Source organism: Salinivibrio sp. VGrn1 (assembly GCF_009377995.1).
Lineage (GTDB): Bacteria > Pseudomonadota > Gammaproteobacteria > Enterobacterales > Vibrionaceae > Salinivibrio > Salinivibrio siamensis.
The window spans coordinates 115,343-313,718 of sequence record NZ_SATA01000004.1 but is presented as its reverse complement, the minus strand read 5'-3'; the positions used below and the strand labels follow the sequence as shown (position 1 = coordinate 313,718).

Genomic DNA, 198,376 nt, shown 5'->3' with positions numbered 1-198,376 from the left:
GCCGACCAAGATCAGCTTGGTGGCCAAACAGAAGCGCTGTCTCATGAATCCCAGTTTCTTAGAAAAGGTTTTAGCCGCAGGCATACCGGCGATGGTTGAAAAATAAACACTCATGCGCTCGCCCTGAACTAAATCGCCTTTGGCTTTCGATAGACTCAATAAGATGCCCTTTGATACGAACAGCCCATTTCTTTGCTATATAAGAAGGCTGAAAGGCTAAAAAAAACTGAGTTTCATTCAAAGGTTCGTCAAAAATATGAAATTTTTGGTGGTTGGTTTCTTTTATAAAGTACTCTGGCAAGATACCAATTCCAGCGTCTGCGACGATAGCCTGGTAGATACCAAAACTGTTGTTGATAACCTGCATGTTTTTATGATTAAAGAAGTTTCTATCATACTGATGGAATAGTTGCTCCCAAGTGTTACTTTTTATTGCGCTTCTCACTATCAAGCGATGATCTTCTTTAATATGACTAAAAGTGAAAACACTATTTGATTTAGCGTAGGATTGACTACAAAACAATAGATTTTTTAATGCTATTAATGGGATATACTCCAATCCGGTCTCATCGGTTTTGTTGCGGATAGAAAAGTCAAAACGGCTTTGTTTAAGGTCGATAACATTGTCGGTTAAATCCAAATTAACGATTAACTCATCCGTTTCTAACTGCGATAACGCAGGTGTGAGCAATTTAATGCCAAAGTCAATCGGAGCCGTGATTTCCAGCTTAGTCCTGCTTTTGCTTAGCTGAGTATCAGAAACAACTTGGTTAAAGTTTCGTTCAAGAACTATGTACTCTTGATACAAGCTCTTCCCTTTAGTAGTTAACTCAACCTTGCTACCTTGTCCTCTCACAAAGAGCTTAAACCCCAGTTTCTCTTCCAAGCTTTTGATTTGATAACTGATAGAGGACTGTGATATTGACAGTTCATCCGCTCCCTTTGAAAAGCTAAGGTTCTTCGCAACAGCGGAAAAGTACGGTAAATGGCTAGCGAGGTGTCTTAGCATCGAAAATTTAGATATTTTAATAGAAAAAATCTATTTTATCTGTATCTGACTCTTGAGGCAATATGCATTAAAACAAAAAGCTAACGCCTCTCCTACGATTTCTTGAGGTGATTAGTCTCACCATAACACCAGTGTATGTAATGAGGATAAGCGATGAGAAACAAGCATATTGGAGAGGTTGTTTTAAATCAAAGTCAGATCAAGGCAGGCGTAAGTCAGGTAGCAGGGGATCTGAATCAACGCTTTAAGAACCAGAGCGCAGTTATTATCACAGTAGTACCAGGAGGCATACTTTTTACCGCCGATTTAGTACGAGAAATCACATTTGATATAAGCATGGACTACATTTCCTGCCCCCACACACCGGGAGATAAAAACAATAATTCTGCTATCGTATTTCATCAGAACATAGAGTTAAAAGCGAGTAATGTCATTTTAGTTGATGACGCTATTGAGTCTGGTGGGACGATGAAACGTATCGCACACTATCTGAATGAACAGTTCGAGTTACAGTCATTATCTATAGCAACACTGTTTGTAAAGCCCGGTCGAGTTGATATACCTGAAGTCCAGTATCATGCCTATGAGATGGAAAACGATGATCTCCTTGTCGGATATGGTTTGCCATGGAAAGATAAGTTAAGGAATGTTCCCTATGTATCAAAACTGCTCCGATGAAAATACGTAAGAAATATGAGCACACAAAAGTAAAGCTATGAGCGTTGTGGCTGCCCCAAACTGGCCACGGTGTTAGATCGTGTGAGAATAGAGATCCGTTCAGCAGAATCAGAGCAACCAAATTCAACAAGTACGGATCGATAGTTTTGTCACGACTTCTGTTCAGGGTTCGAGTTTCGTATGCATTCCCACGCGGGAGCGTGGGAACGAGTAACACCACCGACGTTAAAGTACGCGTAGGTCGGCATAAGCGCCTTCTCGATCGCGCAAGCTTGGTGTGATTTCCGCCGCGCGCCCGTTGCACGGCGCCATCGGACATTAAAGCCAAAGATTAACCTCGATGTTAAATTTGGCGCCAAAGGTGACAGGCGCCCAGGCGGCATAGTGCATCATAGTTGACATCTTGCAGGGGCTTGTGTCACCTACGCCAATGGCACCATCGATGTCTAAATTTTGTCATTGTAGTAGCCAACTAATATTGGCCACGGTGTTAGAGCGTGTAAGAACAGAGATCCGTTCAGCAGAATCAAAGCTACCAAATTCGACAAGTACGGTTCGATGGTTTTGTCACGACTTCTGTTCAGGTTTCGAGTTTCGTATGCGTTCCCACGCGGAAGCGTGGGAACGAGTAAACCAAAATTGGCCTCGGTGTAAGAGTGTGTGAGAACAGAGATCCGTTCAGCAGAATCAGAGTAACCAAATTCGACAAGTGCGGCTCGGTAGTTTTGTAACGCTTCTGGCTTGGTTCAAATCCCGTATGCATTCCCACGCGGGAGCGTGGGAACGAGTTTAGCGGCGAGCTCGGCTGAGCTGTTATCTCTTGCTAGTAGGTTGCACAGTATGCAAAAAGAGTATAATTTTTACTCATGGGTGGATTTGAATTCGATGAGAACAAAAGCAGGTTAAATGCGACGAAGCATGGAATTGACTTCCAAACCGCGCAAGGTTTGTGGGACGATCCTTATCTTATTGAAATTCCTGCCAAGACAAGCGATGAGCCAAGGTATGTGGTGATCGGCATGTTAAACGGTAAGTATTGGTCTGGCGTAGTCACATATCGTGGTAACAATATTCGGATCATTTCTGTCAGGCGTTCACGGAAAGCGGAGGTGAGCTTATATGAAAGCGCATGAATTTGATGCCAAGTTTGAGAGTGACGATGACATTGTAGATGATCTTGCTCTATCGAAAGCTAAGCGTCCAAGACAAACCCAGAAACGGGTGAACGTGGACTTCCCCGAGTGGATGTTAGCCTCCTTAGATCGTGAGGCTAGCCGGGTGGGCGTAACACGTCAGTCAATCATTAAAATGTGGTTGGCAGAACGGCTGGAAAATGTGTCTCATCATCACACATCCGAATAACCGGCGTATAAACGCGCTAATGCCAATCACCGCTACAAGTTGTTGACCTGCTTGCTCCCGCCTTCATTCTCCTCTCAATGAATACACTATGACGCGCGTAAAAGTGTTGGTTAATACACTTTTATGCGCGTAAAAATGTTGAAAGCTGCATTTTTTTGCACATTTCTGTGTAATAAAAAGTCAGTTAGATAGGCACTTAAACTAGGGGAGCTAGATGAAACGATCACTTCTTTTATAAGGCTTGCCAAGTATGACGGGGTCCGAGCGTGTAAGAACAGAGATCCGTTCAGCAGAATCAGGGCAACCAAACTCGACAAGTTCGGCTTGAAGATTTTGTAACGATTTCAGTTCATGGTTCAAGTCTCGTATGCATTCTCACGCAGGAGCGTGGGAACGAGTAATAGAGATCCAGGGCAGTAAAGTCACAGTGAAAAAACGCAGCCCCACGGCTGCGTTTTGGCTTTCTATCTCCAGTCCATCATTACTCTGTCGGTTCGATGGTCAGTGGTTCCCAGGTGGCGGTGGTGTTGCCGCCGGCGCTGGGGTGGTCGCGGTATTCGCGGCCTTTGAGTAGGGTGTAGTAGACATCGACAAAGTCATCATCGTTGGTGAGCCAGCCGTCGGGGATGGCTTCAATGATTTTGCCGGTGATTTTGGTGACCACGCGATAGGCTTGCACTTCTAAATCTGGGATTGCTGCCAGGATGTCGTTCGCCACTTCGTTAAGTTTCAGCGCCAGCTCTTTGTAGTTGGTGCCGTCGTCTTGCTCCATTAAGATCACGTCTGCCGCGCCCCAACGATAGCGGTCCCAGTGGATCATTACCTGATTAGGATGATAGGTGGTTTGGTCGTAGTCTAAATAAGGCATATCGACGATATCGAGCGTGGGTTCGTCTCGGCTAGGGTTGACGCCGGTGACAATCGCATACACTTCTGCCGCACCGGAGATCCACGGTTCTTGATCGTCTTCTAGGCGAATAGTTTTTAGCACCGTGGTATCAATCGGCTCCGCGGGCCCTTGTGCCATCATGCGCGCACTTCGGCGCATCCGCGGAGCAGGGTTCTGCTCGGCCAAGGTGCGACGCATCACTTCCAGACCGGCTTTAAGAGACGTTTTACCATTGGTATCCACCACCAATACCGGGCGGTCTGGCATTTGATAGACGTCTAGCCAATGGGTGTTGCCTTCGATATCAAATGCTTCGATTTGGGTCCAGGTCTTTTCATCGCCTGCCGGTTCAAAAGCAAACAAAGGCGCTTGGCCGGCCTGCCAGCGCGCCAGCATACTGGGGTCGGCTAAGCGTACTTCGAGCAGTTGGTCGGCGACGTCTTCGACGCCTTGCGCTTCACGCAACGCACGGTCAGCGCTGTGTAGCTGAGTATCCAGGCTGCGTTTGCTGCGTGAGCTGCGCGCTTCAGGTTTTGTCAGTGCCGACAAGGGGGCATTTAAGCCATAACTATTAATGTTGCGCTTTAGCGTTGGGGCGATTTCCGCATAGTCTCGGCTAAGCTGTTTGGCGGTGTCGCGCTTGACTGTGACCACTCGGTTATCTGCATTGCCGGCAAAAGCGGGGGTAAAAGTGTGGGTAAAGCCGACTAATAGCAGCGAAATCAGTATTTTCTTATTCATCGCATGTCCTCTTGTGTACTTCAACTGACGTTAGCGGACTAACGTTTGTATAGTGCGATGTCTCTGTCCTAACACGCTATGTGTAAAGCGCCGAGGTGAGAGTACCGTTCACAAAAAACGTGTCACCTTGTGGCGACGTTAATTATTTCTGGTACTAGAGTAAATGCTCACTCATCAAAAAGTATGACAGTAGAATGAGGCCTCTTAACCGATTCTTCGGCCGAGCTTTAATAACATCCTGATAATGATGAAGAAGTGATGATGCGGCTTAAATTTCGGTTGGCGGGCGTGAATGTAGGAGTTTGCCAGTAAACATAACAGTAGACGGTAAAATAAAGCCGCTGGCGAGGCAGCGGCTAACGTTGAACCGGAGAGCCTTAGATACCGTCGCGCTCGAGCGGACAGCTCATACAGCGCGCGCCACCACGGCCACGACCTAGTTGGTCACCCGGGATCGAGAGCACCTTGATTCCGGCTTTGTCGTATTTCTCGTTGGTGTAGGTGTTGCCTTCATAACCAATCACCACCCCAGGTTTGACCGTGAGCACGTTGTTGGCATCGTTCCATTGTTCGCGCTCAGCAGCATAGCTGTCACCGCCGGTGGTAATGATGTTCAGCGGGCCAACGTCGAGTGCTTTTTCAATCGCGGTAAGGTAGCAAGACTGCGCTTCCACGTTAAGGCTGTCTTCGCCTTTGCGAGTTAGGCGCCAGCATGGCAAGTCGGGGCGCATCACAGTGGGGTAGACTGAGAAGGTGTGCACGTCCATGTGGGTCATCACCGTATCTAGGTGCATGCACGAGCGGTTTTTCGGCAGTTGCACGGCAATCACTTCTTTGGCTTGGCCACTAAACAGCAGGCTGCGTGCCAGTTGCTCAACCCCTTGTGGGGTGGTGCGCTCGGACATACCAATTAACACCGCGCCGCGGCCAATAACTAGCACATCGCCGCCTTCAATCATGGCGTTGTCGTAGTCACGTACTTCATCGCCGAGGTAATTAATAAACGGGCTATCGGCAAATTCAGGGTGCCAGCGGTAAATGGCACGTAGGTGGTTGGTTTCGCGTTGGCGCGCCGACTTGGCCATGGGGTTGAGTGATACGCCGCCATACACCCAGCACGAGGTGTCGCGGGTAAATAGGTGGTTAGGCAGTGGCTCAATCACAAAGTCGGTCTTATCATGCATGGCCTGCATCATCGAGGATGATTGCACGGGCAAGTCGATATAGCTTAAACCGCCAAGTAGAATGTCAGCCAGGGTGTTGTGGTCAATGTCCGCCATATAAGCGCGTACATCACTGGCGAACTGATAACCGAGACGATATTGATTGAGTTGGGTGTCGAGCAGCCATTGCTTGGCTTCTGGCACCGCGAGGGTTTCGACCAGTAAATCGTGAAGTAGGTAAACGTGTACGCCTTGGTCGGTCAGTGTGCGGGCGAACATATCATGCTCTTCGCCTGCGCGCTCAACGGCCAATACATCATCAAACAGCAGTTCATGGCAGTTAGATGGCGTCAGGTGGTTCAACGCTCGTTCAGGGCGGTGAAGCAGTACACGCTTCAGTTGCCCAACTTCGGATCCAACGTAAAACTCACTCATGGTAGGTCCTCTTTTTCCTTAATACGGGCCAGGTAATGAGACAAACAGCGCTTTGCACACACGGGAGGTGTACTCACCGGTTAGGTGGGAATGCAGGCCGTTTGCACAGGGTGGGCGTGTCTCATCTCTTCCTTGGATGCTCGAATAATGACAACCTTCTCGGGGGAGGTCAATGTTACAAATCACTAACAATCTCGCCGGACTAGCAAGGTCACAGAAATTTCATTAACTTGGCGGTTTTCTCATCAGTGACACTATGATGGAACGTGGCATTTTTTGCTAAACCGTGCCATATTGCGCCCGTATTCATTTTCTGGAGTCGCGTCTATGTCACAGGCTGAACTTATCGAACAACAACACCAAGAAACGCGGATGATCATCGAGGAGCTTCTCGCCGATGGCAGTGATCCTGATGCGCTGTATACCATTGAGCACCACCTGTGTGCCGATACCTTTGAAGCGCTGGAAGATGCGGCGGTAGAAGCCTTTAAAATGGGCTTTGAAGTGGCCGAGGCTGAAGAGCTTGAGCTGGAAGAGGGCGGCACTATTGTTTGCTTTGATGCAGTGATGGAAACGGCCTTGAATGCTGAGCGCATTGATGAGCAAGTTGAAAAGTTGGTGGCGTTAGCGGATAAGCACAACATTGATTACGACGGCTGGGGCACTTACTTCGAATCGGATGAAGACGACGCTCCCGAGAGCGAGTAACGCGCGATCGCCGAATAAAACATACTGATTAAAGCCACGTTAACGTGGCTTTTTTTGTGCCTAGTGGGGTTAGAGCGTCTTTATCATGGTGACTTCACAGCTATCGTGACCGGTGTTGCCCATGCGCGCACACGGGGTAAAGCCGAGTGATTGATACAAGGCAATGGCGGCGGTGAGGTTGGCGGTGGTCTCGAGATAACAGCGTTGATAGCCCCATGCACGCGCTGTTTCCATCGCCTGAATCGCTAATTGTTTCGCCATCCCTTTGCCTCGCAGTGCTGGCAAAAAATACATTTTTTGTAGCTCGCACACGCTATCGTGTCCAGGCAAAGGGGCAATACCGCCACCGCCGAGGATCTCCCCATCGGCTTCAATCACCCAATAGGCCGCTTGCGGGTGCGTATATTGCTCGCTAAGGCAGTCAAGGGTGGGATCAGCGACGCTAAACCCGGCATCGGCACTGAGACCATGCTCGGCAGAGACGCGACGAATCACATCGGCAATCGCAGGGTTATCGTTTGGTGTCATTAAACGCACGGTTAAAGGTGCGTGTGAGCTTGGCTCGTGTAAATCTTGGGGCCTATCCTGGGCCATGAATACACTCCGAATTATATATGTATCAATAAATTACCTCACCAGATGGCTTTTCACAACGCGGCGTGTTTCTGCAGGAAAAGCTGGCAGGGGTTGATAGCAATATTGACGGAGCCGAGGTAAACGTCTGTGAAGCGAGAATCAAGGAGATACTGCCTTTTAATCGCTACCAGTGGTCCCCGCGATGTGAGTTATACCGTGCTTAAACTGATGGTTTTTTTAATGATGATGCCCCAAGTGAAGCGGTGCCGGTTTTACCGCATGGCGGCGCTGCCACACCTTTTCATGGAAGAAGTACGCCAAGGTGTTGATGCTCGGCTCAACCAGCGCCAGTGCGCCACCGACTAGCCAATCGCCACTGATTAAATAGCCCACCAAAAAGGCAACGTTAAAGTGTATCACCGCAAAGCTGGCCGTTTTGACCGCTGGGCGCGCTTGGCGGCTAAGCTGCCAGAGTTTTTCATGAAGATAAAACGCGCCAGTATTGACGGTGGGCTCGGTCATCGCAATCAGGCTGCCAATGATGATATCGCCGGTTAGCACATAGGCCACGGTAAAGGCGATAGAAAAGTGGATAGCCGCAAAACTGAGTGTCTTCTTCATGGTGTAGCTCCTTATTGGCAACACGCGTTTAATCAACACTGACAGTATGTCGTGTCTTTGTCGATAAATAAAAACGGTTCTCACTATCTTTTACATAGAGCAGAGCTATCAACGGCGATCAGTGCTAGGGATAACAAGCGTTTAAAAGCTGACCAAGCCAAGGTTGCGCTGAGGTGGGATATAAAAAAGCCACACCGAGCGGTGTGGCTTGATAGGCTGAGTGAGCCGAGGATTATAGCGCGGCGATCGTCGCTTTTTGCTCGCCAAGCTTGGTGAGGCTCTCACGGTAGCCGTCGAGCTTTTCACGCTCTTTCGCCACCACGGCTTCAGGTGCTTTGGCGACAAAGCTTTCGTTGCCCAGCTTGCCTTCAACACGCTTGATTTCACCTTCGACTCTGGCGATTTCTTTATCCAGACGTGCTAACTCGGCGTCTTTATCAATTAAGCCCGCCATCGGGATCAAGATCTCCGAGCTGCCGACCAACGCAGAGGCACACGCAGGCAAGGTTTCGCTACCGTCAAGCACGGTGAAGTTGCCGAGTTTTGCCAAGGCATTCAAGGTGGTGCGGTTGCGGGTGGCACGCTCAGCATCACGGCTATCCGCGGCTTTTAGCATCACTTCAAGCGGCTGGCTTGGCGCAATGTCGTATTCTGCGCGCAGGTTACGGATGCTGACAATAAACTGCTTCACCCACTCAATGTCTTCTGAGGCTTGCGCGTTAATACGGCTGGCATCAAATTGCGGCAACGGCTGGTTCATAATGGTGTCGCCGTCGACACCGTCAACCAGTGGTTTGACGCTCTGCCAAATCGCTTCCGTGATGTATGGGATCACAGGGTGCGCTAGACGCAAGGTTTTTTCCAAGACGGTGATCAGGGTGTAACGGGTCGCACGTTGCTGTGCGTCGTCACCTTTCCACAGTACGGGCTTGGTGAGCTCTAAGTACCAGTCACAGAACTGGTGCCAGATAAACTCATACAAGACACCAGCCGCCATATCGAGACGATAGTTGTCGAGGTGAGTGTTGAAGTCTTTCGCAGCTTGCTGGAACTGAGACTCGATCCACTGATCGGCCAATGAGAATTGCATCTCGCCGCCGCTCATGCCGCAATCTTGCTCTTCGGTGTTCATCAGCACGTAACGGCTGGCGTTCCACAGCTTGTTACAGAAGTTGCGATACCCTTCAAGGCGCTTCATGTCCCAGTTGATGTCACGGCCGGTTGAGGCCAATGCCGCGAGGGTAAAGCGCAGTGCGTCGGTGCCGTGGGCTTCGATACCATTCTCGAAGGTTTTACGGGTCGCCTTTTCAATCTTTTCTGCCAGCTTCGGCTGCATCATATTGCCGGTGCGCTTGGCAACCAAGTCATCAACACTGATGCCGTCAATCATATCGAGCGGGTCGAGTACGTTGCCCTTGGATTTTGACATCTTGGCGCCACTTTCATCGCGGATAAGACCGGTCATGTAAATGGTCTTAAACGGCACTTGTGGCTTGCCGTTTTCATCTTTGATGAAGTGCATGGTCATCATGATCATGCGCGCCACCCAGAAGAAAATGATATCAAAGCCTGATACCAACACATCGGTGGGGTGGAAGGTTTTCAGTGCATCGGTGTTTTCTGGCCAGCCTAGGGTACCGAAAGTCCAAAGCGCGGAGGAGAACCAAGTATCCAACACGTCTTCGTCTTGGCGCAGCGCGACGTCGTCGCCAATCTGGTTATCGCGACGCACTTCGTCTTCGTCACGGCCCACATAGACATTGCCTTGATCGTCGTACCACGCAGGAATGCGGTGACCCCACCAAAGCTGACGTGAAATACACCAATCTTGCACATCACGCATCCACGCGAAGTACATGTTCTCGTACTGCTTAGGCACAAATTGGATATCGCCGTCTTCAACAGCTTTTACCGCCGGCTCTGCTAATGGCGCGGTGCGCACATACCACTGGTCGGTCAGCATTGGCTCAATCACTACGCCGCCGCGATCGCCATACGGCACGGTCAGATCGTGATCTTTAATTTCATCCAATAAGCCCAGCGCATCAAATTCGGCCACGATCGCTTTACGTGCGGCAAAACGCTCCAGGCCTTGGTAGTTTTCTGGCAGGGCACTATCGAACGCATCACTTGGCTGGCCTTTATGGTCAAATACTTCTGCTTGATCGCGAATGTCGGCGTTCAAGGTCAGGATGTTGATCATCGGTAGCTGGTGGCGCTGGCCGACTTCGTAGTCGTTAAAGTCGTGCGCGGGGGTGATTTTCACACAGCCGGTGCCTTTTTCCATGTCGGCGTGCTCATCGCCCACAATTGGGATGCGACGATTGACCACAGGCAGCAATACGTGCTTGCCAATCAGGTCTTTATAGCGCGGGTCTTCTGGGTTGACCGCAACACCGGTATCGCCCAGCATGGTTTCTGGACGAGTGGTGGCCACCACGATGTAGTCTTTGCCTTCGGCGGTTTGGGCGCCATCAGCAAGTGGATAACGGAAATGCCACATGTGGCCTTTCTTGTCTTTGTTTTCCACTTCTAAGTCAGAAATGGCCGTGTGCAGCTTAGGATCCCAATTCACCAGGCGTTTACCGCGGTAAATCAAGTCTTCTTGGTGCAGGCGAACAAACACTTCTTTGACGGCATTGGAAAAGCCTTCATCCATGGTGAAGCGTTCGCGATCCCAGTCGACAGAGGCCCCTAAGCGGCGCAATTGTTGAGTAATGGTGCCACCAGATTCGCCTTTCCATTGCCAAATTTTGTCAACAAAGGCCTCACGACCGTAATCGTGTTTGGTTTTGCCTTCTTCGGCGGCGATCTTGCGCTCCACGACCATCTGCGTCGCGATACCGGCGTGGTCCGTTCCCACTTGCCATAGGGTATTTTTGCCCTTCATCCGTGCGGCACGGGTCAGGGTATCCATAATGGTATCCTGGAACGCGTGGCCCATATGCAGGCTACCGGTCACGTTTGGAGGCGGGATCATGATGCTGAATGCATCTTTGCTGGTATCACCATGAGGTCGGAAATAGCCCGCCTCTTCCCAGCGCTGATACAGCGCTTTTTCGATTGATTGTGGATTATATGTCTTTTCCATAGCGCTCTTGAAAGATCGTCAAGGTTTGGGCGATTGGTCGATGGCCAGGGTATGAAGTTGCAGGCCTGCCAGTCGGTATGCTTTATATCGGTGACGCGCGTGCTGTTTGAGCGTCTCATCGCAAGGGACGAAGTCTACCACTTGTGCAAACGAAGGCGCAAAATTTGATGGCTCTGTCGCCAAATTGATAAGCACGCTGCGATGACCCGTATGACGTACGCCAGGCCAGCCGATTTCCACCGGTGCGCCGCCTCGCGGCCCTTCACCGACCAAGTTATGGGGCAAAAATACATCCGGGTCACGTTGCCACAGTAGATCATCGAGTTGATGCGCTTGGGCTTGGTCGTGCGCGGCCAGGTAAATGCGTTGCCCTTGTTGATAGTAGTAAAAAGCCAGTTCGATAGCGGTTGCTACTATGATTTGTGTGTCACGTTGTTGCGTGTCACTGTCTTTGCTTTCACGCGCTTGCTGTTCGGGTGTTAGCCCCGGGCGTTCGGTATCGTCGGCTGAATCAGTCGGCGATAGCAAATAAAAGGTGGCGGTGGGCATATACGCTCCTAAATATGAGAAACGGCCTCCGTCCCAAAAGCAGGGTGTCCGGGTAGCGCGAGCCCAACAACATAGCCGATTGTGCGCACTGACACCAGTATTGAATAAAGCGTGAACAAAAAAAGGAGGCCGGTTGGCCTCCTTGTGTTCGTTACTCTTCCACTTCTAGGCCAGAGCGGTTAAGTAGGAATTGCACCAACAATGGCACGGGGCGGCCGGTTGAGCCTTTTTCTTTACCGCCGCTTTTCCATGCGGTACCCGCGATATCCAGGTGCGCCCAGTTGTATTTCTTGGCAAAGCGTGACAAGAAGCACCCGGCGGTGATGGTGCCGCCACCTTTACCGCCAATATTGGCCATATCGGCAAACGGGCTGTCGAGCTGCTCTTGGAACTCGTCAGCCATTGGCAGACGCCACGCTCGGTCACCGGCTTGCTCTGAGGCGTTAATAATATCGTGCGCCAATGGGTTTTGGTTGGCAATCAAGGCGCTGATGTGGTGGCTCAAGGCCATGATGCACGCGCCCGTTAAGGTCGCCACATCGATCACACACTCTGGCTCATAACGCTCGACATAGGTGAGGGCGTCACACAGTACCAAGCGGCCTTCGGCGTCGGTGTTGAGCACTTCTACTGTCTGGCCTGACATGGTGGTGAGAATATCACCCGGACGATAGGCTTGGCCGTCTGGCATGTTTTCGCAGCCTGCCAGCACCCCAACAACGTTAATCGGTAGGTTGAGCTCGGCCAGCGCGCGCATTACCCCAAACACGGAGGCAGCGCCACCCATGTCGTACTTCATTTCGTCCATGTTGGCGCCAGGCTTGATGGAAATGCCGCCCGAGTCAAAGGTTAGGCCTTTACCCACCAATACAATCGGTTTGGCGTCTGGGTCAGGGTTATTTTTGTACTCCATGATCGACATCATCGACTCATTTTTTGAGCCTCGGCCAACCGCCAAGTACGAATGCATGCCCAGTTTTTCCATTTCTTGCTCGCCGATGATACGGGTTGTGACCGTTTCATAATCGTCGGCAAGGCGACGCGCTTGCGAGGCAAGGTATGCCGGGTTGGCCACGTTCGGTGGCATGTTGCCCAAGTCTTTACAGGCGTTAACGCCAGAGGCAACCGCCAATCCGTGCGCGATGGCGCGCTCACCCAGGTTCAGCTCACGACGCGTTGGAACGTTGAACACCATTTTGCGCAGTGGGCGGCGAATTTCTGGCTTAACGCTTTTGAATTGGTTAAAGGTGTACAGGCTGTCTCTGGTGCTTTCAACCGCTTGGCGCACCTTCCAATAAGTGTCACGGCCTTTGACATGCAGCTCGGTTAAGAAGCAGACCGCTTCCATTGAACCGGTTTCATTGAGGGTGCTGATGGTTTTCTTGATGATTTCTTTATACTGACGTTCACCGAGCTCACGCTCTTTGCCGCAGCCGACCAACAATACGCGCTCTGATAGGACATTCGGGACATGGTGCAGCAGGAGCACCTGGCCGGGTTTACCTTCCAGATCACCGCGGCGCAGCAGTGCGCTGATGTAGCCGTCGCTGATTTTATCAAGCTGCTCGGCCACAGGGGAGAGGCGACGAGGCTCAAACACACCGACGACAATACAGGCACTGCGTTGCTTTTCGGGGCTACCGCTCTTTACACTGAACTCCATTTGTACTCCTAGATCCTAAAGACAATTGAGACCAAATGTTGGATAATGCCGCCTCTATGTTGTTGAACGCTCTAAATGCGCCCGGATTAGCCGGCGGTCAACAAATGGCCGAAAGATTAGAAAACAACTAATTAAACCAGAAACTATAGTTATTCGAGTAAAAAAACAAGTTTTCCATAGGTGCCTTCGCTTTGATAATTGTTCGATATTTGATCCGGGAGACGGTTAAGACGCAAGTTGCAGTCTTATTTGTGTTATTTCTGGTCTTTTTCAGCCAAAAGTTCATCCGTGTGCTGGCCAATGCCACAGAAGGATCGATCCCCAGTGATCAAATTATTACCTTAGTGGGTTTGTACATGCCGTCCATGGCAATGTTGATGTTGCCGCTTAGTTTGTATATCGGGATCTTGATCACTTTTGGCCGTTTGTATGCTGAGAGTGAGATCACCGTGATGAATGCCACCGGGATCGGCAATGAGTTTCTGATCCGCGCGGCGCTTTACTTGGCCATCATTACCGGCTCGGTGGCCGCTTTTAACGCACTCTGGCTAACACCGTGGGCCAATAACCAAGAGTTGGAAGTCATGGAGCAGCTGGAAGCTAAATCAGGGCTTGAGTTGCTGGTGCAAGGACAGTTTCAAAGCGCCCCCTCGGGCGAGGCGGTGATTTTTGTTGATAATATTGAAGATGATGGCCAAACCCTGAATCAGGTATTTGTTGCCCAGCCCGTGCCGCGTGACTCCTTGTTGCCCAACGTGGTGGTGGCGGATAAAGGCTATGTTTCTGAGCTCGACGATGGCCGCCAAGTACTGGACTTGGTCGACGGCACCCGCACTGAGGGGCTGCCGACCCAGCTTAACTATGGCGTGACCACCTACGAGAACTATCAGGTCTTAATTGGTCAACGCGAGGTGCGCGAGAAAAGCCGCGATTGGGACGCGGTGCCTACCTTGCAGCTGTTTGGTGAGTCGAGCTTGAAAGCACGCGCTGAGCTACAGTGGCGTATTTCCTTGGTACTGTGTATTCCATTGATGACCATGATTGTGGTGCCATTGTCGGCGGTGAATCCGCGTCAGGGACGATTTGCCAAGCTCTTCCCCGCTATTTTGATTTATTTGGCGTACTTTTTGTCGATCAGTGCGGCTAAATCAGCGGTCGAAGACGGCGATCTCCCGGCACAAATTGGGCTTTGGAGTGTTAATGTCGCCGCCTTGTTATTGGCCGTCGTGCTTGCCGGTTGGGACTCGCTACCGGTGCGAAAACTCAAAGCTAGCGTAAAAGGATCTGCCTGATGTTTCGCATTCTTGATTGGTATATTGGTCGCACCCTGATTGGCACCTCCTCCTTGTGTTTGGCGACTCTGGTGGGATTATCAGCCATCATTAAATTTGTTGAGCAGCTGCGCTCGGTGGGTGATGGCACCTACACCATGGGTAAAGCCATTTTATACGTGGTATTGAGTGTCCCCCGTGACATTGAAATGTTTTTCCCAATGGCGGTATTGCTGGGTGCCTTGATTGGTTTAGGGATGCTGGCATCCAGCTCCGAGCTGGTGGTGATGCAGGCAGCGGGGATCTCTAAACTGCAGATTGGCATGTCGGTGCTCAAAACCGCGATTCCCTTGATGCTGATCGTGATGGTGCTGGGCCAATGGGGCGCGCCCGATGCGCAAAAAGCCGCGCGTGAGTTACGTGCTATCGCTAAATCAGGCGGCAATGTGATGTCGGTACGGCGCGGCGTATGGGCGAAAGACGGCAATGACTTTATTTATATCGCTCGTGCCGATGAGCAAGATAATCTCACGGGTGTGAGCATCTGGAAGTTTGACGATCAGCAAAACATGACCAATGTGGTGTTTGCTGAAAGTGCCGATTATCTCAACCAAGATAGCTGGATGCTCAAAGACGTCACCATTACTCGGATGCAAAAGCGCGAAGCGATTTCTAAGGTGCAGCAAGATCAACTGGTGTGGAAAACCACTCTCACGCCAGACAAACTGGCGGTCGTGACGGTAAAACCCGAGGAGTTATCCTTATCAGGCTTGTACAGTTATGTGACTTACTTACGAGCTTCTCAGCAAGATGCCTCGCGCTATGAGCTCGCCTTATGGCGAAAAGCCGTCCAACCCTTGTCGATTGCGGTCATGATGTTGCTGGCGCTCAGCTTTGTGTTTGGCCCACTGCGGAGCGTTACCATGGGGGCACGCGTGCTCTCTGGGGTGATTTTTGGCTTTGGCTTTTATATTGCCAATGAGGTCTTTGGGCCAATGAGCTTGGTATACAAATTACCGCCAGCGATTGGTGCCATTACCCCAAGTGTGATTTTCTTAGTGATCACCTTACTGCTGCTCCGGCGTAAGTTGTAGTGCTGTATCTTTTAGACGAAATAAACAAGGCCAAGTGACATCCTTGGCCTTTTACTGTCTGTGACTAAACGGAAGTGTTACCTCTCACTAGTCCTTATATTGGAAAGCTTTGATCACGCGCTCAACGCCACGCACATTGCGGGCGATATCCACCGCTTTGTCCGCTTGCGCTTGGGTCACTGCCCCCATTAAAAACACTTCTCTGGCTTCAGTGATCACCTTGATGTTGACCGAACGCAACTGATCATCAGCCACGAATGCTGCTTTGACGCGGGTTGTGAGCCAGCCATCGGTGCTGATATCGGCAAGGCCAATCATCGGTGCGTCGCGCACTTCGTTATAGACTACGTCGACATTATCTAACGCGCGAATCCGCTCAACCAGTTGCTCGGTCAGAGCCGGATCGGTGCTTTGCCCCACTAACAGCGCTTGCCCTTGAAAAGCGGCCGCTTTTGCTCGAATTTTGTTCCTAAACGGTGGCTTGTTGACAATCCCAGCGGTGTTTAGGCCAATTTGCGTGTCCTGCCACTCCTCGCCAGTGGTGCGTGGATCGGAAGAATACACGGTGGAACACGCTTGCAAGGCAAGCGCAAATATCAAGGTGACTATCAGGCGCATGATTTATTCTCCGTGAGAGGGGAAGAGCACCTGATCGATAAGATCGCACAAGCAATGCACAGTGAGTAAGTGCCCTTCCTGGATCCGTGCCGTACGTTGTGATGGGATACGGATTTCTACATCGCGCTGTCCGAGCAAACCGGCCATCTCTCCCCCGTCTTTGCCGGTCATTGCAATAATCGTCATATCACGGGTAACGGCCGCTTCCATGGCTTTTATGATGTCTTTACTGTTACCACTGGTAGAAATCGCCAGCAAGATATCGCCAGCTTGTCCCAACGCACGAACTTGCTTAGAAAACACTTCATCATGACTGTAATCGTTGGCCACCGCCGTTAAGGTGGTGGTGTCTGTGGTCAGTGCTAACGCTGGCAAACTCGGACGCTCGGTTTCAAAGCGATTAAGCAGGCAAGAGGCAAAATGTTGCGCGTTGGCCGCGGATCCGCCATTGCCACAGCAAAGAATTTTGTTGCCGTTAAGCAGGCTTTGTACCATCACCTGTGCCGATTGTGACAGATACTCAGGGATCGCTTCGGCAGCAGCAATCTGGGTTTGAATACTTTCGGTAAAGCTCTCTTTGATGCTCTCTAGCATGACTTACCCTTGAACAATGTTTTTAATCCAGTTAACCGCCTCAACACTGCCATCAAAGGTGACGGCGTCAAAGCGAAATTCTGTTTGTGTACTTTTCACCCCGTGGCACTGCATCCAGCGCTCTGCCGCGAGAATTAAACGCTTTTGCTTAGCAGCGGTAATACTGGCCGCTGCGCCACCAAAACCACGTCCGCGGCGAAAACGAACCTCAACAAACACCAAGCAGGTGCCGTCTTGCATCACCAGATCGATTTCCCCGCGGCGACTGTGCGCGTTTTTATCTAAAACACGGAGCCCATGACGAGCGAGGTATTGGCAAGCTTGTGCTTCGTAAGCTTGCCCTGTTGCCCTAGTCGGCGAACCTGTCACTGCCCGTCCTGTCTCGTTTGGTGGTTAACCGGCTCGATGTCTGTTTTACCAAAGCGCGCCCAGTCTAGTTGTCGATGAATAACACAGTGCTCAGCGAGTGAGAGCTGACCGGTCTGGCCGCTAAACTGATAACCGGGCTGTGCCTGCATCTGTGGCAACCCTTTTAGTAGGCCGTATGCGTCCATCCCAAGCGCGTGTAAACGTGTGGTGTTATTGCTCGGCGATGGGTGGCGCTGTTGGTAACGCTGGTACGCTGCGCTTTGCGGGCTAATAAGCAGCGGAATATCACTAAACTCTATGCCTTGCAGTTCGGCTAATTGTCCCATGCCGTCTGCGCGGTTGTTGCTGCGCGAGCTCGCGTACAGCTTGGGTGGCTGGACATCTGGGTTGATAGCAACTTCGATAAATGGCTTGAGCAAGGTGAGCTCAGCGGCGCCGGCGACCATATAAACCGCATCAATGTCACGCCGACTGCGCGCTTGCGATTGCAAAGGCAAGTCGGTGAGCTGTTTCATTTGAGCGATTCGGCGCTGGCTCGCGTCCAAGCCGAAAATATCACGGATGCGTGCTTGCATCTTATCACGATCACCCAGCGGTGCGCGCTCTACGTCTGTATCCGTCAATGATTGCCAGCGCGCGGAGAAAGCATCACGCATCCGCTGACCAAAGGCAGAGTCAGGATAGAGCACCAGTGGGAATTGATACCCTTGCTGGTACAAGCGATCAGCTGCTTGCGCCGCTTCTTGTTCGGGCGACAAGGTAAAATAGCATACCCCTTGCTGATAGTTGTCATCCGTGGGTTCATTCAGTGCCAACAAAGGCACTTGCCCGGCAATGGCGTTGCTGACGGCGGCGACTTTATGTTTTTGCAGCGGCCCAACCACAAAATCAACGCCGTCATGGGTAATGCGTTGGGTGAGCGTTTTAACGTCTAGGGCGTTGGTGTCGTAAAAACGGACTTCAGGGCGTTGCTCGCTATCAGCATCTAGCATGGCTTCGACAAAACCATCGCGAATCGCATCCCCTTGCTCAGAGAATTTGTCGGTCAATGGCAGCATCACACCAACGCGTGTTGGTTGGGTGATGGTCAATGCTTGGATATCGGCCAAGTTATCAGGGAGATATTGGTTTGCTGGATGCGCAGGATGCGACGCTAAATACGCATCCAGTTGGTTTTGCATCTCAGCCACATCGCCGGTGTAACGGCGAGCGATATCAAGTAAATCAACCCAGCCTATGAGAATGTCATCGTCGCTGCTTTGCAACTGTTTGATTTCACTTTGACTCAGTAGCTGTAAATCTTGCCACAAGGTATTCCATGCCTGCTGCGCGTCATCGGCGTTGGCATAATTCGCTAATTGGTACTGGTTTTTTACCGCGTCGAGCGTCTGATCTTGCTGGCGGGCAATCTTAGCCTTTTGCTGGTAAAAGCGGACATACTGATTGTCGTTAAGTTGCCAGTCAGGTGAAAGCGCCAGCACCTGATTGGCGTCGGCAAGTTGGCCGGTTTGTGCGTAAAAGCGCGCCCGAGCCAGTGTCCACTCAATACGCTGCTCGGTATTGAGTTGGCGTTCTGACAAGCGCTGCAATAGCACGTCCGCTTGGTTAAACTGCTGCTCGTTAATCAGCGCTTTGATCGCCAGTAGATACCAGTCGTTTTGCTTCTCGCCTTGGCTGGTTTCCGCTTGCAACAGGTAAAATGTCGAGTTCTCTGTTGCTGGCTGACTGATGACATCACGCGCGGTTGGCGTGGTGGACGGCGCACTACATGCAGCCAGCGCTAACGCTAGGGCTACAGGGGTGATAAGTCGTGTTACACTTTGACGCTTCTGGGTAAGTTTAACCATGAACATGTTTCAACCGTGACAACGTTGCCCCTATCTTAATCGCCGAAGGGTTGTTAAACAAATGACTGATGCAAATCTATCCGACCATGCTCACCCCACGCTGTACATTGTGCCGACACCGATAGGCAACTTGGCGGATATTACCCAGCGTGCTCTCGATGTATTAGCCAGCGTGGATCTGGTTGCCGCCGAAGATACACGGCATACCGCACGATTGCTTTCGCATTTTTCTATTAATGCCAAAACGTTTGCCTTACATGAGCATAATGAACAGCAAAAAGCGGCAGCGTTATTAGCGCGTTTACAACAAGGTCAGTCGGTCGCATTAGTCTCGGACGCGGGGACACCACTGATTAGCGACCCAGGCTACCACCTTGTCACGCAATGCCGTGAAGCTGGCGTGAGAGTGGTGCCTTTACCTGGCGCTTGCGCGGTGGTCACCGCATTAAGTGCCTCTGGTTTGCCTTCAGACCGCTTTAGTTTTGAAGGGTTCCTGCCCCCGAAGACAAAAGCACGTCAAGATACGTTCCGCGCGTTGGCCGATGACCCTCGCACCTTGATTTTCTATGAATCGCCGCACCGGATTCGCGATAGTTTGGCGGATATGCGTGAAGTGCTGGGTGAGGCGCGCCGCGTGGTATTGGCGCGTGAGTTGACCAAAACCTTTGAGACCATTCATGGGGCGCCATTGGGCGAACTGATTGAGTGGTTAAACGAAGATGCCAATCGGCTTCGCGGTGAAATGGTGTTACTGGTCGCGGGCCACCGCGCCGATAAAAACGCCTTGCCGTCAGCAGCCTGTCACGCGCTGAGTTTGTTAGCAGCTGAGTTACCACTCAAAAAAGCAGCGGCATTGGTGGCGGAATTGTATTCGGTTAAAAAGAACGCACTCTACAAATGGGGCCTAGAGAATTTGTAGCTGAGCGTGATTTACCCTGGCTTGCGTGGGTATTCTTCTATATACTCCCCCGCTCGAGTTGGCCGGGTAACCGCTGCTTTATTGATGTCCCACGGGAGACTGATGAAGGGGAGGAAAGTCCGGGCTCCGCAGGGCAGGGTGCCAGGTAACGCCTGGGAGGCGCGAGCCTACGACCAGTGCAGCAGAGAGTAGACCGCCGATGGCTTTTCGGAGCACAGGTAAGGGTGAAAGGGTGCGGTAAGAGCGCACCGCGCGACTGGCAACAGTTCGTGGCACGGTAAACTCCACCCGGAGCAAGACCAAATAGGTCCCTATTGGCGCGGCCCGCGTTTGGGGACGGGTAGGTTGCTGGAGCCTGTGAGCAATTGCAGGCCTAGACGAATGGTTACCGCCGTTTTTACGGTACAGAACCCGGCTTACAGGCCAACTCACCTCATTATCGGGCGAGCCTTTTGGGCTCGCCCTCTCTTTTTCAGCGTTTGAGTCAGACGATTTGGTTATAACCTCATGTAGCAGATTGGCTAACTCAAGGATTAACCCGCTGAAATATCTCTTTAATCTCCCTAAGTGTGATCCTTGTCACTGTCATGGCTTGCTTGACTTTCTTTTTACCTGCTACGTACACTTCTGGGTGGGAAAATGTGGTGTAAAGTGGATAATCTTGGTGAAAAAGGGAAAATAGCGCCATGCTACGCGGCGTCAGTGCCATATCGGTCGACAAGAAAGGGCGGCTTGCCCTACCCACTCGCTATCGCGATGGCTTAATTAACCATTGTGACGGCCAGTTTGTGTGCACGATCGATCACCAGCTCCCTTGTTTGGCCTTGTATCCCGTCCCGGAGTGGGAAGTGATAGAAGATAAGCTTGCACAGCTATCGAGCTTTCAGCCAGCAGAACGGCGTTTACAGCGGTTGCTACTCGGTCATGCGTTTGATTGTGAGATGGATAGCCAAGGGCGACTCTTGCTGTCTGCGGCGTTGCGTCAATATGCGGGGCTTGAGGGCAAAGCGATGCTGGTGGGCCAACTCAACAAGTTTGAGATTTGGGATGAGCAAACATGGCAGGCACAAATTCGCCAGGATATGGACACACAGGCGGAATCAACCCCGATGATCAGTGAGCGGTTAGCAGACCTCTCTCTGTAAATAATGAAGTGAACTTATGTCAGAACAATATACCCATGTTTCCGTCCTATTGAACGAATCGGTAGACGGCCTTGCGATAAAGCCAGACGGTATTTATGTCGATGGTACCTTTGGTCGCGGCGGTCATTCCCGTCATATTTTGTCTCAACTGGGTGAGAACGGGCGCTTATACGCCATTGATCGCGACCCTCGTGCGATTGAAGAAGCCAACACCATCGACGATCCCCGCTTTCATATTATCCATGGGCCGTTTTCTGACATTGAAACTTACTTGAGTGAACGTGGCTTGAGTGAAAAAGTCGATGGGATCTTGCTCGATCTTGGCGTGTCGTCTCCGCAGTTGGATGATCCTAGCCGCGGATTCAGCTTTATGCATGACGGCCCTTTGGATATGCGCATGGATCCGAGTTCTGGTCAGTCAGCGGCGCAGTGGTTAGAAACTGCCAGCCCAGATGACATTGCTTGGGTGTTAAAAGTGTTTGGCGAAGAGCGCTTTGCTCGCCGGATTGCCAATGCGATTGTCCGCCATCGCGAGGACGAGGAGGCGCCGGCGCTGTCTACGACCAACCAACTGGCCAAGTTGATTGATAATGCGGTGCCGTTTCGAGAAAAGAAAAAACACCCGGCAACGCGCAGTTTCCAAGCGATCCGCATTTATATCAACAGCGAGCTCGATGAGATTGAGCAAGCGCTGCAAGGCGCGTTGGCAAGCCTCGCCCCCGGTGGCCGTTTGTCTGTGATCAGCTTTCACTCGTTAGAAGATCGGATGGTGAAGCGCTTTATTCGCAAACAAAGCAAAGGTCCAGACGTGCCTAAAGGGGTGCCTTTAACCGAAGCACAAATTGCCGAGATGGGCTCAGCCGCGATGAAACCGATTGGTAAGGCGGTTAAGCCCTCTGCGAAAGAGGTGGAACACAATGCGCGTGCGCGTAGCTCGGTGTTACGCGTGGCGGAGAAATTAGGGTAAATCATGGAGCCGCGTCCCAGCCTCGCCAAACAAATTCGTCAGGACGTGCTGGCCATCGGTAAGTTGCCGTTGGGTTTGTTGGTCGCGGTGCTGATATCAGCGATCGCTGTGGTGTCAATGACGCAATCGACGCGCAGTTTGATTGCCAAACAAGATGCACTGCTTGAGCAGCGCGAAACGCTTGAAGTGGAGTGGCGAAATCAGTTGCTGGAAGAAAATGCGTTGTCTGAGCACAGCCATGTTGAGTCGGTCGCGCGTGAGGATTTTGGCATGATTCGACCAACCAGTGATAACGAAGTGATCGTAAAACGGTCTTTGAGTAATAGCCGGTGAAAAAACGTTCTAGTAAGCCAGCCAATCGCCGTACGCCAAAAGCACCACCTGTGCTCATCCAGTGGCGCTTTGGCCTTATTTGCGTGTTTATTGCATTTGCCTTAGTGGCGCTGGTGGCGCGTGCGGCGTATATCCAAGTGATTGAGCCAGACAGGCTGCGTCATGAAGGGGATTTACGCTCAGTGCGCGTGGAGCAGGTGCATTCCGCGCGTGGGATGATTGAAGACCGACAAGGTGAGCCGTTGGCGGTCAGTGTCCCCGTGCAAGCAGTGTGGGCCGATCCGGTGACTGTGTTTAAACACCAAGGGCTGAACAACGTTGAGCGCTGGTATGCGCTGGCCGACGTGCTGGGTCTAGACCGCCAGGCGTTGATTGACAAGATTCAAGCGAACCGCAAACGGCGTTTTATTTATTTACAGCGTCAAGTGCGTCCAGCAATGGCCTCGTATGTGAACAAGCTCGACTTGCCCGGTGTGGGACTGAAAGCCGAGTCTCGCCGTTTTTATCCTAGTGCGGAGGTGAGTGCCCACTTAGTGGGAATGACGGGGATTGACGGCCATGGCCTGGAAGGCATTGAACGCCGGTTTGACGACTGGTTGGCCGGTGAGCATGGCAAACGTACCGTGCGTAAAGACAGATTTGGTCGTGTGGTTGAACATATTGCCACTGAAGACAAAAAAGAAGGCCAATCACTCACGCTCAGTATCGACCAGCGTTTGCAAGCCATTGCCTACCGGGCGATTAAGCAAGCGGTGGCCGACTATCGCGCCACGTCTGGCTCGTTGGTGATGGTGGATGTGAAAACTGGCGAAGTGATGGCGATGGTTAACGCCCCCTCTTATAACCCTAATAATCGCAGCTCGCTGAAAAGTTTTAATATGCGCAACCGCGCGATCACCGATGTGTTTGAGCCTGGATCAACCATGAAGCCCTTTGTGGTGCTTACCGCGTTGGAAAACGGTGTCGCGGATATGGACACCGTAATTGATACCGGCAATGGCATCATGCAAATCGGCGGAAGCCGCGTGCGGGATGTGTCCAAAGTGGGTAAAGCCAATCTCGCGCGGATCCTCAAAAAGTCGAGCAACATTGGTGTGAGTAAGCTGTCCTTAGCGATGCCAGTGGAGACCCTGTTGGGCGAGTACGGTAGCTTTGGCTTGGGAGCCAGTACCGGTGTCGAGCTTGTGGGTGAGTCGGTGGGCCATTTTCCTTCTCGCCGTCGTTGGTCCGATTTTGAACGAGCCACCTTGGCCTTTGGTTATGGCCTGTCGGTGACCCCGGCGCAGCTTGCACGCGCTTACGCTACCCTCGGCGCCTTGGGGATCAATCGACCGCTGAGTATTTTAAAGCGTGAAGGGGTGACCGAAGGCAAGCAGGTTGCGTCGCGTGAGAACGTTTATAAAGTGCTGCAAATGTTAGAAGGCGTGACGCAAGAGGGCGGAAGTGCGCGCCGTGCTGCGGTGGACGGTTACCGAGTCGGGGCGAAAACCGGTACGGCCAAAGTGGCGGTAGCGGGCGGTTATGGCGATGAGTATATCGGCTATACCGCGGGCCTTGCGCCGATCAGCAACCCAAGGCTAGCGATGGTGGTAGTGATCAACGAGCCACAAGGTGACAAGTATTACGGTGGCCAAGTGGCGGCGCCGGTGTTTTCGGATGTGATGAAAAGTGCGCTCCAGATCTTAAACATTGCGCCGGACGCGGGCACAGGCCCCGGGCTGCAAGTGGCAAAATATGCAAGTGAAGTGAACCGGAATGAATGATTTAAACCAATGGCTGAGCCCGTGGCTGGCGGATGTGCCCAGCCTCTCGGTCCAGCAAATGACATTAGACAGTCGCCAAGTCGGTGCCGGTGATGTATTTGTGGCGGTTCAAGGTCACCAGGTTGACGGTCGCCAGTTTATTCAAGCAGCGATTGAGGCAGGCGCGGCGGCCGTGGTGCAACAAGGTGAAAACGACCAGATAGCCTGGCGTGATCAGGTGCCAGTGATCAGCTTGCGCGCGTTACCTCATGCCCTTTCGGCGATGGCGGCGCGCTTTTATCAGGATCCTCAGCAACACCTCGGGTTGATTGGTGTCACCGGAACCAACGGTAAAACCACGGTGTCGCAACTGATTGCCCAATGGCTAGACGCTTTAGATCAACGCACAGCCGTGATGGGCACCACGGGGAACGGCTTTATTGGCGCGCTTAAAGCCGCTGACAACACCACTGGGGACGCGATTAGCATTCAAGCCCAATTAGCCGATTTCGTTCAGCAAGGTGCCCGGCATGTGGCGATGGAAGTGTCATCGCACGGCTTGGTGCAAGGTCGCGTGGCCAGCCTTGCCTTTGATGCCGCGGTGTTTACAAATTTAAGTCATGATCACCTTGATTATCACGGCACCCTCGACGCCTACGCCGAGGCGAAAAAGCAACTGTTTGAGTTAGGCTCGCCACTTAAAGTCATCAATGCGGATGATACGGTGGGTCGCACTTGGCTCAAGCAATGGCCAGACGCTATCGCTGTCGCCATGACCACCTCCTCATTAGATGGACATGCAGGCCCGTTTGTGCGCGCAACCTCGGTCGCCTATGCCAGCGACGGTGTGCGGGTACAGGTCGACTCATCGTGGGGGCAAGGCGAGATCCAAGCAGCATTAGTGGGAGATTTTAATGTCAGCAATTTGCTGGTGAGCTTGGCCACCTTATTGGGGCTGGGCTATCCGTTAGCGCCGTTATTGGCCGTGAGCCCGCAGCTGCAAGCTGTCACAGGGCGGATGGAGGTTTTTCTCGCCGCTGACAAACCGACAGTCGTGGTTGACTATGCTCACACGCCCGATGCGCTGGAGAAAGCACTGCTTGCGTTGCGACGTCATTGTAAAGGCGCGCTGTGGTGCATATTTGGCTGTGGCGGAGACCGTGATACACGCAAGCGGCCGTTAATGGCCCGCCTCGCCGAACAGCATGCCGATCATACGGTGTTAACCAATGATAACCCTCGCAGCGAAGCGCCTGAAGCCATTACTCAAGACATGCTTGCGGGCATGGAGGCGCCAGAGCGCGCATGGGTAAAACATGATCGCGCCGACGCGGTGAGCCAGGTTATTCGCCAAGCGAAAGCCGAGGACATTGTTTTGGTCGCAGGCAAGGGCCATGAAGATTATCAAGTGTTGGCGCACGGCAAGGTGCACTATTCCGACCGAGAGACGGTGGCGGCGCAACTCAAGGAGTTATCATGATTCGGACCTTACTCGATACCCTCGCGCACGCGGTGAACGCGACGATTTTACAACGTGAGTTGATACCGGCGAGCCCGCAAGTTGATGCCATTACCACAGATACCCGCGAGCTTGGCGAAGGGGCGATGTTTGTTGCCCTGAAAGGGGAGCGCTTTGATGGCCATGACTTTGCGGCTCAAGCCAAAGAGGCCGGTGCGGCGGCGATAGTGGTCGATCGTCCGCTGGATGTGGCGATCCCTCAATTGCTGGTGGAGGACACGCGTATTGCCCTTGGCCAACTCGGGGCGTGGGTGAAAAGCCAGTGTCAGGTGTCCACCATTGCCATTACCGGCAGCTGCGGTAAAACCACCGTGAAGCAGATGTTGGCGGCGATCCTCGCGCAAAAAGGACCCACGTTAGCCACTGCGGGTAATTTCAATAATGATATCGGTGTGCCGCTGACCCTGTTTCGACTGACGCCAGAGCACCAGTATGCGGTGATTGAGCTGGGCGCGAATCATATTGGCGAAATCGCTTATACCACCGCGTTGGTTAAACCCGATATTGCCATGGTGACCAACTTGGCCGCGGCTCATCTTGAGGGATTTGGCTCATTGGAAGGGGTGGCGATTGCCAAAGGAGAGATCTACCAAGGCTTACCAGAAGGTGGCATTGCTCTGGTCAATCAGCACAGCCACGGCGACGAAAAGTGGCAAGCGGTCTTGGCTGACAAGCAGGTGATCCCCGTCACTGACACTGAGGCGGCACCACTGAGGTTGCTAGATAGCACGCTCACTGATTCGGGCTGTTATCACATGACCTTGAGTGACGGCCAGATACAAAGAACCGTGACCTTGCCTCTACCCGGATTGCACAATATTACCAATGCGCTGATGGCAGGCTGTGCGGCCATGCAATTACCAGGCGTGGCGTTGGACGATGTGGTGAGTGGCTTAGCGGCGATGGAAAATGCTGCGGGACGTACCCAGGTCACTGAGCCTCGACCAGGCTTGAGGTTGATTGATGACACCTACAACGCCAGTGTGCCGGCAATGAAATCCGCGATTGATGTGCTGGCCAGCTACCCAGGCGAAAAGTGGCTCATTGTGGGCGATATGGCTGAGCTTGGGCAATACAGTGAACAAATGCATCGTGAAGTGGGAGAGCATGCCGCGCAAGCGCAGTTACACCAAGTTTTCACGACTGGAAACGATAGCCGTGTGATCAGCGAATGCTGTGGCGGTAACCATTTTGATAGTAAAGAGGCGCTCATTGCGCATGTCGTAGCCATGATAAATACACAGACACCTAACACCATTCTTATTAAAGGCGCTCGCGGGATGGCGATGGAAGCCGTTGTTGCCGCCATCAAGGAGGCTTGCTAATGCTTTTATGGTTAGCGGAAGCGCTACAAAACCTTTTACCCTCGATGCGGTTGTTTGAATACCTGACGTTCCGAGCGATTGTGAGTGCATTAACCGCACTGTTGTTCTCGCTATGGGCCGGGCCGCGTTTGATTAAACGCCTGCAATCGATGCAAATTGGCCAAGTGGTCCGTGAAGAAGGCCCTGAATCTCATTTTAGCAAGCGCGGTACACCGACCATGGGCGGGGTACTGATCGTCGCGGCCATCAGTCTGACGGTCTTTTTATGGGCGGACTTGGCCAACCCATATGTATGGGCGGTGATGGTTGTCCTGCTTGGCTATGGCGCGGTGGGATTTGTTGATGATTACCGCAAAGTGGTACGCAAGAATACGGATGGGCTGGTCGCGCGCTGGAAGTATTTCTGGCAATCCGCCATTGCGTTAGGCGTGGCGTTTGCCCTCTATGCGCACGGCAAGGACACCGCAGCCACTCAGTTGGTGGTACCGTTTTTCAAAGATGTGATGCCGCAACTTGGCCTGTTCTATGTGGTCTTTACCTACTTTGTGATTGTGGGGACCAGCAATGCGGTGAACCTGACGGATGGCCTCGATGGGTTAGCGATCTTGCCCACCGTGATGGTCGCCGGTGGGTTTGCCTTTATTGCTTGGGCGACAGGGAATGTGAACTTTGCCAGCTACCTGCATATTCCGTATATCCAATACAGCAGTGAGCTGGTGGTTGTTTGCGCCGCGATTGTTGGGGCTGGCCTTGGCTTTTTGTGGTTCAACACTTACCCAGCTCAAGTGTTTATGGGGGATGTGGGCTCGCTGGCATTAGGCGGTGCGCTAGGCACGATTGCGGTACTGGTGCGTCAAGAGCTGTTGCTGATCATCATGGGCGGGGTGTTCGTGATGGAGACGGTGTCGGTGATCTTGCAGGTTGGCTCCTATAAATTGCGCGGCCAACGTATTTTCCGTATGGCACCGATTCATCACCACTATGAGCTAAAAGGCTGGCCGGAGCCGCGGGTAATCGTGCGCTTTTGGATCATTTCGTTGATGCTAGTGCTCATTGCACTGGCCACGCTTAAGGTACGCTAATCATGCCAGCCGCGAACCAGCGTTCATTGACCGAGTTTCATCATATCGTGGTGATGGGCTTGGGTGTGACCGGATTGTCAGTGGTGCGCTTTATTGCCCGCCATCATCCCAAGGCATGCATTCGCGTGATGGACTCTCGCACGCAGCCTCCGGGGCAAGACCAACTGCCGGATAACGTCGAGTTGCACACAGGCAGCTGGCAACCCACGTGGTTAGCGGACGCCGACTTGGTGGTCACTAACCCTGGAATATCGCTGCAGACACCCGCCTTGCTGCCAGTCCATGCAGCGGGCACCCCTGTTGTGGGGGATATTGAGTTGTTTGCTTGGTATTGCGACCAGCCTGTGGTGGCGATCACCGGCTCCAACGGCAAAAGTACCGTCACGGCGCTAGTGGGCGAAATGGCTCGAGCGGCAGGTATGAATGTTGGCGTCGGCGGCAATATTGGTGTGGCGGCGTTAGACTTGCTCGACCGTGGTCACGAGCTGTATGTGTTGGAGCTGTCGAGCTTTCAACTCGAAACCACCGACTCTTTGTTTCTAGATGGCGCGGCCTTTTTGAATTTCTCAGAAGATCACATGGATAGATACGACAGCTTGGCCGATTATCGTGCCGCCAAGTGCCGTATTTTCACCCATGCGACTACCCTGATTGCCAATGCCGATGATCCGCAAACGCACGATGATCTGCAAACGAACAGCGCCTCCTCCATGCGTCTGTTTGGTTTCCACCAAGGCGATTATTGCCTTATCAGCCACCAAGGTGAAGCTTGGTTAGCGGCACACGGCCAGCCACTGCTTCCCGTCTCTTCGCTGGGGCTGGTGGGCCGTCATAACGTGGCGAATGGGCTGGCGGCCATGGCGCTGGCTGACAGTGTCGGCATCAGCCAACAAGGACAAAAAGCAGCACTCAGTACGTACGCTGGCCTCCCGCACCGTTGTCAAAAAGTCGCCGAGCATCAGGGCGTGCTATGGGTCAATGATTCAAAAGCCACCAATGTGGCCAGTACCCTGGCGGCGCTTGATGGTTTGGATCTCGACGGGCGGTTACACCTTTTGGTGGGTGGCGATGGTAAAGGCGCCGACTTTCGCGCTTTACAACCGGCGTTGGCGAAACTCTCGGTATCGCTTTATTGCTTTGGCAAGGATAAAGCCCAGTTAGCACAGCTCGATAAGCAGGCGCACTGTGTCGATACTCTGCAACAAGCGATGACGGCCGCTGCTAATCAAGTGACAGCCGGTGATATGGTGTTGTTATCGCCCGCCTGCTCGAGTCTGGATCAATTTGCTAATTTTGCTGCCCGTGGTGACGCTTTTATCGCGGGCGTAGAATCGATGATTGCGAGGCAGACATGACCGTGCGCAGACTTCCTCAATACTGCTGGCAGTGGCTTCGGACGCCGTCTCCTGGCGTGTTATACGATCGCCAGTTAGTGTGGACGTCGTTGCTGTTGATGGTCATCGGGTTAGTCATGGTGACGTCGGCATCTTTGCCTGTGGGGCTTAGGCTGGCGGATGCGCCTTTTTTGTTTGCCAAGCGTCATGCTTTTTATCTGACCGTCGCCATCGTCGCCGCAGTGGTAGTGATGTACATTCCCGTGCATTGGTGGCAGCGCTATAGCGGCTACATGTTATTGCTCTCGTCGCTATTGTTACTGGCGGTGCTTGCTGTGGGTCGGTCTGTCAATGGTGCCGCGCGCTGGATCTCTGTGGCTGGGATCAATATTCAGCCTGCGGAGATCGCCAAGTTATCCTTGTTTGTCTTTTTAGCCGGTTATCTGGTGCGTCGTCATGGTGAGGTGCGTGAGCATTTCCGCGGCTTTGCCAAACCGCTGGCTGTCTTGTTGCTGTTTGCGAGCTTGCTGTTGGCACAACCAGATTTAGGCTCGGTGGTGGTGATGTTTGTCACCACTGTGGGCATGTTGTTTATTGCAGGGGCCAAGCTGTGGCAGTTTATTGCGCTGCTGATCACCGGGTTGACCTTGGTAGGCGGCTTGATTGTCGCTGAGCCTTACCGAGTGCGCCGTGTCACTGCCTTTTTAGACCCATGGCAAGACCCGTTTGGCAGTGGTTATCAGCTAACCCAGTCTTTGATGGCATTTGGTCGCGGAGATTGGTTTGGACAAGGGCTCGGTAACTCCATCCAAAAACTGGAATATCTGCCAGAAGCCCATACTGATTTCGTGTTTGCGGTGATTGCCGAAGAGCTTGGTTTGGTGGGCGTCAGCGTCATTTTGTGTTTGATTTTTTACTTGGTGTTTAAAGCCTTGTTTATTGGTAAGCGTTGCCTCGAGCAAAACCAACTATTTGGTGGCTTTCTTGCCTTCGGGATTGGGATCTGGTTTGCGTTCCAAACCATGGTCAATGTGGGGGCTGCTGCTGGTATGCTCCCCACTAAAGGCTTGACCTTGCCGTTGATCAGTTACGGGGGCTCCAGCTTGGTGATCATGGCGGTGGCCGTGGCGCTGTTATTGCGCATTGATCATGAGTATCGCTTAGCCACATCGCAAGCACATCAAAGAAACCCTTATCAAGATAAAGACCCTAACAATGCGTAAAAAACGATTATTAGTGATGGCAGGTGGCACCGGTGGGCATGTTTTTCCGGGGCTCGCCGTCGCCAAGTATTTAGAGAAACAAGGCTGGGACGTTTGTTGGTTGGGCACCGCGGATCGCATGGAGGCCGATTTGGTGCCTAAATATGGCATCGAGATCGCATTTATTCGCGTTAAAGGCTTGATTGGTTCAGGGCTGATGCGCAAGCTACGAGCCCCTTGGATGATTGTCAGTGCGATTTGGCAAGCGCGACAAGTCATTAAACGGGTTAAACCGGATGCTGTGTTAGGCATGGGCGGTTATGTGAGTGGCCCAGGTGGCATTGCGGCGTGGTTAAGCGGTGTGCCCGTTATCTTACATGAACAAAATGCGGTCGCGGGGTTAACCAACCGCTGGTTGGCGAAGGTCGCCAAACAGGTGTTACAAGCGTTTCCTGGCGCATTCGATGGCAAGACAGTGGTGGGTAATCCGGTGCGCCGAGATGTGTGTGATATTCCGGCGCCTGAACACCGTTTGAATGAACGAGCAGGGCCGTTGCGGATTTTGGTGATGGGAGGCAGCCAAGGGGCGCGTATTCTTAACCAAACAGTCCCCGAGGCGGTCGCGCTCACCGAGCAAGCGGTGACGGTTCGCCACCAAGCAGGCAAGCATAACGCCGACCTGACACGGGATGCTTATCAGCAAACCGGTGTTAGCGATGTGGTTGTCAGCGAATTTATTGACGATGTTGCCGAGGCCTATGCGTGGGCCGATGTAGTGATTTGCCGCAGCGGGGCATTGACGGTTTCTGAGCTGGCGGCGGCTGGCGTTGGGGCGATTTTCGTCCCCTTTATGCATGCCGATAGGCAACAAGCACTTAACGGTGATTATTTAGTCGCCCGCGGTGCGGCTTTAATGATTGAACAGCCATCACTGACAGCAAGCACATTGGCTGAGACAATCAACCAGCTTGACCGTCCGCGCTTGTTAGCGATGGCGACGGCAGCGCGAGAGGCGGCCATTATTGATGCAGATGCCCGTGTCGCGGACGTCATCGTCACGCACGCCAACAAATAGAGAATAGAGAATGGGTAAATTGGATAATCAGCAGCTGGAAAAAATTCGCACCATGATCCCGGAAATGCGCCGGGTTAAGCGGATCCACTTTGTGGGGATCGGCGGTGCAGGCATGTGTGGTATTGCTGAAGTGCTGATTAATGAAGGTTACCAAATAACCGGCTCGGATCTTGCACAGAATATCGTCACAGAGCGATTGGCATCCATGGGGGCGCAGATTTTTATCGGTCATCAAGCCAGCCATATTGAACAAGCCAGTGTCGTGGTGGTATCGACGGCCATCAAGCCGGACAACCCGGAGGTGGAAGCGGCAAAGGCGGCGCGTATACCTGTGGTGCGCCGGGCGGAAATGCTTGCCGAGTTAATGCGCTACCGGCACGGAATTGCCGTTGCCGGTACACACGGCAAAACCACCACCACCGCGATGGTCACACAAATTTTCTCTGAGGCAGGGTTAGATCCCACTTTCGTCAATGGAGGGCTGGTAAAAAGTGCAGGCACCAATGCGCGGTTAGGTAGCAGTCGCTATTTGATTGCCGAAGCAGATGAAAGTGATGCTTCCTTTTTACACTTGCAGCCAATGGTCGCCATTGTCACCAACATAGAAGCGGACCACATGGACACTTATGGTGGTAGCTTCGCGAAGTTGCAGCAGACGTTTATCGACTTTCTCCATAATCTGCCCTTTTACGGATTGGCGGTGGTGTGCATTGATGATCCGGTCGTTCGTGAGCTGATCCCGTCGATTGGACGGCAAGTGATCACTTACGGGTTCTCGCAAGATGCCGATGTATGTTTACATGATTACCAACAGCATGGGCAGTGTGGCGTGTTTAAAGTCACACGCCCTCACCGCGAGACACTGACGATTCGTTTAAATACGCCAGGCCAGCACAATGCGCTCAACGCGGCAGCGGCGATTGCTGTCGCCACAGAAGATGGTGTCGACGATGAGGCTATTTTACGTGCTTTAGCCAATTTTGCGGGTACAGGGCGGCGTTTTGACCAACTCGGTGAGTTTGCCGTGGAGGATGGCACCGCCTTGCTGGTGGATGATTATGGTCATCACCCCAGTGAAGTGGACGTGACCATCAAAGCGGCACGCGCTGGCTGGCAAGACCATCGTTTAGTGATGATTTTTCAGCCACACCGTTACAGCCGTACGCGCGATCTTTATGATGACTTTGCCAATGTGTTGGAAAAAGTGGATGTTTTGCTGATGCTGGATGTGTACTCAGCGGGTGAAACGCCGATTGCGGGGGCTGACGGTAGAAGCTTGTGTCGTAGCATTCGCGCGCGCGGGAAGCTGGATCCTATTTTTGTGCCTAATGCTGAGGCATTACCCCCGGCGTTAGCCAACGTGCTGCAACCTAATGACTTGGTTTTAACACAAGGCGCGGGTGATATTGGTAAAGTAGCAAAAAATTTAGCGGCAAAGCAGCTAGACAAGGCTAAAATGGCGCAATAAAAAGTAGCTGGCGAGATAAAAATAGCGGTCAACATCGGTTGTTGCGAGAATAAACATCGGTTTTTATCGTCTTTGTGGGAAAATGACGCGCAATCGATCCCAGCTTATTGATGAAAGTGCATCTCTAGGTTGGAGAGCGTCACGCGGGATCGCTATAATCAGTCGGTTTTTTCGCTGTGAGTGTCAAGTCGCATCGACACAAGGCGATAAGATAGGTATGAGCATGGTCAATGCCCTGACACGCGTACAAGCAGTGATAAAACTGGATCGGCAAACAGGCGCTTCACTCGCGTTCCTGGTTGGGGTGATCACCCTGATGTTGCTAGGGATCGTCCGTGTGATTGATTGGATGAGTGATGAGCAGCAGCTCCCCTTGTCACAACTGGTGATGGAAGGTGACCAAACACATGTCAGTGTTGATCAAGTTCGCCAAGCCGTGTTGTCAGGCGGCGAGCTAAAAAGCTTTATGCTGCAGGATGTAAATCGCATCCAAGCGAACATTGAGGCGCTCCCATGGGTGAAACAGGTCGCGGTAAGAAAGCAGTGGCCCGACACCTTAAAGGTACATATTACTGAATACCGGGCGAGCGCGATTTGGAATGGGCAAAAGTTGCTGACGCCAGACGGGACGGTATTCAATGGCGCCCCGCAAGATGTCGCCGATAAAAAGCTGGTGTCGCTACACGGCAATACCGGCACGTCGGAAGAAGTATTGCATACGAGTCGAGAACTCGAACGTAAATTACAGCGAATTGGCTTATCGATTCAGGCGTTATCACTCAATAAACGGCGCTCATGGCGTATCGTGACACGAGATGGCGTACGGATTGAGTTAGGGCGAAAGGCGCGACAAGAAAGGCTAGCGCGATTGGTCCGTTTATATCCGCGGATAAAGGCACAAGACAAAGCCATTGCGTATGTCGATTTACGTTATGACACCGGGGCTGCGGTAGGCTGGAAAACAGAGGCAGACGACGCGAATCGCCAAAATTAAGAGATGGTTGAATGAATAAAACGACAGACAAGTCACTGATAGTTGGGCTCGATATAGGGACGTCCAAAGTGTCTACCCTGGTCAGTGAAGTGCTGCCAGATGGCACGATCAACGTGCTGGGTGTGGGCAGTAGTCCCTCTCGCGGCATGGATAAAGGTGGCGTTAACGACTTAGAGTCTGTGGTTAAATCTGTTCAGCGTGCGGTGAATGAAGCCGAGATGATGGCAGATTGCCAAATCAGCTCTGTCTATCTTTCTTTGTCAGGGAAGCATATTCACTGCCAAACTGAGAGAGGGATGGGGACAATATCGGATGAAGATGTTACCCAAGACGACATAGACAATGTGATTCATACCGCGAAGTCGGTCAAAATCAGTGATGAGCAGCGCGTGCTGCATGTGATCCCACAAGAATACAAAATTGATTATCAAGAAGGGATCAAAAATCCGCTCGGGTTATCCGGGGTGAGGATGGAAGCGAGTGTGCACCTCATCACATGTCACAATGACACCGCAAAAAATATTGAGAAAGCAGTCGAACGTTGTGGTCTTAGCGTTGATCAACTGATTTTCTCCGGGCTTTCAGCAAGTCATGCCGTGATCACACCGGATGAGCGAGAGCTAGGTGTCTGTGTCGTCGATATCGGCGGCGGCACCATGGATCTTGCCGTGTGGACAGGAGGTGCCCTCCGCCATGCCGAAGTGATCCCCTATGCGGGCAATGTGATTACCAGTGATATTGCCTATGCCTTTGGCACACCACTGGCCGATGCAGAAGACATTAAAGTGAAATATGGCTGTGCATTGAGTGAGTTGGTGAACAAGGATGCCAAAGTGAATGTCCCAAGTGTGGGAGGACGCCCATCAAGGACATTGCAGCGACAAACCTTGTCAGAGGTGATTGAGCCGCGTTGCTCAGAGCTTTTGGGTCTGGTGAACCAAAAGCTGGTCGCTATCCAAGAAAAGCTGCGTAGCGATGGTGTTAAACATCAAATGGCAGCGGGAATTGTGCTCACTGGGGGCGCATCACAAATGCATGGCTTGGTGGAATGTGCAGAACGCGTATTCCAAAACCAAGTAAGAGTGGGGCAACCTGTGAATGTCACCGGATTGACCGACTATGTGCAAGCGCCTTGTTATGCAACCGCGGTTGGGCTTTTACACTACGGCAAAGAGAGCTTGCTGACAGAAACGAGTGAACCAGAACAAAAGCGGGCTGTGGCTAGCTGGATAAACAAGCTGAGTAGCTGGTTTAAGAAAGAATTTTAACCCTGATGCGAACAGGAAGGACGGAGAGAACTCATGTTTGAACCGATGATGGAAATGTCTGACGATGCGGTGATTAAGGTCGTCGGCATTGGCGGTGGCGGTGGTAACGCCGTTGAGCATATGGTGCGTGAGTCAATCGAAGGGGTTGACTTTATTAGCATTAACACGGATGCCCAAGCACTACGTAAAAGCAGCGTAGGCACGGTCATTCAAATTGGTGGTGATATCACTAAAGGCCTAGGTGCGGGGGCTAACCCACAAGTAGGTCGAGATTCTGCCCTTGAAGATCGCGATGCGATTAAAGCTGAGCTCGAAGGTGCCGATATGGTATTTATCGCAGCCGGAATGGGCGGTGGTACAGGAACCGGCGGAGCCCCCATTATTGCGGAAATCGCGAAAGAAATGGGAATCCTGACCGTTGCTGTGGTCACTAAACCATTCAGCTTTGAGGGTAAAAAGCGACTCGCTTTTGCAGAGCAAGGTATCGAAGAGCTGTCAAAACATGTTGACTCGCTGATTACGATCCCGAACGAAAAACTGCTTAAAGTGCTAGGTCGTGGGATTACATTGCTCGATGCCTTTGCCAAAGCAAACGACGTGCTACGCAACGCCGTGCAAGGGATCGCCGAGTTAATCACGCGCCCAGGTCACATCAACGTCGACTTTGCGGATGTCCGCACTGTGATGTCAGAGATGGGACACGCGATGATGGGTAGCGGCGTGGCAACCGGCGAAGATCGCGCGGAAGAGGCAGCAGAAATGGCCATTTCTAGCCCGCTTCTTGAAGACATCGACTTAGCCGGTGCGCGCGGTGTGCTGGTGAATATTACCGCAGGCTTTGATATGCGTCTTGATGAATTTGAGACCGTGGGTAACACCGTCAAAGCGTTTGCATCAGACAATGCGACTGTGGTGATTGGGACATCGATGGACCCAGAGATGAGCGACGAGCTGCGTGTGACTGTCGTGGCCACCGGAATTGGTAATGAGCGTAAGCCAGATATCACCTTGGTGACCAACTCACAGTCTGGGCAAGCACAGGCAGAGCCGAAAAAGGCACAGCCTTTGCAAGAGAAACCTCAGGCGGCAAGTGCAAACCCTGCGGCGAAAGAGCAGCCTGCTGCATCGTCTTCGAATGCAGCACCAAAATCGCAGACCGAGCATGATTATCTCGATATTCCTGCGTTTTTGCGTAAACAAGCTGACTAATCGCAATTGCTTGGTTTGTAGCCAGTGATGTGCTACCATCACGCTCCCCTTGTCTAAGGTGACAGGGTAATGAGTGACACAGAGCACACTTTTTTGAGAAAAAGTTGAGATAAGCCGATGATTAGACAGCGAACATTGAAAAGTATGGTCCAAACGACTGGTGTGGGTCTCCACTCTGGGCGTAAGGTTACGCTTACTCTGCGTCCGGCTCCTGCCAATACCGGTGTGATTTACCGTCGCACAGACATGGAGCCACCGGTCGATTTTCCGGCTAACCCTGAGGATGTGCGCGACACCATGTTGTGCACCGCCTTAGTCAATGACGCGGGTGTTCGCATCTCAACCGTTGAGCATCTCAGTGCAGCAATTGCAGGCATGGGGATCGATAACATTATTATCGAAGTGGACGCGCCAGAAATTCCAATTATGGATGGCAGTTCAAGCCCGTTCATCTTTTTGCTGCAGTCTGCGGGTATCGACGTCCAAAACGCGCCAAAACGGTTCATTCGCATTAAAAAGCCTGTTCGCATTGAAGACGATGACAAATGGGCGGAGTTGCTGCCGTATAACGGCTTCCGTCTTGATTTTGCTATCGAATTCGACCACCCCGCGATTGAATCTGAGCAACAAAACCTGGTACTAGACTTTTCAAGCCAGTCTTTTATTAAAGACTTGAGCCGGGCTCGTACCTTCGGTTTTATGCGTGACATCGAGTACCTGCAGTCACAAAATTTGTGTCTGGGCGGCAGCTTTGACTGTGCCATCGTGCTGGACGATTATCGTATCTTGAATGAAGAAGGCCTGCGCTTTGACAACGAACTCGTCAAGCATAAGGTGTTGGACGCTATCGGTGACCTTTACATGTGTGGCCACAGTATCCTCGGTGAGATGCGCGCGTACAAATCGGGCCATGCACTGAACAACAAACTGTTGCGCGCGGTCTTGGCCGATCAAGAAGCTTGGGAGTGGGTCACGTTTGAAGAAACCGACACCTCACCGGTCGCATTTGCTGAGCCGGGGATGGTCTTGGCCTAAGCCCTGTCTGATGCGGTAGGCGGTTGCACGGTAACAGCGCAATGCACCATACTGAGGCAGAATAAACCGCTAATACCCAGAGATTGATAGATAAAAAGCCAGAGCTCACTCTGGCTTTTTTTGATCCTCGGCGAGTTTGGCCAACGCCTCGAACCGTGCTTTTAGTTTGGGAGAGGCATTGTCACCTAGTGCACGCAGTAACTCACCCGAGGCTTGACTAAGGTGGCGGGACGGCGCGGTTTCTTTGTCTTCTCGATCGGCGGCGGCGAGTGCCGGGTTAATTTTCACTTCAATGGTTGTTAGGCTTGCCAGCCCTTTTTGACGTAATACCGACAATAAATGTTGTCGTTCGTAGTTCAGTCGCATCGCCCAGGCGGCGCTACCGGCTTCTACCACCAATACGCCATCACGATAATTGGCGACGCGGCAAGCTTTTGATGTCTCACCGGGTAACAAGGCTAAGATCAGCTTGTTTAGCTTGGCGAGCTCAACCGCTCGCTGAGCAATATTATTGGGGTCGCTCTCCAACAGATGGAGGGTAGAGCGGGGACGGTGGTCTCTCATCGCGCAATAACTGCCTTTTTTGTCATCAATTCGGCGCCTGAACGGGCGCACAGCGTCTAATTTTCGCTAATTGATCCCTTGAGTATTGGATTTGTCATAGGATGTGAAAGTAATTTACCTTATCATACATGCTCCACCTCGGCATGTAGCCTACCGGGTTGATATATCGGTATGTCCTGAGGTGATCACCGTAGAGTGAAAAAACCATTCACAGGTAAGTGTCGCATGGGTAAGGCGATGGCGGCGTATTTTTTCCGTGCCATCTACCACATTTACATTCAGTCACGTGGAAATCGTTGTGAAGTGGCGTCATCGCCCTTGAATTCTGTCCGATTTGGCTCCACTTAAGGTAGATGCGTTTTGGCATCTTGTGTTGAATCGATGAGCTTAAGCCAACCCGCGTTTGAACTGAAACACGCCAGCATAGAGGCAGTGTAGCGGCCGCCCATGTGGGAAAACCATTAAAAAGAGTACCGGCAACGCCATGTTATCGAAAGTCCTGACTAAAGTTATCGGAAGCCGTAATGACCGCACCTTGCGTCGGCTGAGAAAAGTTGTTGATGAAATCAACAAACTCGAACCCCAATTTGAAGCATTGAATGATGATGCGCTGAAAGCGAAAACCGTTGAATTCCGCGAGCGCCTTGATCAAGGTGCCGAGCTTGATGACCTCCTTCCTGAAGCCTTTGCCACTGTACGAGAAGCCTCTAAGCGTGTATTTGGCCTGCGCCACTTTGACGTGCAAATGGTCGGCGGTATCGTACTCCACAATGGTCAGATTGCGGAAATGCGCACCGGTGAAGGTAAAACCCTGACCGCGACGCTACCTTCTTATTTGAACGCCCTGACCGGAAAAGCGGTTCACATTGTGACGGTGAATGATTATTTGGCGGAACGTGATGCCGAAACCAACCGTCCGTTGTTTGAGTTTTTAGGAATGACGGTGGGCGTCAATGTCCCCAACATGCCGCCGGAGGCGAAAAAAGCCGCTTATGCGTGTGATGTACTTTACGGTACCAATAACGAGTTCGGCTTTGACTATTTGCGTGACAACATGGCGTTTCGAGCAGAAGACCGTGTGCAACGCGATCGCTATTTCTCGATTGTCGATGAGGTTGACTCGATCCTCATTGATGAGGCGCGTACGCCTCTGATTATTTCTGGGCCAGCAGAAGACAGCTCGGAGATGTATCAGCGTATCAATGCCTTGATCCCAAGCCTGAAACAGCAAGAGCAAGAAGATACCGAAGACTATCAAGGTGATGGCCACTTCACGGTCGATGAAAAAGCCAAGCAAGTGTACATGACCGAAAATGGTCAAGAGTTTGTCGAAGACTTGCTCAAGAAAAACGGCTTGATGGAAGACGGCGATACGCTGTACTCACCGGCAAATATCAGCCTGATTCATCATATTAATGCCGCATTACGCGCGCACGTCTTGTTTGAGCGCGACGTTGATTACATCGTTAAAGACGATGAAGTCATCATCGTGGATGAGCACACTGGGCGTACCATGCCGGGACGTCGTTGGTCAGAAGGCTTACACCAGGCGGTGGAAGCCAAAGAAGGGGTGAAAATTCAAAACGAGAACCAAACGCTGGCCTCGATCACCTTCCAAAACTTCTTCCGTTTGTATGACAAACTCTCAGGCATGACAGGGACCGCGGACACCGAGGCGTTCGAATTCCAGTCTATCTATGGCCTAGACACCGTGGTTATCCCGACTAACCGCCCAATGGTGCGTAAAGATCACGCCGATCAGGTCTACATGACCGAAAAAGAAAAGTTTGCCGCTATTGCGGAAGACATCAAAACACGTGCCAAAGCCGGTCAACCGGTATTGGTCGGAACGGTATCGATTGAAAAATCTGAATTGTTATCGAATGCCTTGAAAAAAGATGGTATCAAGCACCAAGTGCTCAACGCCAAATTCCACGCCCATGAAGCCGATATTGTTGAGCAAGCCGGTTACCCAGGCACGGTAACGATCGCCACTAACATGGCCGGTCGCGGTACCGATATCGTGTTGGGTGGTAGCTGGAAACAAGTGCTGGGTGATGTTGAAAACCCGACCGATGCGCAAGTAGAAGCGGCGAAAGAAAAATGGCAGCAGCTTCATGACCAGGTCGTTGAAGCGGGTGGCCTGCATATCATTGGTACTGAGCGTCATGAATCTCGTCGTATCGATAACCAGCTGCGTGGTCGTGCTGGTCGTCAAGGTGACCCAGGCTCAACCCGTTTCTATTTGTCGATGGAAGATTCTTTGATGCGGATCTTCGCCTCAGAAAAAGTCTCTAACATGATGAAACGATTAGGGATGGCCGAAGGCGAAGCCATTGAGCACCCATGGGTCAATAAAGCCATTGAAAACGCACAACGAAAAGTAGAAGGGCGTAACTTTGACATCCGTAAGCAACTGCTCGAGTTTGATGATGTCGCCAACGATCAGCGCAAAGTGGTGTACGAGCTGCGTGACGCGTTACTGGTGTCAGAAGATATCAGCGAAATGATCGAGCACAACCGCGAGGATGTGGTTAATAACATTGTGAACCAGTACATTCCGCCACAATCGCTAGAAGAAATGTGGGATATTGCTGGCCTTGAAAAGCGCCTTAAAGCGGATTTTGATCTCGAATTGCCGATTCAGCAATGGCTAGATGAAGACGACAAGCTGTATGAAGAGTTGTTGCGCGAGCGCATTCTGACGGCCTTGATCGAGGTTTATAAAGGCAAAGAAGAGGCGGTAGGGGCAGAAACCCTGCGTAACTTTGAAAAAGCAGTGATGCTGCAAACCTTGGATACGCTTTGGAAAGAGCACCTCGCGGCGATGGATCACCTCCGTCAAGGTATTCACTTACGTGGCTATGCGCAGAAGAACCCGAAACAAGAGTACAAGCGCGAATCGTTTGAGCTGTTTGAGGGCATGCTAGAAGCGCTGAAAACCGATGTGGTGACAACGCTTAGCCGAGTGCGTGTTCAGCAGCCGGATGACGTTGAGCGTATGGAAGCCGAGCGCAAAGCGCGCGCAGAGCAGGCCGCGCAAAAGCAGCAAGTTAACCATGCGCAAGCTGATAACCAGTTTGATGATAGCGACAGCGCCGAACAAGGTGGCAGCGGCAACGAAACCGTGGTGCGTGATGGACGTAAAGTTGGTCGTAATGAGCCTTGTCCTTGTGGATCAGGGAAGAAATTTAAGCAATGTCACGGTAGAATCTAAGCCCTGACCATGCATTATCAAAAAGGCCGTTTATCGGCCTTTTTTTATTATCAGGAGAGACCATGAAACGGGTAAGTATTGCCGCTGGCATTATTGTTAATCCGACACAAGACAAAGTCTTTATCACTCGCCGCCATGCTCACGCGCATCAAGGGGGAAAGTGGGAATTTCCTGGCGGAAAAATTGAGGGGAGTGAAACCCCGCAACGGGCACTGCTGCGTGAATTAAACGAAGAAGTCGGGATTACAGCAAAAGCGGTCAGCCCCTTTATATCGTTGGACTTTGACTTTCCCGACAAAGCATTAAGTTTGGATTTTTTCTTGGTCTGTGACTTTGAGGGCGAGCCGCAAGGCTGTGAGGGGCAGGAGGGTATTTGGGCACCGATTGCCGAATTGGATAACTATCCGTTTCCCGAGGCCAACGATGCGGTATTAGAAAAAATTCGCGCTCGGTTCTGAGCGCGAGAGAGGCGTTGGAGAAAAGTGAACAGGGGCAGAGCGTTTACTCGTGCTGCCCTTCTGACCAGAGATCATCATCAGAAAGGTCAGGGGCCCCGGGGATGGCTTTTTCTTCACTGGCCCATTCTCCCAAATCAATCAACTGACAGCGTTTACTGCAAAATGGACGATGTGGGCTGACCTCTCCCCAAACCACAGGCTGTTGGCATGTTGGGCATTTGACAACGGTAGGGGCATCACTCACGTGGATCTCCTTAACAAACACTGATATGAACAGACATATTGTCGGCGACCTCGTGATCGTCGTCAAATGGCATAAAGCGGATCGCGAAGCGGTTTTTGTGCCCAGACACTAACGGGTAAACCCCAAGATCAGGGGATATCTTAAGCCGAATTAAGCAGGCTCCATCCGCCTCTTGCTGGTAAAAGCCTTGTTGGACGTTGGCGGTTCCCCCGTGTGCGCTTTCACGCGTGAGCTGCAGCCAGAACGCCAAAGCGTGGCGTAATGGTGCTAGGGTTTCCATCCAGGCCTGAATCGCACTTTGTCGTGCGGCAAGCGGTTGATGGAGCCAGTAATGGAAATTGGGTAGATCAAAGCTACAGCTCCCCCCTGGAATCGAAAAGCGCTGCTTGATGCTGGTTAAAAAGCGATCTTCTTTTAACGCTTGGCCGAAGCGTTTGGCTTGCAATACCGCGCGTTGGTGTGCGGCGAGTTGATCGAGTAGCTGGTTGAGCTGTGTCTGATCGACTTGGGGGACGTCAGCCCAGGCTTTGAGTTTTTTCTTGAGTTTGTCCAAATCCTTGGCGAGATCCGCTTTCACTTGCACCTGCTCTAAAATCTCCTGTAGGTCAAACAGGCTGCGGAAAAATTGAATATGGTGGCAGGGCGCAGAAAGCCCGCTCACTTCGTCCAGTTGAGAGAGCAGGTACTCCAGGCGCAAGTAAATTCGCACCTGTTCATTGAGTGGGTGTTCATACAAAGTGAGGCTGGTCATAAGCGTTTAGCTGTCCTGTCCGACTATGGGTCGACGTTTGCCTGGGTTGCCAAGGTTAAATACGTGTGATGTAAGGCATCAACTTGCCGATCAAGTTCCGCTTCGGTTTGCGTATTATCGATCACATCATCGGCGACGGCGAGGCGTTGTGAGCGACTGGCTTGTGCGGCCAAAATCGCGTGAACTTGTTGTTCGCTCACGTGATCACGCGCGAGCGTGCGCGCGATTTGTGTTTGCTCGTCAACATCGACGACCAACACCCGTTGCGCCAATGACGTCAGGTTATTCTCTACTAACAAGGGCACCACAAGCAAACAATACGCTGAACTGGCCTGCGCACAGGCTTGGATCATGCGTTGGCGGATCATGGGATGAAGCAGGTTATCGAGCCATTGCTTGTCGTCTGGATGACTAAACACTCGCTCACGAAGCCAGGCACGATCTAGGCTGCCATCTGGGGTTAATGCCGGCGTGCCAAAACGCGCGACAATCGCGGCCAGACCATCACTACCGGGAGCAACCACCTCACGGGCGATCACATCGGCATCAATAATATCAATGCCCTTGGCGGCAAAACGGTTGGCAACCGTGCTTTTACCACTGCCAATCCCTCCGGTTAACCCGATCACAACGGCCATTAGCGTACTCCTAGAATTTGTGAAAGGTACCAGTGTAACAGGCTGTCGCCCCAAAGCAGACTTAGCCAGCCTGCGACAGCAATAAAGGGGCCAAAGGCAAACGCGTGTTGCAGACTTTTTTGTTGTTGGCGCAGTAATAGTGCCCCGACGATGGCGCCACTCAGTGAGGCGAGTAAAATCAGTAGCGGTAAGGCTTGCCAACCGACCCAAGCGCCCAGTGCCGCAAACAGTTTAAAATCACCATAGCCCATGCCTTCTTTGCCAGTGGTCAGCTTGAATGCCCAAAAGAGGCTCCATAGGCTGAGGTAGCCTGTCATGGCGCCGATGACACTGTCTGTGAGTGAGACAGGGCTGATCCCCAAGAGTGCGAGAGCGATCCCAGCCCAAAGGAGTGGCAGGGTAAGCTGATCGGGCAGCAACAGGGTTTCCCAATCAATGAGGGTCAGCGCCAGCAAAGTGAGGCTGGCCGCCATCACCGCGACGGCCCACGCCGGTGAGGAAATAAGCCATGCCGGTAACACACAGACAATAGCACTGGTGACCTCGACCAGTGGGTAGCGCGGACTAATCATCGTGCCACACTGACGGCAGCGGCCTTTTAACATCAGCCAACTGAGCAAAGGAATATTATCGTACCACGCAATCGGCTGCTGACAATCTGGGCAGTGTGAGGCGGGAAGACACAAATCAAAGCGCTGCGCGTTAGGGGCGTCAATATTAGCATCGGGAAACGTGGCCAAGCATTCTTGCCGCCAACGCCGCGCCATCATGATTGGCACGCGCGCGATGACCACATTTAAAAAGCTACCGACAATCAGACCAAATAAGCCAGCAAAAAAAATGAATAACGGTGATGAGAATATCAACATGGTACCTTCTGGGCATGAACCTTGTGCGCATCATAGCGCCTTGTCGCGAGAGACTCTATCTTGGCTAGCCAAGAACAGACATCAGATTAAAAATGGGTAGATACATGGCCACCACTAAGCCGCCAATTAATAGCCCTAGCACTAAAATTAACAGGGGCTCAATGATTTTACCGAGATTGTCCACGGTGTTGTCGACCTCGGCTTCATAGATTTGTGCGATGCGATTGAGCATATCATCGAGCGATCCCGACTCTTCGCCAATCATTACCATTTGCGTCACCATCACAGGGAAGCTATTACTGTCGCGCAAGGCTTGGTAAAGCGGAATACCAGTGGCCGTGTGCTGATGCACGGCGTTAAGCGCGTGAACATAATACGCGTTGGTCATGGATTTCGTCGCGGCTTGCAAGCCAGAGAGTAACGGAATACCGGCACTAAAGGTGGTGGCTAAGGTGCGAGAAAATTTGGCAATGCAGGCTTTGCCAATCACTTCACCAATGACGGGGAATTTGAGCAGCCAGCGGTCATAGTGATATCGGTAGGTCGCGTTTTTACGCTGCAGTAATTGATGCGCAGCGGCAAGGCCCGCTACGACAACAGTCATGGTTAAGGCGTGCTGACTGACGATATCAGACAAGGCGAGCACTTGTTGGGTGAGCCAAGGCAGTTCTGCCCCGAAGGAGTCAAAAATATGTTTAAACTTCGGGATCACGAATACCAGCAGGTAGGCACTGACGCCTAATGCCACGCTGACCACGATGCTGGGATAGATCATGGCTTTGATGACTTTACTGCGAAGCAACGCCTGCTTTTCACGGTATAGAGTCAGGCGAGCAAAGATCTCCGGCAGTTGCCCGGTTTGCTCGCCCGTTGCGACTAAATCGCAATAAAAGCGATCAAACAAGGGACTTGCGTGCGCCAACGCATCACTCAAATTGGTACCCGCCTCCAGTTGCTGGCGGATATGACGCACCAGTAAGCGCATTTCGGCTTTGACCTGATTGAGCGCGATGAGGTTGAGGGCTTGCACGATAGGGATCCCAGACTCAAGCAAGGTGGTGAGATCGCGGGAAAATTGGGTGATATCTGCTGCTTTGGCTTTATGACGACGCTGCTGAAAGCTCGATAGTCGGCGGCGAATAAGGCGGCTGGGGACAATAGATTGGTTGGCTAGCTCTTGGCGTGCATCTCGCTCGGTATAGGCGAATACTTGCCCTTGTTTTTCGCCGCTTGCGGCGGCTTGGCGCCAATGAAAGATAAACAGGGTGGGTTTGGCCATGACGACTCCTTAGGCAAGTTGAATAACGCGGGTAAGTTCTTGAATACTGGTGCTCCCTTGGTTGAGTTTGGCAACGCCAGAGTCGGCCAACCGCCACATGCCTTCTTCGGTAGCCAGTTGGGTCAGTTCAATGGCACTGGCATTGCGGTAAATGGCGTCAGCAATGGCTTCGGTCACGGGAAGCACCTCGTATACCCCTGTGCGGCCTTGATAGCCCTGATAGCACTGATAACAGCCGTGGGGGTTAGCCTGGTACAGAGTACTTGGGGTTAGAGACGGATAGAGGTTAGCCAAGAACTGAAGGCGAGGATCACCAGACGGATGCGGTTGTTTGCAAATAGGGCATAAACGGCGTACTAAACGCTGGGCCACTACCAAGCTCAGAGAGCTAGCAAGATTGTAGGGCGCAATGCCCATATGGGCTAAACGGGTGATGCTCTCGGCCGCTGAATTGGTATGCAGGGTTGATAACACCAGGTGACCGGTTTGCGCGGCCTTGATCCCGATTTCAGCGGTGTCGAGATCGCGAATTTCCCCCACCATCACCACATCGGGATCTTGACGCAAAAAGGCACGGAGTGCGGTGGCAAAATCTAAACCAATGGCCGTGTTGACGTTGACTTGGTTGACGCCTTCTAGCTGGATCTCAACCGGATCTTCGATGGTGGCAATATTACGCTCGGGCTGATTGAGATACTTTAACCCACTGTACAAAGAGACGGTTTTGCCGCTTCCGGTTGGGCCGGTAAACAAAATCATGCCTTGCGGTCTATCCAGTGCCTCTTGATAGTGCCGGCGCTGCCACTCGGTTAAGCCTAAATCATGCAGCGTCAGTTGCTGCTGGCCGTTATTCAACAAGCGCACCACCACCTTCTCTCCCCACACGGTCGGTAAGGTGGAGACGCGCATATCGACGGTGTGATCGGCAGTAAGGGTCAGCTTGATGCGTCCGTCTTGTGGTAAGCGTCGCTCGGCAATATTAAGTTGGGCTAAGATTTTGAGTCGAGTCGACAGCCGCCGCGAGACCCCCGCAGGAGGATGAGCATAGGTGTGCAATAAACCGTCCTGGCGAAAGCGAATTTGGTAGTGCTGCTCAAAGGGCTCAAAGTGCACGTCGGAGGCGTTTTTACGCACTGCATCCACCAAGATCTGCTGAATGTAGCGACTGATCGGCGCCTGATCGCTTTGTAGCTCGGTGCTGTCTTCTTGCGGGCTATCGGTGACGGTCAGGGCGACTAAGTCCTGATCGCTGATAGTCATGCCATCGTGGGTGCCATCGATATCTTCGCCGTACAAGTGACGCAGCGCGGCATCCAAATCCGGCTGACTGAGCACTACCAAACGAACATTGAGCCCAGTAGAAAAGCGAAAGTCGGCGACCGCCTCTGTGTTATCTGGGTCACTGACGCCGAGCAGTAGCTCTTGGCCTTGCTGAGCAAGCGGCAGCACTTGATGACGCTGAATCAAATCGCGCCTATCTAGGGCATAGCAGGTGTCTTTAAACGGATACTGATGGCTCTCCACGAACGGAAGGTGATGCTGACTCGCGAGGGTGTGGGCGAGCGCGGTGGGGTCAACGCCTGCATCGAGTAAATGCGCGAGGCTGAGCGACACATTGTCGCCAATGCCCAACGTATGGCGCTGGGCATCACTCAACAAACCAGATTGATATAACGGAGCGGTTGGGATCATTGGCTGCTTATGCTTTTTTACATCCTTTAATATCACCATCATCGAAAGTTTCTTTCGTTGTGTATTTACATACCCAAGCAAGCTTGTTTTTCTCAAAGGTAATTTCTGTTCCGTTAATCGAGCTATTATTATTAAACGAGACTTTCAGCTCAGTCCCTTTATCATCTTCGCCTTCTTTAGGGCCCGAGACCTTGACTGTTGCCAGCTCGCCTAGGTTCTTAGCGTCACCCAAGGCTTTTTTAAATTTATTCAATGAATCGCCACTATTTTCATCCAAATAAAGATCTAACCGTGTAAGGAGAGCACGGCCTGATGCTAACCCTGAGTTAAATTCAGCAATTTTCTGTTTATTAACATAAGCGGGAACGGCGATAGCCGATAGCGCTGCGATAATGCCGACGACGATCAGTAACTCAATCAAGCTAAACCCTTGTTGCTTTTTCATCCTATATTTCTCCTCTCAATGATGGTCGGCCGCCAACGCGGTGGCCGCGAGTGCAGCGACTTTACGCTGGTGTGTGACGCAAAAAAGAGGGCGAATATGAGTTTGAGAGTGAAGGGTAAAAGCCGGATGTAATGGTGTTTTTTTCTACTGTAGTATTCGACGGACAACAAATTTTTTGTCACGAAAGCGCGATAAAAAAGGCCGCCAATCGTGGGCGGCCTGGTCGAATCTGAGCGAGCGTACGTATTATTGAAAACGCATGGATAAATCGAGTGCGGTCACGTGCTTGGTGAGTGCGCCGACAGAAATATAATCCACCCCGGTGGCGGCGTATGTTGCCAACGTCTCTAGGGTGACATTGCCCGAGACTTCCAGCGCAACGCGATTTTGGTTTAACGCCACCGCTTCACGCATCATCGGCACACTAAAGTTATCCAGCATGACAATATCGGCGCCTGCGTTAATCGCTTGTTGCAGCTCATCCAGGGTTTCGGTTTCTACTTCTACCGGTTTATCAGGATTAAGTCGGCGCGCCGCTTTGACGGCGTTCTCTATCCCGCCACAGGCGAGAATATGATTCTCTTTGATCAAATAAGCATCAAACACACCAATACGATGGTTATGGCCACCACCGCAGGCAACAGCGTATTTGAGGGCACTGCGCAGTCCCGGAATGGTCTTACGCGTGTCGAGCAATTTGGTGTGGGTGCCGTTGAGCGCTGCCACATAGGTTGCGACCTTACTTGCACACCCAGAGAGGGTTTGAATAAAGTTCATCGCATTGCGTTCACCGGTCAACAAGACACGCGAGGGTCCCTGTAAGGTACACAGCGATTGGTTGGCGGTGATGGCGTCGCCGTCCTCGACATGCCACGTCAAGGTGACTTCGCCACCGAGCTGATGAAACACTTCATCCGCAAAGGCACGGCCACAGAAAACGCCATCTTCTCGGGTGATCAATGTGGCTGTGGATACTGAGTCTGCCGGAATGAGGCTGGCGGTTATGTCTTTACTGGCGTCGATCTCGCCACCCAAATCTTCTCGCAGTGCGTCGGTCACCGCGCGGATCACGTCGGCGCTGAGGTGAGAGGTGAGATAGGCCAGGCGGCGCTCGCTGTCATGGACAGCATGAAAAGGGGTCGATGTCATCATGGCTTACCGCGGTCATCAAAAAGTGGTCGAATGATAACGCTGGTGATAACGAAATGCAGCTTTTCTCTCTCGTTTCCCCGTATTCGTCTATCTTTTTATTCATATTCTGTCTTTTAACTTGTCTACACTTTAAGCAGGAACAGTCAAAGAGGTGATGCCATGAAGCGAGGGTTAGCGCTGGTGGCCATGATAGCGATCGCGTTCATTGGGTTTCGTGCTTGGCAGCAACTCAGACCTCCGGTGTCCGAGCCATTATCGTCACTGACCATCGCCGTCTCGCTTACCCCCTTATCGGCACCGATTATTGTGGCTAAGGAGCAAGGTTTGTTTAAAAAGCAGGGCATCGACATGACGCTAAAGCCGGTTCATGGGGGCGTAAAAAGCTTTCAATCCTTGATGTCAGGGGAAGTGGACTTAGCCACTACCTCAGAGACGGTGGTGATGTTTAACAGTTTTGAGCGCGATGACTTTAATGTGCTAACCAGCTTTGTCGAGTCAGATAACGACGTAAAACTCTGGTCTATTCGCCGTGAGATTAGTGGCTCGCTGGTGGACGCGCTCGACAAGGCACGCGTGGGCATTGTTGCGTCGAGTGCCAGTGAATATTTCTTTGATTCCTTGCTGCAATTGCACGACATTCCTAGAGATCAGGTGGAAAAAGTTGATTATCCCCCCGAAGCACTGCCCAACGCGCTCCTCGACGAGAAAGTGGATGCGATAGCCATATGGGAGCCCTATGGCTATCAGCTACTCAAGCAGTCTAACCAGCCGGTACAGTCGCTTGACAGTAAAGGCTTGCACAGCCTCTCTTTTCTGTTAGTCAGTGATCGCTTGCTCGTCAATAAGCAACACCAGGACATGCAACGGGTTGTCAGTGCCTTAGACGACGCGGTGAGCTTTATTCATCAGCACCCAGAGCGAGCGAAGGCACAGGTCTCCGCGTATCTTGACATGTCAGACGATAAACTCAGCTGGCTATGGCAAGATTACTTATTTCGCCTTTCATTGAATGACTCATTGTTACTGCGGTTAAAAAACCAAGCGCGATGGGCGCAAGAGGCGGGTTTAGTTGAAGGGAACACGCCGTCATTCCGCCACATACTCAACCCCGGCCCCTTGGTTGAGGCCACGCAAAAAGTGAGTTTATTAGAATGAGGATTGGTCAGCAGCTCAGTATCGTTGTGTATGCTTGTACGGCGCTCACCTTCGTTACGCTGTTAATTACGGTGGAGCTTTTTTATAAGCAAAATCAAATCCAAGCACGGTTAGACAGCATCGTGGCGGTGCATTCGCAGATTGATAGTCTGCGAGGCCGTCTGTGGTTATATCGCCAATACCCCAGCACGCAAACACGCCAAGATGTCCATCAGTCAACCAACGCATTGCGGGCGCAGTTAAGCAGTGATGAAGAGGCGTTACCGCCGCAGTCCGCGCAGTCGATCCGACTCGCGGCAAACAGCATTGATCGCCTATTGGGCATTACCGCCGAGCAATTAGATGATGATCCCTCTGTGGATGACAGGCGTTTGATGTTGTTTTCACGTTTTAATGTGTTACTGCAGGCGATGAGTGAAACCGCTTTTTCGGTGCGTCAGCAAGTCATGCACCAGTCGGGGCAGCAACAGAAAACCCTGTTAGTCGTACATGGTGGTGTACTGGTGGTGTTAGCCTTGTTGGTGACCATGTTTGTGACCAGCTTGCGGCGACGGTTAACACACCGCCTAAAAGCATTGCATTCGACGATTACACAAATAAAGCAAGGTGACTTAACCACTGAATTAACCTTGACTGACAAAGATGAGCTGACTGAGTTGGCTGATCATGTCAATGAGATGAAGCGTGCGCTGAGCCATACCATGGTGGACAAAAAACAGTTGAGCGAAGAAGTCGCACGCCAAACCCAACAGCTTCGTGAACAGCAACACCAACTTAAATTCCTTGCCGAACACGACGAGTTGACGGGCTTATTCAATCGGCGTGCGTTTGAATCGCATGTTGAAGTGGCGTTGATGCGCGCTAATCGCGCCCAAACGAACGCTGCCTTACTGTTTATTGATTTGAATAACTTTAAGCAAGTGAACGACACCTATGGACATGGTGTAGGAGATGAGCTTCTCAAGGTGGTCAGTCAGCGCTTGAAACAATCCGTGCGCCGCTCTGATTTGGTTGGCCGCTTGGGCGGTGATGAGTTCATTGTCTGGCTGGATTTGTTAGCGGACAAATCGGCGTTGAATGAAGTGATCACACGTATCCAAGACGAAATGCACGCGCCAATACAGGTTGCCGAGACCTCATTGTCTTTGGCCATTAGTATCGGCGTGAGTTGCTTCCCAACGGATGGACTCGAGCTACAGCAGATGATGAATCAAGCCGATGCCGCCATGTATTACGCCAAAACCCATCCGACAGCGCGTTGTTGCTTGTATTCCAATCTACCGACTGACCAGATAAAGTAGCGATTTTGCTCAAGCGGATCGGGTATGTCTTTTTCACAGATTGACAATCATTGGTTGGTAGGCGCGCGCGCTTGCCTGTCTCCTCATCATAACCAACGCCCGGAGAGTAACGATATCTCCTTGCTGGTGATCCACAATATCAGCCTGCCGCCCGGTCAGTTTGACGGTCCCTATATTGAACAGTTTTTTCAGGGGCACCTCGATCCGGCTGAACACCCTTACTTTGCCGAGATCGCATCGCTTCGCGTCTCTGCCCACCTACTGATCCGACGAGATGGAAGTGTGATCCAGTTTGTACCATTCAGTGCGCGCGCATGGCATGCTGGCGCTTCGTGTTTTGACGGTCGGCAGCAATGTAACGATTTTTCTATCGGTATTGAGCTAGAGGGCACAGACACACATCCATACACCGATCAGCAGTACCAATCGTTAGCGGCGATCACGCAGACGCTGATGCAGTACTACCCAGCCATTACCCGTGATCGAATCACAGGACACCAACATATTGCCCCAGGACGAAAAACGGATCCTGGCGCGGCGTTTGACTGGAAAAAGTTACACGCGCTGATTTAAATGCCTATTGCGTTGATTGATCTAAATGGTCTGACCAATTTTGAGGGGCGGAGTATTCGTGGCTGTCAGGCTAAAAATACACAGGTTTCCATGATGTCAATCAAAGTTCAGGTGGACAGAATACCCGCTGTCTGGTAACTTTAGGGATCAATAAAGTAATTGGTCTTACCAATTTACAATCAGTCAGTTTCTGCAACTAAGCGCCAAGCTTAGGATGCGGATGGTCAATAAATACAATGGCATATCAGCGAATTCGTCAACCTAAACTCTCAGATGTAATTGAAAAAGAGCTCGAAGGCTTAATTCTGGAAGGGACCTTGTCTCCAGGCCAGAAGTTACCGCCTGAACGAGAGTTAGCGACGCAATTTGATGTGTCTCGCCCGTCAGTGCGCGAAGCGATTCAACGGCTGGAAGTCAAAAAGCTACTGACGCGCAAGCAAGGTGGCGGCACCTTTGTCAGTGAACGCCTTTGGCAACGCTTCTCTGAGCCACTGCTAGAGTTATTGGCGGACCATCCAGAAACCCAGCTTGACTTACTGGAGTCACGACATGCCTTGGAGGGCATTTCTTCTTATTTTGCCGCACTTCGGGGTACAGAAGAGGATTTCTCTCGCATTGAAGACTGTCATGACGCCATTCGCCAAGCGCAGCAAAATGGGGACTTAGAGGCAGAAGCATCGGCTGTGATGCAGTATCTCGTTGCCGTAACGGAAGCGGCGCATAATGTGGTGTTACTTCACATCATGCGCAGTCTCGCGCCGTTACTGGAACAGAATATTTTGCAAAATTTTGAGCTACTTTATCGCCGTCAAGAGACGGTGGAAAACGTCAGCCGACACCGAGCTGAGATAGTGGATGCGATTACCGCTGGCGAGCCAGAAAAAGCCCGACAAGCGTCGCATGCACACTTGGCTTACATTGAGGAAACTCTGTTGGATCTTGGTCGAGAAGAAAGCCGTCGCGAACGGTCTCTACGTCGAATTCAACAACGCAAGGACGAGTTGGAGTAGCCTTATTCGCACCGATAAAAACGCGAAGGGCACTGCAGCTGCGACAACGTTTGTTTTGTACGAGTCAATCAACGAAAGGATAGATCGCCATGTCTGAAGTCATGAAACATGACGTGGACGCACTTGAAACACAAGAGTGGTTGCAAGCTCTTGAGTCAGTCGTTCGTGAAGAAGGTGTAGAACGTGCCCAGTTCCTTCTGGAGCAAGTATTAGGGCAAGCACGTTTAGACGGTGTTGACATGCCAACGGGCGTGACCACCAACTATGTAAATACCATTCCTGCTGATCAAGAACCTGCTTACCCAGGTGATGTGAATCTGGAACGCCGTATCCGTTCTATCATTCGTTGGAACGCAATCATGATCGTGTTGCGTGCGTCCAAGAAAGATTTAGAGCTGGGTGGCCACATGGCATCATTCCAGTCTTCGGCGGCATTTTATGAAACCTGCTTTAACCACTTCTTCCGTGCGCCTAACGAGAAAGACGGTGGCGACCTGGTGTACTATCAAGGCCATATTTCTCCAGGTATCTATGCGCGTGCGTTTGTTGAAGGCCGCTTGAGCGAAGAGCAGCTCGACAACTTCCGTCAGGAAGTCGATGGCAAAGGGGTGTCTTCATATCCGCACCCGAAACTGATGCCTGAGTTCTGGCAGTTCCCAACCGTATCTATGGGTCTGGGTCCCATTGCGTCTATCTATCAAGCGCGTTTCCTCAAATACCTCAACGGTCGTGGCCTGAAAGACACCTCTGAGCAGCGTGTTTATGCGTTCCTTGGTGACGGTGAGATGGATGAGCCAGAATCACGCGGTGCGCTGTCATTTGCGGCGCGTGAAAAACTGGATAACCTCTGCTTCTTGATTAACTGTAACCTGCAGCGCCTTGATGGCCCTGTGATGGGTAACGGTAAAATCGTTCAAGAGCTGGAAGGCCTCTTTAAAGGCGCTGGCTGGAACGTGATCAAAGTGGTTTGGGGCTCTGGCTGGGACAAACTGCTGGCCAAAGACACCTCAGGTAAATTGCTGCAGTTGATGAATGAAACCATCGACGGTGATTACCAGACGTTCAAATCGAAAGATGGCGCTTACGTCCGCGAACACTTCTTCGGCAAGTACCCAGAAACGGCAGCCTTGGTTGCAGACATGACTGACGAAGAGATCTTTGCACTTAAGCGTGGTGGCCACGAGCCATCTAAATTGTTTGCTGCCTTCAAAGCAGCACAAGAGTGCAATGACCGTCCAACCGTGATCTTGGCGAAAACCGTAAAAGGTTATGGCATGGGTGAAGCGGCTGAAGGGAAAAACATCGCGCACCAAGTCAAGAAAATGGACATGACCCATGTTCACGCGATGCGTGATCGTCTTGGCCTACAAGACTTGTTGTCTGACGACGATGTACAAAACCTGAAGTACCTAAAGTTGGAAGAAGGCTCTGCCGAGTACGAATACCTGCACGCACGTCGTAAGGCACTTCACGGTTATACTCCACAGCGTCTGCCGAAATTTACGCAAGAACTGACACTGCCAGAACTGGACGATTTCTCAGCCCTGCTGTCTGAGCAGAAGCGTGATATCTCCACCACCATGGCCTTTGTACGCTCTTTGAATGTATTGCTGAAAGACAAAAGCATTGGCAAAAACATTGTGCCAATCATTGCCGACGAAGCGCGTACCTTTGGTATGGAAGGCCTGTTCCGTCAAGTAGGTATCTACAACCCACACGGTCAGACTTACACTCCAGAAGACCGCGGTGTGGTGTCTTACTACAAAGAAGACCAAGGCGGTCAGGTACTGCAAGAAGGGATCAACGAGCTCGGTGCGATGTCATCGTGGGTAGCCGCGGCGACCTCTTACAGCACTAATGATCTGCCCATGATCCCATTCTACATCTACTACTCAATGTTCGGCTTCCAACGTGTTGGCGACATGGCGTGGATGGCGGGTGACCAACAAGCACGTGGTTTCCTATTGGGTGCCACTGCCGGTCGTACAACGCTTAACGGTGAAGGTCTACAGCACGAAGACGGTCACAGCCATATCCTGGCGAGCACGGTACCTAACTGTGTTTCTTACGACCCAACCTTCGCGTACGAAGTGGCGGTGATCATGCAAGACGGTATCCGTCGCATGTACGGCCCTGACCAAGAAAACATCTACTACTACCTGACGCTGATGAACGAAAACTATCATCAGCCAGCCATGCCTGAGGGCGCGGAAGAAGGTATCCGCAAAGGTATCTACAAGCTAGAAACCTACACAGGCGACAAAGCGAAAGTCCAGCTAATGGGCTCTGGCACCATCATGACCGAAGTGCGTAAAGCCGCGAAGCTGCTTAGCGATGAGTACGGCGTGGCGTCTGACGTTTACAGCGTGACCTCGTTCAACGAGCTTGCACGTGACGGCCAAGATGCAGATCGCTTCAACATGTTGAACCCAGCTGCAGAGGCACAAGTTCCTTACATTCAAACTGTCATGGGATCTGAGCCTGCAATTGCTGCGACTGACTACATGAAAAACTACGCTGACCAAGTTCGTGCGTTTATCCCAGCTGAATCTTACAAAGTACTGGGCACTGACGGCTTTGGTCGTTCTGACAGCCGCGAAAACCTCCGTCGTCACTTCGAAGTGAACGCAGGCTATGTGGTTGTGGCGGCACTTAATGAGCTGGCTAAGCGTGGCGATGTTGACAAAAAAGTGGTCGCAGAAGCGATCAAAAAATTCGACATCGATACCAACAAAGTAAACCCGCTGTTCGCGTAAGAGGCTGAAATAATGTCAATCGAGATTAATGTACCTGACATCGGTGCGGATGAAGTAGAAGTGACTGAGATCCTTGTCAGCGTGGGTGACAAGGTTGAAGAAGAGCAGTCGTTAATCACCGTTGAAGGTGATAAAGCATCCATGGAAGTCCCTGCGTCACAAGCGGGTGTGGTCAAGGAAATTAAAATTGCCGAAGGTGATAAAGTTACCACCGGCTCTTTGATGATGATCTTTGAAGCAGAAGGCGCCGCGCCAAGTGCGCCCGCGCAAGAGGCGGCCCCCGCCGCCCCTGCTGCAGCACCAGCGGCTGCGTCAGAAATCAAAGAAGTGCACGTGCCTGATATCGGCGGCGATGAAGTCGAAGTCACCGAGATCATGGTGGCGGTAGGCGATAGCGTCGAAGAAGAGCAATCACTGATCACCGTTGAAGGCGATAAAGCCTCAATGGAAGTGCCGGCACCGTTTGCAGGGACTGTCAAAGAGATCAAGATTGCTTCGGGTGACAAAGTGTCAACCGGCTCTCTTATCATGATGTTTGAAGTCGGCAGCAGTGCCCCTGCTGAGGTGCCAGCACAGGCTGCACCTGCCGCCGCTGCGTCAGAAGCAAAAGATGTAAACGTTCCTGACATTGGCGGTGATGAAGTTGAAGTGACTGACATCATGGTCGCTGTAGGCGATACGGTTGAAGAAGAACAGTCTCTGATCACCGTTGAAGGCGACAAAGCGTCGATGGAAGTGCCGGCACCGTTTGCGGGTACGGTTAAAGAAATCAAAATCGCCGCGGGCGATAAAGTGTCTACCGGCTCGCACATCATGGTGTTCGAAGTCGCCGGTAGCGCACCAGCAGCACCTGCCGCGGCACCTGCTGCAGAGGAAAAATCTGCGCCAGCGCCAAAAGCGGAAGCACCTGCAGCGGCTAAAGCTGATGCCGGTAAAGACGAGTTTGTCGAAAACAAAGAGTACGCCCATGCGTCACCTGTTGTGCGTCGTCTTGCGCGTGAATTCGGTGTTAACTTGGCAAAAGTCAAAGGCACTGGCCGTAAAGGACGTGTACTGAAAGAAGACGTGCAAGGCTACGTGAAAGAGGCGCTTAAGCGTCTTGAATCTGGCGCAGCATCTGGCTCAGGCGACGGTAGTGCACTGGGTCTGCTACCTTGGCCGAAAGTCGACTTCAGCAAATTCGGTGAAACGGAAGAAAAACCACTGTCTCGCATCAAGAAGATCTCGGGTGCGAACCTGGCACGTAACTGGGTAATGATCCCGCACGTGACCCAGTGGGATAACGCCGATATCACTGAAGTTGAAGCGTTCCGTAAAGAGCAAAACGCGATCGAGAAGAAGAAAGAGTCAGGCATGAAGATCACCCCATTGGTGTTCATCATGAAAGCGGCTGCTAAAGCGCTGGAAGCTTTCCCTTCATTCAACGCGTCACTGTCTGAAGATGGTGAAAGCCTGATCATGAAGAAGTATGTCAACATCGGTATCGCGGTTGACACACCAAACGGTCTGGTCGTGCCTGTCTTTAAAGACGTGAATAAGAAAGGCATCCACGAGCTATCTGAAGAGCTGATGGTGGTATCGAAGAAAGCCCGTGGCGGTAAGCTAACGGCCTCTGACATGCAAGGTGGTTGCTTTACCATCTCTAGCCTAGGGGGGCTCGGCGGTACGGCGTTTACGCCAATCGTTAATGCACCAGAAGTGTCTATCTTGGGCGTGTCTAAGTCAGAAATGAAGCCAGTATGGAACGGTAAGGACTTTGAACCTCGCCTAATGCTGCCGCTATCGCTGTCTTACGACCACCGTGTGATTGACGGTGCCGAGGGCGCGCGCTTTATTAGCTACCTCAACGGCTTACTGTCTGATATTCGCCGTTTGGTACTCTAATCGCAATACCAACAACCCGACTGGCCGGTTAAAGGTCGGTCGGGAATTGTTGTGCAGCTCACAGGCTATGGGTTTTTATTTTTCAGCCCATTAACATGGCTGTAAACTGTGGCTCCCAGATACCCACAACAATAAAAAATTACCGCTCTTAGCCTGTCAGGGAATAAGACTATAACGAGGTCAGAATGAGTAAAGAAATCAAAGCGCAAGTCGTCGTCCTTGGCGCTGGTCCTGCTGGATACTCCGCCGCTTTCCGCTGTGCCGACCTAGGTTTGGAAACCGTATTGGTTGAACGTTACAACAACCTTGGCGGTGTGTGTCTAAACGTCGGCTGTATTCCATCTAAAGCCCTACTTCACGTTGCCAAAGTGATTGAAGAAGCCAAAGCCATGGCCGAGCACGGCGTGGTATTCGGCGAACCACAAACCGATATCGACAAGATCCGTTCTTGGAAAGATAAGGTTATTGGTCAACTGACGGGCGGCTTAGGCGGTATGGCCAAGCAGCGTAAAGTGACAGTCGTTAATGGCACAGGCCGTTTCACTGGTGCCAACACCCTGTTAGTCGAAGGGGAAGAAAGCACTACCATCAACTTTGATAATGCCATCATCGCGGCTGGCTCTCGTCCAATCGAGCTGCCATTTATCCCGCATGATGACCCACGCATTTGGGACTCCACCGACGCGCTTGAGCTCAAAGAAGTGCCTGAAAAAATGCTGTTAATGGGTGGCGGTATCATTGGTCTAGAGATGGGAACCGTTTACCACGCACTCGGCTCACAGGTTGATGTGGTCGAAATGTGCGATCAGGTGATCCCTGCGGCAGATAAAGATGTGATCAAAGTCTTTACCAAGCGCATCAGCAAGAAGATGAACCTCATGCTGGAAACCAAGGTGACCGCGGTAGAAGCCAAAGAAGACGGCATCTACGTCACCATGGAAGGCAAGAAAGCCCCAGCAGAGCCTGTACGCTATGACGCTGTCTTGGTTGCTATCGGCCGTAGCCCGAATGGCAAACTGCTTGATGCGGGCCAAGCGGGTGTTGAAGTCGACGATCGTGGCTTTATCAATGTTGATAAGCAAATGCGCACCAACGTGCCGCACATCTATGCGATTGGTGACATCGTGGGTCAGCCTATGCTGGCGCACAAAGGTGTACACGAAGGCCATGTGGCGGCAGAGGTTATCTCAGGTAAGAAGCATTACTTCGATCCAAAAGTGATCCCATCGATTGCGTACACTGAGCCAGAAGTGGCTTGGGTCGGAAAAACTGAGAAAGAGTGTAAAGAAGAAGGCATTAACTACGAAGTGGCGACCTTCCCATGGGCGGCTTCAGGTCGTGCGATTGCGTCTGACTGTTCAGACGGTATGACCAAAATGATCTTCGACAAAGACACCCACCGTGTGATTGGTGGTGCCGTCGTGGGTACCAACGGCGGTGAGCTGCTGGGTGAAATCGGTCTTGCCATCGAAATGGGTTGTGATGCCGAAGATGTCGCCTTGACAGTACACGCTCACCCCACCTTGCACGAATCGGTTGGTTTGGCTGCAGAAGTGTTTGAAGGCTCAATCACTGATATGCCTAACCCGAAAGCGAAGAAAAAGAAATAAACCACACGTTTATGTTTTTCTGACTCAGCCCCGCCATGCGGGGCTTTTTTGTACCTGTGATGTACTTCTGGGTCGTGAACAATAAAAAAGCGGGCCAAGGCCCGCTTAGTGCGTCAGTCGGTAGCATCGCAATGGTTTAAAGCTTAAAGCTCCCAACCAAGGTATCAAGACGTTTGGAAAGATCGCGCAGTGACTCACTGGCTTCTGCCATGGTGTTGGCGGTATCAGCGGTTTGCTGCGAGCTGTGGTTAATCTCTTCGATATTTTGGTTAATATCGTTGACCACGGTGGACTGCTCTTCAGTCGCGGTGGCCACCTGGGTGTTCATGTCCGAGATTTGTACAATCTGCTCGTTGATTGCATTGAGCGATTGTGAGGCCTCATCGGAGGCATTGACCCCTTCAGCGGTCATGGTGCGACTTTGCTCCATAGCATCCACGGCGTTGCGCGCTTCTTGCTGCAGGCGGTCAATCATGGTCTGGATTTCATCGGTGGAATCAGAGGTGCGACTGGCCAAGCTGCGTACCTCATCGGCGACAACCGCAAAGCCACGTCCTTGCTCGCCGGCTCGCGCCGCTTCAATTGCCGCATTCAACGCCAGTAAGTTGGTTTGCTCGGAGATCCCGCGAATCACATCCAAAATGCCGCCGATCGAATCGGTGTTTTCAGCCAAGGCGCTGATCACTTTCGACATATTCTCCATGTCATCAGCAAGGCGAGCGATTGTATCCCGTGCCTGGGTCACCACGCCTTGGCCACTTGCCGCATCATCAGAGGCTTGGTTGGCGGCACTGGCAGCACTGGCGGCATTGCCTGCAATCTCATTAACGGTCGCCCCCATTTCATTGATGGCGGTAACCACTTGCACGGTGCGATCCCGCTGATACTCGCTTTGCGATTGGGTAGCACTGGCTTGTGAAGAGACTTGCTCGGCCGCACTACGTAATTCGCCACCGGTACGGGCAACGTCTGAGACTAGACGATGGATTTTCTCCACAAAACTGTTGAAACCAGAGGCGAGTTGGCCAATTTCATCTTGGCTATTGATATCCACGCGTTGGCGCAAGTCCCCTTCACCTTCACCGATTTCACGGAACACATTGGCGACATATTGGATGGGTTTGGTAATGGTCGCAGCTAACCAGACGGCAACGACGATAAAAATGAGACCGACGACGACCGATACCATCAGGATCTGATTGCGCGTTTCATTGAGAGGCGCGTAAACCTCTTCGGCAGGGACATCGGCGATAACAAACCAATCCATGGAGGGCACATAACTGGATGCCAGCAGGACCTCTTCACCATTAATACGGGTGTCGAGCAGGTTAAAATCGCCTTTTTGCAGCAAGCTGCGCGCTTGGCCACCATAAATATCACTCAGGGTTTGCTCACCCATCAGATTGGTGTCGCGGTGTAATTGGACCAAGCCCTCAGCGTTGACTAAGAACACAAACCCTGACTGCTCAATTTTAAATTGATTCAAAAAGCGGGTCATGTCCTCCAACGAGCGTGAGAAACCGGCTAACCCTTTGCCGTTGAGCTGTTGGAAGTTAACAAATAGCTTGAGTTCGCCGTTTTCTTCTTGGAAAACCTGGGCCATGGTGGCATTGCCACTGTCGAGGAAGTTGTAAAACCAACTGTCTTTTTCACGCGTTAACACACGTAAAAATCCGTTCTGATTCCAATACTGCCCGGTGTTGCGGTTGGCAATGGAGGCATCATTCAAATCGTATTGCTCACGTAATACGTTGAGCTGTTTGATCACGCGGGTTTCTTCTGCGGGTGTAATATCTTGGTTGATGATATCTAGCATCACCGGGTTAGAGGCAAGCTGGCGTGCGGCCGATTGTAGCTGGTTGACCTCACTGTCAATGGTATCTCTAAACTGGGTGAGGGTGGTGGGAAGCTCGTTTTCTAACAGGCGCTTTTCCATGATGTCGCGTGCTTGGCTTAAGCTCATATAACTGATGATGGCGGTGGAGGCGATCACCGCTGAGACAAATGCCAACACGAGTTTTTGTTTGATCGTGAGTTGCTTTAGCTTCATGCCCTTCTCTCTATTTGGTCTATTAACAGACGATAGGTTAGCGTGACAAAAATGTGATGATGTTTATGGCACTAACATCTAAGTTAGCAGATATGTGTGAATGATTGGTTATGTATCGACCATGAAACAATAAAATTGAAGCCTTTGCTCAGGGTTATTGATAAAAATGACACTTTACTCGCGCTTTCAACATAAAGCGGTAAAAGTGCGTCGTCGTTTGAAGGAGATAGGGCGCAAAGCAATGGTAGTCGGATCACTGCGCGATGGCGAAAAGCGGTGTAGAATCAGTTACAACCGCGACAGGCTCTGGGTAACTTATACCTAGAGGTGTGGATTAGCGTACCGCGTTACTACGACCTAAGTATTATGTTTCACAAAACGAGTAGATTTTAATTTTAGGTTAAAAATGCTATCCTCACGCAGCGGTTACGTGCTCGAACCCTCGTCTTGCTGGAAAATTTTAATAAACTTCGCCGGATAAGCGTGATACGAGTACTAACACTTTCCAAGGATGTTGGATCATACGGTCTGACCGAGAAAAGAGGAAATAGTCGTGCTTGAAGCCTACCGTAAACACGTCGAAGAACGTGCCGCTCAGGGTATTGTGCCTAAACCGCTTAACGCTGAGCAAACCGCCAGTTTGATAGAACTGCTGAAAAACCCGCCCGCTGGCGAAGAAGAAACTCTCGTTTATTTACTGGAAAACCGAATCCCACCCGGTGTGGATGAAGCCGCTTACGTGAAAGCAGGCTTTCTGGCCGCACTGGCAAAAGGTGAAGCGCAGTCTCCGTTGATTAGCCCCGAGCGTGCCACTGAATTACTTGGCACCATGCAAGGTGGCTACAACATCGAGCCGCTGATCACCTTACTTGATGATGACAAGCTCGCGCCGATTGCGGCGAAAGTGCTGTCTCATACCTTATTGATGTTCGATGCGTTTTACGACGTTGAAGACAAAATGAAAGCAGGCAATGCCTACGCCAAGCAGGTGATGGAGTCGTGGGCGAACGCTGAGTGGTACCTGGAAAAACCACAAATTCCTGAAAAAGTGACACTGACGGTGTTCAAAGTCTCGGGTGAAACCAACACCGATGACTTGTCACCCGCGCCAGATGCTTGGTCTCGTCCTGATATTCCCCTGCACGCGCTGGCCATGCTGAAAAACGAGCGTGAAGGTATTCACCCGGACAAACCGGGAGAGATTGGCCCGATCGAGCAAATGAAAAAGCTGGAAGAAAAAGGTCATCCACTGGTTTATGTCGGTGATGTGGTCGGTACTGGCTCGTCTCGTAAGTCGGCAACCAACTCGGTGTTGTGGTTTATGGGGCACGATATTCCTAACGTCCCTAACAAGCGCTCAGGTGGTTTTTGTTTAGGTGGCAAAATCGCGCCTATTTTCTTTAATACCATGGAAGATGCGGGCGCGCTGCCGATTGAACTTGATGTGAGCAAGCTCAACATGGGCGATGTGATTGACCTGTATCCGGCCGACGGCAAAGTGTGCAAGCACGGCACCGATGATGTCCTATCTACCTTCCAACTAAAAACAGACATCTTGTACGATGAAGTGCGTGCTGGCGGACGTATTCCATTGATCATTGGCCGAGGCCTGACTGACAAAGCCCGCGAATGCTTAGGGCTTGAGCCGTCTGAGGTGTTCCGTCGCCCACGTCCGGTGGCTGATTCCACCAAAGGCTTTACCTTGGCACAAAAAATGGTGGGTAAAGCGTGTGGCGTTGAGGGCGTGCGCCCGAACACCTATTGTGAGCCAAAAATGACCACCGTGGGCTCACAAGATACCACCGGGCCCATGACGCGCGACGAGCTGAAAGATTTGGCCTGCCTTGGCTTTACCGCTGATTTGACCATGCAGTCGTTCTGCCATACCTCTGCTTATCCAAAACCGGTTGATGTGGAAACACACCATACGTTGCCCGACTTTATTATGAACCGTGGTGGCGTGGCGCTGCGTCCCGGTGACGGTGTGATCCACTCATGGCTCAACCGAATGCTGTTGCCCGATACCGTGGGGACGGGTGGGGATTCACACACCCGTTTCCCGCTGGGCATTTCGTTCCCTGCTGGCTCAGGTCTCGTGGCCTTTGCGGCCGCGACCGGCGTGATGCCACTGGATATGCCAGAATCTGTCCTAGTGCGCTTTAAAGGTGAGATGCAACCTGGGGTAACGCTACGCGACCTGGTTCATGCTATCCCTTACTTTGGCATTCAAAAAGGGCTGCTGACGGTGGAGAAATCGGGCAAGATTAACGAGTTCTCTGGCCGTATTTTGGAAATCGAAGGGGTTGAGCACCTGACGGTAGAGCAAGCGTTTGAGCTGTCAGATGCGTCAGCGGAGCGCTCTGCGGCTGGCTGTACGGTCAAGCTGTCGCAAGATTCAGTGGCTGAATACCTCGAGTCGAACATTGTGATGCTTAAGTGGATGATCTCTGAGGGCTATGGCGATCGCCGTACCATCGAGCGCCGCATTCAAGCTATGCAGCAATGGTTGGAAAACCCAAGTTTGATGGAAGCAGATAAAGATGCCGAATATGCGCATGTGCTCGAGATCGACTTGGCTGACATCAAAGAGCCGATTTTGTGCGCGCCGAATGACCCAGATGATGCACGTAGCTTGTCAGATGTGGCAGGTGACAGTGTTGATGAAGTCTTTATCGGCAGCTGTATGACGAACATTGGTCACTTCCGCGCGGCGGGTAAACTGCTGGACAAGTTCGGAGGGAGTTTATCTACCCGTATGTGGGTGGCACCACCGACGAAGATGGACCGAGATCAGCTCACCGCCGAAGGTTACTACGGTATTTATGGCCGAGCAGGGGTGCGCATCGAAACGCCAGGGTGCTCGTTGTGTATGGGTAACCAAGCGCGTGTGGCAGAAAAATCGACTGTGCTGTCGACCTCGACGCGAAACTTCCCTAATCGACTGGGTACAGGCGCGAATGTCTATCTCGCGTCAGCGGAGTTGTCTGCTGTCGGCGCGATCCTTGGCCGTATTCCGACTAAAGAGGAGTACCTTGAGTACGCGGAGCAAATCAATGCGACCGCCAGCGATACCTATCGCTACCTCAACTTCCATCAAATGGATGCCTACACCAAAAAAGCGGATGATGTGATTATTAAAGCAGCGGTATAACGGCTGCTGACTCATTTCGTTCTGAAAGCGCCCCAGACGTGGGGCGCTTTTTTTATGTGTGTTAAGCCGTTGTGGATCGATGGGAGGAGAGTCGGATCATGCGTGCGATGTTTTCACTGGTGCGAATGAGGTTTTTTTTACTGTTCATTAGCGCGTCGCTCAATTCACAGGGGCCGGCTTGAATGGGAAATATCGCCGTGACACCTTGTTGGTAAAGCGCTTCGCAATCGTCACCCACACTGCCTGCGAGCACCACGACTGGGATCTGATAAGCTTGTGCAATGCTGGCGATAGCAGCCGGCACTTTGCCGTGCTGCGTTTGTCCATCGACACGCCCCTCGCCAGTGATCACCCAATCGGCATTGGCCAATAATGAATGAGCCTGGGTGCGTGAGAGTAATAAGTCGACCCCGGGTTCGAGTCTTGCCCCGAGTAGCCCGCCCAAGGCAGCACCTATACCTCCTGCTGCGCCGGCGCCAGAAAAGTGGCAAACCGACTGTCCCAGTTGCAAGTGACAGATACTCGCAAAGCGGTGCAGGTATTGCTCTAAGACACGGATATCCTCTTCTTGTCCGCCTTTTTGTGGCCCAAAGATAGTGGTGGCGCCGTGCGGTCCACATAATGGATTATCCACATCGCAGGCGGCGGTCAGTGTCACGGGCTTAAGCCGTGAATCAAGCGTATCAAGATCAATTGTCATCAAGGCGCCGAGTCCTTCCCCGGTGGGCGTGATGGGGTGGCCTGCGCCATCAAGGAGCTTGGCACCGAGGGCGGTCAAGATCCCCGCACCGGCATCATTGGTCGCACTGCCGCCCAACCCGATAATGATTTCGTCAATATCATGGTCAAGTGCGGCGCGAATAAGCTCGCCAGTGCCTAAGCTGGAGGTATGACGAGGGTTGCGTGCGTCTTGTGGGACTAAGGGAAGGCCTGAAGCACTGGCAACATCGATAACGGCCAGACGATGTTCGCGATTGATAACAAATTCGGCGGTCACCGGGCGAAAGTCGGGTCCAGTCACCTCACAGTGATAACGCTCACCGCCGATTTGGTCGAGAAAACTTTGCGCATAACCTTCGCCCCCATCCGCCATTGGCAGTTGTGAAAAGCGAGCGTGAGGCAAAATAGGCGCCATGCCTGCCTCGATCGCCTGTGCAACATGGCGAGCATTCAGGCTCTCTTTAAATGAATCAGGCGCGATCACGATATGCATAAGCCTATCCTTTACTGCTTACTGTTATTCCATTTAAGTATGGTTGAAGTGACATTTTGATGACAGCACTGGCTTGGCAATTCTGACAAAAAGCAGGACAATAGCCGGCCAATTTTGGAGGTCAGTGTGGATTACGAATTTTCTCGCAACAGTTTTGATGACAGCTACCGGATTGTTTTTTCGATGGGACATGAAGCCATAGGACGTTGGCTATTGGATGAACTCGGCACTGAGCTGACTCAAGTAACATCCTGTCTACATACCCTGCAGCAACTTGAGTCAGAGCAGCAGTGGCGCGGGCATACGTTCACGCTTACCGCCAATCGTGATGAGGTCGTGGTGGTGGCGAATGCCATGCTGCAACCTGCCTCGGACGAGGCGCAAACCACGCTCAATGAGCAAGCGCTGACCTTTTACGATGAAGAAAGTTACGCGGCGTGTGGTTACCAAGACTTTGTGGTGATGCTGGACGCCTACCAAGACTTCATTGTCCGTTACGGTCGACGTTAAGCGGGTTCTCTGAGTCAACTCTTCATGGCTGAGCACGTATCACCGTGTGCGTGCTTCGAATGGCTGAACCTCCCCCTCGCTTTTTCTCCTGATTCTCGTTCCGATGTTCCTCCTTGGTGCAATCGCATGCTGCTCCCCCTGGCATGCGCTGTGTTGGTGAATAATTCGCACTTATATGGTGCAAATGAAAGCCTTTCTATCCCGAGCTTATTTAAATTATTGATTTTAAATAAGTTAAATGTTGGCACGGCTCTTGATAGTTAGACGATGATGCAAACACAAGGACTCAGGAGAAGGATATGAAACTGATTAGCGCCATTATCAAGCCGTTCAAGCTTGATGACGTACGTGAAGCGTTGGCGGATGCTGGCATTGACGGCATGACTGTCTCAGAGGTGAAAGGTTTCGGCCGCCAAAAAGGGCACACAGAGTTATACCGTGGTGCTGAGTATCAGGTCGATTTTTTACCCAAAGTAAAATTAGAAATCGCTGTGCAGAGCGAACATGTCGACAGTGTTGTGGAGGCGATCTCTAAGGCCGCACAAACGGGCAAGATCGGCGACGGTAAAATCTTCGTCTTTGATCTTCAGCAGGCGGTGCGGATCCGTACTGGTGAGATGGATCTGGAAGCAATTTAAAAACAGGGAGTAAAGACAATGGAACTGGTAAACACGGTGACTGAATTGCGCTACGCGCTCGACACCTTTTTCTTTCTTTTATCTGGTGCGTTAGTGATGTGGATGGCGGCTGGCTTTGCCATGTTAGAGGCAGGCTTGGTGCGCTCGAAAAACACCACTGAGATACTGACCAAAAATATCTGCCTCTATGCTATCGCTTGTACCATGTACCTGTTGGTGGGCTACAACATTATGTACGTGGACAACAGTGGCGGCGGTTTTGTCCCTTCTTTTGGGGCCTTGATTGGCACCCAAGGCGCCGATGCGGATCATTCGCTCGAATCTGACTTCTTCTTCCAAGTGGTGTTTGTTGCCACCGCCATGTCTGTGGTGTCAGGGGCGGTTGCCGAGCGCATGAAACTGTGGGCGTTCCTCGTGTTCTCTGTCATCTTAACTGCGGTGATTTATCCGGTTGAAGGTTACTGGACATGGGGCGGAGGCTTCCTCTCAGAGGCTGGTTTTAGTGACTTCGCCGGCTCTGGGATTGTTCACATGGCGGGCGCGGCGGCAGCCCTCGCAGGTGTGCTACTTTTGGGGGCGCGTAAAGGTAAATACGGAAAAAATGGTAAAATTAACCCCATTCCTGGCTCAAACCTGCCTCTGGCAACACTGGGTACCTTCATCTTGTGGTTCGGCTGGTTCGGTTTTAACGGCGGCTCACAACTGATGGTGTCAGATTTTGAAAATGCCACGGCTGTCGGACAAATCTTCTTGAATACCAATGCGGCGGCAGCGGCTGGTGCGATAGCAGCATTACTGGTGTGTAAAACCCTATGGGGGAAAGCCGATTTGACCATGGTACTCAACGGTGCCTTAGCCGGCTTAGTGGCCATCACGGCGGATCCGTTATCGCCTTCACCCGTGGCAGCGCTGATTATCGGTGCGGTATCGGGTGTGATTGTCGTATTCAGTATTGTTGGTCTGGATAAGGTCAAAGTGGATGATCCTGTCGGTGCTATCTCCGTGCACGGTGTATGTGGCTTCTTTGGCCTGATGGTTGTGCCATTAAGTAACACAGGGGCGACCTTTGGTGCGCAGCTTCTGGGGGCGGCAGTGATTTTTGCTTGGGTATTTGCGGCAAGTTTCCTCGTGTGGCTGGTGCTGAAAAATACCATGGGCATTCGTGTCACCGAAGAAGAGGAGATGTCAGGGATGGATCTTCACGACTGTGGTATTGATGCGTATCCCGAATTTGTTAGCGTAAAATAGTCAGTTACACGTAACTCGAGTAAACTCTGAAACGAAACCTTACATTTTTGGATGTAAGGTTTCTTTCTTTTTGCGTCTGATCATATTGAGCCCTGAGTCATTAGTTGTATACTAACGAAACTGAGATTCGTTATCATTTATCATCATATTTAAGGACTACCACGATGAAAAAACTACTGATTGCCTCGGCTATCACCGCAAGCCTATTAGGAACCAGCGCCGCGGTTGCGTCCGAAGAAGTCAATGTTTACTCGTATCGCCAACCTTTCTTGATTGAACCCATGTTCGATGCGTTTACCGAAGAGACCGGCATTGCTGTGAATGTTAAATTCGCTAAAAAAGGCATGGCGGAAAAGGTCAAGCAAGAAGGTGAGTACAGCCCGGCTGACGTACTGCTAACCGTTGATATTTCACGCCTTAAAGAGCTGGTAAACCAAGACGTGGTACAGCCCGTGCAAAGTGATGTTATCGATCAAAACGTGCCTGAGCAGTTCCGAGATAGTGAAGATAAGTGGGTCGCGCTGACAACACGAGCTCGTGCGGTATACTCTTCACGCGAGCGTGTCGGCAAATTGGGTGACGATTTTGATTATCTCGACTTGGCAAAACCAGAATGGAAAGGCAAGATTTGCACCCGTTCAGGTAAACACCCATACAATGTCTCTTTAGTGTCAGCTATCATCGAAAACCACGGTGAAGCGAAAGCCAAAGAGTGGCTTGAGGGCGTAAAAGACAACCTCGCACGTAAACCACAAGGCAATGATCGTGCACAAGTGAAAGCGATCAAAGAAGGCCTGTGTGACGTCTCACTGGGTAATAGCTATTACCTAGGCAAAATGCTGAACGACGAAGAACAAACAGCGTGGGCGGAAGCGGTTTACTTGAACTATCCTGGCCAAAACGCGCACGGTACGCACGTGAACGTGAGTGGCATGGCGATGGCGAAGTACGCACCGAACGAAGAAAACGCGCTAAAACTAATGGAATTTTTAACGTCAGACAAAGCACAGCATATGTATGCTGAGGTGAACTTCGAAGAGCCTGTGAAGCCGGGTGTTGAGCAGTCTGAGCTCGTGGCGTCTTGGGGCGACTACAAGCATGACCCAATGCCGCTTGAGGCGATTGCGGATAACTACAGCCAGTCAGTGAAACTGCTGGATGAAGTTCAGTTCGACCTGTAAGCCATTGCATAGGGGCGGATGCCGCCCCTGTTGTCTTTCTCTGACGCCTTAATGTAGTAGGCCATGCGAGATAGATTACCCATGATAAAAACCAGCAGTTGGGGCTTAGCCCTATTGCTGGTTTTGCCGATCTTAGCGATCTTTTATACCGCGGTGGGCGATACTGGGGATATTTTCCCCCATTTGTTCGAGACCGTACTGCCGACTTATACCTTGAACACCAGCTTGTTAGTGGCTGGCGTGGTGGCGATTGCGATTATCCTCGGGGTGCCCACCGCGTGGATGCTGGCCATGTATCAGGTACCGGGCAGCCGGCAACTGCAGTGGGCGATGGTGCTTCCGCTTGCGATGCCGGGCTATATTATTGGCTATATCTATACCGATTGGTTTGATTATGCCGGTCCGCTACAACGTGGCTTGCGGGCATTGTTTGAATGGCAAACGGTCAATGATTACTGGTTTCCCGATATGCGTACCTTGCCGGGTGCGTGTTTTGTGCTGGCGTTAGTCTTATACCCTTATATCTACCTGCTCACCCGTGCCGCGTTTATGGAGCAAAGTGTCACCTTGACCCACTCTGCGCGTTTGCTCGGTTGCTCGCCGATGCAAAGCTTTCGTCGCATTTCTTTACCCTTGGCACGGCCGGCGATTGCGGTGGGGGCCTCTTTGGTGGCGATGGAGGCGCTGGGCGATTTTGGTACGGTCAATTACTTTGCGGTCAGCACCCTGACAACCGCAGTCTATGATACTTGGTTGAGCTACTCGAGCTTAACCGCTGCCGCCAAAATCTCTGCGATCATGCTGGTTGCTATCTTCCTTTTGATCAGTGCTGAACGTTATGGGCGACGTAAACAAGCACAATTTAGTCCAAGCTCGAGCAGTGATGCGATTGAGAAAATGCCCTTAACAGGCTGGCGTAAAGTGGGGGTGTTAGCCTGGTGTTGGAGTCTGCTGTCACTGGCGTTTATTTTACCTCTGCTCCAGCTTTTAGTTTATGCATGGCACTACTACGAAAAAAATGCGGTCAGCGAGTTTGCCACTTTTAGCTATAACAGCTTTTATACCTCAAGTTTAGCGGCGCTCATTGCCGTCGGCATTGCGTGGACAGTGAATGTGTATCGCCGCCTGCGTGGGCATGGGGTCAGTGTGGCGCCCATGCGATTGGCGTCTATGGGGTATGCGGTGCCGGGCACGGTGCTTGCGATTGGCGTGATGTTAGTGCTGACGCGCAGCGATCACTTCATTAACGATATCGCCACGCATTACGGCTGGGGACGGCCTGGCCTCCTATTATCTGGCACCATGGTGGCCTTATTGGTGGCCTTTGTCGTGCGGTTCAGTGCCGTCGCCATTGGCAGCATTGAATCAAGCATGGCCAAAATTCCTCCTTCATTGGATATGGCGGCGCGAACCATGGGGTGCACCATCACAGGGGTGATTCGTCGTGTGCATTTACCCTTAATTCGGCGGGGGACACTCATTGCGATGCTGTTGGTGTTTATTGAGTCGATGAAAGAGCTTAATGCTGCGATTCTATTACGCCCTTTTAATTTCGAAACACTGGCCACTTATGTGTACAACTTTACCTCGGATGAGCACCTAGAGTATGCCGCCTTACCTGCCATTTTGTTGGTCGTGGTTGGCTTGGTCCCCCTTATCCTGATTAATCGGTCATTGGAGCAAAAATATCAATGAAGTGTGCGCTCGCGATAGAGAATTTGACCTGCAGTTATAACGGCACCCCTGTTTTAAAAGATTTGTCGCTGCAAGTCGCGCCGGGAGAAATTGTGTGCTTGCTCGGCGCCAGTGGCTGCGGGAAGACGACGTTGCTAAAAGCGATGGCAGGATTAATGCCATTATCGTCAGGAAAACTATCGATTGGGTGCAAACTCATGGACGATAATCAGCATTCAATCCCGCCAGAGCAACGTAATATTGGGATGATTTTTCAAGACTATGCGCTGTTCCCACACCTTACGGTGGCAGACAATGTGGGGTTTGGTCTGTCTGGATTCAGCGCGGCAGCGCGAAGTGAAAAAGTGGCTGAGATGCTCAAGCTGGTGCGTCTGGCGGAGCTGGGTGACCGCTATCCTCATCAGCTCTCGGGCGGCCAACAACAGCGCGTAGCGATAGCGAGAGCGCTGGCTTATGAACCGGATCTGTTATTGCTTGATGAGCCCTTTTCGAATATTGATACCCAGGTTCGTCATGATTTAATTGAAGAAATCCGACGCATTTTTAAATCCCAAGGCGTCACGGCGATCCTTGTGACGCACAGTCGGGAGGAAGCATTCGCGTTTGCCGATAAGCTAGCGGTAATGAATCAGGGGCTCATTGAACAGTATGGCGATACCACAGACGTGTATTACCAACCTGCGAGCCGTTTCGTCGCTGATTTTCTTGGCCAGGGCTCTTATGTGCCCGTAACGGTCTCGTCGCAAGAACAAATGCAGACACCGCTCGGTCCGTGGCCACGTCCGGTGCATTGTCACCCAGGCCCGCATTGGTGGTTACTGCGCCCTCAATTTCTAAGCATTCGTGCTGATGCTGAGGGGGAAGGACAGGTGTTATCCCAACAGTTTATGGGTGACAGTAGCCGTTATACCATCGATATCCATGGTCAAAAACTGTCGGTACACGCGCGTGAGCCGCTATTGGTAGGGGATAAAGTCAGCTTACATATTCGCCCCCACGAGCCAGTCCTGTTCAATGATGGGCCGAGTTTTATTGACGATTAAGACACCAGAACCAAAAAAGCCAACCGAGGGGTTGGCTTTTTACGGCGTTGACAACGCGGCTAGCTTTGTTGGCACAATACGTCAATATAGTGTTGAGCCATGGCGTTTAAAGCCGTTTTGTCGGGTTGCTGATGCGCCTGTAAAAATAGCACATAGCATACCCCTGCCAACATACTGGCAAGCTCACGCGGTTGGTGACGGTCGACCATCTCACCTTTTGCCATCCCGTGCTCGAACACTTGCTCGAACTGATCCATCGCGTCTCGACTGCCTTTGACAAAGCGTGGCCAAATATCCTCGCGAATAGAGGTACTCCACTCAAACCAGACTTTCATCCACGCTTTGTCTGCCAGTGCCGTGTCAATAATTTGCGAGGTAATGCAGTTTAGCGATGCCCGCATTGATTGATCTTGCCCAGTGCACTCATTAATCAGTTTAATGAAGTGTTTCTCGGTCTGGGCCAAGATCTCTTCCACCAAGTCTTCACGGGTTGGGAAGTAGTTAAATACCGTTGCGACGGAGACGTCTGCCATTTCGGCAATATCGGCGTGCCCCGCACGACCAATCCCGCGTTTGGCAAACACATCTAAGCCACACCCTAATAACTGCTCTTTGCGGCGCTCGGGCGATAGCCGCGTCCTTGTTCTCTCATTTGATTGAGCCATCCTAAAACCTGCCAACTTATTTTTGGTTTGTACAAATTAATTATTGTTTGTGCTAATGATTTTATTATTAGCGGGATTGAGTTTATACCAGCCATTTATGACCTGACAACGGCTAGAAGCCTGATCTAGGCCGTAAAAACGTAATTTTGTCTGCAAAAAAAGTCATTCATTACAAAAAACAAAGGCACGGATTATTTTTTCTTATCAATCAGTGTGATACCCAACTAGTGTGCGGGTGCATAAGCGATGAAAACGCGCTCGCTGGGATCCGCAATCGATTTAGTGCTAGACTATGCCACCTTTGTTAGTGACCTCCCTTTTGTGGAGAGACAACCATCGGGGCAGATATGAAACACACCGTTGAAGTGATGATTTCAGAGCAGGACGTACAGGCGCGAGTGAAAGCCTTGGGCACTGAGATCAGCGAGCACTATAAAGACTCATCTGAGTTGGTATTAGTGGGGCTGCTGCGTGGCTCGTTCGTTTTCATGGCGGATTTATGCCGTGCGATTGATATGCCGCATGCGGTCGACTTTATGACCGCATCAAGTTACGGCAACAGCATGGAAAGTACGCGTGATGTGCGTATTTTGAAAGACTTGGATGATGATATTAAAGGCAAAGACGTACTCTTAGTCGAAGACATCATCGATACTGGCAATACGCTGAGCAAGGTGTGTGAAATCCTGTCTTTGCGCGAGCCAAATTCAGTACGCATTTGTACATTGTTAGACAAGCCAGAGCGCCGAGAAGTTGACGTTAAGGTTGATTGGTTGGGCTTTACGATTCCAGATGAATTTGTGGTTGGTGTGGGCATTGATTATGCGCAAAAATACCGCCATCTGCCGTACGTCGGTAAAGTGATTCCATTGGATTAATTTTCACGGCGATTGGCAACGCTAATCATCGCGCAGAGCGTCTCACGAGCAATGAAAAACCGAGCGGTCGCTCGGTTTTTTTGTGCCTATGGTGAGTCAATAAGGGTGAGTCAGTGAGCGCCTTCTCGCTCGGGAGCCGGCGCGCGCTGATAATGCGCAGGGGATAACCCCAGCATTTCTTGTAGACAAGACGCCACCGCGACCGATGACCAAGTGCCTGTGAGCACGCCAACAAAGAGCGTCAGCGCAAAGCCATACAAGGCATCGCCACCTAATACCAACAAACATCCGATGGTAAATAGCGTGGTGCCAGCGGTGATCAAGGTGCGCGAGAACGTCTCACAGACCGCAATATTGGTGCTGACATACACACATTGGTTCGGTTTGGCTCTGAGCACGTCGCGCAGCCGATCGCCGATCACAATCGAGTCATTGAGCGAGTAACCGATCACGGCGAGGAGCCCGGCAATGACATTGAGATCCATCGGCACCGCAAGCATTGCGAGTAGGCCCAAGGTAAGCGTCACATCGTGCACCAGCGCTCCTACCGCCGCCAGGGCGAGACGCCATTCAAAGCGAATGGCCAAATAAAGCATGATGGCTAACGAGGCAACCAGCAGTGCTAACCCGCCTTGTTCAAACAGCACCTGCCCCACTTGAGGGCCGACGACGTTCGCTTGAACTAAAGTGACGGGCATGGCGAGCGCACGGCTGATTTGGGCGATGATCTGTTGCGGATCTTGCCATTGGGACGCGTGGGGTAAAATGAGTTGCCACTCGCCCTGAGTTGTACTTGGCGTGAGTGCTGCCAACTCGCCAAACTGACTGTGCAGGGCGGCGATCAGCGGTTCACTGCCAGTTAGGCTAGGGAGGGCGAAATCAATCACGATACCGCCGGTAAAATCGATCCCCAAGTTTAGGCCATAATAAGCGATCGCCCAGAGGCTGATCAGGATAAGCAGTCCCGAGAGCGCTAAGCTGGCATAGCGGACGTGTGTCAGTTTCATAAACAGGCTCCTTAAATGGTCACGGTGCGGCGGCGGTCGCGTCCCCAAATTGGGTTGATAATGGCTCGCGTGCCGACAATGCCGGTGATCATGCTCGCGCATAGTCCCAGAATCAGTGTGGTGGCAAACCCTTGTAATGGTCCTGAGCCGACCGCATACAAGCAGAGCGCAGAAATTAAGGTGGTGATATTGGCATCGAAAATCGTGCTAAAGGCCGCTCGATAACCGGTATCAATAGCATTGGCAAGGCTGTTCCCCGCGCGCAAGCGATCGCGAATACGCTCAAAGATAAGCACATTGGTATCGACCGCCATCCCCACGGTTAATACCAAGCCGGCGATCCCCGGTAGGGTCAGGACTGCGCCGGGCAGCAGCGCGAGTAGACCGACTTGCATCATCAAGTTGGCACCCAGCGAGACAATCGCGACCCAGCCAAAGCGGCGATACCAAAGCACCATAAAGATAGCCATACCTATCATGCCGACGGCCAGTGCAGAAAACCCTGCCTTGATATTATCGGCCCCCAAGGTCGGGCCAATCGCGCGTTCTTCAACGATTTTAATCGGTGCGGTGAGTGCGCCAGCGCGTAACAACATCGAGAGGTTACGGGCTTCTTCTGGGCTCGACAGGCCCGTGATCCGGAATCGATCGCTGAGCGCACTTTGAATCGTCGCGACGTTGATCACACGCTCGTTGGCAATCAGATCGCCCTGCTCATTAGCTTGATACTCACGGTACACAGTGGCCATGGGATCGCCTAAGTGACGTCGGGTAAAGGCCAGCATGGTTTCGCCACCGGGGCCATCCAAGCGAATATCCACTTGTGGACGACGCATTTCATCAACGCTGGTGCGCGCATCAATAATGTGTTCTCCACCCAAAATGGCATGACGTGCTAACGGCACTACATTGTGCTGTGAGTCATACAGGCGTTTCGGGCTGGTGGTATCGAGGGCATAGAACGCGAGTGAGGCTGTCGCGCCAATGACATTTTTAGCTTGCTTAGGATCGTGCACGCCGGGCAGTTCGATACGAATATAGTCTGTACCCTGACGTTGCACACTCGCCTCAGCCACGCCTAAGGCGTCGATACGTTTGCGAAGAATATCGATATTCTGACGCACGGCTTGATGGCTCATCGCGTCTTGCTCGGTATCGGTCATCTGCCAGCCATTCGTGGTGCGATTGAATCGCCATTGCGGATAATGCTTGGTAAACCAAGCGCCAGCTTTGCTGCGATCGCTGGCACTGAGCATCGGCAAGCGCACCGTCGTCTTATCTTTGGTGTTGACCGTTGCGTTAGCGGGTAAGTGCTGACTGTCTAACCAAAGGTTGAGGCTTTGTACTAACGTCTCGGCTTGATGGGCGAGTGCTTGGTCGGTATCAACCCAAAGCAACAATTGCACACCGCCGCGCAGATCGAGCCCTAGTTTTACCGGCTCGGCACCGAGTCGCGATAGCCACGCGGGTGCTGCGGATAAATAATCGAGGGTGATTTCCGCGTCGGGTCCTAGAGTGCCTTTTAATTGCTGTTGTACGTTCTGTTGCTGGCTAATATCGGGCGTGATTAAGGTAACCGTCCCTTGCGAGTCATAACGCACTTCACTCACGGTCTCAGGATGGGCTTTTAGCCAGTTTTGCAGTGCTTGATGCGAGTGATGAGACACGCTCACCACCGGGTGGTCGCCAAAAAAGCTTGGCAACGCCTGCAGGGTCAGGACGATTAACATCAGCACCAATGCGACGTAGTGCCATAAAGAATACCGATTGGCGGGGGATAATTTATTCATTCGTTCTCCTTGGCTGTGCATCACGCACAGCAAAACCGAATACCGAGCGCCAGCTCGATATTGTGATTAGGGGGAAAAGGCGCGACGGCCTTTAGGAAAGCGAACGATTAACGCGAATGAATAAAGCGATATTGTAGGTTGTGTTCTCGCCAGCCACCGAGGCGAGGGAGCGAAAAGGCAAGATACTGGCGTGGCAGGCACACCCCAAGTACGCACAAAAAGGCAATCAGGTGCCAAGCCAGGCGAATGTGCGGGGGAGGAAGAATCGCGGCTAAATGTGGCGGTTGGGTGTCGTCATCAGGCAATGCAGCAGGCAAGGCGACGCTGGCTCTCGCGGTAGAAACGAGCGCCGGAGTTTGCTCAAGGGCATGGACTTGGCTGCTTTGTTGAAACGGTGAAACCTGCGCTTGCGCCGCCACATTGACCAGCACCGCAAACAGCATCAGACCCGCCATCAGCCACAGGGTGAGCGGAGAGCGGTGCGTTGTCGATGATGAAGCGTGCGCGATCGGAGTCATGGCGGTGTTGTACGACGATTACGCCGCGATCACAAGCGTTACTGTGTCAGCGCTGTGTCAATTCTCGTAAGAAACCGGTGCAGCAGGGTTGGGCACCAGATGACTCATCGCCGATTGATAGTTGATTTCCAGTGATGCCTGACTATTGGCGGTCATCCCTAGATCCCGCAAGATCCCGTCGGTGGTGTCGTAAAACCAGCCATGGACCTTCACATCTTGGCCGCGCTCCCAGGCCGCCCGCAAAATAGTGGAATTACCAAGGTGGTACACCTGCTCGGCGACATTGATCTCACATAGCCGATTACCGCGTGCTTGTGCAGGTAGGTGGCTAAGATAGCTTTTGTGCTTGAGGTAGAGATCACGAATATGCAGTAACCAATTGTTAATTAAACCCAGCTCAGGGTTTTCAATCGCTGCATGTACCCCGCCACAACCATAGTGGCCACAGACAATAATGTGTTTGATTTGAAGGACATCGACGGCGTACTGCACCACGGATAAACAATTGAGATCGGTATGAATCACTTGATTGGCGACATTACGATGAACAAAAAGCTCGCCCGAGTCTAAGCCAGTCAGGCGCTCTGCGGGGACGCGACTATCGGCGCAGCCAATCCATAAATATTCTGGATGTTGTTCTTTCGCCAACTCGGCAAAAAATTGTGGGTTGGTATCACGAATGTCTTTTGACCAGGCTTTATTGTTGGCGAACAACGCTTTGATTTGGGCCATATCCACTCAGTCTTTTGGCAAAGTTATCAATTGCCACTATACCGCAATGAGGGGGCTTGAAATATAATGAGATCAATTTTCACATTTTTTTTACACCTTTCGCGTCCAATGGATCACGCTGTTTACCTTCAAAGCCACTGCTCGGATAGGTTAATCCAAGAAAATTCGTATACTGTCTCTTCCACCATCAATGCAGTAGAGGGTAGTGAGTGTTTGATAAGGGACGATTTGCGCAGCTGACATTAAAAGGGGATTTGTTTGGTGGGGTGACCACCGCGATCATCTCTTTACCATTGGCACTTGCATTTGGTGTGGCCTCTGGGGCTGGCGCGGAAGCGGGGCTATGGGGCGCGATTTTAGTCGGGTTGTTTGCCTCGCTATTTGGTGGTTCGTCTACGCTGATTTCTGAACCGACCGGCCCGATGACAGTGATCATGACCACGGTGCTAACCGCGATGATGTCTCGCTACCCGGAAGGAGGCGTAGCGATGGCGTTCACTGTGGTGATGATGGCAGGCGCGTTCCAAATACTGATTGGTAGCTTAAGGCTGGGTAAATACGTCACCTTAATGCCATACAGCGTGGTGTCGGGGTTTATGTCGGGGATTGGGGTGATCTTGATTTTGCTCCAGCTGGCACCCTTGCTGGGGCAAGCGGCCCCGACAGGCGGGGCGCTTGGCACACTCAAAGCATTGCCTGATTTACTCAGTCAAGCCGACATTAAAGAGGTATTTCTCGGTGTTTTGACGCTTGGCATCTTGTTTTATTTTCCGGCGAAATATCGTCGTTTTATTCCCGCACAGCTTGTCGCACTCGTCAGTATCACTTTGGTGTCGATTTTATTGTTTGATACCGACAGCATTCGTCGTATTGGGGAAATACCCACTGGCTTACCCTCGCTAGTGCTTCCGCATATCACGGCTGAGCATTTTACTGCGATGGTGATTGATGCCCTCGTGCTGGGCACCTTAGGCTGTATTGATACCTTATTAACCGCGGTGATTGCTGACTCACTGACGCGGCAAGAACACAACTCTGATCGCGAGCTGCGCGGACAGGGCGTCGCCAATATGATTGCCGGGTTATTTGGTGCGCTCCCTGGCGCGGGGGCGACTATGGGCACCGTGGTGAATGTACAAGTAGGCGCGCGTTCTCCCTTATCGGGAATTTTGCGGGCGGCGATGTTAGCCGCGGTGGTATTGGTCGCCGGTGCGCTGACCGCGCCCATCCCGATGGCAGTATTGGCGGGCATCGCCTTGTACGTCGGTTTTAATATCCTCGATTGGAGCTTTCTTCATCGCGCCCACAAGATCAGCTTACAGCAGACGGGGATCATGTATGGCGTGATGGCGCTGACGGTATTTGTCGACTTGATTGTTGCCGTTGGCTTGGGGGTATTCATTGCCAACTTATTGGTGATTGAGCGCCTAAGCCGAGAGCAAGCCAAGCAAGTGCGTGCCATCAGTGATGCCGAAGATGATGAAGTGCCGCTTGATGACGAAGAGCGTGCGCTGCTTGATGCCAGCAATGGCCAAGTGTTGTTTTTCTATCTTTCCGGGCCGATGATTTTCAGTGTCTCGAAAGCGATTGCACGCCAGCATGCCCACATCAACGAGTTCCGTGTGATGATCTTGGATTTAAGCGATGTGCCCATGTTAGACATGACGGTGGGCTTGGCGTTAGAGAACGCGATTAAAGATGCGCGTGAGGCCGAGTGCACGGTGTTTTTACTGTGCCCGCACGATGAGACACGTGAGCAGCTGCAGCGCCTTCACATCGGTGATTGGGTCAGAGACGCGCATATTTTTACCACACGCAAACCAGCATTAGAGGCGGCCAACCGCTTGGTAGAAGTGATGCCATAGCGCACTGTTCAACGTCTATTACACCTCGATACACACAAACTCGCAAACTGGCGTCATGAGCGGGTTTGTGTGCTGTCATGACTTTTTAGAGGGATCCGCGCGTTTCCCGCCTAGCAAAAAACACCCCATCACGATCACTTAAATACAAGATATTTAGTGAATATTTGCCACATTTCTCATCATTTTATTCTTTTTGGTTGAAAACTGACCATGCGTTTCCCTTCCTGATTTGATCTTGTGCACATTCCTATATACTGGCGCGCGCACAGGGGGACCCCCGTGCCAGTGAGTAAAGCCGTCATGGCCGTGATACTGCATACGACTTGAAAGGATCAGCTGTTTTGAAATTCGAACGATTCAAGAACTGGACCCTGAAAGGGGACCTGTTTGGGGGCGTCACCACGGCGGTTATTTCTTTGCCCCTCTCACTGGCGTTCGGGGTAGCGTCAGGTGCAGGCGCCGAAGCCGGGATGTGGGGGGCCATTTTGGTGGGGCTTTTTGCCGCGTTATTTGGTGGCTCTTCAACCCTTATCTCAGAGCCGACTGGCCCGATGACAGTGATCATGACCGCGGTACTCACCACCATGGTGTCACGTTACCCCGAAGGGGGCATGGCAATGGGCTTTACGGTGGTGATGATGGCGGGCTTATTCCAAGTGATTTTAGGGACCTTGAAGCTTGGAAAGTACGTTACTTTAATGCCATATAGCGTGATATCTGGGTTTATGTCCGGTATTGGCGTTATCTTGATCATTTTGCAGCTGCCGCCTTTGTTGGGACACGTGACCCCCGAAGGAGGCGTGCTGGGCACACTGAAGGCGTTGCCTGAGCTGATTGCACACACTCAGCGCAGTGAGCTTTTATTGGGGCTGCTTACGCTTGGGATCCTCTTTTCTTTCCCACAAAAATATCGCCGTTATATGCCGGTACAACTCGTTGCCTTGGTGGTGGTGACTTTGCTGTCAATGTGGTGGTTTGATCTCGAGGCGATTCGTCGAATTGGTGTTATTCCAACTGGCTTGCCAACCTTGATGCTGCCACACATCGACAGTGAGATGCTGACCACCATGGTGGTGGACGCGTTAGTGTTGGGGACCTTGGGCTGTATTGATACTTTGCTCTCTGCTGTGATTGCCGACTCGCTCACGCGTGAGGAACACGACTCGGATAAAGAGTTGCGCGGTCAGGGGCTGGCCAATATGGTCGCGGGGTTATTTGGCGCTTTGCCGGGAGCGGGTGGCACCATGGGCACGGTCGTCAATGTACAAGTGGGCGGGCGCTCACCCTTTGCGGCCATTGTACGCGCCCTTATTCTAGCAGCGGTGATCTTGGTCGCAGGCTTTTTGACTGAACCCATCCCGATGGCGGTGCTGGCGGGTATCGCCATCTATGTGGGCTTCAATATCCTTGACCGCACCTTTATCCAACGTGCTCACAAAGTCAGCTTACATCAAACCGTGATCATGTATGGGGTGATGATATTAACCGTGCTGGTGGACTTAATCGTGGCAGTGGGTGTGGGCGTGTTTATTGCCAATATTATTGCCATCGAACACTTAAGCCGTGAGCAAGAAAAGCAGGTCAAAGCGATCAGTGATGCGGATGAAGATGACGTCCCCCTAAGCGAGATGGAAAGGGCTTTATTAGACAGCGCCAACGGAAAAGTGTTGTTTTTCTATCTCTCAGGCCCAATGATATTCAGTGTCTCGAAAGCGATTGCACGTCAGCACAGTAAAATCGAGGAATTCGATGTCATGATCTTAGACCTCAGTGACGTGCCCATGATTGATATGACCGTCGGCCTCGCGCTGGAAAATGCGATCAAAGATGCGGTTGACGCCAATTGCCAAGTTTTTCTGCTCTGCCCCCATCAAAAAACACGGGATCAGCTTGAGCGCTTGCATGTTAAAAATTGGCTCACTGACGATCATACTTTTGATAGCCGTTATGACGCACTCCGTGCTGCGCACCGAGTGACCGAGGTCATGCCTTAAAAGAACGGGAGCTTATGAAAGCCATCGACATCAAAGACCTGGTCAAAACCTATGGGACCAGTGTTAAGGCGCTAAAAGGGGTATCGCTCTCTGTGGAGGAGGGCGATTTTTATGCGCTATTGGGGCCAAATGGGGCGGGCAAATCCACCACAATTGGCATTTTGAGCTCACTGGTGAATAAAACCCAGGGGCAGGTGAGCATTTTTGGCTACGATCTCGACACCCAAAAGGTGGAGGCCAAAAAGCAGATCGGACTGGTGCCACAAGAGTTTAACTTTAACCAGTTTGAGAAAGTGGAGCAGATCGTGGTGAACCAAGCGGGTTACTATGGTGTGCCCCGCGACCAAGCCAAATTACGCGCGAAAAAATACCTCTCGCAGCTCGATTTGTGGGATAAGCGCCACGAGCCTGCCCGTAATTTGTCGGGAGGCATGAAGCGTCGCTTAATGATCGCCCGTGCGCTGATGCATGAGCCTCGTCTGTTGATTTTGGACGAGCCAACCGCTGGCGTCGATATTGAGCTGCGTCGTTCCATGTGGGACTTTCTCACCGAGATAAACCGGCAAGGGATCACCATTATTCTCACCACTCATTACCTTGAAGAAGCCGAAACCTTGTGTCGCAACATCGGTATCATCAATCGAGGCGAGCTGGTGGAAGATACCTCCATGAAGGCCTTGCTGGCGAAGCTGGACGCAGAGACGTTTATCCTTGATTTACAGCCGGGGCATAAACTGAGCACCTTAGACGGTGTTAATTGGCAGAAAACCGATACCAATACCTTGGAAGTGGAAGTAAATAAGTCAGTCGGGTTGACCCCTGTCTTTGACCAGTTGTCGCAACAAGGGGTGCAGGTACTGTCGATGCGCAACAAGGCAAACCGCCTTGAGGAGCTATTTGTCACCTTAATTCAGCAAAATGGGGAGGAGCGTGCATGAATGCTTTGTATTGGGTCGCCTTTCGAACTCTGATTCATAAAGAAGTGGCGCGCTTTACCCGTATCTGGGTGCAAACCTTGGTTCCGCCCGCGATTACCATGAGCCTCTATTTTATCATTTTCGGTAATCTGATTGGCTCGCGGATTGGCCAGATGGAAGGTTTCTCCTACATGGAGTATATCGTGCCGGGGCTTATCATGATGTCGGTGATCACCAACTCCTACTCGAATGTGGCCTCTTCATTTTTTAGTGCCAAGTTTCAGCATAATATTGAAGAGCTTTTGGTGGCGCCGATCCCCAATTACGTGATCATTGCCGGGTATATCGGTGGCGGGATGTGTCGGGGGTTAGCGGTCGGCGCCTTGGTGACCATGACCTCTTTGTTCTTCGTCGACTTGCAGATAGCGCATCCGTTGATCGTGATTACCACCGTGGTCTTTACTTCGGCGGTGTTCGCATTGGGTGGGCTTATCAACGCTATCTTCGCCAAAACGTTTGACGACATTAGCCTTATCCCCACCTTTGTGCTGACGCCCTTAACCTACTTAGGTGGGGTGTTTTATTCACTCTCACTGTTGCCCGATTTTTGGCAAGGGGTATCCAAGCTCAACCCGATTGTGTACATGGTGAACGCGTTCCGGTACGGCTTTCTTGGCGTGTCAGATGTCGGCATCATGACATCGTTTGGGGTACTGACGCTGTTTATTATCGGCTTGTATGCGCTGGCTTGGGGTTTGATTTCCAAAGGGACAGGCTTGCGTAGTTAACGACCTCACCGTATCTGTGATTCGGATTAATATTGGATAAAAAAGCCCCGGCGATGATGGCCGGGGCTTTTTATTACGAGCTTGAACGGTGATGCCTGATGGTGTGCTGACGGTTAATTAAATAAACCTTTCAGCCAGCCGACCGGGTCTGACTGACCACAGCGCTTGGCAAACTGCCCGTTAATATCCCAAACTGGCAGCGAGGCATCTCCGCGACAGCTCAGCTGGTATTGACTGCCTTTTTGCGTCACCGCGACCGTCGTGATGTGAGCCGGCCAAGATAACGTCAGCGCACTGGCGCCTCGACGACTGAGATAATCATCATAGACACGCAATGCGCCTGAGGCCCCGGTGAGCCCGGTCGATTGGTTATCGTCGCGGCCAAGCCACACCGTGGTGACTTCTTTATCATCAATACCCACAAACCAACTGTCTCGGTTATCGTCTGTGGTGCCGGTTTTGCCGGCCAGTGCCACGTTGCCATGATGACGTTTTAAATAACCGCCGGTGCCTTGTTGCACCACTTGTTTCATCGCATACAGCGTTAGCCAGCCGGCTTGCTGAGAGACAACACGCTCGGCTTTTGGCCAGTTTTGATAAAGGCTCTGTCCTTCTTTGGTGGTGACCGCGCGTAAGGCGGTTAATGGCGCACGTTGCCCACCACTGCCGAGCGTTTGGTAGATTTGGGTGACGTCGAAGGGACTCATGCTAAACGCGCCGAGGAGCAATGACGGTACCTGGGGGATATTATCGGTATTAGCACCCAGTTTGCCAAAGGTATTGATCACCTCATCTAACCCCAACTGCATGCCGAGATTCACCGTCGGGACGTTATAAGACTTGGCGAGAGCGGTGAGTAAGGACACACGGCCTCGATACTGGCGATCATAGTTGCGTGGTTGCCAGCTACTGCCTTGGCTACCCTCCAAGCGAATCGGTTTATCGTCAATCTTACTGGTGAGCTGGAAACGTTCGGGGTGGCTCAACGCGGTCAGATACACCGCCGGTTTTGAGAGCGAGCCGATAGGACGTTTGGCATTTAATGCGCGATTAAAGCCTGCAAAGCCTGGGCGCGCCCCACCAACCATGGCGCGTATTTCACCGCTGCGTCGGTCTGCGATGACGGCCGCCGCTTCAAGTTTGTTGCCAGCTCTATTTTTCAGCGCCTTAACTTTATCCACCACCGCGCCTTCAATGGCTTGCTGTGAGACAGGATCCAGTGTGGTAAATATACGTAGCCCTTCTCCTGCCGCGTAGTTATCGCCTACATGTTGGCGGATCTCCTCTTTAAGTTGATCAAAATAGGCGGGTTGGGGACGCGAAAGTGTTGGAGTGGCCTGAATATCGAGCGGACGACTGGCGGCAGCATCGTAATTGGCACTGGTGAGTAGATTTTGCTCGAGCATCAAGCGTAATACCAGATCACGTCGTGTTTTCGCGCGTTCAGGGTGGCGGAAGGGATTGTAATAAGATGGCCCTTTTACCATGCCAACCAGCAGCGCGAGTTGATCAATACGTAGCTCACTGATAGGGCGACCAAAATACAAGCGCGCGCCCAAAGGAAAGCCATGCACCGGCTCGCCGCGGTTTTGGCCAAGGTAGACCTCGTTAAGATAGGCCTCTAGGATTTTGTCTTTGCTGTAGCGAAAATCGAGGATCAAAGCCATGTAGGCTTCTTGCACCTTACGCCACAAGGTACGATCACGGGTGAGGAATAGGTTTTTAGCCAGCTGTTGGGTAAGCGTCGAGCCACCTTGCACGGTGCGTCCTGCGCGAATATTGGCGACCAAGGCACGCAAAATACCCGTAGGAGAGACGCCTTCGTGATGATAGAAGTCTCTGTCTTCCGTGGTAATCAAAGCTTCAACTAAAAATTCGGGAAAGCGCTCTCGTGGTAAGAATAAACGCTGCTCGCGAATTCCAGATTCCATCATGCCCAACAGCTTGGGCTCGATACGCAGTAATCCTAGCGGTTGTTGGCTGTTTACCTCGGTGATTTTACCCACTTGGCCGTCAGCAAAGCTCAACATCGCATGACGCGCCGGCGCGGGCCCATCCTCAAAATCAAATGGGCGACGAATGATCTCAAGCCGAGTGCTTGACGCCGAATACTCGCCAGGCCTTTTGGGCGTACGCACTTTCTGATAGTTGAGGGCGTCTAGCTGTTGGCGCAGCTGCAAAAGGGAAAAGTCGCTGCCAGGAGACAGGTTGATGACTCGGCCATAAACGACCCCAGGAAGCTGCCAAATCTGGCCGCTGAACCTGTCTTGGATTTTGCCATCCAGATAGATACCTAACATAACGACGGCCGCAATCCCGACGAGGCTGCACTTTAGCCCCAAGCCTAACAGGCGTTTCCCCCAACTTGGCTTAGTAGACGTCTTTTTGGGCTGGCGCTTGGGTGATGAACGTTTTTTGTTGCTCGGGCGTGAGCGTGTTTTTTTCTCTGCCATACAATAGCTTAACTCTGGTTAAAATGGCGCTTGGTTTTACGGGTTGGCGCATGGTTGGCCGGATCATCAGGCCAAAGGTGCTTAGGGTAGCGCCCTTTCATTTCTTTTTGCACCTCTTTGTAGCTGCCTTGCCAAAACCCCGCCAGATCTTGCGTGATTTGCAGTGGCCGTCCGGCGGGAGAGAGCAACTCCACTTGCACGGCCACCTGGCCGTTAGCCAGGGTGGGTGTATCCGCCTGTCCGTACATTTCCTGCATTTTTACCGCTAAGACGGGCGCGTTTTCCGGGTTATAGCGCAGCGGATAACGTGATCCGGTTGGGACAGTAATGTGTGTGGGCAACGCGGTGTTTAATTGCTGTGTTGCCGCAAAACCGAACCAGGCCTCCAGCACGGGCTTGAGATCCAGCTGCTGCAGGGCTTGCCAACGTGACATGCCATGGACAAAAGGCGCCAGCCAGGTATCGAGCGATGCCAATAAGTCGTCGTCGCTAAGTGGCGGTAGCATGATATCCAGTCCCCAGGCTTGTGCGCAGCGGGCGCGGGTGAGCAAGGATTGGCTGCCGCTTTGCCAGTTCAATGTATTAATGCCTTTTTGGCGCACGGCGTTTAATAACCCTTGCGCCTGTTGCTCAGCGCTGAGTGTATTAAGTGGCTCACGATAAAGCACTAATTCGCCGAGGCGTTGCTGTTTTTCTGCTTGTAATGTGCCGCGTTGGTCATCCCATTGTACGACCTCATGTTCACGTAATAAGTCGGGGCGCATTTGTTGTAGCGAGCGCAGTGAAAGCGCGATAGCACTGTAGGCGCGGCTGTCGTGTTGCTCGCCGGCCATCACATCACAAACCACGATTGCCTCGTTGTGACTGAGTGCGTCTTGGCTATCGAGTGTCACGCCGTGACCATTGGCCATCATAAAGCGCCCCGTTTTTCCCCGTCTCAATGCGATTCTATCTGGCCAGATGTTCGCGGCCAGCAGTGGCAATATGGCTTCATCGAGTGAGCGTTGTAACTTTATCCCAAGTGCCCGTGCCAGCGATTGAGCGCGGTCTTGATAGTCTTTGTGAGACATGACCGCCTGTAATTGGTCAATCAGTGCCAGTGATACACCTGAGGTCATCGGTTTGTCGGCCCATGCGGCGAGCCAGCAGGCGGTGGATAACACGGCGGTATCCGCCTTTTCAGCCCGAGCCAACATGGCGGCAGCGCGCGGGCTAGCAGCCAATTGGATGGCACGTTGCCCCAGCGCTGTGAGTCCTTGGCGCGTATCAATCAGCCCCAATTGTGTCAGTCTGGTACAGGCCGCTTGCCAATGCTTGGTGGGCGGCACGTCAAGCCAATGTAAATCTTTGACATCACAGCCCCACTGGATGACATTGAGGGCAAGATCGGTCAAGTCCTCTCGCAAGATCGGCGCGGTGGGAGTGGCAGGTAAGCGCTGAAATTGCTCTTCACCGTATAAACGCAGGCATTGCCCTTCCTCGAGACGACCTGCTCGCCCCGCACGCTGGATGGCAGCGCTACGCGTTATTTGCCGCGTCACCAATTTATTGATACCGGTTTGGGCTTGGTGCAACACCAAGCGCTCAAGCCCAGCATCGATGACTAAACGAATCCCTTCGATGGTTAAACTGGTTTCAGCAATGTTGGTTGTGAGCACTAACTTACGTCTTCCAGGGGAGGGAGACGCAATCGCGGCGTGTTGCGCCGAGACGTCAAGGCTGCCGTGGAGGCGGTGCAAATCCATGTCATCAGGTAGGTGCCCTTCTAGGGCGGCATAAACCTGTTTAATCGTGCCCACGCCGGGGAGAAAGAGTAGGGCCGACCCTGCGTGTTGAGCGATAAAATCAAGGCTGGCGCTCGCTACTGCGCTGGCCCATGGTGAATGCCGTGACAGTGGGTGATAGTGATAATGAATCGGGTAGCTGCGCCCTTCAGTTGTCAGGGTCAGAGCGTCGGGTAAATGTTGCGCCAAGGCGTGATTATCTAAGGTGGCAGACATGACCACTAGGCGCAGATCATCTCGCAAGCCGGCTTGGCAATCTAGGCTCAAGGCGAGCGCAAGATCGGCATGCAGGCTGCGTTCGTGAAACTCGTCGAACATGATCACACTCACGCCATCGAGCATGGGGTCGGTTTGCAGCAAACGTGTCAGCACTCCCTCAGTGACCACCTCAACACGCGTTTTAGCACTGACTTTTGTCTCACCACGCATGCGTAAACCTATGGTTTGGCCAATAGGCTCATCCAGGTGATGGGCGAGGAAGCGAGCAATGTTGCGAGCGGCGAGCCGACGGGGTTCCAGTAGCACGATTTTTCCCGGCAGTGGTGCTTGCTCAAGTAGCGCGAGGGGTAAGCGCGTCGACTTACCCGCTCCTGGTGGTGCGGATAAGACGATTTGTGGATAGGCCGCGAGCCCGTCTATCAGGTCAGGTATCACGGCATCAATCGGAAGCTGCGACAAGAATTTGCCCTTTGTGTCAGAATCAAAGTGACTATTTTAACGGACTGAGCGTAAAAGGAGAGCCCATGCGACTATTTTTCGCGCTAGGTTTGGAGGAGGGCATTAACCAAACCGCCCGGGCGCAGCTGGTGGCGTATAAAAATCGTCTCAGTGGAGTCGGGCATGCGGTGCCCGATCAAAACTTACACCTCACCTTGGCGTTTTTGGGTGATGTGCCGAATACATATATTCCTCGTCTACAAGCCACGGTGCAAGACCTTCAACTGCCCGCCTTTTCCATCACGGCCTCGACCGTTGAAGTATGGGCTCAGCCGAGGATTGTCTGTGCAACGTTAGCGTCTCCTCCGCAAGCCTTATTGGCGCTGGCTCATCATTTACAGACCTTACCCGTTTGGCCAGCGAAAGCGGACAGTCATGCGTTTACCCCGCATATTACCTTGCGTCGTGGTGTCAAAGATGACGGTGCGCTGGACTTACCGACGCCTCCTGCCCAGACATTTGCGTGTCAACGATTTGGATTATATGCTTCGCCTTCCTCCGCGTCGGATGAATCGATACCTCGAGATAATGAGGGGCGGGCGTTATACCAATGCCTGCATCAATTCAGCCTTTGTTAATTATCAGCAGGAACGGCAGATGCAGTTTTCCCCACCATTGGCGTCGGCAACCTTAGTACGCCGCTATAAACGTTTTTTAACCGATGTGACCTTGGCTAATGGCGAGTCGCTGACCATGCATTGTGCCAATACGGGGGCGATGACCGGTTGTGCGACGCCAGGCGATACCGTTTGGTATTCCACCTCCGATAATACCAAGCGTAAATACCCTCACAGTTGGGAGCTTAATCATACCCAGCAGGGACACTGGATTTGTGTCAACACGGCGCGCGCCAACACCTTAGCGGTTGAGGCGGTGCAGGCGAATCGTATTCCTGAACTAGTGGGGTATCGACAATTACAGACGGAAGTACGCTATGGCAGTGAAAACAGCCGCATAGACCTACTATTACGTGACGATGACAAAGCGGACTGCTATATAGAAGTAAAGAGTGTCACATTATTGGAGGAAGACGGCTGGGGCGCGTTTCCGGACGCCGTCTCGACGCGTGGGCAAAAGCACTTGCGTGAGCTGATGGCGATGGCAGAGCAAGGACATCGTGCGGTTTTATTGTTCGTTGTTTTGCACTCGGGGATTGAAAAAGTCACTGGTGCCCCCCATATCGACCCGGATTATAACCAGTTATTAAATCAGGCGTTGGCGTCAGGGGTAGAAGTGATCTGCTATCAGGCTCAGATGTCGCCGAGTGAGCTAAATCTGGTTAATTCCGTACCTTTTGTTAGTCATACCGCAAAAGTGTAAGCATGTTCACATTGGGCGTTGCGCGGCGTAAATCAAAGATTGCCACCCTAAAGGCTTTCTGCTATAGATAGCGCCCTCATTTGACAGACACGGGTCATGTCAAGGTTTTTTAGGAGAAGCTGAATGCCAGAAAGCAAAGAAAAGAAATCGCTGGGCATCCTGGCCATTGCCGGATTAGAGCCATACCAGGAGAAACCTGGAGAGGAGTATATGGGAGAGGCTCAGCTTGAGCATTTCCGTAAAATCCTCAATGCGTGGCGTAATCAGCTCAGGGAAGAAGTCGACCGCACCATGAATCATATGAAAGATGAGGCGGCCAATTTCCCCGATCCTGTCGATCGTGCAGCACAGGAAGAGGAATTCAACCTAGAGCTGCGTAATCGCGATCGCGAGCGCAAGCTGATTAAGAAGATCGATAAGACATTGCAGCGTATCGAAGATGATGACTTCGGCTTTTGCGACTCGTGTGGTATCGAAATTGGGGTGCGCCGCTTAGAAGCTCGCCCAACAGCAGAGCTGTGTATTGATTGTAAAACACTGGCTGAGCTAAAAGAAAAGCAAATGGCTGGCTAACGCTGGCGCGTTATATTTGCACACATCGATGCCTAGCCGTGGTTAGCGGAGAGAAAATCAGACAGATAAAAGGGAGCCTCGGCTCCCTTTTTGTGTTTTAGGGTGCTTGTGTTAGCGCAAGATCCCCGTACAATTTGCGCTATTCACACTCGCTGCAGGCGTTGCACCTACTGTCTATGCGCTTATCATGACTTTGCAGACCGCTTATATTGGCCGTTTTGCCCCTTCCCCGTCGGGCCCGCTACACTTTGGCTCATTGGTGGCGGCACTTGGCTCGTATTTAGATGCGCGTGCACACCATGGGCAATGGCTGGTTCGGATTGAAGATATCGATCCGCCTCGGGAGCAGCCGGGCGCCGCGAGTGACATTTTGCGCACGCTAGAGGCGTTTGGTTTTGAGTGGGACGGAGAGGTGCGTTACCAAAGCCAGCACCTTTCTGATTACCAAGCACAAATAGAGGCTTGGCTTGCATCGGGACAGGCGTATTATTGCACCTGTACGCGTCGGCAGATTAAAGAGGCGGGCGGCGTCTACCCAGGTTGGTGTCGTGATAAAGGTAAAGGGGCGCAAGCGGCGGCGGTGAGACTAAAAAGTCCCGTCGAGGTGCTCGCTTTTCAGGACAGGTTGCATGGTACGCTTGGTCTTGATGCGCATCTTGCCAATGAAGACTTTATCATCAAACGACGCGATGGCTTGTATGCGTATAACCTTGCGGTGGTATTGGATGATATCGACCAAGGCGTGACCGATATCGTGCGTGGGGCGGATTTAATTATGCCGACAGGGCGCCATATCGCGTTGTACCAACAACTCGGCCAACCCGTGCCGCGTTATTTACACCTTCCTCTGGCTGTCAATGCAGAGGGACACAAGCTTTCTAAGCAAAACCGGGCTCCTGCCATTGATAATCAAGTGCCGCTGCCAGCTTTACGCGCAGCGATGACGTTTCTTGGTTTGCATGCAGTGGCTGAGCAAGAGGTGGCTAGTCCCACCCAATTATTGGACCTGGCGGTTAAGCGTTGGTCGTTGACACAGATACCGAGAAAAACGGAAGTGACGACAGCATTCTAAAATGGCCCACCCTGATATATTATATGCCGCTGTTTCATGGCCCGAACAATTAAATACGAGGTGAGCTATCTTTAATCGAGTGACCAGCTTTTGCCGTAAGGTTCTGAATCGTGATAGTAAAACACGCGAAATTGAGGATCTTAAGTTGGAAGTTATCCCCCGCAAAGCACATGGCATTTCGCGCAAAGGTATCAGCGAAAATGCGCTGAAAGTGCTTTATCGCCTGCACAAAGCGGGCTTTGAAGCGTACCTCGTTGGTGGCGGTGTGCGAGATTTATTGTTGGGGCGTGAACCCAAAGACTTCGATATTGCGACCGACGCAACGCCAGATGAAGTCAAAAAGCTGTTTCGTAACTGCCGGCTCATTGGGCGGCGTTTTCGTCTTGCCCATATCTTATTTGGCCGCGATGTGATCGAGGTCGCCACGTTCCGAGGCCATCACGGTAAAGGCGAAAAAGATAAGCAAACCGCTCGCTCGGAAGACGGGATGCTATTGCGTGACAATGTATATGGCACCATCGATGAAGACGCGCAGCGCCGTGACTTTACGGTGAACGGGCTGTATTACAATATCGCCGACTTTTCTATTCGGGATTATGCGGGGGGGCTCGATGATCTCAATAACCGCGTTATCCGCCTGATCGGTGATCCTGAAACGCGTTACCGTGAAGATCCGGTACGGATGCTACGCGCCGTGCGCTTTGCGGTTAAGCTTGATATGACGATTAATAGCGCGACAGCGGCGCCGATTGTCGAGCTTGCGCCGTTATTGCAAGACATCCCGGCCGCGCGAATGTTTGAAGAAAGCTTGAAGCTGTTGCAGTCCGGTCAAGGGTTCGCGACGTACCAAATGTTGCGCGAGTATAATTTATTTCAGCAGCTTTTCCCTGCCGTGGCCGCGCACTTTACCGAAGCGCAATCTAGCCAAACGGAACAGATGTTAGAGCAGGTATTACGCTCAACTGATAAGCGGGTGGTTAACGAACAGCGCATTAATCCGGCTTTCTTATTTGCTGCCATGCTTTGGTATCCCTTGGTGACACGGGCGGAAGAAATGGCATTTGAGAGTGGTTTGAGCTACTACGATGCCTTCATGGTGGCCGCCAGTGACATTGTGGATGAGCAAGTTAAGACCATCGCCATTCCGCGGCGCTTCACCGCCATGATACGTGAAGTGTGGCAATTGCAAATGCGTATGACTCGTCGCACTGGTGCGCGTGCGTTTAAAACACTGGACGAGAAAAAATTCCGAGCGGCATTTGATTTGCTCGAGATGCGCGGTGCGGTCGAAGGTGAAGAGACCGAAGCGCTGTGTGCGTGGTGGCGAGACTTTCAGCGTGCAGATCAAAGTGGCCGCCAAAAAATGGTGCGTGCGATCAATAAAGCTCATAATACGCGTAAACCCAAGTCTCGTCGGCGTAAGGGACCGCCACGTCGGCGTAAACCGCAGTCAAATTCAGACGCATGAATCGGGTATATATCGCCATTGGCAGCAATCTCGGTGAGCCTGTAGAAAAAGCCAAACAGGCGATTGCTGCGTTAAAGACACTGCCGCAGAGTCGTTTTGTGGCAGTATCAGCCCTTTATACCAGCAAACCCATGGGGCCGACCGATCAGCCCGATTATGTTAATGCCGTCGCGGCGCTGGACACCCAGCTTGACCCTCTGACACTATTGGATGCAACACAAGCCATTGAGCTTGATTATGGCAGGGAACGCAAAGCAGAGCGTTGGGGACCGAGAACCTTGGACCTCGATATTCTACTCTATGGCAATCGCGTCATTGATGAGCCGCGACTGACGGTGCCACATTACGGCATGAAAGTGCGTGAGTTCGTGCTTTATCCACTTGCCGACATCGCCCCCGACTTGTGCCTGCCTGATGGCAGCACCCTCGCCGCGTGCCTGACGCGCGTTGATCGCAATGGTTTAACCCGTATTAGCGATCACGCTTAATCGGTGGGCCCCAGTTTCAGGCTTTGGGAGACACAATGAAAAAAATCACAATTACCGATCTGATCACTTGGAAGCAGCAAGGGCAGAAGTTTGCGTCCTTGACTGCCTATGATGCGAGCTTTGCTCAATTATTTGAGCAGCAGGACGTGCCTGTTTTATTAGTTGGCGATTCGTTAGGCATGGTGTTGCAAGGAAAAAGCGATACCTTGTCAGTCTCGGTTGACGAGCTGGCGTATCACACCCGTTGCGTGCGAGCGGGCAGTCCCAACAGCTTGCTGATGGCCGATATGCCATTTATGAGCTTCGCAACGCCTGAGCAAGCCTGTACCAATGCCGCAGCGTTGATCAAAGCGGGCGCCAATATGGTCAAAATTGAGGGCGGATCATGGCTGGTTGATACGGTGAAAATGCTGACTGAGCGCGCCGTGCCGGTTTGTGCGCACTTGGGCCTCACCCCGCAATCGGTGAATATCTTTGGTGGCTTTAAAGTACAAGGCCGTGAGGAAGAGAAAGCGGAGCAAATGGTGGCCGATGCGGTCGCGCTAGAGAAGGCCGGTGCACAGATTATCCTACTTGAATGCGTGCCCGCCTCACTGGCTAAACGTATTACCGATACGGTGTCGGTGCCAGTGATTGGCATTGGTGCCGGCGGTGACACCGATGGTCAAATTTTGGTCATGCATGATATGCTCGGCGTATCGGCAAACTACATGCCCAAGTTCTCGAAAAACTACTTGGCAGAGGCCGGTGATGTGCGCGCTGCGGTGGCTAAGTATGTGCAAGAAGTGGCGAGTGGCGAATTTCCCGGTTCCGCCCACACGTTTAAATAGAGAGACCGAGTATGCAGGTAATTTCTGAGGTGGCGCCACTGCGCGATCAAATCAGCCAGTGGCAAAAAGCGGATAAGCGCATCGCCTTTGTGCCGACCATGGGGAATCTCCATCAAGGGCATTTAACCTTGGTTCGCAAAGCCCGGGAGCAAGGCGATGTGGTGGTGGTTAGCATTTTTGTTAATCCGATGCAATTTGATCGCGCGGACGACTTAACCTACTACCCGCGTACATTGGATGATGATTTGACCAAGTTGCGTGAGGAGGGCGTGGAGTTGGTGTTTACACCAACGGCCGATACCCTCTATCCACACGGACTGGATGCACATACTAGAGTTGAGGTGCCAGGACTTTCAACCATGTTAGAAGGGGCATCGCGCCCCGGTCATTTCCGTGGTGTCGCCACCGTGGTGAGCAAACTCTTTAATTTGGTACAGCCGGCGGTGGCCTGCTTTGGCGAAAAAGACTTTCAGCAATTGGCGGTGATCCGCAAATTGGTGGCAGACATGGCTATGCCGATTGAAATTATTGGTGTGCCTACCGTGCGTGAAAGCGATGGGTTGGCGATGAGCTCCCGTAATAACAACCTAACCGTCGATGAGCGTCAACGTGCACCAGTGCTGGCGAAAACCATGCGCTGGATGAGTGTACAAATGCGTAATGGGCGTCGTGATCTCGATGATCTGATTGAAGATGCTCACGATCAACTGCGTGCGGCGGGGTTACAGCCTGATGAATTTTATATTCGTGACGCCACGTCTCTTGCGCAATTGCATGAAAACAGCCGACAAGCGGTGATTCTCGTCGCCGCCTATCTTGGTACGACACGCCTTATTGATAACCTGACGGTGGAGCTGCATCGAGCCGTCGAGAAAGCGGACAAAGCTGATCCTAGTGGCGATTAATGTGTCGTCGCTTAGCCGTCAGCGTCCATAAAATACGAAATCCGGGTGCGCGGCTTCAGGTATTCTTTTACCGCGTCTGGCAATTTAGAGATAGGCACAGCCGTGTCTATCTCTAGCTCACTGTCACGCATGTCAATGATGGTGGCTTGATCAGAAGGAATATCCGGGTCATAAATCATCACATTGGGTTTAAGTAGGGCAGAGCTGTTCACCGAGATAATCATGCCGAGATCGTCATTCGACAACTTTACCACCGTTCCTGGCGGATAAACGCCCATCATCTTGACAAATAGTGCCAACAGACGCGGGTTGAATTTGGCTTTATTGTCTTTAAAAAGATGAGACAAGGCGGCAAAAGGCATCCGTGCGGATGCGCCAAACTGAGGACGACATAAGCGGTCAAAAAAGTTCACCATACTGACAATCTGCGCCGCTTCGTCGATGTCATCACCCAATAGGCCTTTGGGGAAGCCACTGCCGTTAGCAAACTCGTGGTGCTGGGCAATGATGGTTTCGACTTCAGGGGTACACTCTTCCATTTCTGCTACCAGCTCCGCCCCATAATTAACATGTTGACGGTAGTAATTCATTTCCGGCTCTGTCAGTCGCTCCTTTTTTCGCACGATGGCCGACGGCACCTTCTTGGTACCGATATCATGCAGCACCGCGCCGGTGATCAATGCGCGAAGCTGATCATTGTCGTACCCGTTACTGCGTGCCAACATCAGCGCGAGGACGGCCACATTCAGTGAGTGCGCATACATGTCTTCTGCCAGGCTCGGATCGTCCATTAGATGCAGGGTGACATTCGATTCGCTACCAAAGACCATCATGCTATCGACGAGCATGCGGACATCCTCGTTAGCCGCTTGTGGACGGTTGGCTGCCTTCATATTGATGGCCCGTAGCTGTGCCATCGAACGTTGATAATGCTTCTGCACTTTTTGAATGCGAGCACGAAAGCGGCGTTGTTCCTCTATGCGCTGTTGTTTTTCCTGCTCCATCGCCGCTTTTTCTCGGCTGACTGCATGTGGATCGACTTCATCCGGGTTTTCTTTTTTTTCTGTCAGCGCGGGTAAGGGGACTGTCGTACTTTTATCTGGGTAGTAGTAGACAAAGCTTGTTGGGAGCGAGCGTATCACCTTCGCTTGTGCCTCGCTTTCTATTTGAAAACGATTAAGCATAAACGGATGATCGCGCCATTTTAGCGGCAGTTTGATATAAAGACCGGCTTGAAGTCGCTCTGTTGAGAGTTTAATGCTATTGGCTGACATGCGTTAATGACACTCGATCCATGAGGTAAAAGACAAGAATAAACCCCAACAGATTACCATAAATAGGCGATGTTGAGTAAAAAGCCTAATCGCTATCGCACTGAACGGAAGTCGACTTAAAGGGTAGCAAAAAGTGCCAGAGGGGGATGCATTTGGTGTCGTGGCAAAGCGTTGCGTACCGTGTTTATAGCGGTGCGGCCTGCAAGGTGCGGCCTGCAAGGTGCGGCCTGCAAGGTCACCGACACGGTGTCGGCATAAAAAAATCCCCACTCGTGTAAGCAGGGATTTTCGTAAACATGGTGCCCGGAGGCGGAATCGAACCACCGACACGGGGATTTTCAATCCCCTGCTCTACCGACTGAGCTATCCGGGCTAAGGTGCTCTATTTAATAGCATTAACCTAAGAATGTCAAAGTCTATTTAACTGACGCATTCCATGGGTATAAACCTGAATTCCTGCCTGGCATATCGACTTTTTGTGATCTTATTCATTAATTTGCATTGACAAAAAGCCACATAAAGGTGTCTTTGCTTTGTCATTTATCCCGCCTGATTTTCTTATCTTATTGTTTTTTAATTTCTATTCTTGATGGTGCTGATTCATAAACAAGGCATTGACCAAAACCTCCTCAGCAAAAATAAGGCCTTATATAAGTTGTTCGATTGATTATTGCTACACTTATTCAACAAGCAAATGAGATATCTTTTTTTGACAACCGTTTAGGGCGGTTCAGCCATGCAAATAGAACTCGGAAAATCTCTCGATGTTTCTCACGTACAGCAAGCCAAAGCGGACTGGGAGGCGAAAGTCGCGGACGCCTCTTCATGTGTGATTGACGCGAGCCAACTGAGCCGAATCGATGGTGCTGGCCTGCAATTACTGCTGGGGTTGGTACTTTCGTGTGATGACCTTCAGTGGCAAAACGTACCGGATTGCTTACATACTTCGGCACAACATGCCGGCATGACGACTTTATTAAAGCTAAATACTTGATACACGGAGTAGGAGTAAAAGGATGGCCAATATACTAGCAGCGGATGATTCGGTGTCGATTCGGCAAATGGTGAGCCACACGCTAAAAGAGGCGGGTTATCAGGTTGAAACAGCGAATGATGGTGCAGATGCACTGCGAAAAGCAAAGTCTAAAAAGTTTGATCTCATCATTTCCGACGTCAACATGCCGGTGATGGATGGTTTTGAGTTTGTTAAACAAGTGCGAGGCGTGCAGCAGTACAAATTCACGCCGATATTGATGCTCACTACCGAAGCGTCTGCTGAGAAAAAATCGGCGGGTAAAGCGGCGGGCGCGACAGGATGGATTGTTAAACCATTCAACCCAGATACCTTACTGAAAACACTAAAGCGCGTGCTGTAAGGCGCATCAACGGAGGGTGATATGGCCATGGATATGGACCAGTTACGACGCATCTTTTATGAAGAATGTCGTGAGAACCTCGAAGTGCTGGAAAGAGAGCTCTTGGCGCTTGACCCGGGGGCGACAGATCTTGAATCCATTAATACCATTTTCCGTGCTGCGCACTCGATTAAAGGGGGGGCTGCCACCTTTAATCTTGACGATATTAGTCACTTCACTCATGTGATGGAAACCTTGCTTGACGAGGCTCGGGAGGGAAAGCGACAGCTCGACAGCCACACGATCGATGTATTACTGCGTGGTGGCGATTGTATCCTCGCGATGCTTGAAGCATACGAAAATGAGGCTGAGTACGACGAAAGCGAGCGAGATGCGGTGACTGCCGCCCTCAATGCGATTATGGACAGTGACGGTGCGGCTGATTTCTCTTCAAGTGCTTTATCCACGCAGCCGATATCGAGTGACCATGGCTCACAGGAGGCGATGGCCGCAGACATCGAAGAGTGGTTAATCACCTTTGTGCCTCACCCGGATATGTTGTTTTCAGGCAATGACCCTGTCCGGATTTTGCGTGAGTTACATGCATTACCGGGTGGGGCGGAAATTAGCTGTGATCCGACCCAACTGCCACGTTTTGCGCAGTTAGACCCTGAAAAGCTGTATTTACGTTGGGATATTCGGGTTGATGGACATGTCCCACGTGATGAAATCGAAGCGATTTTTGAATGGGTTGAAGACGAGTGCGATCTCACGATTACGCCTATCCATTGTGGCGAGGCCAGTGATGTGGATACCGAACCGGTTGAGGTGGAACCGTCTGCCACTGTGCCACAATCCCCGGAAAAGCCCGCCTCATCTTCTCAGCCCAAATCCGCTGCCAATAAAGCCAACAAACCTGCGGCGAAAAGCGAAGCCAGTGTGTCTTCTATCCGGGTGGAGATAGACAAAGTCGATAACCTAATCAACCTCGTGGGCGAGCTAGTGATTACACAGTCGATGCTGGCAGAGTTAAGTAGTGACTTCTCCCCAGAGCGGCTTGAGCAATTGCAATCTGGCCTTGAGCAACTGATGCTCAATACCAAAGAGTTGCAAGAAAGCGTGCTCGATATCCGCATGTTGCCGATCAGTTTTGCCTTTAACCGTTTCCCTCGTTTGATTCGTGATCTCTCCTCCCAGTTGGGAAAGCGGGTGGAGTTAGTTATTGAAGGCGAGAGCACCGAGCTAGATAAAACCGTGCTCGAACGAATTGCCGATCCGCTGGTGCATTTGGTTCGCAACGCGGTGGATCATGGCTTAGAAACCCCAGAAGTCCGCGCGGAAAAAGGCAAGCCTGAAACAGGGAAAGTGCATCTGAATGCTTACCATCAGGGCGGCTCGATTGTGATTGAAGTCAGTGACGATGGCGCTGGATTACATAAAGAAAGGATCTGGCGCAAAGCGCTGGATAAAGGGCTGATTTCAGACGACCTCCCGCTCAGTGAACTGACCGACGCGCATGTTTTTAATCTTTTATTTGCGCCGGGTTTTTCAACGGCGGAGCAAGTGTCTGATGTGTCAGGGCGTGGCGTGGGCATGGATGTGGTGCGCCGCAACATTGAGCAACTGGGCGGCAACATTGATGTGCACTCAGCCCCCGAGCAAGGCAGTACCTTTAAAATCAGCCTGCCGCTGACATTGGCTATCTTAGACGGTCAGCTGGTGAAAGTAGAAGGCCAAGTGTATGTGGTGCCGCTGATCTCTATCATTGAGTCGCTTCAGATTGATAGCCGCCAAATTAAAACCGCATCTGGTGTTCAGCTTTATCGGTTGCGAGAAGAAAACATTCCCATTCTTCGTTTAAAAGAAGAGTTTGAGCTCGGCAGCAGTGGCGACGATCTTGATAAACAGCTGCTTTGTTTGGTCGAAGCCGGGGATAAAAAGGTCGGCCTGCTACTTGATGAGCTGCTCGGGCAGCAGCAAGTGGTGATCAAAAGCTTGGAGTCAAATTATGCCCGCGTGCCTGGTATTTCAGGCGCGACCATTCTAGGGGATGGCTCTGTCTCACTTATTTTAGATATCCAAGGCTTAATCACTCAGTTTTTAGCACGTGTCAGCGATGCCAGCGGTCATATCGCGGCGGCATAAGGAGAGGCGATGCAGACGGTAACGGAATCAGACAATGTGCTCGATATCGATGATCGTGTTGAGCAACTGCAAGGCAGTGACTATCTGAGCTTCGAACTAGATGGCGAACTGTATGGCGTCGATATCCAAACGGTAGAGGAGATTCGGGTGTGGGAGTCACCGACACTGATCCCGCGCTCGCCCACTTTTATTTTGGGCGTGATCAACCTACGCGGAATGATAGTGCCCGTGATGGATTTACGTATTCGCTTTCAGGCCAAACAGGTCGATTATCACCGAGAAACCGTGGTGCTGATTTTGCGCGCCAGTGAAGTCGCCAATAACAAGGTGATGGGCGTAGTGGTCGATGCCGTTTCCGATGTGGTTGATCAAGGGGAGGGACAGATTATGCCTCCGTTTGGTGATTCTCAGGTGATTGCTTATGTCAGTGGCTTACTCAATGTCGGCGAACGGGTGATGTCGTTGGTGAATGTGGATGAGTTGTTGCGTATCGAGCGATGGATATAGGTGGGGATATGGCGCAATCGCGAGAATACTTAAGTTTCTTACTCGAGGATGAAGAGTACGGCGTCCATATTCTCGATGTGAAAGAGGTGAGAGGGTGGTCGGAAGTCCGTCGTATTCCTAACACTCTGCCTCACATGTTGGGGGTGCTGGAGTTACGGGGGGAGTACATTCCCATTATGGACATTCGCCAGTGCTTTGGTATGACGCCAGCGACGCTCACCGCCATGAGCGTCATCATTATTGTTCGCAACCAACAAGGGGTGTCGCTCGGTATCGTCGTGGATGCGGTGGCTGAAGTGCACAACTTGGAAAAAGAGCAAATTAAAGCCCCTCCGGGACTGCACCAACACGATGAGTGGTACATGGAGGGCATTGCGTCAGTGAATGACAGGCACCTGGTGTTGATTAACTTGGAACAGTTGTTCGACTTTGATCAGTTACAACAAAGCGCACAACCGGAAAGCGCAAACGAGGACTAGAATATGGCGTGGTTTAAAAGGGAAGTACAGCAAGACAACCAACAGACCAAACAGAATGTGCAGCTGTTAGCGGCACTTAATGTCGCGCCTGCTGCACTTGTGATGCTCGATAGTCAGCAGCAAGTCACCTTGATTAATCGACGTGCGTTGCAACTGTTGCAGTGTTATCAGGCCGCGATTCGCGAGCACGGCAATGTCGATTTCACCGCGCAAAGTGAAGTGCTGTTTGGTAAACCGATGAGCAGCATACTTGCGGCGGATTTGGTGGACTACCAACAGTGGCAGCAGCTTATTGACGACAAACCATCGGTCCAAACTGTCGAGTTAGGCGCGGGCAAGTTGCGTGTGTCTGCCAGTAAAGTCGCCGATGGGCAAGGCTACAGTGTTGAGCTGTGTGATGTGACGGCACGCGCCCACCAAACGGAGGAGCACCAACGTCTTAAAGGCGCATTGGATAACACCCACAGTGCGTTCGTTTTATTGGGACAACAGGGCGAAATCACCCATGTGAATGAGCAAGCGGTAAAACTGTGTAAACAGCATGAGAAAACTTTTCGTTTGAAAAACAGTGCCTTTGTTGCCAGCCGTGACGATATTCTTGGCAAACATATTGATTATCTTTTTCCTCAGCTGCAGCGCGAAACCTTTCATACCCCCGATAAGATGCCTATCAATCGGGATATTCGCTTTAAAGATGCGCGCTTTGAGTTTCATGCCACTGCCAGTTACGACCGTCACGGTAAGCATGTAGGCACCACGATTGAGTGGCGTGATGTCACTGAAAGGCGTAAGAAAGAGTCAGAACGTTCATTATTGGCGGCCGTGGTCGAGGGAATGACCACCAATGTAATGCTAGCAGATAAAGACGGTACCATTCGCTATCTTAACCCGGCAGTGACGGAGCTATTCAAGAGCCGTGAAGATGAAATGCGCGAGATTTTCCCCGGCTTCTCAACGGATAAACTCGTAGGCACTAGTATTGACCAATTCCACAAAAACCCAGCGCACCAACAGTCTGTGATTGCCAACCCCGACCGTATGCCATTTAAAGCTGAGATTACGGTCGGGGAACTCGAATTTGCGCTTAATTGTATTGCCCTCTACGACGATGACGATGAGTACATTGGCCCTGCGCTGCAATGGGAGGACATTACCGAGCAAATGGATAGTCAGCGCCAAGTTGAGCGTCTTATCGCAAAAGCGGCGGATGGTAATCTGAGCGATCGGATGAATACCAGTAAATATCGTGGCGCGATGGCAAAACTCGGTGAGGGGATCAACCAGTTACTGGATAGTGTTGTCGATCCGCTTAACGAGTGTATTCGCGTGATGCGAGGGGTCTCGAAAGGGGATCTCAAAACGACTATGCCGGAAGACTACAAAGGCGAGTTTGAAGATCTCAGCCAAGCGGTCAATGCATCGATTAATAACGTTCGTAACATGGTCGAAAAGATCACGCATTCGTCGGCACGGGTGGCGTCTGCGTCAGCCGAAATTGCTGAGGGAAATAACGACCTGAGCGAGCGCACTGAAGAGCAGGCGGCTAACCTGCAGGAAACGGCTGCCAGTATGGAGCAGATGACAGCGACCGTGAAGCAGAATGCGGAAAGTGCGTCATCGGCCAATACTCTCTCCACTAAAGCCAGTGAAAAAGCGCGCAAAGGCGGTGAAGTGGTCAAAGAGACCGTGGATGCGATGGCGGAAATTAACGATGCCAGCAAGAAAATTGCTGACATCATTGGGGTGATTGATGAAATCGCATTCCAGACCAATTTGCTGGCTTTGAATGCGGCGGTAGAGGCTGCGCGTGCGGGTGAGCAAGGACGTGGTTTTGCCGTTGTTGCTGGCGAGGTTCGTAACTTGGCGCAACGCAGTGCCGGCGCGGCGAAAGAGATCAAGGACTTGATCAAAGACAGTGTGGAAAAAGTCACGCAAGGGTCGAAGCTCGTGGACGAGTCTGGCGAAATGCTAGAAGAAATTGTCGCGTCGGTGTCGGAAGTCTCCCAGTTGATTGACAAAATTAATGCGGCGAGCCAAGAGCAAGCCACGGGCATTGATGAGATCACACGCTCAGTGGCACGAATGGACCAAATGACACAGCAAAATGCTGCGCTCGTTGAAGAAGCGGCCGCGTCTAGTCAGTCGATGAGAGAAGAGGGCGCGGAGTTAATTAACTTGATTGGCTTCTTCCAAGTGGATATTGATGCCGACAAGCTCGCAGATATTCAAACCCCGAGCTCGAAACCCAAGGTTACCCCGACTCACACGACTAAGATAGCGCCTAGAGCGAGCAGTGACAGTTACCGCAATGGTGAGGCCGCCAAAGCGCGTCTCAAGGCAGTGAACAGTCAAAAGTCGTCGAGCAATGAAGTCAGTGATGAGTGGGAGGAGTTTTAATCATGTCAGCGCCAGTGAATGCTTCGTCGGCTGGCGCCTATGATTTTAGCCAACGGCATTTCCACTATGTACAGACGTTTATGCAAAGCGAAACGGGTATTTTTCTTGCGGATAAAAAGAAAAGCATGGTGTATGGCCGGTTGGCGCGCTGCTTACGCAGAACAGGGATGGCGACTTTTGATGATTATTTTGCGTTGGTGGAGCAGAGCAAAGATGAACGTGTGGCCTTCATTAACGCGCTAACCACCAATAAAACCCAGTTCTTTCGTGAACGTCATCATTTTGAGTTTTTAGCGTATCAGCTTATTCCGCAGTGGCAAGCGGCGAAGCAAAAGCGTATCCGGATTTGGTCAGCGGGCTGTTCGACCGGTGAAGAGCCTTACACTATCGCCTCCGTGCTCGCGGGTCATGGGATGTTAGAGGGGCAATTAGATGTACAAATTCTTGCCACTGACTTAGATACCCAGGTGCTCAACACCGCCAGTAATGGCACTTACAGTTTGGAAGTGGCGCACACCATCCCCAAAGCGTATTTGCAAAACGGCTTTTTAAAAGGAAAAGGCATCAAACAAGACTTGTTTAAGGCCAAGCGTCAGCTTCGTGATGTGATCAGTTTTAAACAACTGAATTTAAAAGGGGAGTGGCCTCACAAGCACGCAATGGACGCGATCTTTTGTCGCAACGTGATGATCTATTTTGAACGCGATACACAGCAGCGACTCATTGAGCGGTTTTGGCAGCAGCTTGTTCCCGGCGGTGTGCTTTTTATCGGCCACTCGGAAGGGATCGGAAAGATGGCAGAGAGGTTCGATAACTTAGGCCACACTATGTATCGCAAACGGGAGTGATATGCACCAAGCGTTGGAATTACATCATCATGCGCATGAGAAAACACTAAAACGTTTTTTTAGTCCTGAGCATGATAAGCACATGGTGAAGCTCCAGCCTGGCGATGTTTATGTTAGCTCTGATGATGAGCTGATTGCCACAGGCTTGGGCTCATGTATTGCTGCGTGTATTTGGGACCCTTTGGCTCAAGTTGGAGGCATGAACCATTTTATGTTGCCACTCAAGCTAGAAGAGGCGGAGTCCACCTGGACACCCGAACAGAATTTGTCGCGTGCCGCGCGCTACGGCAACTACGCGATGGAAATTCTGATCAACTCTTTGCTGCAACAAGGCGCGGTGAAAAACCGGCTGCGGGTAAAGCTGTTTGGGGGTGGCAATATCATGGGGCAAAACATCGCGATTGGCCGTAAGAATATCGATTTTGTTCGCCAATATGTCATCAATGAGCAACTCCCCTTGATATCTGAAGACCTTGGGTTGGCATTTCCACGCCGGGTACTTTTCGAGCCGCGCACGGGTAAAGCGTGGGTAAAGAAGATTCAATCGTTGAGCCAAAAAGAGTTGGTGGCGGAAGAAACGCAATACAACCAGCGCTTGCTGCAGGAGTCTTACAATGATGGCGCCGACGAGCAAGATGTGGAGTTATTCTGATGAGCCAATATCGCTACAAAGTGTTAGTTGTCGATGACTCGCCGCTTTATCGCACCTTGATAAGAGAATGCCTAGAAAGTGACGCTGAGTTAGAAGTGGTTGGCGCAGCGGCTGATCCCTACGAAGCGCGCGAGAAGATTAAAAAGCTTAATCCCGACGTGATCACGCTCGATGTTGAAATGCCCAAAATGGATGGCATCCAGTTTCTTAAAAACCTGATGCGTTTGCGGCCGATGCCCGTGATCATGGTCTCGACCCTGACTCAGCATGGTGCAGATGTCACCTTGGCGGCACTGGAAATCGGCGCGGTGGATTATGTGCCTAAGCCCTCAGCGAACAGCGCGACCGCGATCACTCGCGAGCGTGATGAGCTGGTCAGCAAAGTGAAAATGGCTGCCCAGGCCAATGTCGGACAAACAAAGAGTTGGCATAAACAGCCGAATGTCACCATCGATCGTCAGCATTATAACCGCCGGGGCTATCAAGTCATTGGTTTGGGGGCATCGACGGGAGGAACAGAGGCACTGCGCGGCGTCCTCGAACGTCTGCCTGCCCACATGCCACCGATTGTGGTGACGCAACATATCAAAGCGGCGTTTTGTGGCCCTTTCGCCAAGCGGTTAGACCGTGCGTGTCGTTTGCAGGTTGAAGAAGTGACTTCGGAAAGGGTGCCTTTGGTACAAGGGCATGTCTATGTGGCGCCGGGAAACCAACACCTTACCGTCGTTAATCGACAAGGGCATTTGTATTGTCAGCTCTCTAATAGTGACCCGGTTGAACGACACCGTCCATCGGTTGATGTGATGTTCTCATCCATCGCAGAGTCGGTGGGAGGGAAATCTATTGGTGTGATATTAACCGGGATGGGCAGAGACGGTGCAAATGGTTTGCTGCAAATGTATCAAACCGGTGCACTTACTGCTGCGCAAGACCAAGCGAGTTCTGTGGTATGGGGAATGCCAAGAGTCGCGATCGAACTTGGTGGCGTGGCAAAGACGCTGTGTTTAACCGAAGTGGCAAATTTTTTAGTGGAGGCCGTGTATGGACGCTAATCGCTACACATTTGTTTGGCCACCTGCGCTGACGATGGTCAGTGTGGTTGCGTTAGCGCTTTGGTCAATGTCTTGGCAGACCATGGCGCTTGCTGGGCTTGTGCTCGTCAGCATGAGCTGGCACCTGTGGCAATTACGCCACACAGCGCAATCTATCACTCAGCATGGCGCCTCTGACAGCACTGAGACGGGCGATGAGCCTCAGCAAATTTTGCGTCGTATCCACCATATTCTGTCTATTGAACTCGTCCCTATCCGTGAGCAACTCTCACGCCAACGTGAGGTGATTGATCACTCGGTAGAAAGCCTTAACAACAGCTTTTTCGCGATGCAAAGTGCCTGTCGTGATCAGGTCAACACTGCCACCAAAATGGCCAATGAGCTGCTCTATAATGATGAAAGTGAATACAGTCTCACCAAGGTGTTGCCAGCCACTGAGAAAGCCATTGATGGCTATATCGACATCATGGTGAAGGTCAGTGATAAAAGCGTGGCGTCGATTTATATCATTGAAGAGATGTCCGGCAAGCTCAATGAAGTGTTCCAGCTGTTGGATGATGTGCAGGCCATGTCGGAGCAGACCAACTTATTGGCGCTTAACGCGGCGATTGAAGCGGCGCGAGCGGGGGAGAATGGGCGCAGTTTTGCGGTGGTGGCGCAAGAAGTTCGTTCCCTCGCGATTAAAGCGACCGACCTGAATACCGAAATCCACAAACACATCGATTTGGCCCAAGACAGCGTCGATAAAACAAAGTCGACAGTGGGGGAGATCGCCTCGCTCGATATGACCGAATCAATTCGCTCGAAAGACTATATTGATTCGCTCCTTGAAGGGGTTAAAGAGGTCAATGATGAAGTGGGTAAAGAGATAGAACGCGTTTCCTCTCTGGGCGAGCAAGTGCAAAGTGAAGTGAACACGTGTATCAAAAACCTCCAGTTTGCCGACATTGTATCGCAACAAGGTGGGCACATACTCGATAACTTGCACATCTTAGAAGAATTGAACGAGCTCATTATTAACACCATGGCGGACGATACCATCGACTGGCCGCAACTCAACCAACAGGTCAATGAGATAGAGGAAAAAGCGGGGTCTGCGGCGCGAGCGCCAGCGAAACAAGCCTCGTTAGACGAGGGTGACATTGAATTATTTTAAGGATGATTCATGAATATCAAACGCGACATATCGAGTGATGAAAAACAAGCCGTTTTGCATGTAAAGGGCGAGTTTAACTTCGCTTTGGTTCAGGAAGTGCGTAACGCCTATGTGGATCTTAAAGGGAAGGACGTGATCGTCGATTTACGGGAAGCGACTTATATGGACAGTGCGGGACTGGGGATATTGCTCAATATGCAAGATTATCTCGATAAGCCTAATGGTGCGATCAAGCTGGTCAATTGCTCTGATGCGATAAAACGGGTGCTATTGATTGCCAAGTTTGAAAAGAAATTCCACATTGAGTGAGTAAGCGCCTATGAACGTCTTGGTAGTGGATGATGAACCGGCATTAGTACATTATATTGCCGCGGCATTAAAGACCGAAACAGACAATATCAGTATGGCGATGAATGGCCAAGAAGCGTTATCGCTCCTCGAGAATATTGATCCTGTAATGTTTCCTGATCTCATCATTTCAGATGTGAATATGCCCAAGCTCAATGGCTTTGACATGGCGCAAGAGATAAGGAATCGCTATCCGCAAACATTGCTGCCGATTGTGTTCCTTACCGGGGTCAGTGATCCTGATATCTTTGCTAACTGCTTGAAAACAGGGGATGACTTTGTCAGCAAACCCGTTGACACCGCCGTGCTGATCGCCAAGGTGCGCACGCATTTGCGCCATGTTCGCTTATTCCGAGAAGTTAGCCATCAACGCGACCAGCTCAAGCAATTCCAAGAAACCACCGTTTACGAACATGCCATGGCTAGCCAGATATTTGAGCGCTTGATGTCGTTCAATGTTGATGGCGTGCCGGGTGTCGAGACGTTCTCAGGCGCATTTAGCCTTTTTAATGGTGATGTGACCATGGTTCTCCGCCGACCATTTGGTGGACTCTATATTATGATTGCGGATGCCACTGGGCATGGCTTACCCGCCGCTATCAGTACTATTCCTGCGGTTAAAACCTTTATCGCCACGGCAAGACGAGGGTTGCCTGTGGGTGATATGGCCATTGAAATAAATGAGCATATCTGTACTTTTATGCCAGTTGGCACCTTACTTGCCGGCGCGTTGGTGGAGGTGATGCCAGATGGCCTGACGGTTAACGTTTGGAGTGGCGGGCTACCCGATGCGTATTGTCTGGATAAACACGGGCAAGTACTCGCCTCATACCAAGGTCGGCATATGGCATTAGGCGCACAAGCAAAAGGGCAGTTTGATGCCACTATCACTCGATTAGCACTTCAGCCGGGCCAACGCTTGTTTTTTGCTACCGATGGCGTAACAGAAGCACGCAATAGCGCAGGTAAGCAGTTGGGCGAAGTAGGGCTGATTCGGACCTTAAGTGGCTGTCAAGGCAGTTTGATAGCACAAACCAAGCGTACCTTAACTGCCTTTGCCGGTGACAATGGTGTCACGGATGATGTGTCTATGCTCGAGCTGACCTTTCCGCTGATAGCCCCTCCTCGTGAGCCACTTTCCGAAAAGAGCGCGACTTATTCGGTCGTCCCTTCAACAACTCACATCGTGTTTGATACGGCTTTGCTAAAAGAAGCGGATATTGTTAGGGACTTGCGCGGCCGTGTAAAAGGGATGGTCGGCGAGAGTACTGACTTAGATTTGATTTGTACCGTGGCGTCAGAGCTTATCACCAATGCGTTGGACTATGGCATTTTAGGCATGCAGTCGGTGAGTAAAGACGATGTGGATGGCCTACTGCATTACTTTAGCGAGCGGCAAGCCAAGCTCAACGCGTTGAGCGGGGATTACGCCATTAAACTTGATTTGGTTTATCAGCCTGTAGAAGGCTTCTTTAACATGCGTTTGTCACACACGGGAGACGGGTTCGACTATCAGTGGCACTTACATGATAAAAATCATGATGCAGATAGCCTTTCCGGTCGAGGGATTACTCTGGTGCAATCAATCTGTGAGGAGGTCATTTACAGTGATGAAGGGCGTCAAGTCGATGTGGTATTCAAATTACAGATGAATGAGTGACATAGTTGGCGATAGCCAAACAAGCCAAACAAAAAAAACGCTAACCTTTCGGCTAGCGCTTCTTTAAAGGTGGCTCCCCCAACTGGACTCAACGGGGGCGCCTAGCCCAGTGACATATTTGGCGATAGCCAAACAAAAAAACGCTAACCTTTCGGCTAGCGCTTCTTTAAAGGTGGCTCCCCCAACTGGACTCGAACCAGTGACATACGGATTAACAGTCCGCCGTTCTACCAACTGAACTATGGGGGAATAATGGTGCCTCGAGGCGGAATCGAACCACCGACACGGGGATTTTCAATCCCCTGCTCTACCAACTGAGCTATCGAGGCAATGGTGCCGGCTGCCGGAGTCGAACTGGCGACCTACTGATTACAAGTCAGTTGCTCTACCAACTGAGCTAAGCCGGCACACAAATCGCGAAATACTGTGTGTCACACCATTATTTCATTATATGGTGCCCGGAGGCGGAATCGAACCACCGACACGGGGATTTTCAATCCCCTGCTCTACCGACTGAGCTATCCGGGCTAACGGGGCGCTATTAAACGGATTTTCCGTGTCACCGTCAACTGTTTTTTTGAAAAAAGTGCTGATATCGCATTGTTTGGATAAAAACCCAGCGAAGTGCGATAAAAACAAGCAAAAATCGGCGCTCACCACCCTTTATTGGGGGAGTTTAGAAAACGCTTTTTGATAGCGGGTGACCTTTTGCAAGTAGCGCCGAGACTCCGAAGAGGGGTGGCGGTGAGTCAATGCCCAATAGACTTGATTCGGGCGCAGCTTGTTTAAATCCTGCATGGCTCGGCGTCTATTGCTATCAAACGTGCGCAGGACATTCCCTGTTCCGCCGTTATAAGCGGAGATCATGCTGTAGTGCAAAGAGAGTGGATCGCGTACGGCTTTAAGATAGCGGTTTTTAAGAATGTAAAAATAGGCGGTGCCTGTATCAATATTTCGCTCAGGATCAAAAAGATACTTAGGCGTAGGTTGACCACTACGCTTCTTTACCAGCTTGAATACATCGCGGCCAGCCGTTTTGGGAACCACCTGCATTAATCCATATGCATTGGCCCAACTCACTGCATAAGGATTAAAACTGCTTTCGGTTTTGATGATCGCATAAATCAGTTTTTCAGAGATGCCGTAACGCTTGGATGCACGGCGGACGATATCGGCATATTGATAACGGCGCTTGGCAACATGATCGTTCACCATGGGAATGGTGACGTAATACATGTTTTGAAAACGCACTTTTTTCTTTTTTAACCGCTTGTCAATTAGGTAGTTAGCAAAGCGATTGGCGCGCCACTCCCAAGTAATCGTTTTTCCTTCATGATCCACCACTTGTCCTTCGAGAAATGGGCGTCCATTGAGTGGCACTTTCGCCGCAGAATACAGATCGACGGAAGCCGGATCTCGGGGCGTGAGTAAGGTGGTGACGATGGCTTGTTTGAGGTGAGACTTCGGTGCATCAGTGGCGACGGTTTCCACGCGGATAACACCGCGTTCAAAATCAATGCGCGCCCGACTTTTGTAATTGTCTGTGTATTTGACGTAATCCCGTTTGCCTGACACGAACACTTGGTTTTCTCCCCAGCGCACCTCAATGTTGCCGGTGAACTGGCTAATCAGTTGATTCAGGGCGTCGATGTCTTTTTCGAACTGGCCGGGGATAGGCGCTAGATTTTTAGCAAACCGATTGGTGGTTTGATAATCCACGCCTACGTATTTTTCTACGCTTTCGCGGCTACAACCGGACAGCAAGGTGCTAAAACAGCACACCAACAAGCAAAGTATTCGCGTCATCGTTATTGCATTAGTATAAAAAACACCCGCACTGAGATTAACACAATGCGGGTGCTTTGTAGCCTTGGCGATGCCCGAGTGTGGACGGGGCCGCGTTAATTAGGCCTCGGGTGGCACATAACCGTCGATATGCACATCTTGGCCTTCGAATAGAAACTTCACCATTTCTTCTTCGATCACCTTACGGTGCTCAGGATCCATCATGTTGAGTTTTTTCTCGTTAATGAGCATGGTCTGCTTTTTCTGCCACTCAGCCCAGGCTTCTTTGGAAATGTTGTCATAAATGCGTTTGCCGAGCTCGCCGGGATAAAGCTGGAAATCTAGCCCGTCGGCTTCTTTTTGTAGACGTTGGCAAAATACGGTACGGCTCATAGTCTAGGCTCCTTGTCATCGCCTGTGAGATGTTGTTGGCGCTCGTGTTCTACTAAGGTTAACAGCTTTTTCACTGGTGCCGCTAACCCAACTTTTGCTGGTTGCGACAAGTTATACCAAAGCCCTTGGTTCGCTTCCATGATGATTTGCGGCCGTTCATTAACACGCACCTTGACGGGGACAATATCGAGGTGAAAGTGGCTAAACGTGTGTCTAAACGCGGTGAGCACTTCAGTATGAGTCGGTTTGATCCCCTGCAGCTTGTCGGCAATATCGATATCAAGTGTATGCTCTGATGCTTCCGGTAAGCACCATAGCCCGCCCCATAGACCACTGGGCGGACGCTGCTCTAACCAGATATCGTCTTGGTATTGAATGAGTAAAAAGCTGACTTGCTTTACGGGCAGAGTCTTTTTGGGCTTTTTACCGGGAAAATCAAGCTGACGGCCTTGCGCGCGCGCTTCACAGCGGTCTGCGACCGGGCAAAGCTCGCACTTAGGCTTGCTGCGAGTACACACCATGGCACCCATATCCATCATCGCTTGATTGTATTTATCGGTATCCGTGGCGGGCGTGAGTGCCTCAGCGATGTCCCAAAGCTTGTTTTCTACCGGCTTCTTCCCAGGCCAGCCCTCGACGGCATAGCAGCGTGCCAAGGTGCGTTTGACGTTGCCATCCAAAATAGGATGGGGCTGATTAAGCGATAGCGATAGCACTGCGCCGGCAGTTGAGCGCCCGACACCAGGTAGCGCCATGACTTGCTCGAGTGTGGTAGGAAACACGCCGTTGTGCTCGCGGGCGATAACTTGTGCGGCTTTGTGTAGGTTGCGGGCGCGGGCGTAATAGCCAAGTCCTGTCCATAGGTGCAACACTTCGTCTTGTTCGGCATTGGCGAGATCGGTGACTGTTGGAAAGCGCGTCATAAAGCGCTCAAAGTATGGGATCACCGTGCTCACTTGGGTTTGCTGCAGCATGATCTCGCTGAGCCAGACCTTATACGGGGTTTTGTTTTGTTGCCAAGGCAGGGTTTTACGGCCATATTGCTCGTACCAGTTTAAAATGGCGTCGGAAAAAGATTGACTCACTGTGCTCTCTCTTATTGTTTTGCTCACACGTGCACAAAGGCAGGTCACAGGGTACACTAACGAGTAGGCACACTAATAGGATCAGTGCGGCCAACTTGCGCAATGGCGAAAACTTTGCATAATGCGCAGTCCGTTTAGATTTCCAACAATCGATGGTCTTTTTCACCACCATCACTAACACTGCATCACAGGCACTCAATCATGACTGAAGTCACTAAAACCGAACTGACCGAGGATGGCAAAGTTATTCGTAAAGTACGCAGCTTTGTGCGTCGCGAAGGCCGTTTAACCAAAGGCCAAGAGCAAGCGCTCAACGAATCTTGGCCGACCATGGGCATTGACTTCGAGGCGACCGAACTGGATTGGCAGCAGGTGTTTGGCAACGATAACCCAGTGGTGCTGGAAATCGGTTTTGGTATGGGCGCTTCTTTGGTGGAGATGGCTAAAAATGCCCCCGAGAAAAACTTTGTGGGTATTGAAGTCCACACCCCAGGCGTGGGTGCTTGTTTGATGGCCGCGCGCGAAGCCGATGTCACCAACCTACGTGTGATGTGTCATGATGCGGTCGAGGTGTTTGAGCAAATGCTGCCAAAAGACAGCCTCGACACGGTTCAGCTGTTTTTCCCTGATCCTTGGCATAAAAAACGTCACCATAAGCGCCGCATTGTCCAATTGCCATTTGCAGAAATGGTACGCGACAAATTGAAAGTGGGTGGCGTATTCCATATGGCGACCGACTGGGAAAACTATGCCGAACATATGATTGACGTGATGGAGGCTGCGCCTCACTATCAGAACGTGGCGCAAGAGGGGCTTTATGTCCCACGCCCTGACGATCGTCCTCTGACTAAATTTGAGCAGCGTGGGCAGCGCCTTGGCCACGGTGTTTGGGATATCAAATACACGCGCACCGCCTAAAAACGCGCGTGTGATTCGGTGTCACAGACACGCTTAAAGCCAACCTAGCGTTGGCTTTTTTGTCCTATGTTGTAGAAGGATCCTGCCGGTGAAACCCAGTGCGCAATTACTCGAGCAAATTCTTGCTGATGTTCGGCCATTAATTGGACAAGGCAAGGTAGCTGACTATATTCCGGCATTAGCGGATGTGGCTAATCACAAGCTCGGTATCGCTGTGTGTTATAACGATGGCGATGTGATCCGTGCCGGTGATGCGGATGAGGCATTCTCTATTCAATCGATCTCCAAGGTGTTGAGCCTGACACTGGCGATGCAAAACTATCAAGCCGAGGAGATCTGGACGCGTGTGGGCAAAGAGCCCTCGGGACAAGCGTTTAACTCGTTAATTCAGCTTGAGATGGAGCAAGGGATCCCACGTAATCCCTTTATTAACGCCGGTGCCTTGGTGGTCAGCGATATGCTACATACGCGCCAATCTGCGCCGCGCCAACGTATGCTAGAGTTTGTTCGCCATCTCGCTGACAACCCGCACCTTTGTTATGACAAAGGGGTGGCGGATTCAGAAATGCTGCACAGTGACAGAAACGCGGCGATTGCGTACCTGATGCGCGCGTTTGGTAACTTTGATAACGATGTGTTGCCGGTATTAACCAACTACTTTCATTACTGCGCGTTAGAGATGAGCTGTGTCGATCTAGCGAAGGCGTTCTTTTATCTGGCCAATAAAGGGACACCGCTGTCTGACAGCACCGCGATTTTAAGTCCTACACAAAGTAAACAGATGAATGCGCTGTTGGCCACTTGTGGCTTGTATGATGGTGCGGGTGAATTTGCTTATCGCGTAGGCATGCCAGGTAAGTCTGGCGTGGGGGGAGGCATTATTGCCATTGTACCTGGCGAGATGTCGATTGCCGTCTGGTCGCCGGAGCTAGACCCTTCTGGTAATTCACTGGCAGGGACGGCCGCATTGGAGCTATTGTCGGCGAGAATTGGTCGCTCGATATTCTAATGTGTCTCCGATTGTTGTGCCGATCATAAGGGCAATATTCACCCCGCTTTAACCTATAAAGGCCTCGCAGCACGCTGCGGGGCCTTTTTACTGGGCAAATACGCGCTGATGCCGTAATGAGTTTACGCGTCAGCTGCCAGTGTCGCAAAAGCGTGATCGGCCGCGGCGAGCGTAGCGTCCACTTCTTTTTGACCGTGAGCTAAGCAGGTAAAGCAGGCCTCAAACGCGGAAGGTGCCAAGTAGACCCCTTGCTCGAGCATTAAGTGGAAGAAACGCTTGAAGCGCTCGGTGTCACACTGTTGCACATCTTTAAAGCAGGTGACGGTCTCTTGCTCGGTGAAGAAGAAGCCAAACATCGCGCCTGCTTGGTTGGTGGTCAGCGCAATACCGTGTTTGTCAGCCAAGGACTTAAACCCTTCTGCGAGCTGATTGGTAACATGGGTCAAGTAATCGTGGTTACCTGGCTGACGTAGCTCAGACAAACAGGCGTGCCCGGCCGCCATGGCGACGGGGTTCCCCGCCAGTGTTCCCGCTTGGTATACCGGACCTGTCGGTGCCAAGTATTCCATCACTTCACGACGTCCGCCAAAGGCACCCACCGGCATACCACCACCGACAATTTTGCCCAGTGTGGTTAAGTCAGGTTTTACGTCGTAGTAAGCTTGTGCGCCACCTAATGCCACGCGGAAGCCAGTCATGACTTCATCAAAAATCAGTAAGGCACCGAACTCATCGCACAGCTCGCGCAGGCCTTGTAAGAAACCCGGTTGCGGCGGCACACAGTTCATGTTGCCCGATACCGGCTCAACAATGATACAGGCAACATCTTCAGGGTAGGTTTCGAATGTGTGGCGTACCGACTCAAGATCGTTATAGGTGCAGGTCAGTGTGTGCTTGGCAAAGTCGGCCGGCACTCCTGGCGAGTTGGGCTCACCGAGGGTGAGGGCACCAGAGCCCGCTTTGACCAGCAAGCAATCGCCATGGCCGTGATAGTTACCCTCAAATTTAATGAACTTATCGCGTTTGGTAAATCCGCGCGCAAGACGAATAGCGCTCATGGTCGCCTCAGTGCCTGAGTTCACCATGCGTACCATTTCCATCGAAGGCACTAGCTCTGCAACCAGCTCCGACAAGGTTGTTTCACTCTCGGTTGGCGCACCAAAGCTGAGGCCACGCTGTGCGGCATCCACCACGGCTTCGCGGATAGCACTGTGATTATGGCCTAAGATCATCGGGCCCCATGAGCCGACAAAATCGATATAGGCTTTGCCGTCGGCATCAAAAATGTAAGCGCCGTCAGCACGCTCCATGAAGACAGGGTCGCCGCCGACACCGGCAAAAGCACGCACGGGAGAATTCACGCCACCGGGAATGGTGCGTCTAGCTTGTTGAAAAAGTTGTGCTGATTTGGTCATGACATATCCTGTTTGGTAAGGCTTGGCCTAAATTGCGTTGGCGTATTTTAACCAAAGATACGGAACACTGGCGAGGTAGAGTATGATTTCGTTAAGACAAGATTGGCAATTAATACGTACTGATCACAGTTGCGATCAAACGCGCAATACTTGAACACTTTACTCAGGTATTAGATAATCCCATACTTAGCACAAAGAGCATGTGAGGTAACAATGAGCGAAGCACCTTTGCCGTTAGAGTTTTCTGAGGCCGCGGCAACCAAGGTAAAGACGCTGATTCAGGAAGAAGAAAACCCCAACCTGAAGTTGCGCGTCTATATCACCGGTGGTGGCTGTAGCGGCTTCCAATATGGTTTTACCTTCGATGAAAACGTCAATGAAGGGGATATGGAGATCGAAAAAAGCGGCGTGATGCTGGTGGTTGATCCTATGAGCTTACAGTACCTGATGGGCGGTAAGGTCGACTACACCGAGGGCCTTGAAGGATCGCGCTTTTTCATTGATAACCCCAATGCCACGACCACCTGTGGCTGTGGTGCATCGTTTAGCGTCTAACCTTTTTATGGCGACGTTCAGCTTTTTGAGATAAAAAAACGGCGCCTTTGAGCGCCGTTTTTTATGCGCCAAGGCGATTAGCCACCTCGGTTGTAATGATTCAAGCTGCCCACGGTGGCCAGTAACTGATTAAACTTACTTAGCTGAGCCATCCGCGATTCGGCCAGTCGCACAAACGCCTTTTTCTGTTCGCCTTGCAACGACTTCGCCTCAGGCAGCTTTACCGTCCGCGGGTTTTTGTGTACCCCATGGACGAGAAACTCATAGTGCAAGTGTGCGCCCGTCACGCGCCCTGTTGAGCCTAGCGTACCAATGATATCCCCTTGTTTGACTCGCTGGCCGGTTTTCACTTTACGCTTGGTCAGGTGCAAATATTTGGTGATATAGGTCGAGCTGTGGCGGATAAACACATAGTTGCCGTTGAAGCGGTTATACGAGGCTTTCATCACCACGCCGTCCCCAGCTGCTTTAATGGGGGTACCCACTGGCGCAACATAGTCGGTACCACGGTGAGGCTTTACACGACCAGTGACCGGGTGCAAACGACGTGGGTTGAAGTTTGAGCTAACATAGCGGAAGTTAACCGGTGAGCGTAAAAACGCTTTTTTCATCGCTTTACCACTCGGCGTGTAGTACTTACCATTTTTTGCGCGTACTGCCGTAAAGGTATCTCCTCGGTTAGTGAAGGTCGCGGCGAGGATATTACCACTGCCAATATGCTCCCCTTCCACAAACTCTTCTTCATACAACACGGAGAAGCTATCACCATTGCGAATATCAAGGGCAAAATCCACATCCCAACCAAAGATCCCCGCCAATTGCATGATCTGATTTGGGTTTAATCCAGCATCCGAGGCTGCTTGCCAGAAGTTTGACTTGATGGTCGCGCGCGCAAAGTTTAGCTGCGTATCCACGTGCTTGGTTTCAATACGTGATTGATAGCTATCATCAATTTTGTTGACGATCAGCGTTTCATTACTGCCTCGAGGCTGAATGAGCTGCACCAGTTCGCCGTCATCGTCTACCCCTAGGCGTACTTCATCGCCTGGATTTAAGTAAGCGAGGGTTTGCGTTCTTTCGTCGGCATTCACAAGGCGGTAAAGGGTCGTTGGGCTTAACCCCGCACGGCTGAACAGTAGCGCCATGCTCTCGCCAGGCTGCACTTCATAGGTTTGCCAGTTGATATTGCGCTTAAACTGCGCGGGCATCTCATCTTTGGGAGGCAGTAATGAGACAGCTTTAACTGGTAACGGGTAATGTTTACCCGGTTCGAAATTAGGTTTAGGGCGCGGCGTATCGGCGCCGTCTGGTACCAAGATTAATAAGACAATGAATGCGCTCAATGCACCGATAACGAGTTTATGTAACTTAGGTAAGGCTGCGAGTTTATTTAACGGCATGAAGACTATGTTGAATCACTACGAATAAAGTTATGACAGTCAGACACCCAATCGGTTTTATTGGGGATGATGCCCTGAAGTAGATTTGACACGGCTGACACAAAGACCACAAACATCTTTTGACGGCAGCCGCTGCGCGCACCCTGTACACACTCTATCAGTTTAACTGGTTTCAAAAACTGTCGCTATTCGAGTAGTATGTCGGTTTATCACATTTTTGCCTATTGGGTAGGAGCAAGAGACTATGGCGAGCCTGGAAGCTGCGCTAGCAGAACTAAAACGTGGCGTAGATGAAGTAATCCCGGAAGACGAGCTGGTGGCAAAGCTGAAAGAGGATCGTCCTCTTCGCATCAAACTTGGCGCGGACCCCACCGCACCCGATATCCACCTGGGTCATACAGTGATCCTTAATAAGCTCCGAGCTTTTCAAGCGCTTGGCCACGAAGTGATCTTCTTGATTGGTGATTATACCGGTATGGTGGGTGACCCAAGTGGTAAAAATACTACCCGTCCACCATTGACACGTGAACAGGTGCTGCAAAATGCAGAGACCTATAAAGAGCAGGTGTTCAAAATTCTGGATCCGGCGAAAACGCGTATCGAATTCAACTCGAAATGGCTAGGGGAGTTGGGCACAGATGGCATGATCCGTTTGGCGGCAAGCTCGACCGTGGCTCGCATGCTTGAGCGTGATGACTTTAAAAAGCGTTATACCAGCAACCAAGCCATTGCTATCCATGAGTTTATCTACCCACTGCTTCAAGGGCACGATTCGGTGGCATTGGAAGCTGACGTTGAGCTGGGCGGCACTGACCAAAAGTTCAATTTGCTGATGGGGCGTGAGCTACAAAAGCAAGCAGGACAGAAGCCGCAAGTGGTGATGACCATGCCACTGCTGGTTGGGTTAGATGGCGTTAAAAAGATGTCGAAGTCAGCACACAACTACATTGGTGTGAGCGAACGCCCGGATGATATGTTCGGTAAAATCATGTCGATTTCTGACGATCTGATGTGGGATTACTATGAGCTGCTGTCTTTCCGTCCCCTCGAGGAAATCGTCCAATTTAAGCAGGACGTACAAGCGGGTAAAAACCCACGTGATATTAAGATCCTGCTAGCCAAAGAAATCATCGCGCGTTTCCACTCCGAAGCCGACGCCGATGCCGCTGAGCAAACGTTCGTCAATCGCTTCCAAAAAGGCGCGATGCCGGATGAAATGCCAAGCTTCACCTTCGAGCAAGGTATGGCGATTGCTAACCTATTAAAAGAGGCGGGGTTGGTTAACTCCACCTCGGATGCGCTGCGTATGGTTCGCCAAGGCGCGGTGAAAATTGATGGCGAAAAAGTCGAAGATACCAAGTTAGTGCCTGCCGCGGGTGAATCCGTTTACCAAGTGGGTAAACGCAAGTTTGCTCGGGTGACGCTCAGCTAAACCGCACCCTAGGTGGCGTATTCAGCGGCCACTGAGAGTGCAAAACCCTCGCATGACGCGAGGGTTTTTTATATCAAATACTTAACACCGATAGTGGGACTGGCGCTTAGCCACTAGGTGTGCCAAACGCCTTTTAGTGCACGTACCATGTGTTGACCAAGATAAAACGCCGTTTGTAGGCAGGCTTCGTTAGGTTGACCATCGTCTGGCGTGTGTGCGGTCACTCCAAGGCTTGTGCCACTTGGATTAATCTTTTCCACCCCTATGTTGGCGCGACCTAGACTTAACCACAGCATGTCATGCTGGCTGGCTAAGGTTTGGAAATACTGCAGTGTCTGTGGCTGGTCACCTCCTGGGTAGGTGCCTACGGTAAAGCCTGCCGCGTACTTTCCTCGCCAGTCTTGGCGCTCCCAGGTGGGGCTAGAGGCATCGGCAAACGCCTTAAATTGGGCGCTCGGTCCACCCATGTAGGTGGGCGCACCGAAGATAATCGCATCAACGTCTTTAAGCTTTTCAAACACCTTGTCATCGACAAAGCGTCCGTTTTCAATCATGTCTGGCTCAATGCGGTAAACCACAGGTTCGGCATCGCCGGCATGAATGCCTTCCGCAATCGTGGTGGCTAGCGCATGAGTATGATCGTCGACAGAATGATAAATAATGGCAATGCTGATCATAGTGGCTCCTTTACTGAGACTGTACGTCAGACCTTAGGGTGTGTTGTCTAAATTTCAACCACTGTCTATTCAGGCTCGGCATACTGTCCCAATAATGGCTTTTAAGACCTGTCTAGCGCGAATGGTGGCAAGGACAAATGCCAGCGGATCGCCGCTAAGCGAATCAATAGTGTGGTGACCATACCCACAATAGAGGCAGTCACAGAGCCCGGGCTGACTTGAACGGCGAGGGTATGAACGATGCCGCCAGCAATACAGGCAGTGGCATACACTTCTGTTCTCAGCACCATAGGTACTTCGCGCGCGAGCACATCACGAATAATGCCGCCGCCACACGCGGTGATCACGCCCATGATCACCGCTACCAAGGGAGATGCGCCATAACTCAGGGCTTTATCGACACCGATACCCACAAAGACCGCCAACCCAATGGCATCGGCACAAGGCAGCACGTACCAGGGGAGACGGCGAGGGTGACGGATAAGTAGCATAGTGGCCACACAGGTGGCTAAAATCACCCAGATATAGGTGGTGTCGGTGATCCAAAACGCAGGTGTGGCCCCCATCGCCATATCTCGCACTGTCCCGCCGCCAATGGCGGTTGCACAGGCGAGAACGACCACGCCAAAGGGATCCATACGCAGACGGCCCGCCACCAGCACCCCGGAAATTGCGAACACGGCCGTACCGAATAAGTCGAATAAATACAAAATCATGGTCTGAGTCATGCTAAATCCTATTGTGCCTGACGGACTTCATCGAGGGCGGTACAAATTTGCTCGGCGGCGTTTAATGCACGAGGGGTCGCGCGAGTGAGCCAATCCGGGTTAAGTGACCAAGTAAACTGGCGCGTCGCCTTAGGCAGCAACTCAGCCATCGAATGCCAACTGTCTGGTAGCTGCTCGCCTGTGTGGAAAAGCACTTTGGGGGCACGTGTGATGACTTGTTCCATATTGACTTGTGGATAGGCGGCGGGGCTGTCGGCGAAGATATTTTTCCCCCCACATAAACGAAATAGCTGACTCGGCCAAGCTCGGTTACTGGCGGTCATCAGTGGCGTGTCACTGAGTAAGTAAAAGTAGGGAACAGCCTCTGCATTGCGGTACTGGGCGTTTAATTGCGCCAGCTTTTGATCAAAGGCGTTAGCATTGCGTGTGGCGATGTCTGGGTTCTCGCTATAATGACCCAGCTCGCGAATAAACTGACCAATATCACTGAGCGTGTCTGGGTTGAGGTAACGGATGGTAAAGCCTAATTCCGCCAAAGCTTCCAGAGGTTTGGGCGGATTCCCGCCGCGCCAAGCTAAAATAAGATCCGGTTGCAGGGCGATAATGCGTTCGAGTTTGACTCCCCGATAGTTGGCCACGCGTTCGAGCGACTGAGCCGGCTGCGGATAATCACTGTAGGCACTTGCAGCGACCATATTGGGGCCAAGCCCAGCGGCATAAGCCAGCTCTGTGGCGTGAGGGGCGAGACTAATCACTCGCAACGGAGTGGCGTGAGCAAAAGGCATCCATGTTAAGGCCAAGACAAGCCAACAGGCTTGCAAGCGAAAAAGGGTACAAAGGGCACGAAAACGTGGCATCAATCAGTGTCCTTAAACGATTAAAACCAAGGAGCATAACCCGAGCCAGATTAAAACACTGTGGGTTAACTTCAAGCGCAGCAATAAAAGGTGATAACACGCAGGGGTGACCCCATAGCCAATTTTGGTTCTCAAGGTCTTAGTACCTTGATAGACAGCCGGACCGCCCAGTGACAATTGAAAGCGACTTCCTGCACACGCGAGTAGCCAACCTGAACCAGGCGTTCGCCAGTGTCTGCCCTGCTGCCAGCCGGTTTTTAGGTGTGACCAAGGTTGACGGCTCATTGCCACGATCACAGCAAACAGCCCCATTGGCACTATATCCAACAGGTTCAATAAGCGTGCGCTGGCGAGCCCGAACGGGTAATAGCTTAAGCGGCTAGGGGACCAAACCCGATGAAGGTGTACCAAGCTGGTGTATAGCAAGGCACCGACACCGCCTGCGAGGAGATAATAAAATATCACGCAAACACAGTGACGAGCCGTACCGAGCAGCAGTGTTTCCGCGCCCGCTTTTCCTATTCCGATCAATGACAGAGACTCGGTTTCACGGTTTACTCGCGTGGCGAGCAACGCGCGCGCTGCGCCTTTATCATGTTGGTCTATCGCGTGAGCGATGGCATGACCAAACTTATCGATGGGGCGCCAGTCTAGCGCGAGCCAGAGTAATATCGCATCGAACAGGGGGCGCGACCACACAAGTTCACGGGCGGCGATTAAAAAAATGGCGAGGGTGCCGCCCATTAACATTAAGGCGAGCGCACCGGCAAGCTTACGCTGGCGCTTAGGGTCTGTGTCTTTGTTGACTTGGCTCGCGAGCAACGCTGCATACTGTCGCCAGTATTGAAATGGAGAGTACTGACTGGGCAATGGGAGTAGCCAGTGCACTAATACCGCCAACCACAGCGCCCATAAGCGGCCCTGGTCGGCGGCGTAAATCATCCATTGTTGCGGGTTGAGCAAATCATCCATGGGGGCGTGCGATCAGGCGTCAATCATCGCGACCATATTTTCCACCATGGCCGAGGAACTTTTCGCCGCTAACGGCAAAAATTCTTCAAAGGTCATGGGTGACTCTTTTTCGGCGACCACATCCGAGATGGCACGCACCACCACAAAAGGGGTGGCAAACTGAGCACACACTTGCGCAATTGCCGCCGCTTCCATCTCTGCGGCTACCGCATCAGGGAAGTGGGTTTGGATATGTTGGCGGTGGGCATCGGTGTGCACAAAAGTATCGGCGGTACAGATCAAGCCACGCACCACATGTGTTTGGCTATCCACTGCTTTCTCCGCGAGTTGCATTAATGCTTCATCGGACTCGAACACCGCCGGTTGCTGCGGAACTTGTCCCATTTGATAGCCAAATGCAGTGGCATCGGCATCGTGGTAGCACACCTCAGAGGATACAACCACGTCACCTAGGTTAAGTGAAGGCTCGAACGCGCCCGCTGAGCCTGTATTGATCACCCAATCGGGCTTGAATTGCGATAGCAGCAAGCTTGTGCCGACCGCTGCAGCGACTTTACCAATGCCAGACTGAAGTAACACGATATCATGGCCTTGCAGCGTCCCCGTATAAAAGGTGCAACCGCCTTCTTGGTGGGTTGTGCTGTTTTCAAGCTTGTCACGCAGCAGAGTCACTTCTTGCTCCATTGCGCCAATGATGCCGATTTTCATGGTGATAATCCTGTTCGCATAAATGCCGATAGTGTACATGAGGCAATAAAAAAGTGCCTCCTTTGAGGCACTTCTCAATCGATTATCTCGATGTGGTTTCACACGGATTGATTGTCGCGGGGCTACACTTCCAGGTAATCCATGATCCCTTCGGCGGCTTTGCGACCTTCATCAATGGCAGTGACCACCAAGTCGGAACCTCTTACCGCATCGCCCCCGGCAAAAATTTTGGGGTTAGTGGTTTGATACAAGATATCACCTTTTGCCGGCGCTTGGATGCGACCACGCTCATCCAGGGCGACATCATAAGGTTCTAGCCACTCCATAGCATGAGGTTGGAAACCAAAGGCCATGATCACTGCATCTGCTTCCAGCACATGCTCACTGCCTTCAATCGGCTCTGGGCGGCGGCGACCCGCAGCATCAGGCTCACCCAGTTGGGTTTTCACCACGGTGACCCCGCTTACGTTGCCGTTACCGTCAACTTCAATCCCCAGCGGTTGCAGGTTGAACATAAAGTTGACCCCTTCTTCGCGGGCATTTTTCACCTCACGGCGTGAGCCTGGCATGTTTTCTTCATCTCGGCGGTAGGCACAGGTGACACTGGCGGCTTGTTGGCGAATCGAGGTGCGAACACAGTCCATCGCAGTATCGCCACCACCGAGTACCACCACACGTTTACCGGCCATATCAATGAACGGTGGTGCGTCATTCAGTTCCATCACTTTGTAGGTGTTGGAGACTAAGAAGGGCAGCGCATCAAAGACGCCGGGCGCATCTTCATTGGCCAGCCCAGCACGCATGTACTTGTAGGTACCCACCCCTAAGAAAACCGCATCGTAGTCATCGACCAAGGTTTGCATGTCAATATCTTTGCCCACTTCGGTATTGAGGCGAAATTCGACGCCCATCTCGGTAAAGACACGTTGGCGATGCCGCATCACATCTTTCTCGAGCTTAAACGATGGAATACCAAAGGTGAGCAGGCCACCAATTTCTGGGTAGCGGTCAAAGACCACAGGTTTCACCCCGTTACGAACCAGCACGTCGGCACATGCGAGCCCTGCCGGGCCAGCACCAATCACCGCGACCTTTTTGTCGGTCCACTCAACGTGTGACATGTCAGGCTTCCAGCCCATTTCAAACGCTTTATCGGTGATGTACTTCTCGACATTGCCGATGGTTACCGCGCCAAAGTCCTCGTTGAGCGTGCAATCCCCCTCACATAGGCGATCTTGTGGGCACACACGACCGCAGACTTCCGGCAAGCTATTGGTTTGGTGCGATAGCTCAACCGCTTCTATAATGCGCCCTTCGTTAGCAAGCTTGAGCCACTGTGGAATATAGTTGTGCACTGGGCACTTCCATTCACAGTAGGGGTTGCCACAATCAAGGCAGCGATCAGCTTGTGCTGACACTTCTTTCTCGGTGAACGGTTCGTATATTTCCACGAACTCGATTCTGCGCGTCTCGATCGCTTTTTTGCGCGGGTCAATGCGCTGCACATCAATAAACTGATAGATGTTCTGGCTCATGGGTCCCTCCTTTTACTGCGCCTGAACGCGCAGCTCAGCAGCGCTGCGACTTTGGTGGCCTAATAAGGTATTTACATCCGCGGCTTTTGGCTTGACGAGGTAGAACCTATGTACCCAAGCGTCAAAGTCATCGAGCAGCTGCTGCGCACGATCCGAACCGGTCAGCTCGAAATGCTGGGCTATCAGGCCACGTAGGTGCTCTTGATGGATAGCCAACGTCTCCAGCGACAGCGCTTCAACCAACTCAGGGTTAATCCGACCATTAAAGTCGCCTTCTTCATCAAGCACGTACGCGAAGCCACCGGTCATCCCGGCGCCAAAGTTGACCCCAGTGCGACCGAGAATGGCCACAATGCCTCCCGTCATGTATTCACACGCGTTGTCGCCCGCGCCTTCCACGATGGCATGGACGCCAGAGTTACGCACGGCAAAACGCTCACCAGCTTTACCCGCAGCAAACAATTTACCGCCCGTCGCACCATATAAGCAGGTGTTACCCATGATGGTAGACTCGTGACTGGCAAAGGCTGAGCCGATGGGTGGGCGGATCACAATTTGTCCACCGCTCATGCCTTTACCCACGTAGTCGTTGGCATCCCCGATAAGGGTAATGTTCACCCCTGCGGCATTCCATACCCCGAGAGATTGACCCGCGGTGCCTTGCAGTTGCACATCCAGTGGGTTGGCAGCCATGCCCGCATTGCCATAACGCTTAGCAATCGCCCCTGACAAGCTGGCACCGACTGAACGGTCGGTATTGCGGACCGATTTGTAGATGCTAGCACTGTGGTTGGCGGCAATGGCTTCACCCAGTTCACCGAGTAGCGCTTGGTTCAGCTCGGCTTTATCAAACGGCGTATTCGGCTCACTGCAATATAAGGTCTTACCTGGCCAAGGTGTCGGCGCATCGAGAATGTGGCTCAAATCGAGCTTCAGTTGCTTGGCGGTAAAACCATCAACTGCCTCAAGGAGGTCCGTTCGACCAATCAGATCGGTGAGCTTTTCGACCCCTAGTTCGGCGAGCAGTTCGCGTACTTCTTCACCAAGACCTTTAAAGAAGTTCATCACTTGCTCGGGGAGGCCTTTAAAGTATTCACTACGCAAGGTTTCGTCTTGAGTAGCGACGCCGGTGGCACAGTTATTGAGGTGGCAAATACGAAGGTATTTACAGCCAAGTGCGACCATTGGTGCGGTACCAAAGCCAAAGCTTTCTGCGCCCAAGATAGCGGCTTTGACGATGTCTAAACCGGTTTTTAGACCACCGTCGACTTGTAAGCGGATCTTGTGGCGTAAGCCGTTTTCAACCAGTGCTTGTTGGGTTTCAGCAAGACCCAATTCCCATGGGCTGCCGGCATATTTAACCGAGGTGAGCGGGCTTGCGCCTGTACCACCGTCATACCCTGAGATAGTAATTAGGTCGGCATATGCTTTGGCGACCCCAGTGGCAATGGTGCCAACACCGGGCTCTGAAACCAGCTTGACCGAAACCATTGCTTGCGGGTTGACTTGTTTTAAATCGAAGATCAGCTGTGCCAAGTCTTCAATCGAGTAAATATCATGGTGCGGTGGAGGCGAAATCAAGGTCACGCCTGGGACGGAGAAACGCAGTTTAGCAATTTCTGCTGTCACCTTATGGCCAGGCAGTTGCCCGCCTTCACCCGGTTTCGCACCTTGGGCAACTTTGATTTGCAGGACATCCGCGTTGGTCAGGTAGTGCGGGGTAACGCCAAAGCGCCCGGATGCAATCTGCTTGATGCGTGAATTGCGCTCGCTATTGAAACGACGTGGGTCTTCGCCCCCTTCGCCCGAGTTAGAGTGTCCGCCGAGACGGTTCATGGCGATGGCCAGCGCTTCGTGTGCTTCCGGGCTCAAGGCACCGATAGACATCGCCGCCGAGTCAAAGCGTTTGAACAGCTCCGTTGCCGGCTCTACGCGCTCGAGAGCAACCGGTGAGGCCGCTTTTTTCAGTTGCATTAAATCACGCAAGGTCGCCACAGGACGCTCGTTGACGGTTTTGGCGTAGGTCTTGTAATCCATTGCCTCGCCAGATCGCACCGCGCTTTGTAAGCTGGTCACCACATCTGGGTTATACGCGTGGTATTCGCCATCGTGGACATATTTAAGCAGACCGCCATGTTCAAGCGGTTTACGCTTGATCCATGCTCGGCGAGATAGGTTGACCAAATCTTGTTGGAAATCATCAAAGTTGGCGCCTTGAATGCGGCTGGCCACGCCTTTGAAACAAAGCTCAATCACATCTTGGTGTAAGCCGACCGCCTCGAACAGTTGTGAGCAGCGGTAAGAGGCGATGGTTGAAATCCCCATTTTCGACATGATCTTGTAAAGGCCTTTATTAATCCCGTTTCGGAAATTGACCATCACATCGCGATACGGCTTATCGACGGCACCGATATCAACAAGGTTTGCCAGTGTTTCATAGGCTAAATATGGGTAAACCGCCGTGGCACCAAACCCGAGTAATACCGCAAACTGATGCGGGTCGCGAGCGCTGCCGGTTTCGATAATGATGTTGGCGTCACAGCGCAGGTTTTGGTTCACTAAGCGTTTTTGTACCGCACCAACTGCCATGGCGGCGGGAATAGGGAGCGTGTCTTTATTGATGCTGCGGTCAGAGAGCACCACCAAGACGGTTCCATCACGCACACAGCGCTCGGCTTCATCGCATAGATCTAAGATGGCTTGGTGTAGATCTTTCTCATTCGGATCGTAATTAATATCCAAAATGCTGTGGCGATAATAGGTATCGTCTAACTCGAGCAGCTGGACCAAATCTGAGAACAAGAGGACAGGCGATTTAAACGCCACTCGCTCAGCGTGACCGTCGGTTTCGCAAAACACGTTCATTTCACGGCCAATACAGGTGGCCAGTGACATCACGTGGTTTTCACGCAGCGGATCAATCGGTGGGTTCGTTACCTGGGCAAATTTTTGCCGGAAATAATCGCTCACACAGCGCGGGCGTGATGATAAAACGGCCATCGGCGTATCATCGCCCATAGAGCCGGTAGCCTCTTGGCCAATATCCCCGAGTACTTTGATGACCTGGTCGACTTCTTCATTCGACATCCCAAACAGCTTTTGATAGGTCTTAAGCTGGGCGTCTTTGAGGTTGCGACTGCCTTCACTGGTGTCAGGATCTAAGTCTTCAAAGGGAGTGAGACGACGTACGTGCTGATCCAGCCATTCACGATACGGGTGGCGACTTTTCAGTTCGTTATCGATTTCACCCGAATGCCAAATTTTACCCTCGCGGGTGTCGATCACTAACAGCTCACCCGGGCCGACCCGGCCTTTTTCTGACACTTCGTCAGGGGCGTAATCCCAGATGCCTATCTCGGAGGCGAGCGTAATAAACTTGTCTTTGGTAACTACATAGCGCGCGGGGCGCAGGCCGTTGCGGTCAAGGTTACAGGCGGCATAGCGACCATCTGACATAACGATGCCTGCAGGCCCGTCCCAGGGCTCCATATGCATGGAGTTGAAGTCATAAAATGCGCGCAGTTCGTCGTCCATGTCTGGATGGTTTTGCCACGCGGGCGGCACCAGCAGACGCATGGCTCGGAATAAGTCCATCCCGCCGGCGAGAAAGACTTCCATCATGTTGTCGAGGCTTGAGGAATCAGAGCCTGATTCATTCACAAACGGCGCGGCTTGATGCAAGTCGGGTAATAAAGGGGAGTTAAACTTGTATGCACGTGTGCGTGCCCACTGACGGTTGCCCTCAATGGTGTTGATCTCACCGTTGTGGGCGAGATACCTAAAGGGTTGGGCGAGCGGCCAGCGTGGCTGAGTATTGGTACTGAAACGCTGGTGGAACAAACAAATTGATGACTCTAAACGCAGATCCGCGAGATCGGTGTAAAAGCGTGGTAGATCCGCAGGCATACACAAACCTTTGTAAACAATGGTTTGTGTGGATAGGCTGGTGACATAAAAGTCTGCATCGTCTGCTAAGGCTTTTTCTGCACGGCGGCGTGCGATATACAGGCGTCGCTCTAAATCGCGCGCGCGCCAGCCTGCTGGGCCATTGATAAACACTTGTTCAATGACGGGCTGAGACTGTTTGGCGATGTCTCCGAGTACGTCTGGGTTGGTCGGCACCGTCCGCCACCCCACCACTGAGAGTGTTTCAGCGTTTATTTCTTGCTCGAAGCGTTGTTTGGCTTGTTGGGCTTTTGCCGGATCGGCACTGAGAAAAATCATGCCCACCGCGTACAGGCGGCTTAGCTTCCATTGATTTTGTTCGGCAATAAGGCGGAAAAAGCGGTCGGGCTTTTGCAGCAGCAGTCCACAACCATCGCCTGTCTTGCCGTCAGAGTTGATACCACCTCGGTGGGTCATGCGGTCAAGTGCAGCGATAGCAGTACGAACCAGTTTGTGGCTGGGCTCCCCCTCTTGATGGGCGATAAGGCCAAAACCACAGTTATCTTTTTCCAGCATTGGGTTGTACAGCGACATTGCAATTCTCCCTTGCTACTGCGTTACGCGCAGTGATTGCATTTATTGTCGTGATCCTCCTGACCACTCTGAACAGATTCGCTTTGTGACTGTGCGCTCGTTATGTTGTGATTTTTTAACGAGAAAAGTCGGTGATCTACACTCTAACTCACTGTTTTATCGATGGATTGACAGAGAATACACAGGCAAAGCGCTATTCAGCGACCTTCCAAATTAACGGTAAACCTTGCAAAGGTCAAATTTTTATATGCATCCTTTATGCATAGCAATATAAGTATGTCTTTATTGTAAACAACTGATATAAAAGTATTTATTGTGGTTTTCTTGATGAATAATATCTATTCGCAATTATGCCATTTTGTTAAATAATTATTAAATAAAAGGCGAATTCGAGTAGATATTCTAGCTTTGATGATGAATAAAGAAGGGTGCGTTATATGCTTTCTCTTTCATAGCAAAAAGCACTGTCAATTGATGTAATAAAATAACAAATGATATTCGCAAAGCTGTGAACAGGACAATCACGCGTTCTATCAAAACTGTGGCAGAATACGTCGCCGGTGAGGTAGGGCGTGAATACGATCAAGGACAGTAATAAGGCAGACAGGAGTGGCATGGCGTTTTTTAGTTTTAGCTTGGTTTTCGTGTTAGGCGCTTTGCTTGGCTACGGTTGGCGCGCGCGTCGAGCGACACTGGCGTTATCCGATTGGCGGGTTTACATGGCCGGGTTAGACACGCCACATGCGATTGTCACGGCCGATGATGGTGATATCTTGTATGCCAATGCACCTTGTGTGGAGTCTTTTTCGCTGGTAGGTAGCCACAACCGGTTTAAAACCGCCAATGAAAAACAGCAGCAAGCGGTGCGCGCTTTTATTGTGGCGCAGCGTTGGCCTCAGCCATTTTCTAATGTTGAAGCCAAAGTCAGAGCCCCGGGCGCGAATCGGGTGCGGGTTGAGGTGACCTTATCTGGCTTGCCGATCCGCTGTCGCGGCAAGCGTGCCTGGCTCATTTCATTTTCTGCCTCTGAGTCCAACACGCAATGGCACCTGCAGCAACAAGAACAAGGTGTGCTTTTAAGCGTGATTAATTCCTTGGCGGAGCTCGTATGCTTTCAAGATGTTGAGGGAAACGTGGTGGGTACGAACGCCGCCTTTGACCGCTTCTGGCAGGGCCGAGAGCAGGAAGCAGTGCTTTGGCAAGCCGGTGAGCCGCTTTCCGAGCCGCGAACAGTACGTACCTGGGCGACACAACATCATGATCAGAGCTGCTTATTGGAAACGAATATCACAACGCTTAAAAATGATAAGCAGGAAGTGATAGGCACATTGAGTATTAGCCATGATGTGACCAATTGGCACCAGATGCAGGAGCGGTTACAAAAAGAAGCACAACAGCGTCACTCGGTTGAGCAAGTGCTGGAGCAGCGAAGTAACTTGCTCAGTGCGATTTTCCAAGCGAGTGTCGACCCTATCGGTATTTTTGATCAAGACTATTATCACTTGGCGTGTAATCAAGCGTATGCCGATGCGCTTGGCACCACCATTGAAGCGCTCGAGAATGCACCGGCGCAATATGTGGTAGATCCGGAGATATTTGATCAACACAAAGCGCGTGATAAACAGGTGCTAGAAACGGGTGGAACCATTACCTATGAAGATGTCATTTTAACGGATACGGGTGAGCAAACTTGGTATGAGGTGACCAAGTCACGCATTCAAGATCCGGTCACGTTGGCACCGGCTGTGCTGCTGATGGCACGAGATATCACCGAACGGAAAGAGACACAACAACAGTTAGCCGATGCCATCATGGCACTGCAGGAGCTCAGCTTTGTTGATAGCCTTACTCAAGTGGCTAACCGACGCAGTCTTGACGAGCAATTGAGCACGCTGTGGCGTTCACACGCCAGAGAGCAGACCCCCCTGGCGTTTATTCTTTGCGATATAGATCATTTTAAGCTTTACAACGATCACTATGGTCACCAGCAGGGTGACTGGGCCTTACAGCAAGTGGCCAAGGCGCTAAAATCGTCCGTTCATCGCCCGATGGATATGGTTGCCCGTTATGGGGGGGAAGAATTTGCGATTGTCTTACCACAGACAGGGCTAAACGGCGCGATGGATGTGGCTGAACGGGCGAGGCAAGCGATATTAGCGGCGAACATCGAACACTTGGACGCGGCATCCACCCAGCAACTGACGATGAGCCTGGGGGCGGCGTGTATGATCCCAGCGCCGGATCAAGATTATGGCGATTTGGTACAATACGCGGATCGTGCGTTATATCAAGCCAAGCGACATGGCCGCAATCGTGTGAGTGTGCTGCAAGGTGCCTCTCATTCTCGCCCATCAAACAAGCAACGAGCCTCGGTGGCTGAATCAATTCACTTCGAATCTGGCGGTTAATAAGCCTATATGAAACAACTTAAAGTCCTTGCCCAATATTACGTCGACTTGCTGGTCAAGTTAGGCATAGTGCGCTTTAGCATGCTACTGGCTTTGGCGCTCGTGGCGCTCGCGGTAGTGGTGCAAGTGGGGATTACCTTAGTCCTTGAAGGCACGGTTCAAAATATTGATATCATTCGCTCGGTTTTCTTTGGCCTGGTGATCACGCCGTGGGCGGTTTATTTTTTGTCGGTGGTGGTTGATCAACTCGAGGAGTCTCGTCAGCGGTTATCAAAACTGGTTTCTAAGCTGGAAGAAATGCGTGCGCGTGATATGCGCCTTAACCGCCAACTCACCGAAAATATTGAGCAACTCAACTCGGAAATAGAAGAGCGTGAGAAAGCGGAGAGTGCGCGGCAGCAGGCGATTAAAGATCTTGAAAACGAAGTTTATCAGCGTGAAAAAGCGCAGTTGGAGCTGGCGGAGCAAACCGCCTTACTCCGCTCTTTCATTGATGCTTCCCCAGATTTGATTTACTACCGCAACGCTGATGGTCAGTTCTCGGGCTGTAACCGAGCGATGGAAGAGCTAACCGGTTATGACGAGAAAACGCTCAAAGGGCTGACACCTTGGGACGTTTATCGCGAAGATATCGCTGAAAAAGTGGTCGAAACCGACCAGCAAGTGTTTGACGCCAATGTGTCGATAACCTACGAGCAATGGCTTGAATATCAAGACGGGCGTAAAGCCTATTTTGAATTACGCAAAGTGCCTTTCTTTGCCCGAGATGGGCGGCACCTTGGGCTGCTTGGTTTTGGGCGAGAAATTACCGAGCGTAAGCGCTACCAAGATGCGCTGGAAAAAGCGAGCCGAGAAAAAACAGCGTTTATTTCCACCATTAGTCATGAATTGCGCACCCCGCTCAATGGGATTGTTGGCCTAAGCCGCATGTTGCTGGAGTCAAACTTGGATGATAAGCAACGTAATTATCTGCGGACGATTTATGTCAGTGCGATCACGTTGGGCAATATTTTTAACGACATCATTGATTTAGACAAATCTGATCGCAAACGCCTTTCTCTGCATCCCACCAGTGTGGATTTAAATGAATTTGTTACCGAAATCGACAATATTTCAGGGTTGATGGCCGAGCAAAAGGGCTTACGTTTTGAACTTGAGCGAGTGACCGAACTCCCTGACTATGTGGCGGTTGATACGACGAGGCTGCGGCAAATCCTATGGAATCTCGTCGGTAATGCGGTCAAATTTACCAAGCAAGGCTGTGTGATCATTACAGTCAGCGCGGAAGTGGACGGTGACCAAGCCCATTTATGCTTTGACGTTGAAGACAGTGGTATCGGGATCCCCGCGGATGAACAAGACAAGATTTTTGCCATGTATTACCAAGTTAAACAGGCAGGGGAAAACCTACATGCCGTAGGGACAGGTATTGGCTTAGCGGTATCGCGCAAATTGGCCCGTTTGATGGGGGGGGATATTACCCTCGACAGTGAAGAGGGCGAGGGGAGTACCTTTACGGTTACCGTCAAGGTGCCATTGAGTGAGCCTGGAGAAGACGAAACACCGGCACTCACCCCAGTGGAAAGCAGGCTGCGTATTTTATTGGTGGAGGATATTGAGCTCAATATTACTGTTGCTACCAGCTTGCTTGAGAGTTTGGGGCACCAGGTGACCGTCGCTCGCGATGGGCAGTCGGCGTTAGATGTGTTCTCGCCAGACGCGTTTGATCTGGCGCTGCTCGACATTCAACTGCCCGATATGACCGGTTTTGATATCGCGGCTACTTGGCGAGAGCAGTATGCGCAACTGCCACCTTTAGTTGCGCTGACCGCCAATGTTATTAATGACAAAAATAGCTATCTTGCCAACGGAATGGACGATGCGATCAGCAAACCCATTAGTGTGAGTGCGCTTAACCAGGTGATTGAGCAGTATGCTTTGTCATCAAACATGGTGACAGACGTCGAGAGTGTGAATGAGCCCGCGCCGAGCCGTCCTATCGCGAATGAACAAGCAGAGCGGCTGCTCGATATGGATATGCTCACTGGGTATGTGGAGTTAGTGGGTATAGACCCTGTGAAACAAAGCATTGAGATGTTTGAGTCAACCATGCCAGAGTACATCGCCATCCTCGACTCGAATATGACGGCACGAGATCAAGAAGGCATTGTTTCTGAAGCGCACAAAATTAAAGGCGCTGCAGGATCGGTGGGACTCAAGCATATTCAAAAAGTGGCGCAAAAAGCACAGTCACCCGACCTCCCCGCGTGGTGGGAGAACATTGCGGATTGGATTGATGAAATCAAAGATGGCTATCAGCACGACCTGGATGTGCTCAAAGCGTGGTTAGACGAGCAAGCGTAGCGCTTCTGGCTGGCGAGCCCACTGAGAAACCAGCAAGCGACAAAGAGAAAAAAGGCGCCTTAATCGGCGCCTTCTCTTGAGTTCGACACGCAGTCTTTAAACCATGCACCGTCTCTCAACGACTCTTTATTGCTCTTCGATTTCACCGCAGAAGCGATAACCTTCACCATGGATGGTCGCAATGATCTCTGGTGTGTCATTGTGCGATTCGAAATGTTTACGGATCCGGCGGATCGTGACATCCACGGTACGATCGTGCGGCTTAAGTTCACGACCCGTCATTTTCTTAAGCAGCTCAGCACGCGTCTGAATTTTGCCTGGGTTTTCACAGAAGTGAAGCAGGGCGCGGAACTCAGAGCGAGGCAGCTTAAAGGTTTCCCCTTCTGGGTTAATGAGCGAGCGACTGTTGATGTCGAGTGTCCAACCGTTAAAGACATACACGTCGACGTTACGCTTTTCTTCGCTGTCGTTAACACTGCTCATGGCACGTGTGAGCAGGTTACGCGCACGGATAGTCAGTTCGCGTGGGTTGAATGGTTTGGTAATGTAGTCGTCGGCACCGATTTCGAGCCCGAGGATCTTATCAACTTCATTGTCACGCCCAGTGAGGAACATCAGCGCCATGTCACCTTGTTCACGCAATTCGCGTGCGAGCAACAAGCCGTTTTTACCTGGCAAGTTAATATCCATGATCACTAAGTGAACATGATGGTTAGACAGGACTTGATGCATTTCGTCGCCATCGCTGGCTTCAAACACATTGTAACCTTCCGCTTCAAAGATACTTTTCAGCGTGTTACGTGTGACCTGTTCATCTTCTACAATCAGAATTTGCGGGGTTTGCATTGGCGATACCTAATATCTAAATAGAATCCGGTTGCACTTCACAGTCTAGACCGTCTAGCCTGTGAAAAAAATTTACAAAAATGCGAGGAGTGTCTACCGCGAACCTCGCAACTAACATATGGCACGCCATCCATAGAGAAGTGTTCGTCGATGCTAGACAACGCACCGTGAGTTCCAGCTTAAGACGGGGCGTGGCAGTATGAGTGCACCACCAAGCCAATCACTCTGATATCCATTAATTATCGCCAATTGTATTCATTTAACAGCACGCTAACAATATATTAGGATAAGGGTTGATGATTTTTTTCATCCTTTATTGACCCCAATCAAAAGCATGTTAAATGTCAGTTAGCGACGCGTTTTAACTTAACTTTCTGAATAATGACGCATAATTAGTCACTAAGCATAGTATGCATTACGAGTAGGTGTAAACAATGTGTGATCCTGATAACCAGCAAGAATTGTGGAAAACTTACCAATCGATCGCGTTTCACGCTCCTCAAGCGCCAGATGCCGAAGCATTTGCTATTCTTACCGCATTTAATCCGCGTAGCCAACCTTTATCTGAGAAAGAGAATCAATCGCGCAATGCTCAGCTTGAAAGTGCAATGACACAACAAGGGATACGCTATTGGCCAATGAATGGTGGGGCGCCGGATGGGAGTTGGTATGAGCCGGGTTTTGCGGTTGCTGTGGATAAGCACGAAGCCATGTTATTGGCGCAACAATGGCAACAAAATGCCATCTATTGGGTAGAGAATGATAGTTTATGGTTGTTGCCTGTTTTGATGGATGCGTTCACACCTCAATCACTGAACGTGCGTTTTTCATCCTTGTTCACGGCAGCCACTCGCTAACTCTTTCCCACAACGAAAAAGGAGAAAGGCATCATGGACGATAAATTGCCGGACTTATGTGACAACCACCCGGAGGCGGTGCAATGGATCCCACTGCAGTGGCAGAACTATGGCGCTCATTGCTGCTTTGAAGGCCGAGTTCGTACAGTACGTTGCTATCACGATAATTCCAAAGTGAAGGCGATGCTGGCTACCCCAGGTGAGGGCCAGGTGCTGGTGGTGGATGGTTCTGGTGCGATGGATAGAGCCTTGCTGGGCGATCTTATCGCACAAAGCGCTGTTGATAATGGGTGGGCAGGCGTCGTCATCGTTGGGCCGGTTCGCGATGCGGCGACGCTAGCGACCTTGCCTATCGGTATTAAGGCTCTGGGTGTCTGTCCGATTAAAACGCAAAAACGCGATCAGGGCGATGTGGATGTCGCGTTAGCGTTAAACGGCGTGTCTGTGACGGCAGGTGATTATCTGTATGCCGATCTAAATGGCGTGATTGTGTGTGAAGAGCCACTGATCAGTTAATCTGGGCGGCGGGTTAAAAGTGCAACCCAACCCCGAGTTGATAAATCGATTCGGGGGAGGTTTCGGGACGAAACTCGACATCTAGCCCGGCATTCACATCAATTGACTCACTCAACTGGTAGCGACTGCTGACGCCCCACTGATTGATCAGGGTATCGTCATTATCGCGGCTAATTTGGCTCGAAAGACGCAGCTTGTCGGTAAAACGGTATTCAATCCCGCTTAACAACCCTTGTTGCGTGGTGTGTTGGTCGTTTTCGCTTTTCAGTTGCGTGCCCATATAAACAGATACATTACTGAGTGGGTAACGATAGCCTGACTGAATGGTCCAACTGTCAAAACCTTGTGTGGCTGATGGGATAGACTGAATAAAAAAATGATCAGCTGTCCCAGCTGGCAGCGTTTGCCAAGTTAACGGTTGGCCCCACGCAGGCGCTGCCACAGCTTGTAAGACGAGGGTCAACAGTCCTAGTTGTTTTATACTCAAATCCTGTGCCTCATTGTTCTTTTTAGGCTTAGCTCAGTCTTAGAAGACGCTGATGCGTTGCGATCAGTGTAGACAAAAAATAGATACTACTGCCGAATTTTGTCTCTCTCCTCACGCGTGCCGATAACGGTCGATAGACTAAACTGCCAATATATTGACGATTTGCCACTTTATTGGCGCAAAAAGGCGGTAAATCGCCAGTGTGCGGTTAACACATGATGACTGAGCAAATATTAGGCCGTTTTTGGTGAGAGCGTCGCGTGTCCTAACCGGTTTTCTTCACTGTAGGGACGCACATCATGAAAATGCCCGGCCTTTACCTGGCTTTGCAGTTGCTGCCAATAACCAGCTTCAAACAGCTCTGGGTGGAGGCGATCAAACTCGTCGGCAACGGTACGATTAACCAGTAAAAATGTGCGAAATTCTTCTGGGAATACGTCATTTTCGCCCACGCTGTACCAAGGCTCTGCAGCCAGTTCATCTTCTGGGTAGCGAGGTGGCGGAATATGGCGAAAGTTTACCTCAGTGAGATACGCTATCTCATCGTAATCATAGAAAATGACCCGATTGTGACGACTGACCCCAAAGTTTTTAAACAGCATATCGCCGGCAAAGATGTTGGCGGCGGCTAATTCTTTGAGTGCATCGCCATATTCTTGTACGGCTTGGGTGATCGCGTCCGGCTCGGCTTGTTCGAGATAAATATTTAACGGGATCATGCGCCTTTCCATGTAGAGATGGCGAATGCGCACTTCGTTGTCGGTGACGTTAACGCAGGAGGGGGCAACCTCGAGGAGTTCATCAATTAAGGCGTCACTAAAGCGGTCACGGGGAAAAATAAAGTTACGGTATTCTTGAGTATCGGCCATGCGTCCAACCCGATCGTGTTCTTTAACCAGGCGGTACTTTTCCCTTACTTGGGCGTGGGTCATTTGTTTTTGCGGAGCAAACTTGTCTTTGATGATCTTAAACACAAACCCATAGGAAGGCAGAGTAAATACTGACATCACCATTCCTTTGACCCCAGGCGCGATATCAAACAAGTCATCCGAGTTATCCAGGTGGTAAAGAAACTCGCGGTATAACTCGGTTTTTCCGTGCTTCTGGCAGCCAATCGCGGTGTAGAGCTCGGCGGGCGTTTTGTTGGGCATCAGCTGGTTAAGGAAGTCCACCAACGCCGCCGGCACAGGGGCGTAGACCATGAAGTACGAGCGGGCAAAACCAAACACGATGCTGACATCATCACTGTCGGTAATACAGGCGTCGATGTACAGCTCCCCTTGCTCGGAGATCGCGAGCGGCAGCACCAAAGGCCGGCGCTGGTTAGCCATATCGAGTCGGCCGATAAGGTAAGCGCCTTTATTACGGAAAAAAGGCTGACGAACCATTTCGAGGGTAAAGCTCATGGTAAGTTGCGGGCCAAACCGCGCTTGGAGTGTTTGTGTCACACGTTTGAGATCGCCGCTTTTATCCCGCCAAGGTGGGGTAAACGGGGTGCTATCGAGCATCCGCTCTAAGGTGGCGTAAATGCCGGCTTGCGATTGGAAGCGTCTTAATAAAGGGGTTGGATATTTGGGGATCCGTCCCCCTTGGGAGCTTTGCACGAACAGCTTATCGCGACGGATATTGCGGTGTTCAAAGATCCGGCAATACACAGAGTTAAAGAAACTCTCGGCGATATCGTAACGCGGGTAGTCATCAAGCAAGGTGACATAAGCCGCTTTGACTGCCATCAAAAAGGAGCGTGTGGCGTGCGCTTTGCCGAGCATGGCTCCTAGTTGTTGACTGACCAAACCAACATGATGGTCGTAGAACTGAATACGCGTTTTAAGCGCTTGTTGAACACTTTTCCAGTCTTGTTGCTCAAAGCGCTCCTGCGCACCGGAGGTGACATCGAGAAACCGGCCATACATAGCATCCGAGCCTTGTAGTATGGTATTGGCGACTAATTGGGCCATCGCTTCTTGGGTCATTCGCGCTCCTTGCGATCTGGTTGCTCCCTTGTTCAAGCTCGCAGAGTTTTGTTGAAAAAGCAATCAGGATCACTTTTTTGTTGACCTAAGCAACATGATTCGATACACCTAGAGAGAATCAAACAAAACAAATGATATACGCAACACACATGCAACTAACGATCAGCACCCAGACCACCACAACCACCATTATTATTACTGGCACATCATGTGTTGGTGCGGGCTGATACGCACAGAATTTCCAAAAAAGCCCGTACCTTCCCAGGTACGGGCTTTTTTTTATCTTAAAAGAGAGGTCCCAAACGGATGCGAGTTTTAAAATTTGGTGGCACGTCGCTGGCCGATGCTGAGCGCTTCAGTCGCGCTGCCGATATCATTGTCAGTAACCAGGGGCAGAGCGAGGTGTCTGCCGTGTTATCCGCCCCAGCGAAGGTGACAAACATCCTCGTTTCAGTGGTTGAGAACACGGTCAAACATGGTGAAGCGGAATTGCCGCTTAAAGAGCTAGAGCAGCTTTTCGTCGGCTTGTTTCATGGCCTAGCGGAGCGTCAACCCAACCTCGATACTCAGCCACTTTTCGATAAATTAACGCGCAGTCTCGGCCAGCTTCGCCAATATGTGCATGGCATGAGCTTATTGGGCTTATGCCCAGATAGCACCTACGCACGTGTCGTCAGTAAAGGTGAGCGTTTGTCGGTCGCAGCGATGCATGCACTACTCGAGGCGCGTGGGTACGCGGTGTTCGATGTTGACCCGGTGGAATACTTTGCCGCGTCGGGCAGTCACTTAAGTGCTGAAGTCGACATCGAAGTCTCATCGCAACGCTTCAAACAATCGCCCATCCCGGCGAAACACATTGGTCTAATGCCAGGGTTTATGGCGGGGAATGAAAATGGCGAGCTGGTGACCCTAGGACGGAATGGCTCAGACTACTCTGCCGCGGTACTCGCGGCGTGTGTACGTGCCGAGTGTTGCGAGATTTGGACAGATGTCGATGGGGTGTACAACTGTGACCCTCGCCTCGTACCGGATGCGCGCTTGCTAAAATCGCTGAGCTATCAAGAAGCGATGGAGCTGTCTTACTTTGGCGCGAAAGTGTTACACCCCAAAACCATCGCACCGATTGCGCGCTTTCATATCCCTTGTTTAATTAAAAACGCGGCGAACCCGCAAGCAGAAGGCACCTTAATTGGTGAGGATAGCGGGGAGGACAAGCTTGCGATTAAAGGCATTACCACCTTAAGCGACTTGAGCATGGTCAACCTATCAGGCCCGGGTATGAAAGGCATGGTAGGGATGGCATCACGCGTATTTGGTGCGATGTCATCGGCGGGGGTGTCGATTGTGTTGATTACCCAATCCTCTTCTGAGTACAGCATCAGTTTTTGTATTCAAAGCCAGGACAAAGAAAAAGCCGACAAGGTGCTGAGTAACCATTTTGAGCTTGAATTGAAAGATGGTCTGCTCGAGCCTGTCGAGTTTATGGATAATTTGTCGATTGTCTCTTTGGTGGGCGATGGCATGCGCACGTCGAAAGGTGTTGCCTCGCGCTTTTTCACCTCGTTGGCAGAAGTCAATGTTAATATCGTTGCGATTGCTCAAGGTTCATCGGAACGCGCTATTTCTGCGGTGGTGCCTTCAGAGCGAGTCTCTGAGGCGGTTAAAGCCTGTCATGAGAACTTATTTAATAGCCAGCATCATTTGGATGTGTTTATCGTCGGTGTCGGTGGTGTGGGGGGTGAGCTGATTGAGCAAATCCGCCGCCAACAAGCCAAGCTCCAGCAACAAGGCATTGTGATGCGGGTCTGTGGCTTAGCGAACAGCAAAGGGATGTGGCTTAACAGCCAAGGCATTGATCTAAATAGCTGGCGTGATGAACTCCCCAACCACCTGTCTACGTTCAGCTTAGCGGGGATGATCCAGCTCGTTCAGCGTAATCATATCATTAACCCTGTGTTGATCGATTGCACCGCCGATCAGCAGGTCGCCGATCAATATGCTGATTTCTTGCGTGCAGGCTTTCACGTGATTACCCCTAATAAGAAAGCCAATACCAGCAGCATGGCTTACTATCACCAGTTGCGTCAGGCGGCCCGCGCGACGCACCGCAAATTTATGTATGAGACCACAGTGGGCGCAGGCCTGCCGGTGATTGAAAACCTGCAAAACTTGATTGCGGCAGGGGATGAGCTGTCACGCTTTTCTGGGATCTTATCGGGATCGCTTTCCCACATTTTCGGCAAGTTAGATGACGGCGCCAGCTTTAGTGAGGCGACCAAGGTCGCGCGTGAAAACGGTTTTACTGAGCCGGATCCGCGTGACGATCTGTCGGGCATGGACGTGGCACGTAAGCTGTTGATTCTGGCACGTGAAGCTGGCATGGAGCTTGAGCTTGATGATGTTGAGGTCGAACCTGCGCTTCCGCCTGGCTTTGATCAGTCCGGTGATGTGGAAACCTTTATGACGCGTTTGCCGCAAGCCGATGAATATTTTAAACAATGGTCCGAGGCTGCCGCCAAAGAAGGCAAAGTATTGCGTTATATTGGTGGTATCGAAGACGGACGCTGTTTCGTCAAAATCCAAGCGGTATCTGACGATGACCCCATGAACAAAATCAAAGAGGGTGAGAACGCATTGGCTTTTTATAGCCGGTACTATCAGCCGATTCCTTTGGTGCTGCGAGGCTATGGCGCGGGAACCGCAGTGACCGCCGCCGGGGTGTTTGCGGACTTAATGCGTACACTGGGTTGGAAGTTAGGAGTCTAGTTATGGCAGTCCGTGTTTATGCACCTGCATCGATTGGTAATGTCAGTGTGGGATTCGATGTCTTAGGGGCAGCGGTGAGTCCTGTCGACGGTAGTTTACTGGGCGATGTGGTGGAAGTGGCAGACGGTGGAAACCACGCTTTTTCATTGCGCTGCCAAGGCCGCTTTATCGATAAGCTACCCGCTAATCAGCAGGATAATATCGTTTATCAGGCGTACTTGGCCTATGCCGAGGCGCTTAAAAGCCATGACTTGACGGTGAAGCCGGTGGCGATGGTGCTTGAAAAGAATATGCCTATTGGGTCAGGACTTGGCTCTAGTGCATGCTCGATTGTCGCCGCGCTCGATGCGTTGAATCGCTTTCATGACCATGCGCTCGATGAGACTCGCATGTTAGCGCTGATGGGAGAGATGGAAGCGTCCATCTCCGGTAGCTTACATTATGACAATGTCGCGCCTTGTTATCTTGGTGGCGTGCAGCTCATGCTGGAAAGCCAAGGGGTAATCAGTCAAGCGGTGCCACACTTTGAAAACTGGTATTGGGTGATGGCGTATCCGGGCATCAAGGTGTCGACGGCAGAAGCACGCACCATCTTGCCCGCCCAGTATCGCCGGCAAGATGTGATCGCCCATGGGCGCTATCTCGGCGGCTTTATTCATGCGTGTCACACGCAACAGCCTAAGCTCGCGGCGAGTTTAATTTGCGATGTGATTGCTGAACCGTACCGACAAAAACTGCTGCCGGGGTTTGTTGAAGCGCGCGAGTATGCCGCCAGTTGTGGCGCATTGGCGACGGGGATTTCCGGTTCAGGGCCAACCCTATTTAGCATTTGTGACGATAGACAGGTGGCAGAGCGTGTCGCGCAATGGTTACGCGAGCACTATATACAAAATGATGATGGCTTTGTTCATGTATGTCGCATTGATGGACAGGGCGCGAAAGAAATAGGAAGTCAGGCATGAAGCTTTATAACATCAAAGATCACAGTGAAACCGTGTCATTCTCTCAGGCGGTCCAGCAAGGTTTAGGTCGTGGCCAAGGGCTCTTTTTTCCCGAGAGCTTGCCCCACTTCGACGACATCGAGGCATTACTGGCCATGCCTTTGGTGGCGCGCAGTAGCGAAATTTTATCTGCATTAATTGGCGATGAGCTGCCTAAACAGCAAGTGAGTGAACTGGTTAAAAACGCATTTAGCTTTGCCGCACCGCTTACCCAGGTGAAAGATAATATTCACGCGCTAGAGCTTTTCCATGGCCCGACGCTCGCCTTTAAAGACTTTGGTGGCCGTTTTATGGCGCAGTCGCTGGCAGCGGTCTCTGATGGCAAAAAGATCACCATCCTCACGGCAACATCTGGGGATACCGGGGCGGCTGTTGCCCATGCGTTCTACGGTATTGATAATATCGATGTCGTCATCTTGTACCCGAAAGGCAAAATCAGCCCGCTGCAGGAAAAACTCTTTTGCACACTCGGCGGCAATATCCATACGGTCGCGATTAATGGCACCTTTGACGATTGTCAAAGCATGGTCAAGCAAGCCTTTGATGATAGCGAGCTTCGTCAGGCCATTGGTCTTAACTCGGCTAACTCCATCAACATTAGCCGCTTAATGGCCCAGATTTGTTACTACTTCGAGGCGGTGGCGCAGCTTCCTGCGCATAAACGCGATCAGGTGGTGATATCGGTGCCAAGTGGTAACTTTGGTAACCTCACGGCCGGTTTGCTTGCTAAAGCGATGGGACTGCCGATTAAGCGCTTTATTGCGGGAACCAATGCCAATGACACGGTACCGCGCTATTTGGACTCGGGGGAATGGTCTCCGCAGCAGACGGTCGCTACCTTATCCAATGCCATGGACGTGAGTCAGCCTAACAACTGGCCACGTATCGAAGAGCTTTTCCGCCGAGAGCAGTGGACGTTGAGTGAACTTGCCTCAGGGCGTGCTGACGATGAGGAAACGGCTGAGAGCTTAAAATCGCTCTCTCACGCGGGCTATTTGTGTGAACCGCATGGTGCGATTGCTTACCGTCTGCTGGCTGAGCAGCTTGAACCAGGAGAAGAGGGGATCTTCTTGTGCACCGCCCACCCGGCGAAATTTAAAGAGTCGGTGGATGCCATTTTGGATAAAGATATCCCCCTGCCTGGGCCGCTCGCGAAACACGCGAAAATGACGCTGCTTTCTCGTGAGCAAGAGGCGGATTTCCAAGTGCTACGAGACTACCTATTAGACATTAATGGCTAACGGGTAGAAGCAACGCACTCCAGCCTATGCCTGAAAAAACAGCCCGCGATAGCGGGCTGTTTCAGTGTAAGCGCTCTTGCGAAAAGCAATGCGCTTATAGTGAGCTGGTAAAGGTACGTGTAATGACGTCGCGCTGCTGTTCAGGCGTCAGTGAGTTAAAACGTACCGCATAACCGGAGACGCGAATGGTCAGCTGTGGGTATTTCTCTGGGTGCTTTGCTGCATCTTCCAGCGTTTCACGCTTCAATACGTTGACGTTAAGATGCTGGCCGCCTTCGTTGACCGCTTGTGTCTCGATATTCACCTCGCGGTAATCGAATTCACCCAAAGAAGATAGGGCAACTTCCTGATCCGCTTCAAAGCCTTGTTTAGCACAAACACAACGCGCTTGATCGGTGTCTTTATCAATCAACCAAATAGAATTAACGAGTTCATCATTGGCCGCTGAGGTTACTTGAATACCAGTGATCATGGCCTATCCCCTTTTATGATAGTGACTTTTATGATGTAAGATTTCATCATTTAGAGTGCCTATATATACCCTTTAAAGAGTGGGGTTTTATTGACATAAATCAAGTTTACCTCATAATTAACATTATGATATTTATTTTATATCAATCTTTTTTGAACTACAGTGAGGGCTGTAGCACGGCCGCTTCCGCACCGCGAGTCTTACGGGGATTTTTTGATTTAAAGTGTAGTAATTAAATTACAAATGAAAGTGGTGTGTGCGCAAACAAGTGTGCGCAAAAAAGAGGCAAATTTGCACCACTTGTGCTCATTGTGTGACTTAGGCTGATCAGCTTATAGGCTAACACCATGAATTTGTTGCTTTTATAAAGTTGGCATTAAAATTTCATTGCTAATGATGAATCCACAATGATGAGGAATGCCCCATGATTAAGCCAACCATGACGCGTGCGAGCTTACCGACCCCTAACCGCGCGGTACAAGGCCGCTGTCAGCGTCATTACCACTCACACACCGAACGAACAAAAGATCGTTGCACACACTGATTTTGCCATGCTGCCTCGTTAGAATAGCGCCAATATAATCAAAAGGAGCAACCATGACTCAGGCGCAAACGTGGCAGCAAGTATTGGCTGATGAGAAACAACAAGCGTATTTCCGAGAAACCCTTGCCTATGTTGAACAAGCACGTGCCAAGGGGGTGACGGTTTTTCCTCCGAAGGAAGATGTGTTTAATGCCTTTCGTTACACCGAGTTGGGCGAGGTGAAAGTCGTGATTCTGGGTCAAGATCCTTATCACGGGCCGAACCAAGCGCACGGGCTGTGCTTTTCTGTGCGGCCGGGTGTGAAAACACCACCGTCATTGGTCAATATCTACAAGGAGCTTGCCACCGATATTGAAGGCTTTACGCCACCTTCTCACGGTTACTTGAAAAGCTGGGCGGAACAAGGTGTGTTGTTGCTTAATACTGTGCTCACCGTTGAGCAAGGAAAAGCGCACTCACACGCCAAACTGGGTTGGGAAACCTTTACTGATCGTGTCATCGATGCGGTAAACCAGCAGTGCCAAGGCGTGGTGTTCTTATTATGGGGCGCGCACGCCCAGAAAAAAGGTAAAGCGATCGACCGTCAGCGCCACCATGTGCTCACCGCGCCTCACCCGTCACCGCTGTCAGCGCATCGTGGCTTTTTTGGTTGTCAGCACTTTTCACAAACCAATGCGTTGCTTCAGGCGCAAGGGAAGACGCCCATTGATTGGCAGCCTTATCTCGAGGCGGAGTAGGCTCAGTCGCTGAGGAGCGATGAAAAAAAGGTGCTCGGTGAGCACCTTTTAGCAATCCTATGTTGAGGGTGAGTTAATCGAGGTCCAGTTGAGAGAAATCGCCAAAAATATCGATTTCTTCCAATTCTTTTTTTAGCCGCTGTTTGTCTTTCAGCGCTTCAATTTCTCTCCATTTACGTTTGACTGGTTTCGCGCGTCCGTTGCGTTGTGGCTTGTCTTGCTCGAACAGATCGTTAAAGGCAATGTTTTCCATAGTCACCTCTTTTTCACCTTGCGGTCAGATTTTAAATACCACAGCTACCCCTAACGTAAAATTGAAGTATTTCTCATTTGTGGCAGTCCGATGAAGTTTTTATGAGACCGCAATCACTGATTTTTAAAATGAGTGACTGTTGCCCCAGCCGTGATGGGTTTGAATTGACCTAGAAGGTGGTTCACGCGAAGATTGCGCCGCATTGATCATTATCCTTACTTAATCACGACGAGGGACAGTCCATTGAGCCTACTCACTTTTATTAATGATCTGATTTGGGGGTCGGTGCTCATTTATGTGCTCATCGGTGGCGGGATCTTTTTTACCTTAAAATTAGGCGGCATTCAGTTTCGTCACTTTTCTCATATGTTTTCTGTCATGCGTCATAGCCGACGCCGTGAGGGGAGCAGCATTTCCTCTTTCCAAGCCTTGTGTACCGGGCTCGCCGCGCGAGTAGGGACGGGCAACATGGCCGGGGTGGCGGTCGCTCTGTCATTAGGTGGCCCGGGGGCAATCTTTTGGATGTGGCTAATGGCATTTCTCGGCATGGCCACGGCCTTTGCAGAGAGTACGCTGGCGCAAGTGTATAAGGTACGGGATCCGGACGGCTATTTTCGCGGTGGTCCTGCCTATTACATGGAACATGGCCTAGGAATGCGTTGGATGGGGGTACTCTTCTCCCTATTACTGATTTTGGCATTTGGGCTAGTGTTTAATTCGGTTCAAGCCAACTCTATCTCACAAGCGGCACAAGTGGCATTTTCATGGCCACCGGCCTATGTCGGCGCGGGGTTGGTGCTGGTTAGCGGGTTAATCATTTATGGTGGCTTACGTCAGATAGCGCGTACGGCAGAAGTGATTGTGCCCGTGATGGCGCTGTTATATTTGTCCTTGTCTTTGTATGTGGTGTTAACCCATCTTGATAAAGTGCCAGCGGTATTTTCTTTGATCATAGAAAGTGCATTCGGTCTCCACGAAGCGGCATCAGGCGCTTTGGGCTACACCTTGGCACAAGGCATGATTCAGGGGATTAAACGCGGATTATTCTCTAACGAAGCAGGCATGGGCTCAGCGCCTAATGCGGCGGCTTCAGCGACGCCTTATCCTCCTCATCCTGTTTCTCAGGGGTACGTGCAAATGCTTGGCGTGTTTGTGGATACCTTGGTGATCTGCACTGCTACCGTGGCGATTATTCTGCTATCAGGTGAGTACATTCCCGGCGGCGAAATCACGGGGGTTGAGTTGACTCAGCGGGCGTTAAGCGCACAAGTTGGGGAATGGGGCGAGCAGTTTGTGGCGGTCGCCATTTTCTTTTTCGCTTTTACCTCGATCATTGCCAATTATTCGTATGCAGAAACCAATCTGTTGTTTATCAATCATCGGTGTCGTCCGGCATTGCCGTACTTCCGTGCTTTAGTCTTGGGTATGGTCATGTTTGGGGCGCTGGCGGAACTGCCGCTGGTTTGGACTCTCGCGGATGCGTCTATGGGAATGATGGCGTTGGTAAACATGATTGCGATTTTTTTACTTTCGGGCATCGTCAAGCGGCTGGCAGAGGACTATCACACTCAGCGCTCATTGGGGCGGGTACCTGTGTTCGACAGTCGCCGCTTTCCCGAGCTGCACAGTCAGCTTGACGATAAGGCGTGGCCGCTCCCCAGACGTTAGTCACTGATACGCATGATGTGTGGTGGCGGGCGGTGGTTTTTTTATGCGGGAATGATAGGCTTAGCAAAAGATAAATAACAAAAGGGCGAGCAACATGCTGATAGTGGTTTCTCCTGCAAAAACCTTGGATTATGAAACGCCATTGCCGACAGACCGTTATACCCAACCTCAGCTTACTGAACACTCAGAGGCGTTGATTAAGGTTTGCCGTCAGCTTACACCGGCAGACATTGCCTCGCTTATGAAAGTCAGTGATAAAATCGCCAGTCTTAATGCTGTGCGTTTTTCTGAATGGTCTCCTTCTTTTACCCCAGATAATGCACGACCTGCGGCGCTTGCATTTAAAGGGGATGTGTACACAGGGTTAGATGCCAATTCGATGTCCGAGCAAGATTTTGATTGGGCACAAGATCATTTTCGTATGTTATCAGGCTTGTATGGGCTATTGCGGCCGCTCGATCTGATGCAACCGTACCGGTTGGAAATGGGGACCAAGTTGTCGACACCACGAGGCGACAACTTATATCAGTACTGGGGCGATATCATCACAGAGGCACTGAATGATGACTTGGCGGCACAGGGCAGTGAGCTATTAGTCAACCTTGCCTCCAATGAATACTTTAAAGCGGTCAACAAGAAGGTGCTTAAAGGCGACATCATCACCCCGGTGTTTAAAGATTATAAAAACGGTCAATACAAGGTGATTAGCTTCTATGCCAAAAAAGCCCGTGGCATGATGGCGCGGTATTTGATTGATAAGCGCGCGAGCTCAGTGGCGGACATTAAAGCGTTTAATGTGGCAGGCTATTACTTTAGTGAAGCCGACTCGAAAGGCAATGAGCTGGTATTTCTGCGCGACGAGCAATAAGCGGCGCCAGTGATAAAACGCGAACAATTCGAAAAAGCCCCAACAGGGGCTTTTTTCATTTCTGGCTCGAATCAGTGCAATATCCGCGCGCGGATGGTGCCTTCGATCGCTTTAAGCTTTTTCAGTGCCTTGTAGGCATGATCACTGTCTTCAACATCAATCACCACATAACCAATTTGCGACGATGTTTGTAAGTACTGTGCGGCGATATTGACACCTTCGTCGGCAAAGGTGGTGTTGATTTTGGTCAGCACCCCAGGTCGGTTGGCGTGTATATGCAGTAAGCGCGAGCGGCCTTGATGTTCTGGCAGTGACACTTCAGGGAAGTTGACGCACGACAGCGTCGAGCCATTGTCAGAATACTTCACCAGCTTACCGGCTACTTCCAGGCCGATGTTTTCCTGTGCTTCTTGGGTTGAGCCACCAATGTGTGGTGTGAGTAACGCATTATCAAACGCTTGTAGCGGAGAGCTAAATGCGTCTTTATTGGTTTTTGGCTCAACGGGGAAAACATCGATTGCCGCCCCAGCCAAATGCTTGCTTTCTAGCGCGCCGCATAAAGCATCGATATCGACCACCGTACCGCGTGAGGCATTAATAAAGATCGCCCCTGGTTTCATGCGGGCAAAGGCCTCAGCATCAATCATATTCTGCGTGCTTGGCGTCTCGGGGACATGAAGCGAGACAATATCACTGCGATTAAGCAGTTCTGTGAGCGAGTTGACTTGAATGGCGTTCCCTAACGAGAGCTTGTTATCAACATCGTAGTAATACACTCGCATCCCCAAGTTTTCTGCCAAGATACTTAGCTGGGTGCCGATGTGGCCATAGCCAATAATGCCGAGCACCTTACCGCGAGCCTCAAAGGAGCGATCAGCGGATTTTTGCCATTCACCGCGATGCGCTTTGGCATTTTTTTCGGGGATCCCGCGTAGGAGCAGTAGGATCTCACCTAAAACCAGCTCTGCGACACTGCGGGTGTTGGAGAAAGGTGCGTTAAAAACGGGGATCCCGCGCTTGGCCGCCGCATCAAGGTCCACTTGATTGGTGCCGATACAAAAACAGCCAACCGCGACCAACTTTTTCGCTTTTGCAAAGACGGCTTCCGTTAACTGGGTGCGAGAGCGTAGTCCCACAAAGTGTGCATCTTGGATAGCTTCTTCGAGATCCTCACCGGTGAGTGAGCCTTTATGGTACTCGATGTTGGTGTATCCGGCCTGCTTGAAGGCTTCAACAGCAGTGGGATGGACGCCTTCGAGTAATAGGATTTTGATTTTATTCTTGTCCAGTGAATAGTGTGACATGCGGGCTGTTCTCTTCCTTAGAAACAATAATGGTAGCAATGTTGCGCCTGAGTGCCGGGGCGCATCGTACCTTATTCCCGCGCACGATGGCGACGAGGAGATGCGGTTGATTGACCTGGTCATTAGGTTGATCTTTTACGTCAAAAGACCGCTGGGCATGCGATGTGCCGGTATCAGAACAGTGACCAAGATAACAAAAATTCACATAAGGGGTAAGAATTATCCGTTCTAGGCCATAAAAAAAGCACCTTAAAAAAGGTGCTTTTAACTTATTGATTACACTTAACGCAAACGTTTGGCTTTTCTGGTTACTCACCACCGCGTATAAGCCTCTGATTTGCGGTATTATGCACTCAGTTTGCTACTTTTTTCACACCGGTGTCGGTACCGGTTAACACAATATCTGCGCCGCGATTGGCAAACAGTCCAACGGTGACGACGCCAGGAATGGCATTGATGGCATCTTCTAATCCTTTGGGATCTTGGATTTTCATATTGTGTACGTCGAGGATCACGTTGCCATTGTCCGTGATCACCCCTTGACGGTAACACGGGTCGCCCCCTAGTTTGAGTAATTCACGCGCGACATAAGAGCGTGCCATGGGGATCACTTCAACGGGAAGTGGAAACTCACCCAGTACATCCACATGTTTGGTGTCGTCGATAATACACACAAACTTATCTGCGATCGCCGCGACGATTTTCTCACGCGTCAAGGCAGCACCACCGCCTTTAATCATATGATGACGCGCGTTAATTTCATCCGCACCATCCACATAGATGTCTAAGCTTGCCACTTCATTGGCATCGAGTACCTCAATGCCCAACGCTTTTAGTCGCTCGGTGGAGGCTTCTGAACTAGAGACCGCGCCTTTGATGTGCTCTTTAATGGGCGCAAGGGCATCAATAAAGTAATTAACGGTAGAACCGGTTCCCACGCCGATAATACTGCCCGGCTTGACATATTCCACCGCGGCTTCGCCCGTGGCTTTTTTCTTTTCGTCTTGGGTCATGATAACTCCTGAATCTAGGGGAATGGGCGTGATTATAGCGAAGCCAATAGATGGCGTCAGGGTTTAGGTCGCGAAATACGCGTCGGCCACTGCCAATGTTGGCTGGGGGTCAAAATATGTGGCAAAGGCACATCCCACTGTTCGGTAGGTAACGCTGGCCATTGTTGGCAGTCATGCGCGAGCCCAACCGCAACCGCATCAGGCGCACATAAGCCGAGCGTGCGATCGTAATAGCCGCCTCCCATACCCAGGCGTTGTCCTTTTGCGTCAAACGCCACCAGCGGCGTCGCTATCACGTCCAGCTTTGCAGTTGGGATTAACGCATTGATATTGAGTGTCGGCTCGGCAATACCATAACCATTAACCCGCATTGGGGTGGTCGGGGTGTAGTGAAGAAACAGTAAGTGACCACGGCTAAAGGGATGAATGACGGGCAAGTAGACATTTTTGTTCGCTTTCCAGCACGCCTCAATGACAGGCGTTGTATCTAGCTCGCCATCAAATGAGAGGTACAGGGCGATGTCCGTGGCTTGCTCAACATCAGCAAGCGCCGTAAATCGTTTGGCAACCGCGTCTGCGGCGAACGTTTGTTGCTCTGGAGAAAGCTGACGACGTGCTTCGCGAATAGCATGTCGTATTTGTTGTCTAGGCTGCATAACTGTCCTTGATGCTAGCCGAAGGGTAGAGAAGAGGACCCCGGGGTGCCGTTGGGATCGATGGCCCTTGAACCCGCTGGTTCAAGGCGGGTGGGTAGTATAAGCCGTAGGCTTCTCGGTGCATGCCGAGCTTGCTCAGTAGCCTATAACAACGCACCCTTAGTTTTGCTTATCGGCTCAGGGACGTAGATCCGCTGACAAACACCCCAGGGAATTGGGTTATTCTTGCGATCCTTGCGCTGCCATTGCTTTGTCTAGTTGTGACGTCATCAGGGCGGTCCGTTGCGTGACCTGATCTTGCAATGTCTCTAACGACTGTTTGGCATCATTTAATTCGTGGCAAACATTGAGAGCGGCAATGGCAATTAGCTGCTCTGTATTGCTTACTTTAGTGCGCTCAGCCAGCCGATGCAACCGTTGATCGAACTCGCTTGCTGCATCTTTAAGCGCTTGCTCTTGCCCGGGTGGGCAATTGACGCGAACAAGACGATCTAGAATTTTGATTTCAACCGGTTGTGTGCTCATAGTCCCACGCTGGCTCCTCATCCGGCCCGATTTGTCGAGGGCCCAGTACACAATAATGTGGCGCTATTCTAGCAATTATTCTGGTGAATACACTACATCGAAAATCATCTCTGCTACTGGTGCAGGGAATTTGACCAAAACACGACAGCGACATCGCGTCTCGGTAAAGCGGTACTTAGGGCGCAGCGCTAGAGGCGTCGTGAGGTTTGCTCCTTTTCGCGACCAAGGGCGCACATTTTTAGACACAAATGTGAGGCGGCTCGCTTGCGCCAGCGGCTTCTCGCGGCCAGGGTTGATCCTTGTCATCGTGAGGGCGTCATCTGCACTTATACACTGTCTTGCGTCATCAGTCATGCGTGGTGGGGCATCATACCGTTTTTTATCGCGGTGATTCAGCCTGATGGTGTGAAATGCTAGACTGTGCTTCTTATTTTGATGGCACAGCAAGGGGCAAGATTGTGACTGATACCCGTTTACCCGCTTATGCGACAACAGCAGACACACTGAGGGCTGACAGTTTGGCGGTGACGCCTGCAGAGATGCACGGTTTAATCGCAGGCATGCTCAGTGGTGGACTAGAGCTGGAAGATGGTAGCTGGTTAACCATGCTTTATGATTACACCCACCAAGGGATGGGGTGGCCAACAGAGTCTAAGACGCTTGCCTTGCAAAGCTATCATCAGCTAAAAGCGCAGCTTACCGGCAGTGATCTTGATTTAGATATTTATGTCCCTGACGACGAGCAGTCGGGTGTCGTTGCCCGTGCCGAAGCGCTGGTGGAGTGGATTAACGCGTTTTTAGCGGGGGTGGGACTGATCGGAACCAAAGGGCGTACCTTATCTAAGGATGTGACAGAAGCATTGGGCGATCTCAAAGATGTTGCGCAGCTGGGTGTCGATGAAGATGGCGACATGCAAGAGCAAGCCGAATTACTTGAGCAGGTTGTCGAGCATGTACGCGTATGCAGCATGGTGGTGCACGCAGAACTTGGGGCGCGTCCGGACCGTGACGATACGCCTAAAACATTGCATTAATCTCAATGACGCGTTCAGATTGAGGCGTTAAGTGACTCAGGGTGAGGTAAAAGTGGGATGAAAGCCTATGACATAGTGATCGCAGGCGGCGCAATGGCCGGTGCGACTGCCGCATTGGCCTTAGACACATTGAGTGGCGGCACACTGCGTATTGCCGTGGTCGAGGCAATGGTGCCCGATCACCGCGAACACCCGGGTTACGATGCACGCAGTATCGCATTAGCACAAGGCAGCTGTGCAGCCTTTGCGAGCTTGGGGCTGTGGGACTCACTCGCCCCTTTTGGCACGCCGATTCAGCACATTCATGTGTCTGATCGTGGCCACGCCGGACAAACCCATATTGACGCACAGTCGCAGGGAGTGCCTTATCTTGGCCAAGTTATCGAGTTAGCGGATGCCGGTGCGGTGCTTCACCAAAAGTTACAACACCGCGAGGCGATCGATGTGTTTTGCCCAGATGCCGTGATGGCGATTGAGCGAACGCCGGCGGCGGTAACGGTGAGATTAAAACAGGGGGAGTCACTGACCGCTTCGTTACTTATTGCGGCTGACGGTGGGCGCTCGTCTTGTTGCGCGCAGTTGAAGATGCCACGCAAGCAACACAATTTTGGCCAAGTGGCGGTGATTGCCAATGTCTCGACCGCACTTCCTCATCAAGGACACGCCTTTGAGCGCTTCACGCAAACAGGCCCTGTGGCGCTGTTACCCATGTCGCAAGGACGGTGTTCGTTAGTGTGGTGTGTCACCGCGGAGCAAGCTGATGCGCTGATGCAAATCAGCGATGACGCCTTTCTTCAGCGCCTGCAGCAGGTGTTTGGCTGGCGTTTGGGCAAATTGCTGCATGTTGGAGAGCGCCATGCGTATCCATTGACGCTTAACCAAGTGGTTCGTCCGGTCAGTCATCGTGTGGCCGTGGTGGGTAATGCGGCACAAAGCTTACACCCTATTGCCGGGCAAGGATTTAACCTTGGCTTGCGAGATGTAATGACGTTAGCGCACACGCTGACGGAGGCGGCAAGGCGTGGCGATGATATCGGTGCAATGCCAACATTGATGGCGTACGCCAAACAACGAACACCAGACCGAGATGCCACAGTGGCATTGACATCAGGGTTGGTTCACCTCTTTTCCAATGATAGTCCGCTTCTGGCGGGGGCACGTAATGCCGGGTTAGGGCTGATGTCAGCATTAGAGAGTATGAAGCAACCGCTTGTGCAACGCACCATAGGATGGGTAGAACCGAGATGAAAATGATCAATGCCGACGTGGCCATTGTCGGTGGCGGCATGGTGGGGCTGACACTCGCCGCCTCCCTTGCCGACACGGATTTACGGGTGGTGGTGATAGAAGGTAAATCGCCTGAAACGACCTTAAACGACATACCAGAGAATCGCGTCTCGGCGTTGAGCCGAGCGAGTGAGAACATACTGCGCACCCTGGATGTATGGCCGGGCATCGCCTCACGTCGCGCGGCCAGTTACCAGCAGATGCGGGTGTGGGAGAAAGACAGTTTTGCCGATATTCACTTTGACGCGCAGGCGTTTGGCCAGCAAAACCTCGGCCATATTGTTGAAAACCGTGTGATTCAGTTGGCTTTGCTCGATAAAGTACAAAAGCAGGACAATGTGACTGTGTTGATGCCGGAGCAATGCCAATCCATGCTACAAGGAGAGAGCGAAACTTGGTTACAGCTCGCATCTGGGGGCGGTGTGACGGCGAAACTGGTCGTGGGGGCCGATGGGGCGCGCTCTTGGGTGCGTGAGCAAGCACATTTTCCCTTGGTACAGCGCGACTATGGCCATCATGCGGTGGTGGCGACGGTGCGCACGGTGGAGCCGCACCGGGGCGTTGCGCGTCAAGTGTTTACGCCGGACGGGCCGCTTGCATTCTTACCGCTTTCCGACTCGCATCTGTGCTCGATTGTTTGGTCTATCCCCCCAGAACAAGCGACGGATTATGTCGCGATGGAATCAGCGTCTTTTAACCGCGCCCTAACCGCTGCGTTTGATGCGCAACTTGGCCTTTGTGAGGTGGTAGGTCCACGCGCCAGCTACCCGCTTACCATGCGTTATGCTCAACACTTTGCGGCGGAGCGCCTGGCTTTAGTCGGTGATGCGGCGCACACCATCCACCCTTTGGCTGGACAAGGGGTGAATTTAGGTATGCTCGACGCGGCCGCCTTGGCGCAAACATTGGCCTCACTCGCCGACAAAGGGAAAGACATCGGGCATTATGCCGGTTTGCGCCAGTATGAACGTTGGCGCAAAGCGGAAGCGGCGCAGATGATTGCAGCGATGCAAGGCTTTCGAAGTTTATTTGCGGGCGATAATCCGGTCAAAAAGCTCGTCCGTGGCGTGGGCATGCGCGCCGTCAATCATTTGCCTGGCGCCAAGCAGCCATTTATGGCGCGTGCGCTAGGCCTTGTGGGGACGTTACCCGAGCTGGCTAAGCCGTGTGAGCGAGGCGCGACTTTTTGATGATTGCGTGATGGCTGAATTGGCGAAAAATAGAGAATATGCTAAATACCACAAAGACCCTCGCCGAGCAGGCAACGGTTGAATGGTGAGTATGATGTTGAATTTACCGACTGACGGTGCGAGTTGTCATTGGGTGTAACAAGGAACAAGACTATGAGTGATATCCCATCTGAATTAAAATTTACCGCGACACATGAGTGGGTTCGCCCTGAAGGGGAAGGCCTATTTACCATTGGCATTTCTGACCACGCCCAGGCGCTGTTAGGGGACATGGTGTTTATCGATTTGCCTGATGAAGATGACACCTTTGATGCGGGTGACGATTGTGCGGTCGCAGAGTCGGTAAAGGCGGCGTCGGATATCTATGCGCCCATCTCTGGTCAGGTCGTGGCCGTCAATGAAGAGTTAGACAGTGCCCCTGAACTGGTTAACAGCGATCCCTACGGTGATGGTTGGTTGTTCCAGATTCAAGCGACAGATGAGTCTGAAATCGATAGCCTGCTTGATGCGCAAAGCTATGAAGAAACGTTAGGCGATCAAGACGCAGACTAAAACGGTCAGGGGTAGCACCTGTGCTATCCGTGTCTTTTTGCTCCCGATAACAAACAGGGGCCCGTCCAACGGGCCCCTGTTTGTATTGTGCGGCCAAGTCAGTAAGTGGTCTGCAACGAGCCAGCTTGTTCTGGTTCTCGCAGCCCTTCTTGATACACATCTCGAATCAAACCGTTAACTTCCTTCACGGTTTGGTAGTGACAGATAGTGGCGTGATCGGGGGCGCTTAACCAACCATTATTAAAATCAAACCGACCGCGTCCGGCGATATATAGGCGCCCTGAGAATAAGCGTGTGACATGTTTGGCGACAAGCTTGGGGGAATAGCGATTAAAAACGCGCATAACCTCTTCTTACTAATGTTGGTGGTTGTCACCCGGTAGGGGTGTGAAAACGGCACCGATTGTGAAGTGGGTTTATGTCGCGGTGATGACAATGCCTAAAAAAACATTCACTTTATCCTTACCATAAATCCGCCTGGTTGAAGGCATCGACGCAGCACGGTTTGGAGCCTAATGCCGGCAAGTCGCTATCAATCAGCGATTGCGCCAGCCAACCGTGTGGGTAGCTTAATGTATGGGGTGGCACCACCTCGATATGATCGGCTGGGTGAAACCCAAGCTGAGTGTAGAAAGCGGGGTCGCCATAGGTCACCACCGCTTGATAACCCAATGTACGTAGCTGTTCGAGTCCAGCGTTGATTAATGCTTTTCCATGTCCTTGGCGCTGATAATCAGGGTAAATAGCCATCGGAGAGAGCAGTGCAATCTTGTCCGTATGTGGGTAGGTCAATCGTGAGAAAAAGACAGCCCCCACTAACTGCTCACCGTCAAGCATCCCCCAGCCATGGCAGTCTTCACGAGGCGTTTCACCGAGCAGCTTATCGATCAAGTGATGAATGACTTCGCCGGTGTCGGCCCCCTCACTGTGCGTGAACGTTTCACTGACCCGTTGAGCAACGTAAGCAGGGTTAAGGATCGACAGAGAGACGATGTTCATTAGGTTTCCTCTTGCGCGTGAGGCTGGGTAGATAACGCTTTCAGGGAAGCGACGCGCTTGTCGACAATGGTGGTTATCTGGTCAATGAGCCACTGCATTTTGGGGTGACCGCTCGCTTGATGTCGCCATGCCAAGCCAATATCAAACCCTGGAACATCAATAGGGGGAGGGCTGAATGCCAGATGGTTAGCATCGTTAAAGGTATCTAATCGCGCCATAAGCTCTGGGACGGTACAAAGCAGCTGTCGCCCTTTGAGCAGTTGCCTCACCGTGAGAAACCGCTGCGATCCCATCACCACTTGTCGATGATAGCCGAGTGCTGCCAAACGCGCATCTATCGGGCTGGAGAGCTGGCCATATGTGCTAACCAGTGCATGCGGTGTAGCGACAAAATCGGCGAGGGTGATGGGTGTGCCGAGCCCGGTGCTGTGTGGATCAAATAAGCACACATGCTGCTCATGGTATAATACCTGACTATCAAGAATCTCGGTGTTGTCGGGGATCACGCCGATCACCGCGTCGACATCATCGTTTTTAATCGCGTCCAGACAGTGGCGACGGTCAACCGGGCGCAAGCTAAGTTGAGCTAAAGGAAGTTGCTGGTTGAGGGTGTCGAACAGTGCAGGGGCGAAGATAAGCTCAGCGTAGTCGGTGAGCCCAAGGCGGATCTGACCATCAAACAGGACAGGCTCAAAAGCGGGCGGGGTCAGCACGTCCGTGGCGAGGGTGTCGAGTAGCGCCTCAATTTTAGGGGCGATATCCAGTGCGCGAGCAGTGGGTACCATTTGGTGTCCACGCCGCTCAAAAAGGGGATCGTCAAGCATGGTACGCAGACGAGCCAAACTATGGCTCATGGCTGACTGACCCAGAGATAGGCGCTGCGCAGCCCCAGTCACGCTGCGTGTTTCCATTAAAGTGACAAAGGTCACCAACAAGTTGAGATCGTATTTCCGCCAGTGTTTTTGTGCCATCCGTTGGGTCATTCCTTCATTTGATTTGCCCGATTACGACATATCTCGGCACGCAGCGGCTGGCAAAGCGCGAGAAGATCCTTCACGCGCACCCATAATCCGGCATGGGGGTCACCGCTGCTAATAGTGACAGTTTCATAGTCCCAGATCTGCTCATCAAAGACCAAGGCCAGATCTGGTGAGAGCCCTAGTGGCGCGACAGTACCGCGTGCGTAGCCGGTAGTGCTTTGCACTTGTTGGGCACTGGCAAGTGTCATCCGTCGCCAGCCGAGTCGTTGGCGCACTTTGGGTGGGCTGACTTGCTGATCGCCTGGGACACAAGCCACTGCATAGCGCCCTCCCATATCACGCAACACCATGGTTTTGAGCATTTGAGAAGGATCAATACCACGTTGTTTCGCGGTTTCCTCAATCGATTGTGTCGCGCGTGACTGCCACAGTATTTGGTAGCGAATATGGGCGCTATCGAGCGCGGCAGTCACCGGGGTTTGCCAATTAGGATCCGCGTACACGGCTCAATCATCGTCCTCAAGTGAATAAGGAAGTGGCTCACGCTGCCATGCGTACGAAGGAGACTCAGCAAGGCGGAAAGCGGTGTCGTCGTCCAAGTTGTTTGGCAGCACGGCTAATACGCTCGCATTGCCGTTAGCATCGCGATAACCAGCGATCACTGTCCCGCCTGCGCGCCAATTATCACCCACCGCACGTTCGATTTTGTCGCCCGCAACAGGTGTGTGCTCGGCGTGGCCGCTGAGCGTGTACATGGCGCGCTTATTCATGCCTCGATACTTGGCGCGTGCCACGGTTTCTTGGCCGGTATAACAGCCTTTGGTGAAACTGATCGCGTCCAGCGCCTGAAGATTTAGCGATTGCGGGATAAATTCACCGCTGGTCGTTTGCTCGATGCGGGGTAATGCCGCGTCAATATCCCACTTATCCCAATACTCATGGGTGAGCAATGTGGCTGAGTATTGATGGGTAAGCTCTGTGGCTTTGGCCGCGTCAACCACCAGTAACCAGCGATGTGGTTCAATGTATACAGCGGTGCCTTGTTGCCCTTGGCGAACGTCACCGTGCGGGCCGAAGTGATCAGCCACTACCTTGTCTGCCTGTGTACCAATGACACCGAGCAACACGGCATCGACCTTTTCAAACGCAATCTTGGAAAAAATGGCGTACTTTTTTACTTCTTGAAGCTGGGTGGCTTCAATCGACGCCGGTTGCACCATGGCGAGCCCGTCTTGGTAATGGAAAAAACGCAGTACTGACCAAACTTTACCTTTTGGATCGCAATGGGCGGCGAGGGTCGATTTATCTTCTGCGAGGTTCGCAATATCGCAAGTGAGCTGGCCTTGTAAGTAGCTTTTCGTATCATTGCCGCTCACTTTAGTGATTGCCCAGTTATCAAGGGCAACCATCGCCAGTTCAGGTTGTGGATCACTGGGGTGTGTATCCGCAGGCTCAAAGGCTACGGTTTGATACCATTCACTCATAACACTCACGCTCTCTGTTGAGAAAACATAGACTCTGCCCCGTATACTAATAGGGAGCATAAAGCTTGTCAGCCTTTGTCTTGTCGGGGGATTGCTGTATAAACCGAATTAACGCTAGAGAGCTCTCAGATTCGTGGTTTGTTGCTCAGCAAAAGTAGTCGCCCGATAACGGCATTGATAGTATGCGAGTACTGACATCATCGATAGAGGTAAACAATGGTTAATACCGAGGATAAAGCGCGGGTTCGTTGGGCATGTCGTCGCGGCATGTTGGAACTGGATGTGTTGGTTATGCCGTATTTTGAAGCCTGCTACGACACGCTTAATGAAAAAGAAAAACAGGATTTTGTCGCATTTTTGGAAAGCGCGGATCCTGACTTGTTTGCCTGGCTGATGGGGCATGGTAAACCTGACGACCCGAAGATGAAATCTGTTGTCGATAAGGTTGTCGCTTATAACCGCAGTAAGTTACGTACATAGTCACCTACATTGCCCGCGTTATGTCACTGTCTGTCTGCTTTTGCTAGGAACGATGGTGGCTTGGCTGGCCGTGTCGCATGTTTCCCTTCCTTTGAGTGCTCGTGCTGTGCTAACCGTTTGGGCGGTACGAGACTTGCTCCGCTTCCATGCGCACCTCATCGCTAACGAAGGCCCCTTTCGCTTTTCATCTGACGCTTGGGCGGTCATGCCTAATGGGCAGTATCGAAAACTGACCTGTGTTTATGCGACCCCATGGCTGCTGGTGCTCTCCGCGCGTGCGGATGCCCAATACCTTTATATTTGGCGTTATGGCCTTCCAGACTATCATTTTCGTCTGATTTATCGGCATTGCTGTCAGTAAGGCTGGGATAGCATGTGACATATTTGTGACAAACCGATTGCGTGGCTTTACTTTTTCACGTTATCTCCGATATTCAAGGAACACGGGTTCAATCCATTCTGCTCAGATAACGCTGTAGGGTCGCTATGAATATTAAACAAAAACTCTTGTCACTCACCTTGATGTCGGTGTTGGCGCTACTTGCGGTTGCCGCCGTTGCATGGAAAGCGGAAACGCGGCTACAAAAAATGCACAGTCAGCTAACCACGGTCTCTGATCTTGAGGTGATCTTGCTCAATCTACGCCGCAATGAGAAAGACTTTCTCGCGCGCATGGACCCCAAATATCTCTCCCGTTTTGATAACAATGTCGACGCGTTCGATCAGCTGCTGAGTGATTTTCGCGCCCGCAGTGCTTCGTTGGGGCTAGAGACTGCGACCATTGATAAAGTGCAGCGAGCAATGACAGCGTATGCCAACGGCTTTCGCGATCTGGGTAAGGGTTACCAAACATTGGGGTTAACCCCTGAGCAGGGGATCCGAGGACAGATGCAAAACGCGAGTAAGAAAATGGTGGCAGCGACCAAAAATGACATTGTGCTTGAGAGTAGCGCCCGCTTATTAGCCGCAGATGCCAAACTGTTTGTGCAAAGCAGTAACCTTGACTACATCGATGAATATCAAAGCCAAATGCAAGAGCTTGAAGATTACCTTCGCGGTGACCTGCTCGCTTTATTTCAAGCGCATCAGGCGCAAGTGGACAAGATTGTCGCGCAGAAAAAGACATTAGGGCTAGCGGCAGACAAAGGCCTACTGGGGCAAATCCGGGGGAAAACCCACCAAGTTGAGGAAATGTTCGATGTGCTCAGTAAAGAGTATGAGCAGGCCATTTCGCAAGCCTTAAGACAGACCGTGATGATGACCGGATCGGTGGTGGTGATACTGGCACTGGTGATGACAGCGATTTCGTTGTGGATGAACCGTGGCATTCAACAGCGTATTTACCGATTTAGTGAGCAAATGGCCGCCATTACACAGCAGCGGGATCTGACCTTGAGAGCTGACGAAAACGGTCGTGATGAGATTGCCCTCATGGCGAAAGACGTTAACCAGATGCTCGGCAGTATCCAAACCATGGTTTTGGATGTGAGTCGCGCCATACAAGCGCTTAATCAAAGTGCAGAGCAAGTTGAATCCCGTACTGAAGCCACTGGGGCCGCCATGGCTACCCAGTTAGATGAAACCACTCATGCCGCGACTGCGATGAATGAGATGGAAAGCACCATTCGCGATATTGCGGGTAATACCGATCAGGCTGCGGAGAATGCGCGCACCAGTTTAAGCCGTGCGGAGAACGGACAAAAAGTGGTGGATGACACTAAAGCGATGATCATGACACTGGCAGAAACCCTCAGTAATACCAGCAACGAGGTGCTTGAACTGAGTAAGCTGTCTGAGACCATTGGCTCGGTGCTGGACGTGATTAAAGATATCTCCGAGCAAACCAACTTGCTGGCGCTTAACGCGGCGATTGAAGCGGCGCGCGCCGGCGAGCAAGGGCGTGGTTTTGCGGTGGTCGCTGATGAGGTGCGACAGCTGGCGACACGTACTCGCGAATCGACTGATGAAATTTCTGGTATTATCACCTCGTTGCAAGAGCAAACCCAGTCGGTGTCCGAACGCATGGAGCAAAGCCGAGAAGACGGGGAAACATCCGTGGGTAAGGTGGAAGCGGCTTCGCAAGAGCTCTCGCAGATCATGGAAGATATGCAAAACATCATGGATATGAGCACCCACATTGCCACGGCGATCGAGCAGCAAAGCTCGGTGGCAAAAGAAGTCAATCAAAACGTGCACAATATTCAAGATATTGCGCAAAACAGTACTGAACGCGCCAACCAGAACCGCGAAGCGGCACACAAGGTGGCCGAAGAAGCCGCACACCTTGAGCGTGCGGTGAGCGAGTTTAAAAGCGAATAACCGCGATGATATCCAGTAAAAAGGCCAGCCTCGTGAGGCTGGCCTTCTTCATTTCAGGGCTGAGGGAGCAATCAAAACCCGCTAACAGGGCTGATCCGGCGTTAATATGGTAGGGCCGGATTGCTCGTTAGGCTCAGGGTAATCAATGGTGTAGTGAAGGCCTCGGCTTTCTTTACGTTGCATGGCACAACGAACCATGAGCTCTGCCACCTGTAAAAGGTTACGCAACTCCAGTAGATTGTTTGAGACCCGGAAATTAGCATAATACTCATGTGTTTCTTGCTTGAGCAGTTCGATACGGCGTAGCGCACGCTCCAACCGTTTGGTTGAGCGGACAATGCCCATGTAATCCCACATAAACAGGCGTAACTCATGCCAGTTATGCTGGATCACCACTTCTTCGTCGGAACAAATTACTTGGCTCTCATCCCAAGGGGGGAGCGCAGTATGCGGCTCGATATGGCCTGAGTGTGCTTTAATATGCTCAGCGGCTGACCATGCATAAACCACACATTCGAGTAGCGAGTTAGATGCCATACGGTTCGCGCCATGCAAGCCGGTGTAGCTCACTTCCCCAATGGCGTATAAGCCGGGTAAGTCTGTGGTGCCGTTTTTATCCACCATCACGCCACCGCAAGTATAGTGGGCGGCTGGGACAATAGGGATCGCCTCTTTAGTCAGATCGATGCCGTATTGCTTGAGCTTTTCGTAGATGGTGGGAAAGTGTTTGATCACAAATTCAGGGTCTTTGTGGCTGATGTCGAGATACATACAGTCGGCGCCAAGGCGCTTCATTTCGTAGTCAATCGCACGGGCAACCACATCACGCGGGGCAAGCTCGCCGCGTGAATCGAATTCCGCCATAAAGCGCGAGCCATCTGGGCGTTTAAGGTGAGCGCCTTCACCGCGCAGTGCTTCAGTGAGCAAAAAGTTGCGCGCGTCTGGATGGTACAGACACGTTGGATGAAACTGATTAAATTCTAGGTTGGCGACACGACAACCTGCGCGCCATGCCATGGCGATGCCATCACCGGATGACACATCGGGATTGGAGGTGTATTGATAAACTTTCGAGGCCCCTCCGGTGGCGAGTACCACATAGTTGGTGCGCACGGTCTCAACCACTTCTTGGTTTCGGTTCCAGATGTAGGCGCCGAGGACGTGGTTTGGACCACCTAATCCGACTTTTTTACGGGTGATAATATCCAGCGCATTGTGTCGTTCAAGCAGGGTGATATTAGGGTGTTGGCGCACATTGTCTTGAAGCGAGTTTTGCACGGCCATTCCGGTCGCATCGGCGGTATGCAAGATACGGCGGTGGCTATGGCCGCCTTCACGGGTTAAATGATACCGAGGGGTGTCGTCGTCGCTATCTTCTTGATCGAACGGGACACCGCCATCAATTAACCACTGCACACAATCTTTAGCATTGCGGGCAATAAAGTCCACGACCTGGGTATCGCAGATACCTGCGCCCGCGATTTGGGTATCCTCGACATGAGATTCTACCGAATCTTGTTCGTCAAACACCGCGGCAATACCGCCCTGTGCGTAAAGCGTTGCCCCTTCGCTGAGCGGGCCTTTACTTAATACAATCACCTTGTGGGTCGGCGCTAAGCGGAGCGCCAGTGACAAGCCTGCGGCACCACTGCCGATGACTAGCACGTCACATTGATGTTCCTGAGTTGTGGTCGTCATGATCCCTAATCCTCTTTCTGCGCCCCCAATGTTACACCAATTTGACGTGGCTGCGCGCGGTAAGATCAAATCCCGTCTCGCTTGGGTGAAAGTTTGCAACCATGGTATGGTTCGGGCGACAATGCCCTCAGTCAAAGAGACATTCTTTGACCATTCCGTCACAGTAATGTGATTCAACGCATAATAAAACCAACATGGTGAGGAACTTTTCGCCGGCTGGGTTATCGAATCGTGTGCGAAAGCTCGCAAGCGGGTTTAACCGCGCTCTGACAACGTCGGGCCTAGAATTTCGATAATCGGGCGGAAAGATCAACCAAGGAGTAAACGCTCGAATGGGCGAGCAGCTAACCGACCAGGTTCTAATAGAACGTGTACAGAATGGTGACAAGCAAGCTTTCAATCTGTTAGTCGTCAAATATCAGAATAAGGTATGTAACCTTATCGCCCGCTATGTCGGTACACACAGTGGTGATATTCCAGATATTGCGCAAGAGGCGTTTATCAAAGCGTATCGCGCATTGCCGGGATTTCGTGGCGAGAGTGCGTTTTATACTTGGCTGTATCGCATTGCTGTGAACACCGCGAAAAACCATTTGGTGGCACAAGGACGACGTCCGCCAGGCAGTGATATTGATGCCGACGAAGCAGAAAATTACGAAAGTGGGGGTTCTTTAAAAGAAATATCGAACCCTGAAAACTTGATGTTGTCAGATGAATTGAGACAGGTGGTATTTTCGACCATAGAAACACTGCCTGACGACTTAAGAACCGCAATTACCTTACGGGAGCTCGATGGGCTCAGCTATGAGGAAATTGCACAGGTAATGGATTGTCCAGTCGGTACGGTGCGGTCGCGTATTTTCCGAGCGCGTGAAGCGGTTGAAAAACGCATCCGGCCACTGATGAAACGGTAACGAGTTTTACTGGCTGCATGACGGTGACTTGAATGACGGATAGAGAAAAAATTTCAGCGTTGTTAGATGGCGAACTGGTGGATACGGCAGTCATCCACGAGATTGAGCGAGATGATAACGCGCAACAGGCTTGGGGGAGTTTTAGCACCATTCGCGATGTGATGCGTGGTGAGGCACCCAGCTCGTTGCAATGGAACATTGCCGATTCTGTAGCGTCCGCGCTGGAAGCAGAACCTGCTTATCAAGGCGATCACCTTGATAATAACGTGCTCCCCATGCACGAAGCACAGCCGCGTCCTGAAAAGGCGCGTCGTCACTTACCAGGGTGGCTGCAGCAGCTGACACAGGTAAGCGTTGCCGCGTGTGTCTCGTTGGCCGTGATCGTGGGTGTGCAGCAATATAATCAGTCTGATGCGAGTTCGCCGGTGGCCAGCACGCAAACCCAACCGCCAGTACTAGAAACGATTCCTTTTGCAGGGGCTGCGGAGCCGGTCAGCTTAAGCCGTGACGATCTACGTGCCACACCTTCTGAGGCCGAGTTGATGGAGCAGCGTCGCCGCGTCAATGCCATGCTCAAAGACTATGAATTGCAGCTGCGCTTGAATAAGGATAGGCTGTCTAACCATCAGACAATGGCACCGTCGACAAGCAGTAATAATCAATGAAAAAAATTCTGATCGGTGCGCTTGCGCTGGTCAGTTTGATGTCTGCGCAAGCCTCGGCCGAACCTTCTGCCGAGGCTTTGTTACATCAAATGGATACCGCAAGCGACACCCTAGATTATGAAGTGTCCTACATCTTGGTAGGTAAAAATAGTCTCGAACCCCTTCGCTTTCGTCATGCCCAAGTTGGGGATGATGCCTACGGCCACCTCATGTATTTAAGTGGCCCGCCGCGAGAAGTCATCCGTCGAGGCGGTGAAATCAGCTATTTTGAACCAGGCTACGACCCTTTCACCATTGCCAGTGATCATATGGTTGCGCCTTTGCCAACGCTTATCCAAGCCGATATCGATGTGCTGGCTAACCATTATGATTTTGTCTCTATGGGGCACGCGCGTGAAGCGGGGATGGATTGCCAAGTGGTTCGGATTACCCCGAAAGACGGAGAGCGTTATTCGTATGTATTATGGTTAGATGAGAACAGCAAACTGCCTGTCAGGGCGGATTTGCTCGACCGTGATGGCGATCCGCTTGAGCAATATCGTGCGTTGTCGTTGGTCGTCTCTTCACAAATCAGTACCTCAATGCAAAAGCTGGCTGAGCTGGCATTGCCACCGGTACTGACCTTGCCACAAACCACGCAGCGCTCCGACTTAGATTGGCAGGTCACCGCGTTACCTGAGGGGTTTGAACCTGTATACAGCAATCGTCACCGTTTGATGATGACTAAACGTGCGGTCGAGAGTCAGATGTTTAGTGATGGTCTGTTCAGCTTTTCTGTGTATCTTGCCAAAGCCGATGATGTCTCGGTGCGTAAGCAGATTGTTCGCCAAGGTCGGCGCACACTGCATAGCGTGACCAGTGGCAATGCAGAAATCACGGTGGTCGGCGATATTCCTCCTGAGACAGCTAAACGAGTGGCGGAGTCTGTCCGTATTACTGATATGCCTGCGAGCAAGTCAGAACAGAAGGTTGAACCATGATCAAAGCATTGGCAGAAGTTACCGGTTACCAAGATGGTTGGTTGTCATTGGCCTGCCAGCAGCAAACCAGTTGCGGTAGCTGCCAGTCACAAAGTCAATGTGGCACTGGTATTGTGTCCAAAGCCCTTCCTGGTAAGGTGAAACACCTTAAAGTACGTGCCCCAAAACCCCTGCCGGCCGGCACCTTAGTTGAAATCGGCTTAGGTGAGGCGACCTTATTACGCTCCGCGTTATTGGTCTACATGGTTCCTTTAGTCATGATGCTAACGGGGGCACTGCTCGGGCAATTTTTGTTCGCCACGCTCGCCGGCAGCGGGGAGGGTGGCGTTATCGCGCTAAGCCTAGGGCTGGGAGCGGTTGGCGTCGGCCTTGCGCGTCATCTTGCACCGCGTATCGGTACCCAAGAGCAGCAACAGCCTCAACTGTTACGCGTGATGGGGGAGCCCGTCTCTGACTTGGCGGTAATAAATACCACACAGCAGGATAGCGACTAGCCACTATTTTCGGTAGAATCCCGCTCACTTGATCTTAGGATCCCATTCTTATTGATAACGAGTAAGTCACACCAACACATGAAGCATATTCGTAACTTTTCGATCATCGCCCATATTGACCACGGTAAGTCGACACTTTCTGACCGACTGATTCAAGTATGTGGCGGCCTAACTGACCGGGAAATGGCAGATCAAGTTCTTGATTCAATGGATCTGGAACGTGAACGCGGTATCACCATCAAAGCACAAAGTGTGACACTGAACTACAAAGCCAAAGACGGCGAAGTGTATCAGCTCAACTTCATCGATACGCCAGGACACGTTGACTTCTCTTATGAGGTGTCACGCTCGCTCAAGGCGTGTGAAGGTGCTTTGCTGGTGGTCGATGCAGGACAAGGGGTTGAAGCACAGACGCTCGCCAACTGCTACACCGCCATTGATATGGATCTGGAAGTGGTTCCTGTTCTGAATAAGATTGACTTGCCGGCTGCTGATCCAGATCGCGTCGCGCAAGAAATTGAGGACATCGTCGGTATTGAGGCCATTGACGCCACTCGCTGTTCGGCGAAAACCGGCATGGGTGTTGATGATGTCCTTGAAGACATTGTACGCCAGATCCCGCCACCTGAAGGCGATCCTGACGCGCCAACGCAAGCGCTGATTATTGACTCCTGGTTTGATAAATACCTCGGCGTGGTCTCTTTGGTGCGCATCCGTGAAGGGTCGCTGAAAAAAGGCGACAAAGTGAAAATCATGAGCACGGGCCAAGAATGGAACGTGGACAGTATTGGTATTTTCACGCCTAAGCGTAAAGAGCTCAATGGTCTGCAAACCGGTGAGGTTGGTTGGGTGATCTGTGGGATCAAAGATATCCTCGGCGCGCCAGTGGGCGATACCATCACCCATGCTAAAAACGGCTGTGAAAAGCGGATTGAAGGTTTCCAACAAGTGAAGCCGCAAGTTTATGCGGGTCTGTTCCCCATCTCATCGGATGATTACGAAAGTTTTCGTGATGCCTTGGATAAGCTGAGCCTTAACGATGCTTCCTTGTTCTTTGAGCCGGAAAGCTCTGCGGCACTGGGCTTTGGTTTCCGTTGTGGTTTCCTTGGCATGCTGCACATGGAAATCATCCAAGAGCGGTTGGAGCGCGAGTATAATCTCGATCTGATCACTACTGCTCCGACCGTGGTGTACGAGGTGACCCAAAATGATGGCGAGGTCATTTACGTCGACAGCCCATCCAAACTGCCACCTATCAATGACATAGAAACCATTGGTGAACCGATCTCGCGGTGTAATATTTTGGTGCCGAGTGAGTTTGTCGGTAACGTCATTTCACTGTGTGTGGAAAAGCGTGGTGTGCAAGTCGATATGGTCTATCACGGCAACCAAGTTGCGCTGACCTATGACATTCCGATGGCCGAAGTGGTTCTCGATTTCTTTGACCGGATTAAATCGACCTCACGTGGTTACGCGTCGTTAGATTATAACTTCGAGCGCTATGAAGTATCTGACATGGTGCGGGTGGATATCCTCCTAAACGGTGAACGCGTCGATGCGCTGGCGATTATCACTCACCGTGCTCATGCACAGCCGCGTGGTCGCGAGCTGGTGGAAAAAATGAAAGAGTTTATTCCTCGTCAGCAGTTTGATATTGCCATCCAAGCTTCGATTGGTAATCACATTATTGCGCGCTCGACGGTGAAACAGCTACGTAAAAACGTGACCGCGAAATGTTACGGCGGTGACGTGAGCCGTAAGAAAAAGCTTCTGCAAAAGCAAAAAGAAGGTAAAAAGCGAATGAAGCAGGTCGGTAATGTCGAGCTGCCGCAAGAAGCCTTTTTGGCCATTTTGCACGTGGGCAAAGATAAATAACGACGGATTCCATTATGGCCAATACGTTTTCTTTGATTTTAGTGCTGGTGACCTTGGTCACCGGCATTGTTTGGGCGTTAGATAAATACCGTTGGGCACCGCGCCGCCGCCAAGCGGCAGGGGAAACCCTCAAGGTGTCAGCGCGTGAACTGGATGCCGAACAAGTTGCTAAAGTGGCGCCTCAACCGAGTTGGGTTGAAAACATGGCGTCTATTTTTCCAGTGATCGCGGTGGTACTGGTGCTGCGCTCATTTATTTATGAGCCGTTTCAAATTCCATCCGGATCGATGATGCCGACCTTATTGGTCGGGGATTTTATCTTGGTGGAAAAGTTTGCCTATGGCTTACGTGATCCTGCCTTCCACACTGAAATTGTCGAGACAGGTAAACCAGAGCGCGGTGATATCGTGGTATTTAAATACCCGCCTCAACCCAATATCGATTACATTAAGCGCACGGTCGGGCTGCCGGGCGATACGGTTGTGTATGAAGATAAGCGCCTATGTATTCAGCCCAAGGGCGAATCTCAGTGTCAGCCGGTGCCGATTGACGATATTCAGCCGAGCCAGTTTATTCAAGCGGGCATCAACCTTGTGCAAGCGCAGGAGCAGTTAGGGGAGCAGTCGCATCAGATTTTGGTGCACCCTAAAAAGCAAGATCGGGTGAGCGCGTATCAGCCACGTCCGGGCGTCAACCGCTGGGTCGTGCCAGACGGGCACTATTTTATGATGGGTGACAACCGTGATAACAGCGCGGATAGCCGCTTCTGGGGCTTCGTCCCTGAACGCAATCTCGTGGGCAAAGCGGTTGCTATTTGGGTTAGCTTTGAATTTGAGCGCCCCAATGATAGCTGGCTACCATCGTGGGTACCGACAGGCATTCGCTTTAACCGTATTGGTGGAATTGATTAATTCTGGACTATGATGACAAAACTAACAGATAAGTTGCAGCGTGATATCGGCTACCAATTTAGCAACGCTGCATTACTCGAATTGGCGTTAACGCACCGCAGTGCCAATGGCACCCATAACGAGCGTCTCGAATTTTTAGGCGACTCGATTTTGAGCTTTGTGATTGCCGAGGATCTTTACCACCGTTTTCCGAAAGTGGACGAAGGCGACATGAGCCGAATGCGTGCTACCTTGGTGCGTGGTAACACCTTGGCGGAGATCGGACGTGAGTTTTCTCTGGGCGAAGTGATGCGCCTTGGCCCAGGAGAACTTAAAAGTGGCGGGTTTCGTCGTGACTCGATTCTCGCTGACGCCGTCGAAGCCTTGATTGGCGCGATTTTTTTGGACAGTGATATCAACCGAGTGCAGGAGATTATCCTGCAGTGGTATCAACACCGCCTCGAGACCATTGAGCCTGGCGCGAGTCAAAAAGATCCGAAAACCCGACTGCAAGAACACCTACAGGGTAAACGCAAACCCTTGCCGTCTTACACGGTGATGAAAGTGCGTGGTGAGGCACACAACCAAGAATTTACGGTAGAGTGCCAAGTATCAGGACTGGAGAGTTCTGTGATTGGAAAAGGCAGCAGCCGTCGCAAGGCAGAGCAAGCGGCTGCAGAACTCGCATTACAGAAGTTAACATAATGACTGATACACAGCGCTGTGGCTTTATTGCCATTGTAGGCCGTCCGAACGTCGGCAAATCAACATTACTGAACCGCTTAGTGGGGCAAAAGCTGTCGATCACTTCGCGGAAACCGCAGACCACACGTCACCGCATCATGGGGGTGGATACCCGTGATAACTATCAAGCGGTATACGTGGACACCCCAGGGCTGCACATCGAAGAAAAGCGCGCGATCAACCGCTTGATGAACCGTGCGGCGAACAGCTCATTAACCGATGTCGAACTGGTGTTATTTTTGGTCGATGGCACCCATTGGACCAAAGACGACGAGATGGTGCTCAACAAGTTAGCGCGCTCTGGTCTGCCAACGGTCTTGTTGGTCAATAAAGTCGATAATGTGAAAGAGAAAACCGAGCTCTTTCCACACCTTCAAACCTTGTCGGAAAAGATGGAGTTTGTTGACGTGATCCCGGTGTCCGCGAAACACGGCACCAATATCGATGTGGTTGAACAGAAGGTACGCGACGCGTTACCGGAAAGTGAGTTTTACTTCCCTGAAGAATACGTCACAGACCGCTCTCAGCGCTTTATGGCCTCTGAAATTATCCGCGAAAAGCTGATGCGCTTTACCGGTGAGGAGCTGCCTTACTCGGTCACCGTCGAAATCGAGCGCTTTGACTACAACCCAGAAACGGACGGGTTTCATATCAATGGTTTGATCTTGGTTGAGCGCAATGGCCAAAAGAAAATGGTCATTGGTAAAGGCGGCGAAAAGATCAAGCGCATTGGCCGTGAAGCGCGTCTAGACATGGAAGAGCTGTATGAGCGCAAGGTTTACCTTGAGCTTTGGGTAAAAGTGAAGTCAGGTTGGGCCGACGATGAGCGCGCGCTACGCAGCCTCGGTTATATCGACGATCTCTAAGTGACCCACTGATTCAGGTACCCATGCCAGGAGGAGAGAGTGAGTGGACGGGTTTCAACGCGGCTTTGTATTGCATACGCGCCCTTACAGTGAATCCAGTCTGCTTTTGGATATCTTTTCTGAGCACGAGGGGCGCGTGACTCTGCTTGCCAAAGGGGCGCGTCGGCCACGCTCGGCGATAAGAGGTGCCTTGCAGCCTTTTACCCCTTTGCTGCTCAAATGGGGGGGACGTGGTGAACTGCGCACTTTACGCAGTGCCGAAGCCACAGGCCTCGCCCTGCCGCTATCAGGCAATGCCCTGTATTCCGGTTTTTACCTCAATGAGCTGGTGATGCGTGTGCTGGAGCCTCACACGCCTTACCCGGCGTTATTTCATGACTATGTGACCGCATTGACCCAGCTGGCTCGCTACAATAATCCTGAGCCAGCCCTGCGTTGTTTTGAACTCGCGTTATTAGAAGCCTTGGGCTATGGGGTTGATTTTCTTCATTGTGCTGGCAGCGGTGACCCGATTAACGATAACATGACGTACTTGTATCGCGAGCAGCAAGGCTTTGTGGCATCGATCATGAAAAGCCAACACCGACAATTTACGGGGGCCGATCTGCGTGCGTTGGCGACGCGTCACTTTGAGACGGTCGCTCAGTTACGTGCCGCAAAGCGTTTTACTCGTATGGCGCTCAAGCCATATCTTGGCCCCAAGCCGCTCAAAAGCAGAGAATTGTTTAGAAGGAAATAATCATGGATAAAATCTACTTAGGTGTGAACATCGATCACATCGCGACAGTGCGCAATGCGCGTGGCACCGCGTATCCGGATCCTGTTCATGCCGCTGAGTTGGCAGAGCGTGCAGGCGCGGCTGGGATCACGGTTCATTTGCGTGAAGATCGCCGCCACATCACTGATCGTGATGTTCGCTTGCTTAAAGAAACCTTGCAAACCCGGATGAATTTGGAAATGGCGGTCACCGATGAAATGGTCGAAATAGCCTTGGAGACGCAGCCTGAGTTTGTATGTTTGGTGCCAGAAAAGCGTGAAGAGCTGACGACCGAAGGGGGCCTCGATGTCGCGGGCCAGCTGGATAAAGTCAAAGCCGCCACGCAAACGTTGAGCGAAGCGGGGATTAAGGTTTCCTTATTTATCGATGCCGACCGCACACAAATAGAAGCCGCTCACCAATGTGGCGCACCGTTTATTGAACTGCACACCGGGCATTACGCCGATGCCGCCAATGACAATGATCGCCAAGCCGAGTTGAAGAAAATCTCAGCGGCGGCCAGTTATGCGGTCGATTTGGGTATCAAAGTGAATGCGGGCCACGGCTTAACCTATCATAACGTCACGCCGATAGCGGCGATGCCAGAAATGCATGAGCTGAATATTGGTCACGCGATCATTGGCCGTGCCATGTTTGATGGTTTGCAAAAAGCCGTCGCGGATATGAAAGCGATCATGGAAGCGGCGCGTCGCTAAATGGCCATTGCTGGAATTGGTACTGACATTGTTGAGATTGCGCGTGTTGAAAAAGCCCTCGCGCGCCAACCACGCTTTGCTGCCAGGATCTTAACCGAGCCTGAGCAAGCCAATCTGGCGCGCCATCACGCGCCTGGACGTTTCCTCGCCAAGCGCTTTGCCGCCAAAGAAGCCGCCGCCAAGGCGCTTGGAACCGGCATTGCCAACGGGGTAACGTTCCACGACTTTATTATCACCAACCAGGCCTCGGGCCAACCTACCTTGCGCTTGTCGGGCCGAGCCGCGGAACTGGCGCAGGTGCGTGGCATTACACAGTGTTGGCTCACCCTCTCTGATGAAAAAGCGTATGCCATCGCGTATGTGGTGCTAGAAACCGCATAAGCTTACTGCTGTATGGCTGCACCTCACGCGGTGTGGCGTTCGATGTTTTATGAGGTACCCAAGTATTGTGGTGCCAATTGCTCAATGTGCGCAATTTCATCTTGCAGCTCTAACAGCTCTGGCTCGATAGCAGCCATATCCGCGCCTGCTTTTAGTTGGGTTTCGAGCTCATGACACAAGCTTTTTAGCTGCGGGACACCGCTATACGCGCAACTCCCATGGAGCTTGTGAATAGCGTGCCATAACTGATCACTCTCTAACTCTCCGGCCAATGCTTGCTCAACGGCCTCTTTCACCGAGTCAAACGAGGCCAATAACATGGTTAGCATCTCTTTCGCCAGATCCGTTTTGCCTGCCGCTTGATTGAGCGCGCGCTGCCAATCTAGGTGTCGCACACTTTGATCTTGGTTGGCTGACGGGCTTGGCGATGGGATACTTTGCGCTTGAGAGGCCGCCTCATCAAGATGCAGCCAGCGTGCGAGGGTACTCTCTAACATGGCTTCTTCAATTGGCTTGGTCAGGTAATCGTCCATCCCCGCTTCAAGGAGACGCTCACGTTCACCGGGCATCGCGTGGGCGGTCACCGCAATAATCGGTGTTTGCTGATTGAATCCCGCTTTGCGAATTTCTTGGCTAGCGGTGACACCGTCCATCTCTGGCATTTGGATGTCCATCAAAATAATATCAAACGCTTGTTGGTGGGCAAGCGCGACCGCTTTCACCCCATCTTCTGCGGTGATCACCTTCTCGACCCGTTCGGCCAGCAAGGCAGTGATCAGCTTTAAGTTGGCTGGATTATCATCGACGGTCATTACCGTATAAGGCGCTTTTTGTGATGCACTTGGCTTAGGCAAGGGTAAAGGCGTCGCCTCAGGGGACCCGATTAATGCCTCCAGCAGTTTACGTTGAGGGATAGGCTTGGCAATACAGGCGCTGACCCCGGCTTTTAATAGATGCTCAGACGCTTCTAGCTCAGTGGTTGGCAAACACACTACCACTGATTGCGCTTGCTGCTCGCAGACCTGCACCGCTTGTTGCATGGCATCAAGACTCGGCATGCTTCCCGCGTCGAAACAGAGCAAGGCAAAGTGATAGTGACGGTCCGTCAGCACATTGGTGCCAGATGCAGTGTCGACATTCAGCCCCACTTGCGTCAGCCGCTTACGCAAAATCTCGCGAGTGCGCGCATTCGGCTCAACGATCACGATGTCGCGACCCACCAAAGGTTCAATGTCGAGCGGTTGTGAAACTGGCAAATCGGTCTGCGTGAGCTGCAGGGTAAACCAGAAACTTGAGCCTTGGTGAAGGCGACTGGTAAAACCAATGTCACCGCCCATTTGTTGGACCAGTTTCTGTGTGATCACTAGGCCAAGGCCAGTACCACCATAGCGACGCGAAATGCTGGCGTCCGCCTGCCTAAAGGCTTGGAAAAGCTGTGCTTGCTGGCGTTCGGAAATGCCAATGCCAGTATCTTTAACCATTAACTGTAGCTCAACGGTTTCATCGTGAAGCTGCTTGAGATCGACACTGACATCAATATTCCCGCGCTCAGTAAACTTGGCGGCATTCCCAATCAGGTTTATCAGCACTTGTTGGATACGGAGTGGATCGCCCACGGCCCCTGCAGGAATACGCGCATCGGTCCGCAAGGTGAGCTCTAGTCCTTTCTCGTGCGCCATCGGCGCAAGCAGTCGCATCACTTCATCGAGCATGTCTTGAACATCAAACGGGATGTTTTCCAACAGCAGTTTGCCTGCTTCTAACTTAGAGAAGTCGAGGATGTCATTAATGATGGTGAGCAGGTTATTAGCCGACTTTTCAATGGTGAGCAAATAGTCACGCTGGCTGCTGCTGAGCTCGGTTTTGAGCATTTGACGCGTAAAGCCAATCACCCCGTTAAGTGGGGTACGTAGCTCGTGCGACATGTTGGCCAAGAACTCAGATTTAACCCGCGCCGCTTCTTGCGCATTTTTCTTGGCGATATCGAGTTCAACATTCTGAATTTCCAATTGCTCGAGGGTTTCGCGCAGATCACAGGTCGCCTGATCAATACTTTGCTGCATTTCTAAATGGTATTCCGACAACGAAATAGCCATCGCATTGATACCGTTTTTCAAGGTGTCGAGCTCACCGAGTAACTCACCCTCAATCCTGACATCAAGATGGCCGCGCCGAATTCTATCGACTAAGGTCACCATGTTACCAATCGGATGGGTGACATCCGCAATTAAGCGATAGGCAAAGAAGCATGACAATATTCCGCCCAAAGCAACCATCACCAGTGCGGTGATCATCTCCTGGTATTGCTTTAACCGCACCGAGCTCAAATCTAGCTCCATGGCAATATAGCCCAGCGGTCGCTCAACATTGAGGCCAGGGGTAAACCGACCAATCTCCAAAATAGGGGCGCGCAGAATCAAGGTATCCTGCTGTTGGCTTATCTGCAGTTGTGTGGGGATAGGTTGGCCACTGTTAACCGAGAGCATGGCAAGATCGCGGTGATAGTTCGAGGTGACAAATAGCTCGTTACGTCGGTCGAACACGGCAATACTGCGCACAAACTGTGAGTGCTGGCGGTGCGCAAAGCCAATTAGCCGGCGTACGTTTTCACGGCTATCATTTTTCAATCCGACTTCGCTGGCAATCGCCAGTGGCTCGATGATCGCAGAGCCGGTGACCGTCAGTTGCTGTTCAAGATCTTGGTAGCGGGTGCTGGTAAAAAACGCGCTCAGTAATAGGCCGACAATCAACGTTGGGGCAATGGTCAGAACAGAGACACGGGTGCGGAGGCCATATTTGGTCATGCTAGATAAACTATGGGAAAATAATCACGACATTTAGCCGTCAGTGTACATGATTCAATCACAAAATAGTCAGCGAACTATCACAACTCCCACTGGCAGGATCTCTTGACTGGCTTGGCGACAAGCTTTTAACACTGGAATCGATAATGGCGCGCTTTTTTAAGCCTGAGAAAAAGAAAAAGGTTGAGCAAAAGCATCAACTGCTGACCATAGAACGCTTGGACCATCATGGTGACGGAGTGGGTTTTTTGCAGAAAAAACCTGTTTTTGTCCCGGGAACCTTGCCCGGCGAACAAGCCTTGGTGCAATTGACCGAACAAAAGCGTCAATATGCGCGCGGTCAATTAATTAAGTTGGATAACCAGGCCGCGCAGCGTATTGAGCCTGGTTGTCCTCTTTACCAACAGTGTGGGGGCTGTAGTCTTCAACACTTGGATCACCAAGCACAGGTCGCACACAAGCAGCAAACGCTCAATGAGTTGATGCAAAAATTTGCAGGTGATGAGATAACGCTGTCAACGCCGATAGAAGATGCGGCTTGGCATTATCGTCGTCGTGCGCGGATCAGCTTGCAGGTGGATAAAAAAGGGGCATTGGCGATGGGATTTCGCGCCCGTCAACGAAGCGCGATCATCACAGTGAATCAGTGCCCGGTGTTAAGCGCACCACTCAACCGCCTCCTGTCTAGCTTACGCCCTTGTTTAGAAAGCCTGCGTGGCCGTCGTGTATTGGGACACTTAGACGTCATTGACGCTGACAACACATCAGTGGTCTCACTGCGTACCACTAAGGGCTTGCACAACGACGATCGCCACGCGTTAATGGCGTGGGCACAGACGCAAGACTGCACACTGTATTTGTATCAAGGCGACATGGCACCGGAGCGCCTTGTCGGGCCTGCGCCCTATTATAATGTGGCAGGTTGTCAATTGGCGTTTGCGCCCAGTGACTTTATTCAAGTCAATGCGAAGGTCAACCAAGAAATGGTAGGGCAAGCACTTGACTGGCTCGCCCTTGAGCAAGACGATCGCGTGTTGGATCTTTTCTGTGGCTTGGGTAACTTTAGCGTGCCAATGGCTAAGCGTGTGAAACATGTGGTAGGCATTGAAGGTGTGCAAGCTATGGTGGACCAAGCAGCGAATAACGCGGCAAAAAACGGCTGTGAGAACGCCGAGTTTTACCAAGCTGACTTGAACAGTGACGCGCTGATGGGTGAATGGGCGCAACAGGATTTTACCAAAATCTTACTCGATCCGGCACGTGCGGGGGCTGCTGGTGTCATAGACTTTGTGGCACAATCTAAGGCTTCACATATTGTGTATGTGTCTTGTAACCCTGCCACGCTAGCACGTGATGCGCGCGTATTGCTCGATAATGGCTATCAGCTGGTCACGCTTGGTATGTTGGATATGTTTCCACAAACAGGACACATGGAGTCGATGGCTTTGTTCATGCCTGTCACCAAACGGTTGGCATAATACAAGTTTGGCCCTCGTGGCCTGTCGATACGGATACGCCTCTCTTGTCACTCGAGAGATAAGGATAGGAACGGTTATGGTTGCGGTACGAGAAGCCCACCTACACGAAGACGAAGCGTTTGATCTCAATACCTGGGTTCAACGGTTAGGGCAAGATCCCTCAACCACTCAGGCGTTGGTAGATGGTTATCAATACTGCCGAACATTGAGCGACGATGAAGCCGTGCTCAGCCAGCCACTATGGCGTGGCCGGGAGATGATTGAAATCCTCGTCACCTTGAGCATGGATGCTGATACCTTATTGGCAGCCCTGTTTTTCCCCGTGGTTGAGGCGGAGCTTATCAGCCTCGATACCCTTGCGGACGCTTACTCAACCTCTATCGTCAAACTGATAGAAGGGGTACAACAGACGGCGGCCATTCGCCACTTAAATACCCAAACCGAGACAGAAGCGACCTCGTCTCAGGTTGATAACGTACGTCGTATGCTGTTATCGATGGTCGAAGACTTTCGCTGCGTGGTGATCAAGCTGGCGGAGCGCATCTGCCATTTACGCGAAGTGAAAGAGGCGGAGGAATCTGTCCGCCAACAAGCGGCAAAAGAGAGCGCCAACATTTATGCCCCCCTGGCTAACCGGTTAGGCATTGGTCAGTTAAAGTGGGAGTTGGAAGACTACGCGTTCCGTTACCAGCATGCGCAAACCTACAAACAAATCGCCAAGCAACTCGCGGAAAGACGGATTGATCGCGAAAATTACATCACTGATTTTGTCGACGATCTGCAGCAGGCGATGGAAGCGTCCAACATCAATGCGCAAGTTTATGGTCGCCCCAAACACATTTACAGCATCTGGCGTAAAATGCAGAAAAAGAACCTGCAGTTTGACGAGTTGTTTGACGTGCGTGCGGTACGCATCATCGCAGAAGAGCTACAAGATTGTTACGCCGCGTTAGGGGCCGTGCACACCAAATTCCGCCATCTGCCCAAAGAGTTTGATGATTACGTCGCCAACCCGAAACCCAATGGTTATCAATCCATTCATACTGTGGTGCTGGGGCCGGAAGGTAAACCGGTAGAAATTCAAATCCGCACCAAACAAATGCACGATGATGCAGAGCTTGGGGTCGCTGCACACTGGAAGTATAAAGAAGGGGCGGCCAGTGGGCGCAGTGGGTACGACGAGAAAATTACCTGGCTGCGTAAACTGTTGGCATGGCAAGAAGAAATGTCAGACTCGGGTGAAATGCTCGATGAGCTGCGCAGCCAAGTGTTTGACGACCGGGTTTATGCCTTTACCCCGCGCGGCGATGTCGTGGACTTACCCAGCGGCGCCACGCCGTTGGATTTTGCTTACCATATTCACTCCGAGGTAGGGCATCGGTGTATCGGAGCGAAAGTGGAAGGGCGTATTGTCCCGTTCACTTATCACCTTCAAATGGGCGACCAGGTAGAAATCATTACCCAAAAAGAGCCCAACCCCTCGCGAGATTGGCTAAACCCCAGCCATGGCTTTGTGAATTCGAGCCGGGCACGCGCCAAAATCAATGCTTGGTTCCGCAAACAGGATAAAGATAAGAACATTGCCGCGGGTAAAGAGATTTTGGATACCGAGCTGCAAAAAATCGGTGGTACCAGCAAAGACGCTCAACTCGCGCTCAAACGCTTTAATGTGAATACACTGGATGAGCTCTACGCGGGAGTTGGTAGCGGTGATTTGCGTATTAATCAGGTGGTTAACCATATCAATGGCCTGATTAACAAGCCAAGTCTTGAAGAAGAAGAGCAACAGCTTTTAGAGAAGCTGCAACAAAGTGAGCAAAAGCCGAATACGGGCAAGGCGCACCGTGATGCAGTGGTTGTGGAGGGGGTTGATAACTTAATGACTCACCTTGCGCGTTGTTGTCAGCCATTACCCGGTGATGAGATCAAAGGTTTTGTCACCCAAGGGCGGGGTATCTCTGTGCACCGCGCTGATTGTGAGCAACTCAACGAACTGAGTCATCACGCGCCCGAGCGCATTATTGCCACGGTTTGGGGTAAAGGGCACATTGGTCAGTACCATGTGCGGATCCGCTTATCTGCCAATGAGCGTACCGGGTTGGTCAAAGACATCAATACCGTGCTCAGCAATGAAAAAGCACGCGTAGCGGGCATGCAAAGTCGCGTGGATTACAAAAAACAAATGTCTATTATGGATTTTGATTTAGAAATCTCCGATCTCGACACCCTGAGCCGCGTGGTTAACCGGCTTGAACAAGTAAAAGATGTGGTCGAGGCCAAACGTCTTCGCTAATCATCCTTCGCCCTGTCTCGACAGGGCGTTTTTTTAGAAGGAATGCTTTTATGGCTCCTATCGAGCAATTACTGACCATTATGGCTACCTTACGTGATCCCGACAAAGGTTGTGATTGGGACAACGCGCAACACTTCGCCTCCATCGTGCCTCATACGCTAGAAGAAGCCTATGAAGTGGCGGATGCCATTGAACGTGAAAACTGGTCAGACCTAAAAGATGAGCTCGGTGACCTACTTTTTCAAATTGTGTTCTACAGTCAATTGGGGCGGGAAGAAAACCATTTTGATTTTGAGGATGTGGTGCGCGGCATTTGCGACAAACTCATCCGTCGTCATCCTCATGTTTTTGGTCCCAAAGATGCGCAGGGAAAGCCTTTAATGGCACCAGATTGGGAAGGTATCAAAGCGAAAGAGCGCGCCGAGAAATCGTCCTCTGTGCAACCGGAAAGTGTGCTCGATGGGGTGACACAAGGCTTACCCGCCTTAATACGAGCGTATAAATTGCAAAAGCGTTGTGCACGTGTGGGCTTTGATTGGCCGACTGTCGCCCCTGTGATAGATAAAGTGCGGGAAGAGATTGAAGAAGTCGAGCAAGAGCTGGCGCAAACTTCTGTCAATCAGGCGCGTGTGGATGAAGAAGTCGGGGACTTGTTATTCGCGGTGGTAAATTTGGCTCGCCACCTAGGGACAGATGCCGAGCAAGCCCTACGCCGTGCCAACCAAAAATTTGAATCTCGCTTTCGTAAGGTTGAAAACCACTTACGTGATAATGAAAAAAACATTCAACAATGTCAGCTAGATGAACTAGAATCGGCATGGCAGGCCGTCAAAAAGGCGAATAAGTAAATATCCTGTAATTGGCATAATTGATTTGTGACAATTAAAAACACCAGGGTGTGTGGTAGCTTTCACATTGTGGGAGTCAATGGGGTCTGGTATCATAATGTCCCGTCCAGAACTTCATTAATTTCCTCTAAATCCAACTCTCAGGTTTAGCATGACGACGAACTACATTTTTGTTACGGGCGGTGTTGTATCCTCCCTCGGTAAGGGTATTGCTGCAGCCTCATTGGCAGCCATTCTTGAAGCGCGTGGCCTTAACGTCACCATCATGAAACTCGACCCTTATATCAACGTGGATCCAGGGACAATGAGCCCTACCCAACACGGGGAAGTATTCGTCACGGAAGACGGCGCAGAGACCGACCTTGATCTCGGCCACTACGAGCGCTTTATCCGCACCAAAATGACCAAGCGTAATAACTTTACCTCCGGTCGTGTGTATGCGGATGTACTGCGCAAAGAGCGCCGTGGAGATTACCTGGGAGCCACCATTCAGGTGATTCCACACATCACCAATTCGATCAAAGACCGCATCATCGCCGGTGGTGAAGGTCACGATATTGCCATTGTCGAAATCGGCGGGACAGTGGGCGACATTGAGTCGCTGCCGTTTTTAGAAGCGATTCGTCAGCTGACCGTTGAAGTCGGCCGCGAACATGCCATGTTTATGCACTTGACTCTGGTCCCTTATTTGGCGGCCGCGGGTGAAGTGAAAACCAAGCCAACGCAACATTCGGTGAAAGAGCTGCTATCGATTGGTATCCAGCCTGATGTACTGGTGTGTCGTAGTGAGCGCCCGATCCCGGCCAATGAGCGCGCGAAAATTGCGCTGTTCTGTAATGTGGCAGAAAAAGCCGTGATCACCATGAAAGACGTAGACTCTATCTACAAAATCCCATCACTCATCCGCTCTCAAGGCTTGGATGATCTGGTTTGCAGCCGCTTTGGCATTGAAGCGGCGGAAGCTGACCTGTCAGAGTGGGAACAGGTCAGCTACGAAGAAGCCAACCCAATGGGCGAAGTGACCATTGGTATGGTGGGTAAATATATCGAGTTGCCGGATGCGTATAAATCTGTCAACGAAGCGTTGAAGCACGGTGGGTTGAAAAACCGTCTCACCGTCAACATCAAGTATGTAGACTCGCAAGATCTTGAAACACGTGGCACGGAAATGCTGCAAGACTTGGATGCTATCTTGGTACCAGGTGGATTTGGTGACCGAGGTGTAGAGGGCAAGATCCTGGCGGCACAATATGCGCGTGAAAATAAACTGCCGTATCTCGGCATTTGCCTAGGAATGCAGGTTGCCCTGATTGAATACGCGCGTAACGTCGCGGGTATGGAAGGCGCAAACTCGACCGAGTTTAACAAAGAGAGTAAATACCCAGTGGTGGGTCTGATCACCGAGTGGGTGGATGAAGAAGGCAAAGTGGAAGAGCGCAGTGAAACCTCTGATCTGGGCGGTACCATGCGTCTTGGCGCACAGCTTTGTCATCTTACGGAAGGGTCTAAAGCACACCAGCTTTATGGCAACACGCAGATCCACGAGCGTCATCGCCACCGTTATGAAGTGAACAACTTATTGCGTCCGCAGCTAGAAAAAGCGGGGCTTTCAATCTCAGGCTTGTCTGCAGATAAAAAGCTGGTGGAGATCATCGAGAACCCTGAGCACCCATGGTTTGTTGCGTGCCAGTTCCACCCAGAATTCACGTCGACACCACGTGATGGTCACCCACTGTTTGCCGGGTTTGTTGCGGCGGCAGGCAAAAAACAGCGCGGTGAGCTATAAACGAGATTCGAGCGGTCGCCTGAACGTAGGCAGCCGCTTTTATTTTTAAAAACAATGACAGACGAGAGGAATCACAATGTCTAAGATCGTTAAAGTTCTAGGCCGTGAAATCATCGATTCACGCGGTAACCCAACCGTTGAAGCTGAAGTACACCTAGAAGGTGGCTTCGTTGGTATGGCGGCAGCACCTTCAGGTGCATCAACGGGTTCTCGCGAAGCGCTAGAACTGCGTGATGGTGACAAGTCACGTTTCATGGGTAAAGGCGTTCTAAAAGCGATTGAAGCGGTTAACGGCCCAATCGCCGAAGCCCTACAAGGTAAAGACGCGAAAGCCCAAGCCGATATCGACCAAGTGATGATCGATCTCGACGGCACTGACAACAAATCTAAATTTGGTGCGAATGCTATCCTGGCGGTGTCTCTTGCTAACGCAAAAGCAGCCGCGGCTGCGAAAGGCATGCCTTTGTTTGAACACATTGCTGAACTAAACGGCACAGCTGGTCAGTTCTCAATGCCTCTGCCAATGATGAACATCCTTAACGGTGGTGAGCACGCGGATAACAACGTTGATATCCAAGAGTTCATGATCCAGCCTGTTGGCGCGAAAACCCTGAAAGAAGCACTGCGCATCGGTGCGGAAGTATTCCACAACCTCGCAAAAGTACTGAAAGCCAAAGGCCTAAGCACTGCCGTGGGTGACGAAGGTGGTTTTGCACCGAACCTAGAATCAAACGCTGCTGCACTGGCTGCGATTAAAGAAGCGGTTGAGCAAGCGGGCTACGAGCTGGGTAAAGACATCACTCTTGCGATGGACTGTGCGGCGTCTGAGTTCTATGACAAAGAGCAAGGCATCTACAACATGAAAGGTGAAGGTAAAACCTTCTCTTCAGAAGAGTTTAACCATTACTTGGCAAAACTGGCTGAAGAATACCCAATCGTGTCTATCGAAGATGGCCTAGACGAGTCAGATTGGGATGGCTTTAAGCACCAAACTGAACTGCTGGGTGATAAACTTCAGCTAGTGGGTGATGACCTGTTCGTAACCAACACCAAGATCCTCAAAGAAGGTATCGACAAAGGTGTGGCGAACTCTATCCTGATCAAGTTCAACCAGATCGGTTCTCTGACCGAAACGCTGGCGGCGATCAAGATGGCGAAAGACGCAGGCTACACAGCCGTGATCTCTCACCGTTCAGGTGAAACAGAAGACGCCACCATCGCTGACTTGGCGGTTGGTACGGCTGCAGGCCAAATCAAAACCGGTTCGATGAGCCGTTCTGATCGTGTGGCTAAGTACAACCAGCTAATCCGTATTGAAGACGCGCTGGGTGAAAAAGCACCATTTAATGGTCTAAAAGAAGTGAAAGGCCAATAATCGGCACTTAAGCACTTTTTGCCAAAAGCCGTCCCGTTTAACGGGGCGGCTTTTTTCATTTAGGAAAACCATGACACCAGCCAGCGGATCCGCTAGCCTATGCGGTTAGTCAATCAGGGTGTGAATACCCTGAGCCGATATTGGAAGGAGTACAGGTATGAGGCTGCTATCGGTTGCACTGTTTCTCACGCTCGTGTGGCTGCAGTACGAACTGTGGCTGGGTAAAAATGGCGTGACAGACTATTGGCAAATTGAAGCCAATGTCGCCGTACAGCAACAAGCCAACCAAAAACTCGTTAAGCGTAACCAGCAAATGTACGCAGAAATTGCGGATTTGAAGCGTGGGCAAGAAGCGATTGAAGAGCGCGCACGCAACGAGCTGGGCATGATAAAGCCGGACGAGACATTTTTCCGATTAGTCGATAAATCCCAGTAACTGACAGCCGTTGACTGGCGGTACAACCAAAGAAGATAACTTGTGGTCGAACAACCCCCTTTGCAGCACAACACCGCTTTACAGCCCGGAATAAGCGCCGTGGTACCTGCCGCAGGTGTCGGCAGCAGGATGCAAGCTAGCTGCCCGAAACAATACCTCCCTCTAGCCGGCAAAATGTTGATTGAGCATACCGTTGAGCGTTTACTCTCTCACCCTGCCGTGGCTGACGTGATCATCGCCATTGGTGCTGACGATAGCTACTTTGCGCACACTCGCTTGAGTGAGCGTCCGAATGTGCGTGTGGTCTTGGGTGGAGCGACGCGTGCCGCGTCGGTGCAAGCTGGACTCGATGTGGTCAATACGCAATGGGTGATGGTGCATGATGCCGCACGCCCTTGTGTGTCGCATGCCGATATCGACGCCTTGATTAGACAGGCGCAATCTCACCCTGATGGCGCCTTACTCGCGGCGCCGGTTAGAGACACCATGAAGCGTGCGGACGCGCAAGGGCAGGTGGCTCACACTGTCGAGCGTGAGGCGCTTTGGCATGCATTGACCCCACAAATGTTTTTAACCCAAACGCTAATCCAGGCACTTAATGTGGCAGGCGATCAGGTGACTGACGAAGCGTCTGCCGTTGAAGCGCTTGGGGGGAAGCCTGTGCTGGTCCCTGCCAGTGCCAGCAACATAAAAGTCACCCACCCTGAGGATAAGTGGTTGGCCGAGTTTTACCTTTCACAACAAGAAGGCAAATCATGATTCGAATTGGACATGGGTTTGATGTACACAAATTTGGTGGTGATGGCCCGGTGATCATTGGTGGTGTGGCTGTGCCTTATGAGCAAGGGTTGCTTGCGCACTCGGACGGTGATGTGGCACTCCATGCACTGTGTGATGCCCTGTTGGGCGCGATTGCTGCCGGTGACATTGGCCAGCATTTCCCAGACACCAGTGATGAGTGGAAAGGCGCCGACAGCCGTATGCTGCTGCGCGACGTTTACCGCAAAGTACAAGACAAAGGCTATTGCTTGGGCAATGCAGATATCACTATCATCGCGCAAGCGCCTAAAATGGGCCCACATATCGACGCAATGCGTGAAACCATCGCCAGTGATTTGTGTGTGACGGTGGATGCGGTTAACGTCAAAGCCACCACCTCAGAGCGTTTGGGGTTTACCGGACGCAAAGAAGGCATTGCCTGTGAGGCGGTGGTGCTATTAAACAAAGAGGCCGTATGACAGACTTACTCGCGCCCTTGGCTTACTTACATGGCCAACCGACACAGTCAGGAACGTTAAAAGCGTCACCGGACGATTTTATTGTCTCAGAATCCCTGGGTTTCACCCCATCAGGTCAAGGTGAACACTTTTTAGTGCGAATTAAAAAGCGTGGTGAAAATACCAAATACGTCGCCAATGAGCTGGCAAAAGCCTGTGGGGTTAGCTCGCGGCAAGTGAGCTGGGCGGGCCTTAAAGATCGTCACGCCGTGACAGAGCAATGGTTCAGTGTTCATTTGCCAGGCAAAGCGGATCCGGATTTAGCGGCGTTTGTCCAAAATCATCCAGGCGTTGTGAGCATTGAAGGGACAGCCCGGCATCAGCATAAATTGCGTCCTGGCGATCTGACCGGCAATCAGTTCACGCTCTGCATTCGTGATCTGGCGTCGCCACAGGCTTTAGTGCCGCGCTTAGCCGCGATAGCCGAGCAGGGCGTGCCCAATTACTTTGGTGCACAGCGCTTTGGCCGTGATGGCAATAATGTTGAGATGGCACGCGCTTGGGGACGTGGAGAGAAAAAAGTCCGTGACAAAAGCAAACGTAGTTTTTATCTCTCAGCAGCCCGGTCGCTGCTGTTTAATCAAGTCGTCTCTGCACGAATAGAGGCGGATGCCTTTACCTCTACCTTGGCGGGTGACCTGTGTCTCGACACGCAGCAGCAAACGTACTTGGTTGAGCAGGCAGGGCAGTGTCATTCTGCGATCACCGGCCCTCTGACCGGCGATAATGCGTTGCCCACTGAGGGGCAAGCACAGCACTTTGAGCAAGCGGTGGTCGACAAAGAGCCTGAGCTATTAGCCGTGATCCGTGATAATCGCATGCGTCATGACCGTCGTGTGTTGTGTTTACTGCCGCAAGAGATGACTTGGACACACGATGCTGACACCTTAACCGTGAGTTTCTTTTTACCCGCGGGCGCATTTGCCACCGCGGTGATGCGAGAGTTAGTCGTCGCGAGCCCACAAGGAGAGCACAATGCGAATATTGATTAGTAACGACGACGGTTACCATGCTCAAGGGATCCAAACCTTGACCGAAGCGTTATCGACCATCGCAGATGTGGTGGTGGCCGCGCCGGATCGTAATTGTTCAGGCGCGTCAAATTCACTCACATTGGAAAACCCCTTACGCGTGCGCGAACTTGGACCTCAGCGTTATGCGGTTCAGGGGACCCCCACAGACTCGGTGCATTTGGCGCTACGGCAATTGGTACCCTGGGAGCCTGATTTTGTGATCACTGGGATTAACCATGGTGCTAACCTCGGTGATGATGTGCTTTACTCGGGGACAGTGGCCGCGGCGACAGAGGGCTTTTTCCTGGGCGCGCCAGCTATTGCAGTCTCACTATGTGGTCACCAACACTTTGAGACAGCTGCACATGTAGTGAAACAATTCTTAGCCAAGAACCAGCGCCATGCCGCGCCCAGTCACCGCCTCATTAATATTAATGTGCCCGATGTGCCAATCGATAGCCTAGAGGGGTGGAAAGTGACACGTCTTGGCGCCCGTCATCATGCCGAAGACGTTATAAAACAAAGCGATCCGCGGGGCAAACCGATATACTGGGTCGGTGCGCCAGGTCAAACCCAAGATGCAGGGCCGGGAACCGATTTTCACGCCATTGCGGCGCAGTACGTTTCTATTACGCCACTGCAGGTAGACTTAACCGCCCATGATACCCTAGGCGTGTTTTCACAATGGTTAAGTGAGTAGGCGGCAAACACGTCATCGTTGGTGAGCCGCATTGAGGCGGCAACCTTTTCAATAGACTTATACTCAGTGATAAAGGAAGCAGACGTTGAGTCAAGCGCAATCACTTATTCAATTTTTGCAGCAACAAGGTGTGACTGACACCGATGTGCTAAACGCCATGCAGGCGGTGCCTCGGCATTTATTTGTCTCTGAAGCCATGACCCACCAAGCTTATGGTAACAATGCGTTACCTATTGGATGGGGACAAACTATTTCACAACCTTATATCGTGGCTAAGATGACATCATTGCTCAATTTGCGACGCGATAGTCGCATTTTGGAAATTGGCACCGGATCGGGTTATCAAACAGCGGTCCTCGCTAACTTGGTTGATCATGTTTATTCTGTCGAGCGGATCAAACCATTACAAATGCTGGCCAAACGGCGCTTAAAGCAGCTAGATATTTATAATGTGTCGACAAAACATGGAGATGGTTGGCAAGGGTGGCCGTCGAAGGGCCCTTATGATGCGATCATGGTAACAGCGGCCGCGGCCCACGTGCCCGACGCGCTGTGCGATCAGCTCAATGATGGCGGCGTGATGCTTATTCCGATTGGTGATGATGAGCAAATATTGATGCGCGTCACTCGCCAAGGCACCACTTTTCACACCGAGACGGTTGAATCGGTTAAATTTGTTCCCCTGGTGGCAGGTGAGCTGGCATAAACTGTCTCAGAGATGGAGCTGTGTTTAAAAACAGATGAAAATCGCGCTTTTTCTGTCACTGTTAGTGGTTATATCTGGTTGTTCCTGGCGAGGGCCGGCACCGGTATCCAGCGTGACACCAGACTATACCAGCGTTGATAGAGGCAGCTATCGCGGCAGTTATTACGAAGTGAAGAAAGGCGATACCCTCTACTATATCGCTTATATCACGGATCGTGATATCGACGACATCATCGAACACAACAATCTACAGCCTCCCTATACCATTTATCCCGGGCAGACACTGGCTTTGTGGAAGCCCGCCTACCAACGCCCTGACGTGGCCCAATCCACATCAGGCGCGACAAATGTGGCCTCTGCCACAACGTCAGCTGCAAGCGCGAGCGTGGCAGCAGCATCTTCTAGAAAAAGCGCCAACCCTAGCAAATTCGAGGAAAAAAAGAAGTCTAAAACCGCGACTGAACGCACAAAAGGCGTTGAATCGGGGTCATCGTCGAGGTACAGTCAAACGAAAGAAAAAAGTAAACAAGCTGTTAACAAGCGGACCGCCAGCCCATCTAACCAACAGATAAGCTGGCAATGGCCAACCAGAGGCCGGATGGTGTCCCGATTTTCTAGCACAGAGCGAGGCAATAAGGGCATAGATATTGCTGGACAACGAGGACAGGGCATTCAGGCAGCGGCAGATGGAAAAGTCGTGTACGCCGGCAGTGCGCTTCGGGGTTACGGTAAATTAATAATAGTGAAACACAATGATGATTATCTAAGCGCCTATGCGCACAACGATAGTTTTTACGTTTCAGAAGGCCAAGCTGTCAAAAAGGGGCATAAAATAGCTTCCATGGGCAGTTCTGGTGCAAACAGTGTTCGGTTGCATTTTGAAATTCGCTACAAAGGAAAATCGGTCAATCCGTTACATTATCTGCCAAAGCGGTAGCACAGGGTAACCAAGGTGATATCGCCGCAGCCACCAATGTGACGGGGCCGGTATAAGCAGAAATGCGTTCTGCTTAGCTGCTACGTCATAAGGGAGGCGCTATGAGCCAAACAAATACCGCAAAGAAACTGGACGGCTTGAACCAAGACGTTGAATTCGACACCGTGGAAGCTCAAGCTGACGAGGTGCTCGAAGAAGTCGAAGAGGCAGTACAGCAACAAGCGGCCACTTCAAAGGCCTCTGATGCCACCCAACTCTACCTCAGCGAAATTGGCTTTTCACCGCTGCTTACCGCTGAAGAAGAGGTGCTCTACGCACGTCGAGCGCTGCGCGGTGACGAGGTTGCTCGCAAGCGTATGATTGAGAGTAATCTTCGCTTGGTGGTGAAAATCTCACGTCGCTATTCTAACCGTGGTTTAGCGCTGCTCGATTTGGTCGAAGAAGGAAACCTCGGCCTGATCCGTGCGGTGGAGAAGTTTGACCCTGAACGCGGCTTCCGCTTTTCAACCTATGCAACCTGGTGGATTCGTCAAACCATTGAACGTGCCATCATGAACCAAACGCGTACCATTCGCCTGCCTATCCACGTGGTGAAAGAGCTGAATGTGTATCTGCGCACGGCGCGCGAGCTGGCGCAAAAGCTTGACCATGAACCGACCGCTGAAGACATCGCGGCGCAGCTTGATAAGCCAGTGGAAGACGTGAACCGGATGCTTCGTCTTAACGAGCGTATTGGCTCTGTGGATAACCCAATTGGCGGCGATTCAGAAAAAGCCTTGCTAGACATCATTCCAGATGAGAAGCAAGACGGCCCAGAGTACACCACACAAGACGATGACATGAAAAAGTCGATTGTGCAGTGGCTACAAGAGCTTAACCCTAAGCAGCGAGAAGTGTTATCACGTCGTTTCGGGCTTTTGGGTCACGAAGCGTCAACGCTGGAAGATGTGGGGCGTGAGATTGGTTTGACTCGCGAGCGAGTACGTCAAATCCAGGTGGAAGGGCTACGCCGCTTGCGCGACATGCTGACGCATCAAGGACTGAGCATTGAATCGCTCTTTAACGTTGAGCAATAAACGCGCTGTCAATCTCGCATCAGTCATAGCGCTAGACTGACAATCATAGACGCAAATGAAGGGACAGCGATGGCTGTCCCTTTTTATTGGCGGTCATGATGGTTCGCAAGATGACGGCGCGGCTGATTAGCGAGATTGCTGTAACGCCTTGAGGGCATAGAGGGCGTCTAAGGCTTGCCGCGGGGTCATCTCATCAGGGGTTAACGCATCGACTGCGTTATCCAGCTCGCTGGGTTCAGGCAGTAAGGCGAGCTGAGCGGGGGCTGGATCACCGACCGTTTGTTCAGCATTAATGGTATGTTGGCCGCTTTGCTCTAGTTGTGCCAGTTTACGCTTGGCGCGCCGAATCACCGGCTTGGGAACGCCAGCGAGGCTCGCCACGGCCAGACCATAAGACTTACTGGCTGCCCCTTCTTGAACCGCGTGCATAAACGCAATGTCATCGCCATGCTCCATGGCATCAAGGTGCACATTCACCAAGCCTTCCATTTGCCCTGGCAGTTCAGTGAGTTCGAAATAATGGGTGGCAAATAAGGTCATTGCCTGGATTTTCTCTGCCAACCATTCCGCGCTGGCCCACGCCAAAGATAAGCCATCGTAGGTGCTGGTACCGCGGCCAATCTCGTCCATCAACACCAAGCTGTTAGCAGTTGCATTGTGGAGAATATTGGCGGTTTCTGTCATTTCCACCATAAATGTGGAGCGGCCGGAAGCGAGATCATCAGAGGCACCAATACGAGTGAAAATGCGATCGACGGGCCCAATGGTTGCACGATCGGCGGGCACATAAGCACCAATATGACTCAGCAAGGTGATCAACGCGGTTTGGCGCATATAAGTGGATTTACCTCCCATATTAGGACCGGTAATGATCAACATTCGGCGCTCAGGACTTAAGGTGATGGGGTTGGGAATAAAAGGGTCAGTCATCACTTGTTCAACCACAGGATGGCGACCGGCTTCAATATTGATCCCCGGTTTGTCGCCAAGGGTGGGGCGATGATAATTGAGTGTATCTGCTCGCTCGGCGAGGTTACATAGTACATCGAGCCCAGAGAGCGCTTCAGAGGCATGTTGCAGCTGGGCCAAGTGTGGCAGTAACAAATCAAACAACTCTTCCCACAAACGCTTCTCTAACGCTAACGCATTAGAGCGAGAGCTTAAGACTTTATCTTCGTGCTCTTTTAATTCGGGGATAATGTAACGCTCTGCATTTTTAAGCGTTTGCCGGCGGACATAGTGTGTCGGCACCCGATCGCTTTGCGCGCGGCTGATTTGGATGTAAAAGCCATGGACTTGGTTATAACCCACCTTCAGAGTATCGATGCCATATTGCTCGCGCTCGCGGGTTTCTAGTTCTTCTAAGTAGCGTGATGCGCCTTCCGATAAGTCGCGCCATTCATCTAGTTCCGCGTTGTAACCTGGCGCAATCACACCGCCATCACGGATCACCACCGGCGGGTTATCGACCACTGCACGGGTGAGCAAATCTTGCAGCTCTGGCATCGGTGTGGTGGCAGTGAGGTAATCGGAAAACGCACCGTGATCCAGCTCGGTAAGCAATGTCTGTACCTCGGGCAGCTGTGCTAATGCGGTGCGCAGCCTTGCCATATCACGCGGACGGGCGGATCGCATTGCCAAGCGAGCCAGTACACGTTCAATGTCGCCGACAGGTTTGAGTGCTGCACTTAATTCCGAGTGTAGGCCACTATCAAGCAATGCCCCGATTGCATCCAAACGTTGGTTGAGTACATGGCTATCGCGTAGAGGTTGATGGAGCCAGCGCTTCAGTAAGCGACTGCCCATCGGCGTCGTCGTCCGATCCAAAACGTCAGCCAGCGTATTGTCGGTGCCGCCAGCGAGGTTTTGGGTGATCTCTAAATTGCGCCGTGTGGCAGCGTCTAACACCACAGCGGTGTCTTGCTGATCTTTGATGATGGCACGAATATGGGGGAGCGCGGTGCGTTGGGTTTCTTTGGCGTACTGCAACACACAGCCAGCGGCACATAGCCCCAGCGTACAGTCTTCCACGCCAAAACCGACTAAATCGCGCGTGCCAAATTGACCGGTCAGTTGACTGCGAGCAGTGTCGAGATCGAACTCCCAAATGGGGCGACGCCTTGCGCCGCGGCTCACCGCAAGTAAATCAGGGTAGGGAAAGTCTTCGGGGTAAAGCAGCTCTGCCGGTTGCGTGCGTTGCAGCTCCGCTTGCATTTGCTCGTAGGTGGCAGGTTCGGTCAGCACGAAGCGCCCTGATGTGATATCTAGCGTGGCAAAACCAAATTGGTCGTTATGACAGGTCAGTGCGGCGACCAAGTTATCAACCCGCTCGCTAAGCAGCGCTTCATCCGATACCGTACCGGGGGTGACGATTCGCACCACCTGGCGCTCAACCGGGCCTTTACTCGTGGCGGGATCACCGATCTGTTCACAAATCGCCACCGGCTCTCCCAGCTGCACCAGCTTGGCTAAATACCCCTCTACGGCATGAAAGGGCACACCCGCCATGGGGATCGGTTCACCGCCTGAGCTGCCGCGCTTAGTCAGCGAGATATCCAAAAGCTGAGAGGCACGTTTGGCATCGTCGTAAAAGAGTTCGTAAAAATCCCCCATGCGATAGAACAGCAGTTCTTCAGGGTGCTGCGCCTTGAGTTTGAGGTACTGTTGCATCATAGGGGTGTGCTTTTCGAGCGCTTGTACTGTCACGACTAGACCTGCAAAATGGAACATTGAAAAGGGTAGGTAGAATACGTGATCGTACGGCAAAGGGTAAAGTTGCGGTACCGGTTTCTTCACCCTAAACAAAAGGAGTGAATGGTGGAACAGTTATTCTCGCTAGCAAAGCAACTCGGCGACGCCTTATTGGATGCGGGCTTAACGGTGACCACCGCAGAGTCTTGCACCGGTGGCGGTATTGCTTACTGCTTGACGGACGTGCCGGGTAGCTCGCAGTGGTTTCAGCAAGCTTGGGTCACCTATAGCAACCAGGCTAAGCATCAACAGGTGCATGTGCCAGACGATTTATTGACCCAATACGGCGCGGTCAGTGAGCCTGTGGTAACGGCCATGGCAGAGGGCGCACTTAATGAGGCTGCCGCTGACTTGGCGATTGCCGTTAGCGGTGTCGCCGGCCCGAGTGGTGGCAGTGCGGATAAACCTGTTGGCACCGTGTGGTTCGCATGGGCTTGGCATGGCGGCGAAACCGACACTGAAGTGTGTCATTTTGAGGGTGATAGGCGCGCGGTCCGTGAACAAACGGTCGTGCACGCGTTGTCACATGCTCTCACGCGCTTGTCTCCGTAACTGGAGGCGTGTCGCATCACAAAGATTTTTTCTATACAGGGCTAGACACTGTATAAATGGACAGTATACTTAGCCCCAATTACTGATAGCTTTCATCGCATAGCGATAGCGTTTTATTTCCTGGAGACTGAAATGGACGATAACAAAGAAAAGGCGCTCGCAGCCGCACTCGGACAAATCGAAAAGCAATTTGGCAAAGGCTCAATCATGCGTCTGGGTGATGACCGCACTATGGACATCGAAACCGTATCGACCGGCTCTTTGTCTCTCGATATCGCCCTAGGTGCAGGTGGCCTGCCTTTTGGTCGTATTATCGAAATCTATGGCCCAGAGTCATCAGGTAAAACGACGCTGACGCTAGAAGCGATTGCCGAAGCACAAAAAATGGGTAAGACCTGTGCCTTTATCGACGCTGAGCATGCCCTTGACCCTATTTATGCGCGCAAGCTGGGTGTGGATATCGATAACCTTTTGGTCTCTCAGCCAGATACCGGTGAGCAAGCGTTGGAAATCGCTGATGCACTGACACGCTCGGGCGCTGTCGATATGATCGTCATTGACTCGGTAGCGGCATTGACACCTAAAGCTGAGATTGAAGGCGAGATGGGCGACTCACACATGGGTCTGCAAGCGCGTATGTTGTCACAAGCGATGCGTAAGCTCACAGCCAACATCAAAAACAGCAATACCATGATGGTATTCATCAACCAAATTCGCATGAAAATTGGTGTGATGTTTGGTAACCCAGAAACCACGACTGGGGGTAACGCGTTAAAATTCTACGCCTCGGTTCGCTTGGATATTCGCCGCATTGGTGCGATTAAAGAAGGTGACGAAGTGGTGGGGAACGAAACCCGCGTCAAAGTAGTAAAAAACAAAGTCGCTGCACCCTTCAAACAAGCTGAGTTCCAAATCCTTTACGGCCAAGGCATTAACTTGCAAGGTGAATTAGTGGACTTGGGCGTAAAACACAAGCTGGTAGAAAAAGCCGGTGCTTGGTATAGCTACAAAGGCGATAAAATTGGCCAGGGCAAAGCAAACGCATGTAAATACCTAAAAGAAAACCCGCACGTCGCTGAAGAAATCGACACCACCTTGCGTGAGATGCTACTGCAAACCGCGCTAAATAACGAAGCGGTCGACGCGAACGCAGAAGCAGAAACCGAGGACGACCAACTGTAATGGCCGCGTCGTGCCAAGAGGTCGCGGTGGGTTTATTGGCCCGCCGTGACCACTCTGTTCACGAACTGCAGCAAAAACTGTCGCAACGCGGCTTTGACCAAGACACCATCGACATCACGCTGGAGCAGTGTCTGGCGCGTGGGTGGTTGGATGATGCCCGCTTTGCGGCCAGCTTGTTGCGCCAAGGTGTGAGTAAACACCATGGCTGGTTACGTATTTGCCAAGACGCCAAGCGAAAAGGTATCGACACTGAGTTGTTATCACGCGCCGAACAGGAGCAGGAGGTTGACTGGTATGCGCTAGCCAGAGAGACCGCAGAGCGTAAATATGCCGATCTCGATGGTCGCCTTCCGCCTGCCGAGCAAAAGGAAAAAGCCAAACGCATGCGCTTTTTACAGTCACGTGGCTTTAACTTTGATCAAATCCAATACGCACTCAGTCACGACGATCCGGACACGCATTTCTAAACCAATCCCACTCTGTCTCTTTTCCGCACGCGATCGGTTGTTTACAATGGCGTAAATAAAACCATGCTTCCATCGCGTCACGACCATATCTGGTTGCTAACGCAATATTCGATTATCAGGATTAGCCAATGTATATGAGCACTGATGAGATCCGTACAGCGTTTCTCAAGTTCTTTGAAAGCAAAGGGCACCAGATTGTGCCTAGCTCGTCGCTCGTGCCTGCCGATGACCCAACGCTTTTGTTTACCAACGCAGGAATGAACCAGTTTAAAGACACCTTTTTAGGGGTTGAAAAGCGTGACTACACGCGTGCAACGTCAGCACAGCGTTGTGTGCGGGCGGGCGGCAAACACAACGACCTTGAAAACGTCGGTTTTACCGCGCGCCACCATACCTTCTTTGAAATGCTCGGCAATTTCAGCTTCGGTGATTACTTCAAGCAAGATGCGATTCAGTACGCGTGGACGTTTTTGACTGAAACGATTGGCTTGCCAAAAGAAAAGCTACTGGTGACTGTTTACAAAACCGATGACGAAGCGTTCGATATTTGGCACCAGCAAATTGGCGTGCCTGCGGATCGCATTGTGCGTATTGGTGATAAGGAAGGTGGTAAGCCTTACGAGTCAGACAACTTTTGGCAAATGGGCGATACTGGGCCATGCGGACCATGCAGTGAGATCTTTTATGATCACGGTGAGCATATCTGGGGCGGTCCTCCAGGCACGCCAGAAGAAGACGGAGATCGCTTCATTGAGATCTGGAATATCGTCTTTATGCAATTCAATCGTCAAGCTGACGGTACGATGGAGAACCTACCTAAGCCGTCAGTGGATACCGGCATGGGGATTGAGCGGATTGCGGCCATCAAGCAGGGCGTCCATTCCAACTATGAAATTGATGTTTTCCAGCAATTAATTAAGCAAGTCGCGGAGATCATCGGGGTTGAAGATCTGACTAACCAGTCTTTGCGCGTGGTGGCAGACCATATCCGCTCTTGTGCGTATTTGATTGTTGATGGCGTGATGCCATCGAACGAAGGGCGGGGCTATGTGTTGCGCCGTATTATTCGCCGCGCGGTTCGTCATGGTAACAAGCTCGGCAGCAAAGACGCGTTTTTCTACAAGTTGGTTGGTCCTCTCGCCACCATCATGGGGACGGCAGGTGAAGACTTGCGTGCGCAGCAAACCATGGTGGAAAAAGTCCTTAAGATTGAAGAGGACAACTTTGGCCGCACGCTTGAGCGTGGCATGTTGATGTTGGAAGAGGCTTTGGACAAGGTTAAGGGTGACGAGTTGGATGGCGAAACTGTCTTCAAACTCTATGACACATACGGCTTCCCAGCAGACTTAACTAACGATGTTGCGCGTGAGCGCGGTTATCGTATTGATGAAGCCGGCTTTGAAGCGGCGATGGCAGCCCAGCGTCAGCGCGCGCGGGAAGCTGGGCAGTTTGGCACCGACTACAACCAAGCGATAAAAGTGGAGCATGGCTCGGATTTTTGTGGTTACACAGGGACAGAAGGCACCGGTCAGATCACTGAGATTTTTGTCGACGGAGATACCGTTGATAGCCTGGTATCAGGCGATAAAGCGGTCGTGATCCTTGACCACACCCCTTTCTACGCCGAGGCTGGTGGCCAGTGTGGTGATACAGGGGTGATAGAAACAGACCAAGGGCAATTTACCGTGACGGATACCCAAAAAGCGGGGCAAGCCATTGCGCATTACGGTAGCTTGTCGGAAGGGCAACTGAGTGTCGGGACACAAGCAACCGCTCGCGTCGATGCAGAGCGTCGTCACGTGGTAGCGATGAATCACTCCGCCACTCACTTACTGCACGCCGCGCTGCGTGAGGTACTGGGGGAGCACATTGCGCAGAAAGGCTCGCTCGTCCGGCCTGATGGTTTGCGTTTTGACTTCTCACACCTTGAACCTGTCACCGCTGACGAACTCAAAGCGGTTGAGCGGATCGTGAATCAGCAAATCCGTGAAAATAGCCCCGTGCAGACTGAGGTGATGGATATTGAAGCCGCCAAGCAAAAAGGGGCGATGGCACTGTTTGGTGAGAAGTACGATGACCAAGTGCGCGTACTGAGCATGGGCGACTTCTCTATCGAGCTGTGTGGCGGGACACACGCGACGCGTACGGGTGACATTGGGATGTTTAAAATCGTCTCGGAAGCGGGTATCGCGGCCGGTGTGCGTCGTATTGAAGCCATTACCGGGCAAGCGGCCATTGATAGCGTTTATCAGCAACAGGCGGACTATGAAGCCAAGCTTGACGATGCCCAGAGCAAAGCGAAAGCGTTAGAAAAACAAATTCAGCAGCTTAAGCAGAAATTGGCCGCACAAGAAAGTGCTGGGCTGATCAATCAAGTCCGTGAGCTAAACGGGGTAAAAGTGTTGATTAGCCAACTTGATGGCGCGGATAACAAAGCGCTACGTAGTATGGTTGATGATCTGAAAAACCAAATGGGTAGCGGTATCGTGCTGCTCGGCAATGTGGCCAATGACAAAGTCGGCCTGATTGCGGGTGTCACCAAGGATTTGACCGGCACGGTAAAAGCGGGTGAACTGGTCAACCTTGTCGCGCAACAAGTGGGTGGCAAAGGCGGTGGTCGTCCTGATATGGCGCAAGCGGGGGGCAGTGATGTGAGTGCACTGCCTAGCGCGCTAGCCTCAGCAGAGACATGGCTCACTGAGCAGTTGTAATACACTTTTGTTTTTATTGAAAAGTCAAGAGGGTCGCGTATTGCGACCCTTTTTTGTGATCTAGATTAATAATTGCACTTTTTTTCTGATTCTGTATAGTGCAACGCCTTAAGCGCTGTGTCAGCGGTAAGACGTGATATTGGTTAGATTTTGTCGCCACGCTGGCCAATGCAGTACAGATTTCTCTTACACTGTTATCTCAGGTCAATCGCCTCCACGGCTAACGGCATGATGATAAAACAGTAAATTTCTCTGCCCTTTTCTGGATATGGTGTGATAATTCGGCCATAGTGTGGAATACGGACGCAAGTAAGCGCCCGTATTGGCATCATGAGCAGGGAAAGAATCCAACGATCACAGGTAACGGGCCGATACGCTGGCGGGTTATCTGGCTCAGACACTAATTGAATAAGTAAAAGATTGATACTCAAGGAGTAGAAGCATGCTGATTTTAACTCGCCGTGTGGGCGAAACCTTGATGATTGGTGATGAAGTCACTGTCACTGTATTGGGTGTAAAAGGTAACCAAGTCCGTATTGGTGTGAATGCACCGAAAGATGTTTCGGTTCATCGTGAAGAGATCTACATGCGTATTCAGGCCGAAAAAGGCGCGCCTTCAGGTGGTCAGAGCGACTACTAACAAGGCAAGAAGAGGTCGACCATAGGTCGGCCTTTTTTATCGCCGCTTTTCCCATAAAATCAGAATGAAACGGCGATAAATCCAACAATAAAATCGGGCTGTGGGTGATAATTGTCCATTTGTTGGTGGCAAGACGATTTTTGCCAGAAAAGTGTTTGACATATATGTGGCTCAAAGTAATATGTGCACCCGCAGCGACGGTGAGGTGGCCGAGTGGCTGAAGGCGCTCCCCTGCTAAGGGAGTATACGGTTTGTAGCCGTATCGAGGGTTCGAATCCCTCCCTCACCGCCATGTTGTTGCAAGCAAGATAGATGCGCGTCCGTAGCTCAGCTGGATAGAGTACCTGGCTACGAACCAGGCGGTCGGAGGTTCGAATCCTCCCGGACGCGCCACTACTTGCGGTGAGGTGGCCGAGTGGCTGAAGGCGCTCCCCTGCTAAGGGAGTATACGGTTTGTAGCCGTATCGAGGGTTCGAATCCCTCCCTCACCGCCATGATTTACAAGCCTGCCTTGTAGTAAGATGTGCGTCCGTAGCTCAGCTGGATAGAGTACCTGGCTACGAACCAGGCGGTCGGAGGTTCGAATCCTCCCGGACGCGCCATCTCTTCACGGAAGACCCGCAAGATTGTTCATGATGAACGTAAGATTGACGACACGCGCTCGTAGCTCAGCTGGATAGAGTACCTGGCTACGAACCAGGCGGTCGGAGGTTCGAATCCTCCCGAGCGCGCC

173 protein-coding genes, 10 tRNA genes, 2 other RNA genes and 1 other annotated feature (1 of these 186 only partly in view) are annotated in these 198,376 nt (G+C 51.6%); of the genes, 119 read left to right on the top strand and 66 right to left on the bottom strand.

Translation table 11 applies throughout. The features are described from left to right. Positions 1–70: 70 nt before the first annotated feature. On the bottom strand, positions 71–1,009 hold the full coding sequence (locus tag EHW56_RS08880) for a LysR family transcriptional regulator (protein WP_152795086.1): 939 nt from the start codon (positions 1,007–1,009) through the stop codon (positions 71–73). A 153-nt stretch (positions 1,010–1,162) separates the two neighbouring features. On the opposite strand from EHW56_RS08880, the gene EHW56_RS08875 reads away from it, so the two are divergent. From EHW56_RS08875 to brnA, 3 genes are all read left to right on the top strand, one after another. Further along, the gene (locus EHW56_RS08875) at positions 1,163–1,687 is read left to right on the top strand and encodes a phosphoribosyltransferase (protein ID WP_152795084.1); all 525 of its coding nucleotides are present in this window, start codon (positions 1,163–1,165) and stop codon (positions 1,685–1,687) included. An 866-nt stretch (positions 1,688–2,553) separates the two neighbouring features. Further along, a complete protein-coding gene (locus EHW56_RS08870) occupies positions 2,554–2,820 on the top strand; it encodes a BrnT family toxin (protein WP_152795082.1) in 267 nt (88 codons plus the stop codon). Next, complete coding sequence (gene brnA / locus EHW56_RS08865) at positions 2,807–3,049, top strand: type II toxin-antitoxin system BrnA family antitoxin (protein WP_077484198.1); 243 nt, start codon at positions 2,807–2,809, stop codon at positions 3,047–3,049. Before EHW56_RS08870 ends, brnA begins: the two co-directional genes overlap by 14 nt. Before the next feature lie 481 nt (positions 3,050–3,530). On the opposite strand, the gene EHW56_RS08860 is transcribed toward brnA, so the two are convergent. Both EHW56_RS08860 and arcA (EHW56_RS08855) read right to left on the bottom strand, forming a co-directional pair. Then, positions 3,531–4,679 carry a DUF3103 family protein gene (locus tag EHW56_RS08860; protein ID WP_152795080.1) on the bottom strand — a complete coding sequence of 383 codons (1,149 nt, stop codon included), beginning with the start codon at positions 4,677–4,679 and terminating at the stop codon, positions 3,531–3,533. Positions 4,680–5,056: 377 nt separating this feature from the next. After that, complete coding sequence (gene arcA / locus EHW56_RS08855; RefSeq protein WP_077667369.1) at positions 5,057–6,277, bottom strand: arginine deiminase; 1,221 nt, start codon at positions 6,275–6,277, stop codon at positions 5,057–5,059. A 327-nt stretch (positions 6,278–6,604) separates the two neighbouring features. Here arcA (EHW56_RS08855) and rraB point away from each other — a divergent pair, with 327 nt between their 5' ends. Next, entirely contained in the window at positions 6,605–6,985 is a 381-nt protein-coding gene (gene rraB / locus EHW56_RS08850) for a ribonuclease E inhibitor RraB (protein WP_077578682.1), read from the top strand. Positions 6,986–7,054: 69 nt separating this feature from the next. Here the strand turns inward: rraB and EHW56_RS08845 are convergent, their stop codons facing one another. The 5 genes from EHW56_RS08845 to pepA form a co-directional block, all read right to left on the bottom strand. Beyond that, complete coding sequence (locus EHW56_RS08845) at positions 7,055–7,579, bottom strand: GNAT family N-acetyltransferase (RefSeq protein WP_077667368.1); 525 nt, start codon at positions 7,577–7,579, stop codon at positions 7,055–7,057. Positions 7,580–7,798: 219 nt separating this feature from the next. Beyond that, on the bottom strand, positions 7,799–8,182 hold the full coding sequence (locus tag EHW56_RS08840; protein WP_077606068.1) for a DUF2061 domain-containing protein: 384 nt from the start codon (positions 8,180–8,182) through the stop codon (positions 7,799–7,801). 232 nt (positions 8,183–8,414) lie between these two features. Next, positions 8,415–11,273, bottom strand: coding sequence for a valine--tRNA ligase (locus EHW56_RS08835; protein WP_152795078.1), 2,859 nt, complete (start codon positions 11,271–11,273; stop codon positions 8,415–8,417). 18 nt (positions 11,274–11,291) lie between these two features. After that, a complete protein-coding gene (locus EHW56_RS08830; protein ID WP_077606070.1) occupies positions 11,292–11,822 on the bottom strand; it encodes a DNA polymerase III subunit chi in 531 nt (176 codons plus the stop codon). A 151-nt stretch (positions 11,823–11,973) separates the two neighbouring features. Next, the gene (gene pepA, locus EHW56_RS08825) at positions 11,974–13,485 is read right to left on the bottom strand and encodes a leucyl aminopeptidase (RefSeq protein ID WP_152795076.1); all 1,512 of its coding nucleotides are present in this window, start codon (positions 13,483–13,485) and stop codon (positions 11,974–11,976) included. Between the two features lie 191 nt (positions 13,486–13,676). On the opposite strand from pepA, the gene lptF reads away from it, so the two are divergent. Together lptF and lptG are read left to right on the top strand one after the other, a co-directional pair. Beyond that, positions 13,677–14,777, top strand: coding sequence for an LPS export ABC transporter permease LptF (gene lptF / locus EHW56_RS08820; RefSeq protein ID WP_046073952.1), 1,101 nt, complete (start codon positions 13,677–13,679; stop codon positions 14,775–14,777). Further along, the gene (gene lptG / locus EHW56_RS08815) at positions 14,777–15,850 is read left to right on the top strand and encodes an LPS export ABC transporter permease LptG (RefSeq protein ID WP_152795074.1); all 1,074 of its coding nucleotides are present in this window, start codon (positions 14,777–14,779) and stop codon (positions 15,848–15,850) included. Before lptF ends, lptG begins: the two co-directional genes overlap by 1 nt. An 87-nt stretch (positions 15,851–15,937) precedes the next feature. Here the strand turns inward: lptG and EHW56_RS08810 are convergent, their stop codons facing one another. From EHW56_RS08810 to EHW56_RS08795, 4 genes are read right to left on the bottom strand one after another with little or no spacing between them, the layout of a single operon-like run. Then, positions 15,938–16,468: a BON domain-containing protein gene (locus EHW56_RS08810; RefSeq protein ID WP_102505675.1), complete on the bottom strand. Its 531-nt coding sequence runs from the start codon at positions 16,466–16,468 to the stop codon at positions 15,938–15,940. A gap of 3 nt (positions 16,469–16,471) precedes the next feature. Continuing rightward, positions 16,472–17,062 carry a phosphoheptose isomerase gene (locus tag EHW56_RS08805; RefSeq protein WP_046073955.1) on the bottom strand — a complete coding sequence of 197 codons (591 nt, stop codon included), beginning with the start codon at positions 17,060–17,062 and terminating at the stop codon, positions 16,472–16,474. Positions 17,063–17,065: 3 nt separating this feature from the next. After that, entirely contained in the window at positions 17,066–17,431 is a 366-nt protein-coding gene (locus EHW56_RS08800; protein ID WP_046073956.1) for a YraN family protein, read from the bottom strand. Further along, positions 17,428–19,278, bottom strand: a complete 1,851-nt coding sequence (locus EHW56_RS08795; RefSeq protein ID WP_227486505.1) for a penicillin-binding protein activator — start codon at positions 19,276–19,278, stop codon at positions 17,428–17,430. The genes EHW56_RS08800 and EHW56_RS08795 overlap by 4 nt, the downstream gene beginning before the upstream one ends. Positions 19,279–19,339: 61 nt before the next feature. On the opposite strand from EHW56_RS08795, the gene rsmI reads away from it, so the two are divergent. The 17 genes from rsmI (at position 19,340) to lpxC (ending at position 37,895) form a co-directional block, all read left to right on the top strand. Beyond that, positions 19,340–20,197: a 16S rRNA (cytidine(1402)-2'-O)-methyltransferase gene (rsmI, locus tag EHW56_RS08790; protein WP_046073958.1), complete on the top strand. Its 858-nt coding sequence runs from the start codon at positions 19,340–19,342 to the stop codon at positions 20,195–20,197. 54 nt (positions 20,198–20,251) lie between these two features. Next, positions 20,252–20,632: RNase P RNA component class A (gene rnpB / locus EHW56_RS08785), an RNA gene on the top strand. 251 nt (positions 20,633–20,883) lie between these two features. Beyond that, positions 20,884–21,342 carry a division/cell wall cluster transcriptional repressor MraZ gene (gene mraZ / locus EHW56_RS08780; RefSeq protein WP_046073959.1) on the top strand — a complete coding sequence of 153 codons (459 nt, stop codon included), beginning with the start codon at positions 20,884–20,886 and terminating at the stop codon, positions 21,340–21,342. 16 nt (positions 21,343–21,358) lie between these two features. Next, positions 21,359–22,309 (top strand): 16S rRNA (cytosine(1402)-N(4))-methyltransferase RsmH, encoded by a 951-nt coding sequence (gene rsmH, locus EHW56_RS08775; protein WP_046073960.1) that lies wholly within the window; start codon positions 21,359–21,361, stop codon positions 22,307–22,309. Positions 22,310–22,312: 3 nt separating this feature from the next. Beyond that, positions 22,313–22,642 carry a cell division protein FtsL gene (gene ftsL / locus EHW56_RS08770; RefSeq protein WP_046073961.1) on the top strand — a complete coding sequence of 110 codons (330 nt, stop codon included), beginning with the start codon at positions 22,313–22,315 and terminating at the stop codon, positions 22,640–22,642. Beyond that, positions 22,639–24,405 (top strand): penicillin-binding transpeptidase domain-containing protein, encoded by a 1,767-nt coding sequence (locus EHW56_RS08765; RefSeq protein ID WP_172970006.1) that lies wholly within the window; start codon positions 22,639–22,641, stop codon positions 24,403–24,405. The genes ftsL and EHW56_RS08765 overlap by 4 nt, the downstream gene beginning before the upstream one ends. Beyond that, a complete protein-coding gene (gene murE / locus EHW56_RS08760) occupies positions 24,398–25,864 on the top strand; it encodes a UDP-N-acetylmuramoyl-L-alanyl-D-glutamate--2,6-diaminopimelate ligase (protein WP_152795070.1) in 1,467 nt (488 codons plus the stop codon). The genes EHW56_RS08765 and murE overlap by 8 nt, the downstream gene beginning before the upstream one ends. After that, complete coding sequence (gene murF, locus EHW56_RS08755; RefSeq protein WP_152795068.1) at positions 25,861–27,228, top strand: UDP-N-acetylmuramoyl-tripeptide--D-alanyl-D-alanine ligase; 1,368 nt, start codon at positions 25,861–25,863, stop codon at positions 27,226–27,228. The genes murE and murF overlap by 4 nt, the downstream gene beginning before the upstream one ends. Continuing rightward, positions 27,228–28,310 (top strand): phospho-N-acetylmuramoyl-pentapeptide-transferase, encoded by a 1,083-nt coding sequence (gene mraY / locus EHW56_RS08750; RefSeq protein ID WP_046073965.1) that lies wholly within the window; start codon positions 27,228–27,230, stop codon positions 28,308–28,310. The genes murF and mraY overlap by 1 nt, the downstream gene beginning before the upstream one ends. A 2-nt stretch (positions 28,311–28,312) precedes the next feature. Further along, positions 28,313–29,665: a UDP-N-acetylmuramoyl-L-alanine--D-glutamate ligase gene (gene murD / locus EHW56_RS08745; protein WP_152795066.1), complete on the top strand. Its 1,353-nt coding sequence runs from the start codon at positions 28,313–28,315 to the stop codon at positions 29,663–29,665. Beyond that, positions 29,662–30,867, top strand: a complete 1,206-nt coding sequence (gene ftsW / locus EHW56_RS08740) for a cell division protein FtsW (protein WP_046073967.1) — start codon at positions 29,662–29,664, stop codon at positions 30,865–30,867. Before murD ends, ftsW begins: the two co-directional genes overlap by 4 nt. After that, the gene (murG, locus tag EHW56_RS08735; protein ID WP_152795064.1) at positions 30,860–31,921 is read left to right on the top strand and encodes an undecaprenyldiphospho-muramoylpentapeptide beta-N-acetylglucosaminyltransferase; all 1,062 of its coding nucleotides are present in this window, start codon (positions 30,860–30,862) and stop codon (positions 31,919–31,921) included. The genes ftsW and murG overlap by 8 nt, the downstream gene beginning before the upstream one ends. 10 nt (positions 31,922–31,931) lie before the next feature. After that, a complete protein-coding gene (murC, locus tag EHW56_RS08730; RefSeq protein ID WP_046073969.1) occupies positions 31,932–33,389 on the top strand; it encodes a UDP-N-acetylmuramate--L-alanine ligase in 1,458 nt (485 codons plus the stop codon). 217 nt (positions 33,390–33,606) lie between these two features. Then, positions 33,607–34,383 (top strand): cell division protein FtsQ/DivIB, encoded by a 777-nt coding sequence (locus tag EHW56_RS08725; protein ID WP_077638557.1) that lies wholly within the window; start codon positions 33,607–33,609, stop codon positions 34,381–34,383. 11 nt (positions 34,384–34,394) lie between these two features. Further along, positions 34,395–35,651: a cell division protein FtsA gene (gene ftsA, locus EHW56_RS08720; RefSeq protein WP_046073971.1), complete on the top strand. Its 1,257-nt coding sequence runs from the start codon at positions 34,395–34,397 to the stop codon at positions 35,649–35,651. A gap of 33 nt (positions 35,652–35,684) precedes the next feature. After that, positions 35,685–36,860 carry a cell division protein FtsZ gene (gene ftsZ, locus EHW56_RS08715; RefSeq protein WP_046073972.1) on the top strand — a complete coding sequence of 392 codons (1,176 nt, stop codon included), beginning with the start codon at positions 35,685–35,687 and terminating at the stop codon, positions 36,858–36,860. Between the two features lie 117 nt (positions 36,861–36,977). Continuing rightward, complete coding sequence (gene lpxC, locus EHW56_RS08710; RefSeq protein ID WP_046073973.1) at positions 36,978–37,895, top strand: UDP-3-O-acyl-N-acetylglucosamine deacetylase; 918 nt, start codon at positions 36,978–36,980, stop codon at positions 37,893–37,895. A 105-nt stretch (positions 37,896–38,000) separates the two neighbouring features. On the opposite strand, the gene EHW56_RS08705 is transcribed toward lpxC, so the two are convergent. After that, positions 38,001–38,459, bottom strand: coding sequence for a DUF721 domain-containing protein (locus EHW56_RS08705; protein WP_046073974.1), 459 nt, complete (start codon positions 38,457–38,459; stop codon positions 38,001–38,003). A gap of 484 nt (positions 38,460–38,943) precedes the next feature. Here EHW56_RS08705 and secA point away from each other — a divergent pair, with 484 nt between their 5' ends. Continuing rightward, positions 38,944–41,676, top strand: coding sequence for a preprotein translocase subunit SecA (gene secA, locus EHW56_RS08700; RefSeq protein WP_077606084.1), 2,733 nt, complete (start codon positions 38,944–38,946; stop codon positions 41,674–41,676). A gap of 62 nt (positions 41,677–41,738) precedes the next feature. Further along, positions 41,739–42,134 carry an 8-oxo-dGTP diphosphatase MutT gene (gene mutT / locus EHW56_RS08695; protein ID WP_077606085.1) on the top strand — a complete coding sequence of 132 codons (396 nt, stop codon included), beginning with the start codon at positions 41,739–41,741 and terminating at the stop codon, positions 42,132–42,134. A 43-nt stretch (positions 42,135–42,177) separates the two neighbouring features. Here mutT and yacG read toward each other — a convergent pair whose 3' ends face one another. The 8 genes from yacG to nadC form a co-directional block, all read right to left on the bottom strand. Beyond that, a complete protein-coding gene (gene yacG / locus EHW56_RS08690) occupies positions 42,178–42,378 on the bottom strand; it encodes a DNA gyrase inhibitor YacG (protein WP_069363361.1) in 201 nt (66 codons plus the stop codon). 10 nt (positions 42,379–42,388) lie between these two features. Next, positions 42,389–43,129: a cell division protein ZapD gene (gene zapD / locus EHW56_RS08685; protein WP_077667360.1), complete on the bottom strand. Its 741-nt coding sequence runs from the start codon at positions 43,127–43,129 to the stop codon at positions 42,389–42,391. Between the two features lie 23 nt (positions 43,130–43,152). Beyond that, entirely contained in the window at positions 43,153–43,767 is a 615-nt protein-coding gene (gene coaE / locus EHW56_RS08680; RefSeq protein WP_152795062.1) for a dephospho-CoA kinase, read from the bottom strand. After that, positions 43,767–44,636 (bottom strand): A24 family peptidase, encoded by an 870-nt coding sequence (locus EHW56_RS08675; RefSeq protein ID WP_046073980.1) that lies wholly within the window; start codon positions 44,634–44,636, stop codon positions 43,767–43,769. Before EHW56_RS08675 ends, coaE begins: the two co-directional genes overlap by 1 nt. Positions 44,637–44,700: 64 nt before the next feature. Further along, entirely contained in the window at positions 44,701–45,915 is a 1,215-nt protein-coding gene (locus EHW56_RS08670; RefSeq protein WP_046073981.1) for a type II secretion system F family protein, read from the bottom strand. Positions 45,916–45,924: 9 nt separating this feature from the next. Then, on the bottom strand, positions 45,925–47,649 hold the full coding sequence (gene pilB / locus EHW56_RS08665; RefSeq protein WP_370517144.1) for a type IV-A pilus assembly ATPase PilB: 1,725 nt from the start codon (positions 47,647–47,649) through the stop codon (positions 45,925–45,927). Further along, positions 47,615–48,052: a prepilin-type N-terminal cleavage/methylation domain-containing protein gene (locus EHW56_RS15620; RefSeq protein WP_152795060.1), complete on the bottom strand. Its 438-nt coding sequence runs from the start codon at positions 48,050–48,052 to the stop codon at positions 47,615–47,617. Before EHW56_RS15620 ends, pilB begins: the two co-directional genes overlap by 35 nt. 246 nt (positions 48,053–48,298) lie before the next feature. Next, on the bottom strand, positions 48,299–49,204 hold the full coding sequence (nadC, locus tag EHW56_RS08655; RefSeq protein WP_152799530.1) for a carboxylating nicotinate-nucleotide diphosphorylase: 906 nt from the start codon (positions 49,202–49,204) through the stop codon (positions 48,299–48,301). A gap of 159 nt (positions 49,205–49,363) precedes the next feature. On the opposite strand from nadC, the gene EHW56_RS08650 reads away from it, so the two are divergent. From EHW56_RS08650 to lpdA, 7 genes are all read left to right on the top strand, one after another. After that, positions 49,364–50,359 carry an ABC transporter substrate-binding protein gene (locus tag EHW56_RS08650; RefSeq protein ID WP_077606092.1) on the top strand — a complete coding sequence of 332 codons (996 nt, stop codon included), beginning with the start codon at positions 49,364–49,366 and terminating at the stop codon, positions 50,357–50,359. Further along, positions 50,356–51,660 (top strand): diguanylate cyclase domain-containing protein, encoded by a 1,305-nt coding sequence (locus EHW56_RS08645; RefSeq protein ID WP_077606093.1) that lies wholly within the window; start codon positions 50,356–50,358, stop codon positions 51,658–51,660. Before EHW56_RS08650 ends, EHW56_RS08645 begins: the two co-directional genes overlap by 4 nt. A 24-nt stretch (positions 51,661–51,684) precedes the next feature. Further along, entirely contained in the window at positions 51,685–52,233 is a 549-nt protein-coding gene (gene ampD / locus EHW56_RS08640) for a 1,6-anhydro-N-acetylmuramyl-L-alanine amidase AmpD (RefSeq protein ID WP_077606094.1), read from the top strand. Positions 52,234–52,469: 236 nt separating this feature from the next. Beyond that, positions 52,470–53,243: a pyruvate dehydrogenase complex transcriptional repressor PdhR gene (gene pdhR, locus EHW56_RS08635; RefSeq protein WP_046073985.1), complete on the top strand. Its 774-nt coding sequence runs from the start codon at positions 52,470–52,472 to the stop codon at positions 53,241–53,243. An 89-nt stretch (positions 53,244–53,332) separates the two neighbouring features. Further along, on the top strand, positions 53,333–55,999 hold the full coding sequence (gene aceE / locus EHW56_RS08630) for a pyruvate dehydrogenase (acetyl-transferring), homodimeric type (RefSeq protein ID WP_152799528.1): 2,667 nt from the start codon (positions 53,333–53,335) through the stop codon (positions 55,997–55,999). Between the two features lie 12 nt (positions 56,000–56,011). Further along, a complete protein-coding gene (aceF, locus tag EHW56_RS08625; protein ID WP_152799526.1) occupies positions 56,012–57,883 on the top strand; it encodes a pyruvate dehydrogenase complex dihydrolipoyllysine-residue acetyltransferase in 1,872 nt (623 codons plus the stop codon). Positions 57,884–58,068: 185 nt separating this feature from the next. Further along, positions 58,069–59,493 (top strand): dihydrolipoyl dehydrogenase, encoded by a 1,425-nt coding sequence (gene lpdA, locus EHW56_RS08620; protein WP_046073988.1) that lies wholly within the window; start codon positions 58,069–58,071, stop codon positions 59,491–59,493. A gap of 136 nt (positions 59,494–59,629) precedes the next feature. Here the strand turns inward: lpdA and EHW56_RS08615 are convergent, their stop codons facing one another. Continuing rightward, positions 59,630–61,543, bottom strand: a complete 1,914-nt coding sequence (locus EHW56_RS08615; RefSeq protein WP_046073991.1) for a methyl-accepting chemotaxis protein — start codon at positions 61,541–61,543, stop codon at positions 59,630–59,632. A gap of 553 nt (positions 61,544–62,096) precedes the next feature. Here EHW56_RS08615 and acnB point away from each other — a divergent pair. Next, positions 62,097–64,694, top strand: coding sequence for a bifunctional aconitate hydratase 2/2-methylisocitrate dehydratase (acnB, locus tag EHW56_RS08610; RefSeq protein WP_046073992.1), 2,598 nt, complete (start codon positions 62,097–62,099; stop codon positions 64,692–64,694). Positions 64,695–64,755: 61 nt separating this feature from the next. Here acnB and EHW56_RS08605 read toward each other — a convergent pair whose 3' ends face one another. Then, positions 64,756–65,907 carry a glycerate kinase gene (locus tag EHW56_RS08605; protein WP_152795052.1) on the bottom strand — a complete coding sequence of 384 codons (1,152 nt, stop codon included), beginning with the start codon at positions 65,905–65,907 and terminating at the stop codon, positions 64,756–64,758. Between the two features lie 126 nt (positions 65,908–66,033). On the opposite strand from EHW56_RS08605, the gene EHW56_RS08600 reads away from it, so the two are divergent. From EHW56_RS08600 to EHW56_RS08575, 6 genes are all read left to right on the top strand, one after another. Continuing rightward, entirely contained in the window at positions 66,034–66,417 is a 384-nt protein-coding gene (locus EHW56_RS08600; protein WP_172970005.1) for a YacL family protein, read from the top strand. A gap of 299 nt (positions 66,418–66,716) precedes the next feature. Then, the gene (gene glnK / locus EHW56_RS08595; protein ID WP_046073995.1) at positions 66,717–67,055 is read left to right on the top strand and encodes a P-II family nitrogen regulator; all 339 of its coding nucleotides are present in this window, start codon (positions 66,717–66,719) and stop codon (positions 67,053–67,055) included. Positions 67,056–67,073: 18 nt separating this feature from the next. Then, a complete protein-coding gene (locus tag EHW56_RS08590) occupies positions 67,074–68,303 on the top strand; it encodes an ammonium transporter (protein ID WP_046073996.1) in 1,230 nt (409 codons plus the stop codon). A 164-nt stretch (positions 68,304–68,467) separates the two neighbouring features. Further along, positions 68,468–69,484: a Fe(3+) ABC transporter substrate-binding protein gene (locus EHW56_RS08585; RefSeq protein ID WP_046073997.1), complete on the top strand. Its 1,017-nt coding sequence runs from the start codon at positions 68,468–68,470 to the stop codon at positions 69,482–69,484. A 63-nt stretch (positions 69,485–69,547) separates the two neighbouring features. Further along, positions 69,548–71,179, top strand: a complete 1,632-nt coding sequence (locus EHW56_RS08580) for an iron ABC transporter permease (protein ID WP_152795048.1) — start codon at positions 69,548–69,550, stop codon at positions 71,177–71,179. Next, positions 71,176–72,222 carry an ABC transporter ATP-binding protein gene (locus EHW56_RS08575; RefSeq protein WP_077578733.1) on the top strand — a complete coding sequence of 349 codons (1,047 nt, stop codon included), beginning with the start codon at positions 71,176–71,178 and terminating at the stop codon, positions 72,220–72,222. The genes EHW56_RS08580 and EHW56_RS08575 overlap by 4 nt, the downstream gene beginning before the upstream one ends. Positions 72,223–72,281: 59 nt before the next feature. On the opposite strand, the gene EHW56_RS08570 is transcribed toward EHW56_RS08575, so the two are convergent. Beyond that, entirely contained in the window at positions 72,282–72,887 is a 606-nt protein-coding gene (locus EHW56_RS08570; RefSeq protein ID WP_077578734.1) for a TetR/AcrR family transcriptional regulator, read from the bottom strand. A gap of 347 nt (positions 72,888–73,234) precedes the next feature. Here EHW56_RS08570 and hpt point away from each other — a divergent pair, with 347 nt between their 5' ends. Further along, entirely contained in the window at positions 73,235–73,765 is a 531-nt protein-coding gene (gene hpt / locus EHW56_RS08565) for a hypoxanthine phosphoribosyltransferase (protein ID WP_152795047.1), read from the top strand. Between the two features lie 110 nt (positions 73,766–73,875). Here the strand turns inward: hpt and secF are convergent, their stop codons facing one another. The 4 genes from secF to can form a co-directional block, all read right to left on the bottom strand. Next, positions 73,876–74,772: a protein translocase subunit SecF gene (secF, locus tag EHW56_RS08560; protein WP_152795045.1), complete on the bottom strand. Its 897-nt coding sequence runs from the start codon at positions 74,770–74,772 to the stop codon at positions 73,876–73,878. A gap of 11 nt (positions 74,773–74,783) precedes the next feature. Further along, entirely contained in the window at positions 74,784–76,562 is a 1,779-nt protein-coding gene (secD, locus tag EHW56_RS08555; RefSeq protein ID WP_227486504.1) for a protein translocase subunit SecD, read from the bottom strand. A gap of 107 nt (positions 76,563–76,669) precedes the next feature. Then, positions 76,670–77,080, bottom strand: coding sequence for a hypothetical protein (locus EHW56_RS08550; RefSeq protein ID WP_152795041.1), 411 nt, complete (start codon positions 77,078–77,080; stop codon positions 76,670–76,672). Positions 77,081–77,137: 57 nt separating this feature from the next. Next, positions 77,138–77,812 carry a carbonate dehydratase gene (can, locus tag EHW56_RS08545; protein WP_152795039.1) on the bottom strand — a complete coding sequence of 225 codons (675 nt, stop codon included), beginning with the start codon at positions 77,810–77,812 and terminating at the stop codon, positions 77,138–77,140. 209 nt (positions 77,813–78,021) lie between these two features. On the opposite strand from can, the gene EHW56_RS08540 reads away from it, so the two are divergent. The 4 genes from EHW56_RS08540 to EHW56_RS08525 all read left to right on the top strand — a co-directional run bounded on the left by EHW56_RS08540 (position 78,022) and on the right by EHW56_RS08525 (position 83,376). After that, the gene (locus EHW56_RS08540; protein ID WP_172970004.1) at positions 78,022–79,677 is read left to right on the top strand and encodes a SulP family inorganic anion transporter; all 1,656 of its coding nucleotides are present in this window, start codon (positions 78,022–78,024) and stop codon (positions 79,675–79,677) included. A gap of 341 nt (positions 79,678–80,018) precedes the next feature. Then, positions 80,019–81,671: a SulP family inorganic anion transporter gene (locus EHW56_RS08535; RefSeq protein WP_152799522.1), complete on the top strand. Its 1,653-nt coding sequence runs from the start codon at positions 80,019–80,021 to the stop codon at positions 81,669–81,671. Between the two features lie 14 nt (positions 81,672–81,685). Then, complete coding sequence (locus EHW56_RS08530; protein ID WP_069363390.1) at positions 81,686–82,609, top strand: ABC transporter ATP-binding protein; 924 nt, start codon at positions 81,686–81,688, stop codon at positions 82,607–82,609. Continuing rightward, positions 82,606–83,376: an ABC transporter permease gene (locus tag EHW56_RS08525; protein ID WP_046074006.1), complete on the top strand. Its 771-nt coding sequence runs from the start codon at positions 82,606–82,608 to the stop codon at positions 83,374–83,376. Before EHW56_RS08530 ends, EHW56_RS08525 begins: the two co-directional genes overlap by 4 nt. Before the next feature lie 113 nt (positions 83,377–83,489). On the opposite strand, the gene mrcB is transcribed toward EHW56_RS08525, so the two are convergent. After that, positions 83,490–85,829 carry a penicillin-binding protein 1B gene (gene mrcB, locus EHW56_RS08520; protein WP_077606105.1) on the bottom strand — a complete coding sequence of 780 codons (2,340 nt, stop codon included), beginning with the start codon at positions 85,827–85,829 and terminating at the stop codon, positions 83,490–83,492. Positions 85,830–85,837: 8 nt separating this feature from the next. Beyond that, on the bottom strand, positions 85,838–88,291 hold the full coding sequence (gene hrpB / locus EHW56_RS08515) for an ATP-dependent helicase HrpB (protein WP_152799520.1): 2,454 nt from the start codon (positions 88,289–88,291) through the stop codon (positions 85,838–85,840). A gap of 65 nt (positions 88,292–88,356) precedes the next feature. On the opposite strand from hrpB, the gene thpR reads away from it, so the two are divergent. The 8 genes from thpR (at position 88,357) to panC (ending at position 94,986) form a co-directional block, all read left to right on the top strand. Continuing rightward, the gene (gene thpR, locus EHW56_RS08510; RefSeq protein ID WP_152795031.1) at positions 88,357–88,908 is read left to right on the top strand and encodes an RNA 2',3'-cyclic phosphodiesterase; all 552 of its coding nucleotides are present in this window, start codon (positions 88,357–88,359) and stop codon (positions 88,906–88,908) included. Positions 88,909–88,927: 19 nt separating this feature from the next. Next, positions 88,928–89,650 carry a DNA/RNA nuclease SfsA gene (gene sfsA, locus EHW56_RS08505; protein ID WP_077578742.1) on the top strand — a complete coding sequence of 241 codons (723 nt, stop codon included), beginning with the start codon at positions 88,928–88,930 and terminating at the stop codon, positions 89,648–89,650. A gap of 123 nt (positions 89,651–89,773) precedes the next feature. Further along, positions 89,774–90,223: an RNA polymerase-binding protein DksA gene (dksA, locus tag EHW56_RS08500; protein ID WP_046074011.1), complete on the top strand. Its 450-nt coding sequence runs from the start codon at positions 89,774–89,776 to the stop codon at positions 90,221–90,223. A 187-nt stretch (positions 90,224–90,410) separates the two neighbouring features. After that, on the top strand, positions 90,411–91,295 hold the full coding sequence (gene gluQRS / locus EHW56_RS08495; RefSeq protein ID WP_152795029.1) for a tRNA glutamyl-Q(34) synthetase GluQRS: 885 nt from the start codon (positions 90,411–90,413) through the stop codon (positions 91,293–91,295). Between the two features lie 103 nt (positions 91,296–91,398). Further along, positions 91,399–92,763, top strand: a complete 1,365-nt coding sequence (pcnB, locus tag EHW56_RS08490; RefSeq protein ID WP_152795106.1) for a polynucleotide adenylyltransferase PcnB — start codon at positions 91,399–91,401, stop codon at positions 92,761–92,763. Further along, positions 92,760–93,251, top strand: coding sequence for a 2-amino-4-hydroxy-6-hydroxymethyldihydropteridine diphosphokinase (gene folK / locus EHW56_RS08485; protein ID WP_077578745.1), 492 nt, complete (start codon positions 92,760–92,762; stop codon positions 93,249–93,251). The genes pcnB and folK overlap by 4 nt, the downstream gene beginning before the upstream one ends. A gap of 35 nt (positions 93,252–93,286) precedes the next feature. Next, on the top strand, positions 93,287–94,081 hold the full coding sequence (gene panB / locus EHW56_RS08480) for a 3-methyl-2-oxobutanoate hydroxymethyltransferase (RefSeq protein ID WP_152795027.1): 795 nt from the start codon (positions 93,287–93,289) through the stop codon (positions 94,079–94,081). An 11-nt stretch (positions 94,082–94,092) separates the two neighbouring features. Beyond that, positions 94,093–94,986, top strand: coding sequence for a pantoate--beta-alanine ligase (panC, locus tag EHW56_RS08475; RefSeq protein ID WP_152800405.1), 894 nt, complete (start codon positions 94,093–94,095; stop codon positions 94,984–94,986). An 11-nt stretch (positions 94,987–94,997) separates the two neighbouring features. Here panC and EHW56_RS08470 read toward each other — a convergent pair whose 3' ends face one another. Together EHW56_RS08470 and EHW56_RS08465 are read right to left on the bottom strand one after the other, a co-directional pair. Further along, on the bottom strand, positions 94,998–96,260 hold the full coding sequence (locus tag EHW56_RS08470; protein WP_152795023.1) for an HD domain-containing phosphohydrolase: 1,263 nt from the start codon (positions 96,258–96,260) through the stop codon (positions 94,998–95,000). Between the two features lie 297 nt (positions 96,261–96,557). Beyond that, a tRNA-Phe gene (locus EHW56_RS08465) sits at positions 96,558–96,633 on the bottom strand. A gap of 363 nt (positions 96,634–96,996) precedes the next feature. On the opposite strand from EHW56_RS08465, the gene EHW56_RS08460 reads away from it, so the two are divergent. From EHW56_RS08460 to EHW56_RS08405, 12 genes are read left to right on the top strand one after another with little or no spacing between them, the layout of a single operon-like run. After that, positions 96,997–97,254: an STAS domain-containing protein gene (locus EHW56_RS08460; RefSeq protein WP_152795021.1), complete on the top strand. Its 258-nt coding sequence runs from the start codon at positions 96,997–96,999 to the stop codon at positions 97,252–97,254. A gap of 22 nt (positions 97,255–97,276) precedes the next feature. Next, positions 97,277–97,636 (top strand): response regulator, encoded by a 360-nt coding sequence (locus EHW56_RS08455; RefSeq protein WP_046074018.1) that lies wholly within the window; start codon positions 97,277–97,279, stop codon positions 97,634–97,636. A gap of 21 nt (positions 97,637–97,657) precedes the next feature. Continuing rightward, on the top strand, positions 97,658–99,760 hold the full coding sequence (locus EHW56_RS08450; RefSeq protein WP_152799518.1) for a chemotaxis protein CheA: 2,103 nt from the start codon (positions 97,658–97,660) through the stop codon (positions 99,758–99,760). Positions 99,761–99,769: 9 nt separating this feature from the next. Continuing rightward, the gene (locus EHW56_RS08445) at positions 99,770–100,267 is read left to right on the top strand and encodes a chemotaxis protein CheW (protein WP_046074020.1); all 498 of its coding nucleotides are present in this window, start codon (positions 99,770–99,772) and stop codon (positions 100,265–100,267) included. A gap of 8 nt (positions 100,268–100,275) precedes the next feature. Beyond that, positions 100,276–100,746 (top strand): chemotaxis protein CheW, encoded by a 471-nt coding sequence (locus tag EHW56_RS08440; RefSeq protein ID WP_046074021.1) that lies wholly within the window; start codon positions 100,276–100,278, stop codon positions 100,744–100,746. 3 nt (positions 100,747–100,749) lie between these two features. Then, the gene (locus tag EHW56_RS15615) at positions 100,750–103,143 is read left to right on the top strand and encodes a methyl-accepting chemotaxis protein (protein WP_152799516.1); all 2,394 of its coding nucleotides are present in this window, start codon (positions 100,750–100,752) and stop codon (positions 103,141–103,143) included. Positions 103,144–103,145: 2 nt separating this feature from the next. Further along, positions 103,146–103,991, top strand: coding sequence for a protein-glutamate O-methyltransferase CheR (locus tag EHW56_RS08430; RefSeq protein ID WP_152799514.1), 846 nt, complete (start codon positions 103,146–103,148; stop codon positions 103,989–103,991). Position 103,992: 1 nt separating this feature from the next. Then, positions 103,993–104,643, top strand: coding sequence for a chemotaxis protein CheD (locus tag EHW56_RS08425; protein WP_152799513.1), 651 nt, complete (start codon positions 103,993–103,995; stop codon positions 104,641–104,643). Continuing rightward, the gene (locus tag EHW56_RS08420) at positions 104,643–105,695 is read left to right on the top strand and encodes a chemotaxis response regulator protein-glutamate methylesterase (RefSeq protein WP_046074025.1); all 1,053 of its coding nucleotides are present in this window, start codon (positions 104,643–104,645) and stop codon (positions 105,693–105,695) included. Before EHW56_RS08425 ends, EHW56_RS08420 begins: the two co-directional genes overlap by 1 nt. Then, positions 105,685–106,851 carry a methyl-accepting chemotaxis protein gene (locus tag EHW56_RS08415; protein ID WP_152795009.1) on the top strand — a complete coding sequence of 389 codons (1,167 nt, stop codon included), beginning with the start codon at positions 105,685–105,687 and terminating at the stop codon, positions 106,849–106,851. Before EHW56_RS08420 ends, EHW56_RS08415 begins: the two co-directional genes overlap by 11 nt. A gap of 9 nt (positions 106,852–106,860) precedes the next feature. Further along, on the top strand, positions 106,861–107,160 hold the full coding sequence (locus tag EHW56_RS08410) for an STAS domain-containing protein (protein ID WP_046074027.1): 300 nt from the start codon (positions 106,861–106,863) through the stop codon (positions 107,158–107,160). Positions 107,161–107,170: 10 nt separating this feature from the next. After that, positions 107,171–108,859 carry a SpoIIE family protein phosphatase gene (locus EHW56_RS08405; protein ID WP_152795007.1) on the top strand — a complete coding sequence of 563 codons (1,689 nt, stop codon included), beginning with the start codon at positions 107,171–107,173 and terminating at the stop codon, positions 108,857–108,859. A gap of 173 nt (positions 108,860–109,032) precedes the next feature. Here the strand turns inward: EHW56_RS08405 and EHW56_RS08400 are convergent. From EHW56_RS08400 to mutY, 7 genes are all read right to left on the bottom strand, one after another. Next, a tRNA-Asn gene (locus EHW56_RS08400) sits at positions 109,033–109,108 on the bottom strand. Positions 109,109–109,112: 4 nt separating this feature from the next. Beyond that, positions 109,113–109,188: transfer RNA gene (locus tag EHW56_RS08395), tRNA-Phe, on the bottom strand. A 2-nt stretch (positions 109,189–109,190) separates the two neighbouring features. Further along, positions 109,191–109,266: transfer RNA gene (locus tag EHW56_RS08390), tRNA-Thr, on the bottom strand. A gap of 45 nt (positions 109,267–109,311) precedes the next feature. Continuing rightward, a tRNA-Phe gene (locus EHW56_RS08385) sits at positions 109,312–109,387 on the bottom strand. A 135-nt stretch (positions 109,388–109,522) separates the two neighbouring features. Next, positions 109,523–110,665 (bottom strand): membrane-bound lytic murein transglycosylase MltC, encoded by a 1,143-nt coding sequence (mltC, locus tag EHW56_RS08380; RefSeq protein WP_152795006.1) that lies wholly within the window; start codon positions 110,663–110,665, stop codon positions 109,523–109,525. A gap of 99 nt (positions 110,666–110,764) precedes the next feature. Next, positions 110,765–111,037, bottom strand: a complete 273-nt coding sequence (locus tag EHW56_RS08375; RefSeq protein WP_046074030.1) for an oxidative damage protection protein — start codon at positions 111,035–111,037, stop codon at positions 110,765–110,767. Then, positions 111,034–112,122 (bottom strand): A/G-specific adenine glycosylase, encoded by a 1,089-nt coding sequence (gene mutY, locus EHW56_RS08370; protein ID WP_172970003.1) that lies wholly within the window; start codon positions 112,120–112,122, stop codon positions 111,034–111,036. The genes EHW56_RS08375 and mutY overlap by 4 nt, the downstream gene beginning before the upstream one ends. A gap of 201 nt (positions 112,123–112,323) precedes the next feature. Between mutY and trmB the strand changes: the two genes are divergently transcribed. After that, positions 112,324–113,040, top strand: a complete 717-nt coding sequence (gene trmB / locus EHW56_RS08365; protein ID WP_077650485.1) for a tRNA (guanosine(46)-N7)-methyltransferase TrmB — start codon at positions 112,324–112,326, stop codon at positions 113,038–113,040. Between the two features lie 88 nt (positions 113,041–113,128). Next, positions 113,129–114,049, top strand: coding sequence for a glutaminase B (gene glsB, locus EHW56_RS08360; RefSeq protein ID WP_172970002.1), 921 nt, complete (start codon positions 113,129–113,131; stop codon positions 114,047–114,049). Between the two features lie 122 nt (positions 114,050–114,171). Here glsB and hemL read toward each other — a convergent pair whose 3' ends face one another. Then, on the bottom strand, positions 114,172–115,464 hold the full coding sequence (hemL, locus tag EHW56_RS08355; protein ID WP_046074034.1) for a glutamate-1-semialdehyde 2,1-aminomutase: 1,293 nt from the start codon (positions 115,462–115,464) through the stop codon (positions 114,172–114,174). A 213-nt stretch (positions 115,465–115,677) separates the two neighbouring features. Between hemL and erpA the strand changes: the two genes are divergently transcribed. Further along, positions 115,678–116,019, top strand: a complete 342-nt coding sequence (gene erpA, locus EHW56_RS08350) for an iron-sulfur cluster insertion protein ErpA (protein ID WP_021022145.1) — start codon at positions 115,678–115,680, stop codon at positions 116,017–116,019. 77 nt (positions 116,020–116,096) lie between these two features. Here the strand turns inward: erpA and EHW56_RS08345 are convergent, their stop codons facing one another. After that, positions 116,097–117,419 carry a peptidoglycan DD-metalloendopeptidase family protein gene (locus tag EHW56_RS08345; protein ID WP_046074035.1) on the bottom strand — a complete coding sequence of 441 codons (1,323 nt, stop codon included), beginning with the start codon at positions 117,417–117,419 and terminating at the stop codon, positions 116,097–116,099. A 244-nt stretch (positions 117,420–117,663) separates the two neighbouring features. Between EHW56_RS08345 and tyrS the strand changes: the two genes are divergently transcribed. Next, positions 117,664–118,851: a tyrosine--tRNA ligase gene (gene tyrS, locus EHW56_RS08340; protein ID WP_152795002.1), complete on the top strand. Its 1,188-nt coding sequence runs from the start codon at positions 117,664–117,666 to the stop codon at positions 118,849–118,851. 113 nt (positions 118,852–118,964) lie between these two features. Here tyrS and EHW56_RS08335 read toward each other — a convergent pair whose 3' ends face one another. The 7 genes from EHW56_RS08335 to gltB form a co-directional block, all read right to left on the bottom strand. Then, entirely contained in the window at positions 118,965–119,528 is a 564-nt protein-coding gene (locus tag EHW56_RS08335; RefSeq protein WP_152795000.1) for a flavodoxin family protein, read from the bottom strand. 101 nt (positions 119,529–119,629) lie between these two features. Continuing rightward, positions 119,630–120,244: a TRIC cation channel family protein gene (locus tag EHW56_RS08330; RefSeq protein ID WP_046074211.1), complete on the bottom strand. Its 615-nt coding sequence runs from the start codon at positions 120,242–120,244 to the stop codon at positions 119,630–119,632. A gap of 20 nt (positions 120,245–120,264) precedes the next feature. After that, positions 120,265–121,113, bottom strand: a complete 849-nt coding sequence (gene btuF / locus EHW56_RS08325) for a vitamin B12 ABC transporter substrate-binding protein BtuF (RefSeq protein WP_152794998.1) — start codon at positions 121,111–121,113, stop codon at positions 120,265–120,267. 12 nt (positions 121,114–121,125) lie between these two features. Further along, positions 121,126–122,085, bottom strand: coding sequence for a cobalamin biosynthesis protein (locus tag EHW56_RS08320; RefSeq protein ID WP_152794996.1), 960 nt, complete (start codon positions 122,083–122,085; stop codon positions 121,126–121,128). 12 nt (positions 122,086–122,097) lie between these two features. Next, entirely contained in the window at positions 122,098–122,793 is a 696-nt protein-coding gene (mtnN, locus tag EHW56_RS08315; RefSeq protein WP_152794994.1) for a 5'-methylthioadenosine/S-adenosylhomocysteine nucleosidase, read from the bottom strand. A gap of 122 nt (positions 122,794–122,915) precedes the next feature. After that, entirely contained in the window at positions 122,916–124,328 is a 1,413-nt protein-coding gene (locus EHW56_RS08310; RefSeq protein WP_152794992.1) for an FAD-dependent oxidoreductase, read from the bottom strand. 12 nt (positions 124,329–124,340) lie between these two features. Then, entirely contained in the window at positions 124,341–128,807 is a 4,467-nt protein-coding gene (gene gltB / locus EHW56_RS08305) for a glutamate synthase large subunit (protein ID WP_152794990.1), read from the bottom strand. Between the two features lie 614 nt (positions 128,808–129,421). Between gltB and EHW56_RS08300 the strand changes: the two genes are divergently transcribed. Both EHW56_RS08300 and arcB read left to right on the top strand, forming a co-directional pair. Then, on the top strand, positions 129,422–131,215 hold the full coding sequence (locus EHW56_RS08300; RefSeq protein WP_152794988.1) for a diguanylate cyclase: 1,794 nt from the start codon (positions 129,422–129,424) through the stop codon (positions 131,213–131,215). A gap of 9 nt (positions 131,216–131,224) precedes the next feature. After that, complete coding sequence (arcB, locus tag EHW56_RS08295; protein ID WP_046074050.1) at positions 131,225–133,579, top strand: aerobic respiration two-component sensor histidine kinase ArcB; 2,355 nt, start codon at positions 131,225–131,227, stop codon at positions 133,577–133,579. Positions 133,580–133,705: 126 nt separating this feature from the next. Here the strand turns inward: arcB and arcA (EHW56_RS08290) are convergent, their stop codons facing one another. Beyond that, positions 133,706–134,425, bottom strand: coding sequence for a two-component system response regulator ArcA (gene arcA / locus EHW56_RS08290; protein ID WP_046074051.1), 720 nt, complete (start codon positions 134,423–134,425; stop codon positions 133,706–133,708). Between the two features lie 434 nt (positions 134,426–134,859). Between arcA (EHW56_RS08290) and EHW56_RS08285 the strand changes: the two genes are divergently transcribed. Beyond that, complete coding sequence (locus tag EHW56_RS08285; RefSeq protein ID WP_046074052.1) at positions 134,860–135,282, top strand: DUF3293 domain-containing protein; 423 nt, start codon at positions 134,860–134,862, stop codon at positions 135,280–135,282. Between the two features lie 33 nt (positions 135,283–135,315). Next, entirely contained in the window at positions 135,316–135,798 is a 483-nt protein-coding gene (locus EHW56_RS08280) for a putative 4-hydroxy-4-methyl-2-oxoglutarate aldolase (protein WP_152794986.1), read from the top strand. 13 nt (positions 135,799–135,811) lie between these two features. Here the strand turns inward: EHW56_RS08280 and EHW56_RS08275 are convergent, their stop codons facing one another. Next, positions 135,812–136,285: a hypothetical protein gene (locus tag EHW56_RS08275; protein WP_046074054.1), complete on the bottom strand. Its 474-nt coding sequence runs from the start codon at positions 136,283–136,285 to the stop codon at positions 135,812–135,814. A 233-nt stretch (positions 136,286–136,518) separates the two neighbouring features. Next, complete coding sequence (aceK, locus tag EHW56_RS08270; RefSeq protein ID WP_152794984.1) at positions 136,519–138,258, bottom strand: bifunctional isocitrate dehydrogenase kinase/phosphatase; 1,740 nt, start codon at positions 138,256–138,258, stop codon at positions 136,519–136,521. Between the two features lie 165 nt (positions 138,259–138,423). Next, positions 138,424–138,540, top strand: a sequence feature (Thr leader region). A gap of 24 nt (positions 138,541–138,564) precedes the next feature. Here aceK and thrA point away from each other — a divergent pair. The 3 genes from thrA to thrC are packed head-to-tail and all read left to right on the top strand — an operon-like array spanning position 138,565 to position 143,266. Next, positions 138,565–141,024, top strand: a complete 2,460-nt coding sequence (gene thrA / locus EHW56_RS08265) for a bifunctional aspartate kinase/homoserine dehydrogenase I (protein WP_152794982.1) — start codon at positions 138,565–138,567, stop codon at positions 141,022–141,024. Between the two features lie 2 nt (positions 141,025–141,026). Further along, positions 141,027–141,986, top strand: a complete 960-nt coding sequence (gene thrB, locus EHW56_RS08260) for a homoserine kinase (RefSeq protein WP_152794979.1) — start codon at positions 141,027–141,029, stop codon at positions 141,984–141,986. After that, complete coding sequence (thrC, locus tag EHW56_RS08255; RefSeq protein WP_152794978.1) at positions 141,983–143,266, top strand: threonine synthase; 1,284 nt, start codon at positions 141,983–141,985, stop codon at positions 143,264–143,266. Before thrB ends, thrC begins: the two co-directional genes overlap by 4 nt. Before the next feature lie 94 nt (positions 143,267–143,360). Here thrC and grcA read toward each other — a convergent pair whose 3' ends face one another. Next, positions 143,361–143,738, bottom strand: coding sequence for an autonomous glycyl radical cofactor GrcA (gene grcA, locus EHW56_RS08250; protein WP_046074059.1), 378 nt, complete (start codon positions 143,736–143,738; stop codon positions 143,361–143,363). Between the two features lie 597 nt (positions 143,739–144,335). Here grcA and ung point away from each other — a divergent pair. Further along, positions 144,336–145,019, top strand: coding sequence for a uracil-DNA glycosylase (ung, locus tag EHW56_RS08245; RefSeq protein WP_046074060.1), 684 nt, complete (start codon positions 144,336–144,338; stop codon positions 145,017–145,019). 73 nt (positions 145,020–145,092) lie between these two features. On the opposite strand, the gene EHW56_RS08240 is transcribed toward ung, so the two are convergent. Beyond that, complete coding sequence (locus EHW56_RS08240; RefSeq protein WP_046074061.1) at positions 145,093–145,272, bottom strand: DUF3545 family protein; 180 nt, start codon at positions 145,270–145,272, stop codon at positions 145,093–145,095. 243 nt (positions 145,273–145,515) lie between these two features. On the opposite strand from EHW56_RS08240, the gene EHW56_RS08235 reads away from it, so the two are divergent. Then, entirely contained in the window at positions 145,516–146,940 is a 1,425-nt protein-coding gene (locus tag EHW56_RS08235) for a sodium:alanine symporter family protein (RefSeq protein WP_152794976.1), read from the top strand. Between the two features lie 94 nt (positions 146,941–147,034). Beyond that, entirely contained in the window at positions 147,035–147,808 is a 774-nt protein-coding gene (gene yaaA, locus EHW56_RS08230) for a peroxide stress protein YaaA (RefSeq protein ID WP_152799511.1), read from the top strand. A 71-nt stretch (positions 147,809–147,879) separates the two neighbouring features. On the opposite strand, the gene serA is transcribed toward yaaA, so the two are convergent. From serA to zapA, 5 genes are all read right to left on the bottom strand, one after another. Beyond that, complete coding sequence (gene serA / locus EHW56_RS08225; protein ID WP_046074064.1) at positions 147,880–149,112, bottom strand: phosphoglycerate dehydrogenase; 1,233 nt, start codon at positions 149,110–149,112, stop codon at positions 147,880–147,882. Positions 149,113–149,465: 353 nt separating this feature from the next. Next, on the bottom strand, positions 149,466–150,125 hold the full coding sequence (gene rpiA / locus EHW56_RS08220) for a ribose-5-phosphate isomerase RpiA (protein ID WP_046074066.1): 660 nt from the start codon (positions 150,123–150,125) through the stop codon (positions 149,466–149,468). 56 nt (positions 150,126–150,181) lie between these two features. Further along, positions 150,182–150,781, bottom strand: coding sequence for a 5-formyltetrahydrofolate cyclo-ligase (locus EHW56_RS08215; RefSeq protein ID WP_046074067.1), 600 nt, complete (start codon positions 150,779–150,781; stop codon positions 150,182–150,184). Positions 150,782–150,814: 33 nt separating this feature from the next. Continuing rightward, positions 150,815–150,997: non-coding RNA, 6S RNA (gene ssrS, locus EHW56_RS08210), on the bottom strand. A 3-nt stretch (positions 150,998–151,000) separates the two neighbouring features. Then, complete coding sequence (gene zapA, locus EHW56_RS08205) at positions 151,001–151,306, bottom strand: cell division protein ZapA (protein WP_046074068.1); 306 nt, start codon at positions 151,304–151,306, stop codon at positions 151,001–151,003. Positions 151,307–151,764: 458 nt separating this feature from the next. Between zapA and EHW56_RS08200 the strand changes: the two genes are divergently transcribed. The 4 genes from EHW56_RS08200 (at position 151,765) to gcvH (ending at position 155,369) form a co-directional block, all read left to right on the top strand. Continuing rightward, positions 151,765–152,340, top strand: a complete 576-nt coding sequence (locus EHW56_RS08200) for a UPF0149 family protein (protein ID WP_046074213.1) — start codon at positions 151,765–151,767, stop codon at positions 152,338–152,340. A 57-nt stretch (positions 152,341–152,397) separates the two neighbouring features. Next, positions 152,398–153,588 carry a 2-octaprenyl-6-methoxyphenyl hydroxylase gene (ubiH, locus tag EHW56_RS08195; protein WP_152794967.1) on the top strand — a complete coding sequence of 397 codons (1,191 nt, stop codon included), beginning with the start codon at positions 152,398–152,400 and terminating at the stop codon, positions 153,586–153,588. Then, positions 153,585–154,817 (top strand): FAD-dependent 2-octaprenylphenol hydroxylase, encoded by a 1,233-nt coding sequence (locus EHW56_RS08190; RefSeq protein WP_152799508.1) that lies wholly within the window; start codon positions 153,585–153,587, stop codon positions 154,815–154,817. Before ubiH ends, EHW56_RS08190 begins: the two co-directional genes overlap by 4 nt. Before the next feature lie 162 nt (positions 154,818–154,979). Continuing rightward, a complete protein-coding gene (gene gcvH / locus EHW56_RS08185; RefSeq protein ID WP_321166657.1) occupies positions 154,980–155,369 on the top strand; it encodes a glycine cleavage system protein GcvH in 390 nt (129 codons plus the stop codon). A 98-nt stretch (positions 155,370–155,467) separates the two neighbouring features. On the opposite strand, the gene EHW56_RS08180 is transcribed toward gcvH, so the two are convergent. From EHW56_RS08180 to ygfZ, 5 genes are all read right to left on the bottom strand, one after another. Then, the gene (locus EHW56_RS08180; RefSeq protein ID WP_152799506.1) at positions 155,468–155,713 is read right to left on the bottom strand and encodes a DUF1107 domain-containing protein; all 246 of its coding nucleotides are present in this window, start codon (positions 155,711–155,713) and stop codon (positions 155,468–155,470) included. A 118-nt stretch (positions 155,714–155,831) separates the two neighbouring features. Then, complete coding sequence (locus tag EHW56_RS08175; protein WP_152799504.1) at positions 155,832–156,368, bottom strand: GNAT family N-acetyltransferase; 537 nt, start codon at positions 156,366–156,368, stop codon at positions 155,832–155,834. Continuing rightward, entirely contained in the window at positions 156,368–157,339 is a 972-nt protein-coding gene (locus tag EHW56_RS08170) for a LysR family transcriptional regulator (protein ID WP_152794960.1), read from the bottom strand. The genes EHW56_RS08175 and EHW56_RS08170 overlap by 1 nt, the downstream gene beginning before the upstream one ends. An 8-nt stretch (positions 157,340–157,347) precedes the next feature. Beyond that, the gene (locus tag EHW56_RS08165; RefSeq protein ID WP_046074075.1) at positions 157,348–157,851 is read right to left on the bottom strand and encodes an aminoacyl-tRNA deacylase; all 504 of its coding nucleotides are present in this window, start codon (positions 157,849–157,851) and stop codon (positions 157,348–157,350) included. 3 nt (positions 157,852–157,854) lie between these two features. Continuing rightward, positions 157,855–158,832 carry a tRNA-modifying protein YgfZ gene (ygfZ, locus tag EHW56_RS08160; RefSeq protein WP_152794958.1) on the bottom strand — a complete coding sequence of 326 codons (978 nt, stop codon included), beginning with the start codon at positions 158,830–158,832 and terminating at the stop codon, positions 157,855–157,857. A 216-nt stretch (positions 158,833–159,048) separates the two neighbouring features. Here ygfZ and EHW56_RS08155 point away from each other — a divergent pair, with 216 nt between their 5' ends. From EHW56_RS08155 to EHW56_RS08145, 3 genes are all read left to right on the top strand, one after another. Next, on the top strand, positions 159,049–159,312 hold the full coding sequence (locus EHW56_RS08155; RefSeq protein ID WP_046074077.1) for a succinate dehydrogenase assembly factor 2: 264 nt from the start codon (positions 159,049–159,051) through the stop codon (positions 159,310–159,312). A gap of 52 nt (positions 159,313–159,364) precedes the next feature. After that, positions 159,365–159,673, top strand: a complete 309-nt coding sequence (locus EHW56_RS08150) for a hypothetical protein (RefSeq protein WP_152794956.1) — start codon at positions 159,365–159,367, stop codon at positions 159,671–159,673. A gap of 125 nt (positions 159,674–159,798) precedes the next feature. Then, positions 159,799–161,631, top strand: coding sequence for a methyl-accepting chemotaxis protein (locus EHW56_RS08145; protein ID WP_152794954.1), 1,833 nt, complete (start codon positions 159,799–159,801; stop codon positions 161,629–161,631). An 81-nt stretch (positions 161,632–161,712) separates the two neighbouring features. On the opposite strand, the gene nadB is transcribed toward EHW56_RS08145, so the two are convergent. Next, positions 161,713–163,329 (bottom strand): L-aspartate oxidase, encoded by a 1,617-nt coding sequence (gene nadB / locus EHW56_RS08140; protein WP_152794952.1) that lies wholly within the window; start codon positions 163,327–163,329, stop codon positions 161,713–161,715. A 332-nt stretch (positions 163,330–163,661) separates the two neighbouring features. Here nadB and rpoE point away from each other — a divergent pair, with 332 nt between their 5' ends. The 11 genes from rpoE to acpS all read left to right on the top strand — a co-directional run bounded on the left by rpoE (position 163,662) and on the right by acpS (position 172,611). After that, the gene (gene rpoE, locus EHW56_RS08135; protein WP_046074081.1) at positions 163,662–164,243 is read left to right on the top strand and encodes an RNA polymerase sigma factor RpoE; all 582 of its coding nucleotides are present in this window, start codon (positions 163,662–163,664) and stop codon (positions 164,241–164,243) included. Positions 164,244–164,275: 32 nt separating this feature from the next. Beyond that, a complete protein-coding gene (locus EHW56_RS08130; protein WP_046074082.1) occupies positions 164,276–164,908 on the top strand; it encodes an RseA family anti-sigma factor in 633 nt (210 codons plus the stop codon). Beyond that, entirely contained in the window at positions 164,905–165,888 is a 984-nt protein-coding gene (gene rseB / locus EHW56_RS08125; protein WP_046074083.1) for a sigma-E factor regulatory protein RseB, read from the top strand. Before EHW56_RS08130 ends, rseB begins: the two co-directional genes overlap by 4 nt. After that, entirely contained in the window at positions 165,885–166,382 is a 498-nt protein-coding gene (locus EHW56_RS08120; protein WP_077606142.1) for a SoxR reducing system RseC family protein, read from the top strand. Before rseB ends, EHW56_RS08120 begins: the two co-directional genes overlap by 4 nt. 78 nt (positions 166,383–166,460) lie before the next feature. After that, positions 166,461–168,257, top strand: a complete 1,797-nt coding sequence (gene lepA, locus EHW56_RS08115) for a translation elongation factor 4 (RefSeq protein ID WP_046074085.1) — start codon at positions 166,461–166,463, stop codon at positions 168,255–168,257. 14 nt (positions 168,258–168,271) lie between these two features. Continuing rightward, complete coding sequence (gene lepB / locus EHW56_RS08110; RefSeq protein WP_046074086.1) at positions 168,272–169,168, top strand: signal peptidase I; 897 nt, start codon at positions 168,272–168,274, stop codon at positions 169,166–169,168. 12 nt (positions 169,169–169,180) lie between these two features. Further along, positions 169,181–169,852, top strand: coding sequence for a ribonuclease III (rnc, locus tag EHW56_RS08105; RefSeq protein WP_046074214.1), 672 nt, complete (start codon positions 169,181–169,183; stop codon positions 169,850–169,852). Beyond that, positions 169,852–170,757 carry a GTPase Era gene (gene era, locus EHW56_RS08100; protein ID WP_046074087.1) on the top strand — a complete coding sequence of 302 codons (906 nt, stop codon included), beginning with the start codon at positions 169,852–169,854 and terminating at the stop codon, positions 170,755–170,757. Before rnc ends, era begins: the two co-directional genes overlap by 1 nt. Positions 170,758–170,800: 43 nt before the next feature. After that, positions 170,801–171,496: a DNA repair protein RecO gene (gene recO, locus EHW56_RS08095; protein WP_046074088.1), complete on the top strand. Its 696-nt coding sequence runs from the start codon at positions 170,801–170,803 to the stop codon at positions 171,494–171,496. 2 nt (positions 171,497–171,498) lie between these two features. Beyond that, entirely contained in the window at positions 171,499–172,230 is a 732-nt protein-coding gene (pdxJ, locus tag EHW56_RS08090; protein ID WP_077638533.1) for a pyridoxine 5'-phosphate synthase, read from the top strand. Beyond that, entirely contained in the window at positions 172,231–172,611 is a 381-nt protein-coding gene (acpS, locus tag EHW56_RS08085) for a holo-ACP synthase (RefSeq protein WP_046074090.1), read from the top strand. Between the two features lie 47 nt (positions 172,612–172,658). Here the strand turns inward: acpS and barA are convergent, their stop codons facing one another. Continuing rightward, positions 172,659–175,415 carry a two-component sensor histidine kinase BarA gene (gene barA, locus EHW56_RS08080; RefSeq protein WP_152794950.1) on the bottom strand — a complete coding sequence of 919 codons (2,757 nt, stop codon included), beginning with the start codon at positions 175,413–175,415 and terminating at the stop codon, positions 172,659–172,661. Between the two features lie 146 nt (positions 175,416–175,561). Between barA and rlmD the strand changes: the two genes are divergently transcribed. From rlmD to rpoS, 13 genes are all read left to right on the top strand, one after another. Continuing rightward, positions 175,562–176,893 (top strand): 23S rRNA (uracil(1939)-C(5))-methyltransferase RlmD, encoded by a 1,332-nt coding sequence (gene rlmD, locus EHW56_RS08075; protein ID WP_152794948.1) that lies wholly within the window; start codon positions 175,562–175,564, stop codon positions 176,891–176,893. A 76-nt stretch (positions 176,894–176,969) separates the two neighbouring features. Next, positions 176,970–179,186: a GTP diphosphokinase gene (gene relA / locus EHW56_RS08070; protein WP_046074093.1), complete on the top strand. Its 2,217-nt coding sequence runs from the start codon at positions 176,970–176,972 to the stop codon at positions 179,184–179,186. A 50-nt stretch (positions 179,187–179,236) separates the two neighbouring features. Then, positions 179,237–180,034 carry a nucleoside triphosphate pyrophosphohydrolase gene (mazG, locus tag EHW56_RS08065; RefSeq protein WP_152794946.1) on the top strand — a complete coding sequence of 266 codons (798 nt, stop codon included), beginning with the start codon at positions 179,237–179,239 and terminating at the stop codon, positions 180,032–180,034. Positions 180,035–180,185: 151 nt separating this feature from the next. Continuing rightward, positions 180,186–181,820, top strand: coding sequence for a CTP synthase (locus EHW56_RS08060; protein WP_046074095.1), 1,635 nt, complete (start codon positions 180,186–180,188; stop codon positions 181,818–181,820). A gap of 76 nt (positions 181,821–181,896) precedes the next feature. Further along, positions 181,897–183,195 (top strand): phosphopyruvate hydratase, encoded by a 1,299-nt coding sequence (gene eno / locus EHW56_RS08055; protein ID WP_046074096.1) that lies wholly within the window; start codon positions 181,897–181,899, stop codon positions 183,193–183,195. Positions 183,196–183,352: 157 nt separating this feature from the next. Beyond that, positions 183,353–183,631, top strand: coding sequence for a cell division protein FtsB (gene ftsB, locus EHW56_RS08050; protein ID WP_046074097.1), 279 nt, complete (start codon positions 183,353–183,355; stop codon positions 183,629–183,631). Positions 183,632–183,673: 42 nt separating this feature from the next. Then, positions 183,674–184,390, top strand: a complete 717-nt coding sequence (gene ispD / locus EHW56_RS08045; RefSeq protein WP_046074098.1) for a 2-C-methyl-D-erythritol 4-phosphate cytidylyltransferase — start codon at positions 183,674–183,676, stop codon at positions 184,388–184,390. Continuing rightward, entirely contained in the window at positions 184,387–184,869 is a 483-nt protein-coding gene (gene ispF, locus EHW56_RS08040) for a 2-C-methyl-D-erythritol 2,4-cyclodiphosphate synthase (protein ID WP_077578935.1), read from the top strand. The genes ispD and ispF overlap by 4 nt, the downstream gene beginning before the upstream one ends. After that, the gene (gene truD / locus EHW56_RS08035; RefSeq protein ID WP_152794944.1) at positions 184,866–185,900 is read left to right on the top strand and encodes a tRNA pseudouridine(13) synthase TruD; all 1,035 of its coding nucleotides are present in this window, start codon (positions 184,866–184,868) and stop codon (positions 185,898–185,900) included. Before ispF ends, truD begins: the two co-directional genes overlap by 4 nt. Next, a complete protein-coding gene (gene surE, locus EHW56_RS08030; RefSeq protein WP_046074101.1) occupies positions 185,884–186,621 on the top strand; it encodes a 5'/3'-nucleotidase SurE in 738 nt (245 codons plus the stop codon). Before truD ends, surE begins: the two co-directional genes overlap by 17 nt. Positions 186,622–186,706: 85 nt before the next feature. Next, the gene (locus EHW56_RS08025; RefSeq protein WP_046074102.1) at positions 186,707–187,327 is read left to right on the top strand and encodes a protein-L-isoaspartate(D-aspartate) O-methyltransferase; all 621 of its coding nucleotides are present in this window, start codon (positions 186,707–186,709) and stop codon (positions 187,325–187,327) included. A 34-nt stretch (positions 187,328–187,361) separates the two neighbouring features. Continuing rightward, positions 187,362–188,264 carry a peptidoglycan DD-metalloendopeptidase family protein gene (locus EHW56_RS08020; protein WP_152794941.1) on the top strand — a complete coding sequence of 301 codons (903 nt, stop codon included), beginning with the start codon at positions 187,362–187,364 and terminating at the stop codon, positions 188,262–188,264. A gap of 101 nt (positions 188,265–188,365) precedes the next feature. After that, entirely contained in the window at positions 188,366–189,340 is a 975-nt protein-coding gene (rpoS, locus tag EHW56_RS08015) for an RNA polymerase sigma factor RpoS (protein ID WP_046074104.1), read from the top strand. Positions 189,341–189,466: 126 nt separating this feature from the next. On the opposite strand, the gene mutS is transcribed toward rpoS, so the two are convergent. Beyond that, entirely contained in the window at positions 189,467–192,070 is a 2,604-nt protein-coding gene (mutS, locus tag EHW56_RS08010; RefSeq protein WP_227486508.1) for a DNA mismatch repair protein MutS, read from the bottom strand. Positions 192,071–192,157: 87 nt separating this feature from the next. Between mutS and EHW56_RS08005 the strand changes: the two genes are divergently transcribed. The 10 genes from EHW56_RS08005 to EHW56_RS07960 form a co-directional block, all read left to right on the top strand. Then, positions 192,158–192,643: a CinA family protein gene (locus EHW56_RS08005; RefSeq protein ID WP_077578961.1), complete on the top strand. Its 486-nt coding sequence runs from the start codon at positions 192,158–192,160 to the stop codon at positions 192,641–192,643. A gap of 132 nt (positions 192,644–192,775) precedes the next feature. Then, a complete protein-coding gene (gene recA, locus EHW56_RS08000; protein WP_046074105.1) occupies positions 192,776–193,825 on the top strand; it encodes a recombinase RecA in 1,050 nt (349 codons plus the stop codon). Beyond that, positions 193,825–194,292 carry a regulatory protein RecX gene (locus EHW56_RS07995; protein WP_152794935.1) on the top strand — a complete coding sequence of 156 codons (468 nt, stop codon included), beginning with the start codon at positions 193,825–193,827 and terminating at the stop codon, positions 194,290–194,292. The genes recA and EHW56_RS07995 overlap by 1 nt, the downstream gene beginning before the upstream one ends. Before the next feature lie 128 nt (positions 194,293–194,420). Continuing rightward, on the top strand, positions 194,421–197,003 hold the full coding sequence (gene alaS / locus EHW56_RS07990; protein ID WP_152799499.1) for an alanine--tRNA ligase: 2,583 nt from the start codon (positions 194,421–194,423) through the stop codon (positions 197,001–197,003). Positions 197,004–197,445: 442 nt separating this feature from the next. Continuing rightward, a complete protein-coding gene (gene csrA, locus EHW56_RS07985) occupies positions 197,446–197,643 on the top strand; it encodes a carbon storage regulator CsrA (RefSeq protein WP_046074107.1) in 198 nt (65 codons plus the stop codon). Between the two features lie 199 nt (positions 197,644–197,842). Next, a tRNA-Ser gene (locus tag EHW56_RS07980) sits at positions 197,843–197,935 on the top strand. Positions 197,936–197,959: 24 nt separating this feature from the next. Next, positions 197,960–198,036, top strand: a tRNA-Arg gene (locus EHW56_RS07975). Between the two features lie 8 nt (positions 198,037–198,044). After that, positions 198,045–198,137, top strand: a tRNA-Ser gene (locus EHW56_RS07970). A gap of 31 nt (positions 198,138–198,168) precedes the next feature. Continuing rightward, a tRNA-Arg gene (locus tag EHW56_RS07965) sits at positions 198,169–198,245 on the top strand. Between the two features lie 55 nt (positions 198,246–198,300). Continuing rightward, positions 198,301–198,376 (top strand) — tRNA-Arg (locus tag EHW56_RS07960) (it continues 1 nt past the right edge of the window).

Excerpts from the sequence above, each read along its gene's own strand:
- EHW56_RS08880 (WP_152795086.1), bottom strand. The coding sequence starts at position 1,009 with ATGCTAAGACACCTCGCTAGCCATTTACCGTACTTTTCCGCTGTTGCG.
- EHW56_RS08875 (WP_152795084.1), top strand. The coding sequence starts at position 1,163 with ATGAGAAACAAGCATATTGGAGAGGTTGTTTTAAATCAAAGTCAGATC.
- EHW56_RS08870 (WP_152795082.1), top strand. The coding sequence starts at position 2,554 with ATGGGTGGATTTGAATTCGATGAGAACAAAAGCAGGTTAAATGCGACG.
- brnA (WP_077484198.1), top strand. The coding sequence starts at position 2,807 with ATGAAAGCGCATGAATTTGATGCCAAGTTTGAGAGTGACGATGACATT.
- EHW56_RS08860 (WP_152795080.1), bottom strand. The coding sequence starts at position 4,679 with ATGAATAAGAAAATACTGATTTCGCTGCTATTAGTCGGCTTTACCCAC.
- arcA (WP_077667369.1), bottom strand. The coding sequence starts at position 6,277 with ATGAGTGAGTTTTACGTTGGATCCGAAGTTGGGCAACTGAAGCGTGTA.
- rraB (WP_077578682.1), top strand. The coding sequence starts at position 6,605 with ATGTCACAGGCTGAACTTATCGAACAACAACACCAAGAAACGCGGATG.
- EHW56_RS08845 (WP_077667368.1), bottom strand. The coding sequence starts at position 7,579 with ATGGCCCAGGATAGGCCCCAAGATTTACACGAGCCAAGCTCACACGCA.
- EHW56_RS08840 (WP_077606068.1), bottom strand. The coding sequence starts at position 8,182 with ATGAAGAAGACACTCAGTTTTGCGGCTATCCACTTTTCTATCGCCTTT.
- EHW56_RS08835 (WP_152795078.1), bottom strand. The coding sequence starts at position 11,273 with ATGGAAAAGACATATAATCCACAATCAATCGAAAAAGCGCTGTATCAG.
- EHW56_RS08830 (WP_077606070.1), bottom strand. The coding sequence starts at position 11,822 with ATGCCCACCGCCACCTTTTATTTGCTATCGCCGACTGATTCAGCCGAC.
- pepA (WP_152795076.1), bottom strand. The coding sequence starts at position 13,485 with ATGGAGTTCAGTGTAAAGAGCGGTAGCCCCGAAAAGCAACGCAGTGCC.
- lptG (WP_152795074.1), top strand. The coding sequence starts at position 14,777 with ATGTTTCGCATTCTTGATTGGTATATTGGTCGCACCCTGATTGGCACC.
- EHW56_RS08810 (WP_102505675.1), bottom strand. The coding sequence starts at position 16,468 with ATGCGCCTGATAGTCACCTTGATATTTGCGCTTGCCTTGCAAGCGTGT.
- EHW56_RS08805 (WP_046073955.1), bottom strand. The coding sequence starts at position 17,062 with ATGCTAGAGAGCATCAAAGAGAGCTTTACCGAAAGTATTCAAACCCAG.
- EHW56_RS08795 (WP_227486505.1), bottom strand. The coding sequence starts at position 19,278 with ATGGTTAAACTTACCCAGAAGCGTCAAAGTGTAACACGACTTATCACC.
- rsmI (WP_046073958.1), top strand. The coding sequence starts at position 19,340 with ATGACTGATGCAAATCTATCCGACCATGCTCACCCCACGCTGTACATT.
- mraZ (WP_046073959.1), top strand. The coding sequence starts at position 20,884 with ATGCTACGCGGCGTCAGTGCCATATCGGTCGACAAGAAAGGGCGGCTT.
- rsmH (WP_046073960.1), top strand. The coding sequence starts at position 21,359 with ATGTCAGAACAATATACCCATGTTTCCGTCCTATTGAACGAATCGGTA.
- ftsL (WP_046073961.1), top strand. The coding sequence starts at position 22,313 with ATGGAGCCGCGTCCCAGCCTCGCCAAACAAATTCGTCAGGACGTGCTG.
- murE (WP_152795070.1), top strand. The coding sequence starts at position 24,398 with ATGAATGATTTAAACCAATGGCTGAGCCCGTGGCTGGCGGATGTGCCC.
- murF (WP_152795068.1), top strand. The coding sequence starts at position 25,861 with ATGATTCGGACCTTACTCGATACCCTCGCGCACGCGGTGAACGCGACG.
- mraY (WP_046073965.1), top strand. The coding sequence starts at position 27,228 with ATGCTTTTATGGTTAGCGGAAGCGCTACAAAACCTTTTACCCTCGATG.
- murD (WP_152795066.1), top strand. The coding sequence starts at position 28,313 with ATGCCAGCCGCGAACCAGCGTTCATTGACCGAGTTTCATCATATCGTG.
- ftsW (WP_046073967.1), top strand. The coding sequence starts at position 29,662 with ATGACCGTGCGCAGACTTCCTCAATACTGCTGGCAGTGGCTTCGGACG.
- murG (WP_152795064.1), top strand. The coding sequence starts at position 30,860 with ATGCGTAAAAAACGATTATTAGTGATGGCAGGTGGCACCGGTGGGCAT.
- murC (WP_046073969.1), top strand. The coding sequence starts at position 31,932 with ATGGGTAAATTGGATAATCAGCAGCTGGAAAAAATTCGCACCATGATC.
- EHW56_RS08725 (WP_077638557.1), top strand. The coding sequence starts at position 33,607 with ATGAGCATGGTCAATGCCCTGACACGCGTACAAGCAGTGATAAAACTG.
- ftsA (WP_046073971.1), top strand. The coding sequence starts at position 34,395 with ATGAATAAAACGACAGACAAGTCACTGATAGTTGGGCTCGATATAGGG.
- ftsZ (WP_046073972.1), top strand. The coding sequence starts at position 35,685 with ATGTTTGAACCGATGATGGAAATGTCTGACGATGCGGTGATTAAGGTC.
- lpxC (WP_046073973.1), top strand. The coding sequence starts at position 36,978 with ATGATTAGACAGCGAACATTGAAAAGTATGGTCCAAACGACTGGTGTG.
- EHW56_RS08705 (WP_046073974.1), bottom strand. The coding sequence starts at position 38,459 with ATGAGAGACCACCGTCCCCGCTCTACCCTCCATCTGTTGGAGAGCGAC.
- secA (WP_077606084.1), top strand. The coding sequence starts at position 38,944 with ATGTTATCGAAAGTCCTGACTAAAGTTATCGGAAGCCGTAATGACCGC.
- mutT (WP_077606085.1), top strand. The coding sequence starts at position 41,739 with ATGAAACGGGTAAGTATTGCCGCTGGCATTATTGTTAATCCGACACAA.
- zapD (WP_077667360.1), bottom strand. The coding sequence starts at position 43,129 with ATGACCAGCCTCACTTTGTATGAACACCCACTCAATGAACAGGTGCGA.
- coaE (WP_152795062.1), bottom strand. The coding sequence starts at position 43,767 with ATGGCCGTTGTGATCGGGTTAACCGGAGGGATTGGCAGTGGTAAAAGC.
- EHW56_RS08675 (WP_046073980.1), bottom strand. The coding sequence starts at position 44,636 with ATGTTGATATTCTCATCACCGTTATTCATTTTTTTTGCTGGCTTATTT.
- EHW56_RS08670 (WP_046073981.1), bottom strand. The coding sequence starts at position 45,915 with ATGGCCAAACCCACCCTGTTTATCTTTCATTGGCGCCAAGCCGCCGCA.
- pilB (WP_370517144.1), bottom strand. The coding sequence starts at position 47,649 with ATGATGGTGATATTAAAGGATGTAAAAAAGCATAAGCAGCCAATGATC.
- EHW56_RS15620 (WP_152795060.1), bottom strand. The coding sequence starts at position 48,052 with ATGAAAAAGCAACAAGGGTTTAGCTTGATTGAGTTACTGATCGTCGTC.
- nadC (WP_152799530.1), bottom strand. The coding sequence starts at position 49,204 with ATGATGACATCGACCCCTTTTCATGCTGTCCATGACAGCGAGCGCCGC.
- EHW56_RS08650 (WP_077606092.1), top strand. The coding sequence starts at position 49,364 with ATGAAGCGAGGGTTAGCGCTGGTGGCCATGATAGCGATCGCGTTCATT.
- EHW56_RS08645 (WP_077606093.1), top strand. The coding sequence starts at position 50,356 with ATGAGGATTGGTCAGCAGCTCAGTATCGTTGTGTATGCTTGTACGGCG.
- ampD (WP_077606094.1), top strand. The coding sequence starts at position 51,685 with ATGTCTTTTTCACAGATTGACAATCATTGGTTGGTAGGCGCGCGCGCT.
- pdhR (WP_046073985.1), top strand. The coding sequence starts at position 52,470 with ATGGCATATCAGCGAATTCGTCAACCTAAACTCTCAGATGTAATTGAA.
- aceE (WP_152799528.1), top strand. The coding sequence starts at position 53,333 with ATGTCTGAAGTCATGAAACATGACGTGGACGCACTTGAAACACAAGAG.
- aceF (WP_152799526.1), top strand. The coding sequence starts at position 56,012 with ATGTCAATCGAGATTAATGTACCTGACATCGGTGCGGATGAAGTAGAA.
- lpdA (WP_046073988.1), top strand. The coding sequence starts at position 58,069 with ATGAGTAAAGAAATCAAAGCGCAAGTCGTCGTCCTTGGCGCTGGTCCT.
- EHW56_RS08615 (WP_046073991.1), bottom strand. The coding sequence starts at position 61,543 with ATGAAGCTAAAGCAACTCACGATCAAACAAAAACTCGTGTTGGCATTT.
- EHW56_RS08605 (WP_152795052.1), bottom strand. The coding sequence starts at position 65,907 with ATGCATATCGTGATCGCGCCTGATTCATTTAAAGAGAGCCTGAATGCT.
- glnK (WP_046073995.1), top strand. The coding sequence starts at position 66,717 with ATGAAACTGATTAGCGCCATTATCAAGCCGTTCAAGCTTGATGACGTA.
- EHW56_RS08590 (WP_046073996.1), top strand. The coding sequence starts at position 67,074 with ATGGAACTGGTAAACACGGTGACTGAATTGCGCTACGCGCTCGACACC.
- EHW56_RS08585 (WP_046073997.1), top strand. The coding sequence starts at position 68,468 with ATGAAAAAACTACTGATTGCCTCGGCTATCACCGCAAGCCTATTAGGA.
- EHW56_RS08580 (WP_152795048.1), top strand. The coding sequence starts at position 69,548 with ATGCGAGATAGATTACCCATGATAAAAACCAGCAGTTGGGGCTTAGCC.
- EHW56_RS08575 (WP_077578733.1), top strand. The coding sequence starts at position 71,176 with ATGAAGTGTGCGCTCGCGATAGAGAATTTGACCTGCAGTTATAACGGC.
- EHW56_RS08570 (WP_077578734.1), bottom strand. The coding sequence starts at position 72,887 with ATGGCTCAATCAAATGAGAGAACAAGGACGCGGCTATCGCCCGAGCGC.
- hpt (WP_152795047.1), top strand. The coding sequence starts at position 73,235 with ATGAAACACACCGTTGAAGTGATGATTTCAGAGCAGGACGTACAGGCG.
- secF (WP_152795045.1), bottom strand. The coding sequence starts at position 74,772 with ATGAAACTGACACACGTCCGCTATGCCAGCTTAGCGCTCTCGGGACTG.
- secD (WP_227486504.1), bottom strand. The coding sequence starts at position 76,562 with ATGAATAAATTATCCCCCGCCAATCGGTATTCTTTATGGCACTACGTC.
- EHW56_RS08550 (WP_152795041.1), bottom strand. The coding sequence starts at position 77,080 with ATGACTCCGATCGCGCACGCTTCATCATCGACAACGCACCGCTCTCCG.
- can (WP_152795039.1), bottom strand. The coding sequence starts at position 77,812 with ATGGCCCAAATCAAAGCGTTGTTCGCCAACAATAAAGCCTGGTCAAAA.
- EHW56_RS08530 (WP_069363390.1), top strand. The coding sequence starts at position 81,686 with ATGAAAGCCATCGACATCAAAGACCTGGTCAAAACCTATGGGACCAGT.
- EHW56_RS08525 (WP_046074006.1), top strand. The coding sequence starts at position 82,606 with ATGAATGCTTTGTATTGGGTCGCCTTTCGAACTCTGATTCATAAAGAA.
- mrcB (WP_077606105.1), bottom strand. The coding sequence starts at position 85,829 with ATGGCAGAGAAAAAAACACGCTCACGCCCGAGCAACAAAAAACGTTCA.
- thpR (WP_152795031.1), top strand. The coding sequence starts at position 88,357 with ATGCGACTATTTTTCGCGCTAGGTTTGGAGGAGGGCATTAACCAAACC.
- sfsA (WP_077578742.1), top strand. The coding sequence starts at position 88,928 with ATGCAGTTTTCCCCACCATTGGCGTCGGCAACCTTAGTACGCCGCTAT.
- dksA (WP_046074011.1), top strand. The coding sequence starts at position 89,774 with ATGCCAGAAAGCAAAGAAAAGAAATCGCTGGGCATCCTGGCCATTGCC.
- gluQRS (WP_152795029.1), top strand. The coding sequence starts at position 90,411 with ATGACTTTGCAGACCGCTTATATTGGCCGTTTTGCCCCTTCCCCGTCG.
- folK (WP_077578745.1), top strand. The coding sequence starts at position 92,760 with ATGAATCGGGTATATATCGCCATTGGCAGCAATCTCGGTGAGCCTGTA.
- panB (WP_152795027.1), top strand. The coding sequence starts at position 93,287 with ATGAAAAAAATCACAATTACCGATCTGATCACTTGGAAGCAGCAAGGG.
- panC (WP_152800405.1), top strand. The coding sequence starts at position 94,093 with ATGCAGGTAATTTCTGAGGTGGCGCCACTGCGCGATCAAATCAGCCAG.
- EHW56_RS08470 (WP_152795023.1), bottom strand. The coding sequence starts at position 96,260 with ATGTCAGCCAATAGCATTAAACTCTCAACAGAGCGACTTCAAGCCGGT.
- EHW56_RS08460 (WP_152795021.1), top strand. The coding sequence starts at position 96,997 with ATGCAAATAGAACTCGGAAAATCTCTCGATGTTTCTCACGTACAGCAA.
- EHW56_RS08455 (WP_046074018.1), top strand. The coding sequence starts at position 97,277 with ATGGCCAATATACTAGCAGCGGATGATTCGGTGTCGATTCGGCAAATG.
- EHW56_RS08450 (WP_152799518.1), top strand. The coding sequence starts at position 97,658 with ATGGCCATGGATATGGACCAGTTACGACGCATCTTTTATGAAGAATGT.
- EHW56_RS08445 (WP_046074020.1), top strand. The coding sequence starts at position 99,770 with ATGCAGACGGTAACGGAATCAGACAATGTGCTCGATATCGATGATCGT.
- EHW56_RS08440 (WP_046074021.1), top strand. The coding sequence starts at position 100,276 with ATGGCGCAATCGCGAGAATACTTAAGTTTCTTACTCGAGGATGAAGAG.
- EHW56_RS15615 (WP_152799516.1), top strand. The coding sequence starts at position 100,750 with ATGGCGTGGTTTAAAAGGGAAGTACAGCAAGACAACCAACAGACCAAA.
- EHW56_RS08430 (WP_152799514.1), top strand. The coding sequence starts at position 103,146 with ATGTCAGCGCCAGTGAATGCTTCGTCGGCTGGCGCCTATGATTTTAGC.
- EHW56_RS08425 (WP_152799513.1), top strand. The coding sequence starts at position 103,993 with ATGCACCAAGCGTTGGAATTACATCATCATGCGCATGAGAAAACACTA.
- EHW56_RS08420 (WP_046074025.1), top strand. The coding sequence starts at position 104,643 with ATGAGCCAATATCGCTACAAAGTGTTAGTTGTCGATGACTCGCCGCTT.
- EHW56_RS08415 (WP_152795009.1), top strand. The coding sequence starts at position 105,685 with ATGGACGCTAATCGCTACACATTTGTTTGGCCACCTGCGCTGACGATG.
- EHW56_RS08410 (WP_046074027.1), top strand. The coding sequence starts at position 106,861 with ATGAATATCAAACGCGACATATCGAGTGATGAAAAACAAGCCGTTTTG.
- EHW56_RS08405 (WP_152795007.1), top strand. The coding sequence starts at position 107,171 with ATGAACGTCTTGGTAGTGGATGATGAACCGGCATTAGTACATTATATT.
- mltC (WP_152795006.1), bottom strand. The coding sequence starts at position 110,665 with ATGACGCGAATACTTTGCTTGTTGGTGTGCTGTTTTAGCACCTTGCTG.
- EHW56_RS08375 (WP_046074030.1), bottom strand. The coding sequence starts at position 111,037 with ATGAGCCGTACCGTATTTTGCCAACGTCTACAAAAAGAAGCCGACGGG.
- trmB (WP_077650485.1), top strand. The coding sequence starts at position 112,324 with ATGACTGAAGTCACTAAAACCGAACTGACCGAGGATGGCAAAGTTATT.
- hemL (WP_046074034.1), bottom strand. The coding sequence starts at position 115,464 with ATGACCAAATCAGCACAACTTTTTCAACAAGCTAGACGCACCATTCCC.
- erpA (WP_021022145.1), top strand. The coding sequence starts at position 115,678 with ATGAGCGAAGCACCTTTGCCGTTAGAGTTTTCTGAGGCCGCGGCAACC.
- EHW56_RS08345 (WP_046074035.1), bottom strand. The coding sequence starts at position 117,419 with ATGCCGTTAAATAAACTCGCAGCCTTACCTAAGTTACATAAACTCGTT.
- tyrS (WP_152795002.1), top strand. The coding sequence starts at position 117,664 with ATGGCGAGCCTGGAAGCTGCGCTAGCAGAACTAAAACGTGGCGTAGAT.
- EHW56_RS08335 (WP_152795000.1), bottom strand. The coding sequence starts at position 119,528 with ATGATCAGCATTGCCATTATTTATCATTCTGTCGACGATCATACTCAT.
- EHW56_RS08330 (WP_046074211.1), bottom strand. The coding sequence starts at position 120,244 with ATGATTTTGTATTTATTCGACTTATTCGGTACGGCCGTGTTCGCAATT.
- btuF (WP_152794998.1), bottom strand. The coding sequence starts at position 121,113 with ATGCCACGTTTTCGTGCCCTTTGTACCCTTTTTCGCTTGCAAGCCTGT.
- EHW56_RS08320 (WP_152794996.1), bottom strand. The coding sequence starts at position 122,085 with ATGGATGATTTGCTCAACCCGCAACAATGGATGATTTACGCCGCCGAC.
- mtnN (WP_152794994.1), bottom strand. The coding sequence starts at position 122,793 with ATGAAAATCGGCATCATTGGCGCAATGGAGCAAGAAGTGACTCTGCTG.
- EHW56_RS08310 (WP_152794992.1), bottom strand. The coding sequence starts at position 124,328 with ATGAGCCAGAACATCTATCAGTTTATTGATGTGCAGCGCATTGACCCG.
- gltB (WP_152794990.1), bottom strand. The coding sequence starts at position 128,807 with ATGTCGCTGTACAACCCAATGCTGGAAAAAGATAACTGTGGTTTTGGC.
- EHW56_RS08300 (WP_152794988.1), top strand. The coding sequence starts at position 129,422 with ATGGCGTTTTTTAGTTTTAGCTTGGTTTTCGTGTTAGGCGCTTTGCTT.
- arcB (WP_046074050.1), top strand. The coding sequence starts at position 131,225 with ATGAAACAACTTAAAGTCCTTGCCCAATATTACGTCGACTTGCTGGTC.
- arcA (WP_046074051.1), bottom strand. The coding sequence starts at position 134,425 with ATGCAAACCCCGCAAATTCTGATTGTAGAAGATGAACAGGTCACACGT.
- EHW56_RS08285 (WP_046074052.1), top strand. The coding sequence starts at position 134,860 with ATGTGTGATCCTGATAACCAGCAAGAATTGTGGAAAACTTACCAATCG.
- EHW56_RS08280 (WP_152794986.1), top strand. The coding sequence starts at position 135,316 with ATGGACGATAAATTGCCGGACTTATGTGACAACCACCCGGAGGCGGTG.
- aceK (WP_152794984.1), bottom strand. The coding sequence starts at position 138,258 with ATGACCCAAGAAGCGATGGCCCAATTAGTCGCCAATACCATACTACAA.
- thrA (WP_152794982.1), top strand. The coding sequence starts at position 138,565 with ATGCGAGTTTTAAAATTTGGTGGCACGTCGCTGGCCGATGCTGAGCGC.
- thrB (WP_152794979.1), top strand. The coding sequence starts at position 141,027 with ATGGCAGTCCGTGTTTATGCACCTGCATCGATTGGTAATGTCAGTGTG.
- thrC (WP_152794978.1), top strand. The coding sequence starts at position 141,983 with ATGAAGCTTTATAACATCAAAGATCACAGTGAAACCGTGTCATTCTCT.
- grcA (WP_046074059.1), bottom strand. The coding sequence starts at position 143,738 with ATGATCACTGGTATTCAAGTAACCTCAGCGGCCAATGATGAACTCGTT.
- ung (WP_046074060.1), top strand. The coding sequence starts at position 144,336 with ATGACTCAGGCGCAAACGTGGCAGCAAGTATTGGCTGATGAGAAACAA.
- EHW56_RS08240 (WP_046074061.1), bottom strand. The coding sequence starts at position 145,272 with ATGGAAAACATTGCCTTTAACGATCTGTTCGAGCAAGACAAGCCACAA.
- yaaA (WP_152799511.1), top strand. The coding sequence starts at position 147,035 with ATGCTGATAGTGGTTTCTCCTGCAAAAACCTTGGATTATGAAACGCCA.
- serA (WP_046074064.1), bottom strand. The coding sequence starts at position 149,112 with ATGTCACACTATTCACTGGACAAGAATAAAATCAAAATCCTATTACTC.
- rpiA (WP_046074066.1), bottom strand. The coding sequence starts at position 150,125 with ATGACCCAAGACGAAAAGAAAAAAGCCACGGGCGAAGCCGCGGTGGAA.
- EHW56_RS08215 (WP_046074067.1), bottom strand. The coding sequence starts at position 150,781 with ATGCAGCCTAGACAACAAATACGACATGCTATTCGCGAAGCACGTCGT.
- zapA (WP_046074068.1), bottom strand. The coding sequence starts at position 151,306 with ATGAGCACACAACCGGTTGAAATCAAAATTCTAGATCGTCTTGTTCGC.
- ubiH (WP_152794967.1), top strand. The coding sequence starts at position 152,398 with ATGAAAGCCTATGACATAGTGATCGCAGGCGGCGCAATGGCCGGTGCG.
- EHW56_RS08190 (WP_152799508.1), top strand. The coding sequence starts at position 153,585 with ATGAAAATGATCAATGCCGACGTGGCCATTGTCGGTGGCGGCATGGTG.
- EHW56_RS08180 (WP_152799506.1), bottom strand. The coding sequence starts at position 155,713 with ATGCGCGTTTTTAATCGCTATTCCCCCAAGCTTGTCGCCAAACATGTC.
- EHW56_RS08175 (WP_152799504.1), bottom strand. The coding sequence starts at position 156,368 with ATGAACATCGTCTCTCTGTCGATCCTTAACCCTGCTTACGTTGCTCAA.
- EHW56_RS08170 (WP_152794960.1), bottom strand. The coding sequence starts at position 157,339 with ATGGCACAAAAACACTGGCGGAAATACGATCTCAACTTGTTGGTGACC.
- ygfZ (WP_152794958.1), bottom strand. The coding sequence starts at position 158,832 with ATGAGTGAATGGTATCAAACCGTAGCCTTTGAGCCTGCGGATACACAC.
- EHW56_RS08155 (WP_046074077.1), top strand. The coding sequence starts at position 159,049 with ATGGTTAATACCGAGGATAAAGCGCGGGTTCGTTGGGCATGTCGTCGC.
- EHW56_RS08150 (WP_152794956.1), top strand. The coding sequence starts at position 159,365 with ATGGTGGCTTGGCTGGCCGTGTCGCATGTTTCCCTTCCTTTGAGTGCT.
- EHW56_RS08145 (WP_152794954.1), top strand. The coding sequence starts at position 159,799 with ATGAATATTAAACAAAAACTCTTGTCACTCACCTTGATGTCGGTGTTG.
- nadB (WP_152794952.1), bottom strand. The coding sequence starts at position 163,329 with ATGACGACCACAACTCAGGAACATCAATGTGACGTGCTAGTCATCGGC.
- rpoE (WP_046074081.1), top strand. The coding sequence starts at position 163,662 with ATGGGCGAGCAGCTAACCGACCAGGTTCTAATAGAACGTGTACAGAAT.
- EHW56_RS08130 (WP_046074082.1), top strand. The coding sequence starts at position 164,276 with ATGACGGATAGAGAAAAAATTTCAGCGTTGTTAGATGGCGAACTGGTG.
- rseB (WP_046074083.1), top strand. The coding sequence starts at position 164,905 with ATGAAAAAAATTCTGATCGGTGCGCTTGCGCTGGTCAGTTTGATGTCT.
- EHW56_RS08120 (WP_077606142.1), top strand. The coding sequence starts at position 165,885 with ATGATCAAAGCATTGGCAGAAGTTACCGGTTACCAAGATGGTTGGTTG.
- lepA (WP_046074085.1), top strand. The coding sequence starts at position 166,461 with ATGAAGCATATTCGTAACTTTTCGATCATCGCCCATATTGACCACGGT.
- lepB (WP_046074086.1), top strand. The coding sequence starts at position 168,272 with ATGGCCAATACGTTTTCTTTGATTTTAGTGCTGGTGACCTTGGTCACC.
- rnc (WP_046074214.1), top strand. The coding sequence starts at position 169,181 with ATGACAAAACTAACAGATAAGTTGCAGCGTGATATCGGCTACCAATTT.
- era (WP_046074087.1), top strand. The coding sequence starts at position 169,852 with ATGACTGATACACAGCGCTGTGGCTTTATTGCCATTGTAGGCCGTCCG.
- pdxJ (WP_077638533.1), top strand. The coding sequence starts at position 171,499 with ATGGATAAAATCTACTTAGGTGTGAACATCGATCACATCGCGACAGTG.
- acpS (WP_046074090.1), top strand. The coding sequence starts at position 172,231 with ATGGCCATTGCTGGAATTGGTACTGACATTGTTGAGATTGCGCGTGTT.
- barA (WP_152794950.1), bottom strand. The coding sequence starts at position 175,415 with ATGACCAAATATGGCCTCCGCACCCGTGTCTCTGTTCTGACCATTGCC.
- rlmD (WP_152794948.1), top strand. The coding sequence starts at position 175,562 with ATGGCGCGCTTTTTTAAGCCTGAGAAAAAGAAAAAGGTTGAGCAAAAG.
- relA (WP_046074093.1), top strand. The coding sequence starts at position 176,970 with ATGGTTGCGGTACGAGAAGCCCACCTACACGAAGACGAAGCGTTTGAT.
- mazG (WP_152794946.1), top strand. The coding sequence starts at position 179,237 with ATGGCTCCTATCGAGCAATTACTGACCATTATGGCTACCTTACGTGAT.
- EHW56_RS08060 (WP_046074095.1), top strand. The coding sequence starts at position 180,186 with ATGACGACGAACTACATTTTTGTTACGGGCGGTGTTGTATCCTCCCTC.
- eno (WP_046074096.1), top strand. The coding sequence starts at position 181,897 with ATGTCTAAGATCGTTAAAGTTCTAGGCCGTGAAATCATCGATTCACGC.
- ftsB (WP_046074097.1), top strand. The coding sequence starts at position 183,353 with ATGAGGCTGCTATCGGTTGCACTGTTTCTCACGCTCGTGTGGCTGCAG.
- ispF (WP_077578935.1), top strand. The coding sequence starts at position 184,387 with ATGATTCGAATTGGACATGGGTTTGATGTACACAAATTTGGTGGTGAT.
- truD (WP_152794944.1), top strand. The coding sequence starts at position 184,866 with ATGACAGACTTACTCGCGCCCTTGGCTTACTTACATGGCCAACCGACA.
- surE (WP_046074101.1), top strand. The coding sequence starts at position 185,884 with ATGCGAATATTGATTAGTAACGACGACGGTTACCATGCTCAAGGGATC.
- EHW56_RS08020 (WP_152794941.1), top strand. The coding sequence starts at position 187,362 with ATGAAAATCGCGCTTTTTCTGTCACTGTTAGTGGTTATATCTGGTTGT.
- rpoS (WP_046074104.1), top strand. The coding sequence starts at position 188,366 with ATGAGCCAAACAAATACCGCAAAGAAACTGGACGGCTTGAACCAAGAC.
- mutS (WP_227486508.1), bottom strand. The coding sequence starts at position 192,070 with ATGTTCCATTTTGCAGGTCTAGTCGTGACAGTACAAGCGCTCGAAAAG.
- recA (WP_046074105.1), top strand. The coding sequence starts at position 192,776 with ATGGACGATAACAAAGAAAAGGCGCTCGCAGCCGCACTCGGACAAATC.
- EHW56_RS07995 (WP_152794935.1), top strand. The coding sequence starts at position 193,825 with ATGGCCGCGTCGTGCCAAGAGGTCGCGGTGGGTTTATTGGCCCGCCGT.
- alaS (WP_152799499.1), top strand. The coding sequence starts at position 194,421 with ATGTATATGAGCACTGATGAGATCCGTACAGCGTTTCTCAAGTTCTTT.
- csrA (WP_046074107.1), top strand. The coding sequence starts at position 197,446 with ATGCTGATTTTAACTCGCCGTGTGGGCGAAACCTTGATGATTGGTGAT.